This is a genomic window from Streptomyces filipinensis, from assembly GCF_014649495.1.
Classification (GTDB): Bacteria; Actinomycetota; Actinomycetes; order Streptomycetales; family Streptomycetaceae; genus Streptomyces; species Streptomyces filipinensis.
This window is the reverse complement of sequence record NZ_BMTD01000011.1, coordinates 1-228324: the sequence shown is the minus strand read 5'-3', so window position 1 is coordinate 228324 and position 228324 is coordinate 1. Positions and strand designations below refer to the sequence as shown.

Below are 228324 nucleotides of genomic sequence, written 5' to 3'. Positions count from 1 at the left end.
GCGGGGTCTCCGTGCAGATCGGGTCGGCGAGCGTCGCGCCGAAGGCCGGTGACACGGGCGAGATTCCCGTCAGCATCACCAACCAGAGCAAGCCGTGCACCCTGGACCACTTCCCGGGCGTGGTGCTGAACTCCGGCAGCGCCAAGGCCGACGTGCCGGCGCTCAAGGGCGCGAAGGCCCAGAAGCTCAAGCTCGCCAAGGGCGACTCGGCGTCCTTCACCATCAGCTATGTGCGCGGCGAGGCGGGCGGCAAGTCCGGCATGGACGCGAAGACCGTGACGATCACCCTGCCGGGCTCCCCCACCGCCCGGAGCTTCCCCTGGTCCTACGGCCCCGTCGCGGCCCAGGCCGGCGGCAGCGGCCCGGACGCCTCCGTGAGCGCCTTCCAGCAGGTCGGCGACTGAGCGTCACACCCACCGACGTCGCCGGGGTCAGGCGTCACTCCAGCCGGGGGCGAGCTCTGACCTGGGCCCGGTCCGCCGCTCGCGCGCCCTCCGTCCACCCGGCGGCGTCGCTCACGCCGCGCAGCCGGGTCGTGGTCGTCTCGGGGAACATGCGCTCCAGTCGGTCGGTGACCGCCACCTCCCTGGTGGCGAGCACCGGCAGCAGGTCCTGGGTGACCTGGGTCTCGGCGGCGGCCGCGAGCCGGTCACCGACGCGGTGGGCGTAGGCGGCCAGGAACGACTGCCGGAAGGTCTTGGTCCGCTTGCGTCCGCCGGCTCTCTGCGCGGCCTCCGCCTTGGTCATCGCATGCGTGGCCTGAACCAGCAGTGAGGTGTAGAGCAACTCGACCACCTCCAGGTCCGCCTCGAAGCCGACGACGGTGGAGAAGCCGAACGGTTCGTTCCACACCGCGCGGCAGTGGTTCGCGCCGGCCACGGCGTCGAGCAGGACCGCCTTGGCCTGTTCGTACGGCGGTTCGACACCGATCCGGCAGGCGCCGGGCGCGTCCGGCGCGGGCGCCTCGGCGGCGAGCAGCGCCTCGTCGACGCTGTGTCTCGCCATCAGCTCCTGTGCCTTGGCGCTGAGCGCCTCCGCCTCCTCCGGATACCCGGTGGCCTCGGCCTTGGCGAGCAGGGCGCGGATGCGGGTGAGCATGCGGGAGGCGGCCGGGCCGGGGGCGCGGCGGGCCTCCTCCTGCAGGGGCTCCAGGGCGGGCAGGCGCAGCAACAGGCGGTACAGCTCCAGAGCGGTCGTGGCCTGTGCGAAGCGGTCGGACTCGCGGGCGGGGTCCTCGGGCAGCTCCGTCAGCTGGACGGCCCAGCGCCGCCCGCGCGGACGGTCCTGCCCGGCCTGGGCACGGATCAGCGCGGCGACCCGGCGCACATGTGCGTCGTCCAGCTCGCGGCGCACCAGTCGTACGACGTCGGCGGGCTGCCAGCCGCGCCGCCAGGCCGTCGCGACGAACTCCTCGCCCCGCCGCGCCAGTTCGGCGTCCGCGGCGGGGTCGGCGGCGAGGAGGGAGGCGCCGGTGTCGAGGCCGGTGTCGGTGTCGTCGTAGAGGGCGGCCCGGAAGGCGCGCTCGACGCTGCTGGCAGTGCTGGTCACACCGTCGATCGTGCCACGCCCCACCGACAGCGGGCCGGATGTTGTCCACAGGCTGTGGACGACGGGATTCCCTGTGCGCTCCTACAACGCGTGTCCCCGTCCAGGGAAACCGGACTGTCAACTGACGGTTGACAGCCCGGAGGGCGCAACCTACGGTTGACACATGGCGACCAACCCGAACATCACGGCATCCGTACGCCTCGACGACCTCATCGAGGCCATCAAGAAGGCCCACTCCGAGCCGCTCGAACAGCTCCAGGACGCGGTGATCGCCGCCGATCACCTCGACGAGGTGGCCGACCATCTGATCGGCCACTTCGTCGACCAGGCCCGGCGCTCGGGCGCGTCCTGGACCGAGATCGGCAGGAGCATGGGCGTGACCCGGCAGGCGGCGCAGAAGCGGTTCGTGCCGAAGGAGTCCGCCGGCCTCGAAGCAGCCGACTTCAGCCGCTACACCCCGCGCGCCCGGAACGTGGTCATGGCCTCGCACAACGAGGCTCTGGCCGCCCGCAACCCCGAGGGCCGCCCCGAGCACCTGGTCCTCGGCCTGCTGGCCGAGCCGGAGGGCCTGGGCGCGAAGGCGATCACCGAGCAGGGCGTCCTCCTGGACGTCGTACGCCAGGCCGCGACCGCCGCGCTCCCGCCCCCCGCGGACGAGGTACCCGACCTCATCCCTTACGGCCCCGCCGCCAAGAAGGCCCTGGAGCTCACCTTCCGCGAGGCCCTCCGGCTCGGCCACAACTACATCGGCACCGAGCACATCCTGCTGGCCCTGCTGGAACACGAGAACGGCCAGGGCGTCCTCAGCGGCCTCGGGATCACCAAGGCGGCGACGGAGGAGTACGTCGGCGAGGTGCTGGCGCTGCTGCAGGACAAGCGCCAGGAACCCACGCAGGACCGCGCCGAGGACTGACATCGCAGGTCAAGGCCATTGTCAGTACCGCCTGCCACACTCGCATCCATGACCGACCGGTGGGCGCTCGCACCGGCCGAGGACGGAGGCGTGGACGTCGCCCCCCTCGGCCCGGACGGGCTACCCGCCGGGCCGGTGCGGCGGGAGAGCGATCTCGCCGGGGCGGTGCGGAGCCGCCCGGAGGTGACGCGCTGGGTGTGGCGGTCCACCCCCGAGGTCTACCCGCGTCTGCTCGCCACGGGGGTGCGAGCAGAGCGGTGCTACGACATCGAGGACGCCGAGACACTCCTGCTGGGCCACGAGGGCCGGTACGGCGAGCCGCGCTCGGCCGCCGCCGCCCTGGCCCGCCTCCGGGGCGGCCCCGTGCCGCCCGACCCGCCCCAGCGCTCGGCCGCACCGGGCGCCCAGTCCCCGCTGTTCGAGCCCACCGGCACCCACCTGCCCCTGCCCGACCTCCTCGCGGTCTACGCCGAGCAGCTCCGGCGCCATGAGCGGACCGCCCACCCCGACCGGATGCGGCTGCTGACGGCCGCCGAGTCGGCCGGAATGCTGGTGGCCGCCGAGATGAACCACGCGGGCCTGCCGTGGAGCACCGAGGTCCACCGCGGCCTGCTGCACGACCTGCTGGGCGAGCGGTACGCGGGCGGCGGCGAACCGCGCCGCCTCGCCGAGCTGGCCGACGAGGTGTCCGCCGCCTTCGGACGGCGGGTGCGCCCCGACCTGCCCGCGGACGTCGTCAAGGCGTTCGCGCAGGCCGGGATCAAGGTGCGCTCGACCCGCCGCTGGGAGATCCGGTCCGTCGACCACCCGGCCGTCGAACCCCTGCTGGAGTACAAGAAGCTGTACCGCATCTGGGTGGCGCACGGCTGGTCCTGGCTGCAGGACTGGGTGCGCGAGGGCCGTTTCCGCCCCGAGTTCCTCGCCGGTGGCACGGTCACCGGGCGCTGGGTGACCAACGGCGGGGGCGGACTGCAGATCCCCAAGGTGATCCGCCGGGCCGTGGTCGCCGACCCCGGCTGGCGGCTGGTGGTGGCCGACGCCGACCAGATGGAGCCGCGTGTGCTCGCCGCGATCTCCCGGGACCCGGGCCTGATGGAGGTGGCCGGCCGCGACAGCGACCTCTACCAGTCCGTCTCCGACCGCGCCTTCTCCGGCGACCGCGACCAGGCCAAGCTCGCCGTGCTCAGCGCGGTCTACGGCCAGACCTCGGGCGACGGCCTGAAGAACCTGGCCGCGCTCCGCCGCCGCTTCCCGAAGGCCGTCGCCTACGTCGACGAGGCGGCCCGCGCGGGCGAGGAGGGCCGGCTGGTGCGCACCTGGCTGGGCCGCACCTGCCCACCGGCCGCCGGGTCCGGCGAGGACACCGCGGAGGAGGCGGGCATCCCCGTCGGCGAGGACGACACCGACACGCAGGCCGACGGCCCCACCGCCTGGGTTCCGGGCTACGCCTCCACCAACTCCCGCGCGCGGGGCCGTTTCGCGCGGAACTTCGTCGTCCAGGGCAGCGCCGCCGACTGGGCCCTGCTGATGCTCGCCGCGCTCCGCCAGGCCTGCGCGCACCTCAAGGCCGAGCTGGTCTTCTTCCAGCACGACGAGGTGATCGTGCACTGCCCCGCCGAGGAGGCCGACACGGTCGTCCAGGCCATCCGGACCTCCGCCGCCCTCGCCGGACGGCTGACCTTCGGCGAGACACCGGTGCGGTTCCCGTTCACGACGGCGGTGGTGGAGTGCTATGCCGACGCCAAGTGAGCGCTGCGGCAGCGCACGTCGGTCACGGCGCGAGGGCGACCCGGGCGCGCCCCGGAGGCGTTGTTCCCGCGCTCGTCGGTCACTGGGCGAGAAGCTCCCGCAGCTCCGTCACGACCGTCTGCTCGTCCGTGCCGTCCAGCGCCGCGAGTGCCGCGTGCCAGGCTCCGTGCGCCTCCGGACGTCTCCCCTGCGCGCGCAGCAGCAGTCCCTGCTGGTGCCGGGCCAGGCCGCCCATGTAGCGGTCGCTGCGGGCGTCGGCCCGGCTGAGCAGCTCGGCGCACTCGTGGGCCGCCCGCTCGGTCTCCCCCAGCTGCCGCAGTGCGCGGACCAGGCCGAGCCGGGTCTGGGACTCGCCGTGCCAGTCGCCGTGGCCGCCGAGGATACGCAGGCTCTCCTCGAAGTGCCCGGCCGCGGCCCCCGGTTCGCCCAGGGTGAGATGGGCGTAGCCGATGTTGCAGTGCGCCGAGTGCTGCACGATGACCGCGCCGATCGCGTCCCCGATCGCCAGCGAGCGCCGGTGCTGCTCGATGGCGGCGCGCGGGTCGGTGTGCTCGTAGAGGTTGCCGAGGTGGCTGTGGGTGATGGCCTCCCCGTGGGGGTCGTTCAACTGCCGCGAGTACGCGAGGCTCTGCTTCAGCGCCTCCCCGGACTCCGCGAACCGCCCGAGTCCTTCCAGCAGCAGCCCGCGGTTGTTCAGGCAGCGCCGGATCCGGGAGGCCACGCCGAGCCGCCGCCAGATCTCCAGGGACCGGTCGGTGAGGGCGAGGGCGTCCTTCTGCCGGCCGGTCAGGAAGTGCAGACCCGCCAGGTCGCCCAGCGCATACGCCTCGGCCGCCGCGTCCCCGAGCCGCCGCGCCGCCCCGAGCGCGGCCCGCCCCAGCACCTCCATCTCGGCGACCCGCCCACTGCGCTGGACGTACGGGAAGAGCAGCCGTGCCAGCGCCGAGAGATGGGCGGCCCGGGCCGCATCCGGCGTGTCCGCGTTCCGTGCCACCAGGGTGACGACGTTCTCCAGCTCCACCTCGCCCCAGGCGAAGGCCTGCTCGGCGGATTCGAAGGACACCAGCCCGGCCACGTCCGCCGTGTGTTCCGGCGGCTGCGCGGAGGTCGGCCGGCGCCGGTCGTCCTGGTCGAGCCCCGGCTCCGCGATCGCCTCCAGCAGCCGCTCGGCGACGGCGGCGTACCAGCGCAGGGCGGTCAGGTCGGGGGCGGGGGCCGGTCGGGAGCCGGATACGGCGGCGGCATCGGCCAGGCCGTCGCGCTCCCGGCGCGGGTCGTGGCCGTCGCGGCCCGACTCGGTGCCGGGCGGGGTACCGGGTGCCCGCGTACCGGTGGCCTTCCCCGCCCCCTTGCCCGTGTCCGCCAGTTCGCGGGCGAAGTCACGGACCAGGTCGTGCGGGACGTAGCGGCCGAAGGCGGTCTCCTCCAGCAGGGCGACGTCGACCAGGCGGTCGAGGGCGGCCTCGGCGCGACGCTCGTCGGTGCCGGAGAGGCGGGCGATCAGTGGGGCGCCGTAGGTCGGCAGATCGAGCGCGCCGATGCGGCGCAGCGCGAGGGCGGCGTCCCGGTCCGCCTCGCGCTCGGCGGCGGCGAGGGCGTCGTGGGCGACGGCCAGGGAACGCCGGACGCTCAGGTCGTCGTACTCCAGATTCCGCAACCGCCCGCCCGTCGCGGCGAGCTGACCCGCCAGCACGTCCGGGGTGAGGGCGCGACGCGCGGCGAGCCGGGCGGCGACGACGCGCAGCGCCAGCGGGAGCCGGCCGGTCAGCTCGACCAGGGGGTGCCCGGCGTCCAGCCCCTCGCGCCCGCTCACCGCGCGAAGCAGCGCCGCGCTGTCCTCACCGGTCAGCGGGGCGAGCGGGAAGCGCCGGGCGCCGTCGAGCGCGGTCAGCGGCGAGCGGCTGGTGACGATCACCGCGCAGCCCGGCCCGGCCGGCAGCAGCGGCCGTACCTGGGCCGCGCTCGCCGCGTCGTCCAGCACCAGCAGGACGCGGGCCGGGGCGAGCAGCGAGCGGAGCAAGGCGGCCGCGGCGTCCGGGTGTTCGGGGATGCTGCGGGGCTCGGCGCCCAGGTCCCGGAGCAGCGCGGCGAGTGCCTGGGCCGAGGTGAGCGGGGTCATGCCGGGGGTGGCGCCGTGCAGGTTGACGTACAGCTGGCCATCGGGGAATCGCTCCCGCAGGCCATGCGCGACGTCCAGGGCGAGCGCGCTCTTGCCGACGCCCGCCATACCGCTGATGACGGCGATGGCGGGAGCGGGAGCGGGCGGCTCGGTGAGCGCGTGCCGCAGTGCGCGGCGGGCATCGTCGCGGCCGGTGAACTGGGCGGGCGGGGGCGGAAGCTGCGCCGGCCGTGGGGTCTGCCGCGCGTCCGGCGCACCGCCCTCGTGCGGGGCCGCCGCCGCATCCTGCTCCTCGGCGGCGTCCGAGCGGTGGCCGGTGGCCGGCTGTCGACGGGCGACGGCCGCCACGCCCGGTCTGCGGGAGTCGCGCTCCTTTCCCGCCCGCCGCCGCTCCTCGCCGCTCCCCCGCAGCACCTCGACATGTGCCGCGCGGACCGCCGGGCCGGGTTCGATGCCGAGCTCCTCGACCAGGCGGGCGCGCAGGTCCCGGTGCACGGCGAGGGCCTCGGCCTGACGGCCGGTGCGGTGCAGGGCGAGCATGAGCTGACGGTGGTAGGCCTCGCGCAGCGGGTACTCGGCGACCAGCGCCGCCAGTTCGGGAATGATCTCGGCCAGGCGCACGCCGCCCAGGTCGAGTTCGGCCTCGTAGCGCCACTGCAGCAGGAGCAGCCGCGCCTCCTCCAGGCGCTGCACCAGGGCGTAACCGCCGAGGTCGGCGGGGAGCCCGCTGAGCGGGGTGCCGCGCCAGAGCGCGAGCCCGGCCGTACACGCCCGTACGACACCCGGCCAGTCCCGCCGGGCATGCGCGGCCCGCGCCTCGGCGACCCGGGCGTCGAAGACGTGCACGTCCAACTCGCCGTGATCGACGCGTAGTACGTAGCCCGGCGGGACGGTCCTGAGCCGGTCGGGGTCGTCCAGGAGCCGGCGCAGCCGGGTGACGTGGTTGTGCAGGGACGCCTGCGCGGAGACGGGCGGCGCCCCGCCCCACAGGGCGTCCTTCAGCGACTCCACCGACACGACCCGGCCCGGCTCCAGCAGCAGTGCGGCGAGCAGCACACGCACCTTGGGGCTGCCGATGGCACGCAGGCGGTTGTCGGCGCCGTCCGCGCCGTCGGGGCGGTCGGTGGTGGGCCCGTCGGGAAAGACACCGGGGGACTCGGTCGAGATTCCGAACGGCGGTCGGTCGTACAGGACCGGTGGCCCCAGCAGTCCGAACCGCAGCCCGCACCGCCGCATCACGCCGCTCCACTGCCTTCCCGCGCGGTCGGGGCCGACCATGCTCCGCGACGAGCGTGCGCCCGCCGTCCCTTGGCGGAAATCCGCCCTGCCCAGGGGGATTCTCGCCACCTTGCGCCTGCCGGCCCGGCCCCGGATCGGCCAGTTCGTGGGCCTGTTCCAGAAACCGTCGGCAAGTTCCAGCCAACGGAGCCGCAACCTGCCGACGAACCGTTGGCCACATGTTAGCGATCCGTTGGCGAATCCTGATGTGATCATCTCCATCGGATCTGGCCCGACGGCGCGCGCGTATGTCGCGTAACTCGGGGGAGTGTCGCCGCAGGCTGGATCCGGGGACGCAAGGGGCCCCGGTCGGCGGAGGTGAACGCCCGGGGCCCCGTCCCGTTCCTTTCCCCACGGCCCACCGGCCGAGCGCCACGCCTCCCGGCACGGCGCCGACGCCCGGACCACCGGACCAGGCCCCCGCCCCTCAGATCACCGGCGGACGCCCCAGCCGGGTCAGCCGCCACACCGTCCGCCAGCGCATGGGCCGACGCTCACCGGACGGCTCCCGCATCCCCTCCACGAACCCCCCGAACCATGCCTTCAGCCCCGCGAGGGAGCGGGTGCGGGCGAGGGTGAGCAGCGTCCACACCCCGAGGTGCACGGGGATCAGCGGCAGCGGCAGCCGGCGGCGGACCAGCCAGACGCGGTTGCGGGCGTTGACGCGGTAGTAGATGGCGTGCCGGGCCGGGGAGGTCTTGGGGTGCTGGAGCAGCAGCTCGGGGGCGTACAGGATCTTCCAGCCGGCGTCGGCGGCGCGCCAGGCGAGGTCGGTCTCCTCGTGCGCGAAGAAGAACCGGGCGGGCCAGTCCCCGGTCTCGGCCAGCATCGCCATACGGAAGGCGTGTCCCCCACCGAGGAAACCGGTGACGTAACCCCCGCGCAGCGGATCGGACTTGCCGACGCGGGGCACATGCCGCTGCTGGGTCTCGCCGTGCTCGTCGGCGATACGGAAACCGACGATCCCGAGGCGCGGGTCGGCGGCGTACAGGTCCCGTACGCGCCGCAGCACATCGGCATCGACGAGCAGGCCGTCGTCGTCCAGTTCCACGACGACGTCGACGTCGCCGCACTCCCGCAGCCGGGCGAGTGCGACGTTCCGGCCGCCCGGGCAGCCGAGGTTCTCCTCCACGTCGACGGCGGTGACCTCGCCGGGCAGGGAGAGCCGGCGGGCGAACTCGGGCAGCCGGCAGCCGTTGCCGACGACGACGATGCGGGCGGGGGCGAGATCCTGCTTGGCCACGGACTCCAGCAGGGCGTCGACCTCGGCGGGCCGGTTGCCCATGGTCACCACGGCGACGGCGATCCTCAGCTCCGCCACGTCCCTCACCCCATCCGGCCGACGGCGGCACCGCGCCCTGACCGCGCGGTGCCCACCGTTCACCAAGATGTTGCCTCAGGTCCGCGGGTTCACCGGACCCTGATTCACTTTGTGGCCCTCTTGCTCCCTATTCATCCGCAATTCGTCCGCAATTCATCCGCACGCTCCGCGAACCCCAGCCCCTCGCCCGGAGCGGCTGACGACAGCCGCAGCCCGGGGCGTCCGCGGCCGCACGGGGCGGGCAGGGCCGACCGGCCTCGTCGTGAGAGCCGGACGGCACCCCACCCGGGACCTGTCGCCCCTGTCGACGCCCTGCCCGGCGGTGCAGGCTGCCCGTGCAGGCGCGAACCGGAGGTGCGCCATGGACAGCGACGACCGGCGGGAAGAACATACGAAGCTGAGGGTGTCCCTGGGCCGCCATGGCGGCTGGACGGTCGCCAGCCTGGCCGGCGAGATCGACCTCCTGACCGTACCGGGGCTGCGCGCGCGCCTGGGAGATCTCCTGGCCGACCACGGCGGGCGCCCCCGAGTGATCATCGACCTCGGCGCCGTCACCTTCTGCGACGCGCACGGCCTGAGCGCCCTCATCGGCGTTCACCACACGGCCGCCCGGCGCGGGGGCACGGTGCGCCTGGTGGTCCCCCAGGGGCGGGTGCGCACAATCCTGCGCATCACCAGGCCGACCCACAACCTCCAGGTGCACGACACCCTGAACGACGCGCTCACGGTCGACCCCGCCTGAGTGGTGCATGGGCGCGGCAGCAGCGCGGAACACCGGGGCGCCGCTCGGCTCGACTTCGGCTCTCGACCGGCGAAGTGAACCTCCTCCAAAGGGAGTTGGCTACCTGACCTGCCTTTCCCCGGGGACGTCCCGACTTGCGATCAGGACCCGGGAGTGCTGGTCTGGAAGGGGTAGGGGGCGAACGGCATCAGTACCGGCCGAATCCGTCGTCGAGACCATCAGGGAATCCGACGGGGCTGGGTGCACGGGACCGCCGGTCGAAGCGATTGCCGGGATCGGTATCCAGGCGCCGGGCAAGAGCGGCTGAGCGCGCCATGTGACCACGGGATGCCCTGCACTGCCCCCACCGCCGGAGGTTCACGATGACACACGTCTCTTCCGTCCGCAGTCCGCTACGCCGGATCATCGCTCTGTTCGCGGTGGGCGCTTTGGCCCTCTCCCTCTCGGTCACGCTGACACTCACCTCGGCGAAACACGCATCCGCCCTGTGCCTCGCAAGTAAGTTTGCAGGAACGTGGCGTTCATCCGATGACAGGCTGAGTCGTATCGACGTGTGGTCCGGAGAGGACTGCGGCCTCTACGCAAGGGCCTGGTCCACCTGCCGGAACGACTCGACTCGTGACTGCAGCTGGGATTCGCGCTCGAAGAAGCTGCAAGACACCCCGGACAGGAACTTCCGGTTCTTCTCCTACAACTGGAGCAACGCGGACGAGGTGCTGCAGCTGACTCTGAAGAGTGCGAGCAACCTGTCCGCGTTTGATCACATTGACTACACGTCCGGCAAGAAGGTCAGCTTCACGGTCTCGATGACCAAAGACCGCTGAGAGTGCGAAGGGCCGGAGCTCCGAGCTCCCTGTGCCGCCGTCGCATCCACTGAACTAAAAACCCCAGCTCAGAGAAATCTGAGCTGGGGTTCCAGTGGAGCCGCTTTCGGGATTCGAACCCGAGACCTACGCATTACGAGTGCGTTGCTCTGGCCATCTGAGCTAAAGCGGCATGTCACTCGCACCCATGGTGCGATCAGCGACGTCGGTAAGTCTACACAGTTTCCGAGGGTGCTTCGTACCAGCCCCGGAGCAGGGGGCTCCGGGGCTGGTACGAGCGCTATGAGCAGCGCTTTCCCGCGGTCGGCGGGGTGCCGTGGAGCAGGTAGGTGTTGATCGCCGTGTCGATGCAGGTGCTGCCGCGGCCGTAGGCGGTGTGGCCGTCGCCGACGTAGGTCAGGAGGCGGGCCGAGGAGAGCTGGCGGGACAGGGACTGCGCCCAGCGGTAGGGGGTCGCCGGGTCGCGCGTGGTGCCGACGACCACGATCGGCGCCGCGCCCTGGGCCTTGATGCGGTGCGGCCCGCCCATGGCCCTCACCGGCCAGTAGGCGCAGTTCAGCGACGCCCAGGCCAGGCCGGCACCGAAGACCGGGGACGCCTTCTCGAAGGTGGGCAGCGCCTTCTCCACCTCGTCGGGGCCGGTGAAGGCGGGCGGCAGGTCCAGGCAGTTCACCGCGGCGTTGGCCATCATCAGGTTGCTGTAGCGGCCGTCCGCGTCGCGTTCGAAGTAACTGTCGGAGAGCGCGAGCAGGCCCGACCCGTCGTTCTCCCGCATCGCGGAGGCCAGCACCTCGCGCAGCTGCCCCCATGTGCCCTGGTCGTACATCGCCGCGATCACCCCGGTCGTGGCCAGTGCCTCGCCGAGCTTGCGGCCGTCCGCGTCACGCGCCGGGATGGGGTGCGCGTCGAGCTTGCGGAAGAACGCCCTGAGGTGGTCGCCGACCTGCGCGGGCGTCGTACCCTTGCCGCCGAGCGGGCAGTCGGTGTGCCGTACGCAGTCCTTCGCGAACGCCTGGAACGCCGTCTCGAAGCCGGCCGTCTGGTCCAGGTTCAGCCTCCGGGCGTCCAGGGAGGGGTCCATCGCACCGTCCAGGACCACCCGGCCGACCCGGTCGGGGAACAGCCCGGCGTACGTCGCCCCGAGGAACGTGCCGTACGACGCACCCACATAGTTCAGTTTCGGATCACCCAGTACCGCCCGCAGGATGTCCATGTCCCGCGCCGCCTCGACGGTGGAGACGTGCCGCAGCAGCCGCGCCGAGCGGGCCCCGCAGCTCTCCGCGAACTTCTTGTCCGCCGTGACCAGCGCGTTCCGCTCCTTCTGGTCGTCGGGCGTCAGATCCGTCTGCGTGTACGCGTCCATCTGGCGGCCGTCGAGGCACTCGACGGGCTCGCTGCGGGCGACGCCACGCGGGTCCACCGCGACCATGTCGTAGCGCGCGCGGACGTCGGCCGGGTAGCCGACGCCCGCGTAACTCTGCAGGTAGCCCACCGCGGAGCCGCCCGGACCGCCCGGGTTGACCAGCAGCGAACCGAGCGGCTTGCCCTTGCCGGTGGCCTTCTTGCGGGCGACGGCGAGCCGGACGTCTCCGGCACCGGGCTTGGCGTAGTCCAGTGGGGCCTTCATCGTCGCGCACTGGAAACCGGCGACACCGCAGCTTCGCCAGTGCAGCGTCTGGCTGTAGTACGACGACAGCGCCGACGGTGTCGCACGCGGCAGCGCGGCCAGCGCCGCGTCCGTCGTACCACCGGCCGATGTGGTCGAGCTCCCGGAGGAGCAGGCGGACACGAGCAGGGCGACGGCCGCGAGAACGGTGGCCGTGAGGCGGGCCGTCGTCCGGGTGCGGGGGCCCCGGGGCCGGCGGGGGGATGGCCTGAGGTGCATCAGCCGAGCGTAACGCTGTGCGACGGTTCGAGTGCGGTGGGCGGGGATTATGGCTCGTACGGGGGACATACACACCTGGGACGGGCGAACCGGGGGCACGCGGGGACCCGAGGAGGAATGGGGGGAGGAACCGGGGGACGAGCTCGGCGAGGAGTTCCGGGAGGACCGCGGGGACGAGCTCAGGGAGGAGTTCCGGGAGAACTTCGGGGACGAGCTCAGGGAGAACTCCAGGGACCAGGGGGACATGCGTGTCTCCGGGTGCAGCGGTGCCAGGGGGCCTCGTCCCCCGGGGGCGTCGGCCCGCTGAAGAGCGAGTCCGTGAGGCGGGCCACCGCGACCTGCGGTGGTCAGCCCGCCCGCAGTGCCATCGTCATCGCCTCCACCGCGAGCAGCGGCGCCACGTTGCGGTCCAGGGCCTCGCGGCACGCGGCGATCGACTCGATGCGGCGGAGCGTGGACTCGGGGGTGCTGCCGCGTGCCAGCCGCTCCAGGGCGTCCTCGGTGTCGGCGTTGGCGATCGCCACGCGGGAGCCGAGCTGGAGGGCGAGGACGTCCCGGTAGAAGGCGGTGAGGTCACCGAGGGCGACGTCGAGGCTGTCGCGCTGCGTACGGGTTCTGCGGCGCTTCTGCATGTCCTCAAGGTCCTTCATGACGCCCGCCGTGCCACGCGGCAGCCGGCCGCCCTGGACGGCGCCCAGCGCCGCCTTCAGCTCCTCGGCCTCCTTGCCGTCCATCTCCTCGGCGAGCTGCTTGGCGTCCTCGGCGGCGGCGTCGACCAGTTCCTGGGCGGCTCTGAGGCACGCGCCGACCTCGTCGAGGCGCAACGGCAGCTTGAGCACGGCCGCACGGCGCTCGCGGGCCGCCGGGTCGGTGGCGAGGCGCCGGGCCCGGTCGACGTGTCCCTGGGTGGCGCGGGCAGCGGCCGCCGCGACGCCGGGCTCGATGCCGTCACGGCGTACGAGCATGTCGGCGACCGCGTCCACGGACGGCGTGCGCAGGGTCAGGTGGCGGCAGCGCGAGCGGATCGTCGGCAGGACGTCCTCGACGGAGGGAGCGCACAGCAGCCAGACCGTGCGCGGGGCGGGCTCCTCGACCGCCTTGAGGACGGCGTTGGCCGATTTCTCGTTCAGCCGCTCGGCGTCCTCGACCAGGATGATCTGCCAGCGGCCGTTCGCCGGGGCGGTGAACGACTTGCGGACCGTGTCCCGCATGTCCTTCACGAGGATCTCGGAGCCCACGGCGGCCACCGAGGTGACGTCCGCGTGCGTGCCGAGCAGCGCAGTGTGGCAGCCGTCGCAGAAGCCGCAGCCGGGGGAACCGCCCAGGGCGCGGTCGGGGCTCACACACTGCAGGGCCGCGGCGAAGGCCCTCGCCGCCTGGTTCCGGCCGGCCCCGGGCGGGCCCGTGAACAGCCAGGCGTGCGTCATCTTCGACGCCTCGGGCAGCGGCTTGTCTGCCGCGGCCGCGGTGACGAGGGCGTCGGCGTCCCGCGCGGCCGCGTCGAGCACCGCGCTCACCTTCTCCTGCCCGACGAGGTCGTCCCACACGGTCATGGGTCACGCCGCCCTTCCGTCACACTGCGCCTTCCGCAATCCATTGTGCGGGTGGGCACTGACAACGCTGCGCGTGGGCCGTCGGTGACGCCTGCGACGCGTTCGGTGACCGTGACCGCGGCGCAGAGAAAGAGCGGCACCGACCGCTGTTCCGGTCGGTGCCGCCCTGGGCCCGTGCGCTGAGCCGTGTCCGCGCGGGCCGGCCGTCAGCCGCGGCCGCCCCGGCCGCGGCCCCTGCGGTCCTGATCCTCACCGGGACCGCTGTGCCCCAGCTCGTCGTACGAGCCCAGCAGCTCGTCCGCCAGCGACGGCAGGTCGTCCAGCGGGGTCTCCTCGGCCCAGTCCGGTCGCGGCCGGCGGCGCGGGGTGCCGTCGGCGTCGATCTGGGGCATCTCACGCGTCCGGCCCTCGGCGCCGTCGGGGCCCGCGGCGGTCCGCTCGTCCCGGAAGAAGCCGGGCGGCACCCGGTCCGCCGGCGCGTCATCCCGCACGGGCGGCAGTACGGCCGTCTCGTCCGCCGCACCCGGAACCGGCGGCAGTACGGCCGTCTCGTCCGCCGCACCCGGAACCGGCGGCAGCACAGCCGTCTCGTCCGCCGCACCCGAGACCGGCGGCAGCACAGCCGTCTCGTCCGCCGCACCCGGAACCGCGGGCGGTTGCGGCAGCTCGGTCGTGACCTCGGCCTCGGAGCCGGGCCCGGCCGCCCCGGCCGTCTCCCGTCGCTCGTCCGACCGGCCGCTCTCGTCCCGTTCGTCACGCACGGGACGCAGGACCGTCGTCTCCTCCGTGCCCGCCCCGCGTGTGCCCGGCTCACCCGGTCCCGGAGAGACCACCGGCGTGGGGACCGTCTCCTCGGCGCCGCGCCTGCCCGGCGACACCACCGGCGTGGGGACCGTCACCGCGTCGGAGGCCACGCCCGGCGCGGCGGGCAGGGGAGTGCTGGACCTGCGGGCCGCCGTGTCGGCCGCCGCCGCGGCCTCGGCCGCCTGCCGACGCGCCTCCTCGGCGCGCAGCAGTGCCTCCTCGGCCTTGCGCTGCTTCTCCAGCCGCCGGGCGTCCTCCTCGGCGCGCAGCCGGGCCTCCTCCTCGGCCTGCCGGCGGCGCCGCTCCTCCTCGGCCCTGCGACGGGCCTCCTGCTCGGCGCGGGCCTTCTCCTCGGCGAGCAGCCGCTGCCGCTCCTCCTCCGCACGCCGGGCCGCTTCCTCGGCCCGCTGCCGGGCCTCCTCCGCCTGCCGTTCGGCCTCGCGGCGCTGCGCCTCCTCCAGCTCGCGGCGCTTGCGCTCCTCCTCCTCGGCGCGCAGCCGGGCCAGCTCCTCCTGGCGCTCGCGCTCCAGGCGCTCCTCCTCGGCCTTGCGCGCGGCCTCTTCCTCGGCCTTGCGACGGGCCTCCTCCTCGGCCTTCTTCCGCGCCTCCTCCTGGGCCTTGATCTCGGCCTCGGACAGCGGCAGCACGGTGTCGAGCCGGTGCCGGATCACGGTGGTCACGGCCTCGGGCTCCTGGGCGGCGTCCACGACCAGGTAGCGGCCGGGGTCGGAGGCGGCCAGCGTGAGGAAACCGGCCCGTACGCGCGCGTGGAACTCCGCCGGCTCCGACTCCAGCCGGTCCGGCGCCTCGGTGAACCGCTCGCGGGCGGCCTCGGGCGAGACGTCCAGCAGGACGGTCAGGTGCGGGACGAGGCCGTTGGTCGCCCAGCGGTTGATGCGGGCGATCTCGGTCGGGGACAGGTCGCGGCCGGCACCCTGGTAGGCGACGGAGGAGTCGATGTAGCGGTCGCTGATGACGACCGCGCCGCGCTCCAGGGCGGGGCGTACGACCGTGTCGACGTGTTCGGCGCGGTCGGCGGCGTACAACAGCGCCTCGGCGCGGTGCGACAGGCCCGCCGAGGACACGTCCAGCAGGATCGAGCGCAGCCGCTTGCCCACGGGCGTGGCGCCGGGCTCGCGGGTGAGCACGACCTCGTGACCCTTGGCGCGGATCCACTCGGCGAGCGCCTCGGCCTGGGTGGACTTGCCGGCGCCGTCGCCGCCCTCCAGGGCGATGAAGAAGCCGTTCGCCGCCGACGTCTCGACCGGGTCGTCGCCGCCGAGCAGCGCGTCCTTGAGGTCCTGGCGCAGCGGGATGCCGGAGCGGTCGTCGACCTTGGCGAGCACCAGCGCCGCGACCGGCAGCAGCAGGGCGCCGACCAGCATCAGCGTGAAGGAGGCGCCGCCGTGCGCGAAGACGAACCTGCCGTCCTCCATCCGGTGCCGGCCGATGAGCCCGGCGACCACGGGCGCGATCAGCGCGCCGAGCGCTATGAAGACCCGGACGACCGCGTGCAGGTGCTCGGTGACGCGCGCCCGGCGGTAGTCCTCTGTCTCCTGGTCGAGCAGGGCGTGCCCGGTGTTGGCGGCCACGCCCGCGGTGACGCCGGCGAGGGTGACGATCAGCAGCACCGTGGTGACGTCCGGGACCAGCCCGGCGGCCAGCAGGGCGATACCGGTGAAGGCGATCGCGAGGGCGAGCAGCCGGCGGCGCGAGAGTGAGGGCAGCAGCGCGGGCGCCGTGCGGATGCCGACGGCGACGCCGCCGGTCAGGCCCAGCACCAGCAGGCCGTACAGGACCGGGCCGCCGCCCAGGTCGGTGGCGTGCAGCACGCACACCGACACGGCCGCCGCGATGGCTCCTGCGACCGCGGCGCAGGCGGGGACGAGCAGCGGGATCGCGCCCGTGCGGCCCTTGTCGACGCCGGTGCCGGTGCGCGGGCGGCGCAGGCCCTCCAGCGGGGACCGCGCGCGCGGGGTGCGCGTGTCGGGCAGCTCCAGGAAGGTCAGCACGGACAGCGAGGCGGCGAACAGACCGGCCGCCACATACGCCCCGAGGGCCGCGTGGTGCTGGTCGAACCAGGCCACGCCGGTGCCCAGCAGGTTGTTGAACAGGGCGGCGACGACCAGCGCGGCGGCGGCCAGCGGCACGGCCAGGAAGCTGGTGCGCAGCGAGAGGCGGCGCAGGGCGTCCATGTGGTCCGGCAGCGGCCGCACGGTGGCGCCCTCCGGGGGCGGGGCGGGCAGCAGGGCCGGGGCCGCGCTCTCCCGGCACACCGTCCACAGCCGCTCGGCGACGCCGGTGACGAAGGCGGTGACCAGCACGACGGCCAGTGCGTCGTCCGGTGTCCAGTCGATCCACAGGGGCGCGACGATCAGCAGGGCGGCGCGCACGCCGTCGGCGCCGACCATGGTCCAGCGGCGGTCGAGCGGGCCCTCCTGGGCGGTGAGCGTGGTCAGCGGGCCGAGGAGGACCGCGCCGAACAGCAGCGCGGCGAGGACACGGGCCGCGAAGACCGTCGCCACTGCGAACGCCACACCCCGGTATCCACCGCCGAACGCGCCCTCGACGATCGCCGCCTGCAGGGCGAGGACGACCAGGACGAAGAGTGCCAGGCTGTCGCCGACACCGCTCACCAGCTGAGCGCTCCACAGGCGCCTCAGCTGCGGTCGGCGCAGCAGGGAACGGACGGCGCGCTCGCGGGAGTCCGCGACCAGGGCGTCGTCCGGGGCGGGGGTGGGGGCCGTTGGCTGCTCGGCTCGCGTCATGCGTTCAGCCTATCCGCAGCCACCGACACCACACCTCGCCCGCCCTGGCATGCACACGCCCCGACACCAAAGTGATGCCGGGGCGTTTGCATGGCGAAGCCGGAGGGACCCTGCGGGCGGGTCAGTCCTCCGCGCCGGAAGCCGTCGTCTTCGAAGCCGTCGCCTTCTTGGCGGTCGTCTTCTTCGCCGTGGTCTTCTTCGCGGCCGCGGTCGTCTTCTTCGCCGCCGTCTTCTTGGCGGCGGTCTTCTTCGCCGGGGCCGTCTTCTTGGCCGGAGCCTTCTTGGCGGTCTTCTTCGCGGGGCCCTTGGCGCGCTTCTCGGCAAGCAGTTCGAAGCCGCGCTCCGGGGTGATCGTCTCCACGCTGTCACCCGAGCGGAGGGTCGCGTTGGTCTCGCCGTCGGTGACGTACGGACCGAAGCGGCCGTCCTTGACCACGACCGGCTTGGCGGAGACCGGGTCCTCGCCCAGCTCCTTCAGCGGCGGCTTGGCGGCCGCGCGGCCACGCTGCTTGGGCTGGGCGTAGATCGCCTGCGCCTCCTCCAGCGTGATGGTGAAGAGCTGGTCCTCGGACTGCAGCGACCGGGAGTCCGTGCCCTTCTTCAGGTACGGGCCGTAGCGGCCGTTCTGCGCGGTGATCTCCTGGCCGTCGGCGTCGGTGCCGACGACCCGCGGCAGCGACATCAGCTTCAGCGCGTCCTCAAGGGTCACCGTGTCGAGGGACATGGATTTGAAGAGGGAGGCCGTGCGCGGCTTGACCGCGTTCTTGCCGCTCTTCGGGGTGCCCTCGGGAAGGATCTCCGTGACGTACGGGCCGTAGCGGCCGTCCTTGGCGACGATCTGGTGACCCGTCTCCGGGTCGGCGCCCAGCTCGAAGTCGCCGCTGGGCTTGGCCAGCAGCTCCTCGGCCAGCTCGACGCTCAGCTCGTCCGGCGCCAGGTCGTCCGGGATGTCGGCGCGCTGGTGCTGCTCGGTGTCCTTCTCGCCGCGCTCGATGTACGGGCCGTATCGGCCGACGCGCAGCACGATGTCGTTGCCGACCGGGAACGACGACACTTCGCGCGCGTCGATCGCGCCCAGGTCGGTCACCAGCTCCTTGAGGCCGCCGAGGTGGTCCCCGTCGCCGTTGCCGGCCTCGGCCGCGCCGCCGGTGGCCGTGCCCTCGCCGAAGTAGAAGCGCCGCAGCCACGGCACCGCCTGGGCCTGACCGGCCGCGATGCGGTCGAGGTCGTCCTCCATCCTGGCGGTGAAGTCGTAGTCGACGAGCCGCCCGAAGTGCTTCTCCAGGAGGTTGACGACGGCGAAGGAGAGGAAGGACGGGACGAGGGCCGTGCCCTTCTTGAAGACGTAGCCGCGGTCGAGGATCGTGCCGATGATCGACGCGTACGTCGACGGGCGGCCGATCTCGCGCTCTTCCAGCTCCTTGACCAGGGACGCCTCGGTGTAGCGGGCCGGGGGCTTGGTGGCGTGCCCGTCGACCGTGATCTCCTCGGCGCTGAGGGCGTCGCCCTCGTCGACCTGAGGCAGCCGGCGCTCGCGGTCGTCGAGCTCGGCGTTCGGGTCGTCGGCGCCCTCGACATAGGCCTTCAGGAAGCCGTGGAAGGTGATCGTCTTGCCGGACGCGCTGAATTCGACGTCCCGGCCGTCGGCGGCGGCGCCGCCGATCTTCACGGTCACGCTGTTGCCGGTCGCGTCCTTCATCTGGGAGGCGACGGTCCGCTTCCAGATCAGTTCGTAGAGTTTGAACTGGTCACCGGTCAGGCCGGTCTCGGCGGGCGTGCGGAAACGATCACCCGAGGGGCGGATCGCCTCGTGCGCCTCCTGCGCGTTCTTGACCTTCCCGGCGTACGTGCGCGGCTGCGGGGGCAGGTAGTCGGCGCCGTACAGCTGCGTGACCTGGGCACGGGCCGCGGTGATCGCGGTGTCGCTCAGCGTCGTGGAGTCCGTACGCATGTACGTGATGTAGCCGTTCTCGTACAGCTTCTGGGCGATCTGCATGGTCGCCTTCGCGCCGAAGCCGAGCTTGCGGCTGGCCTCCTGCTGCAGCGTCGTCGTACGGAACGGGGCGTACGGCGAGCGGCGGTACGGCTTGGACTCGACGGAGCGCACGGAGAAGCGGGTGTTCTCCAGGGCGGCGGCGAGGGCGCGGGCGTTCGCCTCGTCGAGGTGGAGGGTGTTCGCGCTCTTGAGCTGTCCCAGGGAGTCGAAGTCGCGGCCCTGCGCGACCCGCCTGCCGTCGACGGTCTGCAGCCGGGCGACCAGCGACGACGGGTCCGACGTGTCCCCCGCGCGGCCGGTCGCGAAGGTGCCCGTCAGGTCCCAGTACTCAGCGGAACGGAACGCGATGCGCTCGCGTTCCCGCTCGACGACGAGCCGGGTCGCGACGGACTGGACGCGGCCGGCCGACAGCCGGGGCATGACCTTCTTCCACAGGACCGGCGAGACCTCGTAGCCGTAGAGGCGGTCGAGGATGCGGCGGGTCTCCTGGGCGTCGACCAGCTTCTGGTTGAGCTGGCGCGGGTTGGCGACGGCCTCGCGGATCGCGTCCTTGGTGATCTCGTGGAAGACCATCCGTTTGACGGGGATCTTCGGCTTGAGGACCTCCTGGAGGTGCCAGGCGATCGCCTCGCCCTCCCGGTCCTCATCGGTGGCGAGGAACAGCTCGTCGGAGTCCTTCAGCAGGTCCTTGAGCTTCTTGACCTGTGCCTTCTTGTCAGCGTTGATCACATAGATCGGCTGGAAGTCATGGTCCACGTCCACACCGAGGCGACGGACCTCGCCGGTGTACTTCTCGGGCACCTCCGCGGCGCCGTTGGGGAGGTCGCGGATGTGCCCGACGCTCGCTTCGACGACGTAGCCGGGGCCGAGGTAGCCCTTGATCGTCTTCGCCTTGGCAGGCGACTCGACGATGACGAGTCGGCGGCCGCCCTGTGCGGTCTCGCTGGTCGGGGACAACTTCGCTCTTCTCTCCGGTCGACGCTGGGGCCTACCCGGGCCTTGGTCCCGGGGGGCGGCGTGCTTGGTGCTCGTGTGGTGCTGCGGAGTGTGACGGTACATCCCGCCCCCGTGTCAAACGGGAAAAGCCCACAACGGCCACTCGAACGGTAACCCGACTACCGGCATTCCTGCCGCCCGGAGTCCCGGGTACCCATCCGAGGCATGTCCGGAGCGTGATGCTCCCCTTACTCTCGCGGGGCGCTCGCCGCCGCACACCCGCCGACGTCAGAGGCGGGTCAGGCAGTACACACCGAGGGCCAGCGCGACCGTCCCGGCCACGCTCGCCAGGGCGGCCGATGCGACCTGGTTCACACCCTGGGCCACCGGCTCGCGGCGCCTGAGGCGGGTGCCGGTCCAGGCCAGAAGAGCACCTCCGAACAGGGCGAACACCATGCCCGTGAAGATCGCCGGCCCGCTCTCCATCCCCCGCCCACCTCTTCCGTGCCGTCCGGCTCCACCCAGCGCGGGGAGAGTGGCACGCGCGGGAGAAGGCCGGGCGACGCCGGGGTGAACGGAGGGCCAACGTGATGCCGAACACGCGAGCGGACGCCGCCGGCCGGGCGCGCCCTCCGTATTTTTCCGGCCGTTTTCCCGGCACCGGCGCGTCCCGGCCCCCGGCACAGGGTCCGCCGCGCCCGTGCCACGGGCATACGACGATGATCCGGACGCGGCCGCCCCTGCGTCCCGGGACGGCTACGACCGCACGGGCACCCGCCGTACCGCAGGCGCACCAGGCCCCGTGGCCCGCCGCACACCAGCCCGACCGCCACGACCCACCGCCGTCGCCGAGCCGGCGAGGTCCGGCCCGCCGCACACCACACGGAAACCGGTCGCCGCGGCCCCGTCAGCTCGCGGGCTCCAGGAAGCCCTGTTCCACCAGGAGGCGGATCTGTGCGGGCGTCCGGTCGCGGAGTACCACCGGGTCCTCCTCCATGAGCTGGGCGATGGCGTCCAGGATGCGGCCGGCGCTCAGCGTGCCGTCGCACACGCCCGCGAACCCGGCGCCGACCGTGTCCACCTTGGTGGCCCGGCGCATGCCGCGGTGCTGGCGCAGCACCACGTGCTCCGGGTCCTCGGCGCCGGGCAGCCCGACCTGTTCCTGGACCACTTCGGCGGCCAGCCTGAAGTGGCTGTCGAGCAGCGCCGCGTCGTCGTGCTCCCGCAGGTAGTCGAGTCGAGCGAAGTGCTCCCGGATCGCGTCCCCGAGGGGCTGCTCGACCGGGTGCGGCCACTCCTCCACGGTGATGGAGGGCTCCGCCGCCCCCGTCCTGCGCAGAGTGATCCAGCCGAAGCCGACCGCCTTGACCTTGCGCGCCTCGAACTCGTCGAGCCAGGCGTCGTAACGCGCCTGGTACTCCGCCGGATCGCCGCGGTGGTCACCGGCGTCCCTCAGCCACAGCTCGGCGTACTGCGTGACGTCCTGTACCTCGCGCTGCACGATCCAGGCATCGCACCCGCGCGGCACCCACGACCTGAGTCTGTCCTGCCAGTCCTCCCCTGCCACGTGCTGCCAGTTGGCGAGGAACTGCGCGAACCCGCCCTCGTTCAGCCGTTCCCCCGCCTGCTGAACGAGCGAGCGGCACAGATCGTCCCCGCCCATCCCGCCGTCCCGGTAGGTGAGGCGGGCGCCGGGCGAGATGACGAACGGCGGGTTGGAGACGATCAGGTCGAACCTCTCGTCCCTGCGGACCGGCTCGAAGAGCGAGCCCTCGCGCAGATCGGCGGTGGGCGCGCCGGAGAGCGCGAGCGTGAGCGCGGTGATGTGCAGCGCGCGCGGGTTGAGGTCGGTCGCCGTCACGCGCGTGACGTGCTGAGCGGCGTGCAGCGCCTGGATGCCGGAACCGGTGCCCAGGTCGAGGGCGGAGGCGACCGGCGTGCGGACGGTGATGCCGGCGAGGGTGGTGGAGGCCCCGCCGACACCCAGGACGACGCCTTCGTCACGCCGGCCGATGCCGCCCGCGCCCCCGACCGCGCAGCCGAGGTCGGAGACGATGAACCAGTCCTCGCCGTCGGGGCCGCCATAGGGCCGTACGTCCACGGTGGCGGCCACCTCGTCGCCGCCCACCCGCGTGAGCCACCCCGCCTCCAGGGCCTCCTCGACGGGCAGAACGGCCGCCACGCGCGCGTGCGGCACCGGTTGCTGGAGCAGGAACAGCCGGACGAGCGTCTCCAGCGGCGTGTCGCCACGCGTCGCCCTCAGCGCGGGCACGGTCTCGCTGCGGGCCAGCGCCGCGTACGCGGGAGCCCCGAGCAGGTCGAGCAGCCCGTCGGCGGTGAAGGAGGCGCCGAGCAGGGCGTCCCGCAGCCGCGCGGCGACATCGAGGCGGTCGGTGGAGGGCAGAGGGGAGGAGGTGGCGTTACTCACGCCCCCCATTGTGGCCCGTGGCGGACGGCTCAGCTGCTGGCCGGGGACGGCGAGGCGGAGGTCTTCGTGCAGCCGGACTGCTTGGTCACCGCCTGGTTGACGTCCCCCTTCTCAAGGCTCTGCAGGGCGGTGATCGCACCGTCGTACTGCGTCGCCACCGCCTTCATCCGCTCCGAGAGGTCACCCAGACCGGAGGCGAACTTCGTCTGGTCCTTGGTGTCGAGCCCGTCCACCCGCTTCTTCAGATCGGCGTACGCCGACGACAGCGCGGTGAGCTTCTGAACGGCGTCCTGCTGGCTCTTCCGGCCGCTCTCGACGCCCGGAGGCGCTCCGGCGTCGGCCAGGGTGGTCGCGCGCGCCTTGAAGCCGTCGGCCAGGTCCTGGAAGGCCTGGGAGTCGGTCTTCTGGACGTCCTTGGGCGGGCCGTCCTTGGCGACCTTCGCCAGCGCGTCGAAGGCCCCGGAAATCTTCGCCTGCTGCGCCGGCAGCGGATCGCACACCGACTTGGCCCAGGCCACGAGCTTGGGGTCGGGCCCCTTGTCGCCACCGCCGCCGCTGCTGCTGCATCCCGACAGCGCCGCCACCAGTACCGCACCGCCGGACAGTGCGGCCGCGAGCTTCTTGTTCACCGGATTGGTCCCTTCCATGGCTCTCGGCCCACGGACCCTACACGGCGGACGCACACCCTCCGCATCCCGTACGCCCCCCGAGGCGCTCTTTGTGACTCTTTGCACCATGCGAGAGAAGGCTCACCACGTGGGTGAACCCACAGCCTCGCGCACAGCGGTCCCGCGGACGCGCCCCGGACACGGACGGGCGGACGGCACGTCAGCACGCGCCGCCCGCCCGCCGGTTGAGCAGGACTTCCCGGACAGACCAGGAGTACGGCTACGAAACCACCGCCGTGTTCGCCGAGTTGGAGATCCGCTCGGTGCTCTCCTCGTCACCGACGGCGATTCCGCGCCGCTTGGAGACGTACACGGCGACGACGATCACCAGGAGCGCGAGGACCGCGACCCCGATCCGTACGCCGAGGTTCTTGTCGTTGCCGTAGGAGAACTTGATCACCGCGGGCGCGATGAGCAGCGAGACCAGGTTCATGACCTTCAGCAGGGGGTTGATCGCCGGCCCGGCGGTGTCCTTGAAGGGGTCGCCGACCGTGTCGCCGATCACCGTCGCGGCGTGGGCCTCACTGCCCTTGCCCCCGTGATGGCCGTCCTCCACCAGCTTCTTGGCGTTGTCCCAGGCGCCACCGGAGTTGGCGAGGAACACCGCCATCAGCGTGCCCGTGCCGATCGCGCCGGCGAGATAGGAACCGAGCGAGCCGACGCCGAGCGTGAACCCGATGAAGATCGGCGCCATCACGGCGAGCAGACCCGGCGTCGCCAGCTCCCGCAGGGCGTCCTTGGTGCAGATGTCGACGACCTTGCCGTACTCGGGCTTCTCGGTGAAGTCCATGATCCCGGGCTTCTCGCGGAACTGCCGCCGCACCTCGAACACCACCGCACCCGCCGAACGCGACACGGCGTTGATGGCCAGTCCGGAGAAGAGGAAGACGACCGCCGCGCCCGCGACGAGGCCCACGAGGTTGTTGGGCTGCGAGATGTCCAGGGACAGGCTCAGCGGCGCCCCCGGGCCGGTGAGCTTCGCCCCGACGTCCTGCACATTGGTGGTGATCGCGTCGCGGTACGACCCGAACAGCGCCGACGCGGCCAGGACGGCGGTGGCGATGGCGATGCCCTTGGTGATGGCCTTGGTGGTGTTGCCGACCGCGTCCAGGTTGGTGAGCACCTGCGCGCCCGCGCCCTCGACGTCGCCGGACATCTCGGCGATGCCCTGCGCGTTGTCGGAGACCGGCCCGAAGGTGTCCATGGCGACGATCACGCCGACCGTGGTGAGCAGGCCGGTGCCGGCCAGCGCGACCGCGAACAGCGCCAGCATGATCGACGTGCCGCCGAGCAGGAAGGCACCGTACACGCCGAGGCCGATGAGCAAGGCGGTGTAGACGGCGGACTCCAGGCCGACCGAGATGCCGGACAGGACGACGGTGGCCGGGCCCGTGAGGGAGGTCTTGCCGATGTCCCGCACCGGGCGGCGGGTCGTCTCGGTGAAGTAGCCGGTCAGCTGCTGGATGACGGCGGCGAGCAGGATGCCGATGGCCACCGCGACCAGGGCGAGGATCCGCGGGTCGCCGTCCTTGCCCTTGATCGCCGCGTCCGTGACCCCGTCGAGGGCCGAGTACTTCGACGGCAGGTAGACGAAGACCGCGACCGCGACCAGCACGAGGGAGATCACCGCGGAGATGAAGAAGCCGCGGTTGATCGCGCTCATGCCGCTGCGGTCGGTGCGGCGGGGCGCGACCGCGAAGATGCCGATCATCGCCGTGATGACGCCGATGGCGGGGACGAGCAGCGGGAACGCCAGCCCGGAGTCGCCGAAGGCGACCTTGCCGAGGATGAGCGCGGCCACCAGGGTCACGGCGTACGACTCGAAGAGGTCGGCCGCCATGCCCGCGCAGTCGCCGACGTTGTCGCCCACGTTGTCGGCGATGGTCGCGGCATTGCGCGGGTCGTCCTCCGGAATGCCCTGCTCGACCTTGCCGACCAGGTCGGCGCCGACGTCGGCGGCCTTGGTGAAGATGCCGCCGCCCACACGCATGAACATGGCGATCAGGGCGGCGCCGAGGCCGAAGCCCTCCAGCACCTTCGGCGCGCTGGCCGCGTACACCAGCACCACGCAGGAGGCGCCCAGCAGGCCGAGACCCACCGTGAACATGCCGACGACGCCGCCCGTGCGAAATGCGATCTTCATCGCGGTGTGCGAAACAGTGGTGAGATCTTTTTCCGGTTCGCCGGGTGCCGGTGTGGCCTCCCGGGCGGCCGCGGCGACCCGCACATTGCTGCGTACGGCCAGCCACATGCCGATATAGCCGGTGGCCGCCGAGAATGCCGCACCGATCAGGAAGAACACCGATCGTCCGGCCCGCTGATTCCAGTCGTCCGCGGGCAGCAGCATGAGCAGGAAGAAGACGACGACAGCGAATACGCCGAGCGTGCGCAGCTGCCGGGCGAGATACGCCTTCGCACCTTCCTGGACCGCCTCGGCGATCCGTTTCATGCTGTCGGTGCCCTCGCCCGCGGCCAACACCTGGCGCACCAGGATCCCCGCGACCACCAGCGCGGCCAGGGCGACCGCCGCGATGACGGCCACCATGATCCGGTTGTTGTCGGTCAGGACCGCAGCTGCCAGAGACGTGGGATGATCCGACTGAGGGATGGAAAGCCCCGCCATTCGTCCTCCTTGACGCTTGGGCTGAGCTCAAGATGTGGACGGATTCTAGGTACCCCGGAGTGATCTCAACAGAGCGCGGTAAGCGGAATTAGCCTCCACCGGCTCATCGGCAAATGATCGCGATCTCACCAGACCACCCGAATGGAGTAATGCCCCCAGGGCATTGTCAATGATCGTGAATTCCTTCACGAATTCTGGAGGGTGCCGCGTCCCGCCGGAAAAACACGGAGGGCCCTGCTCGGCAGGGCCCTCGTGAAGTGCTGCGTCGGCGTTCAGACAAGCGCCGCGGCCGGCGGTGTGGTCGGCCAGCTCATACGGATGAGGCCGCCGTCATGTCCGGTGGTGACCTCCACGTCGTCGACGAGGCCGCTGATGACCGCGAGGCCCATCTCGTCCTCCTCGATCTCCGCGTCACCGTCCTGCGCGCCGGGCGTGTCGCCCGGCGTGGCGTGCGGTGCTTCGTCGCCGACCTCGATGGAGAACTGTTTCTCCTCCTCGATCAGCGCCACCTTCACGGGTGCGCTGATACCGCTGTTCTGGTGAAGCCCGACGGCACGGGAGCAGGCCTCGCCGACGGCGAGACGGACCTCGTCGAGGACGGCCTCGTCCACTCCGGCCCTGCGCGCCACCGCGGCCGCCACCAGCCGGGCGGTCCGGACGTGCTCGGGCAGCGCGCTGAAGCGGAGTTCGACGGTGGCCATGCATCCCCCTAGTGACTACGGGCGTGCGGTCGGGGGCGGGGCCGCCGAGAGCCCGCACCCCCTGGTGTGCTTCTGTACCCGGACCGCGTCATCGGCCCGGACGGGACCGCCCGGCGGCCGGGCTCGTCGGGAGCCCGGCGCCGGTGACGGACCCAGGGTCAGTCGGTGGCCGCCACCGCTTCCTCGACCGAGGTGTGGATCGGGAACACCTTGGTGAGGCCGGTGATACGGAAGATCTTGAGAATGCGCTCCTGGTTGCAGACCAGGCGCAGCGAGCCCTCGTGGGCACGCACTCGCTTCAAGCCGCCGACCAGCACGCCGAGCCCGGTGGAGTCGAGGAAGTCCACGCCCTCCATGTCGACGACGAGGTGGAAATTCCCGTCGTTCACCAGCTCGACCAGCTGCTCGCGCAGCTTGGGCGCGGTGTATACATCGATTTCGCCACCGACCTCGACGACCGTACGATCGCCGACGGTACGGGTCGACAGGGACAGGTCCACGGATCCTCCAGCACCTTGCTATCGAGCGGTCGCCCCTCGGGCACCTCGGCTTGCGGCCCCCGGGACGCATCGCCAGCCGCGATGGCATTCAATCACTTACCGGCAGGCGTGCACGACGCCTTGGCTCCATTGTCCGTCACGTCAGTGACACACTCGGTGCCGATGGCCAAGAATCACCGATCCGATCGATCCCCGGCCGACCCGGTGTCCCGCCCGTCTCCGGGCACGGTCCTGGACCGGCTCGCCTCCGGGCCGAGCCGGTCTGCGCGCATCACTCATACGGAGCACTTGCCCCCGCGCGCGGGCCGCCATGCCGTCTGGCCTGACCGGATTCGCTCCGAGGTGATCGCGGCCGTGCAGGCGTGCGGCATCGAACACCCGTGGGCGCACCAGGCACTGGCCGCCGAGCACGCCCTGGACGGCGAGTCGGTGGTGGTCGCCACCGGCACGGCGTCCGGCAAGTCCCTGGCGTATCTCGTGCCCGTCCTGTCCACCCTCCTGGACGGCTCCGAGGCCCCGAACGGACGGGGCGCGACCGCCCTGTACCTGGCCCCCACCAAGGCGCTCGCGGCGGATCAGTGCCGATCGGTGAAGGAACTTTCACAGCCTCTGGGCACGTCGGTGCGCCCGGCCGTGTACGACGGCGACACCCCGATCGAGGAACGCGAGTGGATCCGCCAGTACGCCAACTACGTCCTCACCAACCCCGACATGCTGCACCGCGGGATACTCCCTTCCCACCCGCGCTGGTCCTCCTTCCTGAAGTCGCTCCGGTACGTCGTCATCGACGAGTGCCACACCTACCGGGGCGTCTTCGGCTCGCACGTCGCCCAGGTGCTGCGGCGGCTGCGCCGCCTGTGCGCCCGCTACGGCGCCTCACCCGTCTTCCTGCTGGCCTCGGCGACCGCCGCCGAGCCCGCCGTCGCGGCCCGCCGGCTGACCGGCCTGCCGGTGACCGAGGTCGCCGACGACGCCTCCCCGCGCGGGGAGCTCGTCTTCGCCCTCTGGGAGCCCCCGCTCACCGAACTGCACGGCGAGAGGGGCGCCCCCGTACGGCGTACCGCCACCGCGGAGACCGCCGACCTGCTGACCGACCTCACCGTGCAGGGCGTGCGCTCGGTCGCCTTCGTACGGTCCCGGCGCGGCGCCGAGCTGATCTCGGTGATCGCCCAGGAGAAGCTGGCGGAGGTCGACCGCTCCCTGGTCCGGCGTGTCGCGGCCTACCGCGGCGGCTACCTCCCCGAGGAGCGCCGCGCCCTGGAACGCGCCCTGCACTCCGGCGAACTCCTCGGGCTGGCCGCCACGACGGCCCTGGAGCTGGGCGTGGACGTCTCCGGCCTGGACGCGGTGGTGATCGCCGGCTACCCGGGCACGCGGGCGTCCCTGTGGCAGCAGGCGGGCCGCGCGGGCCGCTCCGGCCAGGGCGCGCTCGCGGTGCTGGTGGCCCGCGACGACCCGCTGGACACCTTCCTGGTCCATCACCCCGAGGCCCTGTTCGACCAACCGGTGGAATCGACCGTCCTCGACCCCGACAACCCCTACGTCCTCGCCCCGCACCTGTGCGCCGCCGCCGCGGAACTCCCGCTGACCGAGGAGGACCTGGACCTCTTCGGCCCCGCCTGCACGGACGTGCTGCCGCAGCTGGAGGCCGCGAAGCTGCTGCGCCGGCGGACGAAGGCCTGGCACTGGACGCGCCGGGAGCGGGCCGCGGACCTGACCGACATCCGCGGCGCCGGCGGCCGTCCGGTGCAGGTCGTCGAGGCGGGCACGGGCCGTCTGCTCGGCACGGTCGACGCGGGCGCCGCGCACTCCACGGTCCACGAAGGCGCGGTCCATCTGCACCAGGGCCGCACCTACCTGGTGCGTCACCTGGACCTGGAGGACTCCGTCGCCCTCGTCGAGCAGGCCGACCCCCCGTACTCCACGGTCGCCCGCGACACCACCGCGATCTCCATCCTGGAGACGGACACCGAGATCCCCTGGGGCACCGGCCGCCTCTGCTACGGCTCGGTCGAGGTCACCAACCAGGTGGTCTCCTACCTGCGCAGACGCCTGATCACCGGCGAAGTGCTGGGCGAGACCAGACTCGACCTCCCTCCTCGTACGCTGCGCACGCGCGCGGTGTGGTGGACGGTCACCGAGGACCAGCTGGACGAGGCCCGGATCATCCCGGAGATCCTCGGCGGCTCCCTGCACGCCGCCGAGCACGCCTCGATCGGCATGCTGCCCCTGTTCGCCACCTGCGACCGCTGGGACATCGGCGGCGTCTCGGTCCCGCTGCACCCGGACACCCTGCTGCCGACGGTCTTCGTCTACGACGGCCACCCCGGCGGCGCGGGCTTCGCCGAGCGCGCCTTCCACACCGCCCGCGCCTGGCTCACCGCCACCCGGGAGGCCATCGCCTCCTGCGAGTGCGAGGCCGGCTGCCCCTCCTGCATCCAGTCCCCCAAGTGCGGCAACGGCAATGACCCGTTGCACAAGAGGGGGGCGGTACGGCTTCTCACGGTGCTCCTGCGGGGAGCACCGGACGAGAAGGCGGACCGGGACGGCGGGGAGTCTCCTGAAGGCCAGGAGAGGCCCGTGCGCCATGACGAATCCGTGTGCCCCGAGGGCCCTGGGAGGCCCGTGTCCCAGAGGCACCAGGAAGGTCCGGTGTCCCGGGGAGGTCGGGTAGGGCACCGGCCTCCAGAGGGCCAGGAGAGCCCGGAGGGTGCGCAGGCCCCGGAGGGCCTGGGCGAGACCGCTCCGGGGCGGTCGCCTCGCCGCTGAGGAGGTCCGGCGCCGGTTCCGCGGGGCCCGCTCTGGCCCTGACCTCCGCCGCGAACGGCCCTCTTCCCGCGGCCGCCGTCACGTCCGAGATCTCACCGACGATCGCACACCGCACCAGCCGGACCCCCTCCGCCGCAGCCACCCGCCCGGCACGCTCGCAGGCCGCCGCGCCGCCCTCGGACCAGTGGGCCGCTGCCGCGAGCGCCGCCAGATCCGCGCCGCCGGCCGCCCGGTGCCGGACCACGACGGCCTGCCCGAGCGCGAGCACGGCCCCGAACACCGCGCACAGCACGGCGATCGCCCCCAGGCTCCACACGGTCGCGGACCCCCGGTCGGAGTTCCGCCGGTCCGGCACCTCGCCTCTCCCCACCGCGCTCCGCCTCATGACCTCCCTCCCCTTCGCCCCACGACGGCCACCTCTCTGCCCCGCGCCGGCCGCCTCTCTCCGCCTCAAAGCCCCCGCCTCACTCCGCCCCAAGGCCCCGCCTCCTTTCGCCCTGTGTCGACCGCCTCACTCCGCCTCAAGGCCCCGCCTCGCTTCTCCTCATGGCCCCGCCTCCCCGGTCTCCGCGCCGTCCTCGGCGGGTGCGACGGCCTCCTCCCGCACCTCGAACGGCAGCCCGCTCAGCACCGGCGGCCTGGCCACCACCGTCACCCGGATCTGGTCCCCCTCGCGCCCGACCATCACCCGTGCTCCCCGCGGCGCCGCCTGCCGGGTCACCGAGACCACCGCGTCCGCCGGATCCTGACGGGCGGCGGCCCGGGCCCCCACGCGGGCGGCGTCCACGCACTGGATCTGCGCGGCCACCACGAGCAGCCCCCAGACCAGCGCCATGGTGAACGCCACCAGTACGCAGAGCACCACGGCCGCCTCCGCGGTCACGAACCCCCGGTCCGCGCCTCGCTCACATCCGCGCACTGAGGGCCTTCTTCACGATGTCCTGCAGCTCCGCGCGGACCTGGCCGCTGGTGACGACCTCGTAGAGCAGCAAGGCGAACCCGACCGCCGCGATGATCCCCATCGCGTACTCGGACGTCACCATGCCTGCGTCCGCGCGGCACTTCCCCCGCAGCCGTACCGCCGCTTCCTTGATCTTCTTGTTCATTCCAACCCCCATGAGATTCAGGCTTTTTATGGTCTGCGCGCCTACTCCGGCTCGTTCGTCCCCGTGCGTCTCATCTGCCTCCCCCCACCCCGCCCGCCAGTCCGATGACGACGGGCAGCACGCCGACCGCGATGAAGGCGGGCAGGAAGCACAGGCCCACCGGCGCGGAGATCAGTACGGCCGCGCGCCGGGCCCGGGCCGTCGCGGCGCGGGCACACTGCGCGCGTGCGTCGGAGGCGAGGCGGGCGGCCGGACCGGCCGCCGGGAGCCCGGACTCGTCGGCCCGCTGCAGCAACCGCGCCAGGGCCGCGGCATCGGGCAGATCGACCAACCACCGCCAGGCGTTTGTCGGTTCACCGCCGAGCCGTACCTCCGCGGCGCCCCGTGCCAGCGCCTGACCGACGGGTCCGCCGAGCGCCTCCCCCACCGCCTGGGCGGCCACCACCGGGCCGGCACCGGCCGCGATGCAGGCGGCCAGCAGGTCGGCGGCGAGCGGGAGTTGGCGCGCGGCCGCGACGGTGTCGACCGGCTCCGCCCGACCGGCTGCCAACTGGCGGCCACGCCACCGCCACAGCGCGACGCCGGCCCCCAGCCCCAGCACGACCCCGGCCGCACCGCCGACCAGAACCCACGCCCCGCATACGGCCCCGGCCGGCGGCAGCCACTGCCGTACCGCGGCTCCCGGCATGAACCGCCGTCCGCTGAGCGGCACTTCACGGCCGAGCAGTTCGGCCACCTGCCGCCGCGCCCGGTGCCGCCGCCGGGCCAGATCCAGCCGTCGAACCACCCAGCCGAGGACCAGGGCCGCGACCTCCACCATCCCCAGCCTGTGGACAACTTCCCCGCTCACACCGCCCCCTCCCCCGAGGACACACATCGCTGCCCGTTCACAGCGCCCCCGCTCCCCGCACGATCCGCACGGCCCACCACAGCCCGGCTGCCTCGAACGCCGATCCGATCGCCAGGCAGCCGAGGCCGGCGCCGGTGTGGAGGAGGACGTGGAGGGGCTCCGCCCCCATGGCCGAGCCGAGGAGCAGGCCGAGAGCGGGCAGTGCGGCCAGCAGCACGGTGGTCGCCCGGGCGCCCGCCAACTGCGCGTGGAGGTCGGCGCGTTGGTCGCGCTCGGCGCGCAGGGCCGCGTCCAGCCGGTCCAGGCCGGCCGCGAGTCCGGCACCCTGGTCCACGGCCACCCGCCAGCACGCGGCCAGCCCGAGCAGGCCCTCGGCACCCGGCTGCCGGGCCGCCGCGGCGAGCGCGCCGGACACGTCCCCGCCGAACCGTGCCGCCGCCACCACGGCCGCCTGCGCCTCGCCGAGCCCCCCGGAGTCCCGCGCCGCCCGCAGCAGCGCCTCGCCGGGCTGCCGTCCGGCGCGCACCTCTCCGGCGAAGGCACCGCACAGGGCGATCACCGCGTCCGCCCGGAGCTCCCGGCCGCGCCGGGCCTGACGGGCCAGCCGTGCCCGGCGCAGCACCGGGACCCCGGCCGCCCCCGCGACGACCGGAATCAGCGAGGCCCCCAGCAGTCCGAGCAGCAGGCCGGCCGCGAGCGTCCACCACTCGGCGCCCAGCCGGTCACGCAACCGGCGCAGTTCCCCGAGGGTCTGGTCCCAGGCGGGCGGGCCGGGCGGCACCTCCCCGCCGCCCGCGAGCAGCAGCCGCGCCCGCCGGATCCCGTGGTGCCGCCCGCCCAGCAGCCAGGCCAGCGCGCCGAGACAGACCAGCGCGGCCCCCATGGACGTCTCACCGATCACTTCGCTCTCCCCTCTCGCTCGTCCCACCGGATTCCACGTCCGCTCGGACGTGCAGGAGTCGCTCCAGCCGCTCCCAGCCGCGCTCCCGTACGAAGGCCCGCCGCCCCCACCGCAGCGCCGGCACCGTGCGGACCAGCCCCGTGGCGTCCCGCTCCAGCACGTGCACCTCGGCGATCCGGCGCCGCCCGGACCGGTCCCGTGCGAGGTGCAGGACCACGGAGAGCGCGGCCGCCAACTGGCTGTGCAGCGCGGCCCGGTCGAGTCCCGCGGCCGTGGCCAGCGCTTCCAGGCGGGCGGGCACATCCGCGGCGGCGTTGGCGTGGATCGTGCAGGCGCCGCCCTCATGCCCTGTGTTGAGAGCCGCCAGCAGATGCACCACCTCGGGTCCGCGGACCTCTCCGACGACCAGCCGGTCGGGCCGCATCCGCAGCGCCTGCCGGACGAGGTCCTCCAGGGTGACCAGACCGGCGCCCTCCTGGTTGGCAGGCCGGGTCTCCAGCCGGACGACATGCGGATGGTCCGGTCGCAGCTCGGCCGAGTCCTCGGCGAGCACGATCCGCTCGCCCGCGCCGACCAGGCCCAGCAGGGCGCTGAGCAGGGTGGTCTTGCCGCTTCCGGTGCCGCCGCTGACGAGGAAGGACAGCCGGGCCCCCAGCAGCGCCCGCAGGACCCCCTCGCCGCCGGGAGGCACGGTGCCCGCCTCGACCAGTTCCTCCAGCGTGAACGCCCGGGGCCGTACGACCCTGAGGGCCAGGCAGGTGCAGCCGACGGCGACCGGCGGCAGCACCGCGTGCAACCGGGTCCCGTCGGGCAGCCGGGCGTCCGCCCACGGCCGGGCGTCGTCCAGCCGGCGTCCGGCCACGGCGGCCAGCCGCTGCGCGAGGCGTCGTACGGCCGCGGCGTCGGGGAAGGTCACCGCGGTCAGCTCCAGTCCTCCACCGCGGTCCACCCACACCCGGTCCGGAGCGGACACGAGGACGTCGGTGACGTCCGGGTCGGCGAGCAGCGGCTCCAGCGGCCCGCTGCCGACGAGTTCGGACCTCAGCTGCCGGGCCGCGCCGAGGACCTCGGCGTCGCCGAGCACCCGGCCCTGTTCGCGCAGGGCCTGCGCGACGCGCGCGGGGGTGGGTTCGGCACCGCTTTCCGCGAGCCGGCGCCGTACGCCGTCGAGCAGGGCCGCGCCGTCCGCGCGGTCGAGTCCGGGGAGGGTCATCGCCGGCCCCCGGCCTCGACCAGCGCGCGCTCCCAGAAGGTCACGCAGAAGCGGGCGAGCGGGCCGTGTGCGGCCGCGCCCGGCGGTTTCGCGCCGCCCCGCGGGTGCAGCAGCGGCGGCTCGACCGGCACCTCGCCGGCCAGCGGGAGGCCGAGCAGCTGCGCCACCTCCTGACCGTCCAGGCCCGGTGCGTACGGCCCGCGCACCGCCACGCGCAGGTCGCGCACGACCATGCCGACGGCGGAGGCGACCCGCCCGGCGGCCGCGACCGCGCGCAGTTCGGCGGGGACGACGAGCAGCGCCAGGTCGAGCTGGGCGAGGGCTTCGGCGACCCCGTCGTCGAGGCGGCGGGGCAGGTCCACCACGACGGTGCCGCCGCGCCGTCGGGCTGCGGCGAGCACCGCGCGCACCGCCTGCGGCGGGACGGCGACGCAGTCCCCGCGGTCCCAGCTGAGCACCCGGAGGGAGTGCAGTTCGGGCAGCGACTCCTCCAGGGCGCCGCCGCCGACCCGCCCGCGGGAGGCGGCGAAGGCGGGCCAGCGCAGTCCGTCGGCGCTCTCGCCGCCGAGGAGTACGTCGAGTCCGCCGCCGAGCGGATCGGCGTCCACGAGGAGGGTGCGCAGTCCCTCGCGCGCGGAGGTGACGGCGAGCGCGCACGCGAGCGTGGAAGCGCCGGCGCCTCCCCGGCCGCCGATCACCCCGACGGTGAGGGCCGGGCGGCCCACGCCCTCGGCGACGTCGGCGATCCGGTCGACCAGCCACTGCTCGCCGTCCGGCAGCATGAGGACGTGGTCGGCGCCGATCAGTACGGCGCGTTTCCACACGCCCGGATCGTCCTGGTCGCGGCCGACCAGCACCACGCCGGGCCGGCGCGGGGCCCCGCCGATCCGGCGTGCGGCGTCGTCGCCGACGAGGACCAGCGGGGCTGATTCCCAGCCATCGCCGTGGTCCGGTACGCCGTGGTGGACCTGGGGTGTGGCGCCGGCGGCCGCGCACAGGCGCAGCAGGTCGTCCAGGAGTGCGGCGTCCTCGGTGACGATGAGCGGCCGCCCCGGCCGGTCTCCGGTGCCAGGCGGCGGGTCGTGGGTGACGGCTGCGGTCACGCGTGTTCCCCCTTCGCTGCGTGGGCCGCGCAGCCCCTGCGGCCACGCGATTCCCAAAGGTGTGAAGAACCGGCGAGCGGCCTCCCATATGAGCGGCCGGCGGAAACCGGTCGTACGCGCTCCGGCAATCGGAACCGGCCATGAACTCGCCGTGGCCCGAGCGCATGGGAATCACGGTGCAGCGATCCGCGAAATCAAGTGGATCTTGGGCGAAAACTGTGGACAACTCAGGGGCTGTGAATATCGCCGTCACCCATACCGGTGACCTCTGTGCTGATGCCTGTGCGACTTCCACAGAGCAGTGTGATGATTACCCGGAGTAACGGATCACGGGCGCGCCGGAGCCGCGGCCGTGGCGGCGTGCTGCCACGGCCGCGGTCGCGGAAAGAAGGGGGAGGGAGGGGAAAAACCCATCCGGACATGCGACGACCCCCGCCGGGGGGGAGAGCGGGGGTCGTCCCCACGGCCGACTCGGGGGGGGAGGAGTCGGGCCGGGTTAGCACGGTCGCGAACGATCCGTGACTTCCATGGTGTACCCGAGAGCCCTCTCAGGCAAACCCACGCGCCACACCTTACGCCGAATGGTGGGCGCCTATGCTCAGGGGCGTGGAAAACCACTCCTTGCCCCGCGCAGCAGCCTTCTTTGACCTGGACAAGACGGTCATTGCGAAGTCGAGCACGCTCACCTTCAGCAAGTCCTTCTACCAAGGCGGGCTGATCAACCGCAGGGCCGCGCTGCGTACCGCATATGCCCAGTTCGTCTTCCTGGCCGGCGGCCTGGACCACGACCAGATGGAGCGCATGCGCGAGTATCTGTCCGCCCTGTGCCGCGGCTGGAACGTGCAGCAGGTCCGCGAGATCGTCGCCGAGACGCTGCACGACCTCATCGACCCGATCATCTACGACGAGGCCGCCTCCCTCATCGAGCAGCACCACGCGGCCGGGCGGGACGTGGTGATCGTGTCGACCTCGGGCGCCGAGGTGGTGGAACCCGTCGGAGAACTGCTCGGCGCCGACCGGGTGGTGGCGACGCGCATGGTCGTCGGCGAGGACGGCTGCTTCACCGGCGAGGTGGAGTACTACGCCTACGGTCCGACCAAGGCCGAGGCGATCCGGGAACTGGCCGTGTCCGAGGGCTACGACCTCGAACGCTGCTATGCCTACAGCGACTCCGCGACCGATCTGCCGATGCTCCAGACCGTCGGGCATCCGCACGCGGTGAACCCGGACCGCGCGCTGCGCCGCGAGGCGGCCGCTCAGGGCTGGCCGGTTCTGGAGTTCCGCCGGCCGGTCCCGCTGAAGAAGCGGCTGCCCACGTTCTCCGTACCGCCCCGCCCCGCGCTGGTCGCGGCGGCGGCCGTAGGAGCGGCGGCCGCGACGGCGGGCCTCGTCTGGTACGCCAGCCGGCGCCGGAGCACCGCCTGAGCCGGAGCGCCATCCGAACGGCGCCCGTTTCACCCTCGTTTGAAGGTAAAAGTAAAGAACCGCAGGCAGGGGTTCCGCTTCTTCCCGGCTCGCGGTACAAAGACCTTAGGCCCGCGAGACCAAAGGACATCCGCGAGGATCACCTACCACTACGCATTTGGCCACACGGACCCCGCATGGACACCGAGCACCCACGCGACGTCGACCCGTCGATTACGGGCCAGCCGCACCAGGTGACGGGCAAAGTTCCCGACCTGATGGGCACATATCGAGGACGCTTGGTAACCCGGTGAGCATGCCAGCGGCGGTACGAGCACTCGTACCGCCGCAACCCTTGTCCGGGGCCCTTCCGGGGACGACTCAGGCCGCGCCGCGCTGCAGCGCCTCGCACACCGCCGTCGACTCGCGCGCTCCCAGCTCGACCGCCCTGCCGCAGTGCGCGATCCAGGCCGCCATGCCCTCGGGAGTGCCGGAGGCGTAGCCGTCCAGCGCCGCCAGGTAGGAGGCGCGGCCCAGCTCGGCGTGCCCGACCTCGGCCGGGCAGATCGACTTCGGGTCCAGGCCACTGCCGATCAGGACGATCCGCTCGGCCGCGCGCGCGACCAGACCGTTGTGGGACACGAAGGGCCGCAGCGCGAGCAGCTCGCCGTGCACCACCGCGGCCGTCACCAGCGCGGGCGCGGACGTCCCCGCGATGATCAGTTCCGCGAGCCCCTCCAGCCGGCCGGAGACCTCCTGGGCGTCCGGCAGCGGCAGCTCGACCAGCGGCTCGTCCACCGCCTCACCGGCCTGGCGCGGCCTGCCGACCTCCTCGCCCTGGCTCGCCGCGGCCACCAGGTGCAGCCGGGCCAGCACCCGCAGGGGCGACTGCCGCCAGATGGACAGCAGCTGTCCGGCCTCCGCCGACAGCCTGAGGGCCGCGCCCATGACCTGCGCCTCGGGGTCGGCGCCGAAGTCGGTGCGCCGCCGCACCTCCTCCAGGGCCCAGTCGGCGCCCGACAGCGCCGCGGAACCGCGGGCGCCGCGCAGGGCCGCCTCGGAGGTGATCGCCGTGCTGCGGCGCCGCATGATCCGGTGCCCGTAGACCCGGTCCACGGCCTTGCGCACGGACTCCACGGAGTCGGCCACACCGGGCAGCGAGCCCAGGGCCGCGAGCGGGTCGGCGTTCGCGCCTGTCGTACTCATGAGTACGACCCTACGCACCCCACCGGCCCGCCCCTCGAAGGAGTGGTCTTCTTCACTTCCACATGACACATACAGCTATCGACTGACTACTGTTGGTGAACATGAAAATTGCTTTCGTCGGGAAGGGCGGCAGTGGCAAGACCACGCTTTCCTCCCTCTTCATCCGCCACCTCGTGGCCGCAGGCGCCCCGGTGGTCGCCATCGACGCCGACATCAACCAGCACCTCGGGCCGGCGCTCGGCCTCGACGAGGCGGACGCCGCCGCACTGCCCGCCATGGGCGAGCGGCTGCCGCTGATCAAGGACTACCTGCGGGGCGCCAACCCGCGGATCGCCTCCGCCACCACGATGATCAAGACGACCCCGCCCGGCGAGGGCTCCCGGCTGGTCCGGGTGCGCGAGCCGAATCCGGTCTACGACGCGTGCGCGCGTCCGGTGGAACTCGACGGCGGCGCCGTCCGTTTGATGGTCACCGGCCCCTTCACGGACGCCGACCTGGGGGTCGCCTGCTACCACTCCAAGACCGGAGCGGTGGAGCTGTTCCTGAACCACCTCGTCGACGGCCCCGACGAGTACGTCGTGGTCGACATGACGGCGGGTTCGGACTCCTTCGCCTCCGGCATGTTCACCCGCTTCGACATGACGTTCCTCGTCGCCGAGCCGACCCGGAAGGGGGTCTCCGTCTACCGCCAGTACAAAGAGTACGCCCGCGACTTCGGCGTCGCCCTGAAGGTCGTCGGCAACAAGATCCAGGAAGAGGACGACATCGACTTCCTGCGTGCGGAGGTCGGGGACGACCTGCTCGTGACGGTCGGGCGCTCGGACTGGGTGCGCGCCATGGAGAAGGGCCGCCCGCCCCGCTTCGACCTCCTGGAGGAGGCCAACGCCCGCGCCCTGCACACGCTGCGGGCCACCGCGGACGCCACGTACGAGCTGCGGGACTGGGAGCGCTACACCCGCCAGATGGTGCACTTCCACCTGAAGAACGCCGAGGCCTGGGGCAATGAGCGCACCGGGGCCGACCTGGCGGCGCAGGTCGACCCCGCCTTCGTGCTCGGCGAAGACATGGGCGTGGGTGTCACGACAGCCGTGTGAGACGCACCGCTCGTAGGTGACGCCCGCCGCTCGCGTACGACGCCTACTGCCGGACCGCCGGCGCCCCGGGCACGCCCTTCGGCGCCGGGGCCGGGCGGCCGGAGAGGAAGGACGCCCAGCCCTGCCTGGGGGCCTCGCCCACCTTCAGCGTGCGCAGCTTCTCCAGGGTCTTCGGATCCTGGGCGTCCAGCCAGTCGACCAGTTGGTGGAAGGACACACAGCGCACGTCGGGCTTGTTGCACACCTCCTTCACCGTGTCCTCGACGGCGCGCATGTAGGTGCCGCCGTTCCAGGACTCGAAGTGGTTGCCGATGATCAGCGGCGCGCGGTTGCCGTCGTAGGCCCGGTAGAAGCCCTTGATGAGGCCGTCGCGCATCTGGTCGCCCCAGTAGTCGAACTTGTCCGGGTCGCCCTGGGTCTCGGTGCCGGACTGGTTGACCATGAAGTTGTAGTCCATGGTCAGCTGCTCATAGGTGTGCCCGGGGAAGGGCACCAGCTGCATGGACACGTCCCACAGCCCCTCCTTCTTCTTGGGCCAGATCTGGTCGTTGACTCCACTGGAGTCGTAGCGGAAGCCCAACTGGCGGGCCGCCTTCATGAAGTTCTGCTGGCCTTCGAGGCAGGGGGTGCGGGCGCCGATCAGCTCCTTGTCGTAATCGAAGGGCAGCGGGGCCGACTTCTTCATGCCGGCGTTGGTCTTCCAGGACTTCACGAACTGCTTGGCCTGGCTGATCTCGCTCTTCCACTCCTCCACCGACCAGGTGCCGACCCCGCCGTCGGGCCCGCAGAAGTGGCCGTTGAAGTGCGTGCCGATCTCGTTGCCCTCCAGCCAGGCCAGCCGTGCCTGCTGGGCGGTGTCCGCGATTCCCCTCTCGTCGTTGAAACCGATGTCGGAGCTGCCCGGCGCGTGCTGGGGCGGCTTGTACAGGTCGCGCTTCTCCTCCGGCAGCAGGTACACCCCGCTGAGGAAGAACGTCATGTTCGCGTGGTTGTCCTTGGCGACCTTGCGGAAGTGCGAGAACAGCTTCTGGCTGTCCTCACCCGCGCCGTCCCAGGAGAACACGACGAACTGCGGAGGCTTCTGACCGGACTTGAGCCGCTCGGGTCTCGGCAGATGCGGCTGCGCGCCGGTGTACGCCGTGGATCCGTCCCCGATCAGCCGGACCACGCTCTCGGGGGCCGCCGCCCCCTTCTGCGGGCCGGACGCCCCTTCCTTCGAACCGTTGGAGCCGGTCGCGCAACCGGCGAGCGATGAGGCACAGGCCGCGGCGACCACGGCGCCGACGGCGATCCTCTGGGTGGCGGCCATGTTCCGCCCACCTTCTTCCTTCTCTCAGGCAAACGCTGACGAGGGCCGTTTTCTGGTGATGTGCCGGGCTGGCAGGCCGGCAGCGCCGCCAAGGTCGCACGGGAGCGAGAAGGAATTAGTACGACAAGCCGATCAAATGATTACTTCACCCCGGTGAGCGATCGACTGCCCCGTTTGCCCCGAAAAGTTATGCCTCATCTTTACTCTTCATTACGATTCATTTACCGACAGTGATCCATCCCGCCCGGTCCGCGACCGTGCCGCCCCGGAGGAGACAGGACCATGTCAGCCCCCGCACCCCCGCACCCCCCGTATCCGCACCCGCCGCACAACCCTTCGCCGGGCCGCCGGCGCCGCTCGCCCGTGGCGGGCGCCGATCTGTCCGCGTCCATCGCGGTGTTCCTGATCGCCCTGCCCCTGTCCCTCGGTATCGCCCTGGCCACCGGCGCTCCGCTGCAGGCCGGACTCGTCGCCGCCGCCGTGGGCGGAATCGTCGCCGGCCGTCTCGGCGGCTGCCCGCTCCAGGTCAGCGGTCCCGCCGCCGGGCTCACCGTCGTCACCGCCGACTTGATCCACCGCTACGGATGGCGGACGACCTGCGGCATCACCGTCCTCGCCGGGCTCGCCCAGCTCGGCCTCGGCTGTCTGCGGGTGGCACGCGGCGCGCTCGCGGTCAGCCCGGCCGTGGTGCACGGCATGCTCGCCGGCATCGGCATCACCATCGCCGTCGCCCAGCTGCACATCGTCCTCGGCGGCAGCCCGGACAGCTCCGTCCTCGCCAACCTGCGTGCGCTGCCCGCCCAGTTGGCCCGGCTGCACCCGGCCGCCGTCTCGATGAGCGCGCTGACGCTCGCCCTGCTGCTGGCCTGGCCCCGCCTGCCCGGCCGCGCCGGCCGGCTGCTCCGGAACGCACCGGCCGCCCTCGTCGCCGTCACCGGGGCCACCGCCACGGCGGCTCTGACCGGGTTGTCCCTGCCCAGGGTCGACCTGCCCTCCTGGCGCAGTCACGCCCTGGCCGGACCGCCCGAGGGGCCGGCACTCGGCCTCGCCGCCGCCGTGCTCACCACCACCCTGGTGTGCAGCGTGCAGTCGCTGCTCGGCGCGGTGGCCGTGGACAAGCTGATCGCGGGCCGCACCGGCCCGGTCCCCCCGATCGCCCGTGCAGGCCTGGACCGGGAGTTGCTGGGCCAGGGCGCCGCCAACATCGTCTCCGGTGCGCTCGGCGGACTGCCGGTCGCCGGGGTGGCCGTGCGCAGCACCGCGAATGTGAATTCCGGTGCCGTGAGCCGGAACTCCACGATGCTGCACGGCGTTCTCGTAGTAGTCGCCGCGCTGCTGATGGTCCCGGCACTGGAGGAGATCCCGCTCGCCTCCCTCGCCGCCCTGGTCATGGCCGTCGGTGTCCAGATGGTGTCCCTGCACCACATCCGCGCGGTGACGCGCCACCGCGAAGTGCCGGTCTACGCCGCGACCACACTCGGCGTGGTGCTCCTCGGCGTCCTGCAGGGCGTGTTCCTCGGGGTCGCCGTGGCGGTCGCCCTCGCCCTCAGCCGCCTCGCCCGCACCCGCATCACCCATGAAGAGAAGGAAGGAGTCCATTACGTACGTGTCCGAGGTCAGTTGACGTTCCTCGCGGTCCCCCGGCTCAGTCGCGCCCTGCACCTCGTCCCCCAAGGTGCTCCCGCCGTGGTGGAGTTGGACGGGTCGTTCATGGACCACGCGGCGTACGAGTCACTGCAGGAGTGGCGCAGCACCCACACCGCCCGGGGTGGTACGGCCGAGCTGTCGGGCCGGCGCGGCGGAATCCGGACCGCCGGGCCGGCCTCCTCCGCCGGGTGCCGGTGCCGGCCCTGGACGCCCTGGCGCAACCACCAGTCCTGCTTCCCCGAAGCCGCAGCCCCGGCGGACCGGAAAGCGGGTCAGGGGGCGGGGCGGGAACTGGCTCGTGGGATCAGCTCGTTCCAGCGCAACACCGCGCCGCTGGTGCGGGAGGAACTGGCGCGGCTCGCCCGGGAGGGCCAGCGGCCCACGCAGCTCTTCCTCACCTGTGCCGACTCCCGGCTCGTCACGTCGATGATCACCGCCAGTGGTCCCGGCGACCTGTTCGTCGTCCGCAACATCGGCAACCTGGTGCCGCCGCCGGGACAGGAGCACGGCGACGACTCGGTGGCGGCCGCCGTCGAATACGCGGTGGACGTGCTCGGCGTGCGCTCCATCACGGTGTGCGGACATTCGGGGTGCGGGGCGATGCAGGCGCTGGCGGCCGCGACCGACGCGGGCGAGGACACCCCTGGCACCCCGCTGCGGCGCTGGCTGCGGCACGGGCGGCCGAGCCTGGCGCGGATGACCAACGACCGCCGTGCCCGGCCCCGGCTGGCCGGGCGCGCGACGGCGGACACGGTGGAGCAGCTGTGCCTGGTCAACGTGGTCCAGCAGCTGGAACACCTGCGGGCGCACGGCCCGGTGGCCCGGGCGCTGGGCAGGGACGAGCTGGAGCTGCACGGGATGTACTTCCACGTGGGCGAGGCCCAGGCGTATCTGCTCACGCGCACGGAAGAGGGCGAGGTGTTCGAGGAGGTCACGGAAGGTGTCATGGAAGGGGTACCCGCACGAGAGGCCCCCAGCCCGGTCTGAGAGGGCGGCGTCCGACAGGTCTAAACCAATTTACCGGTCGACCCTTGTCATCGGACCCCCGCGTCTGATGAGCTGTGGCCTGGGACACAACGGACACCCTTGGAAAGGGAGATGTCGTGAGCAACGAGAGCCTGGCCAACCTGCTCAAGGAAGAACGCAGGTTCGCGCCCCCCGCCGACCTGGCAGCGGACGCCAATGTCACAGCGGAGGCGTATGCACAGGCCAAGGCTGACAGGCTCGGCTTCTGGGCCGAGCAGGCCCGCCGGCTGACCTGGGCCAAGGAGCCTGCCGAGACGCTGGACTGGTCGAACCCGCCGTTCGCGAAGTGGTTCAAGGACGGCGAGCTGAACGTCGCGTACAACTGCGTGGACCGGCATGTGGAGGCCGGACACGGAGACCGTGTCGCCATCCACTTCGAGGGTGAGCCCGGCGACAGCCGCTCCATCACCTACGCCGAGCTGAAGGACGAGGTCTCCAGGGCGGCCAACGCCCTGCTGGAACTGGGGGTGCAGAAGGGCGACCGGGTCGCCATCTACATGCCGATGATCCCGGAGACGGCGATCGCGATGCTGGCCTCGGCCCGGATCGGCGCCGCGCACTCGGTGGTCTTCGGCGGCTTCTCGGCGGACGCGCTCGCGACCCGCATCCAGGACGCGGACGCCAAGGTCGTCATCACCGCCGACGGCGGTTACCGGCGCGGCAAGCCGTCCGCGCTGAAGCCCGCCGTGGACGAGGCGATCAGCAAGGTCGACAACGTCGAGCATGTGCTCGTCGTCCGCCGTACCGGCCAGGACGTGGCCTGGAACGGCCAGCGGGACGTCTGGTGGCACGAACTGGTGGACCGGCAGTCCGCCGAGCACACCCCGGAGGCGTTCGAGGCGGAGCACCCGCTGTTCATCCTCTACACCTCCGGCACGACCGGTAAGCCGAAGGGCATCCTGCACACCTCCGGCGGCTACCTCACCCAGACGGCGTACACCCACTGGGCGGTCTTCGACCTCAAGCCGGAGACGGACGTGTACTGGTGCACGGCCGACGTCGGCTGGGTCACCGGCCACTCGTACATCGTGTACGGCCCGCTGGCCAACGGCGCGACGCAGGTCATGTACGAGGGCACGCCGGACACCCCGCACCAGGGCCGGTTCTGGGAGATCGTCCAGAAGTACAAGGTCACGATCCTCTACACCGCACCGACGGCGATCCGGACGTTCATGAAGTGGGGCGACGACATCCCCGCCAAGTTCGACCTGTCCTCCCTGCGGGTCCTCGGTTCGGTGGGCGAGCCCATCAACCCCGAGGCATGGATCTGGTACCGCAAGAACATCGGCGCCGACAGGACGCCCGTCGTGGACACCTGGTGGCAGACCGAGACCGGCGCGATGATGATCTCGCCGCTGCCCGGTGTCACGACCGCCAAGCCCGGCTCCGCGCAGACCCCGCTGCCCGGCATCAGCGCGACCGTCGTCGACGACGAGGCGAACGAGGTGCCCAACGGCGGCGGTGGCTACCTGGTGCTGACCGAGCCGTGGCCGTCGATGCTGCGCACCATCTGGGGCGACGACCAGCGGTTCATCGACACCTACTGGTCCCGCTTCGCGGGCAAGTACTTCGCCGGTGACGGCGCGAAGAAGGACGACGACGGCGACATCTGGCTGCTGGGCCGGGTGGACGACGTGATGCTCGTGTCCGGGCACAACATCTCCACCACCGAGGTGGAGTCGGCGCTCGTCTCGCACCCGTCGGTCGCCGAGGCGGCCGTCGTCGGTGCCGTCGACGACACCACCGGCCAGGCCATCGTCGCGTTCGTGATCCTGCGCGGTACGGCCGCCGAGACCGACGCGCTGGTCGGCGAGCTGCGCGACCACGTGGGCGCCACGCTCGGGCCGATCGCCAAGCCCAAGCGGATCCTGCCGGTGGCGGAGCTGCCCAAGACGCGCTCCGGGAAGATCATGCGCCGTCTGCTGCGGGACGTGGCGGAGAACCGTCAGCTCGGTGACGTCACCACGCTGACGGACTCCGCGGTCATGGACCTCATCCAGGCCAAGCTGCCCGCGGCGCCCAGCGAGGACTGAGAGGTCCGCGCGGTTTCCCGTGCCCCTTCGGGGGCGCGGGATTTTCCTTCGCCTTGCTAACCTCCGGCGTCAAAGTCGAGTAAAATGGCGACCTCAGGGTGTGCCGGGAAGTCTGGTCGGCGGCGCCGTCAGCGATCCCGCGTGACGGCGTGATCAACGCCGTACCGACCCGGAGGTCCCCACCGTGGCCGCGCCCCGCTCCCGGAAATCCCTCGGCAAAGCCCCTCGCAAGGCGCTGGGCCGCCTCTCCCTGCCCGAGCGGGCCATCGTCGCGGACGCGCTGCGGACCGAGACCGTCGGCGGCGTTCTGCTGCTCGCCGCCGCCGTGGCGGCGCTGCTGTGGGCGAACATCCCCGCCCTCCGCGCCGACTACGAGTCGGTCAGCCACTTCCACCTCGGTCCCGGCGCGCTCGGCCTGAACCTGTCCGTGGCCCACTGGGCCGCGGACGGCCTTCTCGCGGTGTTCTTCTTCGTCGCCGGCATCGAGCTGAAACGCGAGCTGGTCGCCGGGGACCTGCGCGAGCCCCGGGCCGCCGTACTGCCCGTGGTCGCCGCGCTGTGCGGCATGGCCGTACCGGCACTCGTCTACACCCTCACCAACCTCACCGGACACGGCTCCACACAGGGCTGGGCCGTGCCCACCGCCACCGACATCGCCTTCGCGCTCGCCGTCCTCGCGGTCATCGGCACCTCCCTGCCCAGCTCACTGCGCGCCTTCCTGCTCACCCTCGCGGTCGTCGACGACCTCTTCGCGATCCTGATCATCGCGGTCTTCTTCACCGACCGGCTGGACTTCGCGGCGCTGGGCGGGGCCGCCGCCGGGCTGGTGGTCTTCTGGCTGCTGCTGCGCAAGGGCGTGCGCGGCTGGTACGTGTACGTGCCACTGGCCGTGGTGATCTGGGCGCTGACCTACACCAGCGGCGTGCACGCGACCATCGCCGGCGTGGCGATGGGCCTGATGCTGCGCTGCACCACCCGGGAGGGTGAGCAGCACTCGCCGGGCGAGCACATCGAGCACCTGGCGCGGCCGCTGTCCGCGGGCTTCGCCGTGCCGATGTTCGCCCTGTTCAGTGCCGGGGTCACCCTCTCCGGCGGGGCGCTCGGGGACGTGTTCACCAAGCCGGAGACGCTCGGTGTGGTGCTGGGGCTCGTCCTGGGCAAGACGCTCGGCATCTTCGGCGGCACCTGGCTCACCGTCCGCTTCACCCGCGCCTCCCTCAGCGAGGACCTCGCCTGGGCCGACGTCTTCGCGGTGGCCTCCCTCGCCGGTATCGGCTTCACCGTCTCCCTGCTCATCGGCGAGCTGGCCTTCGCCGGCGACGCCGTCCTCACCGACGAGGTCAAGGCCGCCGTCCTCACCGGATCACTGATCGCGGCGCTGTGCGCGACGGTGCTGCTGAAGATACGCAACGCCAGGTACCGCAGGCTGTGCGAGGCGGAGGACCGCGACGAGGACCACGACGGCATCCCGGACGTCTACGAGCAGGACGACCCCGCCTATCACCTCCGTATGGCCGAGATCCACGAGCGCAAGGCCGCCGAACACCGGCGGATGGCCGCCGAGCGGGTAGCCGCGACGCGCCACGGGCTTCAGGAAGTACCGGGCGGGGCAGGCGAGGAGGACGAGCGTCCGGCATGATCTGACGAGACGGTACAAAACAAGACGGCCACTTGATGCAGGACGGCCGGACAGGACGGCCGCGCCGGCGGGGCGGCCGTACCCGACGGAACGCCTGCGGCACGAGAGAATTCTGAGGGAGAACGCGATGAGCGCACCCGACGGCAGCCCGGTCGGCGCCGAACGCAGTATCGGCCAGCTGTTCGCCTCGGCGACGACCGAGATGTCGGCGCTGGTGCACGACGAGATCGCCCTGGCCAAGGCCCAGCTGAAGCAGGACGTGAAGAAGGGCGCGGTGAGCGGCGGCGCCTTCTCGATGGCGGGCGCCGTGCTGGTGTTCTCCCTGCCGATGCTCAACTTCGCGCTCGCGTACGGCATCCGGACCTGGAGCGGCTGGAACCTGGCGGTCTGCTTCCTGCTGTCCTTCGCGGCCAACGTACTGGTCGCCGGTCTCCTCGCGCTGATCGGCGTGGCGTTCGCGAAGAAGGCCAAGAAGAGCCAGGGTCCGCAGAAGGTGGCCGCCTCGATGAAGGAGACGGCGGGCGTCCTGCAGAACGCCAAGCCGCACCCGCGCGCGGAGCTGCCCGAGGACCGGGGCCCCGCGGCCATCGAGGCTGTGGCACGCTCGTCGTCATGACGGACCCCGCCCCCTCGGCCGTACGGATCGACCTCCCCCACGGGACAAAGGTGACGCACCGGGACGTCGCCGCCAACGGCGCGCGCTTCCACATCGCCGAACTCGGCGACGGCCCCCTGGTGCTGCTGCTGCACGGCTTCCCGCAGTTCTGGTGGACCTGGCGGCACCAGCTGGTCGCGCTCGCGGACGCGGGCTACCGGGCGGTGGCGATGGACCTGCGGGGTGTCGGCGGCAGCGACCGCACGCCCCGCGGGTACGACCCCGCCAATCTCGCCCTCGACGTCACCGGCGTGATCCGTTCGCTCGGCGAGCCGGACGCGGCGCTGGTCGGCCATGACCTGGGCGGCTATCTGGCGTGGACGGCGGCCGCGATGCGGCCCAAGCTCGTACGGCGGCTCGCGGTCGTCTCGATGCCGCATCCTCGGCGCTGGCGCGCGGCCATGCTGCGCGACGCCCGGCAGACGGCTGCCAACTCCTACATCTGGGGCTTCCAGCGGCCGTGGATCCCGGAGCGTCAACTCACCGCGGACGACGGGGCGCTGGTGGGCCGTCTGATCCGGGACTGGTCCGGGCCGCAGCCGCCGGAGGACGAGGCGGTGGAGACCTATCAGCGGGCCATGTGCATCCCGTCGACGGCGCACTGCTCGATCGAGCCGTACCGCTGGCTGGTGCGCTCGCTGGCCCGCCCGGACGGCATCCAGTTCAACCGCCGGATGAAGCGGCCGGTGCGGGTGCCGACGCTGCATCTGCACGGCTCCCTGGACCCGGTGACACGCACGCGCAGCGCCGCCGGTTCGGGCGAGTACGTCGAAGCCCCGTACCGCTGGCGGCTGTTCGACGGCCTCGGCCACTTCCCGCACGAGGAGGACCCGGCGGCGTTCTCCCAGGAACTCGTCAACTGGCTCAAGGACCCCGAGCCGGACCGGTGACACGCGCGCCGGGGGCGTGCGGGTTTGTGACCGTTCGGTGACGGGCTCGATGCGTGGAGTATCCGGATCGTGAACGCTTGTCCCCCGAACGGCCACATGCCTGCCGCATAGGCCAATTGGGCGGCGCTCAAGCGGTTATCGACCTTCGGGCGGGGGCACACGTCGGGGTATGGGCTGGACGCACGACTACAGTGACGCACCCCGCAACCGCCGCTCGGCCACAGGCCTGAGCACGCCTCAGCGAGGCACCCCGCAACTCGCGGAAGCGGATCTCCGGGTGGGGATCCCGCACATCCTGCGCCGCCGCGCCCGCTGGGTGTCGGTGCGCCTGCGTCACCCGCGCGGCTGACCCTTCCTGCGGAGCGTCACAGGCGCTCCCGGGTGTCACAGGGCGCAGCTGTCGGTGTCCACCTGCTCGTTCGCCGTACGACCCTGCTCGATGTCGGGCTGGATCTCGTCGGCCGTGAGGGCGTAGCCCGTCTCGGCGTCGTCGAGTGACTTGGCGAACACCACGCCGTACACGCGTCCGGCGGGCGTGAGCAGCGGGCCGCCGGAGTTGCCCTGACGGACGGTCGTGTACAGCGAGTAGACGTCTCGGCGGACCGTGCCCCGGTGGTAGATGTCCGGGCCGTTGGCCGTGATGCGCCCGCGCACGCGCGCGGCGCGCACGTCGTACGAGCCGTTCTCGGGGAAGCCAGCGACGATCGCGCCGTCACCACCGCCCGCGTCCTGCGGGGAGAACCTAAGGGCGTTCGCCTTCAGGTCGGGTACGTCGAGCACGGCGATGTCCCGCTTCCAGTCGTACAGGACGACCTTGGCGTCGTACTTGCGGCCCCGGCCGCCTATCTGCACGGTGGGCGCGTCGACGCCGCCGACCACGTGCGCGTTGGTCATGACGCGGCGGTCGGCGAAGACGAAGCCGGTGCCCTCCAGGACCTTGCCGCAGCTCTGGGCGGTGCCGGTGACCTTGACGATGGAGCGCTGGGCGCGCAGGGCCACCGGGCTGTTCGCGAGCGCCGGGTCGGGCGGCTGGACGTCCTTGATCGGCTCGTTGGCGAACGGGCTGAAGACCTGCGGGAAGCCGTTCTGCGCGAGGACGGAGGAGAAGTCCGCGAACCAGGTGTCGGCCTGCGCGGGCAGCGCCCGGGAGACGCCGAGGAGCACCTTGGAGCCGCGCACCTCCTTGCCGAGTGTCGGCAGGGTGGTGCCGGCGAGGGCGGAGCCGATCAGCCAGGCCACCAGCAGCATGGCGACGACGTTGACCAGGGCGCCGCCGGTGGCGTCCAGGGCGCGGGCCGGGGACCAGGTGATGTACCGGCGCAGCTTGTTGCCGAGGTGGGTGGTCAGGGCCTGGCCGACGGAGGCGCAGACGATGACGACGACCACGGCGACCACGGCGGCGGTGGTGCCGACGTCCGCGTTGTCGGTCACGGCGTCCCAGAGCACGGGCAGCGCGTAGACGGCGACGAGGCCGCCGCCCAGGAACCCGATCACCGACAGGATGCCGACGACGAAGCCCTGGCGATAGCCGACGACCGCGAACCACACAGCCGCGACCAGCAACAGGATGTCCAGCACGTTCACCGCTTCAGGCCTCGCCTACTCCATTCCGCTCCCCGCGGCCCGGCCGGGGGCCCGGGGGTCGGCCCCCGGAAAGACACAGCACGGACGACACCCTGTCATGAGTGCCAGTCGAGCGGGACCTGCCTTTCCCTGTCCCAGGGGCGCTCCCAGCCGGCGAAATGGAGCAGGCGGTCGATCACTCCGGCCGTGAAGCCCCACACCAGAGCCGATTCGACCAGGAATGCCGGACCTCGGTGACCACTGGGGTGAACGGTGGTGGCGCGGTGCGCGGGGTCCGTGAGATCCGCCACGGGGACCGTGAAGACCCGCGCGGTCTCGTTCGGGTCGACGACGCCGACCGGGCTGGGCTCGCGCCACCAGCCGAGGACCGGTGTGACCACGAAACCGCTGACCGGGATGTACAGCGCGGGCAGCACGCCGAAGAGCTGGACGCCCGACGGGTCCAGGCCGGTCTCCTCCTCGGCCTCCCGCAGCGCGGCCCGGAGCGGCCCGTCGGCGTGCGGGTCGCCGTCCTCGGGGTCGAGCGCGCCGCCCGGGAAGGACGGCTGCCCGGCGTGCGAGCGCAGCGAGCCGGCGCGCTCCATGAGCAGCAGCTCCGGGCCGCGCTCACCCTCGCCGAAGAGGATCAGCACGGCCGACTTGCGGCCCGAGCCGTTCTCCGGCGGCAGGAAGCGGCTCAGCTGGACCGGCTCGACCGTCTCGGCCGCCCGCACCACCGGCCCCAGCCACTCCGGCAGCCCCTCCTTGCTCAGCGTCACCGGGCCCCGCGCCGCCGCGCCGCGCGCCACCGGACCGCCCCGCGTCTCACTGGTCCTCGCCATCGCCACCCCCGTCGCTCTGCCTGTCCAACGCCCGAGGGCCCCGAGATCGTTCCGTCACGCGGCCCCCAGCGGCGGGGCCGGCTTGCCGCCCGCGTCGAGGTAGGCCTGCGGGGGCTTGAGCCGCTGGCCGGGGAAGCCGCCCTTCTCGTACTTCAGGAGCTTTTTCGCCTTGTCCGGGTCGGTCTCGCCCTCGCCGTAGGCCGGGCAGAGCGGGGCGATGGGGCAGGCGCCGCAGGCGGGCTTGCGGGCGTGGCAGATACGGCGGCCGTGCCAGACCACATGGTGGGACAGGTCGGTCCAGTCGCTCTTCGGGAACAGCGCGCCGATCGCGGCCTCGATCTTGTCGGGGTCGGTCTCCTCGGTCCACTGCCAGCGCTGGACCAGCCGCTGGAAGTGGGTGTCCACGGTGATCCCGGGCCGTCCGAAGGCGTTGCCGAGCACGACGAAGGCGGTCTTGCGGCCGACGCCGGGCAGCTTGACCAGGTCCTCCAGCCTGCCCGGGACCTCACCGCCGAAGTCGTCGACGAGCGCCCTGGACAGCCCCATCACCGACTTGGTCTTGGCCCGGAAGAACCCGCAGGGGCGCAGGATCTCCTCGACCTCCTCCGGGTTGGCGGCGGCCAGGTCCTCGGGGGACGGGTACTTCGCGAAGAGGGCGGGGGTCGTCTGGTTGACGCGCAGGTCGGTGGTCTGGGCCGACAGCACGGTGGCGACCAGGAGCTGGAAGGGGCTCTCGAAGTCCAGCTCGGGATGGGCGTACGGGTACACCTCGGCGAGCTCGCGGTTGATGCGGCGGGCGCGGCGGACCAGAGCGGTGCGGGACTCGTCCCGTGGTGGCTTCGCGGCGACCTTCTTGGCGGGTGGCGCCTTCTTCACCGCCACGGCCTCGCCGGTCGCGACCACCTTCTTCGCGACGGTGACCTTCTTCCCGGAGGCGGCGGAGGCGGCCTTCTTCCCCGAGGCCGCCTTCTTCGAGGAGGCGGCCCTCTCGGCAGAGTCGACCCCCTGGGGGGAGATGACCTTTTTAGCCGCTTTTCCAGTTTTCTTACCGTCACCGGACCCTTGTTCGCCCACGGCAGAATCGCGACGTGCAACCACCCGCTAAACCCCCTTGGCCTGTGCTGTCACCGGCGAATTGGACACCCGGCCAGCCTAGAGCCCGGCACCGACATCCGCCCCGGACCCGGTTGATCGGACTCCGATTGGACCCCTGACGCTTACCTCGGGACACCTGTGCGGCATCCTTGTGACAGATCACACTGTTTGGACCGTCCGGCAAAATGGGGAACACGGTCCCCTGGCACTCGGGGGAGCAAGATCCCCTGAGCAGGTCGACAAGGAGAGAACTCAGTGGACGACGTTCTGCGGCGCAACCCGCTCTTCGCGGCTCTCGACGACGAGCAGGCCGCGGAGCTTCGCGCCTCCATGAGTGAGGTGACCCTCGCACGCGGCGACTCCCTGTTCCACGAGGGCGACCCGGGCGACCGGCTGTACGTCGTCACCGAGGGCAAGGTCAAGCTGCACCGCACCTCCCCGGACGGCCGCGAGAACATGCTCGCCGTCGTCGGTCCCGGCGAGCTGATCGGTGAGCTGTCGCTCTTCGACCCGGGCCCGCGCACGGCGACCGCGACCGCGCTGACCGAGGTCAAGCTCCTCGGCCTCGGCCACGGCGACCTCCAGCCCTGGCTGAACGTCCGCCCGGAGGTGGCCGGCGCCCTGCTGCGCGCTGTCGCCCGGCGACTGCGCAAGACCAACGACGCCATGTCCGACCTGGTCTTCTCGGACGTCCCCGGCCGCGTGGCACGCGCCCTGCTGGACCTCTCGCGCCGCTTCGGCGTGCAGTCCGAAGAGGGCATCCACGTCGTCCACGACCTCACGCAGGAAGAGCTGGCCCAGCTGGTCGGCGCCTCGCGCGAGACCGTGAACAAGGCGCTGGCGGACTTCGCGCAGCGCGGGTGGCTCCGCCTGGAGGCGCGTGCCGTGATCCTGCTCGACGTGGAGAGGCTGGCCAAGCGGTCGCGCTGACGCCGGTATCGGCCGTACGACCTGGGGTCCCGCTTCTCCCGGAGCCGGACCCCACTGTCGTACCCGCCCCTCCCCGGGCCGCCACCCCGGGCCCCCCGCTTCGGCACGAACGGCCTCGTCCGCGGACCCCGGACGGGCTGAGGCCGGCACAGGTGACCCATGGCTGAGACGATCCGTCGGCCCGGACTCGACGACCAGGGCTTCATCGCGCGCGAAGGCTCCCTCGCGCGCGTGCCCGCCGTGTTCCGCCCGGTCGTGGCCGCCGCGCGCGACCGGCTGCCGGAGGTCTTCGGGGCGCGGCTGCACAGCGCCTACCTCTACGGGTCCGTCCCGCGCGGCACCGCACGCGTGGGCCGCAGCGACCTGGACCTGCTGGTGGCGCTCCGGGACGAGCCGACCGACGCCGACCGGGATGCCGTCCGCGCCCTCGGCGAGGCGGTCGACGCGCGGTTCCCACAGATCGACGGCGTCGGCACCCTGCTGTACGGCAGGGACCGGCTGCTGGGCGAGCGGGAGCGGTACGACCTCGCCTGGTTCGTCGCCTGCCTGTGCACCCCGCTGCTCGGCGAGGACCTCGCCGAGCAGCTGCCGCGCTACCGCCCCGACTCCCTGCTCGCCCGCGAGACCAACGGCGACCTGGCGCGGTGGCTGCCCCGCTGGCGGGAGCGGATCGCGGGCGCCAACGCCACCGAGGAGGCCCGGCGGCCGCTCGTGCGCTTCATGTCCCGGCATCTCGTCCGCACCGGCTTCACGCTCGTCATGCCCCGCTGGAACGGCTGGACCAGCGATCTGCGCGAGATGGCCGAGGCGTTCGCCGGCTTCTACCCCGAGCGGGCCGCACAGCTGCGCACGGCGGCGCGGTACGGCTACGAGCCCGTCGGCGACCCGGACGTGCTGCGGGCCTACGTGGACGACCTGGGGCCCTGGCTCGCCGCCGAGTACGCGCGCGTGCACGGCGTGAAGGACCCGCGCCCGGGGGACTGACCGAGACCCCAGCATCGCACTGTGACCCGAGTCACCGTCGTGGACTGTCACGGTTCGCCGCCCGGACGTGTCTCAGTGCCGTCCCGAGAGAGGAGCCGAGGCACATCATGGCCGACGACGCCTTCACCGAACACCGTCCGCTGCTGTTCACCATCGCCTACGAGATGCTGGGCAGCGCCGCCGACGCCGAGGACGTGCTCCAGGAGAGCTATCTGCGCTGGCGGGAGGTCGATCCGGCCACCGTCGGGCACGCACGCGCGTACCTGGTGCGCACGGTGACCCGGCAGGCGCTCAACCACCTGCGCGCGGTCCGGGCCCGGCGCGAGGAGTACGTGGGCCCGTGGCTGCCCGAGCCGATCCGCACCCAGCCCGACGTCGGCGAGGACGTGGTCCTGGCCGAGTCGGTGTCGATGGCCATGATGCTGGTCCTGGAGACGCTGAACCCGACCGAGCGCGCGGTGTTCGTCCTGCACGACGTGTTCGGCTACACGCACGGGGAGATCGCCGCCGCGGTCGGCAAGGCCGAGGGCACCGTCCGGCAGATCGCGCACCGCGCCCGCGGCCACGTGCACGCGCGGCGCCGCCGCTTCGAGCCCGACTCCGCCGCCACCGGGGAGATCGTCGAGCGGTTCCTGCGGTCGGCGGCGAACGGCGACGTACAGGCGCTGATGGACCTGCTGGCACCCGATGTCGTGGTGATCTCCGACGGCGGCGGAAAGGCCGTGGCCGCCCGCCGCCCGGTCACCGGACGCGACGACGTCGCCCGGTTCGTCCTCGGCGTGTACCGCACCAGCGCGACGACGACCCGCGTCGAACCCGCCCGCTACAACGGCATGCCCGCGGCACGGTTCCTCACCGGCGACGCGCTGGACTGGCTGGTGGCGTTCGAGATCCGGGACGGACGGATCACCGGCCTCTACGGCATGCGCAACCCCGACAAGCTGGACCGCGCCGACGTGGTGCGGCCACTCGACAGAGGACCACTCGGCTGAGGAGGCCGACAGGCATGGAGACCATGACCGTGGAACGCGTCATCGACGCCCCCGTCGAGGACGTGTTCGCCTGGCTCACGACGACCACCCACTACACCGCCTCGCCCCTGGTGCTGCGCTGCCGGCTGACCCGGCAGGGCGAGCAGGCGCCCTACGGCGTCGGCGCGGTCCGCAGCCACCTGTGGCTGATCGGCTGGTTCCGGGAGCGCATCACCGTGTACGACCCGCCGTACGCCACGGAGTACGTCGTGGAGCGCAGCGTGCCGTCGGCCCGGCACGAACTCGGCCGCATGACGTTCACGCGGACCGACCGCGGCACCCTGGTCCGCTGGACCACCCGGGCGGAGATCCCGCTGCCCCTGGTCGGCCCGCTCCTGACCCGGTTCCTGGCCCGGCCGGTCATCACCCGTGCCTTCCGCAGCATCCTCGCGGCGGCCGAGGAGGCGCTGGCCCCTCCTGCCTCGCCGGATCCGGCGAGGCAGGAGGGGCCGCGCCGCACCGGCGCCCGCTAGATCAGCCCGTGCTCGCTCAGGTAGTCCATCTGGGCCCGCACCGACAGCTCCGCCGCCGGCCACAGCGAACGGTCCACGTCGGCGTACACGTGGCCGACGACCTGGGCCGGGGTGCGGTAGCCGTCCTCGACCGCCGTCTCCACCTGGGCGAGCCGGTGGGCGCGGTGGGCGAGGTAGAACTCCACGGCACCCTGGGCGTCCTCCAGGACCGGCCCGTGGCCCGGCAGGACGGTGCGCACGCCGTCGTCCACCGTCAGGGACCGCAGTCGGCGCAGGGAGTCCAGATAGTCGCCGAGACGGCCGTCGGGGTGCGCCACGACCGTCGTACCGCGCCCGAGGATGGTGTCACCGGTCAGCACCGCCTGATCGGCCGGGAGATGGAAGCACAGCGAGTCCGCGGTGTGTCCGGGGGTCGGTACGACCCTCAGCTCCAGGCCGCCGACGGAGATCACGTCGCCGGCGGCCAGCCCCTCGTCGCCCAGGCGCAGCGCCGGATCGAGGGCACGCACGCGCGTGCCGGTCAGTTCCGCGAAGCGGGCGGCGCCCTCGGCGTGGTCGGGGTGGCCGTGGGTGAGCAGGGTCAGGGCTATGCGCTTGCCGGCCTTCTCGGCGGTGTCGGCGACGGCACGCAGATGGCCGTCGTCCAGCGGGCCCGGGTCGATCACCACGGCGAGATCGGAGTCCGGCTCGGCGACGATCCAGGTGTTGGTGCCGTCCAGGGTCATCGCGGAGGCGTTGGGCGCGAGGACGTTGACGGCCCGTTCGGTGGCGGGGCCGGAGAGCACCTGGCCGCGGGGCTGGCCCGGCAGGGCGCTTGCGTCGGTCATGCGGGCCCTCCACCCCTCGTCTCGGCGGTCGTCGCGGCGCCGTTCCCGGTGCCCGGCGCGGCGCTCGTGGCGGTGGCCGTCGGATCCTTCGGGATGCGCTTGGTGAACTCCTCGTGCCCCGGCCAGGACAGCACAACCTCGCCGTCCCTCAGGCGGGCGCGGGCCAGCACCGGCGTCATGTCACGCGCGGGGGCCGCCGCCAGCGCCTCGGCGGCGGTGGCGTACGGCAGCAGCTGGCGCAGGGTGGCGATGGTGGGCGGCATCATCAGCAGCTCGCCCCCGTCGTAGCCGGCGGCGGCCTCCTCCGGGCGGATCCACACCGTGCGGTCGGCCTCCGTGGAGGCGTTCCGGGTGCGCTGCCCCTCGGGCAGGGCGGCCACGAAGAACCAGGTGTCGTAGCGGCGGGCCTCGAACTCGGGGGTGATCCAGCGGGTCCAGGCGCCCAGCAGGTCCGAGCGCAGCACCAGAGCGCGCCGGTGCAGGAACTCCGCGAAAGACAGCTCGCGCGCGACCAGCGCGGCCCGGTCCGCCTCCCACTCCTCGCCGGTGGTGTCGCCGACGACCGACTCCGCGTCGGGCCCGGCGAGCAGCACGCCCGCCTCCTCGTACGTCTCCCGTACGGCCGCGCAGACGATCGCCTGGGCGCCCGGCTCGTCGACGCCGAGCCGGTCCGCCCACCACGCGCGCGTGGGGCCCGCCCAGCGCACCAGACCGTCGTCGTCCCGCGGGTCGACCCCGCCTCCGGGGTACGCGTACGCGCCTCCGGCGAAGGCCATGGAGGCGCGTCTGCGCAGCATGTGGACGGCCGGGCCGGACGCGGTGTCCTTCAGGAGCAGCACCGTGGCCGCGCGTCTGGGGGACACCGGGGTGAGCGTGCCGGCCGCGAGCGCGCGGATGCGGTCCGGCCACTCCGGGGGGTACCACTGACCGTTCGCCATGGCCGGAGGCTATCCCGTGTAGGGCGAATGTTCGAGAGGTACCCGAGGTCAGCGGTGTTCCGGTGGGTTCCGGTGCGGTTACGGGACGAGTTCCACCTGGATCTCGACCTCGACCGGCGCGTCCAGCGGCAGCACCGCGACGCCGACGGCGCTGCGGGCGTGCACGCCCTTGTCGCCGAGAACCTCGCCGAGCAGTTCGCTGGCGCCGTTGACGACACCGGGCTGCCCCGTGAAGTCGGCGGCGGAGGCGACGAAGCCGACGACCTTCACCACACGTGCGATGCGGTCCAGGTCGCCGGTGACGGACTTCACCGCGGCCAGCGCGTTCAACGCGCACGTACGGGCCAGGTCCTTGGCCTCCTCCGGCGTGACCTCGGCGCCCACCTTGCCGGTGACCGGCAGCTTGCCCTCGACCATCGGCAGCTGCCCGGCGGTGTAGACGTACACGCCGGACCGCACGGCCGGCTGGTACGCGGCCAGCGGCGGTACGACCTCGGGCAGGGTCAGTCCCAGCTCGGCCAGCTTGGCCTCGACCGCGCTCATGCGTGCTTCTCCCGCTTCTGGCGCTTCAGGTAGGCCACGAGCTGCTCGGGGTTGTTGGGCCCGGGCACGACCTGGACGAGCTCCCAGCCGTCCTCGCCCCAGGTGTCCAGAATCTGCTTCGTGGCATGGACGAGCAGCGGCACGGTCGAGTATTCCCACTTGGTCATGGGGGCGACTGTAGCCGCTGCGGCCCGGGGAACCTCACCTGTGACCCCTGGGACAGTGACCTGCGTTATCCACAGCCTCCCGCGTGAGTGTCGGCCGGACTGGTTAGGCTCGAAGACGTGAGCAGGCTCCAGGTCGTCAGCGGCAAGGGCGGGACCGGAAAGACGACGGTCGCCGCCGCACTGGCGCTGGCCCTCGCGACCGAGGGGAAGCGGACGCTTCTCGTCGAGGTCGAGGGCCGGCAGGGCATCGCCCAGCTCTTCGAGACAGAGGCGTTGCCGTATGAGGAGAGGAAGATCGCGGTCGCTCCGGGGGGCGGCGAGGTGTACGCCCTCGCCATAGACCCCGAACTGGCCCTTCTGGACTACCTTCAGATGTTCTACAAACTCGGTGGCGCGGGCCGGGCCCTGAAGAAGCTCGGCGCCATCGACTTCGCCACCACCGTCGCCCCGGGCATCAGGGACGTCCTGCTGACCGGCAAGGCGTGCGAGGCCGTGCGCCGCAAGGACAAGAGCGGCCGGTTCGCGTACGACTACGTCGTCATGGACGCCCCGCCGACCGGCCGCATCACCCGCTTCCTGAACGTGAACGACGAGGTGGCGGGCCTGGCGAAGATCGGCCCCATACACAATCAGGCGCAGGCGGTGATGCGGGTGCTGAAATCGCCGGAGACGGCGGTGCACCTGGTGACGCTGCTGGAGGAGATGCCGGTCCAGGAGACCGCCGACGGCATCGCCGAACTGCGCGCCGCGCGGCTGCCGGTGGGCCGGGTCATCGTGAACATGGTCCGGCCGGAGGTGTTGGACGCGGGCGATCTGGAACTCGTACGGACCGTGGGGCGTTCCTCGGTCGCACGGGCGTTGTCGACGGCCGGTCTGGGCGGGGCCCGGCGCGGCGGGAACGCGGAGAAGCTGGTGGACCCGCTGCTGGCGCAGGCAGCGGAGTACGCCGAGAGGTACGCGCTGGAGCAGGAGCAGCGCGCGGTCCTGGGCGAGCTGGGCCTGCCGCTGGGCGAACTGCCGCTGTTCGCCGAGGGCATGGACCTGGCGGGCCTGTACGAACTCGCCACCGAGCTGCGGAAGCAGGGGTTGTCATGAGTCCGGACCCGGCCGAGGCACCCGAGACGGGCCAGGCGCCGCAGAGGGCCGACGGGCCGGAGAAGGCCCGCCCGCTCTCCCCGGTGCGCGCCCTCGACGTCGACCCGTTGCTGGACGACCCGGAGACCCGGATCGTGGTGTGCTGCGGCTCGGGCGGGGTCGGCAAGACGACGACCGCCGCGGCTCTCGGTCTCCGGGCGGCCGAGCGGGGCCGCAAGGTGGTCGTGCTGACCATCGACCCGGCCAGGCGGCTGGCCCAGTCGATGGGCATCGACTCCCTCGACAACGTCCCGCGCCGGGTGAAGGGCACCGAGGGCGAGGGCGAACTGCACGCCATGATGCTCGACATGAAGCGCACCTTCGACGAGGTCGTGGAGGCGCACGCGGATCCCGAACGGGCGGCCGTGATCCTGGCGAACCCCTTCTACCAGTCACTCTCGGCGGGCTTCGCGGGCACGCAGGAGTACATGGCGATGGAGAAGCTGGGCCAGCTGCGCGCGAAGGACGAGTGGGACCTGATCGTGGTCGACACCCCGCCGTCCCGCTCCGCGCTCGACTTCCTGGACGCGCCCAAGCGGCTCGGCTCGTTCCTGGACGGCCGGCTGATCCGCCTGCTGACGGCCCCCGCCAAACTGGGCGGCCGGGCGGGGATGGCCTTCCTCAACGTCGGTATGTCGATGATGACCGGCACGCTCGGCAAGCTGCTGGGCGGTCAGCTGCTGAAGGACGTCCAGACCTTCGTGGCCGCGATGGACACCACCTTCGGCGGGTTCCGTACACGTGCGGACGCCACGTACAAGCTGCTCCAGGCGCCCGGCACGGCCTTCCTGGTGGTCGCGGCCCCGGAACGGGACGCGTTGCGGGAGGCGGCGTACTTCGTGGAGCGGCTGGCCGCGGAGAAGATGCCGCTGGTGGGTCTGGTGCTGAACCGGGTCCACGGCAGCGGCGCCGGCCGGCTGTCGGCCGAGCGGGCCCTCGCCGCCGCCGAAAATCTTGAGGACCCCCGCATTGTGGATCAGGGGGGCGGGAAAGCTGGACTTCGTAACTCTCCCGACTCATACGGCAGTTCGCGATCCACCGCATCCGCGGCCGCACCCGACGCCCCGGCTTCCGAGGAAGGCTCCCCCGCCGACGAGGAACGCTCCGTCGACCGGCTCACCGCCGGTCTGCTGCGACTGCACGCCGATCGCATGCAGCTGCTCTCCCGCGAGCAGCGCACACGGGACCGTTTCACCGCCCGTCACCCCGAGGTGGCGGTGGTGGAAGTACCCGCACTGCCCGGTGATGTCCACGACCTCGCGGGGCTGCGCGACATCGGCACCCTGCTGGCAGCGGGCGCGACCGAGCACACGGAGCTGCCGTAGCGCGGTCACGGGCACGGAAGGGGCGGCGGCGTACGCCGGCAGGCGGTCGTCGCAGGCGCGTGGGTGGCACACGCGCGAACGGCGGGGGGACGGAACGCGCAGCCGGGATGGCTGTGCGACACCCCGGCGAGCTCGGACCGTCTCCGCGGGCGGGCCGCAAGGCCGATCGTGGCTGCCCCAGGCGCAGACCGGATCGACGCTTTCCGGACCCCGTAGCCAGGAATGTGCCGGGGGAAACGCCCTCAGCTCACCGCCGCGTAGTGCTCGTACACCTCGTCGCTGTCGAGGGGCACGATGCCCGTGCCGCGCTCGTACTCCGAGCGGGCGGTCTCCAGCAGCCTGCGCCAGGAGGACACGGTGGGCCGGCGGCGCAGCAGTGCGCGGCGCTCCCGCTCCGTCATGCCTCCCCACACGCCGAACTCGACGCGGTTGTCCAGCGCGTCGGCCAGGCATTCGGTGCGTACCGGGCATCCGGTGCACACCGCCTTGGCCCTGTTCTGCGCTGCTCCCTGAACGAACAGTTCATCCGGATCGGTAGTGCGGCAGGCAGCCTGCGCACTCCAGTCGGTTACCCAGCCCATACCGGCGCCGTCCTCTCCCGAATCGAGGCTCCCCCACGGCGGCAGCGGCATATTCACCGCCGCCAGTTGAGGACGTTACGGAAGGTGGGCACAGCGCAACACCCCCTTCGGGCCCAATCTTGAATGGTCCGAACGGACTATGGGTAAGCGGCAGATCACCCGCGGGAGTGAGCTGACGACATACACGACCATCCCGACAAACCGGGGCAGCTGTGATGCGCCACACCGGGCGCGGGGTGACACACAAGGCGGATTCGGACACGCCCCCACCAAAAAGTCGGGGTACTTCCGGAACGATTCGGGGCCGCCAGACGTATTGATACGTGACCGCGCTGCTGTGACAGTTGAGAGCAGCTTAGGCCAAGGCCTGCGCCCGTGTCCGGGAAATGGCAACGTAGGCAGGTCAGGTTGCGCTGCCGTCACGATCCGGCACCCGAACATCCCGAGAGGGAGCCGCTCCCTCGGAACGCTCATGAGTACGGATTAGGCTGCCCCCATGCCAAAGAAGCGCTCGGGTGGTGGTCTGTCGCCCATGCAGCAGGCCGCCAAGTTCCTCGGTGTCAGTGTGCTCGCCGGAGCCGTGATGGCGGGCATCGCGCTGCCCGCGGCCGGCGCGCTGGGTCTCGCGGCCAAGGGATCGGTCAAGAGCTTCGACGAGATCCCGGCCAACCTCAAGAGTCCCCAGCTCAGTCAGCGCACGACGATCCTGGACGACCAGGGCAGGCAGATCGCCTCCGTCTACTCCCGCGACCGCACGGTGGTGGACCTCAAGGACATCTCGCCGTACATGCAGAAGTCGATCGTCGCGATCGAGGACTCGCGCTTCTACCAGCACGGCGCGATCGACCTCAAGGGCGTGCTGCGTGCCCTGAACAAGAACGCGCAGAGCGGCGGTGTCGCCCAGGGCGCCTCCACGCTCACCCAGCAGCTGGTGAAGAACTACTTCATCGAGGAGGCCGGCGACGACCCGACGAAGGTCGCCGAGGCCACCCAGCAGACGCTCGGCCGCAAGATCCGCGAACTGAAGTACGCGATCCAGATCGAGGAGAAGCTCGGCAAGAAGAAGATCCTCGAGAACTACCTGAACATCACCTTCTTCGGCGAGCAGGCCTACGGCGTCGAGGCCGCCGCCCAGCGGTACTTCTCCAAGCACGCCAAGGACCTGAACCTCCAGGAGTCGGCGCTGCTGGCCGGCATCGTGCAGTCCCCGAGCCGCTACGACCCCGTCAACGACGACGCGGAGGCCACCAAGCGGCGCAACATCGTCCTGCAGCGGATGGCGGAACTCGGCGACATCTCCCAGAAGGAGGCCGACCAGGCCAAGGAGCAGCCGCTCGGGCTGCACCCGAGCCGGCCGAAGAACGGCTGCATCACCGCGGTCCGCGGCGCCGGCTTCTTCTGCGACTACGTCCGCGACATCGTCCTGAACGACCCGGGCTTCGGGACCACCAAGGAGGCCCGGGCGAAGCTCTGGAACCAGGGCGGTCTGACGATCCGTACGACGCTCGACCCGCAGGCGCAGGACTCCGTGCAGGCGTCCGTCAAGGACCACGTCTACAAGTCCGACGCGGTGGCGACGGCCGCGACCATCGTCGAACCGGGCACCGGCAAGATCCTCGCGATGGGCCAGTCCCGCCCGTACGGCTTCGGCAAGAACGAGACGCAGATCAACCTCTCCGTCAACTCGGACATGGGCGGCGGCGCCGGCTACCAGCCCGGTTCGACGTTCAAGCCGATCGTCGCGGCGGCCGCGATCGAGGGCGGCAAGTCCCCGACGCAGGAGTACTCCTCGCCGTACGAGATGGCGTACCCGAGCCCCGTGCAGGCGTGTGACGGCAAGGTCTGGCGCAACCGGCGGATCAACCCCGAGAAGCTGACGAACGAGAACGAGTCGGAGCACGGCCCGTACGGCATGAAGGAGGCGACCGCCAAGTCGGTCAACACCTACTACGTGCAGCTGATCAAGGACATCGGCATCTGCCCCGTCACCGAGATGGCGAAGAAGATGGGCGTGGAGCGCGCGGACGGCCGCAAGATCGTCCAGGCTCCCTCCATCGCGCTCGGCACGCAGGAGATGTCGCCGCTGACGATGGCCAACGCGTACGCCACCTTCGCCTCGCGCGGTATGTACTGCACCCCGGTCGCCATCGAGTCGATCACCCAGATGGTCGGCAGCCGGGCGAGGTCCCTGCCGGTGCCGAAGTCGACCTGCTCGCGCGCGATGTCGCAGAAGACCGCGGACACCGTCAGCACGCTCCTCAAGGGCGTGGTCGAGGACGGTACGGGCCAGGAGGCCGGCCTCGGCGACCGCCCGAGCGCGGGCAAGACCGGTACGACGGACGAGCGCTTCGCGGCCTGGTTCGTCGGCTACACCCCGAACATGGCCGGCGCGGTCTGGGTCGGCGACCCTCAGCACAAGCGCAAGATGATCAACATCACCATCGGCGGCGTACCGCACGACAAGGTCTTCGGTGGTGAGGTGCCCGGCCCGATCTGGCGCGACATGATGAACGGCGCGCTGGAGGGCAAGCCGGCCGAGGACTTCCACCTGATCGACATCCCCGACGAGGACGACAACGGCAACGGCCGGGGAAAAGGACACGGGGGGAGGAACGGCGGCAAGAACGGGGACAGCACGGGCGGGATCGGGGGACTGATCGGCGGTCTGACGGACGGGGGCACGACGGACGGCGGCACGGGTGACACCATCGGCGGCACCATCGGCGGCACCGTCCCGACGCCGACCTTCTCCCTTCCGGGCAACTTCATCCAGGGACAGGGCAACGGCGGCAACGGCAACGGCGGCCGACGGGGGTGACCCCGGTGGCCGGTGAGGCGCCATCCCGGTGACACGCGTACGGCGGCGGGGCCGCACCCTTTGTCCCAAGGGTGCGGCCCCGCCGCCGTACTCCCCGCAGGGGGACGTCCGGGCACCGCTCCGCGGCAGCCCCGGTTCAGCCCTGCAGCAGCTTCTTCACCGCGGCGGCGACGCGGCCGCCCTCGGCCAGGCCGGCCACCTTCGGGTTCACGATCTTCATGACGGCACCCATGGCCCGCGGTCCCTCGGCGCCGGCCGCCTTCGCCTCCTCCACGGCCTGGGCGACGATCGCGGTCAGCTCCTCGTCGGACAGCTGCTTGGGCAGGTAGTCGGCGAGCACCTCGCCCTCCGCCTTCTCCCGCTCGGCCTGCTCCGCGCGACCACCCTGCGCGAAGGCGTCCGCGGCCTCGCGGCGCTTCTTCGCCTCGCGGGTGATCACCTTGAGGACCTCGTCGTCGGACAGCTCCCGCTTCTCCTTGCCCGCGACCTCCTCCTTGGTGATCGCGGCGAGGGTCAGCCGGAGCGTCGAGGAGCGGAGCTCGTCGCGCCCCTTGATCGCGGCGTTGAGGTCGTCCTGCAGCTTCGACTTGAGCGTGGTGGTCATGCGGTCGATTGTCGCAGGTGTGCCGGCCCGAACGCCCGCCGTTTTAAACGCCGCCGTTTCAGGGGAGGCGGCCTGCCGGGTGATGAGGGGACGCGGACAGCCTCGGGGGAGAGCGACCGGCGCGTCGGGTGTGCGGGGCGCCGGCGGCGGCTCGGGAGCCGGCCGGTCCCGCCGCACCGCCGGGGTCTGACACGATGGCCGTATGCGCGCGCGATACGGAGTACCCCTGGGAATCATGGCGGCAGGCGCCGCCGGGCTGGCGTACGCGGCGGGCTTCGAGGCCCGCTCCTTCCGCCTGCGACGAGTGACGGTCCCGGTCCTGCCGCCGGGCATACGTCCGCTGCGCGTGCTGCAGGTCTCCGACATCCACATGGTGAGCGGGCAGCGCAAGAAGCAGCGGTGGCTGCAGTCGCTCGCGGGCCTGCGCCCGGACTTCGTGATCAACACCGGCGACAACCTCTCGGACCCCGAGGGCGTCCCCGAGGTGCTGGACGCCCTGGGCCCCCTGATGGAGTTCCCGGGCGCCTACGTCTTCGGCTCCAACGACTACTACGGCCCCCGACTCCGCAACCCCGCCCGCTACTTGCTGGAGAAGACGAGCGGCCGCCACGGCCTGAACGGCAACCCGCCGGCGGTGGGCGTCGTCCACAACCCGTGGGAGGACCTGCGCGACGGCTTCGACGAGGCGGGCTGGCTGAACCTGACCAACACCCGGGGCGTCCTGAAGGTCGAGGGCGTCTCGATCGAGCTGACGGGCCTGGACGACCCGCACATCAAGCGCGACCGCTACGCCCAGGTGGCGGGCGGCCCGTCGGGGACGTACGACTTCTCGTTCGGCGTCGTCCACGCGCCGTACCTGCGCACACTGGACGCGTTCACGGCGGACGGCTACCCGCTGGTCCTGGCCGGCCACACCCACGGCGGCCAGCTGTGCATCCCCTTCTACGGCGCGCTGGTCACCAACTGCGACCTGGACACGGACCGGGTGAAGGGGCTCTCCACCCACACGGCGCACGGCCAGACCTCCTACCTCCACGTCTCAGCGGGCTGCGGCACCAACCGCTACACCCCGGTCCGCTTCGCGTGCCCCCCGGAGGCGACGCTGCTGACGCTGGTGGGACGGCAGTAGGGGGATCCGGGACGGGGGCCTCGGGGACTGGGAGGCTCGGGGGACTTGGGGGCCCAGGGGACTGGGAGGCTCCGGGGTCTTGGGGCCCAGGGGACTGGGAGGCTCCGGGGTCTTGGGGCCCAGGGGACTGGGAGGCTCGGGGGTCTCGGGGGTCTCGGGGGCCCAGGGGGCTCCGGGACTCAGGGGACCTCGGGGGCCCAGGGGCCCAGGGGACTGAGGGACCCAGGGGACTGAGTGTCTTGGGGGGCTCCGGGGCCCGGAGGCTCAGGGGCTCGGGGCTGTCGGCACCCTGCCCTCCGTCTCCCCCCGTTTCGTCTCTCTCCCACTCTTCGGCGTCACCCATCCGGCCCTCACCACATCGCCCCACCCCTCCCCCACTCCTAGCGTGAGGGCATGACCGCCCCGATACCCAGGGACCTCCCGGACCTGCCCGCGGTCCCGAGCCCGCCCCTGCTGCTGCCGGCCCCGGTCCCGGCCGCGGCGGTGGTAGCACCGGTCCGCCGCCCCAAGGTCGCCCTCATCCGCCTCCTGATCGCCCTCGCGGCCACAGCCGGCGTAGCCCTGGAACTCCTGCTGGGCAGCCCCGCCCGTACCCTCAGCTACTTCAGCATCCAGGCGAACATCCTGCTGGCCGTCGTCATGCTCCTGTCGGCGTTCAGGGCCACGCGAGCCCGCCGCCCCCTGCCATCCACCGTGACAGGCGCCACACTTCTCTACGTCGTGGTCGCGGCGCTCGTCTATCACCTGCTGCTGGCCCACACGACGCCCCCGTTCTCCATGACCGGCGCGACGACGGCTCCCCCTCGCTGGCACGGCCAGTGGGCGACCCTCCAGATCCTGCACACGCTGACGCCGACCGCGGCCCTGCTGGACTTGCTGCTGCTCACCCCCGCGGCCCGCCTGCACCTGCGCCAGACGGCCGCCTGGCTTCTCTACCCCCTGGCCTACCTGATCTTCTCCCTGACCCGAGCAGCCCTCCTTGCCCCCTCGGACCCCTCCCGGTACCTCTACCCCTTCCTGGACGTGGCCGCCCACGGCTACCGCAGCACCCTGGCCAACGCCCTCCTCCTGGGTCTGGGGATCTACGCCCTGGCCGTCCTCCTCGTGGCCCTGGACCACACCCGCCCGACACCGGTCCGCCGCAGGGTCTAAACCGGATTTCGTCTACGGCCACCAGTGGGCTAAAGTAAACGTCGTCGCCGCGAGAGCAGCGACATCGGGGTGTAGCGCAGCTTGGCAGCGCGCTTCGTTCGGGACGAAGAGGTCGTGGGTTCAAATCCCGCCACCCCGACAGCTGAAACACCAGGTGAGGCACCTAGGAACGTTCCTAGGTGCCTCACCTGTTTTCGTGTGCGTGTCTATCTGCGTGACTACCGCTCCGGACCCCGCTTGAAGATGCCGTCCATGACCACCGCGCCGGTCTGGATCACGGGCCGGATCTGCTTCCGATAGACCTCCTCAGTCACGGCCGTTCCAGAGTGGCCAACGAGCCTAGAGATCTCCTCCAGCGGGACGCCTCGGTCGGAGAGCAGGGACACGAAGCTGTGTCGCAGCTCTCTCGGGGTCCACTCGTCGGCGTTGATCCCGTCGGCGTCCTTGAGCGCCTGGCGGAAGGCGCGGCGGACGTTCGTGGCGTCGAGCGGCTTGCCGACAGCCGAGGAGAAGACGAGCCCGTGTTCCTCCCATTTATCCCCTGCGGCGAGTCGTTCCCAGCCCTGGTCCTCGAAGTGCTGCCACAGCACCTCCACGCAACGCGCCGGCAGAGCGAGCGTCCGCCGAGACTTGCGGGTCTTGGTGTCCCCGCCGCGCCGGACCGAGCGCCACACCGCGATGTGCGGAGGCTGCGGCGGGTCGGCGTCCGGGCGGCCCTTCAGGAACACGTGATCCCAGGTGAGTGCCCGCAGCTCCTCGGTGCGAGCACCGGTCAGCAGGGCGACGACGATGTACGCATGCATCGAGGTGTCCTCGGCTGCCTTGAGCACCGCCTCGGCCTGGGCGAAGGTCAGCGCTTTGGACGGCCGCCCCGGCTGACCCTGGGGCACCGAGCACAACTCGACGACGTTGCGCTTCACTTTGTCCCGCGCCATGGCTCGCTTGACTGCGCGGTTCAGACAGGAGTGGACAGCTTGCAGTGTGCGAGTGCTGAGGGTCTGTGCCTTAGCGGCGAGCCAGCGGTCAACGTCTTCCGCACTGAGGTCTCTAAGCTTCCGGGCGCCCAGGGCGGGGATCACATGGTTCTGGCTCAGGATGGTGCAGGTTTCGACGGTGCGGGGGTCGCGGCCCGCCAGGCCGTACGCGAGCCAGTCATTGACGGCGTCAGCGACCGTGTAGCCGGTCGGAGCGATCGCGAGGCCGTCTTCGTGGTCTCGCAACACCTCCTTGAGCTTGTTCTTGGCCTCAGTCTTGGTCTTGCCACTCCCCCGCTTGACGATCCGCTTGCCGCTCGGGTCGTAGCCGAGGTTCGCTGTGGCGATCCACCTCTGCCGCTTCTCGTCCCAGTGCAGGCCCCCATCACCGCGGCTACGACGCTTGGTCATCAGGCGGCCTCCACCAGCTGGCTCTGGATGAAGTCGCGCACCGCGTCGGCGGGGATGCGGCGGGCGCCATCGATCTTGATCGAGGCGAGACGGTGGGTCCGGATCAGGTCGTAGACCTTGGAGCGGCCCACCTTGAGCCGGGCCATGACTTCCGGCACGGTCAGCAGCTCGGCGGTGGCGGTCGTCATGCGGCGGTTCCTTCCAGGGCCAGGTGGTCGCGTAGGGCTTCGCGGGCGATCTCGCGGTTGAGCTGGAGGTCGCGGGCGATCGTGGCGGCGAGAGCGGATTCACCGGGGGTGTGGCCGTGGCCGGCGTACTGCCAGTCGGCCAGGACCAGGACGGTGTCCGGCTCGGTTTCGTCCAGGCCGAGGGCTTCGCGCTCCTGGGCTGCGCGGTAGTCGGCGCGTTCCTGGCGGAGGGTGCCGAGGGTGGTGGAGTAGCGGCGGGACTTGGTGGAGAAGTGGCCGCGGAAGCCGAGCATGTGGGCCCAGGCCCACAGGCGGCGGTCGGGGTAGAGCGGGTCGAGTTCCTTGCAGGCCGTGATGAGGCGGCGGGTGTGGTCCGGGACCTGGTGGCGGTCGAGTTCGGAGAGTTCGCCGATGCGACGATCGAGGGTGCCGGTGTTCTCGGCGGCTTTGGTGGCGTACTTGGCGACGTAGGAGGCGACGGCCTGTTCGGTGATGTCTGAGCCGTCACCAAAGGCCTTCACAGGGCGTACGTCGAGCTGGGTGCCCCATCGGAAGGTGCGGGCGGGTTGGTCTGCGGCGGCCGGGACGGAGACCGAGGTGTAGGAGTGGGCTGCAGCTGCGTGGATGGCGTCGGCGAGGAGGTCGACAGTGGCCCAGGCGGGCGGCGGGCTATCCGGGCCTTCGGGGCCGTCGAGGCGTATGACTGCGTGGAAGTGCAGGGCTCCGCGCTTCTGGAACTCGGCGACCTTGCCGTAGGAGACGCGGCAGTGGTCGGCGAGTTCGCTGCGGGTGAGGCCGGCGCGGGCGGCGATCTCTCGGCGGAGCCGGGTGGTGAAGCGCTGCCAGAGCTGTCCGGCGTGATTATTGAACAGGACCGCGCCCGCGTAGTCGTACGTTTCCGGGTCGAGCGCGGTGCCGAGGATCGGGTCGTCGGCGGGGTGGCGGGTGCCGCAGCGGCAGGTTCCTCGGTCGGGGCAGTTGTGAACGGGGCCGAAGGAGGGTGCGGTGAGGGTGGCGAAGACGCGGGGGTGGTCGCGGACGGTCGTGGGGATGTCGCGGCGGTCGTCTCCGGCGAGGCCGGCGCGGATGAGGTGGTAGGTGTCGCCCGCGTAGGTCCAGGCGCAGGCAGGGCAGCGGGAGGCGCGGCGGTTGCCGCAGGCGAGGCGGAGGCGTCCGCCGGGCTCGTTCTCGGTGGAGTAGTGGTGCAGGGTCTCGCCGGTGGTCTTGTCCTTGTGGAGCACCCAGCCGCGCAGGTGGATGGGGTCGGAGCAGCCGCCGGTGCGGCGGATCTGGTCTTCCCAGCGGGTGTAGTCGGGGGCCGAGGCCACCCTCAGCAGGTCGCCGAGGGTGGTCGGGTCGAGCAGCGCGTCAGGCACGGGCGCCCTCCTGGACTCGGCGGGCGGGGAGGATGCCGAGGCCGTTGCAGGCCGGGCAGTGGGCGGTGATGGTGCGGAGGTGGCCGTGCCGGTCGCGGCCGCCGAGGGTGATGGCGGCGGAGGCGAAGCCGTCGCAGTGGGAGCAGATGCGGGGCCGCGGTGTGGTGCGGTGGGTCATGCTGGGGGTTCCTTCCGGTTGCGAGATCGGACAGGGGCACGGCTCCCGGGGCGGCGGCTTCTTGGCGGTTGACGACCGCCCCGGGGGCCGGTCAGCGGCGCTTGGCGTCCGCGTGGACGAGCGAGCGGATCACCAGGGCGCAGATGGAGAGTGAGGCGCCGGTGATGGCGACGGCCAGGAGCATCGAGACGAGGACGGCGCCGACGACCAGGACCACGGCGGTGGTGCCGCCGACGAGGGCAAGCGCGGTGCCGGGGGTGAGCTGGACCGTGGGCCGGGACGGCGCTGCAGGCGCCGGGGTGGCCGGCGGGGGCGGGGCGCTCGGGGTGAGGGTGGTCGGCTCGACGACGGCGGGCGGGGTGGCGAGGCCGATCGGCGCGGGCATGGTGGGGATCTTCGGACGGAGCATCGGTGATCTCCCTTCTGGTGGTTACTTGATGAGGCTGTTGATCGCGGGGGCCAGGACGCTGTCGGCCAGGAGGAAGCCGCCGAGGAGCAGCACGGCGATGAGCCAGGCGGGCGGGCGGATGAGCTTGACGCCGAGGTAGCCGACGGCGAGGAGCGCGAACCAGAGCGGGACCTGCATGGCGGTTGCCTCCTAGCGGACGCGGCAGCGGTGGGTGCGGGCGGCGAGCTGGGCGGCGGTCTGGCTGGTGTAGTCGGCGGACCAGCCGCAGCCGTCGGAGCTGCACACGGCGGCGTGCTTGGTCTGGCCGTTGCGGTCGCGGTGGGTGCCGATCTGCACCGGGCCGATTCGCATCACGGAGTGGAAGTTGTCGCGGGCGGGCATGGCTGGTGCTCCTTCCTGGTCAGGCGAGGTGGGCGGCGATGGCGTCGGCCAGGTGGGGCGGGACGCCGAGGCGGGCGCGGAGAGTGTCGGTGTCGATCGGGGAGCCGGTGCGGATGCGGTACTCGTCGGCGACCTTGCGGGCGTGGTCGACGAGGACGGGGGGAACCGCGGGGGCCGGGACCGGAAGCGCTGGGGGCTCGTCGGTTTGCGGAGCTCGCGGTTCGTCTGCTTCGTGGGCAGAGGGCTCCGGGTCGGGCTCGGGGACTGTGTCCCGCACGGGGGCGGGCTCGGGCTCGGGTGCCGGCGGTTCTGCCCGCGTCTGGTGCTCGTGCTTGGCGGAGTGGGCGAGCAAGGTGCCGCCGAGGAAGGCGAGTGCGGGCCACCCGGCGATGCCCAGGCGGAGCAGGGCGGGCGGGTCGGCCAGGTCGAGGAATCCGGCGGTGGCGACGTTGGCGCCGAGCGAGGCGAACAGGGCGATGAGGAACCAGGACCAGGCGAGCCGGGAGGGTCCCTCGCTGCGGAGCCGTCGCCAGGCAGCGACCAGGAGCAGGTCGACGCTGACCGGGTAGGCCCAGGCCTTCCAGCCGTCCTGTCCGGCAGCGGCGGCCAGGTCGTGCAGATGGGCGAAGGAGAGGGCTCCGGCAATCACGGCCTGGACCAGGACGGCGTCGACGCGCAGGCCGGGGCGTGTGGCCATCAGGAACCCTCGGTGGTGGTGTCGGGCGGCTCGGGGAGCGAGGCGGCCAGCGAGGGGCTGACGGCTTCGACGAAGTCGAGGTCAGCGCCGTTCGTGTCGGCGTACAGGGCGAGTTGGCCGAGCAGGAGCACGGTGCGGGCGAAGTCCTCGCAGTCGGGGCACATGGCGGTCGTTCTCCCTTCATCAGGCATGGCTGGGGTAGGGACTTGGCGCGAAGGCGGTCGCGCCGACCGTGGAGGGGGGAGTCAGGCCGTTACGGGGGCTGCCTTGGACAGCGGCACCGGTGTAGCGGAGGTGCCGGTCAGCACAGGGCGGAACGGAGCCAGTTCGGGCAGGTCCGGGGTGCGGTCGGCGTGCCGGTTGCAGATGTTCGCGGCCTGGCGGAGCGAGGTGTGCGGGGCGCGGATGCGGTGCCAGCCGCCGGTCGAGTCACCGGCGATGGCGATTCCGCGCATCTCGGCGGGGATCTGGATGGCGGCCAGGACGGCGTCCGGGGAGATGTCGCCGAAGGCCATGTTGGCGCTTGTCTCGTCGTTGACGCGGTGGGCGGTGCGGCCGGTGAGCTGGGCGCGGAGCATGGTGATGCCCTTGCCGAGTTCGGAGCCGAAGCGCTGGCCGCAGATTTCGAGGTAGATGCCGGCGGCGCGGCCGAGCTGGGCGAGGCGGACCAGGGCGGTGATGATGCGGTCGCGTCGCTTCTCTTCTTCCTTGGTGGCGAAGAGGGCGAGTTCGGCGACCTCGTCGACCAGGACGACGATGGGGGTCGGGCGGAGGTGGTCGGGCAGGTCCCAGATGTCGGCGGCGATCTCGGCGTCCGGCACGTCGGCGGTGATGCGCTGTTCGGCGCGGATGAGCTGGTAGATGTCCTCCATGCGGGACACGAGTGCGTCAAGGAGTTCGGCGGCGGTGTTGGGGTTGTCGGCGAGGGCGGAGAACCGGCGGGCGAGCGGGAAGAGTTCGACGCCCTGCTTGCAGTCGATGCCGACCAGGGCGACGTCCATCGGGGCGAGGCCGGCCACGAGGTTGCGCTGGTAGACGGACTTACCGGATTCGGTGGCGCCGAGGGTGAGCGCGTGGGGTATCGCCCGGTAGTCGCGGTAGTGGACCGAGCCGTCTTCGCGCAGGGCGACCAGGATCCGCATCGGGCGGGTGTCGAGCCGGGTGGGCATCTGCACCCGCTTGAGCACGTCGTAACCGGTCATCCGCAGCTCGATCACGCCCGAGCGCAGCTCGCGCGAGGTGACGCCGTACATCGAGAACGAGTGGCGGAGTCGGTCGGAGGCGGCGGCGAAGTCGAAGGCGTCCTGTCCCGGCCGCAGCTTGAGCCGTAAGACCAGGCCGGTGCAGGTGGGCCGCAGACTCAGGATGCGCGGCGGGCGGGACTCCGGGACCGGCCGGCTGGTCATCCGGGCGAGGGCGAGGCGCCAGCGGGAGGGCGGGACGGTCAGTCCGCAGGCGTCCATGACCGAGGCGTACCGGACGAGGACGCGGATCGTGGCGAGGGTGACCCCGAAGGTCAGCCAGTACCAGGCGGGGCGCCGCCACCGCAGGAGCCCCGCAGAGGCGACGACCAGCACGAGCGTGACCGTGAAGGCGGTCATGGTCAGGCCGCCTTCGCCTTCGCGGCTATGTCAGCGAGGGAGGTGACGGCGACGGCGCGGAAGGCGATGCCGTGCCGCTTCTGGCCGTTGAACTCGTTCTCCCAGGGCCGTGCGATGAGCCCGGTCAGGGCGACCGGGGTGCCCATGGCCAGGTCACCGGAGATCCCCGTCTCGGGGACGGTGATGGACAGGATCTCGACCTCCTCGTGGGCCGCGAACATCACGTCGACGGTCATGAGCTTGGCGCCGGTGTCGGCGTCCACGGCGATCTCGCCGGTACGGCGGTCCTTCACCTTGGGCTGCGGGGCCTTGGCGACCATCACGGTGGCGGCGGCGGTGTCGACGGGGATCTGACGCATGGCAAAGCACTCCTCTACAGGGGTGGGACTCCGTCACTCATGTACATGAGTGACATGAAGAAGAGTGCATCACTCCTATACATGAGTCAACCCGCCGCGATTCAGAAGTCGCGACGGGTTGCGGGGAGTTGAGCGTGCGTCAGTCAGCAGCCGGGATGCGATACTCGAAAACGAACTGGTCAGCGGCCATGAGCGTGTCACAGACCTCCACGACGCGGCCCTCGGTCGTACGCGCCTCACGGATCAGGTGGACCACGGGTGCACCGGGGCTGAGGGCGAGTTCAGATGCCTCCGCCTTCGAGGCCGGCCGCGCCTGCAAGGTCTCGACGAACTCCGCGAACTCGTGCCCGTGGTCCTCGAGCCGGGCGTAGATGCCACCGCCGCCGGGGTTCTCGGCGAACAGCTCCGGGATCTCCTTCACCACGTCCCAGGGGAGGTAGGAGGTGGCGGTTTCGACGGGGGTGCCGTTGCGGAAGTAGAGGCGACGGCGGGCGAGCACCTGGGCGCCGGCGTCGACGCCGAGCCGTTGGGCTGCATCCTCGGGGGCCTCCATGGGCCCGATGTACAGGACGCTCACCTTGGCAGTGGCGCCGGACTGTGCCGACTCGGCGAGGTAGGCGGCCTTGCCGCCGCGGCGGTGTGAGCGGCGGAAGCGGTCGGAGGAGCGGTGCCGTACCGGCGGCCGGTCCTTCACGATCGAGCCCTTGCCGTGCCGGGTCTCAACGAGCCCACTCGCCCGGACCTCAACCATGGCCTTGCGGATAGTGCCGCCGGACACGCCGTAGCGGTCGACCAGCTCGGATTCACTCGGCACCATGTCACCGGGCTTGAGAACACCAGCCCTGATCTGCTGCACGATCTCGTCAGCGATCTGCACGTAGCGAGGTACGGACCGCTCACCTCCTGCTGCGGTTCCCATAGTCCTTCTCTGCCTCCTATGCTCCTGTACATGAGTGAATCACAAGGAGCAACGCCCGCGCCGCTGCACTCGGTATCCGTAGCCGGGGTGGTGGTGCGTGAGGACGGGCGGCTCCTGGCGATTCGCCGTGCGGACAATGGCACCTGGGAACTGCCCGGCGGGGTGCTCGAACTCGACGAGACCCCGGAGGCCGGCGTAGCCCGCGAGGTCCTGGAGGAGACAGGCATCCAGGTCGAGGTGGACGAGCTGACCGGCGTCTACAAGAACACCACCCGAGGAGTCGTGGCCCTGGTCTTCCGCTGTAAGCCATCCGGCGGTGCCGAGCGAACGTCGAGCGAGTCGACAGCCGTGGAGTGGCTGACGCCCGACGAGGTCAGTGAGCGCATGGCCGAGGTCTTCGCTATCAGGCTCTTGGATGCCTTGGATGGCAACGGCCCGCACGTGAGGAGCCACGACGGGAAGCGCCTCATCACAGCGGGATAAGACTTTCTCTACTTCATCAAGGCCCGCGCACGGCGCGGGCGCGCGCCGCCTCTGCGGCGCGGCCTGCCTCCTGTCTCCGCCCCGGCTGGCCGCGCCCGGCGGCGCGCTACGTGCTGCGGGCGAGGAGGGAACCCTCTGTGGCTGGGGCGGTCGGCTCCGCGACTTTAGCCAGCCACTTTGGCGCGAGCCTCGAAGATCATGGCCCCAACGTCGTGCTTTACCGGGCAGGTCCACAGACTGCCCGACGCGCCTGAAGCTTACGGGGCCATGATCACTCGCGCCAAAGCAGCTCCCGGCCAAAGTCGCTCCGCCGACCTGACGGTCATGCGGAACGGCAGGTCCTGGCTACAAAATGTGGATCAGCTGAACTTCATCCGTGCCCTTGCGCCGGAGAAGCAGTTCATGACCATCTTCTAGCTGCTCATCGATGAAGTCGTAGAGGCTGATCGAACGATTCACCACATCAGTCTTGGACAGCCCCGTCCGAAGCTGCAGTCGCTGCAAGCCGTCAGCAGCCTTGGCAATCAGAGCCACTGTGATCCGTTCGGCAACCGCGGGTCGCGGTGCGTCCGTCTTTCCCGGCAAAGCCATGACCTCCTCAAGATCAGTCGTCTTCCTGCATCCTCCAGCATCATCATGCTCCACACAAAGACTGCTCACTCCGCAGCATATAGCTGTTGATTTGCTGCGTCCATGCTGTATGGTCGACGCAAGTCAGTCTCCGACTGGCGCCAACCAGGGCGACGACTGAGCCAAGGACGGCCGAGAGGAGGTGATCGCCATGTGGCCATGACCTTGGTGACCACAGGCTCACGCCGTGAGCCGCACCAGGGCGCATAGGAGTGATGCGTCTTGGAAGAGATGGAAGACGGCCTGGGTGGACCCTCTGCTGCTGCTGAGCTCAATATCCAGCTGCGGCCGGTCGGTTCCCTGTCCGCCAACGTCAAGCTCCCCGGCCGCGAAGCCAAGGAGCTGCTCAGGACTCTCATGGTGACCGTAACCATGGTGTGCGTTGTCGCTGGGCCCGCGCTCGTTCTGTGCATTGGGGCCCTGTACGGAGTGCCGATTGTCGTTACTGTCGGCGTTTCCATCCTCGAACTGGGGGCGGTCGGCTTCATCTTCGGCCGCAAGGCATCACGCACGGGAGCCGCGTCCGAGTGACGGACGTCAAGAGAGGGGGGGCCACGTGGTCCCCCCTCCGAACTGCGAGATCCGGATCTATCTGCCGACGACCTGCCGCTAGCGGGCGGACATGAGTGTCTAACTGCGTGACAACGCCAGCGAACAGCTGCGGACGAGCGCGCACACTCCGGACCATCGCAGCAGGTGAGAGACACACCAGCCCGAGGTTGAGCACGTGGCCTAGTTGCTTCGGGACGAAGAGGTCGTGGGTTCAAATCCCGCCACCCCGACAGCTGAAACACCAGGTCAGGGCCGGTTTTCCTTCACGGGAAACCGGCCCTGACTCGTTCCGCAGGGTCCCTGGGGAGTGAATGGGGAGTGGATCAAGGAAATCGACTCCCCGAACGTCACCCTTGGCGGTCTCTCAGCAGCGCATCGAGCGCGTGCACCGGTGACCGCGGGTGCATGGCAGACCGTGCCGCCAACGCTCCCTCCCACTGCTCGGTCAGTTCGTCCATGAGCCGGTTCCTCATGCCTGGTTGGGCAAGGGCGGCCCCGCGACTTTGGCGAGACGAGGGGGCCGCCCTTGGCATAGCTAGAACGGGGGTTCGGCGTCTGTTCCGGCGGCGGAGTTGTTTGCCGCGGCCCACGTGTCGTCGCCGCCCGGGCCGTTCTGGGGGCCACGCTTGCCGTTGATTTGGACAGTGGTGAAGCGGACGGACGCGCCGATGTCGTCGACCTCGACGGCGAGCATGGAACGCTTCTCGCCCTGGTCGTTGGTCCAGTCGTGCTGCCGCATCCGACCCGCGGCGACCACGCGCGAGCCCTTGCGCAGGGACTCGGCGACGTGCTCGGCGAGGGCGCGCCACGCGGCGCACCGGTAGAAGGCGGTGGTGCCGTCCTTCCACTGGTTCGAGGTGCGGTCGAAGCTGCGCGGCGTGACAGCGATGGTGAACTTCGCCAGCGCGGCACCGCCCTCGGTGAACTTCAGTTCCGGCTCGTCGGTCAGGTTGCCGACGAGGGTGATCGGGGTCTCTCCGAACGACATGGGGTTCCTCTCCAGTTCAGCGATGGAGTTCGTTGCGGTTGCGGGCGATCAGCCCGTACGCCGGCGCGGTGATGGTGTTGGTCTCCTGCCGGACCGGGCCGGAGTAGTGGTGGTGGGTCTCGCTCCGAGTGGCCTTCACGGAGCGGATGGCGGAGCCGATCGCGGCGGCGAGTGCGGCCACGGCGGCGAGGGGGAGGGTGATGAACAGGACGCTGGTGAGGATCACGGCGGCGAATCCCTGGCAGGCGAGCCAGATCCCGCAGCCGGCCCCGACGCAGGTGGCGCCGACGCCGATGCCGGCGACGGCGGTCCCGGCGGCCCACGCGGGGACGATCCGCCGGTCCGGCTGCAGGACCGGGGGCGTACTGCCGTAGGTCGGCAGCGGAGTCTCGTCTCGGTAGGCGGTGGGCATTTGCGGCGCGGGCCGGTAGGCGTCGGCGATGATCCGGCGGGCCTCTGCAGAGGCTTCGGTGTCGGTCAGGCTCGGGTGCCAGGCCGGGAGTGGGGCGTGGTCGGGCATGGTGGGCTCCTGCCGGGGTCAGGTGAGGTGGCGGGCGGCTTCGGCGAGCGCGCCGGACATGGCGCGGACGGGCCTGACGGCGCCGGTGGGCGGTGAAGAGGCCGAACAGGAAGAGCGCGAACGCGCTGAAGAGACCCACGAAGCGGCTGGGCTTCGTGGTCCTGCCCTGCGTGCGTGGGGTCACCACGCACGTGATCGGCGACTTTCCACCGCTGAGGGTTATTGAATCGACAACAGACGAGCCGTCACGAGGCTTCGGTCTTGGGACTCCAACTACCCATGTTTTAATAGCACTTTGCGTGAGCGAGAAGAGGAGTTGACGTGAAGCTGCGTGATTTGGCGCCGAAGGGTGCTCTCGTTGCGGCGATGAGTGGCCTACTTCTGATCTCCGGTGGCCCCGCTCAGGCCTCCTCGGGCTGGGACTACATGGGTGCCACGGATTTCTACGACGGCGGTGGCGGCAGGTACTACACGGCCGACGTGTATTCGACGGGCGGTGACATCAAGATCTGTATCAACACGGCCGCCACCAAGAACTACGTCTACGACCTGTGGGAGCACGACAGCACGAACAGCGATGAGTTCGTCACTGCCGTGACGGGCGGAGGCTGCCGGACGATCAGTAACATCGGGTCGTACGTGGACGGCGACAACGGCAAGGCCGAGTTCTACGTCTTCACCTATGACTCGTCCGCCATGAGCGTCAAGTGGTGGGACTGACGCGCGGTGACGGGAAGTCGGTGACACCCGCGCCGAATAGCGTGGTGTGCAGCAGTGAGCATCGCGCGTGAGAACTCTTGAGGGGCCGACCGGTATGTACGTCCCGGTCGATCCCTAGCCGCCGGCCTCGACCTGCTGATTACGGCACCTTGATAGTTCCGGCACGTCGGAGCGTGCCGCTCAGCGGCGAACCGTGCAGGACCGCACCCGTGAACGGGGTCGGCCGTCGGCGCCCTTTCGCTCCCCGCAGCAGGACGAAGGTAAGCACTCCGAGGAGTGCGACGGCGGACAGGGTGACGATCACGAGGGGCCTCCCAGAGAACATGGCGGGCAGCACCCGCGGGTCGGGGTGCCGCCCGCCTTGTCTTGTCGCGCTGCTTGTCGTCTGGCTTGTCGTGCGGCTTGTCGCTTGTCTTGTCTTGTCGCTTGTCGCCTTGCAGGTCACAAGCCGTTTTGGGGCCTCCCAAGCGGCCACGGGCACCTTAATCGTGTCAGGACGACAGGCGACAAGTCATCAGTTCTCGTCGGGCTGCTCGGGGGCGTGCCGGTGGTGGACGTAGCGGGCTTTGGTGCCCTCTCCGACACGGACGGCGGTGCCGTCCTCGGCCCAGGTCTTGAGCCAGCCGACGACCGTCTGCCGGTTGGTGCCGTACTCGTCGGCGAGCGCCCGGGCGATGGCGGAGGCCCCGGTGCCCTCCGGGCCGGCCGCGAGCAGCACGGCCAGTGCGGCTTGCTGAGCAGGGCTGTCCTGCTCGCCGCACAGCGCGGACAGGTTCAGCCCCTGCCCTGTAGCCGGCGGTGCCTGCTCCACGGGCGTGTTCGGGTCGGGGGCGGTGGCGAACTGGGCGTCGATCTGCTCCCGGAAGCGGCGCAGCATCTCATCCTCCGGCGACGCCTGCGTCTGAGGGCCGCGTAGCGCCGACAGGTTCAGCCCGCCCCCAGCGGATCCCGATGGCTCGGGGCCGGGGTCGGTGGGGTCGTCGGGGGTGAGGTCGCGCATCCACGCGGTCCGTTCGGCGTCCCAGCGGCGGGCGTAGGCGGGCCCTGCGGCCCTGGCGGAGATGCCGTCCAGGCAGGGATGCCGGTCGGAGGTGGCGGCCGTGATGTCCCGGATCTGGTTGGGCAGGATCCGCCAGGCCTTGAACAGCGCGGCCGGCGACTCCGGGGTGCCCATGAACCCCGACCCCTTGTAGGGGGGCCTGCTCCACGCGCAGGCCACGGCGGCCGGGGAACATCCTGCCCAGGTCCATGCCCTCCGTCTCACCACCGGTCAGCGCGACGCGCACCTTGGCCTCCCGGCGGATCATCAGGTTGCCCAGCACACTGCCGGTGGCGCCGAGGACGGTCAGCACTGTGCGGATACCCATGGCGCGCAGCATGCGGATCACTTCCAGGATCTTCTTCGCCAGCTGCTTCATCTCCCGGTCGGTGCTGACCAGGATCTCCGCGCCCTCATCGATCACCAGGATGATCTGCGGAATCCTCGCGCTGACCGGAAGCAGGTCGGTGTTCGCCTTGGCCAGCAGGTCCTGATACGCGCGCTTGCGGTGCAGGCCGATGGCGAGCGCGGCATCGAGCATCAACATGGCCTCGTCGTACGAGCCCGCGAGCCGGTCGATGCCGGGCCGGACGGGCAGGCCGTCCTCCCGCTGGAGCTCCCCGTTCAGCGCCGGGAGCACCCAGGGCAGGCCGGCGGATCCGGCGTTGAGGTCGATCACCCAGGTGAGCACGTCCTGGGCGCGGGCGAAGCCGGCCAGGATCGTGTGCACCAGGTTCGTCTTGCCCGAACCCGTCGGGCCGACGACCAGCGCGCACTGCTCACGCAGGTAGACAGGGACGACGTCGGCGTTGGTGCGCACCCCCCACGGCAGGCCGGTCAGCACCGACAGGGGCCCGTAGTCGTCGGGGTAGGGGCAGTCCTCGCTGAGGACGTTGACCGTGGTCACGTCCAGGATGACCCGGCCCTGGTGGATGCCGGCGCAGGCGGTGGCGGTGCAGCCGTGCGGCAGTTTCGCGTCCGCGGACAGGGCTACGGAGTACTGGGCGATGCGGTCGTAGGTGATGCCACCCTGGGGCTCCAGGTCCAGGGAGTAGCCGGTGCCGGTGGGCCACATCTCCACCGCGAGCACGCGCACGCTGATGGAGCAGATCCGCTGGATGCGCTCCACCCACTGTTCGGCGATCGGCCGTCGCTCCGCGGACAGCTCCCGCGCGATGGCTCGCTGTTCTGCGGCGATCGCCTCTTCCTCCCGCGCCTCTTCGTAGAGGGCAACCGAGCGGGCGGCGGCGCAGATGCCGACGCCGACGGTGGCCAGGGATCCGAGGGCGGCCCAGGTCAGGGGGCCGTGGGTCATGGCCCAGGTGGTCCAGCCGGCGCCGATGAGCCAGGAGGCGGCGCGGGTGGCCAGGGTGCGGCCGGCGTTGCGGACGCGCAGGCCGGCGATGGTGTGGCCGAGGGCCCCGGCGGCGCCGACGGCGAGGGCCCAGCCGGGGGGCATGGCGGTGGCGGCGGTGGTGGCGACGGCGAAGGCTCCGGTGGTGGCGGACAGAGCGCCGGTCACGGGTCCGTGACCGGCGCTGCCCTGTCCACCCCCCGCCAGCACGCCGGCGGCCTCCAACTTCTCCAGCGCCTTCGTCACGGTGGGCCGTGAGACATCGAAGCGCGCCGCAAGCGCCGAAGCACTCGGGAAGGCTTCCCCTACTTCCAGCCCATCAGCCGTGATGACCTCCGCGATCCGCTCATGGAGCGGACGCCGGTCGGCTTGCGCCCCTGCGCGCACGACGCGCCACCGCTCACCTGGCGCCGGTTCAGCAACGCCTTCCTGCTTGAGTACGCCGAACGCACGGACGGCCACGCCACGCGAGACCTTGTGCTCGCGCACAACCTCGGTCAGTGAGGGCAGGACCGTCATGTTCGGGTCCGCCTCGATCCGCGACTTCAGCGCGTCAGCGATCTTCAGGAGGGTTCCCCGGGGTTGGCCTGCTGCGACACCCGCTCTCCCTCACGGTCAGCCCATCGTCCTTATCCAGCTTCCCATGGTGGAGATAGCCATGATGAGCCGGTCAGCCTTTAGCCGCTCTGTCGGCTTGATGAAACCTGCTCTACTTCGTCAAGGCCCGCGCACGGCGCGCGCGCCGCCTCTGCGGCGCGCCCCGCCTCCGTCTCCACCCCGGCTGGCCGCGCCCGGCGGCGCGCTCGGCGGCTGCGGGCGTTTGCATTTGGCGGCGAAGCAGGCCAGGCGCATGCGCCATCAGGCGTCGACGAAGAGCCTATGCGCCAAGGTGGGGCCGCTCCTTGCGCACGAATAGCCGCCTCTCTCCACGTTTATGATCACCATCCGACGTCCTGTTGTTGAAGCGCGAGGTAGGGATGCACACCTCGGTCGCGTCAGGGAGATGCCCAGTTCAGGGCCGCTCGCAATCCACTTTTTGGTTCAGGTTCCCGCGCTTGAGTTGGCCAGCACGATGGCGCTTATCGGGTGTTTATCAAAATGTGTTGCTGGATGACTTCAAGCCGTGTCTCGCTGCCTTTGTCATGGCGGATTTCTTGCGATGAGTCTCGCATTCCGGTTGCCTGCTCCGCCGGCTCCTTGGCTGACGTCCCTTCCACAGATAATCTTTCGTCCGCAAGGTCAATCGATGGGGGCACCCGCCTACACACAGAAGGTTGGAGAGTCGTATGAAAAAAGCTCTGATGGTGGCCATGTCGGCGGTCGCAGCATTTGTGCTAGCTGCGAGTTCTGCAGAGGCAGCCGGTTCGCCATCCCCCGCAAATCACGACAGGCCCGCCAGCGGCTTAGTGGAAGTTACCGAAAATGGCATCAAGTCAGCGTGGATGTCTGTGGAGTACGCCAAGACACATCCGGCCAAAGCCAAGGAGTACGGCATCAGCGTACCGATTGCAGGGTCAGGCAAATCCCCAAAATCGGCCGACCATTGCCATAGGGACGTCTGCATCAACGTTACCGGCGAGGGTCTCGAAGTACACGTTTGGGCTACTACCGCCTTTGGCAACGTAGGATGCAGTCTGGCCACATACTTGGCAGATGAGCGAGTTTATAAAACGAGAGAGGTCTGTCCCGACGAACCCGGTCCCGGCATGTATAGCTCTGCGTTGGTGGGATATCATACGTTTCACGACAAAACTTGGCTGTGCAACACCTGGCTAAACATGCCGGGTGAGCCGTGTATACAAATCCACAAGTAGCCTTCCTGTCATCTTCGTTCCGGGGGACAATGTAGCCACTGGACGCGTGAGAAGGAGGAACGCTTGTGGAGCTGTCCGAAGTTCATGCTGGTCAGGCAGGCAACTTACGATGGACGGTGACAGCGGGAGCGGTTACGGACGGCTTCGCAACGTTCCTTACGGTCTACGGACCAGACAACGCGGTCCTGAGCAGCACGGGCTCAGTGGCAGGGGAACCATCACCTGAAAGTCCTCTGGAGGTGTCCTGGAGCCGTGCCGACGGCACTCCGTTGTTTGTCATTGCCAGGACGGTTCCAGATGTCGAACGCGTCGTGGCAGTGACCACCGGGGATGAGCAGATCGAACTGAGCCTCTCCCCAGTGGTTGCTCCGTTCCGTGCGCGCTTCGGCGTCGCGGCCCTACCCTCCGGCTGCTCCCTGACTCGCACCATCGCTCTGCCTCAGAACACGGTGGTGAGGGAACGCTGGGCATCGTCCCGGGCCGATCTTCAGGGCGAAAGCCGTCCGCATGCACCTGGCTCCGCCCAAACGTGCGGCTGGCACCCCTGGCCTCCGTCTTAACTCGTCAAGGCCACAATTTGCCTCCGTTGACCCACCGCCCGAAGAGGGCTCGGAACCACTCGCTCCGAGCCCTCTTGGACGACATGTGGGCAGCGAGAGCAACGAGGGGCCAACGCACAAGCCAGCAGCAGGCTCGGGCAGTTCGGACACGATGCTGATCGTGTCCGGGATGACGAGGTCACCGGACCTGTCGTGGCGGGTGGGCCGTCCGGCCCAAGCCACGGCGGCGAGCGGGACGCAGTTGGCCTCCCATGGCCCTCCTCTGGCCAGCACGGCCAGACGATGTGACCGAACGCTCCTAATGTGCAGGTCAAAGCATGTCTGGTTGCACAATCCGGCCGGCCTTAAAGACCATCGTGGCAGCGATGTCACCGAAGGTTCACGTGCGGTGGGCTCGTTGCAGTGACCCACCGTCCACGGCCCAGCGGGCCCTTTCTCAGTGCCACGCCTTGGGGAGTGAGCGGGGAGTGGATCAAGAAAATGATGCGGCGCGGCACCCACGCCGGCCAACGCACACCAAGGCTCTGACCTGCACACATACTCAACGGTCCTAGTCAGCGATCTTCCCGCACATTATTCGGGACGAAGAGGTTGTGGGTTCAAATCCCGCCACCCCGACGCTGGCCAGAGGTCCATTCACGTGATCGTGAATGGACCTCTGACGTATATACAGCAGCGGAGTACAGCGCGATCTCGAAGTGGCGAAGAATCTGCACGGCGATCCGGGGGTGGACGTCGAGGGCGGCCGGCAACGAGGCGCAGGTGCCCCTTGCGAAGACCGAGAACGGGGATCAGCACGTACGCGCCGTACACGTAGTCACGCCAGGTCTGAGCGTTCTCCAGGAAGGTGCACGCCTCCTCGGCCGACCACGGGTCCGGTCGCTTGCGACGAGCACGCTGGACATTGACGAACTGGGCGACGTTCTTGGAGATCCGCTCCTCCACCATGGCGTTGGTGAGCGCGCTACGGAGGATCGTCCGGGCGTCGTTGACCGAGCGCTTCGAGAGCGTCTGGTGGCAGCACCTCTTTATGACGCAGCAACGCCGCCTCTCCACAGGCCGCTTGGCGTCCTTCTCCCGGGCGCAGCACTGGCAGGTCTCAGCGAGCTTGTTGAGCCAGCTACGCAGGTCCTGAACCGTCAGCCGGTCGAGCCGCTTCGAGCCGAGGAACGGCACGATGTGGATGCGGACCATCGTCTCGTACGTGGCAGCGGTGAGAGGCCTGAGGTGGGGTTCCACGACCACCTTCACCCCGCCCCTGGGTCAGGCGGTAACCCGTGTGCGCCGCCGCCTCAGGCGGGGACGAAGGCCCACCAGGATGGCGGCGATCACCGCCCACAGCGCGAGGGTGGCCAATGGCTGCACCGCCTGCGCGCCGTGGAAGTAGCTCAGGTCGGTCACGGCGCGGACGGCCGCACCCGGCGGCAGCAGGGCGGAGACGGCGTGTGCGGCGGAGGGCAGGAGGTCCGGGCCGATGGCCGCTCCGCTGGTGGAGTTGCCGACCGTGAGCAGCAAAAGGGTGGCGACGGGCACGCCGACCGGGCCGAGGTAGGTGCCCAGCAGCTTGGTGGTGAACGCGGCTGCCGCGGCAAGCAGCGTCAGGGCGAAGGCCAGCGGCATCACCGGCGCGGGCACCGCCCCGAGGATGGGTCCGGCGATGACGGTGGCGACGATGCCGATGGCCACAGAGGCGCCGGACAGCAGCCAGAACCGGTGGTGCAGGTGCAGATGGTTCGCGAGACCCAGAACGTTCTGGGCGAGGACGAAGCCGGCCAGTGTGACGCCGAACGCCATGTAGAACCCGGCCAGTCCACGAGAGTCGAAACGGGCGAACGGGACGACATCCACCGTGGTCAGGCGCTGGCCCGACCCGTGAACGTAGGCGCCGATCAGGCTCTTGACGGCCGTCGTGGTCGACTGCCCGTTGGCCCCGCCGACCTCCAGGTGCAGCCGGTCGGAGGCCGCGCGGCCGCTGAGCGCAGCCACGACATCGCGGCGCTCGACCTCAGTGCGCCCCGTGGCGGCGTCGGCGACAGGATGGACATCGACACTGTCCCCAAGGGCCTGGCTTATCTCGCCCGAAAGCTCCTGGCCGACGACAGCCACCGGCACCCGGTGCGGCTGGGGGTTGCGCTGCAGACCGACGTAGCAGCCGATGAAGGCCGCCACGACGACCAGGGCGATCACGGTCGGCTGCAGCCAGAGCCGAACCGGTGGCGCAGTTGCGGAGGAGGAGGTGGCAGTGGCGGTGGTCAGGCCGGCTTCGGCGGCCGGGCCAAGGCGAGTGGCCATGAAGTGTCTCCCGGAAAGGGGGCGCGCCCTTGGACGAGGGGAGGGGAGCGGCCCAAATAGATGATGTAAGTAATCTAAACAGCACCGTACGATAGATGTCGTCCAGCATCCAAAAGGGAGGTGCCCTATGGGTCGCGTCTCACAGGCGCAGGCACAGGCGAACCGCCAGCGGGTCGTGGAACGGGCCTCGCAACTGTTCCGCGAGCAGGGCACGGGCGTGAGCGTCGCGGATCTGATGAAGGCGGCCGGCCTGACGCACGGCGGCTTCTACAAGCAGTTCGCCTCCAAGGAGGCCCTGATCGACGAGGCGGTCACCCACGCGTTCGGCGAACTGGCCGAGCTCCACGCCACCACACTCGAAGAGCACGAGGGTCAGCGTGTCGAGGCCCAGCAGTCCCTGATCGACGGGTACCTGTCCGTCCGGCACCGGGACAACCCCGCCTCGGGCTGCCCCGTCGCCGCGCTCGCCACCGACATGGCCCGGGACAGTGGCGACCACGGAGCGCACCGCGCCTACGCCGAAGGGGTACAGGACTTCACCCAGTGGCTCGCCACCGACGACGAGGACGGCATCGCCCGGCTGTGCACCATGCTCGGCGCCCTTCTCCTGGCCCGCGCCACCAAGAACTCCCCGCTGTCCGGGCAGGTCCTCTCCGCCGCCCGCGCGGCGCTGTCACCCGCCCCGCAAAACCCCGCGTCCGACATCCACTGCTGACATCGACGACGTCGGACGGGTGCGTACACCAGCTTCTGCGTCCGGGCGTCGCATCAGTCGTCGGCAGCAGCTGAACTGCGCTCGGATCGAACTCCTCAAGCGGGTGCCGCAGGTTCGGATCCTGCCGGGGGCATAGCGAGAAGGGCCAGCTCAGGACGGGTTAGTGCTCCAGGTGGTGCGCGACCGCGTCGAGCAGCTCGGCCGGGAAGGAGACGGAGCGCACCCCCGCCGCGGACTTCGGCGCCTTGTCGAAGAGCCGGCCGTCCTGCAGCTCGGCCTGAGCCCGGCCCACGGTGACGGTCGGTGCCTCCAAACCGATGTCCCGGCGCAGCAGGGCCGCCAGCGCCTTGACGACCGACGGTTCGCCGATGCCGGCCGCCAGGAGCTTGCCGCGCCGGCTCCGCACGCGAGCGGTCGTCACATCAGCGTGACGGCGGCCGAAGATCCGCCACGTCCTGAAATCAGCTCACAAGCTTCCGGTACTCGTCCAGCCGCTCGTCCAGCGATTGCATGAAATCGGAGAAGCGTATACCGGTTCCTTCATCAGGATGCGTGATCCTGCCGTCCGTACTTGGCGGGCAGATCATGAAACTTACGCCGTCATAAAGTTTGGTTTCCAGCAGGCGTTCGCACAGCACATGATAGCGACGGGCATACGAAGGACGCTCTCCATAGATCGGATCGAGCGGAAACGCAGCATCGACCTTTTGGGCCGAATCCCGTGTCGCCGCTCGGCGCTCGTCATCCTCAAGGATGAAGATGTACCCGAGCCAGGGAAACCAAGAATCGCCTTTGCCGAGGATTTCGTTCGCGTAGACCTGACGCAGATCCGTAGCGCTGCCTACAGCCTCTTCGTTTCTGTTGTTCGCGTTGTTGCCGAGCTTCTTCGCATCTTGGGACTTGACCTCGACGGCGAAAACAAGGCGCTCACCGTGGACTCCGATGATATCCCAATTCTTGCGCGGTCGATAGAATCCCGGAATCGTCGCCTTATCGCCCTGCAGGATCGTCAGCGGGAAATCGCCAGTGACGTCGAGGACGTGATTGATGATCAGGCTTTCGATTGCCTGCATGTGTTTACCGCTACGAGTACTGACCGCGCGGGCCGTCCACATCTTTTGGACGGCCCTCGTCAGCGATTCTTCACTCCAGCGCGCTGCCGCGCTCATGTCGCCCCCCAGTTATCGCGTCAGTCCGGGATGCGATCGATCCCGTAGGCGTGGAGGGCCGCCGAGGTGGCGGCTTGCACGTCTCGTTGATCGAACGCCGTCGCCAACGCTAGTGCATCTGCCGAGGAGAGAGAGTCGGGAGCAGGAACGCGGATACGTCTCAGGTACTGCGCCTGGAACCGTAGCGTCCCCCCGCGCATGCGAACCGCGTACGCCTCCACGAAGGCCTGAGCGACGCGCGAGAGCAACAAGCCGCCGAGGACCCTCATGTCCCAAGAATCCGAAACCACATAGTACAGGTTATGGTGGGGATAATGACCACCCTCATCCAGTACCGGGTGAATCGTGAGTTTCATATCCGGAAGCAGCAGTTTTGGGCGATTGGTGAGGTCAGGGTCAACCTTGTCGATGGTTTTGTACCAGTGACTCGGCCTCTGCTTAGCGACATATCGGCTCTTCAGCTTCGCTTCATGCGCCTCGAAATACCGCTTCAACTTGGGATAGCGATCGAGGTCGACGAGGCCACCTGAACTTTCCCAGGGGTTCACGAGGTACGTACCTTGCCACTGAAAATGGCCGGTTTTTGCGTCTTTGACCATGGCCATAGGAAGCAGTCGGTCATTCTCCACGGCCAAGGAATCCGTCGTGACAAAAACGGCGTCCGCGCCCGTGGCCACACCGATACCCACACGTGTGGCGGTTTCCTCAAGGGTGGGAAACCGGTCGTTGAGGTATTCCAGCATGGCGAGTCGCGCTGGGCTGCCGGCAGGCCACGACTCGTCGCCCGAGAACCAGTGCGGCAGGCGGGCCACCTGGAAGGCGTCATTGCTCTCCTCTGGCACACCTTCTGCGCGGACCCAGGAGAGGAGCTCTTGTGCTTGTTCTGCGTCGAACCGAGCTGTCGTGTCGGCGGCGATCACGGGCCCCTGTGGTTCGTTGGCAAGGATGGTGACAGCCGGGTAGGCGGCTACTTGAGATTCGAAAGCGTCGACGTCGTGCATGATCACCACCGCTTTCATGCTGTAGCGATCAGCAACCATCTTTCGGAGTTCCCGACCGTACTGATTGCGCATCCATCGGTCGGCGCAGATGAACCCCAGCACTCCGCCGGGGGGGAGCGAATTCAGCGCTTTTTCGAAAAAGCCGACATAGATGTCGGAGCGCCCGACCATCGTCCTTTGGTTCTTTCGATACGCACGCATGCGCTGATCCGGAACGTCTTCCAAACGGATGTACGGCGGGTTCCCGACCACGAAGTCGCTTTGCTGGGCAGGTTCGAGGAGGTAATCGCCGGATCTGATCCAGATGCGAGCAAGTCTTTCGACTTCAGTCTTTTCCCAGCCGTCCGCGGTGAGCAACTCAACTACGGCTTTGCGGCTGGCCTGCACGTTCCGGTCGAGAAGATCGAAAGCCCTGACGGCTCGTTCTGGAAGGTCCCTGCCTTGCTTACGGCAAGCCGTGCTGAGTCGCTCAGCGATACTCAGCAGAAAGGCTCCCGTGCCACAGGCGGGATCCGTGATCGTCCACTGCCCGAGGTCGCGATCTGCCGTGTACCCCGCTAGGTCGAGGATCATGTCGACGACCCACCGGCGGGTGTAAACCTCGCCGTTCTCGACAGCTTCTTGTGAGATGGGCTCTACCGCGGAGTTCGCTGACACAGGATGGGGCACGGTGGTGAGCGTAGTCCTACGGGTCAGGGCGGACGGTCCTGACCCTGTGGTGACCGCAGGAGCGGTCTGCGGGGATGAGCTACCCAGTAGTGGTCGGAGGCCACTTACGAATTTTCGTGAGTGGCCTCTGACGTGTCGGGGGCCAAAGGCTTCTGATCAAGCCTCGCAGGCGGTCGCCTGTTCCTACTGGACGTCGACGAAGTCGCTGGCCGACGTCGCGGCGGCGGTGGCCGTGGTACCCGCGTAGGAGAAGCGGTAGTACCCGTCGCCCGTCGCGGTCGTGGTGGCCGTCACGGCTCCGCCGGGGCCGCTGGTGACGGTCTTGAGGGTCGTGTACGTGCTGGTGCCCGACTTGCGGTACTGGAGCTTCACCGGCACGTTGCTCAGGCCCGCGTACGCATGGGTCTCCCAGTCGGCGCGGGTGAGCGTGCCCTTGACCGTGATGGTCCGGCCATGGACCACCGGCTCGGGCGAGGCGTTCGCGGTCAGCGTGGTGTTGCGCTTGATGTGCACGGAGCCGGCGTATCCGTCACTGGTTGAACCGCTCGGGAGGCCGTACGCGATGGCGTACGCGTGCCAGGTGCCCGCATAGGCGTTCTTGGTCATGTCGGCCTTCGGGTCCAGGGTGAAGTGGACCGTGCACGTCGACGTCTGGGCACCGGCCGCCACGCAGGAGCCCGATCCCTGCTCGGCGGGCATCAGAGCACCGTCCCTGCCCTGCTCGTCGAAGGAGGTGCCGTGCCACAGGGCGACCCAGCCGCCGGTGACGCCGTCCGGGTCGGCCGCGGTCACCGTGGCCGTGAACGACTTCTTGGCGGAGGTGCCGAGGACGATGTCCTTGCCGTCGTTGACGACGACCTTCGTGATCGTCGTGTCGTCCTCACTGGTCATGGGCCCCGCGTGCGCCTGCGCGGCGGCGGGAAACACCAGAGCCGAAGCGAGAACCAGGGCGCCGGACAGAGCGGCGACCGAAGCGCGTATGCGCATATGCATCCCCACGGTCAGAAGAAGGGCCCCGCGGGACGGCTCCCGACAAGAGCCTATGGGCGCACGCATCGTACAGATTCCTTCGAGTCACGACGAGATGCGGGGATCCCTCGTCCCGCCCCGTTCCCCTCCCCGACACAGGGGCGCCGGACGAGCGACGTGGGCGGGGCGGGGCGGGTGACGATGCAGGCGACGGCGCCCCAGGGATGCGGACAGCGGCGGCTGCGTGGCCGGACTTCAGCCGGTCCGGCCACGTGGGCCGCACACCGGTGGGGCGAAGGACTGCTCAGCGCACGTCGACGAAGTCGCCGGTGGCCGTGGCGGGGGGCGTGGTGCTGGTGCCGGTGAAGGAGTAGCGCCAGTAGCCGTCGGCGGAGGCGGTGACCGTGGTCCTCAGAGTGCCCGTGCTGTCCGTGGACACGGTTTTGACCGTGCTGTACGTGCTGCTGCCGGCCTTGCGGAACTGCAGTTGGACCGGCTGCCCGGTGTAACCGTGGTACTGGTGGTCCTCCCAGTTCGCCCGGGTCAGCTTGCCCGTGACCGTGAGCTTCGCGCCCTTGGCGACCGGTTCCGGCGAGGCGTTGACCGTGAGCTTGGAGTAGCGCTGGACGTGGAAGGTGCCGACGTCCGTCCGCTTCGCGGAGTCGCCGTCCTTGGCCTTCGCGTAGGCGCCGATGTGCCAGGTGCCCGCCAGCGCGTTGTAGTGCAGGTCGTACTCGGGGACGACGGTGTACGTCGACGTGCAGGTGACCGTGGTGCCCGACGTGCACACGGTGTCGGCGTCCGAGTCCTGGGTCCAGAAGGCGTCCGGGTCGCTCCACGTGCCGTGGTAGAGGTACGTCTGTCCGGACGCTATGCCGGCCGGGTCGGAGGCGGTGAACGTGACCTTGAAGGTCACCTTGTTGGTCGTGCCGACGGCGACGTCCTTGCCGCCGTTCACGACCACGTGCGAAACCTCGGTGTCGCCCACCACCGTGTCCGCGTGCGCCGCGGGGACGGTGAGGGCGGCGAGTGCCAGCGCACCGGACAAAGCGGTACCGATGGCGAATCTGTGCATGAGTTCCCTCAGGAAAATGGGGCCTGTTGCCTGGGTAGGCGTCGGCAGGTGAGCGAACTGTAAGCGCTCCCGGCGTGCCCGTCACGCGGCTGTTCCGGGCCGCTACAGGCCCACGTCGCGGCTGCGGATGTCCTCCAGGGATTCGCGGCGCACCAGGAGACGGGCGAGGCCGTCGCGTACGGCCACCACCGGCGGGCGGCCGACCAGGTTGTAGCCGGAGGCCATCGACAGGTGGTAGGCACCGGCCACCGGTACGGCGAGCAGGTCGCCGGGGTGTACGTCGGCGGGGAGTTGCGTGTCGGCGGCCAGGACGTCCCCCGCCTCGCAGTGCCGGCCCACGACGGTGACCCGGGCCGCGTCCGCCGTAGGGTGCCGGCCGATCAGGCGCGGCGCGTAGTGGACGCCGTACAGGGCGGGGCGCGGGTTGTCGCTCATGCCGCCGTCGACGGCGACGAAGACGTGGCCGCCCGTGCGCTTCACGGCCAGGACGCGGTACAGGGCGGTACCGGCGGGGCCCGCGATCGCCCGTCCGGGCTCGATGATCAGGCGGGGGACGGGGAGCCCGGCCGTGGCGCAGGCGTCGGCGAGTTCCGTGCGGACCCCGCGGGCCAGCGCCGTCAGGTCCAGGGCCTCCTCGCCGGGGCGGTAGGCGATGCCGTGACCGCCGCCTAGGTCGAGTTCGGGCAGGACCAGGCCGTGCTGCTCGTGCAGGCGGGCCATCAGGCCGACCAGCCGGCGTACGGCGACGAGGTACGGCTTGACGCTGGTGATCTGGGAGCCCAGGTGGCAGTGCAGGCCGGTGAGTTCGAGCTGCGGCTGGTCGAGGATGCGGGTGATGGCGTGCTGGGCGTAGCCGTCGGCGATGGACAGGCCGAACTTCTGGTCGTCCGTGCCGGTGCGGATCTTCTCGTGCCCGCCGGCCGCGATCGCGGGCACGACCCGGACCATGACCTTCTGGTGGCCGTCCGGGCCGACGGCGGCGGCCAGCCGCGCGATCTCGGCGGGGCTGTCGATGACGATCCGGCCCACTCCGAGGCGCAGGGCGGTGTCCAGGTCGTGCGGGGACTTGGCGTTGCCGTGCAGCACGATCCGCTCGGGCGGGAAGCCGGTGGTGACGGCGAGTTCGAGTTCGCCGGCGGAGCAGACGTCGAGGCCGAGTCCCTCCTCGGCGGTCCAGTGGGCCATGGCCCGGCACAGGAACGCCTTGGCCGCGTACAGGACCTCTGCGTCGGGGAAGGCGTTCCGATAGGTACGGCAGCGGTCGCGGACCTCGGCCTCGTCCAGGACGTAGACGGGAGTGCCGAAGCGGTCGGCGATCTCGGCGAGCGGTACGCCGCCGACGGTGAGGCCGCCGTGCGACGGTTCGGCGGTGGAGGCGGGCCACAGCAACAGGCCGCTGGCGGTGGTGGGTTCGTGAACCGTGGTCATCGTGTCCGCTCCCTCACGCGGCCCGCAGGAGGGGCGATTCGGATGTGACCGGTGTGGCGGCCGGGGCGGTGAACTGCGGGTCCACCGTGAGCGTGGTGACGCCGAGCGGTGCGGTCAGCGCGCGCAGGGCGGGCTCGGCGAGCCGGATCCACGGCTGGCCGGGGCCGAGCGTGGCGGTCAGCCGGCGCTCGGTGGTGAAGCCGACGGCCGTACGGTCGCCGAGCGGGGTGCGGAAGAGCCGGGCCGCGTATCCGGAGGGTTCCGGCCGGACCGGGACGTACAGGGGTCCGGCCGGGAACGGATCGGCGGGTTCGGGGTCTTCGCCGTGACGGAGTTCTGTCATGGGGTGCCTCCCGTAGGGGCGGGGAGCGAGGGATCTGGGGTGCCCCGGACGCGGGGAGGCGGGCCGGGGCGCGGTGTCGACGTTATGCCCGGCGGCGGGGGGCCGCGGGGTCGCCCTGACGGGACGCTGACGGTGACTCGGGCGACCTTGACGGGACGCTGACGGGCGCGGGGCAGGGGCGGGCAAGGGCCGTCAGAGTGGTGTCAGGAACGGATGTACCGACTGCGCGGGAGCGGGGTGAGCGGGTGTGATGGGAGGGATTTCCAGGAGGAGCCATGTCCGCGTACCGCCCGCTTTCGGCCGCCCGGGTCATGGTGGGAGTGAGCGGCTCGCTGGACGGTGCGGCCGTCCTGAGCCGGGCCGCCGCCGAGGCCGGGCGCCGGGGGGCCGAGCTCTGGCCGGTGCTGGCCTGGGAGCCGCCCGAGGGGGATCCCGCCGCCCGCAGGTTCCCGTCCGCGACGGCCTTGGTCCCCGTGTGGGAGCGGCTGGCGCGGGAGCGGCTCGTCGGGGCGTTGCACGGGGTGTTCGGCGGCGTGGACACCGGGCTCCCCGGGCAGGCGCTCGTCGTACGGGGCGCGCCGGGGCCGGCGCTGGTGGGGACCGCCGACCGCGAGGACGACGTCCTCGTCGTGGGCGCGGGCCGGCGGGGCCGGTTGCACCGGGCGCTGTGGCCGTCGGTCGGCCGGTACTGCCTGGCCCACGCCATGTGCCCCGTCCTCGCGGTGCCGCCGCCGCTGCGGGCGGAGCTGGCGGCGGTGCGGCGCCGGAGCGTGTGGGGCCTGGGCCGCGTATGGCCCCGGGTGTGACGGCCGCTCATTCCTCGAAGCGGTAGCCCATGCCGGGCTCGGTGATCAGATAGCGGGGCCGGGAGGGGTCCGTCTCCAGCTTGCGGCGCAGCTGGGCCATGTAGACCCGCAGGTAGTTGGTCTTGTTGCGCTGCGAGACTCCCCAGACCTCCTGCAGCAGCCGTCTCTGGGTGATCAGCCGGCCGGGATGCGTCACCAGGATCTCCAGCAGGTGCCATTCGGTCGGGGTGAGCCGGACGTCCCGGCCGTCCCGTACGGCCTTCTTGGCGAGCAGGTCGATCGTGAAGTCGTCCGTCTCGACCAGTGTCGTCTCGGGGACGAGGGGGGTGTCCCCCGTGCGACGGACGGCGGCCCGCAGCCGGGCGAGCAGCTCGTCCATGCTGAACGGCTTGGTGATGTAGTCGTCGGCGCCGGCGTCCAGCGCGGCCACCTTCTCGTCGGAGCCCTGCCGGGCGGACAGGACCAGGACCGGCACGCGGGTCCAGCCCCGCAGGCCCTTGATGATGTCGACGCCGTCCATGTCGGGCAGGCCGAGGTCCAGCAGGACCGCGTCGGGCTGGCGCGCGGCGGCGAGCCGGAGGGCCGTCGCTCCGTCGGGGGCGGAGTCGACGCCGTAGTGACGTGCCTGCAGGTTGATGACGAGGGCCCGTACGAGCTGCGGGTCGTCCTCCACCACGAGCACCCGGGTCATGGGGGTGTGCCTCTCCTGTCATGCCTGCGGGAGCCGGCGGTCCGGGCTGCGTCCCCGGACCGCCGGCTCCCGTCACGGTTCGCACAAGGACGTCACCGCTGTGCCGCGAGGTCCTTGAGCGCGATGTTGAGTTCGAGGACGTTCACGCGGGGTTCGCCCATGAAGCCCAGGGTGCGGCCGGTGGTGTGGTCCTCGACCAGCTTCTGCACGCGGGCGACGGACAGGCCGTTCCGCGCGGCGACCCGGTGCACCTGCAGCTCGGCGTAGGCCGGGGAGATGTCCGGGTCCAGGCCCGAGCCCGAGGAGGTCACCGCGTCGGCGGGGACCTGGGAGGGCTTGACGGTGTACCCGGGCACCGAGTTGTCCTTCACTACGGCGGCCTTGGCGTCCTCGACCTGCTTGACCAGCACCTCGCTGTCCGCGGAGAGGTTGGTGGCGCCGGACAGGACCAGCTTGTACCGCGTGTTGACGCTGTTGGTGCCGAGGCCGTTCGCGGGACGGGACTGGAAGTACCGCAGGCCGTACCCCTGTTGTCCGATCAGGGACGAGCCGACGACCTTGCCGTCCGCCCTGACCTCGGAGCCGTTCGCCCGGCCGGCGAAGAGCGCCTGGGCCACACCGGTGACGGCCAGCGGGTAGAGGACGCCGGTGAGCACGGTCAGCACCAGCAGTGCCCTCAGGCCCGCGCCCAGCAACCGGGCTGTGTTCGCGAAGGAGTTGTTCATGGTGATCAGCACGCCTTTGAAGAGTCACAGCCCGGGGATGAGGGAGATGAGCAGGTCGATGACCTTGATGCCGATGAACGGTGCGACCAGGCCGCCGATGCCGTAGATCCCGAGGTTGCGCCGCAGCATCCGGTCGGCGCTCATCGGCCGGTAGCGCACGCCCTTCAGGGACAGCGGCACCAGCGCGATGATGATCAGCGCGTTGAAGACGACGGCCGACAGGATCGCGGAGTTGGGCGAGGACAGCTGCATGATGTTCAGCTTGTCCAGACCCGGGTAGACCGCCGCGAACAGCGCCGGGATGATCGCGAAGTACTTCGCGACATCGTTGGCGATGGAGAACGTCGTCAACGCGCCCCGGGTGATCAGCAGTTGCTTGCCGATCTCGACGATCTCGATGAGCTTGGTCGGGTTGGAGTCGAGGTCGACCATGTTGCCGGCCTCCTTGGCGGCCGACGTACCGGTGTTCATGGCCACGCCGACGTCCGCCTGGGCGAGCGCGGGCGCGTCGTTGGTGCCGTCCCCGGTCATCGCGACCAGCTTGCCGCCCGCCTGCTCCCGCTTGATGAGGGCCATCTTGTCCTCGGGGGTGGCCTCGGCGAGGAAGTCGTCGACGCCGGCCTCCTCGGCGATCGCCTTGGCGGTCAGCGGGTTGTCACCCGTGATCATGACCGTCTTGATGCCCATGCGGCGCAGCTCCTCGAACCGCTCCCGCATGCCCTCCTTGACCACGTCCTTCAGGTGGATGACACCCAGCACGCGGGCGCCGTCCGCGTCCTCGACCGCGACCAGCAGCGGGGTGCCGCCGGCCTCGGAGATCCGGTCGGTCAGCTCCTGGGCGTCCGCCGCGACCTCGCCGCCCTGTTCCCCGACCCAGGCGATGACCGAGGCGGTGGCACCCTTGCGGATCTTGCGCCCGTCCACGTCCACTCCGGACATCCGGGTCTGTGCGGTGAAGGCGATCCACTCGGCGCCGGCCAGCTCGCCCTGGTGCCGCTCGCGCAGTCCGTACCGCTCCTTCGCCAGGACGACCACGGACCGGCCCTCGGGCGTCTCGTCGGCCAGCGACGACAGCTGGGCGGCGTCGGCGACCTCGGCCTCCGTCGTCCCGCGCACCGGCAGGAACTCGGCGGCCTGGCGGTTGCCGAGCGTGATCGTCCCGGTCTTGTCCAGGAGCAGCGTGGAGACGTCACCCGCGGCCTCGACCGCGCGCCCGGACATGGCCAGGACGTTGCGCTGGACGAGGCGGTCCATGCCCGCGATGCCGATCGCGGACAGCAGGGCGCCGATGGTGGTCGGGATCAGGCAGACCAGCAGGGCGACCAGCACGACCATCGTCAGGTGCGTGCCCGCGTAGGTGGCGAGCGGCGGCAGGGTGGCACAGGCCAGCAGGAACACGATGGTCAGCGAGGCGAGCAGGATGTTCAGCGCGATCTCGTTGGGCGTCTTCTGCCGGGCGGCGCCCTCGACCAGGTTGATCATCCGGTCGATGAAGGTCTCGCCCGGCCTGGTCGTGATCCTGATGACGACCCGGTCGGAGAGGACCTTCGTGCCGCCGGTGACGGCCGAGCGGTCGCCGCCGGACTCCCGGATGACCGGGGCGGACTCGCCGGTGATCGCCGACTCGTCCACGGATGCCACGCCCTCGACGACGTCGCCGTCACCGGGGATCACGTCGCCGGCCTCGCAGACCACCAGGTCACCGATGGTCAGCGCGGTGCCGGGGACCTGTTCCTCCGTCGTGCCGTCCGCGAGGAGCCGGCGGGCGACGGTGTCGGTCTTGGCCTTGCGCAGGGTGTCGGCCTGTGCCTTGCCGCGGCCCTCGGCGACCGCCTCGGCCAGGTTGGCGAAGACGACCGTCAGCCACAGCCAGGCGCTGATGGTCCAGCCGAACCAGTCGCCCGGGTCCTTGAGGGAGAACACCGTGGTCAGGACGGAGCCGATCCACACCACGAACATGACGGGCGACTTGACCATCACCCGCGGATCGAGCTTGCGGAAGGCGTCCGGCAGCGACTTGACCAGTGCCTTGGGGTCGAAGAGGCCCGCTCCGGCACGGCCCTCGGCGGGCTGGTGCCCGGTGGGCGCGTCCTGGTGGGGCGCGAGGGTGGGGGTGGACATGGAGTCCTCTGGGTTCTCTGTGCGGGTGGTCATCACGCCAGCCCTTCCGCGAGCGGGCCCAGCGCCAGGGCGGGGAAGTAGGTGAGGCCGGTGATGATGAGGATCGCGCCCACCAGCAGGCCGGTGAACAGCGGCTTCTCGGTGCGCAGGGTGCCCGCGGTCACCGGGACCGGCTGCTGTTCCGCGAGCGAGCCGGCCAGGGCCAGGACGAACACCATCGGCAGGAAGCGGCCGAGCAGCATGGCGAGACCGGTCATGGTGTTGTACCAGTCGGTGTTCGCGTTCAGGCCGGCGAAGGCCGAGCCGTTGTTGTTCGCCGCGGAGGTGAAGGCGTACAGCACCTCGGAGAACCCGTGCGCGCCGGAGTTCAGCATGGAATGCGGCGGGGTCGGCAGGGCCATCGAGGCGGCGGTGAAGACCAGCACCAGGGCGGGGGTGATCAGGATGTAGCAGGCGGCGAGCTTCATCTCGCGGCCGCCGATCTTCTTGCCCAGGTACTCGGGCGTGCGGCCGACCATCAGGCCGGCGATGAACACCGCGATCACGGCCATGATCAGCATGCCGTAGAGGCCGGAGCCGGTGCCGCCGGGCGCGATCTCGCCCAGCATCATGCTCAGCGTCGTGATGCCCCCGCCCAGGCCGGTGAAGGAGGAGTGGAAGGAGTCCACCGCGCCGGTCGAGGTCAGGGTCGTGGACACGGCGAAGATCGACGAGCCGCCGATCCCGAAGCGGACCTCCTTGCCCTCCATCGCGCCGCCCGCGGCCTGCAGCGCCGGGCCGTGGTGGGCGAACTCGGTCCACATCATCAGCGCCGTGAAGCCCAGCCAGATCGTGAACATCGTGGCGAGGATCGCGTAGCCCTGCTTCACACTGCCGACCATCACACCGAACGTGCGGGTCAGCGAGAACGGGATCACCAGGATCAGGAAGATCTCGAAGAGGTTCGTGAAGGGGCTCGGATTCTCGAAGGGGTGGGCGGAGTTGGCGTTGAAGACGCCACCGCCATTGGTGCCCAGCTCCTTGATGGCCTCCGTCGAGGCCACCGCGCCGCCGTTCCACTGCTGCGAGCCGCCCATGAACTGACCGACCTCGTGGATGCCGGAGAAGTTCTGGATCGCGCCGCAGGCGACCAGGACCACCGCGGCGATCGCCGCCACCGGCACCAGGATCCGCAGGGTGCCGCGCACCAGGTCGGCCCAGAAGTTACCCAGCTCACCGGTGCGCGAGCGCGCGAAACCACGTACCAGCGCCACGGCCACGGCGATGCCGACGGCGGCGGAGACGAAGTTCTGCACCGCCAGACCGGCGGTCTGCACGACGTGCCCCATGGTCTGCTCGCCGTAGTACGACTGCCAGTTGGTGTTCGTCACGAAGGACACGGCCGTGTTGAACGACTGCGCCGGATTCACGGAGGCGAAGTGCAGCGAGCCGGGCAGCACGCCCTGCAGCCGCTGCAGCAGATAGAGGAAGAGGACGCCGGCCGCCGAGAAGGCCAGCACCCCGCGCAGATACGCGGGCCAGGTCATCTCGGTGTCGGGGTCGGCACCGATGCCCTTGTAGATCCACCTCTCCACCCGCAGATGCCGGGTGGAGGAGTAGACCCGGGCCATGTAGGTGCCGGCGGGAATGTGGACGAGTGCCAGCGCGCCTGTCAGAGCGAGCAGCTGGAGCACGCCCGCGAGTACGGGACCCATGTCAGCGCTCAGAACCTCTCCGGGAAGATCAGGGCGAGGACGAGATAGCCCAGCAGGGCGACGGCCACGACCAGGCCGACGACGTTCTCGGCGGTCACAGCTTCGTCACCGCCTTGGCGACGAGGGCCACCAGCGCGAAACCCGCGAGCACGGTGACGACGAAGGCCAGATCGGCCATCGCGAACTCCTGGAGTGAGGTTCGGTGGAACGGACGGTTAGAGGAAAGCGCCCCTGTGGCCGGATCCGGTCGTCCGTTGACGCCTCTCATACGGCCGCGCTCACGGCTTTGACGGGTCTCTTACGGAGACGACCGGACCCGGGGCGGTCGGCCTGCGCCGGTCGCCGGGCAGTCCCGCTGGTTAGTCTTCGGGGCGTGACGACCGAGCTGACCCTGCTGTCCCGAGTCGCCTGCCGTGGGCGGGAGATCACCGCACCCCGGCTGCGCGGGCTGCTCGCCCTGCTCGCGGCGGACCTGCGCACCGGCTGCAGCACGGGCCGGCTCGTGGAGGGGCTGTGGGCGGACGAGCTGCCCGAGCGGCCGGGCAAGGCGGTGCAGATCCTCGTGTCGCGGCTCAGGGCCCAGCTGGGCGCCGAGCTGGTCGTGAGCACCCCGACCGGGTACCGGCTGGCGCTGGAGGAGACGCAGGTCGACAGTTCCGCGCTGCTGCTCCACGAAGCGGCGAGCGCCGAGCGCGCCCGGGCCGGGGATCACGCGGGAGCCCTGTCCCGGGCCGAGGCCGGGCTGGCGCTGTGGGACGGGAGCGTGGGCACCGGGGCGGGAGAGGACCTGCACGATCCGGTGGCCGCGCTGCGGGCCGACCGGGACCGGACCCACCGTGCGCTGGTCCGCTCCCGGGCGCTCGCGCTGGCCCGGCTCGGGCGGCGGGAGGAGGCCGCGGCGCCTCTGGCCGGCCTGGCCCAGGAGCTGCCGCGGGACGAGGAGGTGCTGGCGGAGCTGTTGCGCTGCGAGGCGGCCACCGCCGGCCGGGCCGCCGCGCTGACCCGGTACGACGGCTATCGCCGGGTGCTGCGGGACGATCTGGGCACCGACCCCGGCCGCCCTCTCAAGGCCGTCTACCAGGAGTTGCTGAGCGCGGACGCGCCGCCGGTCCGGCACGGCGTGCCGCACGAGCCGAACCCGCTGCTGGGCCGGGACGCCGACCTCGCCGCCGTGACCGGGCTGCTGCGCGAGTCCCGCGTGGTCACCGTCGTCGGTCCCGGCGGGCTGGGCAAGACCCGCCTCTCCCACGCGGTGGGCCGGGCGGCCGAGCAGCCCGTGGTGCACTTCGTCCCGCTGGCCGGCGTCACCGCCGACGACGACGTGGCCGGTGAGGTGGCCTCGGCGGTCGGCGCGGGAGACGGCCGGCCGTACGCCGGCGGCGGCGGGGACGTGCTGAGCGGCATCGTCGGCGCGCTGGGCACCGGGCCCGCGCTGCTGGTGCTGGACAACTGCGAACAGGTCGTCGCGGGCGCGGCCGCCCTCGTCCAGGCGCTGGTGTCGCGGTCCAGGGAGCTGCGGGTCCTGGCCACCAGCCGGGCCCCGCTCGGGCTGACGTCGGAGTCGGTGTACGCCCTGCCGGAGCTGTCCCAGGCCACCTCCGTCGAGCTCTTCGTGCAGCGGGCGCGGGCCGCGCGACCCGGTGTGGAGCTGCCCGCGGCACTGGTCGCCGAGATCTGCCGGCACCTGGACGGGCTGCCGCTCGCCGTGGAACTGGCCGCGGCCCGGGTGCGGGTGCTCTCCGTGGCCGACATCTCCCGCAGGCTGCGGGACCGCTTCTCGCTGCTGCGCGGCGGCAGCCGCGACGCACCCGAGCGGCACCGCACCCTGCGCGCCGTGGTCGACTGGAGCTGGAACCTGCTGGAACCCGACGGCCGGGCCGCCCTGCGCGCCCTGTCCGTGTTCCCCGGCGGCTTCACCGAGGACGCGGCGGAGTACGTGCTCGGCGACACCGGGGACGCGCTGGCGCTGCTGGAGCAACTGGCCGGGCAGTCCCTGATCAAGGTGGGCGAGAGCCCTTCCGGGGTGCGGTTCCACATGCTGGAGACGCTGCGCGAGTTCGGTGCCGACCAGCGGGCCGCGGCCGGTGAGGAGGAGGCGGTGAAGGGCCGGTTCCTCGCCTGGGCGAGGGACTTCGGCCGGGCCCACCACGACCTGCTCTTCAGCCACGATCCGGTGCCCGCCTGGGCCCGGATCCGCGCCGAGCAGGACAACCTCGTCCTCGCCCTGCGGCACGCGCTGGCCCGCACCGACGGACCGACCACCGCCGCCGTCACCGCCGTACTGTCGTCCCTGTGGTCCACCGGCTCCAGCTACGCCCGGCTGGCCTCGCTGGCCGCCGACACCGCGGGCCCCCTGTCCCACTTCCGGCCCGAGGACCCCGAGGACGTGGAACCGGCCCGCAGCGCGGCGGCGGTGTGCGCGGCGAGTCTCTTCATGGGCCACGGCCCGCACGCCGTACGCCAGTTGGTGACGCTGCGCCGGCTGCCGCCCGCCCCGCCGGACACCGTGGTACGGGCCCTGTCCGCCGTGCTGTGCGCCGTACCGGAGATGCGGCCGCCGCAGTTCGCCCGGCTCCAGGAGCTGTGCGAGGCCGACGAGCCGATGCTGGCGGGCATAGCCGCGGGTGTCGCCAGCTACGTCTGGGAGGCCGGACACGACACGGAGCGGGCGCTGGACAGCGCCCGCCGGATGGTCGACGCGCTCGCCCCGCTGGACAACCCGGCCATGCGGCTGCTCAGCCACGGCCGGGTCAGCGAGCTGTGCCTGCAGTCCGAGCGGGGTGCGGAGGCGTACGACCATCTGCGGGCCGCCCTGGGCGCGCTGGACGCGTTCGGCGACTGGTCGGACTCGATCGGCGTCCGCTGGGGGCTGGTGCTGGCCTGTCTGCACCGGGGCGAGATCGACGAGGCCGAGTACTGGCTGGGCCTCGCCGCCCTGGACCAGCCGCCGGAGTCGGACGGGATGTACAGCCCGGAGCTGGCGGCCAGGGCGGAGATCGCGCTGGCCCGGGGGCTGACCGAGGTCGGGCTCGGGCTGTGGCGCCGGGCGGCCGAGCATGTGCGGAAGATCAGTGCGCGGTACGCCGCCGACGACCCGTTCGTGGACCCGTGGGCGCTGCAGGTGCAGGCGGCCGCCGTGGCCGCGCACGCGCTGCAGGGCCGGCCGGAACCGGTCGCCGGGCTCACCGGGGAGTTGCGGACGCGGCTGCTCGGGCTGTTGTCCGGTGCCCCGGCCGGCGGCTCGCCGGTCGACGGGTCGCCGGTGGAACTGCCGGTGTACGGAACGGTGTTGCTGGCGCTCGGGCACGCCGGGCTGGCCCAGGGCGACCCGGCGGCCGTACGGCTGGTGGCGCTGGCGGAACGGATGCCGGTGGTACGGGAGTTCCCCACCCTGTCACTGCCCCGGTCCCGGGAGGCGGCCGAGAACGCCGACGGGGCGGCGTACGCCGACGCGAGGTCGAGGTACGCCGCCCTGGGGCGGGAGGAGCTGCGGGCGGAGGCCCGGCGGGAACTGGTGAACGCCGGGGGCTGACCGCGCCCGGAGGGGCGCGGGGAACTGCGCGGACCATCGCACGGGACCCGCACCCGCCGTCCGGCCGGACTCACCGCTTCGGCTCGCGATTGAACTGCCCCTTGGACCACAGGTAGCCCAGCACCGACAGCACCGCCCACCACGCCAACGTCAGCACCGCGTTCTTCGTGCCGATCCCGCTGCCCAGCAGCAGCCCGCGCAGTGTCTCGATGGCGGGCGAGAACGGCTGGTACTCGGCGAACCAGCGGAACCAGCTCGGCATGGCGTCCACCGGGACGAACGCGCTGGACAGGAACGGCAGCATGACCAGCGGGGTCCCGATGTTGCTGGCCCCCTCGGGGTTGGGACTCACCAGGCCCATGCCGACCGCCATCCAGGTCAGCCCGAGGCTCACCAGCGCCATCAGCCCGACCGCCGCGATCCACTCCACCGGCGTCGCGTCGGGCCGGAAGCCGATGGCCAGTCCGATGCCCAGGACGATCAGCAGAGCCGTCAGCGTCTTGATCACGCTGCCGACCACATGGCCGATCAGCACGGAGGCGCGGGAGATCGCCATGGTGCGGAACCGGGCCATGATGCCCTCGGTCATGTCGGTGCACACGGACACCGCGGTGCCGAGCGAGGTCATGGCCACGGTCAGGAAGAGAATGCCGGGGACGAGGTAGGCGACGTAGTCGGCCCGGTCGGCGTGGCCGCCGTTGATGCCCGCGCTCATCACGTCACCGAAGACGTAGACGAAGAGCAGCAGCAGGATGACCGGGGTGAGCAGGAGGTTCAGGGTGAGGGAGGGGTAGCGGCGCGCGTGCAGGAGGTTGCGGCGCAGCATGGTGAGGTTGTCGCGGAACGCGTAGCCGGCGGTGCTCATCGGACGGTCTCCTTGTCGGTGGTCTGAGCGGGTACGGAGCTGCCGGTCAGGGCGAAGAACACGTCGTCCAGGTCCGGGGTGTGCACGGACAGCTCGTCGGCCTCGATGCCGGCCGCGTCGAGCCAGTCGAGGATGGCGCGCAGTTCGCGCTGGCTGCCGTCGCTGGGGATCTGCAGGGTCAGCGCCTCGTCGTCGCGCACGGTCTCGCGCAGCGCGGTCGCCGCGCGCTCGTACGCCACCGGCTCGGCGAACCGCAGCCGCACATGGCCGCCGGGGACCAGACGCTTCAGCTCGGCGGCACTGCCCTGGGCGACGAGCTTGCCGCCGTTGAGCACCGCGATGCGGTCGGCCAGCTGGTCGGCCTCGTCCAGGTACTGGGTGGTGAGGAAGACGGTCGTGCCGGCGGAGACCAGCTCGCGGATGATCTGCCACATGGTGTGGCGCGAGCGCGGGTCGAGTCCGGTGGTCGGCTCGTCGAGGAAGATGATCCGCGGGTCGCCCACCAGCGTCATGGCGATGTCGAGGCGGCGCTTCATGCCGCCGGAGTAGGTCGAGGCCGGCTTCTTCGCGGCCTCCACCAGGTCGAAGCGCTCCAGCAGCTCGGCGGTGACCCGCCGGCCCTCCTGGCGGGAGAGGTGCTGCAGGTCGGCCATCAGCAGCATGTTCTCCTCACCGGTGATCAGTCCGTCCACGGCGGAGAACTGGCCGGTGACCCCGATCGCCGCGCGGACCGCCTGTGCCCCGGCGATCACGTCGTGTCCGGCGATCCGGGCCTGGCCGGCGTCGGCGCGGATCAGGGTGGACAGGATGCCGACCGCCGTGGTCTTGCCCGCGCCGTTCGGCCCGAGGAGGGAGAAGATCGTGCCGGCGGGCACCTGGATGTCGATGCCGTCGAGGACGGTCTTGTCCCCGTAGGACTTGCGCAACCCGGTGGCTGCGATCGCGAGTTCGTGGTCCGTCGTCGTCATGCCGCAGAGACTGCCGACCGGGCGGTTCAGCATGGCTTCAGCCGGGTTTCAGCCCGCGGTGGACGGCTTCAGCGCACTGAAACCCGCAGGTGGGGGGTGGGTGGCGGGCCGCCCTTTACGCTTCCTCTGTGGGAAAGTCGCTTCGGAAAGAGGTCCCGTTGAGCTTCTGGTCGATCTACCAGCACGGCTTCGCGCGCGTCGCCGCGTGCACGGGCCACACCGTCATCGCCGACCCGCCCGCCAACGCGGAGGCGGTCCTGCGCCATGCCCGCCGGTGCGCCGAGGAGGGCGTCGCGGTCGCCGTGTTCCCTGAGCTGTGCCTGACCGGGTACGCCATCGACGACCTGCTGCTGCAGGACGCCGTGCTCGACGACGTCGAGACGGCGCTCGCGACGATCGTGGCCGAGTCGGCGAAGCTGCTGCCGGTCCTGGTCGTCGGCGCCCCGCTGCGCCACCGCGACCGGATCTTCAACTGCGCGGTGATCGTGCACCGCGGCCGGATCCTGGGCGTCGTCCCGAAGTCGTACCCGCCGAACTACCGCGAGTTCTACGAGCGCCGGCAGATCGCCGGGGGCGACGACGAGCGCGGCGGAACGATCCGGCTCGGCGGCGCGGACGTGCCGTTCGGGGTGGACCTGCTGTTCGCGGCGACGGACCTGCCCGGACTCGTGCTGCACGCCGAGATCTGCGAGGACATGTGGGTGCCGGTGCCGCCGAGTTCGGAGGCCGCGCTGGCTGGTGCGACCGTCCTCGTCAACCTCTCGGGCAGCCCCATCACGGTCGGCCGCGCCGAGGACCGCAGGCTGCTGTGCCGCTCCGCGTCCTCGCGCTGCCTGGCCGCGTACGTCTACGCGGCGGCCGGCCTCGGCGAGTCGACCACCGACCTGTCCTGGGACGGCCAGACCCTGATCTACGAGAACGGCGTGCTGCTCGCCGAGACGGAGCGGTTCCCGCTCGGCGAGCAGTACGCGGTCGCCGACGTGGACCTCGACCTGCTGCGGCAGGAGCGGCAGCGGATGGGCACGTTCGGCGAGAACCGCCGCACGCACGCCGCGCGCACCGCCGACTTCCGTACGGTGTCCTTCGCACTCGCCCCGCCGGCCGCCACCGACCTCGGCCTGCGCCGGCGCGTCGAGCGTTTCCCGTTCGTGCCCGCCGACGCCGAACGCCTCGCCCTGGACTGCTACGAGGCGTACAACATCCAGGTCGCGGGCCTGCAGCAGCGGCTCGCGGCGATCGGCGGCCCGAAGGTCGTCATCGGTGTCTCGGGCGGCCTGGACTCCACGCACGCGCTGATCGTCGCCGCCCGGGCGATGGACCGCGCCGGCCGCCCGCGCAGCGACATCCTCGCCTTCACCCTGCCCGGCTTCGCCACCAGCGACCACACCAAGGACAACGCCCACAAGCTGATGCGGGCGCTCGGCGTCACCGCGGCCGAGCTGGACATCACGCCGACCGCGCGGCTGATGCTGAAGGAGATCGGCCACCCCTTCGCCTCCGGCGAGCCGGTCTACGACATCACCTTCGAGAACGTCCAGGCGGGCCTGCGCACCGACTACCTGTTCCGCCTCGCCAACCAGCGCGGCGGCATCGTGCTCGGCACCGGTGACCTCTCCGAGCTGGCACTCGGCTGGTCCACGTACGGCGTCGGCGACCAGATGAGCCACTACAACGTCAACTCCGGGGTGCCGAAGACGCTGATCCAGCACCTCATCCGCTGGGTCATCAGCAGCGGGCAGTTCGACGAGGAGACCGGCAAGATCCTCGCCGCGATCCTCGACACCGAGATCAGCCCCGAGCTGGTGCCGGGCGAGGAGATGCAGTCCACCGAGTCGAAGATCGGCCCGTACGCGCTGCACGACTTCACCCTGTTCCATGTGCTGCGCTACGGCTTCAGGCCGTCGAAGATCGCCTTCCTCGCCTGGCACGCCTGGCACGATGAGGAGGCCGGGGCCTGGCCGCCCGGTTTCCCGGAGGCCGACCGCGGCTCCTACGACCTCGCGCAGATCCGGCACTGGCTGGAGGTCTTCATCCGCCGCTTCTTCGCGTTCTCCCAGTTCAAGCGCTCGGCCATGCCGAACGGCCCGAAGGTCTCGGCGGGCGGTTCGCTTTCGCCGCGCGGCGACTGGCGGGCCCCGTCCGACGGCAACGCCCACGCCTGGCTGCGGGATCTGGAGCGCTTCGACCTGACGGAGTCCTAGGCCTGGGCGGTCAGTTGTTCCAGGTCTCGTCGTACGGGTCGTGGGGCACCGGGACCGGCCTGGCCGAGGTGACCTTCAGATACGGGACGGGGCCGTTGTTCACCGGGTCCCTGGTCAGCCGGGGGCTGTAGGTGCCGGTGACCTCCAGCCAGGCGTCCGGCCGCAGGACCGGCGGCAGGGTCCCGGTCAGGGCGATCTTGACCGGCTGGGCGTCCGCCGCACAGCAGTTGAGGGCCATCCGGACCAGGTAGGGCGCGCCCGCGTGGTCCAGGGCGAGGAAGCCGGTGACGCGGACCGGGCGGCCGTGCAGGGAGCGGCCGTGGTCGAAGGCCGCGCGGGACGCGTAGTCGACCACGGACAGCGGGGCCGGGTCGCCGGCGGGCAGCGGCCCCAGGGCGTACGGCTTCTGCAGGGCCGTGCCGGCGCGCAGGGCGCTGTAGGAGCCGAGGGCGGGCGGGGCGATGAGGATGAGGGCGAGGAGGGGGAGCAACAGCAGCCAGGAGGTGCGGGGTTCGGGGTGGCCGTGCTCCTGGGTGGCGGTCTTCGCGCGCCGGCGCTCGTACCAGACCGTCGCCAGCGCCCCCGCGACCAGGACCACCCCCGAGGCCAGCAGCAGCGGCTGCAGTCCTGCCTTGACGTAGCGCAGGTACAGGCCGGTGCCGCCCGCGTGCAGCAGGGCGGCGCCGAGCAGGAACATGACGGCGGCCTGGGCCTGACGGTTCACAGCAGCACCGCCGAGGTCAGTACGGCGCCCGTGACGGCGAGTGCGAAGGTGGCCGGGGCGAAGCGGAGGGCGAAGCCGCGGCCGAAGGTGCCGGCCTGCATCGCGAAGAGCTTGAGGTCGATCATCGGGCCCACCACCAGGAACACCAGCTTGGCCGTCGGCGAGAACTGGGTGAGGGAGGCCGCGACGAACGCGTCCGCCTCCGAGCAGATGGACAGCAGCACGGCCAGGACGGCCAGGGCCAGCACGGAGAAGGCGGGGTTTCCGGCCGCCGTGCGCAGCCAGTCCGCCGGAACCGCCGCCTTCAGCGTGGCCGCGGCCATCGCGCCGAGCACCAGGAATCCGCCGGCGTGCATGGTGTCGTGCCGTACCGAGTTCCAGAACGTCTCCCCCCTCGTCGCGCCCTCGTGCGCGCCGTGGGCCGGCGGGCGCAGCCAGTCGGTGCGGCCCAGCCGCTGCCACAGCCAGCCCATCACGCACGCCACCAGCAGGCTCGCCAGGAACCGGGCCAGGACCATCGCCGGGTCGCGCGGGAAGGCGACGGCGGTCGCGGTCAGCACGATCGGGTTGATGGCAGGGGCGGAGAGGAGGAAGGCGAGGGCGGCGGCCGGGGTGACTCCCCTGCGGACGAGGGCGCCCGCCACCGGGACCGAGGCGCACTCGCAGCCGGGCAGGATCGCCCCCGCGACCCCGGCGACGGGGACGGCGAGGGCGGGGCGGCTCGGCAGGGCCCGCGCGAAGAACGACGGCGGCACGAACACCGCGATGGCCGCCGACAGCAGCACGCCGAACACCAGGAAGGGCAGCGCCTGCACGGTCACCGCGACGAACACCGTCATCCAGCTCTGCATCGGCGGGGTGCCGAGCAGTCCGCGGATCGGCGACTGGGCGAGCACGGCCAGCAGCAGCGTCAGCGTCAGCACCAGCGGGGAGCTGAGCCGGCGGCCGTCCTGACCGGCGGCGGCGTCAGCGGGGCCGGCCTCCGCACCGGGCGGGGCGTCTTCGGTGATGGCCACGGGTGGATACCTCCGGCTGTGCTGGCTCCCTCACTCCCTCCCCGTCAGTACGGGGGGCGGGGTGCGGGCGTTCACGGGACTGCTGGAACCACCCGTGTCCTTGGGGCAGTCTTTTCCCTCGTGGCGAGCGTTCCGTATCAAGGGGGGCCGGGTGCGGCCCCGCCGGCGCACATGGTGGTGTGCGGCGACGACGGGCTCGCGCACCGGCTGGCGGCCGAGTTGCGCGGAGTCTACGGCGAGCGGGTCACCCTCGTGGTGCCGCCGAACGGGCGCACCGCCGGGCCTCCGGTGGTCGGCCGCGCCCGGGCCGCGTCGGCCGCCCTGTTCGACCGTGTGGTCAGTGCCGCGGTCGGCCGCGGCGGCACGGGGCCGGCGGCCGCCGCGAGCGCCCCCGGCACCGGCGGCGGAGGCAACGGCGGTGACGGCGCACGGGTGCTGGAGGCCGCCGAGGTCACCGAGGCGGTGCTCGCCGAGGCCGGGGTGGAACGGGCCGCCGCGCTCGCCCTCGTCTTCGACGACGACGAGACCAACATCCGGGCCGCGCTGACCGCCCGCCGGCTCAACCCCCGGCTGCGGCTCGTCCTGCGCCTCTACAACCGCCGGCTGGGCCAGCACATCGAGGAACTCCTCGACCAGGCGGCCGCGCTGGCCACCGGCGACGGCGGCTCGGACGCGTCCACCACCGTGCTGTCCGACGCCGACACCGCGGCACCCGCGCTGGCCGCCACCGCCGTCGCCGGCACCAGCAAGGTCGTGCAGACCGAGGGGCTGCTGCTGCGGGCCGTCGAACGGCCGTCGGCCGGCTCCGGACTGTGCACGCTCGCCCTGCTCTCCCCGAACGGCGCCGACGCCGCCGGCGGGGACGGGCCGGAGGGCGGCGGGGAGCAGGAGCCGCGGCTGCTGCCGGACGACGAGGAGGTGCGGCAGGCCGCCGGGCGGCCGGCCGTGGTGCTGGAACAGGTGTCGTCCGCGGGCGGCGGCGAGTCGGCCACGCCCGGTCGTGGCGGGGTCCCGCCGCTCGCCTCGCTGTTCTCCCGGCGGTTGCGGTGGTCGCTGGCGGGCGCGACGGTCTGCGTGGTCGCGCTCGCCGTCGCGCTGTGGGTGGTCACCCCCGGGATCCATCCGCTGCGCGCCTTCTACCTCACACTGCTGGACCTGTTCGCGATCGACGACCCCGCCATCGGGGCACCTCTGGGCAGGCAGATCCTCCAACTCCTCTCCGGACTGGTCGGGTTGCTGCTGCTTCCGGTGCTGCTGGCCGCCGTACTGGAGGCGCTGGGCACCTTCCGCACCGCCTCCGCCCTGCGCAAACCTCCGCGCGGCCTCGGCGGGCATGTGGTGCTGCTCGGGCTCGGCAAGATCGGCACGCGGGTGCTGACCCGGCTGCGCGAGCTGAACATCCCCGTCGTGTGTGTCGAGTCCGACCCGGAGGCGCGGGGACTGGCGACCGCGCGGCGGCTGCGGGTGCCGGTGGTCTTCGGGGACGTCACCCAGGAAGGGGTGCTGGAGTCCGCCAAGATCCACCGGGCGTACGCGCTGCTCGCCGTGACCAGCGCGGACACGACCAACCTGGAGGCCGTGCTGTACGCGCGGTCCGTACGGCCCGATCTGCGGGTGGTGCTGCGGCTGTACGACGACGACTTCGCCACCGCGGTGTACCGGACGCTGCGGGCGGCGTATCCGCATGCGCTGACCCGGAGCCGCAGCGTCACGCATCTGGCCGCGCCCGCGTTCGCCGGGGCGATGCTCGGGCGGCAGGTGCTGGGCGCTGTGGCGGTGGAGCGGAGGGTGCTGCTGTTCGCCGCGGTCGACGTGGCCGGTCATCCCCAGCTGGAGGGGCGGACGGTACGGGACGCCTTCCGGGCCGGGTCCTGGAGGGTGCTGGCGCTGGAGGGACGGACCGACACGGCGCCGGACCATGTGCTGTCGAAGGAGGACCGGGTGGTCGTCGCCGCCACCCGCAGGGGGCTCGCGGAGCTGCGCTGACCCTCCAGGGGCCCCACCCCTCGGCCCCCGGCTGCCCGTCCCCGCCCACCGGCGGGGTCCCCGCCCACCGGTCCGGTCCGTACCCGCCGGCCGGGCGGGCCCTACCCGGCCGGCGGGCGGCGGCTATCCGCCCAGGTGCCGGGCGGCGAAGTCCATCTCCAGTCGCACCTGCCTGATCCGCTCGTCCACCACGAGGGACCCGTGCCCGGCGTCGTAGCGGTACACCTCGTGGGTCGCGCCTCTCGTCTCCAGGCGCTTGACGTAGTTGTCGATCTGCCGGATCGGGCAGCGCGGGTCGTTGACACCCGCCGAGATGTAGACCGGGGCCTTGACCTCGTCGACGTAGGTCAGCGGGGACGATGCCTCGAAGCGCTCGGGGACCTCCTCCGGGGTGCCGCCCAGCAGGGTGCGGTCCATGGCCTTCAGGGCCTCCATCTCGTCGTGGTACGCGGTGACGTAGTCCGCGACGGGCACGACCGCGATGCCCACCGACCACGCCTCGGGCTGGGTGCCGAGGCCGAGCAGGGTGAGATAGCCGCCCCAGGAGGCGCCGGTGAGGATCAGCCGGGTGGGGTCGGCGAGGCCCGAGGACACCGCCCAGTCGCGGACCGCGGCCACGTCCTCCAGCTCGATCAGGCCGACCCGGTGCTTGAGGGCGTCGGTCCAGGCCCGGCCGTAGCCGGTGGAGCCCCGGTAGTTGACGCGGATCACGGCATAGCCCTGGTCGACCCAGGCGGCCGGGCCCGCGGCGAAGGCGTCGCTGTCGTGCCAGGTCGGGCCGCCGTGCAGGTCGAAGACCGTCGGCAGGGGGCCGGTCGCGCCCGCCGGCTTCTGGATCAGGGCGTGGATGCGGCCGCCGGGGCCCTCCACCCAGGCGTCCTCCACCGGCACCGACGGCGGGCACGTCAGCCCGGGCGGGTCCAGGACGACACCGCCGGAGGTGGACCGCACCGCCGGGGGCTCGGCGGCCGACGACCACAGGTACTCCACGCTGCCGTCGGGGCGGGCCGTCGCGCCGGAGACCGTGCCGGGCGGGGTGGGGATGCGGGTCAGCTCGCGGGCCGCCAGGTCGTAGCGGAACAGTTCGCTGCGGGCCTCGAAGCCGTGGGCGATGAGCAGGGCCGAGCCGTCCGGGCACCACTCGGCGCTGACGTCGCCGGGGAGGTCCAGGGCGAGGTCGGTCTCCTCGCCCGTCGCCACATCCCACACCAGCGGCTCCCAGCGGCCCCGGCGCTGATGCCCGACGAGCAACCGGGTGTCGCCGTCGACCGGCGCGAAGCCCAGCACCTCCAGGCCCAGTTCCTCGGTGCCGCCCTTGGTGTCGTCCAGCTCGGCGACCGGTGTGCCGTCCGGGCGGAGCACGCGCAGCGCCGCGTGCATGGCGTCACCGTGCTCGGTGTGCTCGACGGCGATCAGGGAGCCGTCGTGCGAGAGGTCGCCGACGCCCGCCGACTCGCGGTGCCGGTAGATCTCGGCCGGGTCCTCGCCCTCGCGGGCCAGATGGATCGTCGTCCCCTCCTCGTCCGTGGAGCGGCCGACGACCGCCGTGCGGCCGTCGCGGGCCAGGGCGAGACCGGCCGGATAGGAGGGTTCGAGGCCGGGGACGGCGGGCTGGTCCGCCCCTCCCTCGAAGGGCTGGCGGCGCCAGACGCCGAACTCGTCGCCGTCCTTGTCGTCGAACCACCAGATCCAGGCGCCGTCCGGGGAGAGCACGCCGTCCGTCGTGCCGTTCGGCCGGAACGTCGCCTGCCGCTGCTCGCCCGTCGCACGGTCCCAGGCGTACAGCTCGTACGTGCCCGTCGCGTTCGACACGAACAGGGAGCGGTCCGGCGCGTCCTCCGCCCAGTCGGGCAGCGACACGCGCGGCGCCCGAAACCGCTTCTCCCAGTCCGGCATGCCGGCCGCGTCGCGCGTGCCCGGCTCGTTGCTCTCACTCATGGCCCCAGTCATGCGCCCATAGTGCCTGGCCGCGCCGACAATTGGGTGGCACGTGTGCGCAGGCTGTGGATAACTTCGCGACCATGAGCACTTCCGGCACCACTCCGTCCGCCCCCGAAGGCTGGCGCGAGGACAACCAGGCCATGTGGGACGAACGGGTCCCCGTCCATGTGGGCGGCGAGTTCTACGACCTCGACGGCTTCCGGGCCCGCCCGGACGTCCTGCGGGACTTCGAGAAGGACGAGGTCGGTGACGTCACCGGCAAGACGCTCCTGCACCTGCAGTGCCACATCGGGACCGACACCCTCTCCTGGGCGCATCGCGGTGCCGCCCGCGTCGTGGGCCTGGACTTCTCCGTCCCGGCCGTCGAGGCCGCCCGCTCCCTCGCGGCCGACCTCGGCCACGGCCCCGAGCGCGCGGCCTTCGTCACCGGCGACGTGTACGACGCGGCGCGGTTGGTGCCCGAGCCGTCGTACGACATCGTCTACACGGGGCTCGGCGCGCTGTGCTGGCTGCCCGACATCCGCCGCTGGGCCCGGACGGCCGCGTCGCTCGTCGCGCCCGGCGGGTTCCTGTACCTCGCCGAGTTCCACCCGATCACCGACGCCCTCGACGACGCGACCGGCTCACGGGTCGTGCGCGACTACTTCGCCCGCGACGCCCAGGTGTGGGAAGAGCCCGGCACCTACGCCGACCAGAACGCCGCCACGGTCCACAACCGCAGCGTGCAGTGGCAGCACACCCTCGGCGACGTCGTCTCCGCGCTCGCCGGGGCCGGGCTGCGCATCGAGTTCCTGCACGAGCACGACGTGTCGCTCTTCCCGCGCTTCGAGAACTTCGAGGTCCAGGGCGACTACCACCGCTTCCCCGCGGGCCACCCGCGCATCCCGCTGATCTATTCGCTCAGGGCCACCAAGGGCTGAACCCGGGGGCCAAGGGCCGCCCCGCGGGCGGGGCAGCGGCGGCGGCGCCGTACCGTGGAGGGCGTGTACCGGTTTCTGCTGACACCCCGCTGGTGGGGCATCAACGTCTTCGTGCTGCTCGCCATCCCGTTCTGCGTCTTCATGGGGTCCTGGCAGCTGAGCCGGTTCGAGGGGCGGGTCCAGGACCACCGGGCCGCCACCGAGCAGGCCGCGTCCGACCGGCACGAGAGAGCGCGTCCGCTGGAGACGATGCTGCCCGTCGACAAGGCCACCTCCGGCCGCCGGGTCAGCGCGCGCGGGCACTACGGCACACAGCTGCTGGTGCCGGGCCGGCAGCTCGACGACAGGAACGGCTTCTACGTCCTCACCCTGCTGCGCACCGGCTCCGGCAAGGCGCTGCCGGTGGTGCGGGGCTGGCTGCCGGGCACGGCGGACGCGGCGAAGGCGCCCGCGCCGCCGCGCGGTGAGGTCACCGTGACCGGCGCGCTGCAGGCGTCCGAGACGCCCGGGGACAACGGGGTCAGCGCCCAGGGCGGACTGCCGGCGGGGCAGACGGCGGTGATCAGCTCGGCGTCCCTGGTGAACCTGGTGCCGTACCAGCTGTACGACGCCTGGATCACGCTCGACACGGCCGACGCCGGGATGCGGGCCGTGCCCGCGACGGCGCCGGACGGTACCGGGCTGGATCTGAAGGCGTTCCAGAACCTCGGCTACACCGGGGAGTGGTTCGTCTTCGCCGGGTTCGTGGTGTTCATGTGGTTCCGGCTGCTGCGGCGGGAGGCGGAGGCCGCGCGGGACGCCGCGCTGGGCCTGGTCCCCGCGGCGGAGGACACCCCGGCGCCGGTGGTCAGCGGCTGACCGCTGCCGGCGCGGGCCGGGGCGGGGCCGCCCGCCGGCCCACGGCACGACGGCGCCGCTACGAACCCGCCAGCACCCCGGTGTAGATCACGGTCCCCGCGCACTCCCCGGTCACCGTGGCCGTGGCCGACGGTGAGCCGCCCTGCGCCGTGTGCGTGATCTGCACGCTTCCGTCGGCCGTGCCGTCCTCGGTCATCAACTGGGGCGTGGTGCCCGTGCCCGTCGAGCCCCCGCTGTCCGCCGTACCGCCGGAGGCACTCGCGTCCTGCGTGGGTGTCGGATCCGGCGTCGGGTCGGCCGGGTCCGTGCCGCCGGTGGTGCTGTCGCCGCCCGCCGCGGGGCAGGTCTCCGAGGGCACGAAGGCGAACTTCTCCTCGTAGGCCGCGCCCGGCTGCACGAGCAGCCCGGTGACCTCCAGCGAGGGGTCGGGGAGGTCGGTCGCCGCGTCCCCGGCCACATGCCGGGCGGTGCCGATCTTGGCCTGGTCGGCCGCGCCCGTCGCGGTGGGGGTGATGGTGCCCGCACCGGCGACGGTACAGGCGGTGGAGGAGGTGTTGACGACGCGGAACGTGCCGTAGACCACGCCCGCGGAGTTGGGGACGTCGGCGGTGCCGGTGGCGGAGCCCAGCTGGGCCGCGGTGCACACCGGTGCGCCGCCGGCGGTGAGCGTGGCGGACGGGTTGGCGCCGCCGCTGGAGCCGGCGGTGCCGGCGCCGGGCCTGTCCCCCTTCTCGCCGGGCTTGCCGGACTGCCTGCCGGGCTTGACACTCGCGGTGCCGGCGTCCCTCGGGGAGCCCTTGGCGCCGCCCTCGTCCTTGGTCTGCCCGGTGCCGCCCTGGGCCTGGGACGACTGGCCGGCCATGGCGGTGTTGGGGTCGGAGCCGTCGGCCTGGGAGACATGGACGAGGGCGGGGATCGCGGTGCCGATGAACAGGGCGGCGGCGGCCATGCCGACGGCGGCCTGCCGCTTGCGGGCCCGCCGCGCGGGGACGGCCCGGCGCAGGTGGTCCAGCGTGCCGGCGCGCGGCGCGATGTCGTCGACGGCGGAGTGCAGCATCCGGCGCAGGGCCGGCTCGTCGCCGTCGAACCCCTCGGGGCCCTTCTCGTCGGGGCCGTGGTTCACAGTTCCGTTCCCAGCGTGCGATTGCGTGTGCTCTTGCTCGTCCCGCTTCGTCGGTTCGTGCCAGGCGAAGGGCTCGTGACGTTCGTGGGAGTGGCGTTCATCGGAATCGCCCCCTTCGGCTCGCTCGCTCATGCCGGCGCCTCCATGGCCACCCGCAGCGCGGCGATGCCGCGCGAGCCGTACGCCTTCACCGAACCCAGCGAGATCCCGAGGGTCTCGGCGACCTGGGATTCGGTCATGTCCGCGAAGTAGCGCAGGACCAGGACCTCGCGCTGGCGGCGCTGCAGGCCCTTCATCGCCTTGATGAGGTCGCGCCGCTCCAGCTGGTCGTAGGCGCCCTCCTCGGCGCTCGCCATGTCCGGCATCGGCTTGGAGAGCAGCTTCAGGCCGAGGATGCGGCGGCGCAGCGTGGAGCGGGAGAGGTTGACGACCGTCTGCCTGAGGTAGGCGAGGGTCTTCTCGGGGTCGCGGACCCGCTTGCGGGCCGAGTGGACGCGGATGAAGGCCTCCTGGACGACGTCCTCGCAGGAGGCGGTGTCGTCGAGGAGCAGCGCGGCGAGGCCGAGCAGCGAGCGGTAGTGCGCCCGGTAGGTCTCGGTGAGGTGGTCGACGGTCGTGCCGGCGGCCTCGGTCACCGCGGGGGCCGCGGCCTCCTCGGCACCGTCACGCTGGCTGGGTATGCGGGCGGGCCGCGCTGCGGGCATGGGCGCGATCACCGGCATGCCGCCGGGCGTGCGGGGCCGGAGCGCCGCACGGGGCGGCCGCAGGGACGCCGTGCCGCGGACCGCGCTGAGTTCGAGTACCTCTGCCACGCCAGTTGGACACGCCTGCCCCCGCCAAGGTTGTACGTGCCGGCCGTCACATGTGCGACAACCGGCCGTGCCTCAAGTGCCGTCATGCGCCCCGCTCTTCCCCTATGTCTGATATGTGGGTGGGTGTCCCCACACCCCGCCCGATCACGGCGCCCCCACACTCCGAAGAGTGACCGCAAAGACGCTCCCCGTCCGCCGCGAGGTTGCGGGGACGGGGAGGGAAATCTTCTGTTGCCTTGAGCAATGGTTTCAAGTGGTTCGGACCATGCTTCTGGCCACACTTCTTACACAGATCCTACAAACCCTGTCTTGACGGCCTACGCCCGGTCGCCCCAGTCCGCCGCGACCAGCTCCGCGATCTGCGCCGTGTTCAGTGCGGCGCCCTTGCGGAGGTTGTCGCCGCACACGAAGAGTTCGAGCGCGGTCGGGTCGTCCAGGGCCCGCCGCAGCCGGCCCACCCAGGTCGGGTCGGTGCCCACGACGTCGGCGGGGGTCGGGAACTCGCCGGTGGCCGGGTCGTCGCACAGCACCACACCCGGCGCGGTCGCGAGGATCTCCCGGGCGCGGTCGACGCTCACCTCGCCCTGGAAGCGGGCGTGCACGGTCAGCGAGTGGGTGGTGATCACCGGGACGCGGACGCAGGTCACGGCGACCGGCAGCTGCGGCAGCCCGAGGATCTTGCGGGCCTCGTCGCGGACCTTCATCTCCTCCGAGGACCAGCCGTCCTCCCGCAGCGACCCGGCCCACGGGACGACGTTCAGCGCGACCGGCTCCGGGAACGGCCCGGTGTCCTCCCCGACGGCCCGCCGCACGTCACCGGGCTTGGTGCCCAGCTCGGTACCGGCCACCAGGGACAGCTGGGCCCTGAGGGTCTCCACGCCGGCCCGCCCGGCACCGCTCACCGCCTGGTACGACGACACCACGAGCTCGCGCAGCCCGAACTCGGCGTGCAGCGCGCCCAGGGCGACGATCATCGTCAGGGTCGTGCAGTTGGGGTTGGCGACGATCCCGCGCGGCCGGGTCCGCACGGCGTGCGGGTTGACCTCGGGCACCACGAGCGGCACCTCGGGGTCCAGCCGGAAGGCGGCGGAGTTGTCGACGACGACCGCGCCGCGGGTCACGGCGATCGGCGCCCACTGCGCGGCGACCTCGTCCGGGACGTCGAACATCGCGACGTCGACCCCGTCGAAGGCCTCTTCGCTCAGGGCCGTCACCTCGATCTCCTCGCCGCGCACGGCCAGCTTGCGGCCGGCCGAGCGCGGGGAGGCGATCAGGCGGATCTCGCCCCAGACGTCCGCACGCTGGGACAGGATCTGGAGCATGACCGCGCCGACGGCCCCGGTCGCTCCCACGACCGCGAGCGTCGGCTTGCCGGTCATCGTCGTACGCCTCCGTACGCGGAGACGGTCATCGGCCGGTGCCGCCGTAGACGACGGCCTCGTCGGTGTCGGAGTCGAGCCCGAAGGCCGTGTGCACGGCACGGACGGCCTCCGGCACGTCGTCCTTGCGGGTGACGACGGAGATGCGGATCTCGGAGGTGGAGATCAGCTCGATGTTCACTCCCGCGTCGCTCAGCGCCTCGAAGAAGGAGGCGGTGACCCCCGGATTGGTCTTCATGCCGGCGCCGACCAGCGAGATCTTGCCGATCTGGTCGTCGTAGCGCAGCGAGTCGAAGCCGATGCCCGACCGGCTCTTCTCCAGCGCGTCGATCGCCTTGCGGCCCTCGGTCTTCGGCAGCGTGAAGGAGATGTCCGTCAGCCCCGTGGAGGCGGCGGACACGTTCTGCACGACCATGTCGATGTTGATCTCGGCATCGGCGATGGCCCGGAAGATCGCGGCGGCCTCACCCGGCTTGTCCGGCACGCCGACGACCGTGATCTTGGCCTCGGAGGTGTCGTGCGCGACACCGGAGATGATGGCCTGCTCCACCTTCTTGTCCCCAATCGGCTCACTGCTGACCCACGTGCCCTGCAACCCGCTGAAGCTGGAGCGGACGTGGATCGGGATGTTGTAGCGGCGGGCGTACTCCACACAGCGGTGGAGCAGCACCTTGGAGCCGGAGGCGGCGAGCTCCAGCATGTCCTCGAAGGAGATCCAGTCGATCTTCTTCGCCTTCTTCACCACGCGCGGGTCGGCGGTGAACACACCGTCCACGTCGGTGTAGATCTCGCAGACCTCGGCGTCGAGCGCGGCGGCGAGCGCCACGGCCGTCGTGTCGGACCCACCGCGGCCCAGCGTGGTGATGTCCTTCTTGTCCTGGCTGACGCCCTGGAAACCGGCGACGATCGCGATGTTGCCCTTGTCCAGGGACTCACGGATCCGGCCCGGCGTGACGTCGATGATCCGGGCTTTGTTGTGGACCGAGTCGGTGATGACGCCTGCCTGGCTGCCGGTGAAGGACTGGGCCTCGTGGCCCAGGTTTTTGATCGCCATCGCCAGCAGGGCCATGGAGATCCGCTCTCCGGCGGTCAGCAGCATGTCGAATTCCCGCCCGGCGGGCATCGGAGAAACCCGCTCCGCGAGATCGATCAGCTCGTCCGTCGTGTCGCCCATCGCGGAAACGACGACGACAACCTGGTTGCCGTTCTTCTTCGCTTCCACGATCCGCTTGGCGACGCGCTTGATGCCTTCGGCATCGGCTACGGAGGAACCTCCGTACTTCTGCACGACAAGGCCCACGTGCGCTCCTCGCTCGGTTCGTTTGTGTCGGCTCAGTCTAACGAGCGCCCGAATTCCACCACCCTGCTCCCGCATGGTGAGACGTCGGCCGCCGTGTTCCGGAAGGGCTCTTGCCCACCGCGCGGGGGACCACGCAGAAAGTGCCCCGGGTCACAGCGAACGCCGCTAGCGTCCCGTGATGAGGGGGGCATGACATGACGGAAGTGCTGCTCGCCGGGATCGTCCTGCTCGGCGGATGCGTGCAGTGGCTGACCGGCATGGGCTTCGCCCTGGTCGCCGTACCGGCGCTGGTGCTGCTGCTCGGGCCGGCCGACGGGGTGGTGCTCGCCAACTGCGCCGCGGGGGCCATCAGCGTGGTGGGCCTGGCGGGCGGCTGGCGGCGGGTACGCCCCGCGGCGATGGTGCCCCTGTGCGCGGCGGCGGCCTGCACGGTCCCGGCGGGCGCCTGGCTGACCCGCCAACTCCCGCGCCCGGTCCTGCTGGTGGTCATGGGCGGCCTGGTGACGGTGGCCGTCCTGCTGGTGATGCGCGGCGCCCGGGTACCGGCCCTGCGCGGCGGCAGGGGCGCGGTGACCGCGGGAGCGCTGGGCGGCTTCATGAACGCGGCGGCGGGCGTGGGCGGCCCTCCGGTGTCCCTGTACGCCCTCAACGCGGGCTGGACGGTGCGCGAGTTCGTGCCCAACGCCCAGTTCTACGGCGTCGCCGTCAACGTGTTCTCGATCGCCGCGAACGGCACGCCCCGGCTGAGCGGACCCCAGTGGGCGGTGGCCGGCGGGGCGATGACCGCGGGGGCGCTGATCGGCCACGTGATCGCCGGCCGCATCCCCGAAGACCGGGCCCGCCACCTGGTCCTGCTGCTGTCCCTGGCCGGCGGCGCGACGGCGGTGACGAAGGGGCTGTGGGGGGTGTGGGCGGGGTGAGCCCGGGCCCGGCCGCCGCGGCCCCGTGATCCGGCGCTACGTCCCCGGCCGGATCCCCAGCGGCCCGCCGATCTCCTCCGCCATGACCCGCCCCGCCTCGAACTCCAGGGTCTCGTCGCCCATGGTGGCCTGGTCGGTGTCGAGGCCGTCCAGCTCCTCCAGGGGCTGGTTCAGGCGGACGTGGATGAGGACCGACTGCAGGGCGCGCAGGACGGCGGAGGCCGTGGGGCCCCAGTTGGAGAAGTAGGAGAACTGCCACCACCACAGGGCCTCCGAGGTGCGGCCGGCGCGGTAGTGGGCCATGCCGTGGCGGAGGTCGGTGATGACGTCGGCGAGGTCGTCGGAGATACGCGCCGGGACGGGGGCCTTGCGGGGCTCGTACGGGTCGAAGACCTCGGAGTAGACGTCGACGGGTTCGAGGAGCCGGGCCAGGTTCTCGCGCAGCTCGTCGACGTCCGCCTCGGGGCCCGGGTCGGGCTCGTAGCGCTCCTCGGGGACGATGTCCTCGTGGGCGCCCAGGCGGCCGCCGGCCAGCAGCAGCTGGGAGACCTCCAGCAGGAGGAAGGGGACCGTCGAGCCGGGCTCGTCGCCCTTCGCCACCTCGGTGACCGCCACCAGGAAGCTCTCGACCTGGTCCGCGATCTGGACCACGAAATCGTCCGGGTTCTGCGTCGAGTCGTGCAGTGTGGCGTCAGACATCTAGGAGTCGTCTCCCCTCGAAGGCGCGGCCGAGGGTCACCTCGTCCGCGTATTCCAGGTCGCCACCCACCGGGAGGCCGCTGGCCAGGCGGGTGACCTTCAGGCCCATGGGTTTGATCATGCGGGCGAGGTAGGTGGCCGTGGCCTCGCCCTCCAGGTTGGGGTCCGTCGCCAGGATCAGCTCCGTGACCGTCCCGTCGGCCAACCGCGCGAGAAGTTCTCGTATACGCAGGTCGTCGGGACCCACGCCCTCGATCGGGCTGATGGCGCCGCCCAGCACGTGGTAGCGGCCGCGGAACTCGCGGGTGCGCTCGATGGCGACGACGTCCTTCGGCTCCTCGACCACGCAGATGACCGACGGGTCGCGGCGCGGGTCACGGCAGATGTTGCACAGCTCCTCCTGCGCCACATTGCCGCAGGTCGCGCAGAAACGGACCTTCGCCTTGACCTCCAGGAGCGCCTGCGCGAGCCGCTTCACATCGGTCGGCTCCGCCTGCAGGATGTGGAAGGCGATGCGCTGCGCGCTCTTGGGACCGACGCCGGGCAGCCGCCCCAGCTCGTCGATGAGGTCCTGGACCACGCCTTCGTACACCGGACCGCCCTTCCTGGAGACCTTTCGGAACGTACCGTAGTTGGCCCGGGCTCAGAACGGCAGACCGGGGATGCCCGTACCGCCGCCGAGACCCTGGGCGAGCGGGCCGAGCTTCTGCTGCTGGAGCGTCTGCGCGTTCTCGTTGGCCGCCTGTACGGCGGCCACGATCAGATCGGCGAGCGTCTCGGTGTCCTCCGGGTCGACCGCCTTCGGGTCGATCTTCAGCGCGCGCAGCTCACCGGCGCCGGTCACGGTGGCCTTCACCAGACCGCCGCCCGCCTGCCCGTCGACCTCCGTGTTCGCCAGTTCCTCCTGCGCCCGCTGCAGATCCTGCTGCATCTTCTGCGCCTGCTGGAGCAACTGCTGCATGTTGGGCTGGCCACCACCGGGGATCACGATCAGCTCCTCTACGTTCTTCTCGTTGAGCACGAGCCTACGTGGTCCACGTCCCCATCGCCCCGCCACTCTTTCGAGTGAGAACAACGGCAGCCCTATACCTGATCAAGACGCTCTTCCGAGCGGAAAAGCCGGGAAAGCTCCTTCGTCGCCACCCATTGGGCGGTAGGAAAGGTGCCGCGCGTCGGCATGGAATCGGCATGGTATGTCACGCAACGTGACCGGTCGTGATCAGTGATCAGTAGGGAGTGCCGGGTGGGTCAGCCGGAGATGCAGCCCGAGGGTCCGCCACAGGACGGGCGGGGCGAGGGTGCGGCCGGGCTGCGGCCGGGCGATCTGAGCGGGCGGGCCTTTCCGCTCGGGGACTGGGGGGAGCCCGCCGAGCGGCTCGACGAGCTGTACCGATGGGTGGAGCGCGGGGCGCTGGAGACGGCGTCCTGGTATCTGCGGGACCGGGTGTGGAAGCGGCGCGGAGCCCGGGTGCTGCGTTCGGGCGCGGCGGCGGGCGTGGTGACCGGTGCCGCGCTGCCGCTGCTGGATCTGGCGGGGGCGGCCGACGGGGCGGCGCCCTGGGGCTGTATGGCGCTGCTGGTCGCGGTCGCCTGTGTGGGCGTCGACCGGTACTTCGGCATGACGTCCGGCTGGATGCGGGACGTGGCCACCGCGCAGGCGGTGCAGCGGCGGCTGCAGGCGCTGCAGTTCGACTGGGCCTCCGAGAGCATCCGGGAGGTGCTGGGCCCGGCGGAAGGCACGGCCGGGGAGGCCGCCGAGCGGTGCCTGGGCGTGCTGCGGCGCTTCACCGAGGACGTCACGGAGCTGGTGCGCGCGGAGACGACCGACTGGATGGTGGAGTTCCGCACGGGGTCCGCGCCGCTGGGCATCCAGGCGGCGGTGGCGTACGTCCCGCGCCAGGAGGCGGGCGGTTCCGGCGCGCGTTTTCCGCTGCCCCCGGCCAACGGGTCCCGTCCGAACATGCCCCGGCAGCGACCGCCGGAGCCGCGCTAGGGCTCTGCCGGGGGCAGGGGCGCTCGTCGGCCAGGCCCCAGCGGCACCGCGAAGCCTCACTGCTTGGTGTACGTCAGGCTCTCCGCACCGTCGGCCTTCGCCCGCTTCAGCCGGCCGTCCGGCAGCAGGGTGACCTCGGTGGCCTCGCCCGGGGTGCAGGAGGAGGCGGGTGCGCCGCTGGTCACGGTGGACGGCCCGATCTCCAACGGGCCGTCGGCGGCGGGTTGCTGGACGAGCTTGGCGGTGAAGACACAGTGGTACGTCCCGCCGTCGCTGGTCGGCCCGTCCGCCACCAGCGTCAGCACGCTGTCGCCCAGCTTGCCCTGCCGGATGGTCAGTTGGCGGGTGTTGGCCCCGTTGGTGTTGTCGATCGCCGACTCCCAGGTGCCCAGGTAGCCCGCCGGGATCAGCCCGTCCGCGGAGACGGAGACGGAGGCGGACGGCGTCGGCTCGGCCGGGCTGGGCGCCCCCGAGTTCCCGTCGGCCGTCCCCGAGCCGGCACCGGTCGCGGGACCGGCGGCGCCGCTTCCCTTGTCGTGCCCGCCGTCGCCGTTCATCAGCGCGTACACCGAGCCGCCCGCGCCCAGCGCCACCACCAGCGCGATCACGACGAGGAGCGCGGTCGACCGCCCGCTGCGCCGCTCCGGCCCGGGCGGCCCGCCGGTCACCGACGGCCCGTACGGTGGCGTGGTCCCGGGCCCGCCGCCGTAGGGGTGGTACGACTGCTGCGGGTACCCGTAGCCGCCGCCCGACGGGGGATACGCCTGAGCGGCCGGCTGGGGGTGCTGCTGGGCGTACCCGAACCCGGGAGGCACCGGCGGCACGGGCGGCGGAGCCTGCCCCGGCACCGCGGTGGGCGGCTGGTTCGCCCCGGCACCGGCGCCGCATCCCGCGTCGGAGACGGCCGCGTGCTCGGGTGACACCTCACCGGCAGCGCTTCCCGGCACACCCCCGCCCACCGCACCCGCCGAAGCGTGCGCCGCGCCACCGAACCCACCGGTGCCCGCACCCGCGGGCGCGCCCACCCCCAAAGACGTCCCCTCCGGGTCCTCGACCTCCAGCAGCTGCACCGCGTGCCGCCCGAGTTGGGCGACCAGCGCCCCCGGCAGCCAGGGATCCCGTGACCGCCCCCCGGTCACCGTGTCCCCCGCCCCCGTCCGCTCCAGCAGCGCGTCCAGTGACGGCCGGGCCGCTGGATCCTTGCGCAGGCAGTCCCGCACCAGGTCGGCGATCCCCTCCGGCACCCCCGCCAGATCCGGTTCCTCCTGGGCGATCCGGAACATCAGCGCGTGCACCCCGCTGCCGGCGGTCCCGAACGGCAGCGCCCCGGTCGCCGCGTACGCGAGCACGGATCCGAGGCAGAAGACGTCGCACGCCGGTGTGATCCGGTCCCCCCGCACCTGCTCGGGTGCCATGAACCCCGGTGACCCGACCAGCGCCCCGGCCCGGGTCAGCTCCTCCCCGGCCAGCGAGGCCGTCTCCAGGGCCCGGGCGATCCCGAAGTCGATCACGCGCGGCCCGTCGATGGTGACGAGCACGTTCGACGGCTTCAGGTCCCGGTGCACGATCCCCGCCGCGTGGATGTCCTTCAGCGCGTGCGCGAGCCCCGCCGCGAGGATCCGTACCGACCGCTCCGGCAACGCCCCGTGATCATGGCCGACGACCTGCTGCAGGCTCGGTCCGGCGACGTACCCCGTGGCCACCCACGGCACCGTCGCCTCGGTGTCGGCGTCCAGCACGGGCGCGGTCCAGTACCCGCCGACCCGGCGCGCGGCCTGCACCTCCTGCCGGAACCGGGCCCGGAACTCGTCCTGCGCGGCGAGCTCCTCGCGGACCAGTTTCACGGCGACGGTACGGCCCCGGTCCGACCGGGCGAGATACACCTGCCCCATGCCGCCCGCGCCGAGCCGCGCCAGCAGCCGGTATCCCCCGATGCCCTGCGGATCCGCCGTCCCCAGCTTCTCCATGGCCGCCCTTCCCCCAGACACGTACCGCATACGTGTGCAACGGACCGAGAATAATCCGGCCCTGCGGACAGGCGCGCGGCCCACTGTCTACGGTTCCGTAACGGGCTTGCCGAGCTCTTCCCGTACCGCCGACGGCCGTTCCAGCGGCCTGACCGCCTCGGCGAGTTCGGTCTTTCCGGAGGCCGCGCTGGTGTGGGCGAGGTCGTCGCTCCCCGCCGCGGCAGCGGCCGATGTCCGGGGCCGGTGGACGCGCGGTCCGCCGATGCTCGTGATGTCCCGGCGTCGACAACCTGTCGTGGATTGCCCCCGTCCACGGAACAAGACGCCGATATCTCTTCCGCATCGCGGACATTTACCCTCGGCCCATGACCCCTCAGCCCCATCCCGAAGCCGGCGCCGCAGTGAAGGCCGCGGACCGTGCGCACGTCTTCCATTCCTGGTCCGCGCAGGACCTCATCGACCCGCTCGCCGTCGCCGGCGCCGAGGGGTCGTACTTCTGGGACTACGACGGCAAGCGGTACCTGGACTTCACCAGCGGGCTCGTCTACACGAACATCGGCTACCAGCACCCCAAGGTCGTCGCGGCCATCCAGGAGCAGGCGGCGAAGATGACGACCTTCGCACCCGCCTTCGCGATCGAGGCACGCTCCGAGGCCGCCCGGCTGATCGCCGAGCGGACCCCCGGCGACCTCGACAAGATCTTCTTCACCAACGGCGGCGCCGACGCCGTCGAGCACGCGGTGCGCATGGCCCGGCTGCACACGGGCCGCCCGAAGGTGCTCTCGGCGTACCGCTCGTACCACGGCGGCACCCAGCAGGCCATCAACATCACCGGTGACCCGCGCCGCTGGGCCAACGACGGCGCCGCGGCCGGCGTCGTCCACTTCTGGGCGCCGTTCCTCTACCGCTCCCGCTTCTACGCCGAGAACGAGGAGCAGGAGACCGCGCGCGCCCTGGAGCACCTGGAGACCACGATCGCCTTCGAGGGGCCGGGCACGGTCGCGGCGATCATCCTGGAGACCATCCCGGGCACGGCCGGCATCATGGTGCCCCCGCCCGGCTATCTGGCCGGCGTCCGCGAGATCTGCGACCGCCACGGCATCGTCTTCGTCCTGGACGAGGTCATGGCCGGCTTCGGGCGCACGGGTGAGTGGTTCGCCGCCGGTCTCTTCGACGTCGTACCCGACCTGATGACCTTCGCCAAGGGTGTGAACTCGGGTTATGTGCCCCTCGGCGGTGTCGCGATCTCCCAGAAGATCGCCGAGACCTTCGGCAAGCGGCCCTACCCCGGCGGTCTGACGTACTCCGGGCACCCGCTGGCCTGCGCCGCCGCCGTCGCCACGATCAACGTGATGGCGGAGGAGGGCGTGGTCGAGAACGCCAGGCGGCTCGGCGAGACGGTCGTCGGTCCGGCGCTGGCCGAACTGGCCGAGCGGCACCCGAGCGTCGGCGAGGTGCGCGGTGTCGGCATGTTCTGGGCGCTGGACCTCGTGAAGAACCGCGAGACCCGCGAGCCGCTGGTGCCGTACAACGCGGCCGGCGAGGCGAACGCCCCCATGGCCGCGTTCGCGGCCGAGGCCAAGAAGCACGGCGTCTGGCCCTTCGTGAACATGAACCGCACCCATGTGGTGCCGCCGTGCAATGTCACCGAGGCCGAGCTGAAGGAGGGCTTCGCCGCCCTGGACGCCGCGCTGAGCGTGGCCGACGAACACACGGTGTAGTCCCACCGCCCCTGCCGCCGGACCGATCCGAACGCGTAAGGTGACGTGCTCGTAAGACATGGATACCCGCGTAGATCCCGACCCCAGGTCGCCGATCACAGAGCGCGGGTACGGACGAGTACGTCACCCGACGTGTGAGGAGAGGCCCGAGCATGCCCGGCACCGGCGCCGTGACCCGCAGCACCCTGCGCCAGCAGATCGCGGACGCGCTCCGTGACGAGGTGCTGGCGGGACGGCTGCGACCCGGCCGGGCGTTCACGGTCAAGGAGATCGCCGAGCAGTACGGCGTCTCCGCCACCCCTGTCCGCGAGGCGCTGGTCGACCTGTCCGCCCAGGGCATCCTGGAGGCCGACCAGCACCGCGGGTTCCGTGTCCCGGAGTACTCCCTCACCGACTACCGGAACATGATCGAGGCCCGCAGCCTGGTCACCGACGGCATGTTCCAGGCCCTCAGCAGCGGCCACCCGGCGTTCCGCACCCCGCCGGAGGACCCCCGTACGGCCACCGCCCTGGCCACCGTGCGCCGCCGCGGCGAGGAGGCCCAGCGGGCGGCGGCGGCCGGCGACCTGACCATACTCATCGGCTACGACCTGCGCTTCTGGCGCGAGCTGAGCGCCCTGTTCGGCAACCCCTACCTCGGTGACTTCCTCAACCGCCTGCGGGTGCAGTCCTGGGTGTGCGCCGTGCAGCACCTGCTGCGCCTGCCCGACCTGCGCGGCCGCCTGTGGGCCGGGCACACCGACCTGGTCGACGCACTGGCCCGGCGCGAGGCCGGGACCGCCCGCTCGATCGTCGCCGACGCCAACGCCCACTCACTGGCGCTGCTGGAACACCTGACCAACGGGTAGGTGACCGGTAGCCTTCCCTGACCACCTTCTGTGTGTGAGGAGCTCTCTTTGGCCTGTGACCTGTGGCTGGTACCGCTCGTGGACGTGTTGTGCCACACCCCGGACAACCCGTTCGCCGAGGAACTCGCGCAGTACAACAACGCACTCGCCGAGGCCGGGCTGCCACCGGTGCCGGTGTACCAGTACATGCCGGGCCTGTCCGGCGAGGTCGCGCCCGTGGCCGGCTTCGACTACGACGCCCTCCACTTCCTGCGCCGCGCCTACCTCCTCCAGGTCTGCGGACTCGCGGTGACGCCGGTGGACGAACTGGGCGGAGACTACGAACAGTTGCTGGAGATGTTCGAGGCCACGGCCCAGCAGTCCCACCTGGTCTGGCACTACGACCACGCGGGCGCGTACGTGCCCGTCGAGTTCCCGCACCCGCTGTCGAACGACGAACTCCTCGCGGGCGGAGGTCCGCTGGGCAGCTCCCAGACCCTGCTGCGCGAGCTGGAGCAGGTCGCCGCCGCGATCGGCATCGACCCGGCCAACCCCCCGGCGCCCCCGGCCCCGCCCACGGCTCCCACGGAGCTGGAGGAACCGGCCGTCCCGGCCCCGTACGACCCCAGCCCCTTCGCCCGCGAACGGCACGTGTGGCTGGGCCTGCACGCGGCGGCGACCCGCTCCCTGGCACAGGGCTCGATGATCGTGTTCAGCTGACGCCCGCAGTCCGCCTCGTGTACGACCAGCTCACCGCCGTCAGCAGGAACGGAACGGCGAGGAGCGGGCCGTACGCGAGGGCCCAGACGACGCGTACGGTGCCGGGCGCCAGATAGGTGTGGCTGTGCGCGGTGCAGGCGACCACCACCTGCCACACCGCCACCAGGACCAGAACGGCCGAGGCCGTCCAGGCCAGCCCGGCGAGCACACGGGGCCGTGACGGCCGCCACCGTTCGCTGACGAGCAGCAGGGGGAACAGCGCGGCCAGTTCGCACCCGGCCGACAGGCCGACGACATAGGCGGCGCCCCAGCCGGGGATGGCGTAGACGTCGTGGAGCACCCGGTCGCTGTAGCCGACGTAGACGCCGGAGGCCATGGCCAGGCGCCACAGGCCGGACGGCACCGCGCACCAGGCGATGGCGTGGGCGGCGCGGCGGGCCCAGGCGGGGGCGGGCAGGGGTACGGCGGTAGCTGCGGTCATGGCGTACATGCTGGCCAAAGGCACGCCGCCCGCGCGTCCTCCGCGGCGCCCGGTTCTCGCCCGGCCCTCTCCGCCACGCGGCGGAGGACGCCCTCGTCCGGCCGGCTCCCACAGCGGGCACCACCTGACACCACGGCAGGGCCGCCGGGGCGAACCCGGCGGCCCTCGCGCGATCGGTGCCCGCTCAGAAGACCGGCGTGCCGGCCTGCGTCAGCTTCCAGTTGACGGCCGCGAAGTCGGCCGGGTCGAGGGTCTTCTTCGCCGTCACGTAGTCGATCATCAGCTGGCGGATCTCGTTGGTCGAGCTGTAGGCGATCGGCGCCGCGGCGATGTGCGGGTAGCCGGAACCGCCGTTCGCGCGGTAGTTGTTGACCGCCACGACGAAGACCTGGTCGTCGGCGACCGGGGCGCCGTTGTAGGTGAGGTTCTTGATCCTCGACCCCTCGGCCTGCGCGATGTCGATCTCGTAGTCGACGCCCGCCGCCGTGTCGTACATGTAGTCCCAGAAGCTGTTGGCGTTCGTGAGGGTGGCGGTGTCCACCTTCGTGCCGGCCGGGACCTGGTGGTAGTACTTCGCCGCGTACTCCAGGTAGTCCTTGAGCTGGGCGCCCGTCAGCTTCTTGCCGTACAGGGTGTTGTCGTAGATGTAGAGGCCGGCGATGTCCTTGATGGTGACGTTGCCCTGCGGGATGTCGGCCGTGCGGGAGAAGGGCGCCGCGACCGAGATCAGCGGGAGGGCGGCGTCCGAGGCCGACAGCCCCGCCTTGACGCTCTCCGCCTGGACCTTGTGGATGAAGTCCATGATCGGCACGTCCTTCCAGCAGGAGTCCGCCGCCGAGAGGTCCTGCGTACAGGTGCCGACCGCCGTGTTGACGTACTTCACCACCAGCTCGTGGTCGGCCTGCAGGAGCTTCTTGATCTCCGGGTCCTCGTCCACGGTGTTGGGGTTGAGGGTCTGCGCCTTCTTGCTCGTCACCTTCCACTGGCCGTGGTGCAGTTCGAGTTCGAAGTCGAAGACGCTGAGGCGGTAGCCCCAGCAGTACGGCTCGGAGAGGAGGACCTCTTCGCCGGTCTGCTCGTTCTTCACCGTGTAGGACGGCACCTCGACGTGGGTGTGGCCGACGAGGATCGCGTCGATGCCGGGCACCTGCTCGGCGACGAGGTTGGAGGCGTTCTCGACGTACGGCAGCTCGTCCCCGTACGACGACGAGCCGTCCAGGCCCGAGTGGTCGGTGAGGAAGACGACGTCGCAGCCCAGCGCGCGCAGCCTCGGCACGTACTTCTTCGCCTGCTCCACCAGGCCCGGGAACACCATCTTCCCGCTGACGTTGTCCTTGTCCCACAGCGCGATACCGGGGTTGGTGAGGCCCAGGATGCCGACCTTGATGTCGGGGGCGCCCGGCACCCGGATGCGCTTGACGGTGTACGGCTCGAAGGCGGGGCGCAGGGTCTTCGCGTCCAGCGCGTTCGCGCCGAGCAGCGGGAAGTGGCACTGGCTCTCGAACCTGCGCAGCACCTCGATGCCGTAGTTGAACTCGTGGTTGCCGAGGGCGGCGGCGTCGTAGCGCATGTGGTTCATGGCCACCGCCATCGGGTGCTTGGGACCCTTCTTGCCGTCGGTGCCGGTGATCGGGTCGACGCGGGCGAAGTAGTAGGCCAGGGAGGTGCCCTGGATGATGTCGCCGGCGTCCACGAGCAGGACGTGGTCCTCGCCCTTGGCCTCGCGCTGCTGCTTGATGAGGGTGGCCACGCGCGCCACACCCACCGAGTTGCCCGCCTTGTCGCTGTAGGCGGCGTCCTTGTAGTAGTCCCAGTCGAAGACGTGGCTGTGCAGGTCGGTCGTGCCGAGGATGGAGAACGACCAGGTGCGGGGGTGGCAGTCCCGCTTCTGCTCGGCCGCCTGGGCGGGAGCCGCCGCGACGCCGCCGGCCGCGGCCACCGCCGCCCCGGTGACGGCCGACTTCTTCACGAACTCGCGGCGGTTCATGGGACTGAGGGGCATACGAGGCTCCTGGTGAGGCTGGCGTTGACGCGAGCAGATGGACGTGACGTGACGTCCCGTGCGGGGGCTACCCGCGTAGATCGTGCTCGGGCCCGCCAGTGCCCGGAACCAGGAAAAGGTCATGTCCGGGTCAAAGATGGGTCAGTTCACCGCTTTGGGGAACAGCGGGGAAACAGCCGGTGTCAGCGCCGACCGGCGGGGCGCCGGCGCTCACAGACGGCCGATGAGCCGGATCTCCGGCGGCCACAGCACGCCGCTCGCCATCAGCAGCGAGGGTCCGAGATGCACCGGGCAGACCCGGAGCGGGGGCAGCTGGTAGCGGGCGACCTCGAAAACCGCCGGGTCGGAGCAGTCCGTGCCGTCGGCCCTGTCGCCCTCACCGCCGTACGGTCCCCGGCACCGTGCGTTCCGGTGGACGCTCATACGTCGATTGTCCACCGGAAAGCACGGCTGGGGATCCTCTACAGGAACGAGTTGATCTCGATCGTCTCGTCCCGGCCCGGGCCCACGCCGATCGCGGAGATCGGGGCGCCGGACATCTCCTCCAGCGCCTTGACGTAGTTCTGGGCGTTCTTGGGGAGGTCGGAGAAGGACTTGGCCTTCGTGATGTCCTCGGACCAGCCGGGCAGCGTCTCGTAGACCGGCTTCGCGTGGTGGAAGTCGGTCTGGGAGTACGGCAGTTCCTCGACGCGCCGGCCGTCGATCTCGTAGGCGACGCAGACCGGGATCTGCTCCCAGCCGGTGAGGACGTCCAGCTTGGTGAGGAAGAAGTCGGTCAGGCCGTTCACCCGGGTCGCGTAGCGGGCGATCACCGCGTCGAACCAGCCGCAGCGGCGGTCACGGCCGGTGGTCACGCCGCGCTCGCCGCCGATGCGCCGCAGTGCCTCGCCGTCCTCGTCGAACAGCTCGGTCGGGAACGGGCCGGCGCCGACACGGGTCGTGTACGCCTTGAGGATGCCGATGACGCGGCTGATCTTCGTGGGGCCCACGCCGGCGCCGGTGCAGGCACCGCCCGCCGTGGGGTTGCTGGAGGTCACGAACGGGTACGTGCCGTGGTCGATGTCCAGCAGCGTGCCCTGGCCGCCCTCGAAGAGCACGACCTTGTCCTGCTCCAGCGCCTGGTTCAGGACCAGGACGGTGTCGGCGACGTACGGCTTGATCTGCTCCGCGTAGCCCAGCAGCTCCTCGACCACCTGGCTCACGGCGATGGCGCGCCGGTTGTAGAGCTTGGTGAGGATCTGGTTCTTGACGTCGAGGGCCGCCTCCACCTTCTGGGTGAGGATCGACTCGTCGTACAGGTCCTGCACCCGGATGCCGACGCGGTTGATCTTGTCGGCGTAGGTCGGGCCGATACCGCGACCGGTGGTCCCGATCTTCCGCTTTCCGAGGAAGCGTTCCGTCACCTTGTCGACCGTCACGTTGTACGGCGTGATGATGTGCGCGTTACCGCTGATCATGAGCTTGGACGTGTCGACGCCACGCTCGTTCAGACCGCTCAGCTCGGAGAGCAGGACCGACGGGTCGACGACGACGCCGTTGCCGATGACCGGAACACACGTGGGCGAGAGGATTCCGGAAGGGAGGAGGTGCAGTGCGTACTTCTGGTCGCCGACGACGACCGTGTGGCCGGCGTTGTTGCCGCCCTGGTAGCGCACTACATAGTCCACCGAGCCACCGAGCAGGTCGGTCGCCTTTCCCTTGCCTTCGTCACCCCACTGAGCACCGAGCAGCACAAGTGCGGGCACGCGCGTACACCCCTTCCGGGCGGGGCATGTCCATGGTCGGGGGCGTGGGCGTAAGGTTCACCGCCGCGTGCCACAGCGACCGCCGTTGGTCGCACAACCGTCGGACCGGATGCCCCGGAATAGACGAAGCCCCTGGCGCAATAGCGCAAGGGGCTCTTGCACAAAGATGCTACCCGAGGAAGCGAGGCAGGACCGAGGTGGCGACTTTCGCGACGTCCGATCAGCTGCTGGTGATCATCGATCCGGCGGCACGGCAGACGGACGGGGAGGCCGTACGGATCGCGAAAGACGTGCTCAGCGCGGGTGCGGCGGCCAAGGTGTGTCTGCCGGACGGGCCGGAGGAATTCGCCCGCGCGCTGGGCCGCAGGGGTTCGAGGCGGCCGGTGGTGGTGGGGGACGACCGGGCGCTGGTCCGGACCGTGACCCTGCTGCACCGGCAGCGGGAGCTGGCCGGATGTGCGCTGTCCGTGGTCCCGGTCGGCGACAGCGGCCTCGCCGAGTCGCTGGGCGTGCCGGGCGGGACGGTGGCGGCGGCCCGGGCCGTGCTGGACGGGGCCGAGCGGCGCCTGGACCTGCTGGTCGACGACAGCGACGGGGTCGTGCTGAGCACGCTGGGCATTCCGCCGGAGCCGGTACGGGCCGCCGTCGCCGCGCCGGTGCCGGCGGCCGCCGGCCGGGCCTGGTACCGCTCCCTGGTCCGCACCCTCGCCCCCCGCCCGCCCCGGCTGCCCGCCGTGCCGGCGCCGGGGCCCTCCCGGCTGCGCATCGAGGTCGACGGGGAGGCGGTGGTGGACCTCGGCCAGCCCGTGGAGGCCGTGGCGGTGACTCCGGGCACGGGCGGGCTGGCAGAGGTGCGGGTACGGCCGCTGTCGGTCGGCGCGGAGGCGACGCCGCTCAGGGCTTTCGGGCGGACGGTGACGGTGTTCGGCGCGGACTTCCGCTACCGCGCGGACGCGGCGGTGTCGGGGCCGGTCCGGCGGCGCACCTGGCGGGTGGCGGAGGACGCCTGGGCGCTGGTGCTGCCGCCGGCGTGAAGCCGCCGCGGTGCGCCCACATCACCCGGCCAATGGTCTGGTGACAAATATTTAACAGCGCCGACCCCTTCCCGTGCCCCCCTTTCGTCCACCATCCTGCTCCATCAGGACCCGCAGGACTCATGGACCGGACACGGAGGGGGCCACCCGATGGCAGTGGACGAGGGCGTCGCCCCGGCGGCGGGCACAGAGGACGGTGAGCCGGTCCACCGGCTGAAGGCCAACGCGGTGGGCCTGCTGGGCGTGGTGTTCATGGCCGTCGCCACCGCCGCGCCGATCACCGCCATGACCGGCAATGTGCCGTTCATGGTGTCGGCCGGCAACGGCGTCGGAGCACCCGCGAGCTATCTCGTGGCAATGGTCGTCCTGGCAATCTTTTCCGTGGGTTTCACGTCGATGGCGAAGCACATCACGTCCACCGGCGCGTTCTACGGATTCATCTCCTACGGCCTCGGGCGGACCGCCGGACTCGCCTCCGGACTGCTCGCGACCTTCGCGTACGTCGTCTTCGAACCCGCCCTCATCGGGATCTTCTCCACCTTCGCGACGACGACCCTGCGGGACCAGACCGGGATGCACGTGCCCTGGTGGGCCTTCGCGGTCCTGATGCTCGCGATCAACGCGACCGGCACCTGGTTCGGGGTGAGCGTCGCGGAGAAGCTGCTGGCGGTGCTGCTGGCGACCGAGGTGACCGTGCTGGCGGCCATGGCGGTGTCCGTCGCCTTCCACGGCGGCGGCCCGCACGGGTTCACCTTCGCGCCGGTCGACCCGGTCAACGCCTTCAAGGGCACCTCCGCCGGCCTCGGGCTCTTCTTCGCCTTCTGGTCCTGGGTCGGCTTCGAGTCGACCGCGATGTACGGCGAGGAGTCCCGCGACCCGAAGAAGATCATCCCCAAGGCGACGATGATCAGCGTCCTGGGCGTCGGTGTCTTCTACGTCTTCGTGTCCTGGATGGCCATCATCGGCAACGGCGAGGCCGAGGCCGTGAAGGCCGCCTCCTCCGCGAACCCGCTCGCGATGTTCTTCAACCCCACCGAGCGCTACGTCGGCCACTGGGCCGTCGACGTCATGCAGTGGCTGATGATCACCGGCTCGCTGGCCTGCGGCATGGCCTTCCACAACTGTGCCGCCCGCTATCTGTACGCCCTCGGCCGGGAAGGTGTCCTGCCCTCGCTGAAGCACACCGTCGGGCGCACCCACGCACGGCACGGCTCGCCGCACATCGCCGGGCTGGTGCAGACGGCCGTCAGCGCGGTGCTGATCGGCGCCTTCTGGATCGCGGGCAAGGACCCGTACACGGGCACGTACGTGCTGCTCGCCATCCTCGGCACCATGGCGATCCTGGTCGTCCAGGCCGTGTGCTCCTTCGCGGTGCTCGCCTACTTCCGCTCCCACCACCCCGAGAGCCGCCACTGGTTCCGCACCTTCACCGCGCCGCTCGTCGGCGGCATCGCGATGCTCGCCGTCGTGGTGCTGCTGGTGTCCCACATGAGTGCCGCCGCCGGGCCGGAGTCCGGCTCACTCGTGCTGAAGGCGACACCGTGGCTGGTGGCCCTGGTCGCGGCGACCGGGGTCGGCTACGCGCAGTACCTGAAGCGGCGGTCCCCCGAGCGGTACGCGCTGCTGGGGCGGACGGTGCTGGAGGAGACGAAGGAGCGGTAGCGCGGCCCAGGGCCCCGCACCGCGGGGCCCGGCCCTGCCGGTGATCAGCCCACCTCCACCCGCAGCCCCTCCAGGCCCCTGATCACGAAGTTCGGCTTCCGCACCGGCTCCGCCGCCAGGGCCAGGGTGGGGGCCTGCCTCAGCAGGGCCGTCATGGAGGCGGCCAGCTCGATACGGGCCAGGGGCGCGCCGATGCAGTAGTGGATGCCCGCGCTGAAGGAGATGTGCGGGTTGTCCCCGCGGGTCAGGTCCAGGCGCTCGGGATCGGCGAAGACGGCCGGATCGTGGTTGGCGGAGCCGAAGAGCATGGCGATCTCCGAGCCCCTCGGAACCGTCGTGCCGCCGATCTCGATGTCGTCCAGGACCCAGCGTTCGAAGAGCTGGAGCGGTGTGTCGTAGCGCATCAGCTCCTCGATCGCGGCCGGGACCAGGCCGTGGTCGGCGCGCAGGGCCGCCAGCTGGGCGGGGTTGCGGAACAGCGCCCACCAGCCGTTCACCGTGGCGTTGACCGTCGCCTCGTGCCCCGCGTTGAGCAGCAGGACGGCCGTGGAGATCATCTCCTGCTCGGTCAGCCGGTCGTCGTCCTCGTCGTGCGCCGCGATCAGCCCGGAGATCAGGTCCTCGCCCGGCTCCTTGCGGCGGGCCGCGATCAGCTCGCGCAGACAGTCCGAGAACTCCACCGACGCCCGCACCGCCCGCGCCGCCGTCTCCTCGGACGGGTTCAGCTCGTACATCCCGCAGATGTCCGCCGACCAGGGCCGCAACTGCGCCCGGTCCCCCTCGGGGATGCCGAGCATCTCGGCGATCACCGCCACCGGCAGCGGCTCAGCGACATCGGTCAGCAGATCACCGCCGCCGTCGCGGACGAGCGCGGCCACCAGGTCACCCGCCAGTCCGTCGACGTACGGCTTGAGCCGCTCCACCGTGCGCGGGGTGAACGCCTTCGACACCAGGCGCCGGATCCGGGTGTGGTCCGGCGGCTCCAGATCGAGCATCCCGTGGTCGTTGAGCGTGTGGAACGGCTCGTGCTCCGGCGGGGGCGCGGTCCGCCCGAACTCCTCGTGCGAGAACCGGTGCTGGTACGTCCGCCCCAGCCGACGGTCCCGCAGCAGCGCCGCGACGTCCGCGTGATGCGGGACCAGCCACTGGTCGGTCGGTTCGTACCGGATCACCCTGCCTCGTGCGCGCAGCTCGGCATAGGCCGGGTACGGGTCGGCCACGAACGCCGGGTCCCAGGGGTCGAACGCGAGGTCACTGGAGCCAGCCATGCGGGGACGCTAACGCGCCGGACCGGCGGCTGACCAGGGTTCTCCGCCCCCGAGGCGCTCGGCTCCCCGGAAGGGGACCGTCCGTCATATCCAGTCCGCGAGCAGAACGTAGTCGTAGGGGAGGGGGGCCCGCCCCGACGTCCACCGGGTGCTCGTGGCTGCTCCGGTGGGCGAGGATCAGGTTCAGCTCCGGCAGGGCGTCGAATCCGAGGTCGTTCTCCTCGACGGCGTGGCCACGCTCCGCGAGCTGCTCCAGGAGGTCCCCGCTCGGGGTGCGGAAGACGTCGAGCCCGTCGAACAGCACCCGCACATCGGCGTCCTCGTTCTGGAAGCGGAACAGCTCCACCCCGCTCAGCGCGCCCTTCGTGAACCCGAGCACGACGTCCATCCGGGCGTCGTCGTGCGTCAGGACGATCTGCCCCGGCCGCTCGTCGCCCGGCACGGTCCGCAAGAGCCGCTGCCTTCGGACGACGTCCCGTACCTCGGCGGCCGACATACCGAGCTGGAACGGCCCTACGCCGCCATGCGGTCGGATCTCAGCTTCCATGGGTGCTCCGTACTCCTCGCGTGGTCCGGCATACCGTCAGCCCGGTGTCACCAGGCGCGCCTCGTAGGCGAAGACCGCCGCCTGGGTGCGGTCCCGCAGGCCCAGCTTCACCAGGATCCGGCTCACATGGGTCTTGATCGTCGACTCGGCCACCACCAGCCGTCCGGCGATCTCCGCGTTCGACAGGCCCTGCGCGATCAGGACCAGGACCTCGGTCTCCCGTTCCGTCAGCTCGCCGTAGGCCGCCTGCGCCGCCGGCATCAGCCGCGGCGTCTCCGACAGGCGTGAGAACTCCGTGATCAGGCGTCTGGTGACCGAGGGGGCGAGGAGGGCCTCGCCCGCCGCCACCACCCTCACCCCGTCGGCCAGCTGCCGGGCCGAGGCGTCCTTCAGGAGGAAACCGGAGGCTCCCGCACGCAGGGCCTGGTACACGTACTCGTCCAGGTCGAAGGTCGTCAGGACCAGCACCTTCGCCGCCGCGTCCGCCGCCACGATCTCCCGGGTCGCCTCGATGCCGTTCAGCTCGGGCATGCGGATGTCCATCAGGACGACGTCCGGGCCGAGTTCCCGCACCCGCTGCACCGCCTCCCTTCCGTTGACGGCCTCGCCGACGACCTCGATGTCCGGCATCGCGTTCAGCAGGACCGAGAAGCCCTCGCGGACCATCATCTGGTCGTCCGCGATCAGTACGCGGATCGTCATGCCTCACCCTCGATCGCCGAACCGGCCGCCGGTACCGGCAGGAACACCGTCACCTCATAGCCGCCCTCCCCGGTCGGGGTCGTCGTCATCTCGCCGTTCAGCATGGAGACGCGCTCGCGCATGCCCGTGATGCCGTGTCCGGCGCCCGGCGAGGGTTTGATGAGGTGCGGCGCGGGCGGTGGGCCGTTGACTATGCGCAGCCCCAGCCCGCCGAGGACATAACCGATCTCCACGCGGGCGCTCGCTCCCGGCGCGTGCCGCAGGGCGTTGCTGAGGGCCTCCTGGACGATCCGGTACGCCGACAGCTCCACGCCCTGCGGCAGTTCGCGCACCGCGCCGGTCACCGCCTTGTCCACCGTGAGACCCGCCTGGCGCACATTGGCCAGCAGCCCGTCCAGATCCGCCAGGGTCGGCTGCGGGGCGTCCGGGGCCGCGTAGTCCTCGGCACGGACCACCCCGAGGACCCGGCGCAGCTCGGTGAGGGCCGCCACCGCGTTCTCCCGGATGGTCACGAACGCCTTCTCCAGCTCCTCCGGCGGATTCTCCACCCGGTAGGGCGCGGCCTCCGCCTGGATGGCGACCACCGACATGTGATGGGCGACCACGTCATGCAGCTCCCGGGCGATGGTCGTGCGCTCCTCCAGCAGCGTGCGCCGCGAACGCTCGTGCTCGGTCACCGTCTGCTGCGCCGTCACCTCCCGTTCCGCCTCCCGGCGTATGTGCCGGACCGTGACCGCCAGCAGGATGAGAGCGGACAGGAGCAGCATGGGCGCCACATCGGTGTCGTAGTGACCGAAGCCGAAGGCCGCGCCGGCCCAGAAGCCGTACACCGCGGTCAGCAGCCACATCCAGGCCGCCGTGCGCGGGCGGGTGCGGGCCGCCACCACGGCGAGCACCACCACGTGGGAGATGAAGCTGCTCGGCAGCCAGGGCCAGGTGTCCCAGTCGTTGCCGATGACCGCCGTGAACGTGGTCGCCACGAACGACAGCCAGAGCGCCCCCACCGGACGCACGAGGGTCAGCAGCACCGGGACCAGCGCCAGCAGCGCGCACAGCAGGGCCCTGAGCCCCAGCTCGTTGTCCGCGAGGCCGACGAGCGCCGCCAGCACGCCCAGGGCCGCCACCGTCGCGTGCGGGGCCCAGGCCGCGTACTCCTTCATGCGGCCCGGCAGGCGGCGGGCGACCGGGCCGTCCACGGACATGGGGAGCAGCGGCCGGTAGGCGAAGGCATGCCGGAAAAGGTCCTGCCGCAGCCCCCGCAGCGCGTCCGCGGCGAACCGGAACTCCGGGCTGCGCTGCCGGCCGGCCGGGCCGGGCGGCGTCGTCTGCGTGTGCGTCGTCTGGGTCACGTACGCAACGGTAGGCGCGGGCGGGGGTCTCGGTCGTCCCCTTGCAGAGGGGTCCTCGGGGGTCCCTCTCAGGTACTACGGGTCGGCGGGGGTCCGCGGATCCGGGAGGGCGGGGCCGGGGGCCGGTGAGGGCGGGGCGGTGAGGGCGGGGGCGGGGGCCGGTGAGGGAGCGGCCGGCTCAACGTCCGCCGGGGCGGACCAGGCCGGACTCGTAGGCGAAGACCGCCGCCTGGGTGCGGTCACGCAGGCCCAGTTTCACCAGGATGCGGCCCACATGCGTCTTCACGGTCTGCTCGGCCACCACCAGTCGCTCGGCGATCTCCGCGTTCGACAGGCCCTGCGCGATCAGCGCCAGCACCTCCGTCTCCCGCTCGGTGAGGTCGCCCACGCGCTGTTTGAGCGGGGCCCGGGGACTGCCGTCCAGGCGGGAGAACTCGGCGATGAGGCGGCGGGTGATGCCGGGCGCGAGCAGGGCGTCACCCGCGGCCACGACCCGCACCGCCTCGGCCAGCTTGTCCGCGGAGGCGTCCTTGAGCAGAAAGCCGGAGGCCCCGGCGCGCAGCGCCTCGTACACGTACTCGTCCAGGTCGAACGTGGTCAGCACCAGCACCCTGACGGCCGGATGGTCGACGGCGATCCGGCGGGTCGCCTCGATGCCGCCGAGTTCGGGCATCCGGATGTCCATCAGCACCACGTCCGGGGCCAGTTCGGCGGTCCGGGCGATCGCGTCGAGGCCGTCCACCGCCTGCCCGACCACCTCGATGCCGGGCTGGGCGTTGAGCAGCACGGTGAAACCCTGCCGGACCATCTGCTGGTCGTCGGCGATGAGTACGCGGATGGGGCCGGCGCCGCTCGTCATGGGGGTGGTTCTCCTGTCAGGGCTCAGGTCGGGGCTCAGGGCTGCTCAGGGTTGCCCGGGACGGTGCGGGCCGGCCGCGAAGGGCTCGGGGGCGAAGGGCTCGGGGGCGCCGCCCCCTCGGGGCAGGAACGCCGTCACCACGAAGCCGCCCTCCCGGGTCGGTTTCGCCTCGACGTTCCCGCCCAGCATCGCCGCGCGCTCCCGCATGCCCAGCAGACCGTGACCGCCGCCCGGGGACGGCTGGACCGGACGGCTGGGGCGCGTGTTGCTGATGCTCAGGTATATCCCGTTCGGGAAGTGGGCGATGTCCACCCGCACCCGCGCGCCCGGCGCGTGCCGCAGGACGTTGCTCAGGGCCTCCTGGACGATCCGGTACGCGGACAGCTCCACCCCCGGCGAATAGCCGCGGGCATCGCCCTCCTCGGCCTTCACGACGTCCACGCCGGCCGCCCTGGTGTTCTCAAGCAGGGAGTCCAGACGGGCGAGGTTCGGCTGCGGGGCGTCGGGGGCCGGGCCGGTGCCGGGCGCGGACAGCCGCGGTGTGTCCGCGCCGGCCTCAGGTTCGTCCGGGCTCTCGGAACGCAGGACGCCGAGCACGCGGCGCAGCTCGGTCAGGGCCTCCAGGGCGTTGTTACGGATGCCCGTGAGGTTCTCCTTCAGCTCCTCCGTGGGGTTCTCCACCAGGTGGGGAGCCACCTGGGCCTGGATGGAGATCACCGACATGTGGTGGGCGACCACGTCGTGCAGCTCCCGGGCGATACGGCTGCGCTCCTCCAGGAGGGTGCGGCGGGCCCGCTCCTCGGCGGTGATCGTCGTCTGCTGGACCAGTTCGGTACGGGCCTCGCTGCGGCTGCGCAGGGCGGTGCCGATGAGGACGGCGACGGCGAACAGGGCGAGGGACACGTACCCCGTCGGGGAGTACCGCAGCGCTCCCAGGACGCCTTCGACGACGGAGGTGACCACGGCGGTCACGCCGAGCGCGGCAAGGGTGCCGCGGACGCGGACACGCAGGGCGAGGAGCAGCAGTACGGCCATGTGGGCCAGCAGAACGGGCGTGGACCAGGGCCAGTTCGGGCTGGACAACCGACGCATGGGCGACAGCATCTGCTCCCGGGCGAGCAGCGCGGTGACGGTGGCGCCCGCCAGCGACAGGGCCCAGGCGGGGACGGGCCGCCAGAGGGCCAGGACGACGGCGGTGGCCTGGAGCAGCGTGCACAGAAGGGCGACGCCGGTGGTGAGGCCGTAGCTGTTGGACAGCTCCTCCGCGCCGGCTCCGAGGATCGCCAGGGCCGCGTAGAAGGTCAGCAGGTAGGTGAGGAGACGGAGCCAGCGGTACTTGGAGAAGGGGGGCGACTGGGAGGAGGGGTTGTCGCCCAGCCAGGCGCGGAAGCGGGCGGCACGGGAGGGCGTGGGCACGACGGGCTCGTCCTCGCCCCGGACCGGGGAGGCGGGTGACGTCACGGACGGGGCGTCGCCGGGGTGGCCGGCCGGGTTCTCGGGTTCCGCGGACATCACGGACGTCACTCTAGGCATGGTGCGCGGACCTCGCTGGCGGCACATGGCGGCGGACCACGCGCGACGTACGGTTTCGGGAACGGCGGGGGCCCTGCTCGTGATGCCGGAAGGCCGCCCAGCACAGGACCAGGACCAGGGTGAGGACAGGGAGCCAGAGCAGGCGGGAGGCCACCCAGGAGACGGAGTCCGGTGCGGTGTGCAGGCCGGGCAGGCGGCCGGCCAGCAGGCCCGTCGCCGTGGTGGCCATCAGGGCCGTCTGGTGCCAGAGGAAGACCGTCATCGCGGAGAGGTTGACGACGGCCGTCGCCGCCCAGGCCAGGGGCCGGGCCATCGCACGGCGCAGCCGGTCGCGGAGCAGCAGGGCGAGACCGCACTGGGCGAGGCCGAAGGTGACGGCCGCCAGGGTCGGGGGGTCGAGGTTGGATATCGGGGCGCCGGGGACGCCGACCATGGACGCCGGGTAGCCCGCGCACGTGATGAGCAGGGTCGTGGCCGCCGTACCGCCGAGCAGCAGCGCCCAGGCCGAGCGGCGGGTCTGCACCTCGCCCCGGGCCCAGGCGGCGCCCAGGGCGTACGGGACCAGCCAGCCGGCCGGCAGGTTCAGCCAGGCGAGCCAGGACGGGCCTAGGTGCAGGCCGAAGCGGAGGACGTCCACATGCAGGACGACGGCGAGCGGCCACAGGGGGTTGAGGCGGGCCACGAGCGGGGTGGCGGCCGTGAGCGCGGCGAAGACCAGCAGGAACCACAGCGGGGACAGCGCCAGTTTGAGCAGCGTGTGGATCGTCGCCAGGGGCGTGCCGGTGGCGAGCAGGATCACGGCCACCACGGACCACAGCGCGAGCAGCGCGGCCACCGGGCGCAGGAGGCGGGACAGCCGGGCGCGCAGCCAGGCGCCGTAGCTGTCGCCTCTGTCGCGGGCCGAGGCCAGACCGCGCGCCGCCACGTGGCCGCCGACCAGGAAGAACACGGCCAGTGTCTGGAAGAGCCAGGAGACCGGCGCCAGCCAGGGCATGTGCTGCAGCGGGCTTGCCGTGTGCAGACCGCCGTCCTGCGCGACCAGCGCCGTCACCAGCCAGTGGCCGAGGACGACTCCGAGGATCGCGAGGGCCCGCAGGGCGTCGATCGCGCGGTCCCGGGAGGGCGGAGTGGCGGTGTCGACCTGGTGGGCGGCTCGGCGCAGGGCGGTGCGGAGGGCGAGACGACGCGGGGCGGGGTGCGGGACATGGTGGGCGGGGTGCGGGGCGCTTGCGGTCTGCTCAGGCACGGGTCACCTCCGAGGTCTCGCCGAGGGTGATCCGGGCCAGGTTGGCGAGGGAGGCCGAGCCCGGAGTGAAGTAGCCGCTGTGCTGGGCGTCGGCCGCGTCGAAGACCCGGGCGCCGAAGGCACGGGAGACCGGGTCGGCGCCGAAGCCGAGGGTGGTGCCGATGAGGGGGGCGCGGACGTGCGGAACGTGCCCCACCCAGTCGTCGCTGCCGCGGGCCGCCCAGATCCGGGCCCGGGTGTGCAGGGCGGCGGCCGAGTCCGCGCCGGTACCGGGGCTGCCGACCAGGGCGATGTCGTCGGCGTCCAGGCCGGGGGCGGCGCGGCCGCACACGACCGATCCGTAGGAGTGGCAGAGCAGGGACAGGTGTGCCCGGGGAGGGGTCGCCGAGCGCAGCCGGCGTACGAAGGTACGCAGGTGGGGGGCGGCTTCGTCGGCGCGGGTGGGTGTGGTCACCGTGGTGCTCACGGTGGCCGGGGTCGCATAGCCGAGCCAGGCGACGACGGCGGTGCGGGTGTGCCGGGGGGCGCGGTGGGTGAGGTCGGCGTAGAGGGCGGCGGCCGCCTGGTGGAAGCGGGCGTAGGTGTCCAGGGAGGTGTCCGAGCCGGGGACGAGGACAGCGATGTGGTCCGCGTGGGCGAGGTCGCCGAGGACCTCTGTGGCCTGGCCTGCGCCTCGGCCGTCGAAGGTGAGGAGGTGGCGGGACGGGGAGGCCAGTGCCCGGTCGGCGGCGGCGCGGTGGCTGTCGCCGTCGGTGGCGGCCATGTGGGCGGCCCGGGCGGCGCCCGTCCGGTTGGTCTCGTAGGTGGTGTGGAGGGTGGTGGCGGTGAGTGGGGGGAGCGCTGCGGGGGTGGGGGCGGGGATAGGCGGGCGGGCGGCGCCGGCGAGGGGGGCGGCTACGGCTGCGGTGAGGAGGGTGGCCAGGAGGAGGCGGGGCCACTTCTTCGGGGGGTGGGGGGACTTGGGCTTGTGCGGGTTCGCGTGCGGGTGCGAGGTCGACGCCGGGTGCGGGTGCGACGTCGGGTGCGGGTGCGGGTGCGACGTCGGGTGCGGGTTGGTGGGTGGGCACCCGGCCTCCGGCCGGGTTCGGGTTTCCACCCGCACCGCCCGTGCTGCTTTCGTCGTCGCGTGCGGGAGACCCTCGTGGGGCGGACCCGCCGTCGGCGACTGCCCGTCCGTGGCGCTGGGAGGCGGGGCCGATCGGGACTGCCCGGCCGTGGCGGCAGGGGAACGTGGGGCCCGGGGTGGTTGGGTCGTGTGGTCGGCGTGCCCCATGGGCGGGTTCCTTTCAGATCGCCCGGCCATCGGGCTTCTCCGAGAAGGAAGTTAGGGATCGGGGGCTGTCGTCGGCGTCCCGCCAGGGAGCTGTCCTGCGGGGTAGCTCTCAGGTACTACGGGTATCACCGGGGCCGAAGTCGACCGGTCACCACGCCAGTTGGGCGATCTCCTCCGCCACCACCGCGCACGCGTCCGCCGCCGGGTCGATCAGCGGGAAGTGTCCCACGTCCTCCAGCAGCGTCAGACCCACGACCTCCCCGGCCTTCGCCGCCGCGTCCGCGTAGGACTCGGCCACCGCCTGCGGCACCACCAGATCCGCACGGCCCTGGACCAGGGTCGTCGCGATGCCCGTCGGCAGCAGCAGGACGGGGTCGGCGTAGGGGCGCCGCTCGGCGAACGCGTCCTGGCCACCGAGGAGTTGCAGACTCGCGTTGCCGCACACGTCCAGCTTCTCCGCGGCCTCGAAGTCCGCGATCGGGGCGAGGGCGACGACCCCGCGCAGCGGTGTCGGCCGGCCGGTGCGCCAGGGGGCGTCCGCGGGCAGGACATGGCGGGCCGCGGCCCACAGGGCGAGGTGGCCGCCGGCCGAGTGGCCCGTCAGCACCATGCGGCGCGGGTCGGCCTGCGGGACGGCCACGCGGACCAGGGCGGGCAGCGCGTCCAGGGCGGCGGCGACGTCGTCGAAGGTGTCGGGCCAGCGGCCGGCCGGAGGGGTGGCGTCCCCTGGGTGACCGCCCGTGTTCCGCCCGGGGATCAGCGGGTCGCCGCCGCGCCGGTACTCGACGTTGGCCACCGCGAAGCCCCTGCGGGCCAGGTGGTCCGCGAACGGGGTGATGTGCCGGCGGTCGTAGCGGGCGCGCCAGGCGCCCCCGTGCAGGACCACCACCACCGGGGCCGGCGTGTCCGAGGGGGTCCGGGGGGCGTAGAAGTCGATCACCTGGTCGGGGTGGCTGCCGTACGCGGACGTGACGTCAGGGTCCACCGGGGGGTGCGAGAAGGCCGACTCCTCCTCGGCGGCATCCCGTGCTGCTGCTGCGTCGTCCGGCATGCTTCAACCTCTCAGCGATGCAACGTTTCTGGCGGGCCCAGTAAGACGGACCAGGTGGAGACAATCGGCCGTTGGCGGGAAGGTACCAGGCCGATGACGTGCGCGGACACGGGGTTGTGGCCCAGCGGCCGGCACCGCGCGAGAACCGTCCGCCGGCGCCGCGCGGGACACCCGGACCGGCGCTCGGGGCCCTGCGGGCCACGCGTCGGGTACGGCGGAGAGAGCCGACACGCGGGGTACGGGGTACAGGGCCCACGCCTCGGGTACGGCGGTCCGGGCGGCGGCGTGAGCCGGGGGGCGGTGCCACCGGCACCCACTGGCGCCCCCCGGCACCCCGGCAAAGCCGCCCCCACCACCGCAGACCACTACCGCAGACCCACCACCGCAGGACCCGCTGCGAAAGCCCCGCGGCAGAGGCCGGCGGCGGGCACGGGGGCGTGGTGGCCTCGGCCGCCACGCGTCCGTCACCGGCCCACACCGTCTACGCCCCGCCCCGCGCGTCCTCACCGGACCCCGCGCCCGTCACCAGCTCACGCCGTCTACGCCCCGTCCAGCACCTCCCCCAGCACCCGTGCCGCCCGCTCCACGTCCGCGAAGCCCACGTACAGCGGGGTGAAGCCGAAGCGCAGGACGTCGGGGGCCCGGAAGTCGCCGACCACTCCCCGCTCGATCAGCCGCTTCATGGCGTCGCCCGCGTCCGCGCACCGCAGCGCCACCTGACTGCCGCGCTCCTCGTGGGCGACCGGCGTCAGGGACTCGACGCGCCCCTCGGGCACATACGCCGCGACGCACTCCAGGAAGAAGTCGGTCAGCGCCAGCGACTTGGCGCGCACCGCGTCGACCGCCACCCCGTCCCAGACCTCCAGCGCCGCCTCCAGCGCCAGCATCGACAGGATGTCCGGCGTGCCCACGCGCCCTCGCAGCGCGCCGGGCGCCGGGGCGTACTCCGGCCGCATCCCGAAGGGTTCGGCGTGCGAGTTCCAGCCGGGCAGCGGGGAGTCGAAGCGGGGCTGCAGCTCCTTGCGCACGTACAGGTAGGCCGGTGAACCCGGGCCGCCGTTCAGGTACTTGTAGGTGCAGCCGACCGCCAGGTCGACACCGTGCGCGTCCAGGCCCACCGGCAGGGCGCCCGCGCTGTGGCACAGGTCCCAGACCGCGAGGGCGCCCACGGAGTGGACGGCCGCCGTCAGCGACGGCAGGTCGTGGAGGCGGCCGGTGCGGTAGTCGACGTGGTTGAGCAGGACCGCCGCCGTACGGGCGCCCAGCGCCCCCGGCACCTCGGACGGCGTCACGGCGCGCAGGGTGCGGCCGGTCAGGCGGGCCGCCGACTCGGCGATGTAGCCGTCCGTGGGGAACGTGGTGGCGTCCACCAGGATCTCGGTGCGGTCCTCGTCCGCCATGCGGACCGCCGCCACCAGTGCCTTGAAGACGTTGACGCTGGTGGAGTCACCCACGACGATCTGTCCGGCCGCCGCGCCGACCAGCGGGGCGATCCGGTCGCCGATCCGCTCCGGCGCCGTCCACCAGCCGCTCTCCTCCCAGGACCGGATGCGCAGCTCGCCCCACTGGCGGCGGACCACGTCGGACACCCGGTCGGGGACATGTGCGGGGAGCGCGCCGAGCGAGTTCCCGTCCAGGTAGACCACGTCATCGAGGACGAAGCGGTCCCTGAGCGGCGCCAGCTCGTCCGCCGCGTCCAGCTTCTCCGCGCGCAGGGGCAGTTCAGACATGGGACCTCGCCGTCCACAGCTCCGGGAACACGTTCTTGCGGGCCCGCTTCTCCAGCCAGGCCACGCCGGCCGAGCCGCCCGTGCCCGACTTGGCGCCCATCGCGCGGCGGGTGGCGACCAGGTGGTCGTTGCGCCAGCGCCAGATCAGTTCGCCGACGTCGGTCAACGCCTCGCCGAGGCGGGCGAGTTCATCGCTCTCGTCGCCCGCGTAGACGGCGGTCCAGGCCGCCTCAACGGCGTCCGCGGGTTCGTAGCGCAGGGAGACGTCCCGGCGCAGGACCGAGGCCGGGATCGGGTGGCCGCGGCGGGCGAGGAGGCGTACGACCTCGTCGTACAGGCTCGGCTCGTGCAGGGCCTTCTCCAGCTCCGCGTGGACGCGGGGGGCGCCGCGGTGCGGGACGAGCATGGACGCGGACTTCTCGCCCAGCAGGAACTCCATGCGGCGGTACATCGCCGACTGGAAGCCGGAGCCCTCGCCGAGGGCGGAGCGGTACGAGTTGAACTGTGCCGGGGTGAGCTGTCCGAGCGGCTTCCAGGAGGCGTTCAGGGCCTCCAGCTCCCGTACGGAACGCTTCAGGGCGGCGATCGCGGTCGGTACGTCGTCCGAGCGCAGGGCGTTCGCCGCGGTCTCCCACTCGTGCACGATGACCGTGAACCACAGCTCCATGACCTGGGTCGTCACCAGGAAGACCATCTCTCCGGGGTCGTCGGAGAGGGTGTGCTGGAGGTGGGTGAGCACGTCCGCCCTGACGTAGTCCTCGTACGGCGTCGTACCCGCGAAGTCGAGGTTCGGGTCGAGGGTGCCGTCGGGGTTCTGTTCGAGATGCGGGGTCTCGGGCTCAGCGGCCTCGTGGGGGTGAGCCTGTTGGGACATCGCTGTCTCCTGTTGTTACTCCGGGTAGCGGTCCGCCCCTGCCGATTCCGGCACGGGGGCCCCGGTCCCCACCCGGAATCCTCCGCAATCGCCTCGGATACGGCAAGGCCCGTCTGCTGCCAGACGGGCCACACCGGTGACTCCCGTAGGGGTCGGGTGGGTCAGCCCAGGGTCTGGGCCGCCGTCGGGGAGGAGTCCTTCAGGAACTGCGCGCAGCGCTCGTACTCCGCCTGCTCACCGATCGCCTGCGCGGCGCGGGCGAGGGCGTGCAGGGCGCGCAGGAAGCCACGGTTCGGCTCGTGCTCCCAGGGGACCGGGCCGTGTCCCTTCCAGCCGTTGCGGCGCAGGGCGTCCAGGCCGCGGTGGTAGCCCGTACGGGCGTAGGCGTACGACTCCACGACCGCGCCGCGCTCGAACGCGTCGTCGGCCAGCTGGGCCCAGGCGAGGGAGGAGGTGGGGTACTTGGCGGCGACGTCCGCGGGGGCGGTGCCGTTCGCGAGGAGTTCGCGGGGCTCCGGGTCGTCGGGGAGGTGGGTCGGGGGCGGGCCGCCCAGAAGGTTCTCGTGAATCGTCATGGGTTCAGTTTCTCCCACAGGTGCATATGCGGGCTCGTCCTGCCGGGTGCTCGGTGCCGCGGGGGCGCTCCGAGGCGGGCGGCCCCGCGACGCGGGCACGACCCGGAAGGGACGCCGGCACGACCCGGAAGGGACGCCGGCACGACCCGGGAGGCAGGCCCTAGCCGCCCCGCCGATCCCCCTCCAGCGGCGGACTCGTCACGTTGCCGTGGGTCCGGCACTCGGGGCGGCGGCATCCCGGGGCCGGGCGGCGGACCAGGGCGAACGCCACGGCCGAGCCCAGAAGCAGCGTCCCCGCCAGGATCGGCATCGCCCGGTCGAACGCCGCGTCGAAGGCCGTGGGCGACCGGTACGCCTCCGGCCCCATCCCCGCCAGCAGCGGGAGCGCGGCCACCGCGACCAGGCCCGCCGCCCGGGCCGCCGCGTTGTTGATGCCGCTGGCCAGGCCGGCCCGGGCGGTGTCCACCGAGGCGAGCACCGTGGCGGTCAGCGGGGCGACGAGGGTGACCATGCCGGCGCCCATCACCAGCAACGCGGGCAGGACGTCCGTCAGGTAGTCCGCGTCCGGCCCCACCCGCAGCATCAGCAGCATCGCCGCCGCGCACAGCAGGGGGCCGACGGTCAGCGGCAGGCGGGGGCCCGTGCGGTCGGCGAGGGCGCCGGAGCGGGCGGAGAACAGCAGCATCAGGGCCGTGGTCGGCAGCAGCGCCGTACCGGCGGCCAGCGGCGAGTAACCCGCCACCACCTGCAGCTGGAGCGCGGTGAGGAAGAAGAAGCCGCCGAACGCGGCGTACACGCACAGGGTGACCAGGTTGACCGCGGTGAACTGGCGCGAGGCGAAGATGTCCGGCGGGAGCATCGGGTCCGGGCGGTGCCGCTCGACGTGCACGAAGGCCACGGCCGCGGCCACGCCCGCCACCGCCGTCAGGGTCACCCCCAGGGAGCCCGACCGCGCCTCGATCAGCGCGTAGGTCAGCAGGGCCAGCGCCAGGGCGCCCAGCGTCGCGCCGAGGACGTCGAAGCGGCCCGCGTGTTTCCCGGCGGACGACTCCGGCACGTGCCGCACCGCCACCGGCACGCACAGCAGCGCCAGCGGGACGTTCAGCAGGAACACCCAGCGCCAGCCCGGTCCGGCCACCAGCCAGCCGCCGAGGAAGGGGCCGACCGCCGCGCCGATCCCGCCGAAGCCGGACCACAGGCCGACGGCCCGGCTCCGGTCGTCGGGGTGGAAGGACGCCTGGATGAGGGCGAGGGAGCCGGGGGTGAGGAGCGCGCCGCCGATGCCCTGCAGCGCCCGCGCGGCGATGAGGATCCCCGGATTCGGCGCCATGCCGCACAGCAGGGACGCCGCCGCGAACCACACCACGCCCAGCAGGAAGATCTTCCGTCGGCCGTAGCGGTCGCCGAGCGAGCCGCCGAGCAGGATCAGACCGGCCAGCGTGACCATGTACGCGTTGACCGTCCACTGCAGCGCGGCGAGGTTCGCGCCCAGGTCCCGCCCGATGCGCGGGAGCGCCACGTTGACGACGGTCGAGTCCAGCATGGCCATGCTGGAGCCGAGGATCGTGGTGAACAGGATCCACTTGCCCTGGGGCGAGGCCAACCGGACGTCGGGCACGCACCCAGGTATACAGCGGGCCCGGCGGCATGCACAGCCGCCGGGCCCACCGAGGAGGAAGCCGCGCGGAAGCGGCCGTAGCGCTTACTTGATCTTGTTGCCCGCCGAGCGCAGGTTCTTCGTGGCCTCGACGACGCGCGCGGCCATCGACCCCTCGGCCAGCTTGCCCCAGGTCCGCGGGTCGTAGGCCTTCTTGTTGCCGACCTCGCCGTCGACCTTCAGGACGCCGTCGTAGTTCTGGAACATGTGGGCGGCGACCGGACGGGTGAAGGCGTACTGGGTGTCCGTGTCGAGGTTCATCTTCACGACGCCGTTCTCCAGCGCGGTCTGGATCTCCTGCTCGGTGGAGCCGGAGCCGCCGTGGAACACGAAGTCGAAGGGGGACGCCTTGCCGAACTTGGCGGCGACGCCGTCGTTCAGCTCCTTCAGCAGGTCGGGGCGGAGCACGACGTTGCCCGGCTTGTACACGCCGTGCACGTTGCCGAAGGAGGCGGCCAGCAGGTAGCGGCCCTTCTCGCCCAGGCCGAGGGCCTCGGCGGTGCGGATCGCGTCCTCGACCGTGGTGTAGAGGGAGTCGTTGATCTCGTGCGAGACGCCGTCCTCCTCGCCGCCGGTGGGGGTGATCTCCACCTCCAGGATGATCTTGGCGGCGCGGGTGCGCTCCAGCAGCTCCTGGGCGATCTCCAGGTTGTCGGCGAGGGTCTCCGCGGAGCCGTCCCACATGTGGGACTGGAACAGCGGGTTCCGGCCGGCCTTCACGCGCTCCTCGGAGATCGCGATCAGCGGACGCACGTACCCGTCGAGCTTGTCCTTGGGGCAGTGGTCCGTGTGCAGCGCGATGTTGACCGGGTACTTCTCGGCGATGATGTGGGCGTACTCGGCGAGCGCGACCGCGCCGGTCACCATGTCCTTGCTGTACTGGCCGCCGAGGAACTCGGCACCGCCGGTCGAGATCTGGACGATGCCGTCGCTCTCCGCCTCCGCGAAGCCGCGCAGCGCCGCGTTCAGGGTCTGGCTCGAGGTGACGTTGATGGCCGGGTAGGCGAACTTGCCTGCCTTCGCCCGGTCGAGCATCTCGTTGTAGACCTCGGGGGTTGCGATGGGCATCTGTCCGCTCCTTGGTGTTGCGGGTTGGCTTGGTGCGTTACGGCCCTGACCTAGACCTGGGGGGCGACGTCATCGTCGCCCCACATCTTTCCAGACATGGACCGCTGGTCCACGCGTCGGTCAAGTCCAGGTCAATCCGCGTCGTCAGTCCAGACCCAGTTCATCCTTCGAGAAGGCGAAACGGTACGGAACGCCCGCGCCGGCCTCGATCTTCTCCGCGGCACCGGTGGCCCGGTCCACGATGGTCGCGACGGCGACGACCTCGGCGCCGGCCTCGCGCACGGCCTCCACCGCGGTGAGCGGGGAGCCGCCCGTGGTGGAGGTGTCCTCGACGACGAGCACCCGCCGGCCCGCGATCTCCGGACCCTCCACACGCCGCTGCAGGCCGTGCGCCTTCGCGGCCTTCCGTACGACGAAGGCGTCGAGCTTCTTCCCGCGCGCGGCGGCGGCGTGCAGCATGGCGGCGGCGACCGGGTCGGCGCCCATGGTCAGACCGCCGACCGCGTCGAACTCCAGGTCCGCGGTCAGGTCCAGGAGCACCTGGCCGACCAGCGGGGCGGCCTCGCCGTCGAGGGTGATGCGGCGCAGGTCGACGTAGTAGTCGGCTTCCAGACCCGAGGAGAGGGTCACCTTGCCGTGCACCACGGCCTTGTCCTTGATCTGCTGCAGCAGCGCGCCGCGAACGTCCGTCATGCCGACCAGCTTAAGGGCGCCGCCAGCTCCAGGTCGTCGTCGCCTCCAGCGGCTCCAGGGGGGTGACCAGGCGCGGGAGGGTGTTGAGCCCGTTCGGCGGGCCGGTCTGCGGTTCCACGCACACGGCCTCGGCCTGCTCGTCGTAGACGACCACCCACTCCTCGCGGCTGGCCACCTTCAGCTCCAGCTGCCCCGGCCAGGTGAGGGTGACGTCGACACCGCCGGGCATGCCGAAGCAGTCGTCCCAGGGTCCGGGCTCGGGGTCGACGCGGTTGCCGGTGGGCAGGTGGTCGTCCCCGCGCTCCTCCTGCCAGGCGGGCGTGAAGTCGAGCGCCGCGTCCTGGCCGCCGAGGTTCCGGTTGAACCACGGGTGCCAGCCGATCTGCGCCGGGAAGGAGTCGTCCCGCGCCTCGACGGACATCGTCAGCGTCAGGCTGTCCTCGGTGAGCGTGACGACCTGGGTGACGCGGCCGCGGTGCGGCCAGGGGTCGACCAGGTCGTACGTGATCACCGCCTCGCTCTGAGAGGCGCGCGCGGTGCGCCAGGCGCCGTCGCGGGCGGTGCCGTGGATGGCGTGGGGCGGGGAGTTGAGCGGCAGCTGACGGACGGTGCCGCCGTCCAGGAAGCGGCCGTCCCGGGTGCGGCCGCACCAGGGCACCATCGGGAAGCAGCCGTAGCGGGGCCCCTGCCTGAGCAGTTCGAGGGAGCCGACCCTGAGGCTGCTGATCCGGCCGCCGCCCGCCGGGCTGACGCGTGCTTCCGCTTCGCCTGCGGTCAGCGTGATGTCTTCGTTACTCACGGGAAGAGGCTACTGGGGCTGGTGGGGGAGGGACGGGCGCGGTCGTGGGCGGCCGCGGACCGGTGGGGTGATCGCGCGGTTCCCCGCGGACCGGTGAGGTGATCGCGCGGTGCGCCACGCCCTGTCGGGGCGCCCGCACCGGTTCAGCGGCGGCGGCGGAGGGCCCGGGTCACCACGATCGCCGAGGCCAGGGCCACCGCTGCCGCCGGGGCCGCCCAGCGCAGCGCCGAGGTCGCCGACACCGTCTGGGGCGCCGGGACGGGTGCGTAGCGCCCGCGCGGCGGCGCGTGGTCGACCTCCTCCGCGCTGCGGCCGATCATCGTGCGGCGGGCGTGCGCGGCCTCGGCGGGGGGCTCACCGGTGTCGGCGAAGTCATCGGCGAGGCGTTCGGCCGCGGGGTCAAGGGAGGGCGGGGGGACCTCGGTGTCGAAGACGGAGGCCTGCCCCGGTGCGGGTGCCGGCTCCGGCTCGGGTCCGGGCGCCGGCTCCGGCTCCCCCGTGGCCTCGGTCTGCTCCCCCGGCGCCCGCGTCGTCGCCAGGTTCTCCAGGAAACGGTTCAGCAGGCGCATCGCCGCCGCGCTCACCGCGTCCGCCGGCAGCTCGGCGATGCGGCCGTCCGCGTCCGCCGTGCCCGCGACCGTGACGGTCGTACCACCCGCGGTGTCCGCGAGGCGCAGGGTGAGGGCGAGTTTCACGACGCCGGTGCCGCGCGCCTCGGTGGCCTCGGCGTCGACGGCGTACGTGCCGTCCTCGCGGGTGACCACGCGTGCCGTGCCGCGGTAGGTGACGGAGTGTCCGCCGACGCGCAGTTTCAGGCGTCCGGCGACGGGTTCGGCACCGGCGTCCTGTTGCAGGCCCGGGACCGCGCGGGCGACCTGGGCGGGATCGGCGAGGGCGTCCCTGAGCGGCTCGACCGGGAACGGGACGAAGACCTGGTGCTCCATGTCCGCTGAGCCTACCCAGGTGTGCCCGGAAAGTACCCACACGGAACGGGCGCCTCAGTACCGGGGATGCACCAGGGTCGACGCCGGCAGTCCCCCGATCCGCGTCCGTGCCGCCGCCTGAGCGTCCGCCGTCAGTTCGCGCTGGCTCAGCGTGCGCGGGTGCCAGGATCCCAGCCGCAGCGGTGGCGGCAGGCGCCCCGGCGCCGCCAGCAGGAACCCCCAGTCGTACGGCGCTCCGGACGGGCCGGCCGAGCGGTCGGGGCCGGCCGGGAACCCGGAGTCGTGGCCGAGGACCCGGTAGGGGGAGTCGGCGAAGCCGGCCGCGCGCAGGGTCGCGGCGACCGTCCAGAAGGCAAGGGGGCGGGTGGTGACGGACCCGGCGTGGACGACGAGCCGGCCGCGGGGGGCGAGGACGCGGCGGGCCAGGCCGTAGAACTCCTGGGAGTACAGCTTGGTGCTGGCGGTGATCCCCGGATCCGGGAGGTCGGCGATCACGACGTCGTACGACCGCCGCCGCGCCACCCGCAGCCAGCCGAGCGCGTCGGCCGTGGTGGTGTGGACGCGGGGATCGCCGTAGGCGTGGCCGTTGGCGGCGCTCAGACCGGGGTCGTGTCGGGCCAGGCGGACCAGGCCGGGGTCGAGTTCGACGATGTCGACGCGGCGCACTCCGGGCCGGCGCAGCACCTCGCGGGCGGCCAGGCCGTCGCCGCCGCCGAGGATGAGGACGCGCGCGTGCGGGCCACCGGACAGCGCGGGGTGGACGAGGGCCTCGTGGTAGCGGCGTACGTCGCGGCCGCCGACCCGGAGCCGGCCGTCCAGGAAGAGGTCGAGGGGCCGGCCGTCGGTGCCGCCGGCGAGGACGACCTCCTGGACGCCGGTCTGTTCGGCGACCCGGACGTCGTTGCCGTAGACGGCGTGCCGGGCGGCGCGTTCGAAGTCGCCCGCGAGCGCGGCGGCGGAGGCGAGGACACCGAGGACGACGAGGCCCACGGCGAGCAGCGTCCAGCGGGCCCGGCAGGTCAGGTCGCGGCGGAAGAGGCCCAGCACCAGAGCGCCGCCCGCGACGACGTTGACCGTGCCGGTGAGCAGGGCGCCGGTCAACTGGCCCAGAAACGGCAGGAGAAGGAAGGGGAAGGCGAGGCCGCCGACCAGCGCGCCCACGTAGTCCGCGGCGAACAGGTCGGCCACCGCGCCGCCCGCGTCCTGGTGGCGGATGCGCTGGATCAGCTCCATCAGCAGCGGGACTTCGGCGCCGATGAGCAGTCCGATGGCGAGCGAGAAGGCGACCAGCAGGAAGCGTGGCCCCTCGGACCACACCCCGCCCCAGCCGCCGGTCCAGGCGAAGACCGCGTACAGCGCCATCGCGCTGCACCCGCCGACCAGCGCGAGAACGGTCTCGATCGCGCCGAAGCCGGCCGCCGCGTGCCAGCGCAGCCGCTTCGCGCCGAGCGAGCCGATCCCCATCGCGAACACCATCACGGACAGCACGACGGAGGCCTGGGTGACCGAGTCGCCCATCAAGTACGAGGCGAACGCGACCAGTTCGAGTTCGTACACGAGTCCGCAGGCCGCGCAGACGAAGACGCACACGAGAACCAGGAACCGCCCGGTGCCGGGCCGGACGGGCAGCCGGGCGGGGCCTGTCCAGGAGGGCGGGGCTCCCGGGGGCGCGGGGGCGTGCGGTTCGATCACGTTGCGACGTTACGTCACATGCCCGGCACGCTTCGTCACCCACACGTGTGGAACTGGGGGCCAGTTGACGCCCCACGGGTTTATGTCCACGCGGAGTGCTCGGTGGACTGTGCCACACTCACCCGTGCCCCGACCCGGGTCCGGGTGGCCACCAACTGGCCGTCCTGCGGGTAGGCGTGCCAGGTGCGCCAGTGCACCTGACCCTCGTGGTGCTGGGCCAGCATCGCGGTGAAAGCGTGCGGACTGCCCGGGAAGACACCCGCGAGACCGTGCGGATGGTCGGAGACGAGGGCCAGCAACTCCTGGGCCCGGCCCGCGAACGAACCGGGGGTGAGCACCTCGACACGCGCCGCGAACTCGTACTCCCAGTCGCCGACCCGCTTGGCCACACCGAGCGGCAGCGGGGTGCTGGAGCCCGGGATGCACGCGACCGTCTCCGAACACACGCCGCGTTCCTCCTCCACCAGCACCTGGTGGGACGCGCCGAGGAGTCTCAACTGGAGCTTGGCTCCGGTGAGTTCCAGGTCGAGGGTGGCCAGGGCCGGCAACGGCTCGCGTCCCAGGGCCCAGGCCAGGTCGGCAGCCCGCGTATCGGTGTAGGAGGTGTTCAGGGTCGTGAGCATGGATCGGCTCCGCTAACACGCGATGAGGGGGGAGATCGGCCATGTCAGCCCAGCCGGCTCGGCCGGGTGGGGAGTCGCAGGGACGTCCGAGGGGCTGCGTTGGCGATTTAGAGGGAATCATGAACAGAGGCGCCCCCACAGCGTTTTTACCCAACTTCGTGGGGTTTCCATCCCTCAGAGGGCTCCACAGTTCAACTGTTCAACCATGGCGCGCGCCCGGCGCGGAAAAGGAGACGGCGAGCGCCCGCCGGCTGCCTTCGCCGGCGGGCGCTCATGGGCCCGGACACGGTTCCCCCGAAAGCTCAGCTGCCCCGTGTCAGCTGCCTCCCCCGCATCCGCCCCCGCCGCCGCACGACGAACCGCCGCCGCAGGAGGAACCACCACCGCAGGAGGAGTGCCCCCCGCAGGAGTGGCCCCCGCCGCAGGAGTGGTGGCCGCCGTGATGCCCCCCGTGGTGCCCGCCCGACGAGCCGGAGTCGACGCTGCCCGCCCACCAGCTGCCGCTGCCGTCGTACGAGGACGACGACGAGCGGTACGACCCGGACCGGCCGCGGCCCCCCTTGCCGAGTGAGACCCCGCGCTGACGGCGCCTGGTCCGGCCCGCCAGCACCATGAGGGTCACGAACGCGGCCACGATCAGAATGAAGAGGAAGCCGGAGTCCATGGCGTCACCCTCCTTCCGTTCCCCCGAAGCGGCCCCCCGTGGACCGCGGTGACCGGGGGATGCCCGGCCGTCCGGGGACTCAAAGCAGAGTTGAGGAACTCCAGAGCTTGGGCGCAGGATGAGCGGCATGACCTCCAGCGCACGGCCTCACCTCAACCGCCGGCTCGCCGAGTTCGGGACGACGATCTTCGCCGAGATGTCCGCGCTCGCCGTGGCCACCGGGGCGATCAACCTGGGGCAGGGCTTCCCCGACACCGACGGCCCCGAGGAGGTACGGGAGGCGGCGGTGCGGGCACTGCGCGAGGGCCGCGGCAACCAGTATCCGCCGGGCCCCGGCATCCCGGAGCTGCGCACCGCGATCGCCGTCCACCAGCAGCGCCGCTACGGACTGTCGTACGACCCCGACACCGAGGTGCTGGTCACCGCCGGCGCCACGGAGGCGATCGCCGCGGCGCTGCTGGCCCTGGTGGAGCCGGGCGACGAGGTCGTGGCCCTGGAGCCGTACTACGACTCCTACGCGGCGAGCATCGCGATGGCGGGCGGCACGCGCGTACCGGTCACCCTGCGCCCGCACGTCGAGGAGAGGGCGTCCTTCCGCCTGGACCTGGACGAGCTGCGCTCCGCCGTCACCGGCCGCACCCGCCTGCTGCTGATCAACACCCCGCACAACCCGACCGGTACGGTCCTCACGCGCGCGGAGCTGGCCGCGATCGCCGAGCTGGCCGTCGAGCGGGACCTGCTGGTGGTGACGGACGAGGTCTACGAGCACCTGGTCTTCGACGACGCCGAGCACCTGCCGCTCGCCGCCTTCCCCGGCATGCGCGAGCGCACGGTGACGATCGGCTCCGCCGGCAAGACGTTCTCCTTCACCGGCTGGAAGGTCGGCTGGGTGACGGCCTCGCCGGAGCTGACCGCCGCGGTCCGCTCGGTGAAGCAGTTCCTGACGTACGTGTCCTCGGGCCCCTTCCAGTACGCGGTCGCGGAGGCGCTCGCCCTGCCGGACAGCTACTTCGAGGAGTTCCGCCGGTCCATGCTGGCCCGCCGGGACATCCTGGCGCGGGGGCTGGCGGAGGCCGGTTTCGAGGTGTTCCGGCCGGCCGGCACCTACTTCGTCACCACGGACATCCGCCCCCTCGGCGAGAAGGACGGCTTCGCCTTCTGCCGCGCCCTGCCACAGCGGGCGGGCGTGGTGGCGATCCCCAACGCCGTGTTCTACGACGACCGGGAGGCCGGGGCGCCGTTCGTACGGTTCGCGTTCTGCAAGCGGGAGGAGACCCTGCGCGAGGCCGTGGAGCGGCTGCGGGCGCTTTAGCGCTCCGCTTACTCGACACAGGTGAACCCGTGACACCGACGGCCGTCACCTGCTCGCGCTCGCGCCCGCGCACTTGCAGGGTGCGGAGATGTGACCCACGCCAGCGCACTCCTCGCCCCGCCCCTCAGCACGCCGAAGCCGGCGCAGCGAACCCGCACCGTGCGGGCGAGCGGGGTCGCCGTGGGCCTCTTCCTCGGGGCCCGGCTCATCGGTGCGGCGGTGCTCGCCCTCCTCGCCCACGCCGACGGCAAGCACCCCCTGACCCTGCTGTCCCGGTCCTGGGACTCGGTCTGGTACCTGGGCATCGCCGCGCACGGCTACGGCCACGACCTGCCCTCCCACGACCCCGGCCCGCACAGCGACCTGGCGTTCTTCCCGCTGTACCCGGCGCTGCTGCGGGCGGTGACCGCGCTGGCCCCGCTCGACGGGGGCCTCGCCGGGCTGCTGCTCTCGTGGACGGCGGCCGCCGTGGCCGCCGCCGGGATCCACGCGGTCGGCTCCCGGCTGCACGGGCGGGCCACCGGGATCGCGCTGGTGCTGCTGTGGGGGCTGCTGCCCCACTCCGTGGTGCTGTCGATGGCGTACACCGAGCCCGTGCTGACCGCGTTCGCGGCCTGGTCGCTGTACGCGGTGCTGGCCGGGAACTGGCTGTGGGCCGGCGCCCTCGCGGCGCTCGCGGGGCTGGCCCGGCCGAACGGGTTCACGGTGGCCGCCGCGGTGCTGGCCGCGGCCGGGGCCGAGGTGTGGCGGCGGCGCGGAAAGGTTTCCCACAGGCTGTGGACGGGCGCGGCGCTCGCCCCGCTGGGCTGGGCGGCGTACGTGCTCTGGGTGGGCCGGCGCAAGGGTGACCTGCTGGGCGGCTACTTCGAGGTGCAGCGGCTGTGGGGGTCGCGGTTCGACTTCGGGCGGGGCTCGCTGGAGTTCGTGCGCGCGATGCTGCTGCACGGCGGCCGGTTCGTCTTCCCGATGGCGCTGGTGCTCGTCGTGGCCGGCACGGTGCTGTACGCGCTGCTGCTCGTGGACCGCGCTCCGCTGCCGCTGCTCGTGCACAGCGGCACGCTGCTGCTGATCGCGCTCGGCGGGTCGGGCTTCTTCGAGTCCAAGCCGCGGTTCCTGCTGCCGGCGTTCCCGCTGCTGCTGCCGCTCGCCCGAGGCCTGGTGCGCACGGCGAGAGCCCGGCCCTGGCACGCGACCGTGCTGGTCACGAGCCTGGCCGGGCTCAGCTATCTCTACGGCGCGTACCTGGTGGTGTACGCGCAGACGCCGCTGTAGGCCGGGCGGCGGGCCCTACTCGCCGTCGTCCTCGGGCTTGTCCGCCTCGTCGACCTCCTGCTCCAGGCCGAGCTGCTCGACGAGCCACTTGTCGAACTCGATGGCGGCCCGCACCCAGCTGACCGTGGAGGAGACGAAGTGGTTGATGTCGACACCCGTGCCGATCAGCATCTGGGCCTCACCGATCAGACGGACGGTGCCGTCGTCATGGGTGTGGGTGTAGACCTTGGGCCACAGGGTGCGGCGGTTCCAGTCGTCGACGGACTCCAGCAGCCGGGGCTTCTCGTCGATGGGGTGGGGGCGGTCGTAGAACGTCCGCACCGAGAAGACGGCCTGGTCGGCCTCCCCGCGGAACATGAAGTAGGTGCGGAACTGCTCCCACGGCGCCGCGAGGTCGCCTTCCTCGTCGACGACGTACTTCAGCTCCATCTGGTCGAGGAGCTGCTTCACGAGGTCCTGATCCGGGAGGACGGGGCCGGCCGGTCCCTGGGGCTGCGGTTCGGGCTGGCCCCCGAAGTTCGGAATCGAGGACGGGTCGATGCTCACCGTGTTTTTCCCTTCATGGTGGATTCCGCCATCCTCCCCCATGCGGGGAGGGGGGAGGCAAGCCCCGACGCCCCTCTGTCAGCCATGGGCTGACATGTTTCCGGCTGCCGTGGGCGTCACAGCGTCTTTCCCGTCGCCGGACCCACCAGCAGCCCCTCGTCGAAGCGGTCGACGCGGACCGTGTCGCCGTCCTTGACCTCACCGGAGAGGATCTCCTTGGCGAGGCGGTCGCCGATCGCGGTCTGGACGAGGCGGCGCAGCGGGCGGGCGCCGTAGGCCGGGTCCATGCCCTCCTCCGCCAGCCAGGCCAGTGCCTGCGGGGTGACGTCCAGGGTGAGCCGGCGCTCGGCCAGCCGCTTGCCGAGCCGGTCGATCTGGAGCTGCGCGATCCGCTCCAGCTCGGGCTTGGTCAGCGCCGAGAAGACGACCAGGTCGTCGAGCCGGTTGAGGAACTCCGGCTTGAAGGACGCCCGGACCGCCTCCAGGACCTGTTCCCGCTTCTCCGCCTCGCTCGTCACCGGGTCGACCAGGAACTGGCTGCCCAGGTTGGAGGTGAGCACCAGGATGGTGTTGCGGAAGTCGACCGTACGCCCCTGACCGTCCGTCAGGCGGCCGTCGTCCAGGACCTGCAGGAGGATGTCGAAGACCTCGGGGTGGGCCTTCTCCACCTCGTCCAGCAGGACGACGCTGTACGGGCGGCGGCGGACCGCCTCGGTGAGCTGGCCGCCCTCCTCGTAGCCGACGTACCCGGGGGGTGCGCCGACCAGCCGGGCCACGCTGTGCTTCTCGCCGTACTCGGACATGTCGATGCGGACCATGGCCCGCTCGTCGTCGAAGAGGAAGTCCGCCAGGGCCTTCGCCAGCTCCGTCTTGCCGACACCGGTCGGGCCGAGGAAGAGGAAGGAGCCGGTGGGGCGGTCCGGGTCGGCGATGCCCGCGCGGGAGCGGCGGACCGCGTCCGACACCGCCCGTACGGCCTCGCTCTGGCCGATGAGCCGCTTGCCCAGCTCGTCCTCCATGCGCAGCAGCTTCTGCGTCTCGCCCTCCAGCAGCCGGCCGGCGGGGATGCCGGTCCAGGCGGCGACGACGTCGGCGATGTCGTCGGAGCCGACCTCGTCCTTGACCATCGTGTCCTTGGCGACCTCCTCCTCGGCCTCGGAGGCGGCCTCCAGCTCCTTCTCCAGCTGCGGGATCTCGCCGTAGAGGAGCTTGGCGGCGGTGTCGAAGTCGCCGTCGCGCTGGGCGCGCTCGGCCGTACCGCGCAGCTCGTCGAGCTTCTCCTTCAGCTCGCCGACGCGGTTGAGGGACTGCTTCTCCTTCTCCCAGCGGGCGGTCAGGCCGCGCAGCTCCTCCTCCTTGTCGGCGAGGTCGCGACGCAGCTTCTCCAGGCGGGCGAGGGAGGCCGGGTCGGTCTCCTTGCCGATCGCCAGCTCCTCCATCTTGAGCCGGTCGACGGCGCGCTGGAGTTCGTCGATCTCGACGGGCGAGGAGTCGATCTCCATGCGCAGCCGGGAGGCGGACTCGTCGACGAGGTCGATGGCCTTGTCGGGCAGGAAGCGGGAGGTGATGTACCGGTCGGAGAGGGTGGCCGCCGCCACCAGCGCGCTGTCGGCGATCTGCACCTTGTGGTGGGCCTCGTACCGGCCCTTGAGGCCGCGGAGGATCGCGATGGTGTCCTCGACGGTCGGCTCGGCGACCAGCACCTGCTGGAAGCGGCGCTCCAGGGCGGGGTCCTTCTCGATCCGCTCCCGGTACTCGTCCAGGGTGGTGGCGCCGACCATGCGCAGCTCGCCGCGGGCCAGCATCGGCTTGAGCATGTTGCCCGCGTCCATCGCGGAGTCCCCGCCGGCACCCGCGCCGACGACCGTGTGCAGCTCGTCGATGAAGGTGATGATCTGGCCGTCGGAGTCCTTGATCTCGGCGAGGACGGCCTTCAGGCGCTCCTCGAACTCACCGCGGTACTTCGCGCCGGCCACCATCGCGCCGAGGTCCAGCGCGACCAGCCGCTTGTCCTTCAGCGACTCGGGCACGTCACCCTTGACGATCCGCTGGGCGAGCCCCTCGACCACCGCGGTCTTGCCGACGCCGGGCTCGCCGATGAGGACCGGGTTGTTCTTGGTCCGGCGGCTCAGCACCTGCACGACCCGCCGGATCTCCTGGTCCCGGCCGATGACCGGGTCCAGCCGGCCCTCGCGGGCGGCGGCGGTGAAGTCGGTGCCGAACTTCTCCAGGGCCTTGTACTGGCCCTCGGGGTCGGCGGTGGTCACTCGGCGTCCTCCCCTGGCCTTTTGGAAGGCCTCCTGGAGCTTCCTGGCGTCAGCGCCCTGTCCCTTGAGCACGTCCCCGGCCGCGCCGCCCTTCGCGGCGATGCCGATGAGCAGGTGCTCGGTGGACAGGTAGTCGTCGCCGAGCGCCTTGGCGCGCTCGGTGGCGTCCGCGATCACGGCCAGCATCTCGCGGTTCGGCTGCGGAGGCGCGACGGTGGACCCGGTCACGCTGGGCAGCCCGGCGAGGATCCGCTCGGCCCCGGAGCGTACGGCGGCCTGGTCGGCCTCGACGGCCGCGAGCAGGTCCGTGATGTTCTCGTTCTCCTGGCCCTGGAGCAGAGCCAGCAGCAGGTGAACAGGGGTGAGGTCCGGGTGCCCCTCGGTCACGGCCCGGTTGCTGGCCGCGTTGATCGCGTCCCGGCTCCTGTTGGTCAGCTCGGCGTCCACGTCGTCCGTTCTCCTCCTCGGCCACAGGCTCTCGGCCACTCTCCAGCGCTGACTTAACCAGCGTACACAAAGTTGAGTCCATTCCGCTCAAGGTAGGGAGGTTCGCCTGCGGGGGCTAGGTTGCGGGCATGACGAAGCACCCCGAGCTGTTCCTGGACTTCTGGCGAGAACGTCACCTGTGCACGCTGACGACGCTGCGGCCCGACGGCAGTCCCCACGTGGTGCCGGTGGGGGTGACGTACGACGCGGAGGCCGGGCTGGCCCGGGTGATCACCAACGGGGCGAGCGCGAAGGCGCGGCACGTGCGCGCGGCCGGGGCCGAGGGCGCCCGGGTCGCGGTGTGCCAGGTGGACGGCCGGCGCTGGGCCACCCTGGAGGGACGGGCGCGGGTGCGGACGGAACCGGACCGGGTCGCCGAGGCGGAGAAGCGCTACGCCGAGCGGTACCAGCGGGTGCCGTCGCCGAATCCGGCACGTGTGGTGATCGAGATCGAGGTGGAGCGGACACTGGGGCGCGGCTGAGCACTTTCGGTCACCGTGGAAGCGCGCCCATCGCGCGCAACGCCCGACCCCGCCCCGGAAGACTGCAGCGGCGTCACCGTGTTCAGGTCACGGTGACGCCGCTGCGGGGGGAAGCGCCTGAGCGATCTTTTACGACGGGGGAATCGCGTCAGGCACTGCGGGGGGTGGCCGAGATGGTCCTCAGGTCCTGGTCCGTCGGCTCGGCGAGCCGATGGTCCCGCTGGTCGAGGTTCACAAAGATCATTCCGTACCGGATCGCACACCGTACCGGCTGGGGCGCGCCACGCGGCTTGCGCAGGCAGCGGTACGCCCGCACGTCCTCGTCGTCGTCGCGGGTGACGACGACCGGCTCCCCGAACACGGTCACCATCAACGAGTCACCACTGTGGGGGATGGCGGTGACCAGGTCGATGAAGTGCCATCCGGAGCGGTAGGCCGTGGCCATTTCACGGCGGAAGGAACGGTCGTCGGGTGGAGTAGTCATCAGTCAGCCCCAGGTGGTGTCGTCTGCACCATCGGAATGAGCCGACCCCGTGTTGTCGGCACTCACAGCGACCGACTGAGCAGCCACTCCCCACGTGGTGTCCGCCGCGACGTCACGCTTCGCACCGCAGAGGCCACTCAGCGCGCCAATGGCCACAACGGCGGAGAAGGTGACGGCAAGCATCGACCGAAGCATTTTGTTGCGCATAGTCGGCTTCGTCCTCACTTGAAGGTCCCCTCTTCCCCCGTCGAACAAGACGATGGCTCATTTGGGCACGTCATGGCCACACAATCGATGCATCATGTTCCTGCATGTTCAGGACCCTGGGGGGTGGAGATTTGACATCGAATCGGACCAAAGTGTCACATCCCCATGCGATGAGTGAACTCTGCGAGGAGGGTAGTCGTCTCTACGCGAAGGCACTGCGCACCGGACGTATAGCCCGTGTGGAGGTCGAACCCGCTCCCTGCCTCATGGAGTTCGCCCTTCTCCACCCGGACCCCGACGACGCGAACTGGCTGCGCCCCACCCCTCCCTCGGTGGCCCTGGCCCAGCGGCTCAACCCGATCGAGCGCGAGATCTCCGAACGCAGACGGCTGTCGGTCGAACTGGCCGAAGCGTTCGAACCGTTCATGACGCTCAGCGCGCAGAGCGCGACCCCCACGCACGCCATCTCGGTCCTGGAAGGCCTCGACCGCATCAACGCGGCGCTCGACGTGGCGACGGCCGAGTGCCGCTCCGAGGTGCTCACCGTCCAGCCGACCAGCCGCCGCCTGGAACACACCCTCCTGCAGGGCCTGGAACGCGACCGGCCGCTCCTCGAACGCGGCGTGCGCATCCGGACGCTCTATCAGCACACCGCCCGCTACAGCCCCGAGACGCTCGGATACGTGTCCCAGTTCTCCGAGGGCAAGGTGGAGTACCGCACCATCGACGAGCTGGTGGAGCGGCTCATCATCTGCGACGAGGCCGTCGCCTTCATCCCCGTCCGGGACGACCGGCAGGTCGCCCTGGAACTGCGCCACCCGGGCCTCGTGCGCTACCTGATCAAGGTGTTCGAGTTCATGTGGGCCCGCGCGGTGCCACTGAGCACCGGCGCACCCTACGAGACCGCCCCGGACGGCATCACGGACATCCAGCACTCCATCGCCAAGCTGCTGGTGGAGGGTCACGTGGACGAGGCCATAGCGCGCCGCCTGGGCATGAACGTGCGCACCTGCCGCGCCCACATCGCCAAGCTCGCGCAGGCCCTGGGCAGCGGCAGCCGCGCCCAACTCGGCTATCTCATAGCGCAGTCAGGCATGCTGGACCGGGACCACTGAACCGATGACGGGGGCGAGAGGGACGAGGAAGGACACACAGCGGCAGTCCCGGCCGGCCGGGCAGGGCGAGGCCGTGACGCACCGGGAGCACGGCGTCGAGGAACTGTGCGCCGCCGGGGAGAAGCTGTACGAACGCGCCCTGCGGGAAGGGCGCGTACCCGCCGCCGATGCCGCCGACGCGCCCTGCCTGACCGACTTCGGCCTGCTCCACCCCGCCCTGGACGACCTCGGACTGCTCGAACCGGTCCCGCCCGCCGCGGCGCTGCACCGGCTGCTGCGCACCTCCGCGGCGCGCGTCGCCGAGGAACGGCGGCGCGAGGACCGGCTGGTGGAGCGGTTCGAGCGGCTCCTGCGGATCGATGTACGGCAGTCACCCGACACCGGCGCGGCGATGCTGCGCCTGCTCAGCGGCACCGAGCAGATCAACCAGGCCATCACCGACGCGATGGTCGACGCCAGCGAGGAGTCGCTCACCATCCAGCCGCACGCCGGCCTCACCGGCGCGCGCGGCGAGGCGGCCCGCGACACCGCCTTCGGGCGCGACCAGGCGCTGCTGGACCGCGGTGGCCGCATCCGCGTCCTCTACCAGCACACCCTGCGCCATGTGCCGATCGTGTACGGGCCGCTGGAGTCCTTCCGGCACGGCGACACCGAGGCCCGCAGCCTGGACGAGGTGCCGGACCGGCTCATCGTCATCGACCGCAAGGTCGCCTTCCTGCCGGCCAACGACGACGGCACGCTCGCCCTGGAGGTCCGCCACCCGGCGTTGATCAAGTACTTCGTCACGACCTTCGACCGGCTCTGGCGGCTGGCCACGCCGATGTTCCCGAAGGCCGTGCAGCCACCGTCGGTGAACGGCGTCACGCCCCGCCAACGCGCCATCGCCGCGCTCCTGGTCGAGGGCCACACCGACGCCGCCATCGCCGACCGCCTCGGCATGAACATCCGCACCGCCCGCCTGCACATCGCCAAGCTCGCCACCACCCTCGGCAGCGACAGCCGCGCCCAGCTCGGCTATCTCATCGCACGCTCGGGGATTCTTGATCAGGAGCCGTGAGCGCGCCGGCCGGCAGTCCGGGGCTGCGATGGCCGTCCAGACCGACCTGGGCGATCCGCACGCCCAGCTGGGTGCGGCTGGCCGCGCCGAGGGTCTCCGACAGACGGGCGATGTGGGCCCGGCAGGTGCGCACGCTGATGCCCAGCCGCTCGGCGATCACCGCGTCCTGGTGCCCCTCGGCGAGCAGCGCGGCGATGGACTGCTCGCGGTGCGAGATGCCCTCGATGCCGGTGTCGGGCAGCGGCGCGGTGAGCGGGATGGCGAGCCGCCAGAGGCGCTCGAACACCGTCACCAGGTACTCCACGAGGGCCGGGTGGCGCAGCTCCAGGGCCATCGTGCGGTCGGTGTTGGCGGGGATGAAGGCCACCGTGCGGTCGAACAGGATGAGCCGGTCGATGACCTCGTCCAGGGTGCGGGCCTCGACCGTGTCGCCCATCAGCTCCAGGTAGTTCAGCAGCCCCTGGCCGTGCCGGGCCACGTGCGTGTACAGGTCGCGCATGCGCACGCCCCGGCCGCGCAGGGCCAGCGCCCGGTGCAGCCCCTCGGTCAGCTCGGCCTCCCGGCGGATGCCGCCGGGCTGCACGGTGAGCACCTCGGTCGTGCACGCCTCGGTCGCCTCGTCCATCGCGGCCTGGATCCGGGACAGCCCGTCCAGCACCCGGATCGCGCTGCCCTCGGCGGGCGCGGCCAGCGCGCCCAGCTCACGGCCGAGTCCGGCGTACCACTCGAAGGCGGCGACCGCCGAGCCCACCCGGCGCTGACTCTCGCTGACCTCGTCGTAGACCCCCCGCAGCAGCCGGGTCATGACCTCCTGCGGAGAGGTCGGCACCAGCCAGTCCATGTCGTCGGGGTCCGGGTGCAGCAGGGCCAGCTCCAGCAGGCAGGGCACCGCCTCGGCATCAGTGCGCGGCACCCGCCCACGGCGTACGGCACGGGAATACACCCGATCCCCGGCCGCGCACAGTCGGTCGGCGCCGTGTGGATGCTCCTCCGCCCCGCGCCTGGCCATCGCCCATTTCACCCCCGGTGTGCTGCCACTTCCGCAGCGCAACTATGCGCGGCGCCGGACGGCTCCGCAACACGGCTCACCCCGACAGGGCCGCCACGAAAGGAGGTTATGTCCGGGTATCGGGCAGGCTCCGCCCCTCGCATTGCAACAAGCTGATGGTGGTGGGGCGGACGCCACCGAGGCATCGTTGGTCCCACTTCCCCCGGGTGTCCCTGTGGCACCCGGAGCGGCCCCGGTCACGGCTCCCCAGTCCTCCGAGGCCGCGGCATCGCGCACACGGGGGTGGCGCGAAGCGCTCCGCGGGAAGGGCCGTGACGGTGCCGTCGTTCGACCGCGGCGCCGTCGCGGCCGGCCGGACCCTACTTCAGGCCGATCGCCGCGCAGGCCGCCTTGTACTTGGCGGTGCAGATGTCATTGACGGAGTAGATGCCGTCCGCGACGACCGTGGACTTGATGGTGCCCTTGGTCAGGGCGGTCGGCTGGATCAGCTTGGCCGCGATGCCCTTGGTGGTGGGGCTGTCGACCTTGTCCTGGGTGAGCGCGTCGAACTGGATGTCCTTGCCCTGCACCTTGGCGACGGCCATCTGCGCGGCGGCCTCGGCCTCGTCCGGGTAGGGCTTGTAGACGCTCATGTACTGCTCGCCGGCCACGATCCGCTGGACCGCGTCGAGTTCCGCGTCCTGGCCGGTGATCGGGGGCAGGCTGGTGACACCGGCCGCCTTCAGGGCCTTGATGACGCCGCCCGCCATGCCGTCGTTGGCGGCGTAGACGCCGGCGATGTTGCTCTTGCCGATCAGGCCGATCGCCTTGGTCATGTTGGACTCGGCGAGCTCCGGCTTCCAGTCCGTGGTGTCGTAGGACTCCGCGATCGTCACCTTGCCCTTGAGCTCGGAGAGCGCGCCCTCCTTGAACTGCTTGGCGTTCGGGTCGGTGGGCGAGCCGTTCACCATGACGATCTTGTCGGAGGTGTCGGTGCCCGAGCCGAGGGCCTCCAGCAGGGTGCGGCCCTGCACCTCGCCGACGAGTTCGTTGTCGAAGGAGATGTAGGCGTCGATCGGGCCCTCGGCGAGCCGGTCGTAGGCGATGACCGGGATGCCGGCGTCCTTGGCCTTGGTCACCTCGGAGGCGACGGCGTGCGAGTCGACGGCGTCCAGCAGGATGATGTCGACCTTCTCTTCGATCATCTTCTGCATCTGCGAGGCCTGCCGGGAGGCGTCCGCGTCGGCGTTGAGGTACTCGACCTTGCCCTGCTTGCCGGTGAGTTCGGCCACCTTGTCCCGAATGATGGGGTAGTCGAACTTGTCGTAGCGGGTGTTGGCCTTCTCCGGCAGCAGCAGGCCCACGGTGATGTCGTTGCCCTTGCTCGGGCTCGCGTTCGCGCCGTCCCCCGTCGCATCCAGCACCCCACAGCCGGCGAGCGAGAGGGTCATCGTGGACGCGGCCACGGATATGGCGATACGACGCATTCGAGGGCTCACTTCAGGTGCGTTCCGGACGTAGGGCTGCTATACGACCCAGGTGTCTGAAAAGCCAACGCGGACGCCACACCCGGCGTCAAGCGGAACTACTTAACGAGTCCGCAACACCACGCTCAGCTGACCCTGTGAAGGGTGAGCGGAATCCTCTCCAAATGCTCTTTACGGACCCTTCATCCAAGGGCCGTTCAGGAGACGGCAAAGGATACGACAAGAGAACTGTTTCGATCAGACGACCGAACAGACCCGGCCATCCGCGTCCAGCCGGCCCGGTCCGCCGCCACAGGCCGCCACGATCTCCTCCAGGTCCGCGACCGCGGCCGCCACGCCCTCGGTGAGCAGCACCGCCGTCGGATTGAGCAGCACCTCGTCGACTCCGGCGGCCCGGTACCCGGCCAGGGCCGCCGCGATCTCCTGCGGGCTGCCCACCACGACCGCCCCGGCCCGCAGGAGCGCGGACGCCGGATCGGGCCCGTCGACGTCGACGCCCGCCCGGCGCAGCATGTCGGCGTAGTGCGGGGCGCGCAGATGGTCCCGGGTGGCGAGGCGGGCCAGCCGGCGCGGGTCGCGGCCCGGGCGGCGCACCGCCACGTGCACGGCGGTCGCGATCCGCGGCGGCGCGGCCCGGCCCGCCGCGGCGGCCCCGGCCGCCAACGCCGGTACGAGGGTGTCCCTCAGGTAGGCGGGCGGGGTCATCCAGGTGATCGCCACGTCCGCGGTCGCGCCCGCCGTACGGGCCATCGCCGGCCGCAGCACCCCGGCGCCGACCTCCACCGCGGCGTGCGGGCCCACCGGGGGCAGGGCGCCGTACAGCCGATGGCCGGCCCCGTCGTGCGCCACCTCGGCACCGTCCAGCAGGGCCCGTACCGAGCCGACGTACTCCCCCACCGCGGCACGGGGGCTGCGACACGGCTCGGACTCCAGGCGGCGCACGAAGTCGGGGCTGCCGATGCCGTACCCCGCCACGACCGGCTGCCCGGTGAGCAGGGCCAGCGACCGGGCCTGGAGGGCGGCCTCGTACGGGTGCCGCAGCGGCAGCAGCGTCACCGCGGTGCCCACCGGCACCCGGTGGCCCCGGCCCGCGAGATGGGCCAGCACCTGGTGCGGCTCGGCCCGGAACGACTGGCACAGCCACAGCCGGCGCGCGCCGCTGCGCGCGACCAGCGCGGCGAACGGCTCGACCAGCTCCGGGTGGTCGGGCTGCAGGGGGTAGAGGACGGCGGGCGGTGCCGGGGTCATGGTCCGGTTCCTACGCTTCCTGTGCGGGGGCGGTGTCGAGCGTGGCCAGCAGAGTCCGGCCGGGAGGCAGAAAACGGGCCGCGGCCGCGGCCACCTGAGCGTCCGTCACCTCCGCGAGCGCGGCCGGCCAGTGCGCCAGCCAGTCCACCGGCAGCCCGGCCGCGACAAATCCGGCCAGGGCGCTCGCCTCCTCCGCCCGGGTGGCGAGGGCGAAGCGCGCGAATCCGGCCGCGTAACGGCGCACCCGGCGTGTCTCCTCGGGCGTGGGCCCGGACTCGGCGAGCGCGCCGAGGCAGTCGGCGACCTCCCGCGCGATCCGGTCACCCGTGCCGGGCGCGCCCACGCAGTCGATCTCCAGCCAGCAGCCGGCGCGGTTCTGCCGGACACGGGCGTCGACGGCGTACACCAGCCCGTGCCGCTCGCGCAGGTGCCGGGTCAGCCGGGAGGAGGCGTGCCCGGCGAGGACCAGCTGGGCCAGGTGCAGCGCCGCGTGGCCGGGCTCGGGGGCCGGAACGGCCGGCCCGGCGGTCAGCAACAGCGCCTGCCCGGCCGCCGGGTCGTGCAGGGCGATCCGGCCCGGCTCGGGCTCGGCACGCGGGAACGGCGGCAGCACCAGCCCGGACGGGCCGCCCGCCCAGCCGCCCAGCTCCGCGCGCACGAGGGCCAGGACGCGGTCCGGATCCGCACCGCCCAGCACCAGCAGGACGGCACCGCGCGGTACGACGGCCCGGCGGTGGAAGGCGTACAGCGCGTCCGTACCGGGCGCCGGCCCCCCCGCGTCGCCCTCCTCGGTCAGCGGGTGCGGACCGCCGAAGGCGTGCCGGAGCTGGGCGCGGCGCAGCCGGGTACGCGGGCCCGGGGCCGCGGGACCGGCGGGGGCCGGCGCGGTCCCGGCCGGCTCGTACACCGGGTGCACCAGCAGATCGGCGAGGAGCCGGAGGGCACCGGGCAGCCCGTGCGCGAGCACGCTCACCGACAGGACCAGATGCTCGGCGGTCACCACCGTGCTCACCTCCGCGCCCAGGTCGGCCGCCCGGTCGGCGACGGCCTGCCGGTCCCGGCCGGCCGTGGCGGTGCCGAGCCCGGCGGCGACCAGCTCCTGCGGGCGCACCGAGGCGCGGTCGGCACGGGCGTACGGCAGCACCAGCCGGAGCTCCGCCAGGGGAGCGCCCGGCGCGGCGACGACGACCGTGTCGAGACCGTTCGCCAGTGTGCGGCGCAGGGCTTCACGGGGAGCGGGGGTGAGGAGAGCGGGAGTGAGGGTGTTCATGCGGAAGCTGCCTCCAGGGCGACGACGGCGCGCGGGGCGCCCAGCAGGGCCTGGGCCGCGATCGAGACGTCGGCGGGGGTGACGGCGGCGAGTCGGCCGGCGACGGTGTCGGGGGCCGGGCGCTCGGCCGGCGGGAACAGCAGGGCGGCGCGGCCGTGGGCGACCGCGCGGGCGGCCGGTGCGTCGGCACGGCGGTGGCAGCCGGCCCGCAGCACGTTCGCCGCGCGGCGCACCTCGTCGGCCGCGGGCGGCTCGGCGGCCAGGGTGGCGAGCGCCCGCAGCCAGTCCGCGGCGGCCTCCTCGGCAGCGGCGCCCCGTGCCCGGTGCCCCAGCACCAGCGCCAGGTCGGGCGCGGCGGAGGCCAGCCACTGCCCCTGGTACCCGCAGTGCACGCTCGCGCCGGCGGACCGGGCGCGGCGCAGCACCTCCAGGAGGACGACCTGCGCGACATACGGTCCGAGCCCCTGGCGGGGATCGGCCAGGGCATGCCCGACCGCCACGGCGTCCCGGCCATAGGGCAGGGCGACAGGCGACGCGACCGCCACCCCGTCCCGGCCGTACGGCACGGCGACAGGCGATGCGACCGCCGTGCGGGCCTCGGCGGGGGCGGCACTCGCGCTCCCGTCAGCCGGTGCCCGCCACCCGCCGAACTCCCGCTCCACCAGCTCCCGTACCCGGCCCGCGGGCACGTCCCCGACCACGCAGAGCACGGCCCGGTCGGGACGGTAGCGGCGCCGGAAGAACGCCTCCGCGTCGCCGGCCGTCACCCCGCGCAGTTCGGCGGGGGTGCCGTAGGCGTGCCGGGCGCCCGGGTGGACGGCGGCGAGCATGCCGTCCCACAGGCGGGTCCCGGCTCCGGCGGCGCGGATCTCCTCCGTGACGACGGCCGCCTCGGAGCGCACGGTCGCCGCGGCGGGCGCGAAGCGGAGCAGCCGCCGGGCCTCCAGGGCCAGCAGGCCGGGCAGGGCGTCGGCGGGCGCGACGGTGTGGAAGACGGTGTGGTCGCGGTGGGTCTCGGCGTCACACATGCCGCCCGCCTCCTGCACCAGGGCCACATGACCGGCATCGGCGCCGTCCTGCTCGTCGCGCGGGAACATCAGATGCTCGACGAGGTGGGCGGTGCCGTGGCCGCCGGCCGGGTCGTCGTCGCCGCCCGCGGCCACGGTGAGCGCCACGGCGACGAGCCCGCGCCCCGGCAGCTCCTCGGTGACCAGCCGCAGGCCGGTGTCGAGGCGCGACTCGCCGTACGGCTCCGGCGTCACGGCAGCGGCCGGTAGACGGAGACGCACATCTTGCGGCTGTCGCCGCCGTCGAAGGGCTGCTCGTGCCAGCCGGAGTAGCGGGCCGACAGCTCCAGCCGGGCGATCCCGGCCAGCAGGTCCAGTTCGCTGGGCCACAGATAGCGCATCACCGTGCTCGCCGACTTCGGTGGCTCGCCGTCCAGGAACAGGGTGTTGTGGACCATCATGTTCTGCGAGGCGGGCAGCACCCCGATCGACTCGATCATCGCGCCGCGGCCGGGGATCGGGTACGTGGTGATGTCGTTCTTCTTCTGCACGTGGAAGTCGCTGGGGTCGAACGTCTCCACGACGACGTGTCCGCCGGGCGCGGTGTGCCGGGCCACCGCGTGGATCAGGGCGATCTGCTCGTCCGGGGAGACCGCGCAGCACAGCGCGTTGAACGGCGCGAGGACGACGTCGAAGGTGCGGCCCAGGTCCAGCGTGGCGAAGTCGGCGTGCACGGGGGTGATCCGGCCCTCGGGGTCCTTCCCGGCGAGCCGGGCGAGCATGCCGGCGGAGGAGTCGACGCCGTGCACCCGGAAGCCCTTCGCCGCGAGCGGCAGCGCCACCCGGCCGGTACCGACACCGAGTTCGAGCACACTCGCGCCGGGTCCGGTGAGCGTACGGAGGAACTCACCGATGTCCTCCAGGTCCGGGGTACTCGGATAGATCTCGTCGTACACCCCGGCGAGCGCGTCGCTGTAGGCGGTGGTGAGCGTGACGCCCAGGCCGGCGGGTTCGGTGGCGGGGGAGGTGGCTTCGGCGGCAGGGCCGGCGGATTCCGGACCGGTGGCGGGGGATTCGGTGGCGGGGGATTCGGTGGCGGGGGCGGTCTGGGGGGTCATCGGCGGTCTCCGGGGCGGGTGGTGAGGTTGTGCTGCGGGTGGCGCGGGTCGATGCCCGCCTCAAGGAACGCCTGGACGACGTGGGCGTCCCGGTCGCCGGGCTCCCCGTCGGCGAGGGCATGGGCGATGAGCCCGCTGGCGAGGGCGAACGCCCGGTGCTGTCCGAAGCTCATGCCGTCCTGGCCGGGGCGCGGATCCTCGGGGTCCCAGGCGGCGGCGATGCCGGGGGCCAGTTCCTCGGTGAAGACGGACGTGTCGGGCGCGGTGGCGGCCCCGGCGTGCGGGGCGAGCGCGGCCACGACCGCGCGCTCGCCCGGCCGGTGGTCGCCGTGCAGGTAGACGACGACCGAGTCCCGGCGTGGGAAGTCCTGCGGGTCGGACAGCACCTTGGCGTGGTACGACGCCCTGGCCGCCTCCAGCGCGCCGAGCGCGGCACCCCACAGCACGACGGCCGCGCCGGCGTCGCGCGCGTGCACGAAGAGCCGGCGTACGGGCCCGGCGGGGCGGGGCAGCGGGCGGGAGCCCATGACGTAGAAGAAGCCGGGGGACAGCGCGGGGCGGGCGGCTTCCAGCGCGAGTTCGACGTACGCACCGGGCGCGGGCGGGACGGCCGGGGCCGACAGCCGGTCGGCGCGCACCCGGACGGTCGCCTCCGGCAGCCGCACCACGAGCTCGTCGCCGCCCGGGCGGGGCAGCACCTCGACCAGCCGGCCGCGCACCGGTGTGGTGGCGTGCGGTACCACGGCGGCCAGCCGGCGTTCGAGCGCGGGGTCGCGCAGCGTACGCCGGGGCGGCGGTCCGTCGGCCCCGAACCCGCCCCGGCCGCGGCCCGCGTGGAACTCCTCGTACAGCGCGTTGGTGAGCCGGCCCCGCAGATCGCGGGGGCTGTCGGCGGTGACGGTACGCCCGCCGACGACGGCTTCCCGGCCTCCGCCCCCGACACGGACCACACCCAACGCGCCGGCCAGCCGCGCCCCCAGCCCCCACACCGGCGCGCCACCGGACGCGCCGGGAACCGGCGAGTCGTCGGACGGCTCCCGGACCCCGGCACCCGCCGGCGGGCGCGGAGCCGAGGACGCCACCCGGCGTCGCGGAACCCCGATGCCAAGGGCGGGACGCGCGGCCGGGGAGCCGGCGAACGGTTTCGCGACCAGCGCGCCGGCGGAGGGCTCAGCGGCCGCCGAACCACCGGACGGCTCCCGGGTCTCGGGGCCCGTCGGCAGGCGTGGTGCCGGGGGTTGCGGGATTCCCGCGGCGGGGGTGGGGGCAGGTGTGGACTGGGTCATCGGGGGCTCCCGGCGGGCAGGGTCAGGCCCAGGGTGTGGGCCGCGGTGGCGGGGGCGAGGAGGATCGTGCGGCCGATGCCGGCGGCGGCGCGAGCGACCGGGTTGAGGGTGGCGTGCGACTCGGCGGTGGCGATCAGGCGGTCGTACAGGTGCCACCCGGCATACGCGGCGGCCCGCTCCGGCAGCCCCGGGTCGGGGGCCCGGCACTCCAGATAGGCCTGCCAGAACGCGCCGATCCGCGGCAGGTGGCGGCGCAGGCTCGCCGAGCCCCGGGCCACGATCTCCGCGTGCCCGAGCCCGAACCCGGCGCTCTCCCCGGCGACGGCCTCACCCGTCGGCGCGAACACCGAGTACGTCGCGTGGAAGAGCCACTCCCCGGCGAAGGCGCCGACGTCCCGCGCGGGGTCGGCGAGCCGGAACTCCTCCCAGTCGCACAGGTGCAGCCTCCCCTGCGCGTCCCGGATGAACTGGTCGAACCGCAGGTCGCAGTGGACGGGCGCGAGCGGCACCGACGCCTCCAGCTCCCGCAGCCGGCGCAGGGCGGCGACGACCTCGCCGTCGTCCTGCACCAGCTGCCAGGCGGCGACCTGCGCCATGCTGCGTTCCAGGACGGCGCTCCAGGGCAGCGCCCGCAGCCAGGCGAGCGGCGGCAGCGGTGCCTCGCCGGTGTCGAGGCGGTCGTCCGCGCCCAGCCCGTGCAGCGTGCCGACGGCGCGGCCGGCCGCCCGGCACAGCTCGTCGTCGAACTCCCCGTCCAGCGCCAGCTCGGCGCCCGAGCGGGCGTCCGGCAACAGCCGGTGGACGCTCACCCCGGCCGCGGGGTCGGCACCGAGCAGTTCCGGCGAGCGGAGTGGGGAGCCGGACGGCAGCCGTTCGGCGGCCAGTTCCTCGAAGGACAGGGCGCGCTGCAGTTCGGGGCAGCCGCCGTCGGGCAGCGGGGTGACCGTCTTGACGAAGACGTCCACGCCGGTGGTGGTCGGGCCGGCCCAGTTGTCGTTGCGGCCGCCGAAGGAGGTGACGGCCGTGGGGTCGAGGGAGCCGAGCCCGAGCCGGTCCAGGAGGGCGGACACGGCCGGTACGGCGTCCAGTTCGGTGGGCCGGTACCGCTGCCGGGTGCGCGGTCGGCCGCTGGTGGGGGTGGTCGTGGTCATGATGGGGCTCCCGGGACGGCGCGGCGGCCCTCCTCGTCGATGAGGTCTGCGATGAAGGCGGTGTAGGCGGGCAGTTCGTCGCTCCAGCCGCAGTACGCGGCGAAGTCCCGCTGGTGGGCGGCGATGCGTACGACGGCCGCCCGTGCGGCCCAGGCCCGGTCGGCGTCGGGTCCGTACCCGTCGAGCAGCGCGCCGGACAGGTCGGCGGAGCCGGCCGGCGCGGGTGCGGACCAGGCGAGTTCGGCCAGGTCGCCCAGCAGCCAGCCGAGGTCGAGTTCGGGCCGGGCGGCACCCAGGTCCTCCCCGGTCAGCAGCGCCACCGGGGCGGGGCGCGCCGGCGGCACCAGGGCGCCCAGCGAGGCGAACCCGTGCACCAGGACCGCGTCCCGGCATGGCTCCGCGAGCCCGTGGCACCAGGACCGCAGCCGCTCCAGCCGGGCAGGCCCCCAGGCCCGTACGACGTCCTCGCGCAGGCGGTGCACGGCCGCGCCCCCGGGCTTCGCGGCCGGGTCGGCGGTGAGGTACGCGCGCAGCCGGGCCAGCGCGGGCGGGGTGGCCGCTGCGACCGGGGCGGGCGTGGTGTGCAGGGTGCGCAGCGCCCGGCCCGCCGCGGCCAGCGCGTGCGCGACCAGTGTCCGGGCCTGGGGGCGGGGATCACGCAGCCAGGCAGCGGCCGAGTGGGCGCCGTCGGCGAGGTGCGCGAGCCCCGCCGCGCGGGGCCGGGGTACCGCCAGCCGGGCACCGGGGGTGTGCCGGGGGACGTACGCGGCGAGGGGTGCGGCGAGCGGGTCGGGCCGCAGCGGGCCGGGGCCGTGCCACCAGGTGTAGCGCCCCTCGGGCGTGCGGTGCACCCGGGTGGTCTGCAGCCCGGTCGCGAACTCGGCGACGGGAGCGCCGGCCGCGCCCGCCACACCGGCCGCGTCGGCCATATCGGCCACACCAGCCGTGTCGACCACGTTGGTCGCATCAGTCGCGCAGGCCACATCATCCGTGCCGGCCGCGTCAGCCACATCGGCCGCGCGCGCCCTACCGAATACATCAGCCGCGCCGGCCACCTCGGCCGCGCCGGCCACGTCGGCGGGGGAAGTCATACGGCATCCCCTTCCGCCGCGCGCCGCGCCCGCGCGTACGCCCCCACGCACAGCCCCATCAGCTCCGACAGCGGCATCGCGCCGCCGTCCTCCCGCTCACCGGTGCTCGCGCTGACCGCGGGCACGGTCGGCGCGACGACGACCCCGGGGCGGGCCCGCAGCGCCTCCAGGTGCCCGCGCACCACGGGGTTCGACTGGGCGCCGGGCGGCAGCGAGGGGGCCACGCCCACCAGCGCGGACGTGGACTGCAGGGCGCACAGCAGCGGGGTGTCGGCGAGGCCGAGGGCGTAGCGGCCGAGGAAGTGCAGGGTGGCCGGGTGCACGAGAACCAGATCGGGCCAGCGGGCCAGGTCCACGTGCGGGGTGGCGCCGGGTGCGGCCTCGTTCCAGTCGTCGGTGACGACGTCCCGGGCGCACAACGCGGAGATCGCGTCCGCCGAGACGAAACGCCGTGCCGAACGGGTCAGCACGACCCGTTTCTCCATTTCCGGAAAGGTGTTGCCCAGCCAGTTGATCCAGAAGGGCAGGAAGGACACGCTGAGCGCGCCCGTGCCCACCACGAGAACCCGCCGGAATCCGGGGTCCGCGACACCGGTGGGGTCCACACCGGTGGAATCCACGCCGGTGGAATCCATCCTGCCTCCTGGGGAAAGTGCGAGTACTGCCCGGGGAGGGGCGGACGGCCCCTCCCCGCGGGTCACCGGACGACGTGTCCGGTGGTCAGCACTTCTTCTCGATCGTCTTGGCGGTCAGCGACCCCAGGGCCGCGGCGCACTGCTGCGAGGAACGCGCGGTGATGATGGTGGCGCGGATCGCCCACGGGATGGTCGGGCTGAACGCGGGCGCCGCGTCCTTGCCGTCGTACAGGCCCAGCTCCTCGGCGGAGGTGTAGGCCGTGTAGCCCTCGAACAGGTCCTTCTCGGTCTGCGTGGACTGCATTGAGAATCTCTCCCTTTTCTGCGGCGGAATGACGGGGACCGGCCTTTCCGGTCCGGCGCCGTCCGCTGCGACGAGAGAAATCTGCATGCGGTAAAGCCCTTGCCGCCATTGTCAGTTACGGCATTGCCGCATCCGGCAGTACCGCCCCCGGCATTGCCGCATCCGCCAATACCGCGCACCCCCCGACCGCACGTAGAAACGTCAGGGTGAACACACCTGAACCGGCGACCCCCCAGGACCCCCGGCCGTCCCCCCGGCCGCCGCTGCGGGCCCTGCTCGCCCACGCGCGGCCGCACCGGAGCGTCCTCGTGCTGGTCCTGGTGCTGACCCTGGCGGGCAGCGCGGCGGGACTCGCCCAGCCGATGGTCGTCGAGTCCGCGCTCACCGCGCTGATGACCGGCCACGGTCTGGACGGTCAACTGCTGCTGATGGTGGGCCTGTTGGCGGTGTCCATCGGGCTCACCTGGACCCAGGCGCTGCTCAGCGAGCGCACCGCCGAGAAGGTCGTCCTGCATGTGCGCCGGGGGCTCGTGCACCGGCTGATACGGCTGCGCAGCGCCGAGTTGGACCGGGTCGAGCCGGGCGGCCTCACCACCCGGGTGACCTCCGACAGCACCCTCGTGCAGCACGCGGCGACGAGCGGGGTGATCCAGCTGCTCGACGGCGGCGTCCATCTGCTGGCGACGATCGTGCTGATGGGCATGACGAGCCTGCCGCTGCTCGGCATCACCTCCGGGGTGCTGATCGTGGTCGGCGTGGCGATGGGCGTGGTGATGCCGCGGATCCGCCGGGTCACCACCCGGGCGCAGACGGCGGTGGGCGAGATCGGTGCCGCGCTCGACCGTGCGCTGGGTGCCGCCCGTACGGTGAAGGCCAACGGCGGAGAGGCGACGGAGACCGCGCGGGCCGTGGCCGCCGCCGAGGACGCCTGCCGGGCGGGCCTGGCCGGGGCCCGCTACCACGCCGTGATCGCGGTGCTGTCGGCGCTGGTCGTCCAGGCCTCCTTCCTGGCCGTCATCGGCTTCGGCGGCGCGCTGGTCGCCACCGGCACGCTCGACCTGGCCGCGCTGATCGCCTTCCTGCTGTACCTGTTCAACCTCGGTGGCCCGGTGCTGTCCCTGGTCGGCGGCACGACCTCGCTCCAGCAGGGGCTCGGCGCCCTGGCCCGCATCGAGGAGGTCCGGCACATGGAGATCGAGACGGATGTCGACGAGACCCCCGCCCGCCCGGCCGGCCCGCCCCCGCGCGTGACCCTCCAGGACGTCACGTTCGCCTACCCGGGCCGGGACTCGACCCTCGATCGGGTCAGCCTGACCGCCCCGGCGGGCGCCGTCACCGCGCTGGTCGGCCCGTCCGGCAGCGGCAAGACGACCGTCTTCTCGCTCCTGCAGCGGTTCTACGACACCGGCTCGGGCCGCATCCTCCTGGACGGCACCGACATCACCGCGCTCAGCCGCGCCGAGGTGCGCCGCCGTATCGCCTACGTCGAGCAGGACACCCCGATGCTCGCGGGCACCCTGCGCGAGAACCTCCTGTACGCCGCGCCCGACGCCCGCGACGAGGACGTGGCCCGGGTGCTGCGGGACACCCTGCTGGACTCGCTCGTCGCCCGGCTCCCGGACGGCCTGGACACCCAGGTGGGCGCCCGGGGCCTGGCCCTGTCCGGCGGTGAGCGGCAGCGGCTGGCCATCGCCCGGGCCCTGTTGCGCCGACCGCAGGTGCTGCTGCTGGACGAGGCGACCGCGCACCTGGACGGGGTGAGCGAGACCGCGCTGCGGCAGACCGTGGAGCGGGCCGCCGAGCACTGCACGGTGCTGCTGATCGCCCACCGGCTGTCCACGGTGACCTCGGCGGAGCACATGGTGCTGCTGGCCGACGGCCGGGTGCGCGACCACGGCCGGCACGACGAACTCCTCGGCCGCGACCGCCTCTACCGCGATCTCGCCGCCACCCAGCTGACGTCTTCGGGAACGTGAGACGTCCGTCGTCCGTCCCCCATGACGTACGACTCTTGACTTTCCCTTTACCGGCACACCGACCGGACAGCAACAGCAAAGGAACGACCCGCATGCCGAAGGACCCGGCACACAAGCCCACACCCGACGCCCAGCCCGAGGAGCACGAACGGTACGGGGACCACGGGGAGCAGGGGGGATACGGGGAGCACGGGGAGTACCAGGAGTACGGGGAGCACGGGGAGTACGGGGACGAGCCGGAGGAGTGGCCCGTCGCCGAGCACGTCTCGCAGGACGACCGCTTCGGTGCGATCACCGTCCGGCTGGACACCCGGGAGGGCGAGGTGAGCGTGACGGGAGCGTCGGTACCCCGGGTCGTGCTGCGCCGTGCGCCCGGCACGGAGGCGGCGGACCATGTGCCGATCGGCACCCGGGACGGCGCCCGCCTGACGCTCACCGTCGACGGCGCCGAGGCCGAGGTGGACCCCGCGAAGGGGCGGCTGACCCGGCGTTCGTACCGCGTCGACGTCCGGCACGGGGACCGCTCCTGGCGTCTGGTGCCCGACTCGATCCCGGGCAGCCGGCTGCTGCGCGGCGAGGAACGCCTCGGGGACCTCACCTCGGAGGGGAACGGGCGGGTGGCCGCCGAGTGGGGCGAGGACGCCGCCGCCGACGCCACGGACGCGGCCGTCGGCTACGCGCTGGCCGCCGCGTTCGGCACCGGGGCGCAGCCGATGTGGATGATCGCGATCGAGATGGTCGGCGACATGCTCCCCGGCTGACCACCCGTCACGCACGTCCTGGGCCCCCTGCGGTGGCGTACCGGAAGGGGGCCGGGGTGCCGCGGGGATCAGCCGTGGTCGGCCCGTATGTCGTCGGCGTACAGGTGCGAGACGATCGCCGCCTGGAAACGCGACGTGAGGTCGAGCTTGCGCACGATGCTGGCGGTGTGCGCCCGCACCGTCCGCTCCGCGATGCCCAGCCGGCGCGCGAGCCAGCGGTTCTGCTCGCCGGTGGCGAGCAGCAGCAGCACCTCGCGCTCCCGTTCGGTGAGCGCGGAGAAGTCCGGCGCGGCATCCCGTACGACGACTGTCATGGTTCCCCCTGGGTGGTGCGATCGGTCGTCCGGCCCTCCAGCCTGCCAACCGACGCGCGCCCGCACGGGTCCGCGGGCGCGCAGCTTGTTGCAATCCGAACGACATGATCATGCGAATCCTTGACCAATGCATTACCTTGTGTTGGCATCAATTCGGTGGATTCCGCATCACCGGCGTCAGCTCGGCCCGACCAGCCGTGCCGGACCCGCGCGCCCACCGAGCCCGGTCGGAACGGGAGAACACGGGGGAAGGATGAACAGTGCGGGCAGCATGGCGGCGTTGGGACTCTCAGGCACGGAGGAGCGTCTGTACCGGCACTTCCTGCGCAATCCGGGGACGTCGGCGGAGGATCTCCATCTGCTGCTGCACACCCCCCGGGGCGAGGTCCGGGGGGCGCTGGAGCGGCTGACCGGCCTGGGCCTGCTGCGGCGCGGCCGAAGCACGAGCGGACACGACACGCTGACGGCCGCGGATCCGGAGGCCGCGGTCGGCCTGCTCACCGACCGCCGGCTGAACGAACTGCACCACGAGCTGCGGCAGGTCACACGGCCCCAGCACCTGGTGGCCGAACTCCGCGCCGACATGGGCGCGCACACCCCGGCCGGCGGCGGAGTGGAGCGGATGACGAACCTCACCCAGATCCGCGACCGGATCGACGACCTGGCGTTCTTCGCCCGCCACGAGGTCCTCTCGGTCGAGCCGCACACGGCGCTCACCCCCGAGAACATCGCACACGCCCGCCCCCTGGACAGCCGCTGCCTGCGACGCGGTGTACGCATCCGCAGCGTGGTGCCCAAGGAGGCGCTGGACGATCCGGCCACCGCGGCCTATCTGCGGGAACTGGGCGCGCAGGGCGCCCGGATCCGGCTCTGCGCCGACCTGGCCGAACGGGTCCTGGTCTACGACCGCCACACCGCCCTGGTCCCGGCCGACCCCGCGGACACCTCCCGGGGTGCCCTGCTGGCCCGGGAACCGGGTCTGGTCGCCAGCATCCTGGCCCTGTTCGAGAAGATCTGGGACCGGGCCACCGACCTCGCGGCCCTGACCGGGGACAGCGCGCCGGACGCCGGGGCGCTCACCCCCGTCGAGCTGGAGGTCCTGAAGTCGATGTGCCGGGTCGCCAAGGACGAGATCGGCGCCCGCGAACTGGGGGTGTCCCTGCGCACCTACCGGCGGCACGTCGCCGACGTCCTGCGCACCCTGAACGCCGGCAACCGCGCCCACGCGGCCCTACTGGCCCGGGAACGCGGCTGGATCTGACATCCGCCACGCCCTCAGCGCCGGGTCGGCGAGCACCCGGGCCAGCCAGACCCGCACCGCGTCGGGGGCGGAAGCCGACGGTGGCCGGATCCGCAGCAGGATCCGGCCCTCGTCCTCGTCGAGCCACCAGGTGCACGCCCAGTCGGCGGGCAGCCGGGCGGCCACCCTGATCAGGGCGGTGGCCGCCGGGGCGGGGCCGGCCGCCGCGCGGACCAGTTCCAGTTCCTGGAGACCCGCCGCGGCGACGCCCTCGTTCACTGCCAGCCGTTCACGGACGAGGAAGCCGACTCTCGCATGGTGTGTGCCGTAGCTGCGCTGCCCCAGTACTTCATGATCACGACTCTGCCACCCGTGGGTGCGGGCGCTGAAGGGGAGCCGTTGTCAGGATCCTGCACAGCCCGGGACACCTTCATGCCAGCCGGCCGCCGGACCCATCAGGTGTTCAAGGGAGGGCACCTACACCCGCATCGCCACCACCGGCGGGCCGTCCCACCTCGACACGTCCGGCAGCGTGGGCACGCGGTACTACTACCGCGTCACGGCCGTCGACGCCGCCGGCAACGAGTCCGGACGGTCCGACACGGTCAGCGGCGTGCACCTGGACGAGACGCCCCCGTCCGCGGTCACCGGCCTGACCGCCACCCCCACCGGCTACGGCTTCCACCTGACGTGGGACGCCAACCCGACGCCCGACCTCGCCCGGTACGTCGTCTACGCCGGCCAACTCCTCGGCGACGACGAGGAGAAGGTCTGCTCCGTCCACCAGGTGGAGTGGCTCGGCACCGACACCACCTCCTACGACTACGCCACCCTCCCGGACGGCGAGGAGCGCTGCCTGTTCGTCGACGCGGTGGACGAGCACTGGAACTCCCACTACGAGTGGACCCGCTCCCCCCCACATCGTGGTCGCGACCGAGCAGGACACCACCCCGAGCGTGCCGACCCCGGACGGCTCACCGGTCGACGTGACCGCCTCCGCCGGGAAGGATGTCGTCGGCCTGAGCTGGAACATCGTGCCTGACGCCACCGGCTACCAGGTCTACCGCTGGAACCCGGACACGCACGCCTACGAGAAGCTGGCGGCCACCACCCAGACGTCCTACGCGGACACCGGCGCCCCGCCCGCCACCACGCACCACTACTGGGTGACGGCCCGGTACGCGGACGGCACGGAGTCGGCACCCGGCGCGGACTACGCGATCCTCACCCCCTGAACACCACAAGAGGGGCCCGGCACCCGGGCCCCTCCCCTCCGCGCCTGCCGCTCACCTCAGCCGGGCGAGCACGGCCGTCCAGCGCCCCGACGGGCAGCCGAAGGCCTCGAGGCCGGTCACCGCGCCCCCGGGTCGTACTTGCGCAGGGACGCCTGGACCTCGGCCGCGTAGGGGCCCTCCCACCACGGGATCGTCTCCACCAGGACCGGCTTGGTACCGGAGGCGAGGACCAGGGCGCGGCCGGGCGGCATCGCGCCGAGGTCGGAGACCTGCAGGACCCGCTCGCGGCGGACGGACTCGCTGACCGTGCGGGCGCCGGACCAGCCGTACGCCTCCGACTCCCGGCTGGTCTGGTATTCACGCAGCTCGAACTCGCCGGCCAGCTCGCTCAGATCGCCCAGGAAGCGGGTGTCGGAGACGCCACCGCCGTACACCCGGACGTTCGCCGCGGACCACAGCTTCTCCATGCCGCGCTCGCCCCACACCTCGATGCCCTGTGCCCAGGACTGCAGGATCGTCATCAGGATGATGCCGCGCGAGCCGTAGTGCGAGTACAGATCGGGCAGGGAACGCCAGCGGCAGACGTTCGCCGCCTCGTCCAGGACACCGATCAGCGGCAGCGGGAGGCGGCCGCCGCGCTGGGTGGTGGCGTACTCCTCCGCCGCCTCGACAACGGCCACGGTCAGCGCGGTCACCAAGGGACCCGCGCTGTCCCGGCCCTCGCGGGAAAGGGAGTACAGCGTGCCGCCGGTGCGGACGAACGCGTGCGGGTCGAACTCGGGCGCCCGCGGGTCGGCGGGCGGGGTCACCCAGCGGTTGACCTCGGGGTTGATCAGGCAGGACGCCATCTGCTGGGCCACGCCGTAGATACCGCTGCGCTGCTTGTCGGGGGCGGTGATGACACCGTTCAACCCGTCGGCGGCCATGGTGTGCCCGGCGCCGCGCAGGATCCGCTCCGGCGTGTCGTCCTTGGGGTTGGACAGCCAGCTGTAGATCTGGGTGATGGGTGCCTTGGCGCAGGCGGCGGCGAGCAGCAGGTTGGCCAGCAGGTCCTGGCCGGCCGGGTCGAAGAAGGCGTCGGTGGAGGCGTTCGCGTCCCGTGAGCCGGACGCGAAGTGGTCGGCCATCTTGCGGGCCTTGGCGACGTCGGTGACGTACGACAGCGGGTTCCACCACCAGCTCGGCGCCTCGGCGGCCACCTGCTGCGGGTCGAAGACCCACACCGGGCCGCGGGCAGCGCGCGGACCGCGCGTGGCGTCCACGATGTCCCGCTTGTTGGAGGTGACGAGGACGGCGCCGGGTCCGTCCAGGATCGCCGGGACGGCCCGCCGGGTGGTCTTGCCGGTGCGCGGCCCCCAGATGTCCACGTGCATGTCCTCGTACGAACCGAACAGTGGCTGACGGCCCTTGACGGACCGGCCGATGAACACGCCCGGGGTCTTCGCCTGCACGCCGAGCCGCTCGGCGGTGGCCGCCGCGCCCTTCATCGTCAGCTTGCCCAGTTCCTCGCCCTTCGCGAGGTGCTGGGCGGCGCCGTCGACGTCGGGCTTGTTCTTCCGGCGCTGCAGGAACCGGTACACGGCCAGACCGAGGATGCCCAGGACGACGGCCTCCCCGGCGGCGACCGCGCTGGCGGCCGAACCCGGCCAGCTGTAGTCGCCCTTGATCATGGCGACGAGGAAGGACAGCGGGTTGCCGGGCGGTTCGGCCGCGTGAGCGAACGACGCGCCCACCTTGGCGGCCAGCCAGGCACCGCCGACGCCCAGCAGCACGACGACGATCAGGATGACGATCTCGGTCGTCCAGTCGTCTTCGGGGCGGGGCTTCTTCTGTTGTTCCGTGGTCACCGCTCTATCCCTTCTGCGGCGCGAAGACGAAGAAGTCGCCGGCGAACAGCACGCCGTATCCGTCGGCGGTGAACTGCAGGGCCGAGCCGTCCCCCGGGCCGTCGGCGTCGTCGTCGAGGTTCTTGCCGAGGACCTTCCTGGTGGCCATGTCCACAGCTGTCAGTCCGAGGTCCGGACCGGCGTCGGCGAAGAGGGTCTTCGTGGTCGGCAGAGCCAGCGGCGTGATGTCCTGCTCGTCCTCCCCCTGCCGCCACAACTCCTTGCCGGTGATCACGTTCCAGGCGACCGCGCCGGCCCCCATCCGGGTGACGGCGGTGGAACCGTCCGCGGACAGGACGGTCTGCAACCGGTCCACGTTGCCCGTGTCCACCTGCGGACCCTCGGCGAGCAGGTGGCCGGTTTTGAGGTCGACCACCGTGAGCAGCGCGCCGTACGCGGAATCGGCCGGCAGGTCCCAGACGAGCAGGCCCTTGTCGGCGGTGAGGGGGTGCAGCTCCGGGGTGCTGTCCCGGTCGGCGGCGGCAGGGCCGCGGACGTCGTCGAGCGTCCACATCTCCTTGCCCGTACGGCGGTCGCCGACGACCAGCTTGCTGCCGCTGCCGTCCACGATGTCGTAGGTGCTGTGGACGTAGTAGCCGAAGCCGCTGCCGAGCGGATCCTGGTCCTCGTCCCGGTCGTGCGCCTGGACGGTGGCACCCCCGCCGATCGGCGCGTACGTGCTGGTGCCGGACCCCTCCTTCAGAAGCAGGTGGCCTGCTTCCGCGGTCAGATCGGTGTACTCCTCGCCGGTGTACGAGGAGCGGCCCAGCACCGCGCCGGAGGGCGCGTACACGGTGTACGTCGTCCTCACCGTCGCCTTCTTCAGCCCGTCGGCCGGGACTTCGTCGCCATCCACCACCAGGAGGGCCGGTGAGCCGTCCTTCCAACTGGTCACTTGGACGTACGCGGAGGCGCCGCCGGAGCGCTCGGTCGGCCATGCGCCGGGTGTGTCGGTGTCGACCGTGCGGCGCACCCGGCCCGTGTGCGCGTCGTACAGGCGGACGCGGTAGTGACGGTCGACCGTCTGGTTCGTGTCGTCGGTCTTGGACAGATCCTCGGTCAGGACGACGGCGTCACCGATCAGGCAGGTCTGTGGGTCGTAGTCCCCCGCGACATGGGCCGCGGCCTTGGCGACCGGGTCGCCCGGGCAGCCGTTGGCATGGCGTGCCGACACGCTCCAGACAGGTGTCCTGGCCAGTCCGGGCAGAGCGGCCCCCTTGTAGGCGGGCCCCGACTGCCGGGTGGCGGAGGCCGATGCCCCGGCGGTGGGACGGCCGCCCGCGTCGGCCTCCTTGCCGTCGCCTCCGCCGCAGCCCGTGAGAACACCCAGGGACAGCATCACACCTGCGGTGGCGACGAACTGACGCCTAGTCACTTACGCTCCCTTTTCCTTTCCATTGCCTTCGACCGGATCGGTGCCCTTGGGGATCGGCACGCGGTAGACACCGGTGATCGTGTCCTGGACGTCCCAGGTGCTGAACTCCACCGTCTTGCCGGGCCGCGGAGCGTGGAGGATCTTGTGGCCCTTGGGGTCCCAGACCAGACCGACGTGCCCGGAGCGGCCGTTGCCCTCGGGCCGGAAGAAGATCACGTCACCGGGCTGCGCCTCGGAGAGCGAGACCTTGTACTTGCTGAGGTACGGCTGCTGCTCGTACGTGGTCCCACCGATGTTGATCTTCCCACCACTGGCCATGTAGTACGCCCACTGCGTGAAGCTGGAGCAGTCGAAGCTGGTCGGGTTCTCGCCCTGCAGTCGCGGGGCCCCGTACACGTACGGCACACCGATCCCGCGCTGCGCCCAGCCGAGGACGGCCCGGATCACCGGGTCGTCGGCGTCGGGGATGACGCCGGAGGCGCCGGCGCCGTCGGGCGAAACGGACGAGCCTCCGTGCTGCTGGGCGCACTCCGCGTACTGTGCGTCCCTGCCGCCCTTGTCGGAGCCGGGGACGGTCCCGTAGTCGGGGTCGGCGGTGACCTTCCCCTTCATCCAGCCCTCGGGGTCGACCATGCCCGGTCCCTGGTCCTGACCGGCCACGAACGGGTTGTCGACACCGGGCAGGAGGACCTCCCAGTGCAGGTGCGGACCGGTGACGTTGCCGGTCGCACCGACCGTGCCGATCAGGTCGCCGCGCTTGACGCTCTGCCCGACGGACACCTTGATCGTCGTCTGGTGGCCGTACAGCGTCATCACGCCGCCCGCGTGCTGGATCTCCGTCATGTTGCCGTAGCTGCCACCGGGGCCCGCGTGGACCACCTTGCCGTCGGCAGGGGCGTAGATCGGGGTGCCCGCGGAGGCCACGAGGTCGAGACCGGTGTGGTAGCCGAGGCTCCACATGCTGCCGGCCTCGTGGTACCGGGTGCCCAGCGTGTAGGTGCCCTTCTTCATGGGCCACTGCCAGTCCTTGCCGGTGGCGGCCGGCTTGTCGGCGGGCATGGAGTACGCCGCCGGGGCCATCGCGGTGGTGACGCCGCTGTTGTCGCTCCCACCGCCGTCCAGCGGCGGGGTCGACCAGGAGCGGGGCGGTGAGGAGGCTATGGACAGCGCCGAGCCGGGCTGCGCGTCGTTGCCGACCGGTTCGGGGATGTCCGACTGCTTGCCGAGGGTCGGGAAGGAGGGGTTCTTGTCGATGGCCTCCTTCAGATGCGCGTACCAGCGCTTGATGAGGTCCTTGTCGCCGGTGAGCACACCGCGGTAGCGGGCGGCCTCGGTGAGGACGACCCGCGGGTAGATGGTGTTGGAGGCCGTGGAGCCCGAGTAGCCGAGGAGCGCCTTCCACGGCTGGGTCTCCGCGTGCAGGGCGTGCAGGTAGTTGGCGGCGCCCCAGGCGGCGTCGTCGATGTTGTACAGGTCCTTCTTGCCGTCGCCGTTGCCGTCGGCGCCGTACTGGTTCCAGGCGGGGTGGCCGAACTGCAGGATGCCCATGTAGCCCAGCGAGTTGGCGCCGCCCGGGGCCGCCGAGGGGTCCTGGCCGTACTTGGTCTCCTGGTACATCTGCCCGACGATGAGCGTCCAGTCGAGGCCGTCGTAGCGTGCGGCGGCGCGCATGGCCGCCAGGATCATCTTCGGCGGGATCTCGTTCCGGGCCGTCGCGCTCGGCATGTACATCTTGCCGGCCGGCATGATCGGGTTGGTGGCGGCGGCGTCGCCGGTGTTGCCGGCGTTCGCGCTGTCCGAATAATCCTCGCAGGAGGCCGCGGCCACTCCCGCCGACATGCCACCCAGCATGGCGCCCAGCAGGACCATGATGAGACCGCCGATTCCGGCGATCGGCAGGAAGCCGCCGCCGACGATCCACATCCACTTGCGGTTCTTCTTCTTGCCCCCATCGGGACCCTTGCCGCCCTGAGCCGCCTGCCTGGCCGCCTTCGCCGCCTTGGCGACCTTCGCGGCCCTGCTGGCGGCGGCCAGCACCGCCGGAGCAACCATGCCGACTCACGCCCCCGAATCGTCGGAGGCGCCCACGTCACCGAGGCCGAAGACGTCGAATCCCGAGACTAGCCACCGGCCGCTGACCTCCTTGACGGACACCAGCCACCGGTTGGACTCCGTGGTGGTCCTGCCGCCCGCGGTGCGCGTGGCGGTCACCTTGACCAGGCTGGAGATCGACCGGCCGCTGCCGCGCACCAGGTCGTCCGAGATGACAGCGTCGCGGACCACGACGGCGGTGCCCTTGGAGGAGCAGCGGTCGGCCAGGCAGGCCGCCCACGCCTTGCCCGTGGGCAGGGCGGTGAGCTGCTTCATCCGGATGTCGTCCGTGGTCAGACGCAGCAGCGGGGCGCTCCAGGTCGCCGTGTCACTGCTGTGGTCGTAGGTGTTGAGACCGGCCATGTACTGGGCCATGGCCTCGTGTGCCGAGGTGGCCTCGGCGGACGTCATGATCGGCTCGGCCGCGCCGCCCTTCGCGTCACCGGCGCCGGTGTCCGTCCCCGAGCCCGAACCGCCCTGGCCGGTCGTGGCGCTGGGCGCCGGAGAACCGCCGCTCTTGTCCTCTCCGTCGCTCCCGTCGAAGACGGTGAACACGGTGAGCACGGCGACCAAGAGAACACCGAGCACGGCCAGGGCCAGCAGCCCCGCGCGCTTGTTCTCCTCAGGCAACTCCACGTTCCCGCGCCTCCCTAGTGCGAGCCGGTACGGCGGGTGACCGGGACACGGTAGGGGGAGGTCGGCCGGCCGGGGCGGCGGGAATTCCCGGCGGGAAAGGGGACGGGAGTGCGCGGGAAAGGAGAGGAAAGCGAGGCCTTCAGCGGATGCCCGGGCCGGTCACTCCGGTCGCGCGTCCACCGGCAGCGGGTCGAACGGGTAGGCCGTGTGACCGTCCTTGGGCGAACAGGCCGCGAACGGGCCGTTGTCCGGGTCCATCAGGATCCGCAGATGCGGGTCGGCGTGGTGCAGCCACCACGTCGACATGCCGAGCGCCGGGTCCTGCCGCAGGTGTTCCCAGGCCAGCCACATCGCGGAGAGCCGGGCGCCGGCCTCCGGATGCTCCCACCACGTCGGGCACCAGGTGGTGGAGGTGCCGTTGACCCGACGGCGGATCATCTGGGCGAGATAGTCGGAGACGAAGGCGTAGACGTCCGCGAAGTAGAACTGCGGCTCTTCTTCGGTCGGTTCTGCGGCGGCGGTCATCGCTCCACTCCAGCGGACTGCTGCACGGGCATCGGGGTCGGCAGGGAGAGGGCCGCGGCCGGGTTGAGGACTCCGTGACCGGCGGCCGGACCACGCGGGGCCGCGGGCATGGCGACGGGGCGGACCGCGACGCCGGGCAGGAACTCGTTCACCGCGGCGGGCTGCGGTGCACTCGCCTTGGCGTTCAGTTCCTCGTAGGAGTCCGCGAGTTGGAGACGCCTCAGGGCGGCTTGATGGTCGTCGCGCAGCCGTTCCGGCACGTCGACGCCCCCGAGCTTGGCCGCGAACTCCTTCGGGGACTTCTCGGGGTCGAAGTCCTCCATGAGCACCTGCGCCCGCATCGCGTCGTCGGCGATCAACGCGTCGATCTCCGGCGGAAGATGCTCGTGCCGGGGCGCGGGCAGCGGAAACCTGATGTTGTCCTTGCCGACCTGTTCGTGGGCGAGCAGACGCGGGAGTTCGTCCTTGCCGAGCACGGAGAACGCGGCGATGTCGGTGGCGAAGGCGACGACCGGTCCCTGTGCGGCCTCGGCGTAACGCTGGGAGACGGTGGACCAGACCTCGGGCGCGAGGGCGTTCACCGCTTCCTCGTCGAGCCCGTAGTCCCGGACGAGGGCGTCCTTCACGTGTTCGTTCCAGAGCTGGTACGAGTCGAGCCGGCTCCCGGCCGGGGTGTCCTCCAGCACCTGGAAGCCCCGAGAGCTGCCGCACGCCTGTGCCAGGTAACGGTGCCCGATCGGCTCGGACGCCCCCTCAGGCTGTGACATGTACGACCAGAAGGCACGGACCTCACCGCGGTCCTCGCGGGTGACGGACCCGGTGCCCGCCACGTCCCGTACGAAGGACACCAGGTCCGGCACGTCGCGGCCTTGCGCATGCGCCTCCCGCCAGTCCGTGTAGATGCGCTGGGCCACCGATTCGCCCGCCTCCTGCGACTGCGGCTCCGCCTGGCGGTAGGCATGCTGCCGGGCCACGGCCTCGGTGATCTCCTCCCTGGTGGGAGGGGAGTCGAAGCTCACCCGGCGCCCCCGGTCACCGTGGCCGCGCGGGCCGTGAGGCAGATCATCGACCCGCCGGGCAGGTCCTGCGTCCAGGTGGGGAACGACACCGACTGGTCGAGGACGAGAACGGCCCCGTCCGTGCTCCTGGGTGCCCAGTAGGCCAGCCGGTACGGGCTGCGCTTGCTCAGCCGGGACTCCCGGTCCCTCCAGAACGCCGGCGTCGGCGGCTCCGGGAAGTCCTCGGCGTCCCAGGAGCCCGCCCACACGGGAGCGCCCAGCACGCTGACCGCCGCATCCAGGTACCCGGGCCACGCCTGGTCCGCGCTGCTCAGCACCGAGGCGTTCTCGGCCGCCTCGCCGGCCCGCACCTGCCAGGCGTCGTAGCGCACGCTGGAGACGGGACTCCAGTGACCGTTCGAGTAGAGCGTCAGCTCGCCCCCGCTGCGCCCCCGCACCACCAGCTGCCGGTCGAACGTCAGCGGCTCCCAGCCGTACCGCCCGCACCACTTCCGCAGCTCGTCCCCGCCCTGCGGCGGACCCGCCCACACGGAGGCCCAGTCGACCTCCCGCAGCACGGCCAGCTCGGTGGCGAGGTCTTGCGGAGTGCGTCCCGTCGTCTCCGTCAGCATGTGGTTTCTCCCGGTCGGTCGAGCGGACGGTCAGGTCAGGAAGATACCGAGGAGCAACAGCACCACCACGATCGCGCCCATCACGATCCGCGCCGTCGGATCCTCGCGTTCCCACAGGTCATGGACGACCGCCCAGCCGGTCAGCCTCGCGGCGCGGCCGCCGTGGAGACGGTCCCCCAGGCTCTGCTCCTCCTCGTCCTCCGTGTCCGCGGCGGGCGTCTCCGGGACGGGATCCGTGTCGATGCCGACCGGCAGCCCCTGCTGCTCCTGCGCCACCAGCACCATCTGTTCGAGGAGTTCGGGGATGGTGTGGGGGGTGAGGGGGTGGGCGAAGATGCCGTACGGCGTCTGCACGCACAGGCGGGCCTGCCAGGGATTGCCGGGCTCGTAGCCGTCCACCCAGGCGTGCTCGGCCGGGAAGATCTGCGGGACCTGCGCGGCCGGTGGGGTGTACTGGACCGTTGGCACCTGCTGCGGTGCGCCCCAGGCGCGCGGATCGGGCTGCTGCGGTTGCCCGCTGTCGTCGCTCAACTCTCGTCCTTCGCCAAGGTCCGTGTCGGTTCCAGGTGCGGGTACGTCGGCAGAGGTACCCCGCGCATTGTGGGCCGGGGCCGTTCCCTACACCGAAGCCCTCTCCCGACATGTCCCCGACAGTTTTCCCGATCGGTTTCCCCGGGACGGCCCATCGGGAATTCCCCGACTCCCACCGGGAAAAGCGACCACGGTCCAGGCACGGGTCTTTGCCACACTGCCAGCGCACCTGGCCGGGCCAGGGCCCGTCGTGCGGTGCGGTTGCCGACCCGCCCAGGCGGACGGGAAACCGACTCGCTGGAGTAACCGACTCGATGACAGACCACAACGGGCAGCCCGGGTCCTTCGGTCCTCCACAGCAGCCACAACAGCCGCAGCACCAGGCGTGGCCGGCACAGGGAGGACAGCAGGCCCAGGGCCAGTCCACCACCCCGCAGCCGTCTCACCCCCAGCCCCAGCAGCTGCCCTCCGACGCGGCCCGGGCGCAGGTCGCCGCGGCCTGGGTTCGCAACTCGCCCCAGGCGGGGCGGGCCGCCGTCCCCGCCCTGCCGCCGCGTGAGACGCGTCCGCAGGGCGAGTCGAAGAAGGAGAAGCGCGAGCGGGAGCGGGCGGCGCGCAAGGCCGCCTACGAGCAGAAGAAGGCGGCGAAGGAACAGCGCAAGAAGGGCGGCCCGGCGAAGCCGGCCCCCGCCCAGGCGACCGCCGCCCACGCTCCGGCGATCACCGCCGCTCACGCTCCCGCGGCCGCCGCAGCGGCGCCTTCCGCCGGCCCCGAAGCCGCCGGTTCCTTCGCGTCCGCGCCCGCCGCCAAGGCGAGCGCAGCGACCGCGTCCCGCCCTTCCCGCGACTTCGACGTCCCCCGGCCCGGCGGCCGCATCAGCGGCGGAGGACGCCGCACACACGTCGCGCTGCGCGCCACCCTCCTCATCACCACGTGTGTCTTCGCACTGGGCTCGTGCGGGGTGATGGGCCTGGTGATCGGCAAGTCGTCGGGGGCCTCCACGGCCGGTCTCGACGCCGCCGACGCGGCCAAGTACCGGCTCACCGACTTCCCGACCCAGCAGGCGGCGTCCTTCGCGGAGCAGTACGCCCTGCTGTGCATGACGTTCTCCCCCGCCAAGGCCGACGAGAGGCGCAAGAACCTCGCCCGGTACGCCTCTGCCGGTGTTGACCCCGACTGCGGCTGGAACGGCCAGGGGATCCAGACCGCCGTCTCCGCCACCTGGGACGGCACGGCCGAGCAGCTTCCCGAGTACGGCGACAACGGCCGCTACATCGGCGTGCAGGTCCGCACGAGGGACGGCCAGCTCACCACGCTCACCGTGCCCGTCTACGTGAAGGACCTCAAGACCGGCGAGGGCATGCGCGTGGCGGGTGACGTCGGCGAGATGCCGATGCCGGTCCGTGCGGACGTCCCGCAGATCAGCAAGAAGGACGAGGTGGTGGACGACAACCTCTCGACGCAGCTCCAGCAGCAGGTGCTGCCGGGCTACTTCGAGGCCTGGGGCAAGTCCGACTCCACCGCCATGGCCCGGTTCACGGCGCCCGGCGCCACGACCTTCGCCACCTCCGGCCTGGACGGACGGCTGAGCGCACCGAAGCTCGACACGGTGGAGGCGCTGGTCCCCAAGGGCCTTCAGGGCAACGGCCCGTACACCTACAAGGCCGGCCAGACCGTAGAGGTACAGGCGGTTGTCGAGTGGAGTGACGGCCTGTCCCGGACCGTGCGCCGCGCGTACCGGTTGACGGTGGTGAACACCGCGCAGGGCTGGTTCATCCAGGACATCCGCGGCGGCGCGCTGGACGAAGAGGGCGGCCGGGCCGACGACGAGCAGACCAGCTCGCCCGACGAGGAGACGCCCGGCACCCAAGCCAGCGGCAGCCCCTCGCCGTCCTCGCCGTCCTCGTCTCCCAGCGCGACCACGCAGTCCTCCAAGGGCAAGCGGCCCACGAAGTCCTGACCCACGGCCGGCCCCTCGGCCGCCACCTCAGCACACCGAACGTCACCTGAGAGGAACCACCATGTACCTGGCCGCCAATGACGACATGACCGGGATGTTCAACCGGATCGAGGACATCCTCCGCAACGCCGGCACCATGGTCGCCGTCATCGCCCTTCTCGTCCTCGGCATCCGCATGCTCCTGTCGATGAAGCGCGGTGACGGCATGCGCGAGGCCTTCCAGGGCTTCGGCATGATCGCGCTCGCCGCCCTGATCATCGGTGGCGCCACCGGCCTCGCCTCCCTCCTCATCGGTCTCGGCAGCGACATCGGCAACGGCAACTGATCGGTGCCGAGCGCCGTAAGCGGAAGGGAGGTGCGCAGCGTTGACGCAGGAACCACCTGAGCCACTGGTCGCCTACGACCACACGGACCTGGTGAAGCGCCCGAAGCGGATCTGGAACTGGGGCAACATCCCGCTCCCGGGTCTGCTGCTGCCCGCGCTGGGCGCGGCCTTCGGCTTCGGCCTGGTGTGGCTCATCACGCTGTTCACGGTGTCGGCCTTCCTGCCCTTCCTGGGGCTGTCGATGTGGACGTCGATCATCTACTTCGGTCCGCCGTTCGCCGTCTACTTCATCTGGGGCCGGCCGCTGCCTTCGGCGCTCACCCTGAGCCAGCAACTGGTGGTGTGGGCCGATTACTGGTTCCAGCCGAAGCGGTTGCAGGGGCTCGCCGCCGACCGTGAACCGGAGGAGCTGCACTGGCAGGTCATCCTCTGGACCCCGGGTTCGCCCCGCTGGCAGGCGCGGTACGACACCGCGCGCCAGGCCGCCGCCGAACGTGGCACCGCGTTCTCGGCACGCCGCTGACCCGATCGCCGGCCTCCCACTGTCCTACGTCAACTACCGCAGGGTGACTCCTCCATGTTCATGCTGATCCTTCTGGGCGCGGCGGCAGCCTTCTTCGTGGTCGCCATGATCATGGCCGCGTCGTCGAGCAACAAGAAGCAGGGCCAGGGCGGCGGCCAGACACGGTCGTCCGCGTCCCGTTCCAAGGGCTCCGGCTCGTCGTCCGCCCGCAGCGAGGACCTCCGGCTGCCCTACCGCTATGCCGACGACATGATCTTCGTGCACGGCGACTCGGTGTGGACCGGCCTCGTGCTGCCCACCGCCATCGACGAGTACCTCAACGCCGCCGAGCTGCAGGCCATGGCCGAGGGCCCGCCCCGCGGTCTGCTCAACCTCGCCCGCGGCGACCGCAACGTCGAGTGCCACTACCGCAAGGTGTACCAGCCGATCACCGCGCTGAGCTGGGCGGAGGAGCTGAACGCCGTCGCCTGGGAGCCCACGGAGAACTACAAGGCCTACAACCTGCGCAAGGCGGAGTACCAGGAGCGCATCGGCGCCAAACGGGAGCGCAACATCCTCCTGGTGAAGCTGGGCTCCCTGAAGCGCAGCAGCGGCGGTACGGGGGTCCTGTCCCAGGACGACGAGCCCTACGACGAGCCCGGACTGCTCCAGGGCGTACGCGGCACGGCCGACCAGGCCGCCTCCGTCGCGACCGGAGTCGCGGACGAGCGGCTGTCCCCCTCCGTCCTCGCGGAGTGGACGCAGACCGCGGTGGAGGTGCACGAGAGCCTGGAAGGCCTCAAGGGCACCCCGCTCACCCGCGAGGAACTCGTCTGGCTGATCCGCAAGCCGCTGCACGGCGACCTGCCCGTGCCGCCGGAGCCGATCCTGGGCTCGCGCGCCTGGGGCCCGGACCAGTTCGACCTGGTCGTCGACTTCTCCGGTGAGAACCGTAAGACGCACATCGTGCTGCACCAGTACGACGAGGTCACGGGCGAACAGCAGACCAGCTACACCACCACGCTGGTGGCCGCCAACTGGCCGGCCGAGACCCGCTTCCGCCAGTCGACCGCGTGGGCCCGCTACGCCTCCCAGCACGTGGAGTTCCCGGTCGAGATCGACATGCGGTTCACGCTCATCCCGTACTCGAAGTTCAAGGACCGCGCCGACAAGATCCGCGGCAACCTCGTGGACGAGATGAACGACATGGCCAACTCCGGCCGCACGCCGGACACCAAGCTGGCCAGCCAGGTCACCCGCGCCCAGGAGCTCGTCGATGACATCGAGGAGCACAAGATGCCGGGTATGGAGGCGCAGATCCGCTTCACGATCTCGGCCCCCGACGTCAAGGAGCTGGAGCGCCGCCGCCGCGTTCTGGAGATGCAGTTCAAGCAGGACCTGAAGGTCACGCTGCTGCGCCCGACCCGTCAGCAGTGGCGTCTGCTGCAGTCCCAGCTGCCCGGTGACGCGCCCAAGCTGCCGATCGCCCCCTACCTGCGGCTGCAGGAGGTCGAGCAGCTCGGCGCCGGCCTGCCCACGGCGGGCACCGAACTGGGTGACAACCCCGAGACCCGCTCCGGCAAGCGCCTGGGCTGGGTCGGCAACCTGGTCGGCTGGGCGGGCAAGATGCCGGTCCACTACTCACTGCACGTCGGTCCGGCCCGCAACGACGGCGGTGGCCTCGCCATCGTCGGCGCGTCCGGCGGTGGCAAGTCCTCGCTCGCGCTGCAGAAGTTCTACGAGGAGTCGGAGTCGGGCGTCCGCTGCCTGGTCATCGACCCCAAGACCGACTTCGCCCAGATGTGCTACTACCTGGCCTTCGGCGCCCAGGTGAACGACCCGGCGTTTCCGGCCGACGCGGAGGCCGGCGTCCTCGGCACTCCGCAGAGCGCGTTCCAGCCGGTCAACCCGGAGTTCTGGGCGGAGACGGAGGTCGTCGACCTCCTCAAGGGCCAGGCGGGCGTACTGGATCCGTGGGTGATCGCCCGCGATGTGCCCGCGGGCCGGCTCCTCGCCGAGTCGATGCTGCGCGGCTTCCTCGGAGACGAGGACTACCAGCGCGTACGGCTGCCCGTCATCGAGGGGATGGCGACGGTCATCGGCCGCTACAACTCCGCGATACGCCAGGCGGTGGAACAGGGCTACTCGGCCCGCGAGGCCGAGCAGCAGGTGCCCCGGCCGACGCTGTGGCAGGTGGTCGACGAGGTCGTCGCGGCCTACGACCACGCCGTCGCGACGGGTGACAGGGAGGCGACGAAGGACCTGAAGCTCGCCCAGATGCTCCTCACCGAGCTGCGCACCCTGCCGTACGCCCGCCTGTCGTTCGCGGAACGCCCGCAGCCCCTGTCCAGCATGCGCAAGCGGCGTACGGTCATCACCATGCGCGGCTTCCAGTCGCCGGCGGCGTCCGACCCGCGCAACTGGAACCCGGCGGAACGCCTGGCGGCGACGGCCCTGATGGCGGTCGTGGAACTGGGCAGCCAGATGCTGGACGTCGGCTACGAGAAGAACCCGGTCACCGGCCAGGTCGGCCTGCGCCCCAAGGCCCTCTTCGTCGACGAGGCGTACGTCGTCACGGCGACGGAGTCGGGCCGGGACCTGATGCGCCGGGCCCTGAAGCAGGGCCGTTCCTACCTGGCCGTGACCGTCCTGATCACCCAGCAGGCCATCGACCTGGTCCAGATCGAGGACTCCGAGGCCCGCAGCGGTGGCGCCAACCAGATCCACACGGTGTTCGCGTTCAAGCAGAAGTCGGCCCAGGAAGCCTCCCTGGTCGCCCCGCTCCTCGGCCGCCCCGAGGACGACCCGAAGGTCATCGCCGCCCTGCAGGAACTCCGCACCGGTGTCTGCCTCCAGCGCGACGCCGACAAGCGGGTCGGTACGGTCGCCGTAGACCTGGTGTTCAAGGAGATCCTCGCCGCGACGGACACCAACGGCACGACCCGCCCGACCCGGCAGGGCATCAATCCGCCGGTCAGCGTCTGGGACTGGACGTTCCTGCAGGAGGCGGAGGAGGACCCGGCGCAGCCCACTGCCGTGGCGGCGGAATCGACAGCCGTATGACCCCCACGACCCGAAACCCCCGGACAGACCTGCGGGTCCTGAACTGCTGCCCCGATCTCAAGGTCCCCAGCGGCCACAGCGTGCAGCCCGCACGCATCGACGGCTGCGTCCTGACCGACCACGTCCCCCAGTAAGGCAGAAGGACATCATCATGCGACTCAAGCGAGCCCTGGCCGTGGGCGCCCTCCTGGTCTTGTCGACGTCCGTGGCCGCGTGCGGCGACGACAACAAGGACAGCGGTGGTGTGGCCGCCGGGGCCGGCAACAGCGACGGTGAAGGCAAGTCGACCGGCGGCGCCGCCGACGGCGGACTGCCCTCGGCCTCCAGCGTCGCCGACATCTCCGACATCCTCAATCAGCACGGCTCCTGCCTGGACCTGCAGTCGGGCGACAAGTACGACGCGGGAAGCTTCAGCGGCACCGACCCGGCCTGGGACATCCCCGACGAGCGTCCGGCGGCAGTCTGGGGCGTCAAGGACCGTTACGTCTGCAGGGACAACTACTCCGACTCCACCACGATGGCCCTGGTGGACATGAAGAAGTTCCAGGCCGCTTACAAAACCAGCGGCCTCACCAGGGGCGTCCTGGTCGGCAAGAACTTCCTGGTGGTGCCCGGTGGCGCCGAAACGGCCCACGATCTGCAGGCGTCCGGCCTCAAGTACTTCACATGCGATCCGAAGTTCCAGATGCCCAGCGGCTACAAGAAGGAGCCCGCGCTCGTGGACGGGTGCGTCGTGACCAACTACTTCTCCCGCTTCTGATCCGTCCGAAGGACATCGCATGCTGACCCACCCCCTGCGCAAGGCAGTCATCAGTACCGGTGTCGCCGCGCGCGCCGTTTTGTTCGTGGTGCTCGGCGTGATCGCGCTGTCTCTCTCCACCCCGCAGTCCGCCAATGCCATGTTCGGCACGAGCGCCTGCGACTGGGTGGACCAGAGCATCAACCAGAGGGCGGACGTGCCGGGCGCCGGCGGAGAGAACATCTTCCCCGCGGTGAAGCAGTGGGACAGCTCGCACGGTCTGATCTCCGGGGCCGAACCGATGCCCAAGACCCCCGCGGACTACACGCTCTACGAGATCGACGGCATGCGGGGTCTCAACTGGGCTGCCACGCAGCAGAGCCAGGATGAGGCAAGGGACGGCCGAGACGGCGACCACGCCGACGACTGCAGCATCCAGAACGCGATCAGCAACACCATCGCGCAGGCGATCTTCGACATCAGCAAGTTCGTCAGCCGGGCCGCGATCAGCCTCAAGGAGATCGCGTCCAACCCGAGCCCGCTCTCCGCGCTCTACGAGCACACCGTCGAGGGACACGACAGCGTCGTCGACCGCCTGAACAACAGGGTGTTCAAGGTGGCCGTCCCCACCATGATCCTGCTCACCGGTCTGTGGGTGTTCGGCAAATGGCGCAAGGGCGACATGCGCGAGGTCTGGTCGGGCGTGGGGTGGGCCGCCTTCGTCGTGATCGCGGTGTCCGCCTTCCTGGTCGACAACAACTACACGACGGTGGTCCAGAAGGCCGACTCCGGAATCGCGCAGGGCAACGCCGCACTGGCCGAGGCGGTACTGAGCAGTGCGACGGGCGACATCAGTCCCCCCTGCGCCCTGCCGAGCGGCGTGCCACGGCGCGGCATGCGTATATCCACTTGCGCCATGTACGACACCCTGGCCTTCCGCCCCTGGGCCATAGGCCAGTTCGGCGACAAGGGCAAGACGCCCATCCCATGGAAAGACGGCGACAACCACGTCAAATGTGATCTCGCAAAGACTTATTGCAACGATTTGCGTGTCCGGCAGGTCTCCGTTCAGTCGCTGAACAACTTCGAGCTGTATCCCGACGGGAGTAAAAAGCAAGTCACAGACAAGGTCATGAAGGACAAGGAGCATGATTACGGATGGGTGCGTAACTACGTCGCCGAGAATGAGCCCCCCGACGTCTACGAGATGTGGAGCGGCGACAAGCCCGGCGCACGCATCAGCATGGGCGTCTACGCCCTGGTCGCCTCTCTGATCGTCGGCATCATGGTGATGGTGCTCAGCGCCCTCACGCTGCTGTGGCACGCGGTCACGCTGATCATGGTGATCCTGCTGCCCCTGATCGCGACCATCGCGATCCACCCGACCCAGCAGAAGCTGCTCAGGGGCTGGTGGCAGACCTTCGTCCACAGCTTCGTGCTGCGCGCCGGCTTCGGCGTGATCCTCACCATCCTGCTTCTCTTCTACCAGCTGATCCTCCCGCTCCCGGAGCCGCTGGGCGTACAGCTGCTGATGCTCCTCCTGGTCACGATCGCCGTGGTCGTGCTGCTCAAGAACCTGCTGTCCGGGAAGTTCACCCCGCAGGTGGCGGGAGCGGACGACGCGCTGGGCATCGGCGCGGCGGCCGCGGCGAGCAGCGGGAACCTTGCCGACAAGACAGGCGCTGTGCTGAAGCCCAAGGAAGGCTCGGCCGGGCGGGTTGCCGGGCGCATGGCCGGCGGCGCGGCCCGGATCGTGGACAGGCGACTCCTTCGCGGAAAGCTGCAGAAGAGCGGCGTCCTCGACGTGGGCGAGCGCAATCAGCGCAAAGCCGCCTACCAGGGCACCCGGCTCACCAACAAGAACTACAAGGACACCTTCGGCAAGAAGGCGAAGACGCAGCAGGAGCAGCCCGAAGAGGAGGGCAGGACTCCCACTCAGCCCGCTCCCCGCCGCACCGGCCGGGTCAGCGCGGCCTCCCAGGGCCAGTGGAGCAGCGACCCCTCGACGGCGGTGCCGACGGAGCAGCAGCACCAGCCCCGCCCCGCCGGCCAGACACCGCCGCCCGCACGGCAGCACATGGCGCCGCATCAGCCCGTGCCGCAGCAGCCGTCCGTACCACGGCCGTCCGCACCGCCCACGCCGCGCACCCCCGCACCCGAGCCCCCGGCCGCCCCGCGTCCACCGGCGCCCACCCCTCCGAGGGACCCGCGCGGCCCCAACGGCCGCGTGTAGCCCCACCCCGTACCCGCCAGCCCCGCCAGCACCGAGGAGTCGCTCCATGCCCGTCCTGACCGCCTCACGCACCCCAGCCCAGCTGCTGGCGGAGCTGGAGCGGCTCGTCGAGGTGGACTGGTCCACGGTGTGGGCGGGAGTGCCGGAGGGAGCGGACCAGCGCACCTCCTGGTGCGCGGCACTCGGCTGGCAGCCGCTGTGGTTCCAGGCGGGTCTGTGGGTGCGCACGGCGGGCGGCACCCGCCTTCACGTGGCCGCCTCTGCTCCCGGCCGTGCCGTGACCCGGGTCGAGCACACGATGTGGGCGGCGCGGGCTCGCGACGTCGTCGAGAACGATCGCGTGACCCGGCTGGCCCTGGGCAGCTTCACAGCCCACCTCGCCGCCCTGCGGGGTGTCATGGGCGAGCCCATCGGGAACGGCATCCAGGAGGACCCGGACTTCCCGGAATCCCCCGGCTCCGGCCCCGAGCGACGCGAGGAGCAGCCCAATCCGCACCGCACCGCGGTCTGGCGCTTCCGCACACCCGGCGCACCGGTCTTCGAACTGAGGTCGGACCTCGGACTGGGTTCGCAGACGGCTCCCGTTCCGGCTGATGCGAGGATCGCTCTGATATGCCACAGCCCTCGGGAACAGCCCATGCCCGGACCGGACCGGCACGCCTGAGGGACGAGAGAAGAAATCGGGAGCAGACATGCCCACGTTGCTGATCGACGAGTCACCGCAGCGGTTGGCCACCGAGCTGACCGGCCTGGAGCACGTGGACTGGCCCGCGGTCTGGGCCGGTCCGCCCGTCCCCGGCCAGGCCCTGGACGACTGGTGCGCCCTGTTCGGCTGGAAGCCCCTGCCCGAGGACCGGGTCCTGGCCGTACGCACCTCGACCGACGGCCGACTGACCCTCACACCGGTCGTCGGAGGCGGTTGGAGCCCAGTCCAGTCCCTCGGCTGGACGACCTGGCAGGTACGGGCGGACAGCCCCGAGGAGAACGAGCAGGTGCTCGACATCGCCGCCGGTGCCTGGCCGGCGTATGAGACGGCAGCCGAGGAGGTGCTCGGCAAACCGAGCTTCTCCGGCGCATGGGACGCACCAGACTTCCCCGATTCCGGCAACCCTCCCCACTGGCTCCCGTCCCGCGAGCGGCGCCTTCGGACCCGCAACCCGTACCGGATCGCGATCTGGCGGAGCGCTGACCCCGAAGGACCGGTCGTTGTCCTGAAGGCGTTCAGTGGCGGCGTCTCCTCGACGGGCGTGGGCCGACGCGGCGTCATGATCAGCCTGAACTGCTACCCCCAGGAGCTGGAGTGAGCGACGGGACAACCGCCGAGACAGCCACGGAGCGTGCGCTGGATCGGCAGCGTGAGGCCGGCGCTGCGCTGTCCGAGGAGGAGGTGGAACACGCCGCCGACATGCTCCTCGCGGGGGCCGAGAAGGCGGGAAGCCTCGAGAAGTACCTCCTCGACTACATCAGCGAGCTCGACGTCAGCCCGCCGCACCCGGGCATGAAGTCGGCCTTCTGGTCCCACGGCATTCCGCACCCGTCCCTGCCGCCGGACAAGGTGCTGAGCAATCAGTACATAGCCGAAATCTGGTCCGAGGACGAGAACGCGGTCGAATCGGGCTCAGCACGCTACCTGGAGGGCACACCGGGCGGACAGCTCCTGGACAAGCTCCATCTCTGGCGTCCGGAAGTCCGGGAGATCCTGCAGCTTGATGAGGCCAGCGGGAACGCCCTGGCCCGGAAGGCCTGGGCCGCGCTGTCCGAGAAGTACGCCCAGAGCGTGGACGGCGAGGTCATCGCGTTCACCGCGACCATGGCACCGTGGAGCGTCGCGTACGAGACGGAGATGCCCCAGCTGCGCCGGGGCACAGGCCCCGAGAACATCCACTTCGCCTACGACCTCCCGGAGGACGTCCTGAAGGGACTCCCCCCGGAGACGCACCAGCTGCTGTCCGACGAGGCGATCCGCTCGCACCTGCACTTCTTCGCCCCGGACCCGGACAACCCGCCGACACAGAAGTACTGGACCGCCGGCTACCTGGATCTGGACAACCTCCGGTCCCTTCCCACCGTAGAGGCCCAGCGCGCCGCCGTTTTGGAAGTGTGTGCGCGTGTGGCGCAGTTGGACGGACGGGACTCCGCCGCAGAGCAGTTCACCGAGGAAGTTCTCAGCCTGCGCGCGCAGCAGGAGGCGACCGCCCCTGCCATGGAGGAACAGCAACCCGCGGCAGTCGGTACCGAACAGACACCACCTACCAAGGCCCTCGTCAGCGGTTTCCACGGGGTCGACTGGATGCCAGGTGTCGCCGTGCAGGCACGCCAGGTCGTCGTCCCGGCCGGACATTCCGGACCCGTCGAGCCCGCCCAGGCTTCCCCCGCCCCGGCCAAAGCCCCCAGCACCGGGATCGGAGAGTGAGCCGTATGAGTCCTGAGCATCCCCTCCGTCGCCTACTGCGGCAGGACAAGAACGACTCCTGGGCGGTACGCCTCCTGCCCCGCGTCGTCATCGGGGTGGCCGTCGTATACACGCTCGTCGTCATCGCGTCGCAGAGCGTCTCGTCCTTTGTGGCACTCGTGGCTCTCGCACTGCTGGGCGGACTCGTCTGGCTGCTGCGCCGCCGTGCCCAGCTGCTGATGGCGCTCGCCTCCACGGTGGTCACCCTGGCGCTCACCGGCTACTGGGCGACCGCCGCCGACATCGCCCGAGGCGCGAAGGCGACCCCGCTCACCGGCCAGGCCGTCTTCGGCTACTGGGCGCTCGCCGGCATGGCCCTGCTCGGTGCCTGGATGGTGAAGGAACACCCCGGGCGGCGCGGTGTGACCGTGGTGGTCGCGGATGTGATCCTCGTCATTGCCTCGGTCATCGGGATGTTCACGCCCGAGGCCGGCATCCCGATCGGTTTCCTCGGCGTGCTCGGGGTGCTCGCGTTTCGCGGCAGCACGGCGAAGAAGCTGCTCACGCGGCTGCGCCGGGTGCCGACCACGGCCACTTCCGGCGGCAAGCCCACGAAGAATCCGAATAGTTGAGGCTGCTGTGAACGTTTCGTCGCGTCACTGTCTCAACTCTGTACGCGGTTTGCGGGTGCGTTGCACCCCTTTTGCAACGTGTTTTAGAGTCCCCCACGCTCAGAGAAAAACACGGGGGACTTCACACATGCGCTCGCCGCGTTCTACAACGCTGCCCGCGATGCCCGCGCCACGTGCGCACGAGCAGCATCGGGGGCCGTACATACCTGACGCGGCACTGCCCTGCCGCCGCCGCCCCGACGTCTTCCAGCACCCACTGCTGGAGAGGCCGCCGGAGACCGCCGAAGCCTCCGGTGGTCCACCCGAACAGCGCCGTCAGCAGCTCGTTCTGCTGCGCACCGCCCGTGACCTGTGCGCCTCCTGCCCGTTGTGGGCGGAATGCCTCCAGGACGCCGTCGCCTACGCCGACCCGTACGGGTACGCGGCGGCGACCACCCTCGGCGACCGCCGCCGGCTGCGCCGCGCGCTCGGCATCGGCGACGCCTCGGGCGATCTGCCGGCCCGGGTCGCGGACGGCGCCGACGATCAGTCCCGACGGCTCGCACGGCTTCGCTCGCGCACTGCCGAAACGATCCGTCGGCCTTCCGAGCACGGGCTGCCCACCCTGGACCAGATCCTCGACGCCTTCGACCTCCTCCAGGACGAACCACCGCACGCCCAGGGGCCGGGGCTCTTCCCGAACGGCCCGGCACAGCCGGCCCACGGAGCCGCACGACCGACAAGATCAGCACACGAACCCGGGAGGGCCGGGCACACGGAAAGCGGGAACGAGGACATGGCAGCGGCGGGGGCCGGGCAGCGGATCGCCTTCTCCTACGAGGATCCCGCCCAGGCTGTACGACAGACACTGCTCGGCCCTCTGGTGCGCTCCACGCTGCCCGCGCTGGCCAGCCTGGAGCAGTTCCTCGCGATGCTGGCGTGCCTGCCCGGCAGCGAGGTCCGCCCGGAGGCCCTCGGCGAGGTCCGGGCCGTGCACGCTGCCGTGGCCTCCCTCGTCCCCGAGGCCGACGACGGCGACTCCGCCCCCGTGGCGTTCCTGCTCAGCGGATCCGTCTCGGTGGAACTCGCCACCAAGGACCCCGTGGCCGCGCTGCGCCGGGACGTCCTCGGCCCGCTGCTGCGGGAACTGGCCGACGGTCTCGGCAACATCGAGAAGGTCGCGACGATGCTGGCCGCCACGACCGACGCCGACGAGGACCGGCTGACGACGATACGCACGGCCCTGCACAAGCTGCGCGCCCACCTGCCCCACCCGGCTCCCGACGGCCCCACCACCCACGGGACGGGCACGGCCGCCACGCCGGAGCCGCGCCGCCGCCCGGCCACCGCGCCCAGCATCCGTGCCGCCGTGGAGCGCGCCGTGGAGGCGTTCCCCGGCCCGTTCTCCGCCCGCGACATACGGCGCGCGCTGCCGCCCGGCGTCTACGGCGACCCGTCGAAGACCATCAGCAACGTCCTGTCCACGCTGGTCAAGGCGGGCCGGCTGCAACGGCTCTCGCGTGGCACATACCAGCGGGCCGAGCGGGACGGCTCCGCCGGCCCGGACGCACCGAGGATCGCCTGAGCCACCTGCACCCACCGACGGCACTCTCCGAGGATCCGATGACCGAACCCACGCCCCACCACCCCGCCCCGGGCACCGAGACCGACGCCCAGGTCCACGTCTTCTCCCCCAACGCCGGCCTGATCGACGGCGTCCCGGTCACCGCGCCGCCCTACGGCGACATCCAGGAGGTCATCCTCTCGATCCTCCAGCAGCGTGCCCAGCAACTGGGCGGGCCCACTCCGGCGACGATCAACGACAAGCGGTACGGGGGTGTCATCCGGCTGCTGGTGCATCCGGACGGGGTGACGGAACAGGTGGGGTGAGTCACTGCGCATCACGCGGAAGGCTGACCTCGTCGATGTCGTCCAGGACGGCCTGGGCATCCGTGACGTTCATCTCAAGGAGGTCGCGGGCGAACTTGCCCGGGTCACGCTGGTAACAGGCCCGCCCCCTTTCGGACGTGAAGGCCTCGGCAGGCACGGCGTCCTGGCCCGGCGGAATGAACTTGAGGATCTCTTCGAACGCCGCAACGCTGTAAGCGACCGCGCCACGCAGTTTGTGGTGCTCGGACTCAGGAGTATTGAGAAGCCGGACACCGGCCGATTCGGAGATCCGGAAGGCCACTTCGGCGAATTCGCCGGGATCGATGATCTGTGAGGGTTCCGGGCCACCGAACGCGGGCGGAGGCGGCGGAATCTCCTCGGCCATACGGAAGACGAAGCGGCGGTTCTCACCACACTTCCGGCACACGCCCTCGTAGACCGCCACGAGATCGTTGCCGTGCTGCTCCAGACGGTGTCGGCGTTCGAAGTCGCCGGAACCGCATGCACAGGGATGCAGGTCCATGTACAGGTGTGCTTCGGACGAGGAGCGCGCTGTCAACATGGCATGATCCTAAGGTCTGTTCGACGATTTCATACGCGAACATACGGGGGAGGGACATCACGTGAGTGACACGGCCACCGAGGCCCTGCGCACCCATCAGGCAACGTTGATCGCCACGGCCGAACGCGAATTGGACGCCGTGGCCTCTGTCGTCCTCGGGGACCGGTTCGCGTCCCTACGGAAGGCGCAAACACGGGACCAGCGCGAATACTTCGTTCTGGAGGACGCCCAGGGCGGTGAGGCGAGCCTGTGGCTGGACGCCGTTCCCATGGAGACGGGCGCGCTCGCCCGCACGGTGACGAACACGACCTCGGACCAGTACGTCGTGCATGTCTCCGATCGTCTGCCCGGTGAATATCTGCCCCGCGTCCTCGCACATGAGGTGGGTGAACTCATCGCTGTGCGCGATCGGTCCAGCCAGGGTCTGGCACCGGTTCGCGAAAGCCTTCTGCATCCGGAAGCAGATATCAGCAGCCATGTGGAGCTGTCGAGCCAAGACCATGGACGCATCGGTGAGCTGAACTGGCTTGCCACCCGTTTCTCAGACACGGGACTTTCGGAACCGCTGCGAGCCGAGGCACGTGCCGACTTCTCGGCGCTTGTGGATGAGTGCGGCCTGCGGCCGTTAGCCGCCATGGACGAGGCGGAGACATACAGGGCACAACTCAGGGCAGCGAACAGACGACGCTATGCGTCCAAGCCGTTTCTCAGCAAAGACTCACAACGTCTCGTCAAGGCGCTCGCCCGCCCCATAGAACAGCTGGACCCCGCCGATGCCACCGCCCTCCAGGCGAGCCGCGACGCCGCCCTGCGGGCCCAGCGGCAGGTCGAGGCCTTTGTCGGGCGGCGGGACGTGAGCATGCCGATGCCGGGGTACGACCAGAACGGACTGCCGCTGCCGCGTGACGGGTTGGAGTCGGTGGCCGAGCAGTGGGCGGCCTACCGTGCCCAGGTCAGCGAGGGCACCGTGCGCGGCCTGGAGGGGCAGCTGGCCGCCGGGCAGCTGCCGCGGCGCCGGGTGGTGATCGGCGGCGGAGCCAGCCTCGCCGGGCGCGACCCGGACGCGTTGCTGGTGGACGGGGTGGGCCGCTGGCATCTCGACCCCGGTGAGGGCATCGTGCAGTCGGCCGACCAGGACCGGGATCTCGCCCAATGGATGGGCGTCGATCCGTACGGGACGGTCGACGACCCTCGCCGGCGCGTGCCCATCGAGGCCGTACGGATCTGGGAGGACCACCTCGCCACCCAGGGCGACGTGGTCAACGGCCACGCCCGGCTGCGGCTCGGGCCGGACGGCGAACTGTTCGCCGAGGTAAGGCCGTTCGACCAGGACGGCACGGAGCGGGCGACGCCGCTGTGCGTGGCGTGTGACGGTGTGCCGAGCATCGCGACCGGTCTGACGCCCGAGGTGGTACCGGGGATGCCCCGGCGTGACGGCCCGGTGGAGAGCCGCAGCGAGGCCGTACGGCTGATCGGCGATCGGCTTCGGGAACTGGAGGGCCGGCAGGTCGCCGGTGCGCGGGAGATGCGCGACTTGCTCGTGCAGGCGGAGCGCGGGGGCGCGGACGCCCGTACCGTGCTGGGCGCTCTGGAGGACTCCCCGTGGAAGGAGACGCTCAAGGCCGGCCTGGACGGAACGGACGCCACCCGCATCGACAACTGCTTCACCGCCCTGGCCGCGACCAGGGAGTGGGAGGCGGCCCGTGAGGCGGCACCGGGGCGGGCTCTCCTCGGTGACGAGGTCGCCGAGAGCCGCTTCGACCCGCACGCCGCCCAGCACTGGATCGTCGCCGGTTCCGGCGGCACCGGGGTGGCCAACGCGGAGATCATTCTGCTGCAGAACCCCGAGGCCCGGGTCACCATCGTCGGCTCCGACCCGCCGCTGGCCCTGACACACCAGGTGCAGTACCCGAAGATGCTGGAGGACTACGGCGAGAAGGGCGACGGGCGGCTCACCTTCCGCCGCTGCGAGGTCGGCGCGATCGAGACCTACCAGGACGAGAACGGCCGTACCTGCTTCCGTGTGCCCTACGAGGAAACCGACAAGGCGGGCAACACGCACCGGGGAACGGTCGAGGCCGACGGCTACATCACCAGCCTCGGCCGTACCAATCCCCTGCCTCCCGCCCTGCAGGAGCTGGCCGGCGAGGTGCGCGACCGGGGCGGGCAGATCTCCGGTGACCTGCTGTTCGACCGGGACGACCAGTACATCGGCTACGGGCTCACCTTCTCCGTCGAGGGGCGCGAGCACCGCGTCGACGTGGACGGGGCCGCGTCCTGGCAGCTGCCACGCGAGGTGTTCCCGCCGGAGTCGGGCATCCAGCGGCAGCTGAACGCCATGGGTGCGCGGGGGCTGCCCGCCGAGACCGGCAACGCCGCCCCGGGGTTCGCGCCCATCGCCCGGCAGAGCGCCCTGCGCGCCCGCGCGGTCGCGGCGGCACAGGAGGGCGACGCCGCCGCCGTGCAGCGTCGGTCGACCGTCCCGGAGCGCTGGAGGCGCCCGGAGGCGGGCACGGAGACCGCCCGTCCGGCCGGGGGCCCGGAAAACCCACCGCCCTCCCCCGAGCGGGCCACCGGCGCGGACCGGGACCCGAGGCCCGCCGCCCGGCCGACGCAGGCACCGGACCTGACGGACCGGAACCCCGCCACCCGCCAGCCCCCTCAGACCCCGGACGTGGCGGAGCAGGGCCCGAAGGCCCCCACCCCCCGGCCGTCACCAGCCGCGAAAGTCCCCGGCTCGGACCTGTGGCTGCGCGGGGTCCCGACCGACCGCCCGGGCCGGTCCGCCGCTCCGGCTCAGCAGCCCCAGCAGCTCCCGCCGGACCACCAGCGGCCCGGGCCCGGGGTCGGCATGGGGGACTGACGAACCGGCCGCGGACACGCGCGAGGGGCCCGGAGAATGCTCCGGGCCCCTCGCCTGCCGCGCTGTTCGGTCGTACCGCGCTGTTCAGTCCTTCTGCTGCTGCCGCTTGGGCCGCCACACCACCAGTGCGCTGGTCTGCTGGACCTCCTGGTACGGGACCAGGTCGCGGCGGTAGGAGGCGTGGACGGCGGCCTCGCGCTGCTGCATGGTGGCCGCCGCGCCGTCCAGGGCCGCCTGCAGTTCCGCGACGCGGGACTGCAGGGCGGCGACCTGGTTCTCCAGTTCGATGATGCGCTTGATGCCGGCCAGGTTGATGCCCTCGTCCTGCGACAGCGCCTGCACCTGGCGGAGCAGTTCGATGTCGCGGGCCGAGTAGCGGCGGCCCCGGCCCGCGGTGCGGTCCGGGGAGACCAGGCCCAGGCGGTCGTACTGGCGCAGCGTCTGCGGGTGGAGTCCGGAGAGCTGGGCCGCCACCGAGATGACGTAGACCGGGGTCTCCTCGGTCAGTTCATACGGGTTACGCCGACGGCCGTCCATCTCTGTCAGTCTCCCTTCGCGGCCTCGAACAGGTCCGCCCGCGGGTCTTCGCCCGCGGTCGCCTCGCGATACGCCTCCAGTGCGTCACGAGCCTTCCCCGACAGGTCCTGGGGGACACACACCTCGACGGTGACCAGGAGGTCTCCGCGGGTGCCGTCCTTGCGGACCGCGCCCTTGCCCCGCGCCCGCATGGTGCGGCCGTTGGGGGTGCCGGGCGGCAGTTTCAGGGTGACGGGCGGGCCGCCGAGGGTCGGGACCCGGACCTCGCCGCCGAGCGCCGCCTCGGGATACGTCACCGGCACGGTGACGGTGAGGTTGTCGCCCTTGCGTCCGAACACCGGGTGCTCACCGACGTGTACGACCACGTACAGGTCGCCCGCCGGGCCGCCCCGCTCGCCGGGCGCGCCCTTGCCGCGCAGCCGGATGCGCTGTCCGTCGGTCACCCCGGCCGGGATGCGGACCTGCATGGTGTGCGAGGACTTCGCGCGGCCGCTGCCGTTGCACTCCAGGCACGGGTGCTCGGCGATCAGGCCGCGGCCCTTGCAGTCGGGGCAGGGGTCGGTCAGCGAGAAGCCGCCGCCGGACCCCCGCGCCACCTGCCCGGTGCCGACGCAGGTCGGGCACACGCGTGGTGTGCCGTTCTTGTCGCCGGTGCCCGAGCAGGCCTTGCAGGGTGCCTGGGAGGACATCCGCAGCGGCACCGTGGCGCCCTCGATGGCCTCCGTGAAGCTCAGCGTGACCTCGGTGTCGATGTCCTGGCCGCGCCGCGGCTGGGTACGGGTCGTCCCGGTGCCGCCGCGGTTGAACAGGCCCCCGAAGACGTCACCGAGTCCGCCGCCGAAGCCTCCGCCCTGGGCGTTCCCGCCTCCTCCGAAGAGGTCTCCCAGGTCGAAGTTGAAGGAGCCGCCGGCGGCGCCCGGCCCGGGGCGGAAGCCACCGTTGCCGAACAGGGCGCGTGCCTCGTCGTACTCCTTGCGCTTCTTGGGGTCGCCGAGGACGTCGTTCGCCTCGGAGATCTCCTTGAAGCGCTCCTCGGCCTTGACGTTGCCCTTGTTGGCGTCCGGGTGGAACTCGCGGGCGAGCTTCCGGTACGCCTTCTTGATCTCGGCCTCGGTGGCGTCCTTGGGGACGCCGAGGACCTTGTAGAAGTCCTTCTCGATGAAGTCCTTGGTGCTCATCCCCGACGCCCCTCCTTCCTGTCTGCGGTGATTACGTCAGCCCTCCTCCGGGCCACCGTTCTCCTTGTCGTCGGCCGCCTTGCCCTCGGTGTTCTCCTCGGCGCCCTCGGCCTTGACGGTCTGCGCGCCGGGCTGCGGCTCGGCCACGGCCACCCGCGCGGGGCGGATGGTGCGCTCGCCGATGCGATACCCGGGCTGCAGGATCGCGACGCAGGTCGTCTCGGTGACGTCCGGCGCGTAGGAGTGCATCAGGGCCTCGTGGATGGTCGGGTCGAAGGGCTCGCCCTCCTTGCCGAACTGCTGCAGGCCCATCTTGGCCGCGACGGTCTCCAGCGACTCGGCCACCGACTTGAAGCCGCCGACCAGCTCGCCGTGTTCACGTGCGCGGCCGATGTCGTCGAGCACGGGCAGCAGCTCGGTCAGGAGGTTCGCGATGGCGATCTCCTTGACCGCGATGCGGTCCCGCTCGACGCGGCGGCGGTAGTTCTGGTACTCGGCCTGGAGGCGCTGGAGGTCCGTCGTGCGCTCGTTCAGCGCCGTACGCACCTGGTCCAGCTGGGCCACCAGACCCGCGTCTGCGTCCCCGGCCGGGGCCGCGCCCTCCTCGGGCGCGGCCTTCGACTCGGCGTCGTCGGGGGTGGCGCCGGAGGGGACGTCGGGCTTCTCTTCAAAGCCCGGGGTCTCCTCCGTCACGCGGCACCGTCCTTGCGCTCGTCGTCCACGATCTCGGCGTCCACGACGTCGTCGTCAGCGGCCTTGCCGCCCTGGGCGGCGCCCTCCGGGCCGCCGGCGGCCTGCGCGGACTGGGCGTCGGCGTACATGGCCTGGCCCAGCTTCTGCGAGACGGCCGCGACCTTCTCGGTGGCGGTGCGGATCTCGGCGGTGTCCTCGCCCTTGAGCTTCTCCTTCAGCTCGGCGACGGCCTCCTCGACCTCGGTCTTGATCTCGCCGGGGACCTTGTCCTCGTTGTCCTTGAGGAACTTCTCGGTCTGGTAGACGAGCTGCTCGCCCTGGTTGCGGGTCTCGGCGGCCTCGCGGCGGCGGTGGTCCTCCTCCGCGTACTGCTCGGCCTCCTGGCGCATGCGGTCGACCTCGTCCTTCGGCAGCGAGGAGCCGCCGGTGACGGTCATCTTCTGCTCCTTGCCCGTGCCCAGGTCCTTCGCGGTCACGTGCATGATGCCGTTGGCGTCGATGTCGAAGGAGACCTCGATCTGCGGGACGCCGCGCGGCGCCGGCGGCAGACCGGTCAGCTCGAACATGCCGAGCTTCTTGTTGTACGCCGCGATCTCGCGCTCGCCCTGGTAGACCTGGATCTGCACGGACGGCTGGTTGTCCTCGGCCGTGGTGAAGATCTCGGAGCGCTTGGTCGGGATCGTGGTGTTGCGCTCGATCAGCTTGGTCATGATGCCGCCCTTGGTCTCGATACCGAGGGACAGCGGGGTGACGTCGAGCAGCAGGACGTCCTTGACCTCGCCCTTGAGGACACCGGCCTGGAGCGAGGCGCCGATGGCGACGACCTCGTCCGGGTTCACACCCTTGTTGGCCTCCTTGCCGCCGGTCAGCTCCTTGACGAGCTCGGCGACGGCGGGCATACGGGTGGAGCCACCGACGAGGACGACGTGGTCGATCTCGTTGATGGAGATGCCGGCGTCCTTGATGACGTTGTGGAACGGCGTCTTGCAGCGCTCCAGCAGGTCGGCCGTCAGCTGCTGGAACTGGGCGCGGGTGAGCTTCTCGTCCAGGTGCAGCGGGCCCTCGGCGGACGCGGTGATGTAGGGCAGGTTGATCGAGGTCTCGGTGGAGGAGGACAGCTCGATCTTGGCCTTCTCGGCGGCCTCACGGAGGCGCTGGAGGGCCATCTTGTCCTTGGCGAGGTCCACGCCGTGACCGGACTTGAACTGCTGCACCAGGTAGTCGACGACGCGCTGGTCCCAGTCGTCGCCACCGAGGTGGTTGTCACCGTTGGTGGCCTTCACCTCGACGACGCCGTCGCCGATCTCCAGCAGGGACACGTCGAAGGTGCCGCCACCGAGGTCGAAGACGAGGATCGTCTGGTCGTCCTTGTCGAGACCGTAGGCCAGCGCGGCGGCGGTCGGCTCGTTGACGATGCGCAGGACGTTCAGGCCCGCGATCTCACCGGCCTCCTTGGTCGCCTGACGCTCGGAGTCGTTGAAGTAGGCCGGGACGGTGATGACCGCGTCGGTCACCTTCTCGCCCAGGTAGGCCTCGGCGTCCCGCTTCAGCTTCTGCAGGATGAAGGCGCTCATCTGCTGCGGGTTGAACTGCTTCCCGTCGAGCTCGATCTTCCAGTCCGTGCCCATGTGGCGCTTCACGGAGCGGATGGTCCGGTCCACGTTCGTGACCGCCTGGCGCTTGGCGACCTCGCCGACGAGCACCTCACCGTTCTTGGCGAAGGCGACGACGGACGGCGTGGTCCTGGCGCCCTCGGCGTTGGTGATGACGGTGGGCTCGCCGCCCTCCAGAACGCTGACGACGGAGTTAGTCGTGCCCAGGTCGATGCCGACCGCACGTGCCATGGTTGATTCCTCCAGCTGACTTGAGTGGAACGGACTCAAGTGTGCATGACGCCCACCGCTGGGTCAACAGACCTGAGTCGAACGGACTCAAGTCTTATCCGTTCCTTACACGCAACTGGCCTCTGACCTGCGAGGACTCGGTACGTCTGGGCGACTGGACAGGCATGCGAAGGAGGACGAGCACCACCAGCAGCGCCGCTCCGGCCACCCAGAGCACGGCCCCCTCCCCCGTCCACCCGGTGTGCACGAGCACCCCGACGAGCACCGAGGAGAACGAGCCGGCACCCAGCAGCACGACGGATCCGGGCGGGGTGAGCCCGAGCGGCCGCATCCGGGGCGCGAGATGGTCGGGGCCGCGCCGCAGCAGCGGACGCCGGGCCAGCCCCCGGGCCAGGACCACGAGGACGGCGTCGGCGATCGCCACCGCGCCGAGGCAGAACACCACCGCCGCGCTGGGCAGGAGTTCGTACCCCGCGCGCGTGAAGACGAGGGACGACGCCAGCAGGAACCCGGTGAACAGCGAGCCGCAGTTGCCGAGCCCGATCCGGGCGGGGTGCCAGTTGTGCATCAGGAAGCCGGTGAGGGCGGCGGCGAACACGCTCAGCAGCACGGCGAGCCCGTCCATCACCTCGGCGGCGGCGCAGGCCCCGGCACCGAAGGCGGTGACGACGCCGACGGTGCCGGCCAGCCCGTCCGCGTGATCGAGCCCCTTGAAGGCGAGGGTGGCCGCGACGATCCACGCCAGCGCGAGCAGCCCGCCCAGCACACCCGTCTCGTCGTACGGCACCACACAGGCCGCCGCCACGGCCGTACCGGCGACGAGCACGCGCGCGCGCAACCGCCACACGTCCGCGACCAGGCCCAGCGCGGCGACCGAGCAGGCGGCGACCAGCAGGCGGCCGACCCCCTCGCCGAGCGGGGCGACCCGGGTCCACTGGCCCGTCCAGGCGACCAGGGAGGTGACGACCACCACGGCGAGGCCGCCGAGCAGCGGCAGCCGCCGCTGCCGGCGCCGGTCGACGATGCCGGCCCGCAGCGCGGGAACCCTGAGCAGCGCCGCGAGGACGGCGGCGAGGAGCAGGGCGGCGGTGGCGGCGGCGATCCCGTAGAGCACGGCTCTAAGGTAGGGGCGAATGTAGCAATTCGGTATGAATAACACGATCCGATGACCCGTGGGATGATGCGCATCACCCCGCGCCCGGCTGCATCCCGCAGGAAGATGGGGGTAGTCTCAGACGGACTGCATAAGTTACCGCTTAGTAATGTCGCCCGTTTAAGTCGCTCAGTTAGTTCGAGGCCGCCTCAGGAGCCCCAATGCAACTCGCCGCGATCATCGTGTCGCTGGTCCTGATCGTGGTCGGCGTGGCACTGTTCGGCCGCGCCCTCCTCCAGATCTTCCACTTCATGCGCCTCGGCCAGCCGGTCCCGGCCGGAGCGCGGACCAACGACCCCGCGCAGCGCACCCTCACCGTGGTCAGGGAGTTCCTCGGCCACACCCGGATGAACCGCTGGGGCGTCGTCGGTGTCGCGCACTGGTTCGTCGCGGTGGGCTTCTTCACCCTGCTGCTGACGATCGTCAACGCGATCGGCCAGCTGTTCAAGGCGGACTGGATCCTGCCGATCATCGGCGAGTGGGCGCCGTACAACGTCTACGTCGAGTTCATCGGCACGATGACGGTCGTCGGCATCCTCGTCCTGATCGCGATCCGTCAGCTGAGCCACCCGCGCCGCCCGGGCCGCAAGTCCCGCTTCGCCGGCTCCAACTTCGGCCAGGCGTACTTCGTCGAGGCCGTCATCCTCATCGTCGGCGTCTGCATCTTCATGCTGCACGCCCTCGAAGGCGCCCAGCACCACGTGGACGGCTACGAGGCCTCGTTCTTCCTCTCCTACCCGGTGGTGTCGTGGCTGAGGGGCATGGACGTCTCCACGCTCCAGAACCTCACCTACTTCTTCGCCGGGCTGAAGATCGCGACCTCCTTCATCTGGATGATCACGGTCGCCCTGAAGACCGACATGGGCGTGGCCTGGCACCGCTTCCTGGCGTTCCCGAACATCTTCTTCAAGCGCAACGCCACCGGTGAGACCTCCCTCGGCGCCCTGCTCCCGATGACCTCGGGCGGCAAGCAGATCGACTTCACCGACCCCGGCGACGACGACGTCTTCGGCGTCTCCCAGGTCGAGCAGTTCTCCTGGAAGGGCCTGCTGGACTTCTCCACCTGCACCGAGTGCGGCCGCTGCCAGTCGCAGTGCCCCGCCTGGAACACCGGCAAGCCGCTCTCCCCGAAGCTGCTGATCATGTCCCTGCGGGACCACGCCCACGCCAAGGCGCCGTACCTGCTGGCCGGCGGCGGCAAGACCATGGAGGGCGAGGAGAAGGCCTCCGAGGAGCAGCTGGCCGGCGTCCCCGCCGCCGCGCTCGCCGAGGCCGAGCGCCCGCTGATCGGCACCGCCGAGGAGAACGGCGTCATCGACCCGGACGTCCTGTGGTCCTGCACCACCTGCGGCGCCTGCGTCGAGCAGTGCCCCGTGGACATCGAGCACGTCGACCACATCGTCGACATGCGCCGCTACCAGGTGATGATCGAGTCCGCGTTCCCGTCCGAGGCGGGCACGATGCTCAAGAACCTGGAGAAGAAGGGCAACCCCTGGGGCCTGGCGAAGAAGCAGCGCCTGGAGTGGACCAAGGAGGTCGACTTCGAGGTCCCGGTCGTCGGCAAGGACATCGAGGACCTCACCGAGGTCGAGTACCTGTACTGGGTCGGCTGCGCCGGCGCCCTGGAGGACCGCGCCAAGAAGACCACCAAGGCCTTCGCCGAGCTGCTGCACATCGCGGGCGTGAAGTTCGCGATCATGGGCGGCGACGAGAAGTGCACCGGTGACTCCGCCCGCCGCCTCGGCAACGAGCCCCTGTTCCAGGAGCTCGGCATGGAGAACGTCATGGCCCTGAACACGGCGTTCGGCGAGGAGCTGGACGACGACGGCAAGGTCGTGCCCGAGTCGGCGAAGCCCAGGTCGGCCAAGAAGATCGTCGCCACCTGCCCGCACTGCCTCAACACGCTCGGCAACGAGTACCCGCAGCTCGGCGGCGACTACGAGGTCATCCACCACACCCAGCTGCTGCAGCACCTGGTGGACAAGGGCAAGCTGATCCCCGTCACCCCGGTCGAGGGCATCATCACCTACCACGACCCGTGCTACCTGGGCCGCCACAACAAGATCTACACGCCCCCGCGCGAGATCATCGGCAAGGTCCCTGGCCTGCGGAACGAGGAGATGCACCGCCACAAGGAGCGCGGCTTCTGCTGCGGCGCCGGTGGCGCGCGGATGTGGATGGAGGAGCGGATCGGCAAGCGCATCAACAACGAGCGCGTCGACGAGGCCCTCGCCCTCAACCCGGACATCGTCTCCACCGCCTGCCCGTTCTGCCTCGTCATGCTGACCGACTCGGTCAACGGCAAGAAGAACGACGGCAAGGCCAAGGAGTCCATCCAGGTCGTGGACGTCGCCCAGCTGCTCCTCGACTCCGTCCGCACGCCGGTCGACCCGGCCGGCGAGCCGGAGAGCGAGAGCGAGCCGGAGCCCGAGCCGGTCAAGTGACAACGGCTCCCTGACGGACGGCGCCCCCTGCTTCGCACAGGCAGGGGGCGCCGTCGTTCACACGGCCCCGTTCGGACAGGCCGGCACCGCCGGCACCCGGCGGTTGGTCTCCTCGGAGGCGCTGACGCCGAGCTTGCCGAAGCTGCTCCCCCTGCGGTAGGTGCCGGTCAGCCTGCGCATCGCGTGCAGCCACCGCGGTCCGGGTCGCCGTCCCCGAAGAGCCTGGCCGGCAGGGCGACGAGCGGCAACCCACGCGTGTGGTGCCGCTGGCGGTTGAAGGCCACAGGTCACCAGTGCGGCCCGCACGGAGGCCGGACGGGGTGGGTCCGGACACCCACCGGGGGGTGCGGGGTGGATCCGGACACCCACCGGGGGTGGGTCCAGCCCCACCCCCTCCCGGCACCTGGACCCCGTGTGCACGCCCCCTCGGATCCGTAGCGTCGAAGGCACCGGGAACAGACCCGGCCGACACGAGCGACACGAACGACGACGAGGGTGAAGGACATGACGGGGACGCACACCGGCAGCGGGCACGCGGGATCGTCGAACAGGCTGCTGGTGCAGGGCCTGGCGCTGAACGTCGCCGCGCCGCTGGCCGTCTTCTACGGCCTGCGGGCCGCCGGGGTCGGCCTGTGGTGGGCGGTGCTGGCGAGCGCCGTACCGCCGGTGCTGGAGGCCCTGCTGACGGTGGTGCGGGAACGGCGCGTCGGGATGCTGGGCGCCCTGGTCCTCGCCCTGGTGGCGCTCGGCGCAGCGCTGTCGGCGGTGACGGGCAGCCCGCGGTTCATGTTCGCCAAGGACGGCTGGATGACGGGGATCGTCGGGCTGGTGTTCCTGGCCACGCTGCGCGGGCAGCCGGTCATCCACCGGCTCCTGTCGTCGGTGGCGCGGGGCGAGCGGCGCGCGCGGCTGGAGCACAACTGGCAGGTGTCGCCGACCTTCCGCCACCTGATGCGGCTGCTGACGGCGGTCTGGGGCGTGGGCCTGCTGCTGGACTCGGGCGTACGGGTGGTGCTCGCCTACACGCTGCCCGTCGACTCGGTGATGCTGGTGACCACGCTCCAGTACGTGGCACTGTTCGTGGGCCTGGAGGTCTTCAGCCGCCGCTACGGCCGCAGGCCGGCCCGGATCGCCGCCATCCGGCACGAGGCCGCGACGGCCACGGCGGCCTGACACGCCACCGGAAACCATCAGGGAGCGGGAACATGACACAGGTCGTCGTGGTCACGGGGGCGGCGAGCGGAATCGGTGCGGCGGTGGCGCGGCACTTCGCCGGGCTCGGGGCACGGGTCGTCGTCGCGGACATCGACGAGGCCGGCGGTGCGGCCGTCGCCGAGGAGGTGGGCGGGCTGTTCGTCCGGTGCGACACCACCGGCGAGCAGGACAACCAGGCGCTGATCGACACAGCCGTGCAGACGTACGGCGGGCTCGACCTCGTCCACCTGAACGCCGGGATCGGCGACGGCGGCGGATTCGGCGAGGACGACTACGACACCCGGCGCCGGCACCGCGTCCTGGCGGTGAACCTGCACGGCGTGATGTTCGGGCTGCACGCGGCGCTGCCCGCGCTCGCCGCGCACGGCGGAGGCTCACTGCTGGTGACCTCCAGCATGGCCGGGCTCGGCGCGGCGCCCTTCGACCCCGTCTACGCGGCCACCAAGTACGGCGTGATCGGGCTGGTCCGCTCGCTGGCCCCGGCCTGGCAGGAGAAGGGGGTACGGATCAACGCCCTCTGCCCGGGCTTCGTCCGGACCCCGATCCTGTCGCCGGAGGCGGTCGCCTACCTCCTCGGCGAGGGATACGCACTGGCCGAGCCCGCCGAGATCGCCGCGTCGGCCGCCGGGATCGCGGCCGGCGAGGAGACGGGGCAGGCCTACGTGCTGCAGGCGGGCCGCGCCCCGGAACCGGTGGCCTTCCCACGGCTGGACCTGGCGCGCACCCGCGCCTGACAGCGAGTGGTCCCGCCGGCGCTGTCACCGGTCCGGCCGCTGCCTTGTCCTGCTGATGTGCGCGCGGGCGCACCGGGTTCCGGCGGGGTGCCACCGACGTCCGCCGCACAGCGGATCACCGCAGCGGCGCACATCGTCGCGGACGTCGCGAACTCCCCGTCCTTCGGCACCGGGCCGGCGCCGGACTTCTCCACCCGCTCGGGACGCGACCTGGCCGAGGCCGAGAAGCAGGCGGGTGTCCGCCACCATGTGACGCTCTCCGTCGTCGGCGCCGACCAGGTACCCGCCTACGGCTACGGACACGGACACGGACACGGACACGCTGCCCAGGACGCGGCAGGGACACCAGCCGCAGACCTCACGTCCTGCGCGGACACGAGCGCGCAAGCGCCCCGCCATCGATCCGCCCGCGCAGGGGCTCTACGACGGCGGGGCCTGCGGCGCACGCGGCGGCGCTACGCGCTCTTCGGACCCGCCTGCTGGACCACCTCGAAGGACCACAGCGTGGACCCGGAGGCCGCCGGCTTCGGCCGTTCCCCCTCCGCGCCGCCCTGGTGCGCGGTCTTCATCGGTCCCTCCATCCACGCCTGGAACGACTCCTCGTCACGCCAGCGCGTGTACACGAGGTACGTGTCGGTGCCCTCGACGGGCCGCAGCAGCTCGAACCACTCGAAGCCGTCGGAGTTCTCCACCGCGTGGGCCCGCGAGGCGAACCGCTTCTCCAACACCTCCCGCTGCTCGGCGGGAACGCTCAGCACATTGATCTTCACAACGCTCATGCCCCCATCCTGGCCCACCACCGCCCTGCCGGCGCACTCGCGGGGTGTCGGCGCGCCCGGAGTTCACGGAGCCGTGGCGGCGCAAGACGACGCGCCAGGCAGTCCCGTGAATTTACTGATCTCACGTACAACCCTTACGCACCCCGAGGGGTCTCCTGATCGCCGACCGCCCGGTGAACCGTGGGACAACCCACGGCGAACAGGGGCGGACCGCACCCCATCGACTGTGGATGCCCGCCAGGCATCCCCGCATGCAGCAGGAGAAACCCGCATGCACAAGCCCCTGCGACTCGCCCTCGCGACGGCCACCGCGGCCGCGCTGACGGGCGGTCTGCTCACGTTCTCGGCCGTGACCGCCACGGCCGCGGACTCCACCCGTGTCCCGCAGGCCGACTTCAACGGCGACGGGATCGGCGACGTCGCCTTCTCCGCCGACGGCGCCTACGTCAACGGCAGGAGCGGCGCCGGCCAGCTGGTCGTCCTCTACGGCTCCAAGACCGGCGGCGTCTCGTCCGCCAAGCGCTCCACGATCAGCCAGAACACCGCCGGCAACCCCGGCACCGCCGAGGCCGGCGACCACTTCGGCGCGGAGACCGCCTACGCCGACTTCAACGGCGACGGCTACGACGACATCGCCGTCGGCTCCTGGGGCGAGGACGTCGGCAGCGACAAGGACGGCGGCGGCCTGGCGATCCTGTGGGGCTCGGCCTCCGGCATCACCGGCAAGGGCGTCACGGTCGCCGACCCGGCCCCCACCGCGCACGACTACTGGGGCAAGAACCTCGCCGCCGGCGACTTCGACGGCGACGGCAAGGCCGACCTGGCCGTCGGCAGCTCCGCCGCCACCATCTATGTCCTCAAGGGCGGCATCAACGCCTCCGGCGTGCCCGGCGGCACGTACACGATCAAGCCCCCGATCATGGGCACCGACGCGGGCGGACCGCTGAACCTGACCGCCGGCAACATCAACGGCGGCCCCGAGACCGATCTGGTGATCGACGGCTACGAGACCGCGACCGACCAGGGCTGGAACAAGAACTACTACGTTCCCGGCTCCTCGACCGGTCTGAGGATGTCCTGGTCCGAGACGCTCAAGCCGGGCGTGATCACCGCGATCGGCGACATCGACGGCGACGGCTACGGCGATGTCGTCAGCGGCGCCTACTGGAACCCGACCGACGCGGACGGCACGACGGTCCCCGACTCCGGCAAGGGCGGCAAGGTCTGGATCACCTACGGCTCCGACGGCGGTCCGATCACCACCAACCCCACCGGCATCACCCAGGACACGGGCAACGTCCCCGGCACCGCCGAGGGCAACGACTTCTTCGGCTACGAGCTGGACCTGGGCGACATCAACGGCGACGGCTTCCTCGACCTCGCGATCGGCGTGGCCGGCGAGAACATCGGCACCGCGACGAACGCCGGCGCCGTCACCGTCCTCTACGGCACGGCCAAGGGCCTGGACACCGACTCCGGCGCCCAGGGCTTCGCCCAGTCCGCGCCCGGCGTGCCCGGCAACGACGAGAAGGACGACTACTTCGGCACGGACGTCAAGCTCGACGACGTCACCGGCGACGGCAAGGCCGACCTGATCGTCGGCTCCCAGGAGAACGCCGGCAACGGCGCGGTGACCTACCTGCCCTCCGACGGCAAGAAGATCACCACGACCGGTTCCCGCATCGTCTCCCCGAGCACCTCGGGCGTCTCGACGACGGGCACGCCGTACTTCGGCGCCAACTTCGCCGACTGATCCACCGCAGCCGGCACCGGGGCCGGGCCGCCACCAGGCCGGCCCGGCCCCGGCCGCAGATCGACGGCGACGGCGAGGCCGACCCGGCGGTCGGGGTGAGCGGCGGCGGTGTCCTGCTGCGCGGTACCTCCACCGTCCCGGCGGCGTCCGGGGGGTTCCGCCTGCCGGACATGGGCGGCCACTTCCTGGACCGACGCGGGCGGGACCTCGCGGGAAACCGGGGGAAATCCCTGACGGCCCCCTGGTCGATGCGCTGACGGTCCCTTAGGGGATGTCACAGGTCGGCCGCAAAGCCGGGCCCGGAAGCCCGGGCCCGGCACGTCACTCTCCGGGACCAGGTACGTTCGTTGACGTGGCTGGATTCAGGATCGGACGCGGGGGCCGGGACAACCGCACCCCCCAAGGACAGCAGGCGCCGCAGGGACCGTCGTACGGCCGGCCCGGACCGCAGCAGGGGCAGCCCGCGGGGCCGTCGTACGGGCAGCCCGCGGGGCCGTCGTACGGGCAGCCCGCGGGGCCCTCGTACGGCTACCCGCAGGCGCCGCAGCGGCCGTACCCGCAGCAGGGGCAGCCGTACGGGAGGCAGGGCCAGTCGTACGGACACCCGGGCCGGGGTGACGACGGCCCGGAGTACTTCGGGGACGACGGCGGCTACCCGGGCGGTGCCGGACACGACCCGTACGCGGCCAACAACCCGGGCCACACCCAGGCGTTCTCGGTCGACGAGGCCGCCGGCTACACCCAGGGCGCGACCTACCAGGCCGGCTCGTCCGCCGCACCAGCCGCTCCGCTCGGCCCGCCCCTGCACTGGAAGGAACTGCTGAAGGGGATCGTCCTCTCCCCCGACCAGACCTTCCTGCGCATGCGGGACTACACGATGTGGACCCCCGCCCTCATCGTCACCTTCCTCTACGGCCTGCTCGCCGTGTTCGGCTTCGACGGCGCCCGCAAGGAAGCGATCAGCGCCACGCTGTCCAACGCGGTGCCGATCGTGCTGATCACGGCGGTCGTGATGGTGTTCGGCCTGTTCATCCTGGGCGTGGTCACGCACACCCTGGCCCGCCAGCTCGGCGGTGACGGCGCCTGGCAGCCGACGGTCGGCCTGTCCATGCTGATCACGGCCCTCACGGACGCGCCCCGCCTGGTCGTCGCCATGTTCTTCGGCGGCGACGCCGGCTTCGTGCAGCTCCTCGGCTGGGCCACCTGGATCGGCGCGGGCGCCCTGCTGACCCTGATGGTCTCCCGCTCCCACGACCTGCCCTGGCCGAAGGCGCTGGGGGCGTCGGCGATCCAGCTGATCGCCCTGCTGTCGATAGTGAAGCTGGGCACGTTCTAGCGGCCCGCGACCGACACGGCAGAGGCCCCCGGCGCCGCGGCGCCGGGGGCCTCTTTCCTGTCCGGGGTTCTCAGGCGTCGAGGACCTGCCCCGCGCGCTTCACGACGGGCGGCTCGACGCTCCACGGGAAGTTGATCCACTCGTCGGTCCGCTTCCAGACGTACTCGCACTTCACGAGGGAGTGGGACTTCTCATAGATCACGGCGGAGCGCACCTCGGCGACGGTGTCGAGGCAGAAGTCGCGCACGAGCTTGAGCGTCTTGCCGGTGTCGGCGACGTCGTCGGTGATCAGTACCTTCTTGTCGGAGAAGTCGATCACGTTGGGGACGGGCGCGAGCATGACCGGCATTTCCAGGGTGGTCCCCACACCGGTGTAGAACTCCACGTTCACGAGGTGGATGTTCTTGCAGTCGAGGGCGTAGGCGAGCCCACCCGCGACGAAGACCCCGCCCCGGGCGATGCTGAGCACGATGTCGGGCTCGTACCCGTCGTCGGCGATGGTCTGCGCGAGCTCGCGGATGGCGCCGCCGAACCGCTCGTAGGTCAGGTTCTCCCGGACGTCACTCATGTCTGTGGCTGCCCTCACACCTGGGTCCGATGGAAATTGACGTAGGACCGCGAGGCGGTGGGTCCGCGCTGCCCCTGGTACCGGGAGCCGTAGCGCTCGCTGCCGTAAGGGAACTCGGCGGGGGAGCTCAGCCGGAACATGCACAGCTGGCCGATCTTCATCCCCGGCCAGAGCTTGATCGGCAGCGTGGCGAGGTTGGACAGCTCAAGGGTGACGTGGCCGCTGAAGCCGGGGTCGATGAACCCGGCGGTGGAGTGCGTGACCAGGCCCAGCCGCCCGAGCGAACTCTTCCCCTCCAGCCGCGAGGCGAGGTCGTCGGGCAGCGAGATGACCTCGTAGGTGGAGGCGAGCACGAACTCCCCGGGATGGAGGATGAACGGCTCGTCCCCCTCCGGCTCCACCAGCCGCGTCAGATCGGACTGCTCGACCGAGGGGTCGATGTGCGGGTAGCGGTGGTTCTCGAACACCCGGAAATAGCGGTCCAGCCGCACGTCGATGCTCGACGGCTGCACCATGGTTTCTTCGTAGGGATCGATCCGTACCCGCCCGGCGTCGATCTCGGCCCGGATGTCCTTGTCTGAGAGAAGCACGTAGCGAGGATACGCAAGGCGCGCGGAGCCGTGACAATCGTGACGGCTCCGCGCGCCTGTGTTACCGCTGCGGCGGGTGTGCGCCGCGCTGTCCGTGTGACGTCTGCGGCCCGTGGTGCCGCGCCGCCCGCTCCCGCCCTAACGCTTTTCCAGGGCGACCGGCACCACACTGCGGAGCCGGGCGCACCGGGGACACCTCATGAGCCGGCGGGGGCCGAGCCGGTCGGCCCGCTGCATCGGGAACGAAGCGGTGCTGAAGACGTGCCCGTCCGCGCAGCGGACGACGGTGCGTTCCATCAAGTCCCTTAAGTCCCTTCCCCAAGAGCCTCGCCGGGCTTCCCACCCCGACGACAAAAGCCACATTACGGGATCAAAGAGACGACTCTCCAGGCGGCACTCCGGCCCCACCGGGACCCTCCGCGAGGCCTCCACGGTACGCCCCAACTCCGCCCACCCGCAGCCGGATCCCACCCCTGAAACGGACTCAGACCCCAGGGCCCGGGCACCAGGGGTCTGCGATGATGTACAGTGAGCAAGCGTCCGGACACCAACTCCACGAGGGCCGTGTCCGTACTTACGCGGGTGTAGTTTAATGGTAGAACATCAGCTTCCCAAGCTGAGAGCGCGAGTTCGATTCTCGTCACCCGCTCCAGATTGAAACCCCAGGCCAGCGGCCTGGGGTTTGTTTATTGTCTAGTCCAATTTGAGTCGGCCAGCGCTCAGAGAGGTGCACCGAGCCGATGAGCTTCTCGCAAGGCAGCCAGCCGACCTGCCAGATCCCGCGGTCCGATCTTGCTCAGGGCCCAGAGGCTGCTGGCATGCCGAGCCCAGCACCAAAGCGGGTCCTCCGTATCCACAGGGGTGTGGAAGGGCAATACAGAGAAGCCGTGGGCATCGAAGGGGGCAGGGTCGAGGTAGCGCGTACCGCCGGTGCCGCACAGATAGTGGGTGCCGCCGGTAGCTGCCGCGAGATCGGCGAGGCGCTCCGATCGGTTGTGACGGGTGCGGATCCGACCCCTGTCCAGCACCTCCCCGGCCCAGCCAAGCGCAGCGAGCATGGCGAGCGTCAATGCTCGCGCAACATGTGCCACACGATCAGTGGTGTCCGACCCGCATCGAGAACATCGCGCACGGCCTCCCTGTGGTCACTGCGGCCGTAGTACTGGCGCACAAGCAGCTCGACAGTCCTGCGCGAACGATGAGGATCAACGAGCCGCGCCTGGCTGATCAATGTCGGCCGCCCGTGGGGAAGGTGTGTCGGCAGCGTGAGCCACTGCTGCCGACCGGGATCGTCCAAGGCGGCGAGGCGAGCGCGGTGCTGGTAGTCGCGCCGCGCGAACTGTACGTCGTCGAGGACGATCCAGCGGTCGGCGGCGAAGAGCTTCGCCAAGGTGGACAGGCGTGGGAACAGGTTCGGCAGGTGGATCGCGCAGACCCCGCTTGGTGAACCGAAGCGGGGTGACTCAGGTGTTGATGAGGCGGCTGTCGAAACCGGCACTCAGGAGGCGCTCATAAGCGTCATACACATCTCCCGGTACGTCCTGCTCGATGGCGAAGCCGAGCTTCGGGTACTCGATCACCCGTTGCAGGTCGCCGACGAGCATGTCGACGACGAGTTTCTCGCCGCCGATCGACTTGATGTAGTCGTCCAGCTCCAGCGGTTCGGATGCGCATACGACGTCCACTTCGGGCCACAGCTTGCGGCATGTCGCGTACGAGCGCCGCTCCATGTACGGCTTGGAGATCAGAAGCAGCGACTCCACCTCCACGTCGGCCTCGGTGAGCAGCTCGCGGGAGAAGGTGATGTTCTGCCCGGTGTTCGCGGCCTTCGGCTCCACGAGAATCGCTTCGTCCGGCACGCCCAGGCTCAGGGCGTGCTCGCGGTAGTGGACAGCCTCACCACGCGGGAAGCGGGCGCGGGTGGTGGGGCTGTTGCCGCCGCTGAAGACCAGGACCGGGAAGAGACCGGCACGGTACATTTCGGCGGCCGTGGTGGCCACGCCCAGGTCGTGGCTGCCCAGGCCGATCGCCGCCGAGCAGGCCCGCTGCTCGTGGCCCATCTGGTGGTAGTTCCAGATCAGCGTCGCGTCGTTGAACTGCTCGTCGGTGATCTGGCGCTGCTCGTGCTGCGGCACTGGCACTCCCTGGCTCATCCCGGCTGGCCCTTTCGAATGCCCTCGATGCTGCGCAGCTGGTGGCTCAGCCCGTACTGCTGGGCCACCTGAGCCGCCTGATCGAGGACGGACAGCCCATCATTCCGGGTCGCCGCGTCCGACAGAAGGATGTGCCCGTAGGCGGTGTCCAGCCGCACTCGCTGCATCGGGGAGTCGACCGTGCCGGTGGTGCGCGCGACGTCGATGTAGTGCAGTGCCTGCTTCAGGTCGCCGGCGCCTCGGTGGGCGAGGGCCAGCTTCTGGTGGGCGACCGACCAGTCCTCCGGCTCGCCGAGGTCCTCGCAGGCACGGGTGGCGGCTGTCATGACCTGGGTGGCGTACTCGTTGTTGCCCTCCTTGCTAAGCGCGGTACCCACCCAGAGCCGCGCCCTGGCTCGATCGCGAGGGCATAAACGCTCGTCCGTGGCAAGCAGTTCGTACTGGCGGGCGGAGGCGTCGAGCTGACCCGACATCTCCTGGACGACGGCGAGGGAAAGATCGATCTGGGCCACTCGGCGCGGGATGTCGAGCTCGGTGAACATGCCGCGAGCTGAGGTGTAGGAATGCCGGGCGCGCGAACTACCTTGGCTGATGGTCAAACTTCGATGGCACAGGACACTTGCTGGTCGGGGCCGGTCTGTGAACGGGTACGGCCGCCGTTGATCATCGGTGTGTGAAGACAGAAGATCAGACGGCGGCCGCGGGCCACAGCATAGATCCCGGCCGCTGGCAGGAGACGTTCGAGGTCCTGATGGGCCGTATCGCGGGACGGTTCGTCCGGGTGGAACCACGGCGCCGGGCACGGGCGTTCGTGCTCGGGTTGCTGTCTGACCTGCCACGCAAGAACTGCTGGACGCTCGCCGAGCACGTCGGGGACGCGAACCCTACGGCTTGCAGCACCTGCTGTCGAGGGCCAAGTGGGACGCTGACGCGGTACGCGACGACATCCGCGGCTTCGTCGTCGGGCAACTGCACGACACCGCGGCGGTGCTGGTCGTCGACGAGACTGGTGACGTCAAGAAGGGCGCCGCCACGGTCGGTGTGCAGCGCCAGTACACCGGGACCGCAGGACGCATCGAGAACAGCCAGGTCGCCGTCTATCTCGCCTACTCCACCCGGAGCGGACACGCGGCGATCGACCGAGAACTGTATGTCCCCCGTTCCTGGACCGAGGACACGGCCCGCTGCCAGGCCGCCGGAATTCCCGACACTGTCGGCTTTGCCACGAAGCCCGCACTCGCCGCTCGCATGATCGGCCGCGCCCTGGACGCTGGCGTCCCGGCGTCCTGGGTAGCCGGCGACGAAGTCTACGGAGGCAACCCGCACCTGCGGACCGCACTGGAGCAACGGCAAGTCGGTTACGTACTCGCCGTTGCCCGTGACCACCAGATCGCCACCCACGCAGGCAAGTTCCGTGCCGACACCCTGGTCAAAAGGCTGCCGAGGCGGGCCTGGCAGAAACTCTCCGCCGGAGCCGGAACCAAGGGTCACCGCTTTTACGACTGGGCCCTGGCCGACATCGCCGACGACCGGCCCGGCCACTACCAACTGCTCGTGCGCCGCAACCGGCGCACCGGTGAACTCGCCTTCTACCGCTGCTATTCAGCCACCCACGTGTCGCTGTCCACCCTGGTGCAGGTCGCCGGACGCAGATGGACGGTTGAGGAGACCTTCCAGTCCGGCAAGGGCCTGGCCGGACTGGACGAACACCAGGTCAGACGCTGGACGTCCTGGCACCGCTGGGTCACTCTCGCGATGCTCGCCCATGCTTTCCTCGCTGCCGTCCGCGCCGACGAACACGCCCGCCATCCCGGGCCGGACGAGCTGATACCACTCACCTGCAACGAGATCCAGCGCCTGTTCAACGCGCTTGTCGTCCGGCTCGTCCACGACACGGCCCACCGGCTCCTCTGGTCCCATTGGCGACGCCGCCACCAGGCCCGATCCCAGACCAGCCACTACCAGCAACAAGCCGCTCAAGCATGAAGATCGCGATCTACAGCTGGAGTACTAGATGCGACGTACCCCCAGGTCATAGCAGTGTCGGCCTCGAAGCGCCGTCGCTTCCCAAGCTGAGAGCGCGAGTTCGATTCTCGTCACCCGCTCCAACACGAACCCCCAGGTCATCGACCCGGGGGTTATTTGTTGTCTAGACCGGCGGGCGGGGCTGCACCACTAGCGCACCCATGAGCCCGCCGAAGACTCCTGGGGCGGAAAAAAATCTGTGGATCTTCGCGGCAACCTTTTCGGCCTCTCGGACCACTCAGCGTTGTCCGGCCAAGTGGTCCGGTCAGATGCAACGGCTGAAAGAGAGCACAGGCATGTCCCTGGAACGAGAGCACAGACATGTCCCCGGCCCGCCCACGTCATCGGTGGCGTCCCGCGTCGGCGGCCGCCGTGCCGACGGCGGCGCCCGCGGTGGTCGCCCGAAGCATCGTGGCCGTCGGTTGCTCGCGCGTCGGGGTCTGTGGGCGGGTCTCGCCATGGCGGTCGTGGCCGGCTCGGCTGTCGTGGTCAGCCAGGCTTCGGCGCAGCCGAAGACCCTGGATCTGAAGAAGTGGTACGTGCTGGTCAACCGCGACAGCGGCAAGGTGCTGGACGACCGCGCCTTCGCCAGGAACGACGGCGCGGCGGTGGTGCAGTGGAGCCGTCATGGCGGCCCCAACCAGCAGTGGCGGTTCATCGACGCGGGTGACGGGTACTACCGGCTGCAGAACCGGAGCTCCGGCAAGGTGCTGGACGACCTCGGCTGGTCGAAGACCGCCGGCTCCGCCCTCGTGCAGTGGAAAGACCTGAACGGCACCAACCAGCAGTTCAAACTGGCCAAGTCGCCGGACGGCTACGTGCGTTTGGTCAATCGCTTCAGTGGCATGGCTGTCGATGTCCGCAACCGCGCCAAGGCCGACGGGGTCGACGTCGTCCAGAACCGCGACCGGGGCGGCGCCGATCAGCAGTGGCAACTCGTCCCGGCCGGGAGCGTCGGCAGCTCCGGTACGCCCACCGCGCCGGGCGGCAGCGTTCCCACCAGCCAGGCTCCGAGCGGTTCGCACCCGTCGTCGCCGGCGTCTCCCGAGGCTGGTGGCGGCAGCTCGACGACACGTTTCATGGGCAGCAGCACGGTGCTCATCGGCGGCTCGATGTCCGACGCCTCGGCGGCCGCCGCGCCGTTCGACGTGCGGTACGCCTATGTGCACAGCCAGCCCGCGCCCTCGTCGGACTACTACTCGGCAGCACGCTGCCACGACGCGTGGTCTGGCTGGTGGGGCTGCTGGAACGGCAGCACCACGGCGCCCGGCACTTACGTGACCTGGCGGGACACCGTGGCGGCCCAGGCGACGTACAAGGGCAGCCCGCGTCCGCAGAAGATGCTCTGGACCTGGTACTCGTTGCGCGACCTCGGGGATGCGGCAGGGCAGGGCGACGGTCCGGGCGAGGTCGTGGCCATCAACCGGCTTGACCTGCTCACCCGGTACATGAACGACTACCGGTTCTTCCTCCAGAAGATCGGCGAGTCGCACGACGCGATCGACCTCGAACCCGACTTCTGGGGCTACGTCCGGTCGCTCGGCGATCCGCACAAGGTTGCCGCGCAGGTCTCGGCCGCGAATCCGACGGATTGCGGATCCCAGGAGAACAGCGCCGCCGGACTCTCCCGCTGCCTGATCGCGATGGCGCACAAGTACGCGCCGCACACCGCCGTGGGCCTCCACCTCACCTGCTGGGACTGGCAGAACAACACCCAGGGATGTGTCAAGGACTACGCGACCCTCGGGGCACGGAACGCCGACTTCCTGGTCACCGACGTGTCGGACCGCGACGCAGGCTGGTACGCGCAGCCGGCCCACGGCGGCCGTGACACCTTCTGGACCGACCAGAAGGCCGCTGACTCGCTGAGGTTCTACAAGACGATGGCCGAGTCCGTGGGCAAGCCGGTGGTCCTGTGGCAGATCCCCGTGGGCAACATGGCGCAGAACAACACCCTCAACCATTACAAGGACGACAAGGTGGACTGGTTCTTTGCGCACATGGACCAGGTGGCGAACGCCCATGTCGCCGGGCTGCTGTTCGGTCCAGGGCAGCAGGAACAGACAACGGCCGAGACCGACGGCGGAAACCTGATCAGCAAGACCATCGCCTACCACAACTCAGGTGGCACAGCGCTCAAGTAGGTGAAGGCACGCATGCGCCCCCATCTCCTCGATGGGGGCGCATCCGTCATCTTCGCCGGGCTCAGCGGGTGGAGGTGCACACGCCGTAGTCCGCTCGTCCACGCGCCGGTGCACCGCACCCGGTCGCGATCACCGTGGATCAGGCGGGTCAGCGCTGCAGGGTGAGGACGCCCGGCCGCCACGGCAGTCGGTCGTAGGGGCCGGTCGCGGTGGGGGACTTGCCCTGGTAGAGGAGCTGCAGGTGGCAGGGGTCGATGGTCATGGTCTGGTCGGGGTTGGTGCGGACCAGGTCG

The 228324-nt window shown here is 71.5% G+C and carries 205 protein-coding genes, 3 tRNA genes and 6 pseudogenes (1 of these 214 only partly in view); 74 read left to right on the top strand and 140 right to left on the bottom strand.

Features of this window, described 5'->3' with window-relative positions:
- Positions 1-404 carry the 3' portion of a DUF4232 domain-containing protein gene (locus IE244_RS24695; RefSeq protein ID WP_191875747.1) on the top strand. The gene continues 112 nt to the left of window position 1, outside the view, so the window shows 404 of its 516 coding nt (coding positions 113-516); its start codon lies off the left edge, out of view; the stop codon is at positions 402-404.
- A gap of 34 nt (positions 405-438) precedes the next feature.
- On the opposite strand, the gene IE244_RS24690 is transcribed toward IE244_RS24695, so the two are convergent.
- Complete coding sequence (locus tag IE244_RS24690) at positions 439-1548, bottom strand: DUF2786 domain-containing protein (protein WP_191875746.1); 1110 nt, start codon at positions 1546-1548, stop codon at positions 439-441.
- Between the two features lie 163 nt (positions 1549-1711).
- On the opposite strand from IE244_RS24690, the gene IE244_RS24685 reads away from it, so the two are divergent.
- Positions 1712-2461, top strand: coding sequence for a Clp protease N-terminal domain-containing protein (locus tag IE244_RS24685; RefSeq protein WP_191875745.1), 750 nt, complete (start codon positions 1712-1714; stop codon positions 2459-2461).
- A 48-nt stretch (positions 2462-2509) separates the two neighbouring features.
- Positions 2510-4210, top strand: coding sequence for a bifunctional 3'-5' exonuclease/DNA polymerase (locus IE244_RS24680; protein ID WP_191875744.1), 1701 nt, complete (start codon positions 2510-2512; stop codon positions 4208-4210).
- A 79-nt stretch (positions 4211-4289) separates the two neighbouring features.
- Here the strand turns inward: IE244_RS24680 and IE244_RS24675 are convergent, their stop codons facing one another.
- Both IE244_RS24675 and IE244_RS24670 read right to left on the bottom strand, forming a co-directional pair.
- Positions 4290-7565, bottom strand: a complete 3276-nt coding sequence (locus IE244_RS24675; RefSeq protein WP_191875743.1) for an AfsR/SARP family transcriptional regulator — start codon at positions 7563-7565, stop codon at positions 4290-4292.
- 469 nt (positions 7566-8034) lie between these two features.
- Positions 8035-8928 carry a glycosyltransferase family 2 protein gene (locus IE244_RS24670; protein ID WP_191875742.1) on the bottom strand — a complete coding sequence of 298 codons (894 nt, stop codon included), beginning with the start codon at positions 8926-8928 and terminating at the stop codon, positions 8035-8037.
- A 361-nt stretch (positions 8929-9289) separates the two neighbouring features.
- On the opposite strand from IE244_RS24670, the gene IE244_RS24665 reads away from it, so the two are divergent.
- On the top strand, positions 9290-9670 hold the full coding sequence (locus IE244_RS24665) for an STAS domain-containing protein (RefSeq protein ID WP_191875741.1): 381 nt from the start codon (positions 9290-9292) through the stop codon (positions 9668-9670).
- Positions 9671-10032: 362 nt separating this feature from the next.
- Positions 10033-10494, top strand: coding sequence for a hypothetical protein (locus tag IE244_RS24660; RefSeq protein WP_191875834.1), 462 nt, complete (start codon positions 10033-10035; stop codon positions 10492-10494).
- A gap of 95 nt (positions 10495-10589) precedes the next feature.
- Here the strand turns inward: IE244_RS24660 and IE244_RS24655 are convergent.
- From IE244_RS24655 to bldG, 11 genes are all read right to left on the bottom strand, one after another.
- Positions 10590-10666, bottom strand: a tRNA-Thr gene (locus IE244_RS24655).
- Between the two features lie 108 nt (positions 10667-10774).
- Positions 10775-12379: an alpha/beta hydrolase gene (locus IE244_RS24650; RefSeq protein ID WP_191875740.1), complete on the bottom strand. Its 1605-nt coding sequence runs from the start codon at positions 12377-12379 to the stop codon at positions 10775-10777.
- A gap of 347 nt (positions 12380-12726) precedes the next feature.
- On the bottom strand, positions 12727-13932 hold the full coding sequence (locus IE244_RS24645; RefSeq protein WP_191875739.1) for a DNA polymerase III subunit delta': 1206 nt from the start codon (positions 13930-13932) through the stop codon (positions 12727-12729).
- 206 nt (positions 13933-14138) lie between these two features.
- Positions 14139-17504, bottom strand: coding sequence for a dTMP kinase (tmk, locus tag IE244_RS24640; RefSeq protein ID WP_191875738.1), 3366 nt, complete (start codon positions 17502-17504; stop codon positions 14139-14141).
- Positions 17505-17625: 121 nt separating this feature from the next.
- On the bottom strand, positions 17626-20457 hold the full coding sequence (gene topA / locus IE244_RS24635) for a type I DNA topoisomerase (RefSeq protein ID WP_191875737.1): 2832 nt from the start codon (positions 20455-20457) through the stop codon (positions 17626-17628).
- Positions 20458-20724: 267 nt separating this feature from the next.
- Positions 20725-20922: a hypothetical protein gene (locus tag IE244_RS24630; RefSeq protein WP_191875736.1), complete on the bottom strand. Its 198-nt coding sequence runs from the start codon at positions 20920-20922 to the stop codon at positions 20725-20727.
- A gap of 421 nt (positions 20923-21343) precedes the next feature.
- Positions 21344-22873, bottom strand: a complete 1530-nt coding sequence (locus tag IE244_RS24625) for a DUF7059 domain-containing protein (RefSeq protein WP_191875735.1) — start codon at positions 22871-22873, stop codon at positions 21344-21346.
- A 20-nt stretch (positions 22874-22893) separates the two neighbouring features.
- On the bottom strand, positions 22894-23493 hold the full coding sequence (locus tag IE244_RS24620) for a small secreted protein (protein WP_373305771.1): 600 nt from the start codon (positions 23491-23493) through the stop codon (positions 22894-22896).
- A gap of 259 nt (positions 23494-23752) precedes the next feature.
- Positions 23753-26155: a sodium-translocating pyrophosphatase gene (locus tag IE244_RS24615; protein WP_191875733.1), complete on the bottom strand. Its 2403-nt coding sequence runs from the start codon at positions 26153-26155 to the stop codon at positions 23753-23755.
- Positions 26156-26427: 272 nt separating this feature from the next.
- Positions 26428-26856 carry an ATP-binding protein gene (locus IE244_RS24610; protein WP_191875732.1) on the bottom strand — a complete coding sequence of 143 codons (429 nt, stop codon included), beginning with the start codon at positions 26854-26856 and terminating at the stop codon, positions 26428-26430.
- A gap of 158 nt (positions 26857-27014) precedes the next feature.
- Positions 27015-27356, bottom strand: a complete 342-nt coding sequence (gene bldG, locus IE244_RS24605; protein ID WP_010986038.1) for an anti-sigma factor antagonist BldG — start codon at positions 27354-27356, stop codon at positions 27015-27017.
- Positions 27357-27437: 81 nt separating this feature from the next.
- On the opposite strand from bldG, the gene sftH reads away from it, so the two are divergent.
- Positions 27438-30125, top strand: a complete 2688-nt coding sequence (sftH, locus tag IE244_RS24600) for a DEAD/DEAH box helicase (RefSeq protein WP_229854315.1) — start codon at positions 27438-27440, stop codon at positions 30123-30125.
- Between the two features lie 82 nt (positions 30126-30207).
- Here the strand turns inward: sftH and IE244_RS24595 are convergent.
- From IE244_RS24595 to ssd, 7 genes and pseudogenes are all read right to left on the bottom strand, one after another.
- A pseudogene (locus IE244_RS24595) lies at positions 30208-30510 on the bottom strand (Rv3654c family TadE-like protein); the annotation flags it as partial.
- Positions 30511-30669: 159 nt separating this feature from the next.
- Complete coding sequence (locus tag IE244_RS24590) at positions 30670-31008, bottom strand: TadE family type IV pilus minor pilin (protein ID WP_191875731.1); 339 nt, start codon at positions 31006-31008, stop codon at positions 30670-30672.
- 22 nt (positions 31009-31030) lie between these two features.
- Positions 31031-31243, bottom strand: a complete 213-nt coding sequence (locus IE244_RS24585; RefSeq protein WP_107069318.1) for a DUF4244 domain-containing protein — start codon at positions 31241-31243, stop codon at positions 31031-31033.
- 58 nt (positions 31244-31301) lie between these two features.
- On the bottom strand, positions 31302-32081 hold the full coding sequence (locus IE244_RS24580) for a type II secretion system F family protein (RefSeq protein WP_191875730.1): 780 nt from the start codon (positions 32079-32081) through the stop codon (positions 31302-31304).
- A 37-nt stretch (positions 32082-32118) separates the two neighbouring features.
- On the bottom strand, positions 32119-32964 hold the full coding sequence (locus tag IE244_RS24575) for a type II secretion system F family protein (RefSeq protein ID WP_191875825.1): 846 nt from the start codon (positions 32962-32964) through the stop codon (positions 32119-32121).
- A 7-nt stretch (positions 32965-32971) separates the two neighbouring features.
- The gene (locus IE244_RS24570) at positions 32972-34195 is read right to left on the bottom strand and encodes a TadA family conjugal transfer-associated ATPase (protein ID WP_191875729.1); all 1224 of its coding nucleotides are present in this window, start codon (positions 34193-34195) and stop codon (positions 32972-32974) included.
- On the bottom strand, positions 34192-35298 hold the full coding sequence (gene ssd, locus IE244_RS24565; RefSeq protein ID WP_191875728.1) for a septum site-determining protein Ssd: 1107 nt from the start codon (positions 35296-35298) through the stop codon (positions 34192-34194). The genes IE244_RS24570 and ssd overlap by 4 nt, the downstream gene beginning before the upstream one ends.
- 594 nt (positions 35299-35892) lie before the next feature.
- Here ssd and IE244_RS24560 point away from each other — a divergent pair.
- Entirely contained in the window at positions 35893-36723 is an 831-nt protein-coding gene (locus tag IE244_RS24560; RefSeq protein WP_191875727.1) for an HAD family hydrolase, read from the top strand.
- A 360-nt stretch (positions 36724-37083) separates the two neighbouring features.
- On the opposite strand, the gene IE244_RS24555 is transcribed toward IE244_RS24560, so the two are convergent.
- Complete coding sequence (locus IE244_RS24555; protein WP_191875726.1) at positions 37084-37908, bottom strand: Fic family protein; 825 nt, start codon at positions 37906-37908, stop codon at positions 37084-37086.
- Between the two features lie 101 nt (positions 37909-38009).
- Between IE244_RS24555 and IE244_RS24550 the strand changes: the two genes are divergently transcribed.
- A complete protein-coding gene (locus IE244_RS24550; protein WP_191875725.1) occupies positions 38010-39002 on the top strand; it encodes an ATP-binding protein in 993 nt (330 codons plus the stop codon).
- A gap of 43 nt (positions 39003-39045) precedes the next feature.
- Here the strand turns inward: IE244_RS24550 and IE244_RS24545 are convergent, their stop codons facing one another.
- Positions 39046-40311, bottom strand: a complete 1266-nt coding sequence (locus tag IE244_RS24545; RefSeq protein ID WP_191875724.1) for a polysaccharide deacetylase family protein — start codon at positions 40309-40311, stop codon at positions 39046-39048.
- 282 nt (positions 40312-40593) lie between these two features.
- Between IE244_RS24545 and IE244_RS24540 the strand changes: the two genes are divergently transcribed.
- The 6 genes from IE244_RS24540 (at position 40594) to IE244_RS42170 (ending at position 48550) form a co-directional block, all read left to right on the top strand.
- Positions 40594-42945: a SulP family inorganic anion transporter gene (locus tag IE244_RS24540; RefSeq protein WP_191875723.1), complete on the top strand. Its 2352-nt coding sequence runs from the start codon at positions 40594-40596 to the stop codon at positions 42943-42945.
- 116 nt (positions 42946-43061) lie between these two features.
- Positions 43062-45017 (top strand): acetate--CoA ligase, encoded by a 1956-nt coding sequence (acs, locus tag IE244_RS24535; RefSeq protein WP_191875722.1) that lies wholly within the window; start codon positions 43062-43064, stop codon positions 45015-45017.
- A 184-nt stretch (positions 45018-45201) separates the two neighbouring features.
- Positions 45202-46656, top strand: a complete 1455-nt coding sequence (nhaA, locus tag IE244_RS24530) for a Na+/H+ antiporter NhaA (RefSeq protein ID WP_191875721.1) — start codon at positions 45202-45204, stop codon at positions 46654-46656.
- A gap of 127 nt (positions 46657-46783) precedes the next feature.
- The gene (locus IE244_RS24525) at positions 46784-47272 is read left to right on the top strand and encodes a phage holin family protein (RefSeq protein ID WP_191875720.1); all 489 of its coding nucleotides are present in this window, start codon (positions 46784-46786) and stop codon (positions 47270-47272) included.
- Entirely contained in the window at positions 47269-48201 is a 933-nt protein-coding gene (locus IE244_RS24520; protein ID WP_191875719.1) for an alpha/beta fold hydrolase, read from the top strand. Before IE244_RS24525 ends, IE244_RS24520 begins: the two co-directional genes overlap by 4 nt.
- A gap of 169 nt (positions 48202-48370) precedes the next feature.
- On the top strand, positions 48371-48550 hold the full coding sequence (locus IE244_RS42170; protein WP_229854314.1) for a hypothetical protein: 180 nt from the start codon (positions 48371-48373) through the stop codon (positions 48548-48550).
- 35 nt (positions 48551-48585) lie between these two features.
- On the opposite strand, the gene IE244_RS24515 is transcribed toward IE244_RS42170, so the two are convergent.
- The 3 genes from IE244_RS24515 to nth form a co-directional block, all read right to left on the bottom strand.
- Entirely contained in the window at positions 48586-49785 is a 1200-nt protein-coding gene (locus IE244_RS24515) for a MarP family serine protease (RefSeq protein ID WP_191875718.1), read from the bottom strand.
- Positions 49786-49880: 95 nt separating this feature from the next.
- On the bottom strand, positions 49881-50606 hold the full coding sequence (locus IE244_RS24510) for an NUDIX hydrolase (RefSeq protein WP_037685484.1): 726 nt from the start codon (positions 50604-50606) through the stop codon (positions 49881-49883).
- Between the two features lie 54 nt (positions 50607-50660).
- Entirely contained in the window at positions 50661-51623 is a 963-nt protein-coding gene (nth, locus tag IE244_RS24505) for an endonuclease III (protein WP_191875824.1), read from the bottom strand.
- A gap of 333 nt (positions 51624-51956) precedes the next feature.
- On the opposite strand from nth, the gene IE244_RS24500 reads away from it, so the two are divergent.
- From IE244_RS24500 to IE244_RS24485, 4 genes are all read left to right on the top strand, one after another.
- Positions 51957-52631 (top strand): Crp/Fnr family transcriptional regulator, encoded by a 675-nt coding sequence (locus IE244_RS24500; RefSeq protein ID WP_030734182.1) that lies wholly within the window; start codon positions 51957-51959, stop codon positions 52629-52631.
- A gap of 159 nt (positions 52632-52790) precedes the next feature.
- Entirely contained in the window at positions 52791-53615 is an 825-nt protein-coding gene (locus tag IE244_RS24495; RefSeq protein ID WP_191875717.1) for a nucleotidyltransferase domain-containing protein, read from the top strand.
- Between the two features lie 107 nt (positions 53616-53722).
- Positions 53723-54607: an RNA polymerase sigma-70 factor gene (locus IE244_RS24490; protein ID WP_191875716.1), complete on the top strand. Its 885-nt coding sequence runs from the start codon at positions 53723-53725 to the stop codon at positions 54605-54607.
- Positions 54608-54621: 14 nt separating this feature from the next.
- The gene (locus IE244_RS24485) at positions 54622-55119 is read left to right on the top strand and encodes an SRPBCC family protein (RefSeq protein ID WP_191875715.1); all 498 of its coding nucleotides are present in this window, start codon (positions 54622-54624) and stop codon (positions 55117-55119) included.
- Here IE244_RS24485 and IE244_RS24480 read toward each other — a convergent pair.
- From IE244_RS24480 to sp36, 4 genes are all read right to left on the bottom strand, one after another.
- On the bottom strand, positions 55116-55946 hold the full coding sequence (locus tag IE244_RS24480) for an MBL fold metallo-hydrolase (protein WP_191875714.1): 831 nt from the start codon (positions 55944-55946) through the stop codon (positions 55116-55118). The genes IE244_RS24485 and IE244_RS24480 overlap by 4 nt on opposite strands.
- Positions 55943-56884 carry an NUDIX hydrolase gene (locus tag IE244_RS24475; protein WP_229854313.1) on the bottom strand — a complete coding sequence of 314 codons (942 nt, stop codon included), beginning with the start codon at positions 56882-56884 and terminating at the stop codon, positions 55943-55945. Before IE244_RS24475 ends, IE244_RS24480 begins: the two co-directional genes overlap by 4 nt.
- 78 nt (positions 56885-56962) lie before the next feature.
- Positions 56963-57427 carry a RidA family protein gene (locus IE244_RS24470; RefSeq protein ID WP_191875713.1) on the bottom strand — a complete coding sequence of 155 codons (465 nt, stop codon included), beginning with the start codon at positions 57425-57427 and terminating at the stop codon, positions 56963-56965.
- Positions 57424-57594: a Sp36 family protein gene (gene sp36, locus IE244_RS24465; protein ID WP_107069317.1), complete on the bottom strand. Its 171-nt coding sequence runs from the start codon at positions 57592-57594 to the stop codon at positions 57424-57426. Before sp36 ends, IE244_RS24470 begins: the two co-directional genes overlap by 4 nt.
- A gap of 117 nt (positions 57595-57711) precedes the next feature.
- On the opposite strand from sp36, the gene bagA reads away from it, so the two are divergent.
- Together bagA and bagB are read left to right on the top strand one after the other, a co-directional pair.
- Complete coding sequence (gene bagA, locus IE244_RS24460) at positions 57712-58689, top strand: ATPase BagA (protein ID WP_191875712.1); 978 nt, start codon at positions 57712-57714, stop codon at positions 58687-58689.
- Entirely contained in the window at positions 58686-60053 is a 1368-nt protein-coding gene (gene bagB, locus IE244_RS24455; RefSeq protein ID WP_191875711.1) for an ATPase BagB, read from the top strand. The genes bagA and bagB overlap by 4 nt, the downstream gene beginning before the upstream one ends.
- A 242-nt stretch (positions 60054-60295) precedes the next feature.
- Here the strand turns inward: bagB and wblA are convergent, their stop codons facing one another.
- Positions 60296-60634, bottom strand: a complete 339-nt coding sequence (wblA, locus tag IE244_RS24450; protein ID WP_191875710.1) for a transcriptional regulator WblA — start codon at positions 60632-60634, stop codon at positions 60296-60298.
- A 496-nt stretch (positions 60635-61130) separates the two neighbouring features.
- Here wblA and IE244_RS24445 point away from each other — a divergent pair, with 496 nt between their 5' ends.
- Positions 61131-63452 carry a transglycosylase domain-containing protein gene (locus IE244_RS24445; protein WP_191875709.1) on the top strand — a complete coding sequence of 774 codons (2322 nt, stop codon included), beginning with the start codon at positions 61131-61133 and terminating at the stop codon, positions 63450-63452.
- Between the two features lie 136 nt (positions 63453-63588).
- Here the strand turns inward: IE244_RS24445 and IE244_RS24440 are convergent, their stop codons facing one another.
- The gene (locus tag IE244_RS24440; protein ID WP_191875708.1) at positions 63589-64056 is read right to left on the bottom strand and encodes a GatB/YqeY domain-containing protein; all 468 of its coding nucleotides are present in this window, start codon (positions 64054-64056) and stop codon (positions 63589-63591) included.
- A gap of 202 nt (positions 64057-64258) precedes the next feature.
- Between IE244_RS24440 and IE244_RS24435 the strand changes: the two genes are divergently transcribed.
- From IE244_RS24435 to IE244_RS24425, 3 genes are all read left to right on the top strand, one after another.
- A complete protein-coding gene (locus tag IE244_RS24435) occupies positions 64259-65185 on the top strand; it encodes a metallophosphoesterase (protein WP_191875707.1) in 927 nt (308 codons plus the stop codon).
- Between the two features lie 393 nt (positions 65186-65578).
- Positions 65579-66337 carry a Pr6Pr family membrane protein gene (locus IE244_RS24430; protein WP_191875706.1) on the top strand — a complete coding sequence of 253 codons (759 nt, stop codon included), beginning with the start codon at positions 65579-65581 and terminating at the stop codon, positions 66335-66337.
- Positions 66338-66402: 65 nt separating this feature from the next.
- A tRNA-Pro gene (locus tag IE244_RS24425) sits at positions 66403-66476 on the top strand.
- 79 nt (positions 66477-66555) lie between these two features.
- Here IE244_RS24425 and IE244_RS24420 read toward each other — a convergent pair.
- The 12 genes from IE244_RS24420 to IE244_RS24365 all read right to left on the bottom strand — a co-directional run bounded on the left by IE244_RS24420 (position 66556) and on the right by IE244_RS24365 (position 73830).
- Positions 66556-67722, bottom strand: coding sequence for a site-specific integrase (locus IE244_RS24420; RefSeq protein ID WP_191875705.1), 1167 nt, complete (start codon positions 67720-67722; stop codon positions 66556-66558).
- Positions 67722-67910: a helix-turn-helix domain-containing protein gene (locus IE244_RS24415; protein ID WP_190219739.1), complete on the bottom strand. Its 189-nt coding sequence runs from the start codon at positions 67908-67910 to the stop codon at positions 67722-67724. Before IE244_RS24415 ends, IE244_RS24420 begins: the two co-directional genes overlap by 1 nt.
- Entirely contained in the window at positions 67907-69286 is a 1380-nt protein-coding gene (gene repSA, locus IE244_RS24410) for a replication initiator protein RepSA (protein ID WP_191875704.1), read from the bottom strand. The genes IE244_RS24415 and repSA overlap by 4 nt, the downstream gene beginning before the upstream one ends.
- A complete protein-coding gene (locus tag IE244_RS24405; RefSeq protein ID WP_191875703.1) occupies positions 69279-69464 on the bottom strand; it encodes a hypothetical protein in 186 nt (61 codons plus the stop codon). The genes repSA and IE244_RS24405 overlap by 8 nt, the downstream gene beginning before the upstream one ends.
- 91 nt (positions 69465-69555) lie before the next feature.
- Positions 69556-69873 carry a SpdD-like protein gene (locus IE244_RS24400; protein ID WP_191875702.1) on the bottom strand — a complete coding sequence of 106 codons (318 nt, stop codon included), beginning with the start codon at positions 69871-69873 and terminating at the stop codon, positions 69556-69558.
- 21 nt (positions 69874-69894) lie between these two features.
- The gene (locus IE244_RS24395; RefSeq protein ID WP_103784904.1) at positions 69895-70050 is read right to left on the bottom strand and encodes a hypothetical protein; all 156 of its coding nucleotides are present in this window, start codon (positions 70048-70050) and stop codon (positions 69895-69897) included.
- A gap of 12 nt (positions 70051-70062) precedes the next feature.
- Positions 70063-70254 (bottom strand): mobile element transfer protein, encoded by a 192-nt coding sequence (locus IE244_RS24390; RefSeq protein WP_031098944.1) that lies wholly within the window; start codon positions 70252-70254, stop codon positions 70063-70065.
- Positions 70255-70273: 19 nt separating this feature from the next.
- Positions 70274-70951, bottom strand: a complete 678-nt coding sequence (locus IE244_RS24385; RefSeq protein ID WP_191875701.1) for a DUF2637 domain-containing protein — start codon at positions 70949-70951, stop codon at positions 70274-70276.
- The gene (locus IE244_RS24380; RefSeq protein WP_191875700.1) at positions 70951-71115 is read right to left on the bottom strand and encodes a hypothetical protein; all 165 of its coding nucleotides are present in this window, start codon (positions 71113-71115) and stop codon (positions 70951-70953) included. The genes IE244_RS24385 and IE244_RS24380 overlap by 1 nt, the downstream gene beginning before the upstream one ends.
- Before the next feature lie 81 nt (positions 71116-71196).
- Positions 71197-72552, bottom strand: a complete 1356-nt coding sequence (locus tag IE244_RS24375; protein ID WP_191875699.1) for an FtsK/SpoIIIE domain-containing protein — start codon at positions 72550-72552, stop codon at positions 71197-71199.
- A 2-nt stretch (positions 72553-72554) separates the two neighbouring features.
- Positions 72555-72911 carry an SCO3933 family regulatory protein gene (locus tag IE244_RS24370; RefSeq protein ID WP_191875698.1) on the bottom strand — a complete coding sequence of 119 codons (357 nt, stop codon included), beginning with the start codon at positions 72909-72911 and terminating at the stop codon, positions 72555-72557.
- Between the two features lie 139 nt (positions 72912-73050).
- Entirely contained in the window at positions 73051-73830 is a 780-nt protein-coding gene (locus IE244_RS24365) for a GntR family transcriptional regulator (protein ID WP_191875697.1), read from the bottom strand.
- Between the two features lie 18 nt (positions 73831-73848).
- Here IE244_RS24365 and IE244_RS24360 point away from each other — a divergent pair, with 18 nt between their 5' ends.
- Positions 73849-74313, top strand: a complete 465-nt coding sequence (locus tag IE244_RS24360) for an NUDIX hydrolase (RefSeq protein WP_191875696.1) — start codon at positions 73849-73851, stop codon at positions 74311-74313.
- A 345-nt stretch (positions 74314-74658) separates the two neighbouring features.
- On the opposite strand, the gene IE244_RS24355 is transcribed toward IE244_RS24360, so the two are convergent.
- The gene (locus IE244_RS24355) at positions 74659-74958 is read right to left on the bottom strand and encodes a hypothetical protein (protein WP_191875695.1); all 300 of its coding nucleotides are present in this window, start codon (positions 74956-74958) and stop codon (positions 74659-74661) included.
- A gap of 207 nt (positions 74959-75165) precedes the next feature.
- On the opposite strand from IE244_RS24355, the gene IE244_RS24350 reads away from it, so the two are divergent.
- Entirely contained in the window at positions 75166-75474 is a 309-nt protein-coding gene (locus IE244_RS24350; protein ID WP_191875694.1) for a hypothetical protein, read from the top strand.
- A 556-nt stretch (positions 75475-76030) separates the two neighbouring features.
- On the opposite strand, the gene ssb is transcribed toward IE244_RS24350, so the two are convergent.
- Complete coding sequence (ssb, locus tag IE244_RS24345; RefSeq protein WP_191875693.1) at positions 76031-76483, bottom strand: single-stranded DNA-binding protein; 453 nt, start codon at positions 76481-76483, stop codon at positions 76031-76033.
- 16 nt (positions 76484-76499) lie between these two features.
- A complete protein-coding gene (locus IE244_RS24340) occupies positions 76500-77003 on the bottom strand; it encodes a hypothetical protein (protein WP_191875692.1) in 504 nt (167 codons plus the stop codon).
- Positions 77004-77369: 366 nt separating this feature from the next.
- Here IE244_RS24340 and IE244_RS24335 point away from each other — a divergent pair, with 366 nt between their 5' ends.
- Complete coding sequence (locus tag IE244_RS24335) at positions 77370-77723, top strand: YndA family protein (RefSeq protein ID WP_191875691.1); 354 nt, start codon at positions 77370-77372, stop codon at positions 77721-77723.
- A gap of 514 nt (positions 77724-78237) precedes the next feature.
- Here the strand turns inward: IE244_RS24335 and IE244_RS24330 are convergent.
- Both IE244_RS24330 and IE244_RS42165 read right to left on the bottom strand, forming a co-directional pair.
- Positions 78238-80341 (bottom strand): annotated as a pseudogene (locus IE244_RS24330) (hypothetical protein).
- Positions 80342-80380: 39 nt separating this feature from the next.
- A pseudogene (locus IE244_RS42165) lies at positions 80381-80503 on the bottom strand (GntR family transcriptional regulator); the annotation flags it as partial.
- Between IE244_RS42165 and IE244_RS24325 the strand changes: the two are divergent.
- Positions 80465-80620 carry a hypothetical protein gene (locus IE244_RS24325; RefSeq protein ID WP_191875833.1) on the top strand — a complete coding sequence of 52 codons (156 nt, stop codon included), beginning with the start codon at positions 80465-80467 and terminating at the stop codon, positions 80618-80620. The pseudogene IE244_RS42165 and the gene IE244_RS24325 overlap by 39 nt on opposite strands.
- A gap of 2506 nt (positions 80621-83126) precedes the next feature.
- On the opposite strand, the gene IE244_RS24320 is transcribed toward IE244_RS24325, so the two are convergent.
- Both IE244_RS24320 and IE244_RS24315 read right to left on the bottom strand, forming a co-directional pair.
- Positions 83127-83729, bottom strand: a complete 603-nt coding sequence (locus IE244_RS24320; protein ID WP_191875690.1) for a tyrosine-type recombinase/integrase — start codon at positions 83727-83729, stop codon at positions 83127-83129.
- A gap of 24 nt (positions 83730-83753) precedes the next feature.
- Positions 83754-84782, bottom strand: a complete 1029-nt coding sequence (locus IE244_RS24315; RefSeq protein ID WP_191875689.1) for a hypothetical protein — start codon at positions 84780-84782, stop codon at positions 83754-83756.
- Positions 84783-84909: 127 nt separating this feature from the next.
- Between IE244_RS24315 and IE244_RS24310 the strand changes: the two genes are divergently transcribed.
- Positions 84910-85497, top strand: a complete 588-nt coding sequence (locus IE244_RS24310; protein ID WP_191875688.1) for a TetR/AcrR family transcriptional regulator — start codon at positions 84910-84912, stop codon at positions 85495-85497.
- A 163-nt stretch (positions 85498-85660) separates the two neighbouring features.
- Here IE244_RS24310 and IE244_RS24305 read toward each other — a convergent pair.
- The 7 genes and pseudogenes from IE244_RS24305 to IE244_RS24275 all read right to left on the bottom strand — a co-directional run.
- Positions 85661-85924 (bottom strand): annotated as a pseudogene (locus IE244_RS24305) (site-specific integrase); the annotation flags it as partial.
- A 34-nt stretch (positions 85925-85958) separates the two neighbouring features.
- Positions 85959-86666, bottom strand: coding sequence for a PaeR7I family type II restriction endonuclease (locus tag IE244_RS24300; protein WP_191875687.1), 708 nt, complete (start codon positions 86664-86666; stop codon positions 85959-85961).
- A 20-nt stretch (positions 86667-86686) separates the two neighbouring features.
- A complete protein-coding gene (locus IE244_RS24295) occupies positions 86687-88336 on the bottom strand; it encodes an Eco57I restriction-modification methylase domain-containing protein (protein WP_229854311.1) in 1650 nt (549 codons plus the stop codon).
- A gap of 183 nt (positions 88337-88519) precedes the next feature.
- A complete protein-coding gene (locus IE244_RS24290; protein WP_191875686.1) occupies positions 88520-89323 on the bottom strand; it encodes a DUF5707 domain-containing protein in 804 nt (267 codons plus the stop codon).
- Positions 89324-89609: 286 nt separating this feature from the next.
- Positions 89610-90380 (bottom strand): calcium-binding protein, encoded by a 771-nt coding sequence (locus tag IE244_RS24285; RefSeq protein ID WP_191875685.1) that lies wholly within the window; start codon positions 90378-90380, stop codon positions 89610-89612.
- 102 nt (positions 90381-90482) lie between these two features.
- A complete protein-coding gene (lysA, locus tag IE244_RS24280; protein ID WP_191875684.1) occupies positions 90483-91808 on the bottom strand; it encodes a diaminopimelate decarboxylase in 1326 nt (441 codons plus the stop codon).
- A gap of 13 nt (positions 91809-91821) precedes the next feature.
- Positions 91822-92151 carry an SAV_915 family protein gene (locus IE244_RS24275; RefSeq protein WP_191875683.1) on the bottom strand — a complete coding sequence of 110 codons (330 nt, stop codon included), beginning with the start codon at positions 92149-92151 and terminating at the stop codon, positions 91822-91824.
- Between the two features lie 275 nt (positions 92152-92426).
- On the opposite strand from IE244_RS24275, the gene IE244_RS24270 reads away from it, so the two are divergent.
- The gene (locus tag IE244_RS24270) at positions 92427-92957 is read left to right on the top strand and encodes a universal stress protein (RefSeq protein WP_191875682.1); all 531 of its coding nucleotides are present in this window, start codon (positions 92427-92429) and stop codon (positions 92955-92957) included.
- Positions 92958-92964: 7 nt separating this feature from the next.
- Here the strand turns inward: IE244_RS24270 and IE244_RS24265 are convergent, their stop codons facing one another.
- The 6 genes from IE244_RS24265 to IE244_RS24240 form a co-directional block, all read right to left on the bottom strand.
- Positions 92965-93648, bottom strand: coding sequence for a response regulator (locus IE244_RS24265; RefSeq protein ID WP_191875681.1), 684 nt, complete (start codon positions 93646-93648; stop codon positions 92965-92967).
- Positions 93649-93740: 92 nt separating this feature from the next.
- Positions 93741-94373, bottom strand: a complete 633-nt coding sequence (locus IE244_RS24260; RefSeq protein ID WP_191875823.1) for a potassium-transporting ATPase subunit C — start codon at positions 94371-94373, stop codon at positions 93741-93743.
- Positions 94374-94397: 24 nt separating this feature from the next.
- Complete coding sequence (gene kdpB / locus IE244_RS24255) at positions 94398-96527, bottom strand: potassium-transporting ATPase subunit KdpB (RefSeq protein WP_191875680.1); 2130 nt, start codon at positions 96525-96527, stop codon at positions 94398-94400.
- Positions 96527-98188: a potassium-transporting ATPase subunit KdpA gene (gene kdpA, locus IE244_RS24250; protein ID WP_191875679.1), complete on the bottom strand. Its 1662-nt coding sequence runs from the start codon at positions 98186-98188 to the stop codon at positions 96527-96529. The genes kdpB and kdpA overlap by 1 nt, the downstream gene beginning before the upstream one ends.
- An 8-nt stretch (positions 98189-98196) precedes the next feature.
- Positions 98197-98286, bottom strand: a complete 90-nt coding sequence (kdpF, locus tag IE244_RS24245; protein WP_009326374.1) for a K(+)-transporting ATPase subunit F — start codon at positions 98284-98286, stop codon at positions 98197-98199.
- The gene (locus IE244_RS24240) at positions 98283-98456 is read right to left on the bottom strand and encodes a hypothetical protein (RefSeq protein WP_191875678.1); all 174 of its coding nucleotides are present in this window, start codon (positions 98454-98456) and stop codon (positions 98283-98285) included. The genes kdpF and IE244_RS24240 overlap by 4 nt, the downstream gene beginning before the upstream one ends.
- 105 nt (positions 98457-98561) lie before the next feature.
- Between IE244_RS24240 and IE244_RS24235 the strand changes: the two genes are divergently transcribed.
- The gene (locus IE244_RS24235) at positions 98562-101720 is read left to right on the top strand and encodes an ATP-binding protein (protein ID WP_191875677.1); all 3159 of its coding nucleotides are present in this window, start codon (positions 98562-98564) and stop codon (positions 101718-101720) included.
- A gap of 70 nt (positions 101721-101790) precedes the next feature.
- On the opposite strand, the gene IE244_RS24230 is transcribed toward IE244_RS24235, so the two are convergent.
- Positions 101791-102585 (bottom strand): ABC transporter permease, encoded by a 795-nt coding sequence (locus tag IE244_RS24230; RefSeq protein WP_191875676.1) that lies wholly within the window; start codon positions 102583-102585, stop codon positions 101791-101793.
- The gene (locus tag IE244_RS24225; protein WP_191875675.1) at positions 102582-103553 is read right to left on the bottom strand and encodes an ATP-binding cassette domain-containing protein; all 972 of its coding nucleotides are present in this window, start codon (positions 103551-103553) and stop codon (positions 102582-102584) included. Before IE244_RS24225 ends, IE244_RS24230 begins: the two co-directional genes overlap by 4 nt.
- Positions 103554-103711: 158 nt before the next feature.
- Between IE244_RS24225 and IE244_RS24220 the strand changes: the two genes are divergently transcribed.
- A complete protein-coding gene (locus IE244_RS24220) occupies positions 103712-105754 on the top strand; it encodes an NAD(+) synthase (RefSeq protein ID WP_191875822.1) in 2043 nt (680 codons plus the stop codon).
- A gap of 10 nt (positions 105755-105764) precedes the next feature.
- Here IE244_RS24220 and IE244_RS24215 read toward each other — a convergent pair whose 3' ends face one another.
- Both IE244_RS24215 and IE244_RS24210 read right to left on the bottom strand, forming a co-directional pair.
- Positions 105765-106478 (bottom strand): TIGR03943 family putative permease subunit, encoded by a 714-nt coding sequence (locus IE244_RS24215; protein ID WP_191875674.1) that lies wholly within the window; start codon positions 106476-106478, stop codon positions 105765-105767.
- On the bottom strand, positions 106475-107494 hold the full coding sequence (locus IE244_RS24210) for a permease (RefSeq protein WP_191875673.1): 1020 nt from the start codon (positions 107492-107494) through the stop codon (positions 106475-106477). Before IE244_RS24210 ends, IE244_RS24215 begins: the two co-directional genes overlap by 4 nt.
- 171 nt (positions 107495-107665) lie before the next feature.
- Between IE244_RS24210 and IE244_RS24205 the strand changes: the two genes are divergently transcribed.
- Positions 107666-109480 carry an NAD-binding protein gene (locus IE244_RS24205; protein WP_191875821.1) on the top strand — a complete coding sequence of 605 codons (1815 nt, stop codon included), beginning with the start codon at positions 107666-107668 and terminating at the stop codon, positions 109478-109480.
- Positions 109481-109603: 123 nt separating this feature from the next.
- On the opposite strand, the gene IE244_RS24200 is transcribed toward IE244_RS24205, so the two are convergent.
- Positions 109604-111418 (bottom strand): S9 family peptidase, encoded by a 1815-nt coding sequence (locus IE244_RS24200; protein ID WP_229854310.1) that lies wholly within the window; start codon positions 111416-111418, stop codon positions 109604-109606.
- Positions 111419-111501: 83 nt separating this feature from the next.
- Here IE244_RS24200 and IE244_RS24195 point away from each other — a divergent pair, with 83 nt between their 5' ends.
- Together IE244_RS24195 and IE244_RS24190 are read left to right on the top strand one after the other, a co-directional pair.
- Positions 111502-112341 (top strand): class I SAM-dependent methyltransferase, encoded by an 840-nt coding sequence (locus IE244_RS24195; protein ID WP_229854309.1) that lies wholly within the window; start codon positions 111502-111504, stop codon positions 112339-112341.
- Between the two features lie 63 nt (positions 112342-112404).
- Entirely contained in the window at positions 112405-113199 is a 795-nt protein-coding gene (locus IE244_RS24190; protein ID WP_191875672.1) for an SURF1 family protein, read from the top strand.
- Positions 113200-113257: 58 nt separating this feature from the next.
- Here IE244_RS24190 and IE244_RS24185 read toward each other — a convergent pair whose 3' ends face one another.
- From IE244_RS24185 to IE244_RS24170, 4 genes are all read right to left on the bottom strand, one after another.
- Complete coding sequence (locus tag IE244_RS24185) at positions 113258-114322, bottom strand: hypothetical protein (RefSeq protein ID WP_191875671.1); 1065 nt, start codon at positions 114320-114322, stop codon at positions 113258-113260.
- Positions 114323-114450: 128 nt separating this feature from the next.
- Positions 114451-115134 carry a SigE family RNA polymerase sigma factor gene (locus tag IE244_RS24180; protein WP_191875670.1) on the bottom strand — a complete coding sequence of 228 codons (684 nt, stop codon included), beginning with the start codon at positions 115132-115134 and terminating at the stop codon, positions 114451-114453.
- A 317-nt stretch (positions 115135-115451) separates the two neighbouring features.
- On the bottom strand, positions 115452-116513 hold the full coding sequence (locus tag IE244_RS24175) for an aspartate-semialdehyde dehydrogenase (protein WP_191875669.1): 1062 nt from the start codon (positions 116511-116513) through the stop codon (positions 115452-115454).
- A gap of 28 nt (positions 116514-116541) precedes the next feature.
- Entirely contained in the window at positions 116542-117813 is a 1272-nt protein-coding gene (locus IE244_RS24170; protein ID WP_031164805.1) for an aspartate kinase, read from the bottom strand.
- A 194-nt stretch (positions 117814-118007) separates the two neighbouring features.
- Between IE244_RS24170 and IE244_RS24165 the strand changes: the two genes are divergently transcribed.
- Positions 118008-118733: a sulfite exporter TauE/SafE family protein gene (locus tag IE244_RS24165; protein WP_191875668.1), complete on the top strand. Its 726-nt coding sequence runs from the start codon at positions 118008-118010 to the stop codon at positions 118731-118733.
- Between the two features lie 36 nt (positions 118734-118769).
- On the opposite strand, the gene IE244_RS24160 is transcribed toward IE244_RS24165, so the two are convergent.
- The 3 genes from IE244_RS24160 to IE244_RS24150 are packed head-to-tail and all read right to left on the bottom strand — an operon-like array spanning position 118770 to position 120420.
- The gene (locus tag IE244_RS24160; RefSeq protein WP_191875667.1) at positions 118770-119432 is read right to left on the bottom strand and encodes a DUF5063 domain-containing protein; all 663 of its coding nucleotides are present in this window, start codon (positions 119430-119432) and stop codon (positions 118770-118772) included.
- The gene (gene recR, locus IE244_RS24155) at positions 119425-120024 is read right to left on the bottom strand and encodes a recombination mediator RecR (protein WP_031164801.1); all 600 of its coding nucleotides are present in this window, start codon (positions 120022-120024) and stop codon (positions 119425-119427) included. The genes IE244_RS24160 and recR overlap by 8 nt, the downstream gene beginning before the upstream one ends.
- Before the next feature lie 51 nt (positions 120025-120075).
- The gene (locus tag IE244_RS24150) at positions 120076-120420 is read right to left on the bottom strand and encodes a YbaB/EbfC family nucleoid-associated protein (protein WP_031164799.1); all 345 of its coding nucleotides are present in this window, start codon (positions 120418-120420) and stop codon (positions 120076-120078) included.
- Positions 120421-120675: 255 nt separating this feature from the next.
- Here IE244_RS24150 and IE244_RS24145 point away from each other — a divergent pair, with 255 nt between their 5' ends.
- Positions 120676-121425 carry an SLATT domain-containing protein gene (locus IE244_RS24145; protein ID WP_191875666.1) on the top strand — a complete coding sequence of 250 codons (750 nt, stop codon included), beginning with the start codon at positions 120676-120678 and terminating at the stop codon, positions 121423-121425.
- A 56-nt stretch (positions 121426-121481) separates the two neighbouring features.
- On the opposite strand, the gene IE244_RS24140 is transcribed toward IE244_RS24145, so the two are convergent.
- The gene (locus IE244_RS24140) at positions 121482-123392 is read right to left on the bottom strand and encodes a serine/threonine-protein kinase (protein ID WP_191875665.1); all 1911 of its coding nucleotides are present in this window, start codon (positions 123390-123392) and stop codon (positions 121482-121484) included.
- Positions 123393-123757: 365 nt separating this feature from the next.
- Between IE244_RS24140 and IE244_RS24135 the strand changes: the two genes are divergently transcribed.
- From IE244_RS24135 to IE244_RS24125, 3 genes are all read left to right on the top strand, one after another.
- Complete coding sequence (locus tag IE244_RS24135) at positions 123758-125113, top strand: aspartate aminotransferase family protein (protein WP_191875664.1); 1356 nt, start codon at positions 123758-123760, stop codon at positions 125111-125113.
- 152 nt (positions 125114-125265) lie between these two features.
- Positions 125266-125961 (top strand): GntR family transcriptional regulator, encoded by a 696-nt coding sequence (locus tag IE244_RS24130; RefSeq protein ID WP_191875663.1) that lies wholly within the window; start codon positions 125266-125268, stop codon positions 125959-125961.
- Positions 125962-126009: 48 nt separating this feature from the next.
- Complete coding sequence (locus IE244_RS24125; protein WP_031164782.1) at positions 126010-126660, top strand: putative DNA-mimic protein; 651 nt, start codon at positions 126010-126012, stop codon at positions 126658-126660.
- Here IE244_RS24125 and IE244_RS24120 read toward each other — a convergent pair.
- The 4 genes from IE244_RS24120 to IE244_RS24105 form a co-directional block, all read right to left on the bottom strand.
- A complete protein-coding gene (locus tag IE244_RS24120; protein ID WP_191875818.1) occupies positions 126653-127150 on the bottom strand; it encodes a hypothetical protein in 498 nt (165 codons plus the stop codon). The two genes, IE244_RS24125 and IE244_RS24120, sit on opposite strands and share 8 nt — an antisense overlap.
- A gap of 175 nt (positions 127151-127325) precedes the next feature.
- A complete protein-coding gene (locus IE244_RS24115; protein ID WP_191875662.1) occupies positions 127326-129143 on the bottom strand; it encodes a bifunctional metallophosphatase/5'-nucleotidase in 1818 nt (605 codons plus the stop codon).
- 210 nt (positions 129144-129353) lie between these two features.
- Complete coding sequence (locus IE244_RS24110; RefSeq protein ID WP_191875661.1) at positions 129354-129566, bottom strand: hypothetical protein; 213 nt, start codon at positions 129564-129566, stop codon at positions 129354-129356.
- A gap of 38 nt (positions 129567-129604) precedes the next feature.
- Positions 129605-130888 (bottom strand): adenylosuccinate synthase, encoded by a 1284-nt coding sequence (locus IE244_RS24105; RefSeq protein ID WP_031164772.1) that lies wholly within the window; start codon positions 130886-130888, stop codon positions 129605-129607.
- Between the two features lie 197 nt (positions 130889-131085).
- Here IE244_RS24105 and IE244_RS24100 point away from each other — a divergent pair, with 197 nt between their 5' ends.
- Complete coding sequence (locus tag IE244_RS24100; protein WP_191875660.1) at positions 131086-131922, top strand: diacylglycerol kinase family protein; 837 nt, start codon at positions 131086-131088, stop codon at positions 131920-131922.
- A gap of 150 nt (positions 131923-132072) precedes the next feature.
- Positions 132073-133584, top strand: a complete 1512-nt coding sequence (locus tag IE244_RS24095) for an APC family permease (protein WP_191875659.1) — start codon at positions 132073-132075, stop codon at positions 133582-133584.
- Between the two features lie 44 nt (positions 133585-133628).
- Here IE244_RS24095 and IE244_RS24090 read toward each other — a convergent pair whose 3' ends face one another.
- From IE244_RS24090 to IE244_RS23995, 20 genes are all read right to left on the bottom strand, one after another.
- A complete protein-coding gene (locus IE244_RS24090; RefSeq protein WP_191875658.1) occupies positions 133629-134852 on the bottom strand; it encodes a cytochrome P450 in 1224 nt (407 codons plus the stop codon).
- Positions 134836-135399, bottom strand: coding sequence for a hypothetical protein (locus IE244_RS24085; RefSeq protein WP_229854307.1), 564 nt, complete (start codon positions 135397-135399; stop codon positions 134836-134838). The genes IE244_RS24090 and IE244_RS24085 overlap by 17 nt, the downstream gene beginning before the upstream one ends.
- Before the next feature lie 36 nt (positions 135400-135435).
- Positions 135436-136101 (bottom strand): response regulator, encoded by a 666-nt coding sequence (locus IE244_RS24080; protein WP_191875657.1) that lies wholly within the window; start codon positions 136099-136101, stop codon positions 135436-135438.
- Positions 136098-137450, bottom strand: coding sequence for a sensor histidine kinase (locus IE244_RS24075; protein WP_191875656.1), 1353 nt, complete (start codon positions 137448-137450; stop codon positions 136098-136100). Before IE244_RS24075 ends, IE244_RS24080 begins: the two co-directional genes overlap by 4 nt.
- A 178-nt stretch (positions 137451-137628) precedes the next feature.
- A complete protein-coding gene (locus IE244_RS24070; protein ID WP_191875655.1) occupies positions 137629-138309 on the bottom strand; it encodes a response regulator in 681 nt (226 codons plus the stop codon).
- A 45-nt stretch (positions 138310-138354) separates the two neighbouring features.
- Positions 138355-139821, bottom strand: a complete 1467-nt coding sequence (locus tag IE244_RS24065) for a sensor histidine kinase (protein WP_191875654.1) — start codon at positions 139819-139821, stop codon at positions 138355-138357.
- A gap of 13 nt (positions 139822-139834) precedes the next feature.
- Positions 139835-141004 carry an acyltransferase family protein gene (locus IE244_RS24060; RefSeq protein ID WP_191875817.1) on the bottom strand — a complete coding sequence of 390 codons (1170 nt, stop codon included), beginning with the start codon at positions 141002-141004 and terminating at the stop codon, positions 139835-139837.
- A gap of 76 nt (positions 141005-141080) precedes the next feature.
- On the bottom strand, positions 141081-142010 hold the full coding sequence (locus IE244_RS24055; RefSeq protein WP_229854318.1) for an alpha/beta hydrolase: 930 nt from the start codon (positions 142008-142010) through the stop codon (positions 141081-141083).
- Positions 142011-142509: 499 nt separating this feature from the next.
- The gene (locus IE244_RS24050) at positions 142510-143412 is read right to left on the bottom strand and encodes an alpha/beta hydrolase (RefSeq protein ID WP_191875652.1); all 903 of its coding nucleotides are present in this window, start codon (positions 143410-143412) and stop codon (positions 142510-142512) included.
- Between the two features lie 539 nt (positions 143413-143951).
- Positions 143952-145142, bottom strand: coding sequence for a kynureninase (gene kynU / locus IE244_RS24045; protein ID WP_191875651.1), 1191 nt, complete (start codon positions 145140-145142; stop codon positions 143952-143954).
- Positions 145135-146016 (bottom strand): tryptophan 2,3-dioxygenase family protein, encoded by an 882-nt coding sequence (locus IE244_RS24040; RefSeq protein ID WP_191875650.1) that lies wholly within the window; start codon positions 146014-146016, stop codon positions 145135-145137. Before IE244_RS24040 ends, kynU begins: the two co-directional genes overlap by 8 nt.
- Before the next feature lie 161 nt (positions 146017-146177).
- Positions 146178-146591 carry a DUF3151 domain-containing protein gene (locus IE244_RS24035; protein ID WP_191875649.1) on the bottom strand — a complete coding sequence of 138 codons (414 nt, stop codon included), beginning with the start codon at positions 146589-146591 and terminating at the stop codon, positions 146178-146180.
- Between the two features lie 160 nt (positions 146592-146751).
- Positions 146752-148209 (bottom strand): MFS transporter, encoded by a 1458-nt coding sequence (locus tag IE244_RS24030; RefSeq protein WP_191875648.1) that lies wholly within the window; start codon positions 148207-148209, stop codon positions 146752-146754.
- Between the two features lie 84 nt (positions 148210-148293).
- Positions 148294-149316, bottom strand: a complete 1023-nt coding sequence (gene fbaA, locus IE244_RS24025; RefSeq protein WP_191875647.1) for a class II fructose-bisphosphate aldolase — start codon at positions 149314-149316, stop codon at positions 148294-148296.
- A 144-nt stretch (positions 149317-149460) separates the two neighbouring features.
- Positions 149461-150009 (bottom strand): orotate phosphoribosyltransferase, encoded by a 549-nt coding sequence (gene pyrE, locus IE244_RS24020; RefSeq protein WP_031172616.1) that lies wholly within the window; start codon positions 150007-150009, stop codon positions 149461-149463.
- Positions 150010-150019: 10 nt separating this feature from the next.
- On the bottom strand, positions 150020-150808 hold the full coding sequence (locus IE244_RS24015; protein ID WP_191875646.1) for an aldose epimerase family protein: 789 nt from the start codon (positions 150806-150808) through the stop codon (positions 150020-150022).
- A gap of 143 nt (positions 150809-150951) precedes the next feature.
- Positions 150952-151752 carry an SRPBCC family protein gene (locus IE244_RS24010; protein ID WP_191875645.1) on the bottom strand — a complete coding sequence of 267 codons (801 nt, stop codon included), beginning with the start codon at positions 151750-151752 and terminating at the stop codon, positions 150952-150954.
- Between the two features lie 54 nt (positions 151753-151806).
- Positions 151807-153444, bottom strand: coding sequence for a polyamine aminopropyltransferase (locus tag IE244_RS24005; RefSeq protein WP_191875644.1), 1638 nt, complete (start codon positions 153442-153444; stop codon positions 151807-151809).
- Between the two features lie 80 nt (positions 153445-153524).
- Entirely contained in the window at positions 153525-154067 is a 543-nt protein-coding gene (locus tag IE244_RS24000) for a DUF2617 family protein (protein WP_191875643.1), read from the bottom strand.
- Between the two features lie 316 nt (positions 154068-154383).
- Positions 154384-154731 (bottom strand): hypothetical protein, encoded by a 348-nt coding sequence (locus IE244_RS23995; protein WP_191875642.1) that lies wholly within the window; start codon positions 154729-154731, stop codon positions 154384-154386.
- 118 nt (positions 154732-154849) lie between these two features.
- Between IE244_RS23995 and IE244_RS23990 the strand changes: the two genes are divergently transcribed.
- Together IE244_RS23990 and IE244_RS23985 are read left to right on the top strand one after the other, a co-directional pair.
- Entirely contained in the window at positions 154850-156043 is a 1194-nt protein-coding gene (locus IE244_RS23990) for a pyridoxal phosphate-dependent aminotransferase (RefSeq protein WP_191875641.1), read from the top strand.
- Positions 156044-156133: 90 nt separating this feature from the next.
- Complete coding sequence (locus tag IE244_RS23985) at positions 156134-157315, top strand: putative hexosyltransferase (protein ID WP_191875640.1); 1182 nt, start codon at positions 156134-156136, stop codon at positions 157313-157315.
- Between the two features lie 15 nt (positions 157316-157330).
- Here IE244_RS23985 and IE244_RS23980 read toward each other — a convergent pair whose 3' ends face one another.
- A complete protein-coding gene (locus IE244_RS23980) occupies positions 157331-157861 on the bottom strand; it encodes a YbjN domain-containing protein (protein ID WP_191875639.1) in 531 nt (176 codons plus the stop codon).
- A 116-nt stretch (positions 157862-157977) separates the two neighbouring features.
- Entirely contained in the window at positions 157978-160575 is a 2598-nt protein-coding gene (gene clpB, locus IE244_RS23975; protein ID WP_191875638.1) for an ATP-dependent chaperone ClpB, read from the bottom strand.
- A 128-nt stretch (positions 160576-160703) separates the two neighbouring features.
- Between clpB and IE244_RS23970 the strand changes: the two genes are divergently transcribed.
- Entirely contained in the window at positions 160704-161096 is a 393-nt protein-coding gene (locus IE244_RS23970; protein ID WP_031172595.1) for a PPOX class F420-dependent oxidoreductase, read from the top strand.
- 148 nt (positions 161097-161244) lie between these two features.
- Here the strand turns inward: IE244_RS23970 and IE244_RS23965 are convergent, their stop codons facing one another.
- A complete protein-coding gene (locus IE244_RS23965) occupies positions 161245-161580 on the bottom strand; it encodes a Rieske (2Fe-2S) protein (RefSeq protein ID WP_031172594.1) in 336 nt (111 codons plus the stop codon).
- A gap of 377 nt (positions 161581-161957) precedes the next feature.
- On the opposite strand from IE244_RS23965, the gene IE244_RS23960 reads away from it, so the two are divergent.
- Together IE244_RS23960 and IE244_RS23955 are read left to right on the top strand one after the other, a co-directional pair.
- Entirely contained in the window at positions 161958-162902 is a 945-nt protein-coding gene (locus IE244_RS23960) for a helix-turn-helix domain-containing protein (RefSeq protein ID WP_229854306.1), read from the top strand.
- 4 nt (positions 162903-162906) lie between these two features.
- On the top strand, positions 162907-163959 hold the full coding sequence (locus IE244_RS23955; RefSeq protein ID WP_191875636.1) for a helix-turn-helix transcriptional regulator: 1053 nt from the start codon (positions 162907-162909) through the stop codon (positions 163957-163959).
- Here the strand turns inward: IE244_RS23955 and IE244_RS23950 are convergent.
- The 11 genes from IE244_RS23950 to lxmA form a co-directional block, all read right to left on the bottom strand.
- Positions 163922-164968, bottom strand: a complete 1047-nt coding sequence (locus IE244_RS23950) for a helix-turn-helix transcriptional regulator (protein WP_191875635.1) — start codon at positions 164966-164968, stop codon at positions 163922-163924. The two genes, IE244_RS23955 and IE244_RS23950, sit on opposite strands and share 38 nt — an antisense overlap.
- A gap of 359 nt (positions 164969-165327) precedes the next feature.
- On the bottom strand, positions 165328-166434 hold the full coding sequence (locus tag IE244_RS23945) for a sugar ABC transporter substrate-binding protein (RefSeq protein WP_191875634.1): 1107 nt from the start codon (positions 166432-166434) through the stop codon (positions 165328-165330).
- Positions 166435-166671: 237 nt separating this feature from the next.
- Entirely contained in the window at positions 166672-167682 is a 1011-nt protein-coding gene (lxmJ, locus tag IE244_RS23940) for a F420-dependent peptide dehydroalanine reductase LxmJ (protein WP_191875633.1), read from the bottom strand.
- 10 nt (positions 167683-167692) lie between these two features.
- The gene (locus IE244_RS23935) at positions 167693-168952 is read right to left on the bottom strand and encodes a M16 family metallopeptidase (protein ID WP_191875632.1); all 1260 of its coding nucleotides are present in this window, start codon (positions 168950-168952) and stop codon (positions 167693-167695) included.
- Positions 168949-170214, bottom strand: coding sequence for a M16 family metallopeptidase (locus tag IE244_RS42860; RefSeq protein ID WP_191875631.1), 1266 nt, complete (start codon positions 170212-170214; stop codon positions 168949-168951). The genes IE244_RS23935 and IE244_RS42860 overlap by 4 nt, the downstream gene beginning before the upstream one ends.
- The gene (locus tag IE244_RS23925; RefSeq protein ID WP_191875630.1) at positions 170211-171077 is read right to left on the bottom strand and encodes a class I SAM-dependent methyltransferase; all 867 of its coding nucleotides are present in this window, start codon (positions 171075-171077) and stop codon (positions 170211-170213) included. The genes IE244_RS42860 and IE244_RS23925 overlap by 4 nt, the downstream gene beginning before the upstream one ends.
- Positions 171074-172363, bottom strand: coding sequence for a T3SS effector HopA1 family protein (locus IE244_RS42855; protein WP_191875629.1), 1290 nt, complete (start codon positions 172361-172363; stop codon positions 171074-171076). Before IE244_RS42855 ends, IE244_RS23925 begins: the two co-directional genes overlap by 4 nt.
- Entirely contained in the window at positions 172360-173514 is a 1155-nt protein-coding gene (lxmK, locus tag IE244_RS23915; protein WP_191875628.1) for a class V lanthionine synthetase subunit LxmK, read from the bottom strand. The genes IE244_RS42855 and lxmK overlap by 4 nt, the downstream gene beginning before the upstream one ends.
- Entirely contained in the window at positions 173511-174605 is a 1095-nt protein-coding gene (locus IE244_RS23910; protein WP_229854304.1) for a hypothetical protein, read from the bottom strand. The genes lxmK and IE244_RS23910 overlap by 4 nt, the downstream gene beginning before the upstream one ends.
- Positions 174602-175210, bottom strand: a complete 609-nt coding sequence (gene lxmD / locus IE244_RS23905) for a peptide terminal cysteine decarboxylase LxmD (RefSeq protein ID WP_191875815.1) — start codon at positions 175208-175210, stop codon at positions 174602-174604. Before lxmD ends, IE244_RS23910 begins: the two co-directional genes overlap by 4 nt.
- 115 nt (positions 175211-175325) lie before the next feature.
- Entirely contained in the window at positions 175326-175544 is a 219-nt protein-coding gene (gene lxmA / locus IE244_RS23900) for a lexapeptide family class V lantibiotic (protein WP_031172570.1), read from the bottom strand.
- 206 nt (positions 175545-175750) lie between these two features.
- Between lxmA and IE244_RS23895 the strand changes: the two genes are divergently transcribed.
- The gene (locus IE244_RS23895; RefSeq protein ID WP_191875627.1) at positions 175751-177520 is read left to right on the top strand and encodes an ABC transporter ATP-binding protein; all 1770 of its coding nucleotides are present in this window, start codon (positions 175751-175753) and stop codon (positions 177518-177520) included.
- 92 nt (positions 177521-177612) lie between these two features.
- The gene (locus IE244_RS23890; protein WP_308436281.1) at positions 177613-178281 is read left to right on the top strand and encodes a hypothetical protein; all 669 of its coding nucleotides are present in this window, start codon (positions 177613-177615) and stop codon (positions 178279-178281) included.
- A 68-nt stretch (positions 178282-178349) separates the two neighbouring features.
- Here the strand turns inward: IE244_RS23890 and IE244_RS23885 are convergent, their stop codons facing one another.
- Complete coding sequence (locus tag IE244_RS23885) at positions 178350-178595, bottom strand: helix-turn-helix domain-containing protein (protein WP_191875626.1); 246 nt, start codon at positions 178593-178595, stop codon at positions 178350-178352.
- A 271-nt stretch (positions 178596-178866) separates the two neighbouring features.
- Here IE244_RS23885 and IE244_RS23880 point away from each other — a divergent pair, with 271 nt between their 5' ends.
- Positions 178867-179856 carry a helix-turn-helix transcriptional regulator gene (locus IE244_RS23880; protein WP_191875813.1) on the top strand — a complete coding sequence of 330 codons (990 nt, stop codon included), beginning with the start codon at positions 178867-178869 and terminating at the stop codon, positions 179854-179856.
- On the opposite strand, the gene IE244_RS23875 is transcribed toward IE244_RS23880, so the two are convergent.
- A complete protein-coding gene (locus IE244_RS23875; RefSeq protein ID WP_191875625.1) occupies positions 179827-180114 on the bottom strand; it encodes a hypothetical protein in 288 nt (95 codons plus the stop codon). The genes IE244_RS23880 and IE244_RS23875 overlap by 30 nt on opposite strands.
- Positions 180115-180367: 253 nt before the next feature.
- Here IE244_RS23875 and IE244_RS23870 point away from each other — a divergent pair, with 253 nt between their 5' ends.
- Positions 180368-180877, top strand: coding sequence for a hypothetical protein (locus tag IE244_RS23870; protein WP_191875624.1), 510 nt, complete (start codon positions 180368-180370; stop codon positions 180875-180877).
- Entirely contained in the window at positions 180870-181070 is a 201-nt protein-coding gene (locus tag IE244_RS23865) for a hypothetical protein (RefSeq protein WP_191875623.1), read from the top strand. Before IE244_RS23870 ends, IE244_RS23865 begins: the two co-directional genes overlap by 8 nt.
- A 116-nt stretch (positions 181071-181186) precedes the next feature.
- On the opposite strand, the gene IE244_RS23860 is transcribed toward IE244_RS23865, so the two are convergent.
- The 8 genes from IE244_RS23860 to IE244_RS23825 form a co-directional block, all read right to left on the bottom strand.
- Positions 181187-182917: a type IV secretory system conjugative DNA transfer family protein gene (locus tag IE244_RS23860; RefSeq protein ID WP_191875622.1), complete on the bottom strand. Its 1731-nt coding sequence runs from the start codon at positions 182915-182917 to the stop codon at positions 181187-181189.
- Between the two features lie 4 nt (positions 182918-182921).
- A complete protein-coding gene (locus tag IE244_RS23855) occupies positions 182922-184331 on the bottom strand; it encodes a hypothetical protein (RefSeq protein WP_229854303.1) in 1410 nt (469 codons plus the stop codon).
- Positions 184332-186383 carry a peptidoglycan DD-metalloendopeptidase family protein gene (locus tag IE244_RS23850; RefSeq protein ID WP_191875621.1) on the bottom strand — a complete coding sequence of 684 codons (2052 nt, stop codon included), beginning with the start codon at positions 186381-186383 and terminating at the stop codon, positions 184332-184334.
- 6 nt (positions 186384-186389) lie between these two features.
- Positions 186390-187058, bottom strand: coding sequence for a hypothetical protein (locus tag IE244_RS23845; RefSeq protein ID WP_191875620.1), 669 nt, complete (start codon positions 187056-187058; stop codon positions 186390-186392).
- Positions 187059-187217: 159 nt separating this feature from the next.
- Positions 187218-187583 carry a DUF4913 domain-containing protein gene (locus IE244_RS23840; protein WP_191875619.1) on the bottom strand — a complete coding sequence of 122 codons (366 nt, stop codon included), beginning with the start codon at positions 187581-187583 and terminating at the stop codon, positions 187218-187220.
- Complete coding sequence (locus tag IE244_RS23835) at positions 187580-188602, bottom strand: hypothetical protein (protein ID WP_191875618.1); 1023 nt, start codon at positions 188600-188602, stop codon at positions 187580-187582. The genes IE244_RS23840 and IE244_RS23835 overlap by 4 nt, the downstream gene beginning before the upstream one ends.
- Complete coding sequence (locus tag IE244_RS23830) at positions 188599-189213, bottom strand: hypothetical protein (RefSeq protein ID WP_191875617.1); 615 nt, start codon at positions 189211-189213, stop codon at positions 188599-188601. Before IE244_RS23830 ends, IE244_RS23835 begins: the two co-directional genes overlap by 4 nt.
- Before the next feature lie 30 nt (positions 189214-189243).
- Positions 189244-189744, bottom strand: coding sequence for a hypothetical protein (locus IE244_RS23825; protein WP_191875616.1), 501 nt, complete (start codon positions 189742-189744; stop codon positions 189244-189246).
- A gap of 314 nt (positions 189745-190058) precedes the next feature.
- On the opposite strand from IE244_RS23825, the gene IE244_RS23820 reads away from it, so the two are divergent.
- The 13 genes from IE244_RS23820 to IE244_RS23760 all read left to right on the top strand — a co-directional run bounded on the left by IE244_RS23820 (position 190059) and on the right by IE244_RS23760 (position 203460).
- Positions 190059-191705 carry a conjugal transfer protein gene (locus tag IE244_RS23820; protein ID WP_191875615.1) on the top strand — a complete coding sequence of 549 codons (1647 nt, stop codon included), beginning with the start codon at positions 190059-190061 and terminating at the stop codon, positions 191703-191705.
- Positions 191706-191766: 61 nt separating this feature from the next.
- On the top strand, positions 191767-192030 hold the full coding sequence (locus tag IE244_RS23815) for a TrbC/VirB2 family protein (protein ID WP_191875614.1): 264 nt from the start codon (positions 191767-191769) through the stop codon (positions 192028-192030).
- 40 nt (positions 192031-192070) lie between these two features.
- Positions 192071-192553 carry a hypothetical protein gene (locus IE244_RS23810; RefSeq protein ID WP_191875613.1) on the top strand — a complete coding sequence of 161 codons (483 nt, stop codon included), beginning with the start codon at positions 192071-192073 and terminating at the stop codon, positions 192551-192553.
- A gap of 54 nt (positions 192554-192607) precedes the next feature.
- Positions 192608-195595 carry an ATP-binding protein gene (locus tag IE244_RS23805; RefSeq protein ID WP_191875612.1) on the top strand — a complete coding sequence of 996 codons (2988 nt, stop codon included), beginning with the start codon at positions 192608-192610 and terminating at the stop codon, positions 195593-195595.
- A complete protein-coding gene (locus IE244_RS23800; RefSeq protein ID WP_191875611.1) occupies positions 195592-195729 on the top strand; it encodes a hypothetical protein in 138 nt (45 codons plus the stop codon). Before IE244_RS23805 ends, IE244_RS23800 begins: the two co-directional genes overlap by 4 nt.
- A 17-nt stretch (positions 195730-195746) precedes the next feature.
- Entirely contained in the window at positions 195747-196355 is a 609-nt protein-coding gene (locus IE244_RS23795) for a hypothetical protein (RefSeq protein ID WP_191875610.1), read from the top strand.
- Between the two features lie 19 nt (positions 196356-196374).
- Complete coding sequence (locus tag IE244_RS23790; protein ID WP_191875609.1) at positions 196375-198567, top strand: hypothetical protein; 2193 nt, start codon at positions 196375-196377, stop codon at positions 198565-198567.
- A gap of 46 nt (positions 198568-198613) precedes the next feature.
- Entirely contained in the window at positions 198614-199231 is a 618-nt protein-coding gene (locus IE244_RS23785) for a hypothetical protein (protein ID WP_191875608.1), read from the top strand.
- A 28-nt stretch (positions 199232-199259) separates the two neighbouring features.
- Positions 199260-199871 (top strand): hypothetical protein, encoded by a 612-nt coding sequence (locus IE244_RS23780; RefSeq protein ID WP_191875607.1) that lies wholly within the window; start codon positions 199260-199262, stop codon positions 199869-199871.
- A complete protein-coding gene (locus tag IE244_RS23775; RefSeq protein WP_191875606.1) occupies positions 199868-200980 on the top strand; it encodes a hypothetical protein in 1113 nt (370 codons plus the stop codon). Before IE244_RS23780 ends, IE244_RS23775 begins: the two co-directional genes overlap by 4 nt.
- 5 nt (positions 200981-200985) lie before the next feature.
- Complete coding sequence (locus IE244_RS23770; RefSeq protein ID WP_191875605.1) at positions 200986-201591, top strand: hypothetical protein; 606 nt, start codon at positions 200986-200988, stop codon at positions 201589-201591.
- Positions 201592-201751: 160 nt separating this feature from the next.
- Complete coding sequence (locus IE244_RS23765; RefSeq protein ID WP_191875604.1) at positions 201752-203155, top strand: WhiB family transcriptional regulator; 1404 nt, start codon at positions 201752-201754, stop codon at positions 203153-203155.
- 38 nt (positions 203156-203193) lie between these two features.
- Positions 203194-203460 carry a hypothetical protein gene (locus IE244_RS23760; protein ID WP_191875603.1) on the top strand — a complete coding sequence of 89 codons (267 nt, stop codon included), beginning with the start codon at positions 203194-203196 and terminating at the stop codon, positions 203458-203460.
- 1 nt (position 203461) lies between these two features.
- Here IE244_RS23760 and IE244_RS23755 read toward each other — a convergent pair whose 3' ends face one another.
- Positions 203462-204022 carry a hypothetical protein gene (locus IE244_RS23755; RefSeq protein WP_191875602.1) on the bottom strand — a complete coding sequence of 187 codons (561 nt, stop codon included), beginning with the start codon at positions 204020-204022 and terminating at the stop codon, positions 203462-203464.
- A gap of 61 nt (positions 204023-204083) precedes the next feature.
- On the opposite strand from IE244_RS23755, the gene IE244_RS23750 reads away from it, so the two are divergent.
- Positions 204084-206885, top strand: coding sequence for a hypothetical protein (locus tag IE244_RS23750; RefSeq protein ID WP_191875601.1), 2802 nt, complete (start codon positions 204084-204086; stop codon positions 206883-206885).
- 84 nt (positions 206886-206969) lie between these two features.
- Here the strand turns inward: IE244_RS23750 and IE244_RS23745 are convergent, their stop codons facing one another.
- The 5 genes from IE244_RS23745 to IE244_RS23725 all read right to left on the bottom strand — a co-directional run bounded on the left by IE244_RS23745 (position 206970) and on the right by IE244_RS23725 (position 212251).
- A complete protein-coding gene (locus tag IE244_RS23745; protein WP_191875600.1) occupies positions 206970-207422 on the bottom strand; it encodes a heat shock protein transcriptional repressor HspR in 453 nt (150 codons plus the stop codon).
- A gap of 5 nt (positions 207423-207427) precedes the next feature.
- Positions 207428-208600 carry a molecular chaperone DnaJ gene (gene dnaJ / locus IE244_RS23740; protein ID WP_191875599.1) on the bottom strand — a complete coding sequence of 391 codons (1173 nt, stop codon included), beginning with the start codon at positions 208598-208600 and terminating at the stop codon, positions 207428-207430.
- 36 nt (positions 208601-208636) lie between these two features.
- Positions 208637-209293, bottom strand: coding sequence for a nucleotide exchange factor GrpE (gene grpE, locus IE244_RS23735; RefSeq protein ID WP_191875598.1), 657 nt, complete (start codon positions 209291-209293; stop codon positions 208637-208639).
- On the bottom strand, positions 209290-211137 hold the full coding sequence (dnaK, locus tag IE244_RS23730) for a molecular chaperone DnaK (RefSeq protein WP_031172508.1): 1848 nt from the start codon (positions 211135-211137) through the stop codon (positions 209290-209292). The genes grpE and dnaK overlap by 4 nt, the downstream gene beginning before the upstream one ends.
- A 94-nt stretch (positions 211138-211231) precedes the next feature.
- The gene (locus IE244_RS23725) at positions 211232-212251 is read right to left on the bottom strand and encodes an MraY family glycosyltransferase (protein WP_191875597.1); all 1020 of its coding nucleotides are present in this window, start codon (positions 212249-212251) and stop codon (positions 211232-211234) included.
- 200 nt (positions 212252-212451) lie between these two features.
- Here IE244_RS23725 and IE244_RS23720 point away from each other — a divergent pair, with 200 nt between their 5' ends.
- A complete protein-coding gene (locus IE244_RS23720; RefSeq protein ID WP_191875596.1) occupies positions 212452-214734 on the top strand; it encodes a (Fe-S)-binding protein in 2283 nt (760 codons plus the stop codon).
- Between the two features lie 57 nt (positions 214735-214791).
- Here IE244_RS23720 and IE244_RS42850 read toward each other — a convergent pair whose 3' ends face one another.
- Complete coding sequence (locus IE244_RS42850; protein WP_268252910.1) at positions 214792-214914, bottom strand: hypothetical protein; 123 nt, start codon at positions 214912-214914, stop codon at positions 214792-214794.
- Positions 214915-215238: 324 nt separating this feature from the next.
- Between IE244_RS42850 and IE244_RS23715 the strand changes: the two genes are divergently transcribed.
- Both IE244_RS23715 and IE244_RS23710 read left to right on the top strand, forming a co-directional pair.
- Positions 215239-215907, top strand: a complete 669-nt coding sequence (locus IE244_RS23715) for a VC0807 family protein (RefSeq protein ID WP_191875595.1) — start codon at positions 215239-215241, stop codon at positions 215905-215907.
- Positions 215908-215939: 32 nt separating this feature from the next.
- Positions 215940-216683 carry an SDR family NAD(P)-dependent oxidoreductase gene (locus tag IE244_RS23710; RefSeq protein WP_191875594.1) on the top strand — a complete coding sequence of 248 codons (744 nt, stop codon included), beginning with the start codon at positions 215940-215942 and terminating at the stop codon, positions 216681-216683.
- Between the two features lie 455 nt (positions 216684-217138).
- On the opposite strand, the gene IE244_RS23705 is transcribed toward IE244_RS23710, so the two are convergent.
- Positions 217139-217462 carry an antibiotic biosynthesis monooxygenase family protein gene (locus IE244_RS23705; RefSeq protein ID WP_191875593.1) on the bottom strand — a complete coding sequence of 108 codons (324 nt, stop codon included), beginning with the start codon at positions 217460-217462 and terminating at the stop codon, positions 217139-217141.
- Positions 217463-217733: 271 nt separating this feature from the next.
- Between IE244_RS23705 and IE244_RS23700 the strand changes: the two genes are divergently transcribed.
- Positions 217734-219215 (top strand): FG-GAP and VCBS repeat-containing protein, encoded by a 1482-nt coding sequence (locus tag IE244_RS23700; protein WP_191875592.1) that lies wholly within the window; start codon positions 217734-217736, stop codon positions 219213-219215.
- A gap of 271 nt (positions 219216-219486) precedes the next feature.
- Positions 219487-220551 carry a Yip1 family protein gene (locus IE244_RS23695; RefSeq protein WP_191875591.1) on the top strand — a complete coding sequence of 355 codons (1065 nt, stop codon included), beginning with the start codon at positions 219487-219489 and terminating at the stop codon, positions 220549-220551.
- A 70-nt stretch (positions 220552-220621) separates the two neighbouring features.
- Here the strand turns inward: IE244_RS23695 and IE244_RS23690 are convergent, their stop codons facing one another.
- Both IE244_RS23690 and dcd read right to left on the bottom strand, forming a co-directional pair.
- Positions 220622-221119, bottom strand: coding sequence for a phosphoribosyltransferase (locus IE244_RS23690; protein ID WP_031172497.1), 498 nt, complete (start codon positions 221117-221119; stop codon positions 220622-220624).
- Positions 221120-221133: 14 nt separating this feature from the next.
- Positions 221134-221709, bottom strand: a complete 576-nt coding sequence (gene dcd / locus IE244_RS23685; protein ID WP_191875590.1) for a dCTP deaminase — start codon at positions 221707-221709, stop codon at positions 221134-221136.
- 578 nt (positions 221710-222287) lie between these two features.
- Here dcd and IE244_RS23680 point away from each other — a divergent pair.
- A tRNA-Gly gene (locus IE244_RS23680) sits at positions 222288-222361 on the top strand.
- A gap of 67 nt (positions 222362-222428) precedes the next feature.
- Here the strand turns inward: IE244_RS23680 and IE244_RS42845 are convergent.
- The 4 genes and pseudogenes from IE244_RS42845 to IE244_RS23665 all read right to left on the bottom strand — a co-directional run.
- On the bottom strand, positions 222429-222767 hold the full coding sequence (locus IE244_RS42845) for a WbqC family protein (protein WP_268252912.1): 339 nt from the start codon (positions 222765-222767) through the stop codon (positions 222429-222431).
- Between the two features lie 8 nt (positions 222768-222775).
- Positions 222776-223099, bottom strand: a complete 324-nt coding sequence (locus IE244_RS42840; protein ID WP_268252909.1) for a WbqC family protein — start codon at positions 223097-223099, stop codon at positions 222776-222778.
- A 73-nt stretch (positions 223100-223172) separates the two neighbouring features.
- The gene (locus IE244_RS23670; RefSeq protein ID WP_191875589.1) at positions 223173-223862 is read right to left on the bottom strand and encodes a YdcF family protein; all 690 of its coding nucleotides are present in this window, start codon (positions 223860-223862) and stop codon (positions 223173-223175) included.
- A pseudogene (locus IE244_RS23665) lies at positions 223859-224446 on the bottom strand (hypothetical protein); the annotation flags it as partial. The pseudogene IE244_RS23665 and the gene IE244_RS23670, both read right to left, overlap by 4 nt.
- A 167-nt stretch (positions 224447-224613) precedes the next feature.
- Here IE244_RS23665 and IE244_RS23660 point away from each other — a divergent pair.
- Positions 224614-225848: pseudogene (locus tag IE244_RS23660) on the top strand (IS701 family transposase).
- 461 nt (positions 225849-226309) lie between these two features.
- The gene (locus IE244_RS23655) at positions 226310-228031 is read left to right on the top strand and encodes an RICIN domain-containing protein (RefSeq protein ID WP_229854302.1); all 1722 of its coding nucleotides are present in this window, start codon (positions 226310-226312) and stop codon (positions 228029-228031) included.
- A gap of 148 nt (positions 228032-228179) precedes the next feature.
- Here IE244_RS23655 and IE244_RS23650 read toward each other — a convergent pair.
- The coding region (locus tag IE244_RS23650; RefSeq protein ID WP_506005171.1) for a non-reducing end alpha-L-arabinofuranosidase family hydrolase at positions 228180-228324 on the bottom strand (145 nt) is incomplete at its 5' end.

Excerpts from the sequence above, each read along its gene's own strand:
- IE244_RS24430 (WP_191875706.1), top strand. The coding sequence starts at position 65,579 with ATGACCGCCCCGATACCCAGGGACCTCCCGGACCTGCCCGCGGTCCCG.
- IE244_RS23830 (WP_191875617.1), bottom strand. The coding sequence starts at position 189,213 with ATGCTGACGGAGACGACGGGACGCACTCCGCAAGACCTCGCCACCGAG.
- IE244_RS24675 (WP_191875743.1), bottom strand. The coding sequence starts at position 7,565 with ATGCGGCGGTGCGGGCTGCGGTTCGGACTGCTGGGGCCACCGGTCCTG.
- IE244_RS24130 (WP_191875663.1), top strand. The coding sequence starts at position 125,266 with ATGCCCGGCACCGGCGCCGTGACCCGCAGCACCCTGCGCCAGCAGATC.
- IE244_RS24630 (WP_191875736.1), bottom strand. The coding sequence starts at position 20,922 with ATGGAGAGCGGGCCGGCGATCTTCACGGGCATGGTGTTCGCCCTGTTC.
- IE244_RS24575 (WP_191875825.1), bottom strand. The coding sequence starts at position 32,964 with ATGGGGGCCGCGCTGGTCTGTCTCGGCGCGCTGGCCTGGCTGCTGGGC.
- IE244_RS24200 (WP_229854310.1), bottom strand. The coding sequence starts at position 111,418 with ATGAGTGAGAGCAACGAGCCGGGCACGCGCGACGCGGCCGGCATGCCG.
- IE244_RS23720 (WP_191875596.1), top strand. The coding sequence starts at position 212,452 with ATGCAACTCGCCGCGATCATCGTGTCGCTGGTCCTGATCGTGGTCGGC.
- IE244_RS24290 (WP_191875686.1), bottom strand. The coding sequence starts at position 89,323 with ATGCGCATACGCGCTTCGGTCGCCGCTCTGTCCGGCGCCCTGGTTCTC.
- IE244_RS24550 (WP_191875725.1), top strand. The coding sequence starts at position 38,010 with ATGAAAATTGCTTTCGTCGGGAAGGGCGGCAGTGGCAAGACCACGCTT.
- IE244_RS24265 (WP_191875681.1), bottom strand. The coding sequence starts at position 93,648 with ATGACCCGGGTGCTCGTGGTGGAGGACGACCCGCAGCTCGTACGGGCC.
- IE244_RS23995 (WP_191875642.1), bottom strand. The coding sequence starts at position 154,731 with ATGGACTCCGGCTTCCTCTTCATTCTGATCGTGGCCGCGTTCGTGACC.
- IE244_RS23780 (WP_191875607.1), top strand. The coding sequence starts at position 199,260 with ATGCCCACGTTGCTGATCGACGAGTCACCGCAGCGGTTGGCCACCGAG.
- IE244_RS24165 (WP_191875668.1), top strand. The coding sequence starts at position 118,008 with ATGACGGAAGTGCTGCTCGCCGGGATCGTCCTGCTCGGCGGATGCGTG.
- IE244_RS23950 (WP_191875635.1), bottom strand. The coding sequence starts at position 164,968 with ATGGCCAGGCGCGGGGCGGAGGAGCATCCACACGGCGCCGACCGACTG.
- IE244_RS24485 (WP_191875715.1), top strand. The coding sequence starts at position 54,622 with ATGGAGACCATGACCGTGGAACGCGTCATCGACGCCCCCGTCGAGGAC.
- sftH (WP_229854315.1), top strand. The coding sequence starts at position 27,438 with ATGGCATTCAATCACTTACCGGCAGGCGTGCACGACGCCTTGGCTCCA.
- IE244_RS23710 (WP_191875594.1), top strand. The coding sequence starts at position 215,940 with ATGACACAGGTCGTCGTGGTCACGGGGGCGGCGAGCGGAATCGGTGCG.
- lxmA (WP_031172570.1), bottom strand. The coding sequence starts at position 175,544 with ATGCAGTCCACGCAGACCGAGAAGGACCTGTTCGAGGGCTACACGGCC.
- IE244_RS24225 (WP_191875675.1), bottom strand. The coding sequence starts at position 103,553 with ATGACGACGACGGACCACGAACTCGCGATCGCAGCCACCGGGTTGCGC.
- IE244_RS24115 (WP_191875662.1), bottom strand. The coding sequence starts at position 129,143 with ATGCCCCTCAGTCCCATGAACCGCCGCGAGTTCGTGAAGAAGTCGGCC.
- IE244_RS23970 (WP_031172595.1), top strand. The coding sequence starts at position 160,704 with ATGACGAAGCACCCCGAGCTGTTCCTGGACTTCTGGCGAGAACGTCAC.
- IE244_RS24405 (WP_191875703.1), bottom strand. The coding sequence starts at position 69,464 with ATGACCCACCGCACCACACCGCGGCCCCGCATCTGCTCCCACTGCGAC.
- IE244_RS24445 (WP_191875709.1), top strand. The coding sequence starts at position 61,131 with ATGCCAAAGAAGCGCTCGGGTGGTGGTCTGTCGCCCATGCAGCAGGCC.
- IE244_RS23715 (WP_191875595.1), top strand. The coding sequence starts at position 215,239 with ATGACGGGGACGCACACCGGCAGCGGGCACGCGGGATCGTCGAACAGG.
- IE244_RS42855 (WP_191875629.1), bottom strand. The coding sequence starts at position 172,363 with ATGACCCAGTCCACACCTGCCCCCACCCCCGCCGCGGGAATCCCGCAA.
- IE244_RS24090 (WP_191875658.1), bottom strand. The coding sequence starts at position 134,852 with ATGGCTGGCTCCAGTGACCTCGCGTTCGACCCCTGGGACCCGGCGTTC.
- IE244_RS24240 (WP_191875678.1), bottom strand. The coding sequence starts at position 98,456 with ATGAGAGGCGTCAACGGACGACCGGATCCGGCCACAGGGGCGCTTTCC.
- wblA (WP_191875710.1), bottom strand. The coding sequence starts at position 60,634 with ATGGGCTGGGTAACCGACTGGAGTGCGCAGGCTGCCTGCCGCACTACC.
- IE244_RS23800 (WP_191875611.1), top strand. The coding sequence starts at position 195,592 with ATGACCCCCACGACCCGAAACCCCCGGACAGACCTGCGGGTCCTGAAC.
- IE244_RS24585 (WP_107069318.1), bottom strand. The coding sequence starts at position 31,243 with ATGGGGGTTGGAATGAACAAGAAGATCAAGGAAGCGGCGGTACGGCTG.
- IE244_RS24440 (WP_191875708.1), bottom strand. The coding sequence starts at position 64,056 with ATGACCACCACGCTCAAGTCGAAGCTGCAGGACGACCTCAACGCCGCG.
- IE244_RS24335 (WP_191875691.1), top strand. The coding sequence starts at position 77,370 with ATGAGTGGCCTACTTCTGATCTCCGGTGGCCCCGCTCAGGCCTCCTCG.
- IE244_RS24080 (WP_191875657.1), bottom strand. The coding sequence starts at position 136,101 with ATGACGATCCGCGTACTGATCGCGGACGACCAGATGATGGTCCGCGAG.
- dnaK (WP_031172508.1), bottom strand. The coding sequence starts at position 211,137 with ATGGCACGTGCGGTCGGCATCGACCTGGGCACGACTAACTCCGTCGTC.
- IE244_RS24205 (WP_191875821.1), top strand. The coding sequence starts at position 107,666 with ATGGTGGTGTGCGGCGACGACGGGCTCGCGCACCGGCTGGCGGCCGAG.
- IE244_RS24065 (WP_191875654.1), bottom strand. The coding sequence starts at position 139,821 with ATGTCCGCGGAACCCGAGAACCCGGCCGGCCACCCCGGCGACGCCCCG.
- IE244_RS23935 (WP_191875632.1), bottom strand. The coding sequence starts at position 168,952 with ATGAACACCCTCACTCCCGCTCTCCTCACCCCCGCTCCCCGTGAAGCC.
- IE244_RS23705 (WP_191875593.1), bottom strand. The coding sequence starts at position 217,462 with ATGAGCGTTGTGAAGATCAATGTGCTGAGCGTTCCCGCCGAGCAGCGG.
- IE244_RS23700 (WP_191875592.1), top strand. The coding sequence starts at position 217,734 with ATGCACAAGCCCCTGCGACTCGCCCTCGCGACGGCCACCGCGGCCGCG.
- IE244_RS24400 (WP_191875702.1), bottom strand. The coding sequence starts at position 69,873 with ATGCTCCGTCCGAAGATCCCCACCATGCCCGCGCCGATCGGCCTCGCC.
- IE244_RS24545 (WP_191875724.1), bottom strand. The coding sequence starts at position 40,311 with ATGGCCGCCACCCAGAGGATCGCCGTCGGCGCCGTGGTCGCCGCGGCC.
- fbaA (WP_191875647.1), bottom strand. The coding sequence starts at position 149,316 with ATGCCCATCGCAACCCCCGAGGTCTACAACGAGATGCTCGACCGGGCG.
- IE244_RS24525 (WP_191875720.1), top strand. The coding sequence starts at position 46,784 with ATGAGCGCACCCGACGGCAGCCCGGTCGGCGCCGAACGCAGTATCGGC.
- IE244_RS24375 (WP_191875699.1), bottom strand. The coding sequence starts at position 72,552 with ATGACCGCCTTCACGGTCACGCTCGTGCTGGTCGTCGCCTCTGCGGGG.
- sp36 (WP_107069317.1), bottom strand. The coding sequence starts at position 57,594 with ATGACCAAGTGGGAATACTCGACCGTGCCGCTGCTCGTCCATGCCACG.
- IE244_RS24665 (WP_191875741.1), top strand. The coding sequence starts at position 9,290 with ATGGACAGCGACGACCGGCGGGAAGAACATACGAAGCTGAGGGTGTCC.
- IE244_RS23670 (WP_191875589.1), bottom strand. The coding sequence starts at position 223,862 with ATGAGCCAGGGAGTGCCAGTGCCGCAGCACGAGCAGCGCCAGATCACC.
- IE244_RS23820 (WP_191875615.1), top strand. The coding sequence starts at position 190,059 with ATGACAGACCACAACGGGCAGCCCGGGTCCTTCGGTCCTCCACAGCAG.
- IE244_RS24140 (WP_191875665.1), bottom strand. The coding sequence starts at position 123,392 with ATGGAGAAGCTGGGGACGGCGGATCCGCAGGGCATCGGGGGATACCGG.
- IE244_RS23755 (WP_191875602.1), bottom strand. The coding sequence starts at position 204,022 with ATGTTGACAGCGCGCTCCTCGTCCGAAGCACACCTGTACATGGACCTG.
- IE244_RS24495 (WP_191875717.1), top strand. The coding sequence starts at position 52,791 with ATGGCTGAGACGATCCGTCGGCCCGGACTCGACGACCAGGGCTTCATC.
- IE244_RS23765 (WP_191875604.1), top strand. The coding sequence starts at position 201,752 with ATGCCCGCGCCACGTGCGCACGAGCAGCATCGGGGGCCGTACATACCT.
- IE244_RS23990 (WP_191875641.1), top strand. The coding sequence starts at position 154,850 with ATGAGCGGCATGACCTCCAGCGCACGGCCTCACCTCAACCGCCGGCTC.
- IE244_RS24395 (WP_103784904.1), bottom strand. The coding sequence starts at position 70,050 with ATGCAGGTCCCGCTCTGGTTCGCGCTCCTCGCCGTCGGCTACCTCGGC.
- IE244_RS24300 (WP_191875687.1), bottom strand. The coding sequence starts at position 86,666 with ATGAGCGCGGCAGCGCGCTGGAGTGAAGAATCGCTGACGAGGGCCGTC.
- lxmK (WP_191875628.1), bottom strand. The coding sequence starts at position 173,514 with ATGACCACGACCACCCCCACCAGCGGCCGACCGCGCACCCGGCAGCGG.
- IE244_RS24340 (WP_191875692.1), bottom strand. The coding sequence starts at position 77,003 with ATGCCCGACCACGCCCCACTCCCGGCCTGGCACCCGAGCCTGACCGAC.
- IE244_RS24475 (WP_229854313.1), bottom strand. The coding sequence starts at position 56,884 with ATGGCGAACGGTCAGTGGTACCCCCCGGAGTGGCCGGACCGCATCCGC.
- IE244_RS24390 (WP_031098944.1), bottom strand. The coding sequence starts at position 70,254 with ATGCCCGCCCGCGACAACTTCCACTCCGTGATGCGAATCGGCCCGGTG.
- tmk (WP_191875738.1), bottom strand. The coding sequence starts at position 17,504 with ATGACGCGAGCCGAGCAGCCAACGGCCCCCACCCCCGCCCCGGACGAC.
- IE244_RS24570 (WP_191875729.1), bottom strand. The coding sequence starts at position 34,195 with ATGACCCTCCCCGGACTCGACCGCGCGGACGGCGCGGCCCTGCTCGAC.
- IE244_RS23945 (WP_191875634.1), bottom strand. The coding sequence starts at position 166,434 with ATGCGTCGTATCGCCATATCCGTGGCCGCGTCCACGATGACCCTCTCG.
- IE244_RS24230 (WP_191875676.1), bottom strand. The coding sequence starts at position 102,585 with ATGAGCACCGCCGGCTACGCGTTCCGCGACAACCTCACCATGCTGCGC.
- IE244_RS24650 (WP_191875740.1), bottom strand. The coding sequence starts at position 12,379 with ATGCACCTCAGGCCATCCCCCCGCCGGCCCCGGGGCCCCCGCACCCGG.
- IE244_RS24325 (WP_191875833.1), top strand. The coding sequence starts at position 80,465 with ATGGAGCGGACGCCGGTCGGCTTGCGCCCCTGCGCGCACGACGCGCCA.
- IE244_RS24110 (WP_191875661.1), bottom strand. The coding sequence starts at position 129,566 with ATGAGCGTCCACCGGAACGCACGGTGCCGGGGACCGTACGGCGGTGAG.
- IE244_RS24380 (WP_191875700.1), bottom strand. The coding sequence starts at position 71,115 with ATGTGCCCCGACTGCGAGGACTTCGCCCGCACCGTGCTCCTGCTCGGC.
- IE244_RS23815 (WP_191875614.1), top strand. The coding sequence starts at position 191,767 with ATGTACCTGGCCGCCAATGACGACATGACCGGGATGTTCAACCGGATC.
- pyrE (WP_031172616.1), bottom strand. The coding sequence starts at position 150,009 with ATGACGGACGTTCGCGGCGCGCTGCTGCAGCAGATCAAGGACAAGGCC.
- IE244_RS24085 (WP_229854307.1), bottom strand. The coding sequence starts at position 135,399 with ATGGAAGCTGAGATCCGACCGCATGGCGGCGTAGGGCCGTTCCAGCTC.
- IE244_RS24680 (WP_191875744.1), top strand. The coding sequence starts at position 2,510 with ATGACCGACCGGTGGGCGCTCGCACCGGCCGAGGACGGAGGCGTGGAC.
- lysA (WP_191875684.1), bottom strand. The coding sequence starts at position 91,808 with ATGACCACGGTTCACGAACCCACCACCGCCAGCGGCCTGTTGCTGTGG.
- IE244_RS24520 (WP_191875719.1), top strand. The coding sequence starts at position 47,269 with ATGACGGACCCCGCCCCCTCGGCCGTACGGATCGACCTCCCCCACGGG.
- IE244_RS23890 (WP_308436281.1), top strand. The coding sequence starts at position 177,613 with ATGCCGAAGGACCCGGCACACAAGCCCACACCCGACGCCCAGCCCGAG.
- kdpA (WP_191875679.1), bottom strand. The coding sequence starts at position 98,188 with ATGGGTCCCGTACTCGCGGGCGTGCTCCAGCTGCTCGCTCTGACAGGC.
- IE244_RS24260 (WP_191875823.1), bottom strand. The coding sequence starts at position 94,373 with ATGAACAACTCCTTCGCGAACACAGCCCGGTTGCTGGGCGCGGGCCTG.
- IE244_RS23960 (WP_229854306.1), top strand. The coding sequence starts at position 161,958 with ATGAGTGAACTCTGCGAGGAGGGTAGTCGTCTCTACGCGAAGGCACTG.
- IE244_RS24175 (WP_191875669.1), bottom strand. The coding sequence starts at position 116,513 with ATGACCGGCAAGCCGACGCTCGCGGTCGTGGGAGCGACCGGGGCCGTC.
- IE244_RS24275 (WP_191875683.1), bottom strand. The coding sequence starts at position 92,151 with ATGACAGAACTCCGTCACGGCGAAGACCCCGAACCCGCCGATCCGTTC.
- IE244_RS42845 (WP_268252912.1), bottom strand. The coding sequence starts at position 222,767 with ATGCTCGCTGCGCTTGGCTGGGCCGGGGAGGTGCTGGACAGGGGTCGG.
- IE244_RS23840 (WP_191875619.1), bottom strand. The coding sequence starts at position 187,583 with ATGACCGCCGCCGCAGAACCGACCGAAGAAGAGCCGCAGTTCTACTTC.
- kynU (WP_191875651.1), bottom strand. The coding sequence starts at position 145,142 with ATGTCTGAACTGCCCCTGCGCGCGGAGAAGCTGGACGCGGCGGACGAG.
- IE244_RS24135 (WP_191875664.1), top strand. The coding sequence starts at position 123,758 with ATGACCCCTCAGCCCCATCCCGAAGCCGGCGCCGCAGTGAAGGCCGCG.
- IE244_RS23790 (WP_191875609.1), top strand. The coding sequence starts at position 196,375 with ATGCTGACCCACCCCCTGCGCAAGGCAGTCATCAGTACCGGTGTCGCC.
- IE244_RS23785 (WP_191875608.1), top strand. The coding sequence starts at position 198,614 with ATGCCCGTCCTGACCGCCTCACGCACCCCAGCCCAGCTGCTGGCGGAG.
- IE244_RS24310 (WP_191875688.1), top strand. The coding sequence starts at position 84,910 with ATGGGTCGCGTCTCACAGGCGCAGGCACAGGCGAACCGCCAGCGGGTC.
- IE244_RS23770 (WP_191875605.1), top strand. The coding sequence starts at position 200,986 with ATGAGTCCTGAGCATCCCCTCCGTCGCCTACTGCGGCAGGACAAGAAC.
- IE244_RS24095 (WP_191875659.1), top strand. The coding sequence starts at position 132,073 with ATGGCAGTGGACGAGGGCGTCGCCCCGGCGGCGGGCACAGAGGACGGT.
- IE244_RS24365 (WP_191875697.1), bottom strand. The coding sequence starts at position 73,830 with ATGGGAACCGCAGCAGGAGGTGAGCGGTCCGTACCTCGCTACGTGCAG.
- IE244_RS24035 (WP_191875649.1), bottom strand. The coding sequence starts at position 146,591 with ATGACGATTCACGAGAACCTTCTGGGCGGCCCGCCCCCGACCCACCTC.
- IE244_RS24645 (WP_191875739.1), bottom strand. The coding sequence starts at position 13,932 with ATGACCGTGTGGGACGACCTCGTCGGGCAGGAGAAGGTGAGCGCGGTG.
- IE244_RS24615 (WP_191875733.1), bottom strand. The coding sequence starts at position 26,155 with ATGGCGGGGCTTTCCATCCCTCAGTCGGATCATCCCACGTCTCTGGCA.
- IE244_RS24070 (WP_191875655.1), bottom strand. The coding sequence starts at position 138,309 with ATGACGAGCGGCGCCGGCCCCATCCGCGTACTCATCGCCGACGACCAG.
- IE244_RS23880 (WP_191875813.1), top strand. The coding sequence starts at position 178,867 with ATGGCGGCGTTGGGACTCTCAGGCACGGAGGAGCGTCTGTACCGGCAC.
- IE244_RS24010 (WP_191875645.1), bottom strand. The coding sequence starts at position 151,752 with ATGGAGCACCAGGTCTTCGTCCCGTTCCCGGTCGAGCCGCTCAGGGAC.
- IE244_RS23925 (WP_191875630.1), bottom strand. The coding sequence starts at position 171,077 with ATGACCCCCCAGACCGCCCCCGCCACCGAATCCCCCGCCACCGAATCC.
- IE244_RS23690 (WP_031172497.1), bottom strand. The coding sequence starts at position 221,119 with ATGAGTGACGTCCGGGAGAACCTGACCTACGAGCGGTTCGGCGGCGCC.
- IE244_RS42170 (WP_229854314.1), top strand. The coding sequence starts at position 48,371 with ATGGGCTGGACGCACGACTACAGTGACGCACCCCGCAACCGCCGCTCG.
- IE244_RS23745 (WP_191875600.1), bottom strand. The coding sequence starts at position 207,422 with ATGGACGGCCGTCGGCGTAACCCGTATGAACTGACCGAGGAGACCCCG.
- IE244_RS24385 (WP_191875701.1), bottom strand. The coding sequence starts at position 70,951 with ATGGCCACACGCCCCGGCCTGCGCGTCGACGCCGTCCTGGTCCAGGCC.
- IE244_RS23695 (WP_191875591.1), top strand. The coding sequence starts at position 219,487 with ATGTCACAGGTCGGCCGCAAAGCCGGGCCCGGAAGCCCGGGCCCGGCA.
- IE244_RS23955 (WP_191875636.1), top strand. The coding sequence starts at position 162,907 with ATGACGGGGGCGAGAGGGACGAGGAAGGACACACAGCGGCAGTCCCGG.
- bagB (WP_191875711.1), top strand. The coding sequence starts at position 58,686 with ATGAGTCCGGACCCGGCCGAGGCACCCGAGACGGGCCAGGCGCCGCAG.
- IE244_RS24540 (WP_191875723.1), top strand. The coding sequence starts at position 40,594 with ATGTCAGCCCCCGCACCCCCGCACCCCCCGTATCCGCACCCGCCGCAC.
- IE244_RS24610 (WP_191875732.1), bottom strand. The coding sequence starts at position 26,856 with ATGGCCACCGTCGAACTCCGCTTCAGCGCGCTGCCCGAGCACGTCCGG.
- IE244_RS23965 (WP_031172594.1), bottom strand. The coding sequence starts at position 161,580 with ATGACTACTCCACCCGACGACCGTTCCTTCCGCCGTGAAATGGCCACG.
- IE244_RS24470 (WP_191875713.1), bottom strand. The coding sequence starts at position 57,427 with ATGAGCGCGGTCGAGGCCAAGCTGGCCGAGCTGGGACTGACCCTGCCC.
- IE244_RS24560 (WP_191875727.1), top strand. The coding sequence starts at position 35,893 with ATGCTCAGGGGCGTGGAAAACCACTCCTTGCCCCGCGCAGCAGCCTTC.
- IE244_RS24195 (WP_229854309.1), top strand. The coding sequence starts at position 111,502 with ATGAGCACTTCCGGCACCACTCCGTCCGCCCCCGAAGGCTGGCGCGAG.
- IE244_RS24435 (WP_191875707.1), top strand. The coding sequence starts at position 64,259 with ATGCGCGCGCGATACGGAGTACCCCTGGGAATCATGGCGGCAGGCGCC.
- IE244_RS23910 (WP_229854304.1), bottom strand. The coding sequence starts at position 174,605 with ATGACTTCCCCCGCCGACGTGGCCGGCGCGGCCGAGGTGGCCGGCGCG.
- dnaJ (WP_191875599.1), bottom strand. The coding sequence starts at position 208,600 with ATGAGCACCAAGGACTTCATCGAGAAGGACTTCTACAAGGTCCTCGGC.
- IE244_RS23795 (WP_191875610.1), top strand. The coding sequence starts at position 195,747 with ATGCGACTCAAGCGAGCCCTGGCCGTGGGCGCCCTCCTGGTCTTGTCG.
- IE244_RS23850 (WP_191875621.1), bottom strand. The coding sequence starts at position 186,383 with ATGGTTGCTCCGGCGGTGCTGGCCGCCGCCAGCAGGGCCGCGAAGGTC.
- IE244_RS24370 (WP_191875698.1), bottom strand. The coding sequence starts at position 72,911 with ATGCGTCAGATCCCCGTCGACACCGCCGCCGCCACCGTGATGGTCGCC.
- IE244_RS24420 (WP_191875705.1), bottom strand. The coding sequence starts at position 67,722 with ATGACCAAGCGTCGTAGCCGCGGTGATGGGGGCCTGCACTGGGACGAG.
- IE244_RS23760 (WP_191875603.1), top strand. The coding sequence starts at position 203,194 with ATGACCGAACCCACGCCCCACCACCCCGCCCCGGGCACCGAGACCGAC.
- IE244_RS24315 (WP_191875689.1), bottom strand. The coding sequence starts at position 84,782 with ATGGCCACTCGCCTTGGCCCGGCCGCCGAAGCCGGCCTGACCACCGCC.
- IE244_RS24685 (WP_191875745.1), top strand. The coding sequence starts at position 1,712 with ATGGCGACCAACCCGAACATCACGGCATCCGTACGCCTCGACGACCTC.
- IE244_RS24480 (WP_191875714.1), bottom strand. The coding sequence starts at position 55,946 with ATGACCGACGCAAGCGCCCTGCCGGGCCAGCCCCGCGGCCAGGTGCTC.
- IE244_RS24000 (WP_191875643.1), bottom strand. The coding sequence starts at position 154,067 with ATGCTCACGACCCTGAACACCTCCTACACCGATACGCGGGCTGCCGAC.
- IE244_RS23805 (WP_191875612.1), top strand. The coding sequence starts at position 192,608 with ATGTTCATGCTGATCCTTCTGGGCGCGGCGGCAGCCTTCTTCGTGGTC.
- IE244_RS24510 (WP_037685484.1), bottom strand. The coding sequence starts at position 50,606 with ATGGCGAGGACCAGTGAGACGCGGGGCGGTCCGGTGGCGCGCGGCGCG.
- ssb (WP_191875693.1), bottom strand. The coding sequence starts at position 76,483 with ATGTCGTTCGGAGAGACCCCGATCACCCTCGTCGGCAACCTGACCGAC.
- IE244_RS24625 (WP_191875735.1), bottom strand. The coding sequence starts at position 22,873 with ATGGGGGGCGTGAGTAACGCCACCTCCTCCCCTCTGCCCTCCACCGAC.
- IE244_RS24415 (WP_190219739.1), bottom strand. The coding sequence starts at position 67,910 with ATGACGACCGCCACCGCCGAGCTGCTGACCGTGCCGGAAGTCATGGCC.
- IE244_RS24660 (WP_191875834.1), top strand. The coding sequence starts at position 10,033 with ATGACACACGTCTCTTCCGTCCGCAGTCCGCTACGCCGGATCATCGCT.
- IE244_RS24360 (WP_191875696.1), top strand. The coding sequence starts at position 73,849 with ATGCTCCTGTACATGAGTGAATCACAAGGAGCAACGCCCGCGCCGCTG.
- IE244_RS24120 (WP_191875818.1), bottom strand. The coding sequence starts at position 127,150 with ATGTACGCCATGACCGCAGCTACCGCCGTACCCCTGCCCGCCCCCGCC.
- IE244_RS23885 (WP_191875626.1), bottom strand. The coding sequence starts at position 178,595 with ATGACAGTCGTCGTACGGGATGCCGCGCCGGACTTCTCCGCGCTCACC.
- IE244_RS24160 (WP_191875667.1), bottom strand. The coding sequence starts at position 119,432 with ATGTCTGACGCCACACTGCACGACTCGACGCAGAACCCGGACGATTTC.
- kdpB (WP_191875680.1), bottom strand. The coding sequence starts at position 96,527 with ATGACCACCCGCACAGAGAACCCAGAGGACTCCATGTCCACCCCCACC.
- IE244_RS42850 (WP_268252910.1), bottom strand. The coding sequence starts at position 214,914 with ATGCGCAGGCTGACCGGCACCTACCGCAGGGGGAGCAGCTTCGGCAAG.
- IE244_RS24050 (WP_191875652.1), bottom strand. The coding sequence starts at position 143,412 with ATGCCGGACGACGCAGCAGCAGCACGGGATGCCGCCGAGGAGGAGTCG.
- IE244_RS24270 (WP_191875682.1), top strand. The coding sequence starts at position 92,427 with ATGTCCGCGTACCGCCCGCTTTCGGCCGCCCGGGTCATGGTGGGAGTG.
- lxmJ (WP_191875633.1), bottom strand. The coding sequence starts at position 167,682 with ATGACCCCGGCACCGCCCGCCGTCCTCTACCCCCTGCAGCCCGACCAC.
- IE244_RS24555 (WP_191875726.1), bottom strand. The coding sequence starts at position 37,908 with ATGAGTACGACAGGCGCGAACGCCGACCCGCTCGCGGCCCTGGGCTCG.
- IE244_RS24040 (WP_191875650.1), bottom strand. The coding sequence starts at position 146,016 with ATGTCCCAACAGGCTCACCCCCACGAGGCCGCTGAGCCCGAGACCCCG.
- IE244_RS24285 (WP_191875685.1), bottom strand. The coding sequence starts at position 90,380 with ATGCACAGATTCGCCATCGGTACCGCTTTGTCCGGTGCGCTGGCACTC.
- IE244_RS24490 (WP_191875716.1), top strand. The coding sequence starts at position 53,723 with ATGGCCGACGACGCCTTCACCGAACACCGTCCGCTGCTGTTCACCATC.